The sequence below is a fragment of the Hydrogenophaga borbori genome, from assembly GCF_003417535.1.
GTDB classification, from domain to species: Bacteria; Pseudomonadota; Gammaproteobacteria; order Burkholderiales; family Burkholderiaceae_C; genus Hydrogenophaga; species Hydrogenophaga borbori.
The window spans coordinates 110,771-331,681 of record NZ_QVLS01000001.1 but is presented as its reverse complement, the minus strand read 5'-3'; the positions used below and the strand labels follow the sequence as shown (position 1 = coordinate 331,681).

Sequence of the window (220,911 nt, the reverse complement as noted above, 5' to 3'; positions counted from 1 at the left end):
CGAAGCCGTGGCAGTTCAATGATCCATCGCCGCCATCGAGCCCACACGAAGGGTCCGGCGGCGCCACCGCTTCGCGGCTGAACACGCAGACCGTTCCCATGCGACCCTGGCGCGCGCCACCGTGGTGCTTGCGCAGGCGGTAGCGCAACTGTGCGAGCAAGGGGTCGTGCGTGACCTCGGCCAGATCCGCCAACTGCACCGCTTCCGCGCGGCGCTTGCCGCCGGCCGCGCCCACCGCCACGAAGGGCACCCGCTCGGCGCGGGCCCAGGCGGCCATCGCCGTCTTGGCGCGCACCTGGTCACAGGCATCGATGAGGCCGTCGGGTCGCTGGCCCTGCAGCAGGCCAGGCCAGTTCTCGGGTGTCACGAAGTCGTCCACCAGGTCCAGCTCGATGCCCGGATGAAAGCCCAGGAGGCGGTCCCGCAAGGCCTCGATCTTGGCCTGACCCAGCGTGGCGTCCAACGCATGCACCTGGCGGTTGATGTTGGACTCGGCGACGTGGTCGAGGTCGATCAGTGTGAGGCGGCGCACGCCGCTGCGCGCCAGCGCCTCGGCCGCCCAGGAGCCCACGCCCCCCAGGCCCGCCACCACGCAATGCGCGTCGAAGATGCGCTGCGCGCCTTGCACGCCGTAGAGCCGCCGCAGCCCGCCGAAGCGGCGCTCGAAGCGCTCGGCGTCAAGCGGATTCACCCCGCGCGCTCCAGCAGCCACATCTGGAATTTGAAGCCCAGCACCGCGCCGCCCACGATGCCCGCGACCGCGACGGCACTCAGCAGGCTGAGCGTGGACAGGCCGGATAGCCCTTGGCCCACGGTGCAACCCAGGGCCGTGACGCCCCCCACGCCCATGAGCGCCGCGCCCACCAGGTGCAGCGCGGTATCGCGTGTGTCGCGAAAACCTTCCCAGCGGAAGCTGCGCTCGATGAGCGCGCAGAGAAAGGAGCCCGCGACCACGCCGAATACAGTGACGACGCCGAAGGTCAAGACCTTGCTCTTGTCGCTGAAGAAGATGAACCAGTCGAGCACGTAGGCCATGGGCGCGGTGAAGGTCAGGGCCTCCATGCGGCCGCTGTTGCTGCCCGTGTAGACGGGCTCCAGCGTTTCCGGGTGCTCCGGCAGGAAGCCCAGATGGCCGCTCACCCACCACATGCCCACGATGGTGAGGCCGATGCCGGCGCCCGCGAGCAGGTTGTTGCCGGTGCGGAAATCCGCGCTGCGCAGGCACCAGGCGATGAGCACGACGCCGATGACCAAGGCGCTGAGCAGGCCCGCCAGGCCCGGCTCCATGCCCAGGGCCTTGGCCACCCAGGTGGGCAGCGCCGAGCCCGATGGCAGTTCCAGGCTCACGCGGTCGACGGTGTTGACGCGCACCACGCCGAAGATGCCGCGCAGCGTCATGAACGCGGCCAGGCCCATGACGAAGAACACCACCAGCGACTTCAGGCTGCCGGCGCCGATGCGCACCAACGTCTTGCTGCCGCAGCCCGAGGCCAGCACCATGCCGAAGCCGAACAGGGAGCCCCCGACCAGGGCCGAGAGCCAGAGGAAGCGGCTGCCGGTGTAGAGCGATTGGCTGGTGTCGATCCAGCCCAGCCAGCCCATGCCGTAGAAGCCGATGGCCGCCACACCCACGGCCATGACCCACATGCGCATGCGGGTCCAGTCGCCCATGTTCACGATGTCGCTGATCGCGCCCATGGTGCAGAAATGGGTGCGCTGGGCGATGAAACCGAACACCGCGGCCACGCCGAAGGCGGCCCACAGCACGGTCTGGTTCAGGGATTGCAGGGTGGCGAGTTCGTCCATAGGGCCGCGATTGTAGGGGCGGCCCCATGGTCCCTCACTTCAGTCGGGCCAGGCGTTCCTTGGCCGCGCCAGCGGCCTCGCTCTGCGGGTGCTGCTTCACCAGGTCTTCCAGCGTTCTGCGCGCGCCTTTGGTGTCCTTCAGCTCGACCTGGCTGTTGGCCAGGGCCAGCATGGCCTCAGGCGTGCGTGGGTGGTCGGGGAATTCGCGCACCAGGCGCTGATGCGACTCCACAGCGTCCTTGTAGGCGCGCGCGGCGTACTGTGCGTTGCCCAGCCAGTACAGCGCCACCGGGGTGTAGCCGCTGGTGGGGTAACGCCGCAGGAAGGCGGTGTAGGCGACCGTGGCGCCCGCGAAGTCGGACTTGCGCAGGGTGGCCATGGCGGCTTCGAACTCGGCCTTCTCGGCCGGTTGCGCCGTGAAGCTGCGGCCGTCGAGCTCGACCTTCACCGGCTCGACCTGGCGCAGGCGCTCGTCGATGCCGGCCTGCACGTCCTTCTGCGCGCGCTGCAGCTCGGACACCTCGCGCGCGAGCTGCTCGTTCTGCCCGCGCAGGCGGGCGATCTCGCCGCGCAGCTGCTCGATCTGGTTGGCCAGTTCGAGCATGCTGCGCTTGATGGTCGCGTCGCCCTCGCGCTGCTGCGCGGCGGCCGCATCGGCGGCCTGGCGGTTGGCGTCGACCTGGCGGCGCAGTTCGATGATGGCCTGGCGCGCCTCGTCGTCACCGAACAGGGCGTACGCGGACGGCGCCCACAGGCCGCCCAGCAGCAGGGCTCCCGTGGCCAGCGTGGGTTTCCAGCGCGCGATGCTCATTCCTTGGCTCAACGGTAGGTGAGCTCGACGCGGCGGTTCTTGGACCAGGCGGTTTCGTCGCTGCCGGTCTGCGCGGGCTTCTCTTCACCGAAGCTCACGGCTTCCATCTGGCTGTCCTGCACGCCCAGCAGCGAAAGCGCGCGGCGCACGGCCTCGGCGCGTTTCTGGCCCAGGGCCAGGTTGTATTCGCGGCCGCCGCGCTCGTCGGTGTGGCCCTCCAGCTGCACGCGCACGCTGCGGTTGGCGTTGAGGTAACGCGCGTTGGCCTCGAGCAGGGCCGTGGCGTCGGGCTTGACCTCGAAGCTGTCGTAGTCGAAGTAGATGATGCGCTGCATCTGCGCGGGTTGGGCGCTGGTGCTGGACGGCACCTGCACACCGGCCACGCCGCGCGGGTCGACGCCGCTGCCCTGCCCGCCCGCGCCAGCCGCTCCGCCCGCGGCCGTGCCCGAGCGGTCTTCCACCGGCGGCTCATCCAGGCGGACGTTGGAACCGCAGGCCGCGAGCACGGCGGCGGCGATCAGCGCGGCGAGCAGGCCGCTGAGGCGTCGGAAGGGGGTGGTACGGGACATGGCGGTTCCTGAAGTGCGTTGTTGATGAGGAAACAATCGGGACGGGAGGATCGATCGGCGCGGGTTCAACGAAGGAAGGGTCCCCATTCGGGTTCCCGGATATCGCCCTGCGCGCCGGCCAGGCGGGTCTTGATGCGGCCATCCACGGTGGTGGTCATGAGCGCGTCGCCCCCCTTGTCGCGGGTGGCGTAGATGATCATGCGGCTGTTGGGCGCGAAGCTGGGGCTCTCGTCGCCGCTGGTGTCGGTGAGCGCAGTGACGGTGCCGCTGGACAGCTCCATCACGTGCAGGCGGAAGGCGCCGTTGATGCGCGAGATGAAGGCCAGCCAGCGGCCGTCGGGGCTGAGCGCAGGCGAGATGTTGTAGTTGCCGGTGAAGGTGACGCGCTGGGCGCTGCCGCCCTGCGCGGGCATGCGGTAGATCTGCGGCGAGCCGCCTCGGTCGCTCACGAAGTAGATCTGCTTGCCGTCGGCGCTGAACACCGGTTCGGTGTCGATGCTGCCGCTGCCGCTTTGCGTGAGGCGGCGCGGCTCGCCACCGTTGGCGTCGACCGCGTAGAGCTGGGCGTTGCCGGAGAGGGTGAGCGCGGCCACCACGGTCTTGCCGTCGGGCGACCAGGCCGGCGCGCTGTTGGAGCCGCGAAAGCTCGCGAGCACGCGGCGGCGCCCGGTGGCGACCTCGTGCGAGACGATCTCGGCCTTGCGCTTCTCGAACGAGACATAGGCCAGCTGCGCGCCATTGGGCGCCCAGCTCGGGGAGATGATGGGCTCGTTGCTGGTGAAGGCCGCCTGGGCGTTCTCGCCGTCGGCGTCGGCCACCCACAGGCGGTGCGTGCTGCCCGCCTTGGTGACGTAGGCGATGCGGGTGGAGAACACGCCTTTCTCGCCGGTGATCTTCTCGTAGACGTAGTCGGCGATCTTGTGGGCGGCCAGGCGCAGGTTGTTGGGCGTGCTGGGGTGGCTCATGCCGCCCAGGTCCTGCGCGCGCACCACGTCCCAGAGGCGGAAGCGCACGTCGAAACGGCCGTCGGCCAGGCGGGTGACGCTGCCGGTGAGCAGGGAGTCGGCACCGCGCTCGCGCCAGGGGGCCAGGTCGGGGCGGGAGGTTTCGTCGAGCGCGCCCGACAGCGGCGGCACCGCCACGAACTGGCCGGAGCGCTCCAGGTCGGCGCGCACGATGGCGGCGATGTTCTCGCTCGCGGCGTCGTTGCCGCGGAAGCTCACGGCCGAGAAGGGAAAGCGGGTGAGGCCAACGCCGGTGACCTCGACCCGGAACTGCGCCAGCGCGCCCGCGGCGGGCCAGCCCAGCAGGGTGGAAGCGGAGAGAAGGCCCAGGGCATGCCGGCGCGGCATCCCGGTGGAGGGATGGAGTCGGGGCGGTTGGTGCATGGTGTTGGGATTGTCGGGCAGTGCGGGACGCGAGGCCCGGTGCCCTTGTAAGTAGCGGCCGATAATACCGGACGCCCGCAGGCAAGCCGTGACAAGATGTGTGCCCTCGCGGCCTGCTGGACCGCGATCGCGCCCATTGGTTCCCCACCATCCGCCCCGATTTGAACCCCTCCGACCCGTCCGCTGCCCTCCCCTCCGGCCCGCTGCGCCAGCGGCTGCTGCGCGTCTGGCCCTATTTCCGGGACGCGAAGACCGGCATCGTCTTCGCCGCGCTGGCCACCGTGATCGGCGCGCTGACCGAGCCCCTGATCCCCGCCTTGCTCAAGACCCTGCTCGACGAGGGCTTCAACGACGGCCGCATTCCGCTGTGGATGGTGCCGCTGGCCTTCATGGGCCTGTTCGGCGTGCGCGGCATCGCCTCCTTCGTGGCGCAGTACGCCCTGTCGTACACGGCCAACGTGGGCATGCTCAACCTGCGCCGCGCCATGTTCGCCAAGCTCAACGCGGCCCAGCTGGCGCTGTTCTCGCGCCAGAGCGCGAGCAAGCTGTCCAACACCCTGGTCTATGAGGTGCAGACCGGCTCGCAGATGCTGGTGTCGTCCCTGCTCACCCTCGCTCGCGACAGCCTCACGCTGCTGGCGCTGATGGGCTACCTGCTCTACCTGAACTGGAAGCTCACGCTGATCGTGATCGCGGTGTTTCCCGGCCTGGCCTGGATCATGCGCGTGCTCTCCAAGCGCCTGTACCGCCTCACGCGCGCCAGCCAGCAGGCCACCGACGAGCTGGCCTACGTGGTGGAGGAAAACGCCCTGGCCCACCGCGTGGTGCGCCTGCACGGCGCGCAGCGCCGCCAGGCCGAGCGCTTCGACCAGCTGAGCGTGGCGCTGCGCCGCCTGGCGCTCAAGAGCACCATCGCCATGGCCGCCATGACGCCCTTCACCCAGCTGCTGGCCTCGGCCGCGCTGTCGGCGGTGATCGCGGTGGCGCTGTGGCAGAGCAGCACCACCGGCGTCACGGTGGGCAACTTCGTCGCCTTCGTCACCGCCATGCTGATGCTGATCGCCCCGATCCGGCACCTGGCCGAGATCGCCTCGCCCATCACGCGCGGCCTGGCGGCGCTGGAGCGCGGCATCGAGCTCATCGAACACACGCCCGAACAGACCGGCGGCTCGCACGTGGCCGAGCGCGTGCAAGGCGCCATCGCGCTGCGCGGCGTGTGGGTGCGCTACCCGCCCAAGGCCGACGGCGCCGACGCGGCCGAGGCCGGCCTGGCGCTGCGCGGCATCGAGCTGGACATCCGCCCCGGCGAAGTGGTGGCCTTCGTCGGCCCCTCGGGCTCGGGCAAGACCACGCTCATCAACCTGCTGCCGCGCTTCGTGGAAGTCGAGCGCGGGGTGGTCACGCTGGACGGCGTGCCGCTGCCCGACTGGGACCTGGCCAGCCTGCGCCGCCAGTTCGCGCTGGTGAGCCAGGACGTGGTGATGCTCAACGACAGCCTGGCCGCCAACGTGGCCCTGGGCGCGACCGACGACGAACTCGACGAAGCCCGCGTGCACGCCGCCCTGCTCTCGGCCAATCTGGGCGAGCTGCTGGAGCGGCTGCCGCAGGGCATGCACACCAACGTGGGCCACAACGCCACCGAGCTCTCGGGCGGCCAGCGCCAGCGCCTGGCCATCGCGCGCGCCATCTACAAGGACTCGCCGGTGCTGATCCTGGACGAGGCGACGTCGGCGCTGGACAACGAGTCCGAGCGCCTGGTGCAGGACGCGCTGTCGCGCCTGATGAAGGGCCGCACCACCCTGGTCATCGCGCACCGGCTGTCCACCATCGAGCACGCCGACCGCGTGATCGTGCTGGCCGAGGGCCGCATCGTGGAACAGGGACGACACGCCGATCTGCTGGCGGCCGACGGCGTGTACGCGCGGTTGCACGCGCAAGGGCTGGGCACGGCGGGCGCCGACGCCCAGGCCAGCCCACCCCAGGTCACCCCGGATTGAGCGCCGCGGCGCGTGGGTGTACAAGCGCGGCACAACACGCCCGCCCCGGCCGGAGACCCGCCATGCGCAACCTCAGCGAACAGCTCACGCAGTACGCGGCCTACCACCGCGACCGCCGCAACATCCTCACCCATTTCGTCGGTATCCCCATGATCGTGCTGGCCGTGGCCGTGCTGCTGGCGCGGCCGTTGCTGGCGCAGTGGGGCGCGGTGGCGCTGTCGCCCGCCACGGCGGTCACGCTGCTCACGGTGCTGTACTACCTCAAGCTGGACCTGCGCCTGGGCGCGGTGATGGCGGCGCTGATGGCCCTGTCGCTCTGGTTCGCGCAGGCGGTGGCGGCGCAGGCCACGGCCGTGTGGCTCACGGTGGGCGTGGGCCTGTTCGTCGTGGGCTGGGTGATCCAGTTCGTCGGCCACTACTACGAGGGGCGCAAGCCTGCCTTCGTGGACGACCTGGTGGGCCTGGTCATCGGCCCGCTGTTCGTGGTGGCGGAGGCCGGCTTCCTGCTCGGCCTGCGGCGTGAGCTGCAGCAGGCCATCGAGGCGCGCGTGGGCCCGGTGCGGGACCACGCCCCTGCCCGCGCGGCCTGAGGCCCGCGCCGGGCGCGATCGATCGCCCCTGCCCTCAGCGCGCCAGCGCGCGCAGCACCCTGGCGAGCCGCCGCACGGCGACCTCCAGTTCGCCCGGCGCGTGGGCCGCGAAGCCCATGAGGAAGCCCGCCTCGTGCCCGCCGGGCGAGGCGTGCAAGGCCGTCAACCCGAGCAGGTCGATGCCCGCGCGGCGGGCCGCGTCCACGGCCTCGCGCTCGGGGACGCCGCAGACCAGCACGCAGGGCATCTGCAGGCCGCCGTCCGGCACCCGGGGCTCCACCAGGCCGGCCAGGTGCTGGCGCACCAGGCGCGCCAGCGCGTCGCGCCGCTCGGCGTAGACGGCGCGCATGGTGCGCACGTGCGCGCCGAAGTGGCCGCCTTCGATGAAGCGGGCCAGCGTGAGCTGCGGGATCGGCGCGCTGTGCCCGTCCAGCAGCGTGCGCGCCACCGTCATGGGAGCCACCAGCGGCGGCGGCAGCACCATGTAGCCGATGCGTAGCCCCGGGAACAACGACTTGGTGAAGGTGCCGATGTAGACGGTGCGCTCGTGCGGATCGAGCCCCTGCACGCAGGCCGTGGGCCGGCCGGCGTAGTGGAATTCGCTGTCGTAGTCGTCCTCGATGATCCAGGCCTGCTGCTGGCGCGCCCATTCGATGGCGGCCAGCCGCCGGTCCAGCGACAGCGTGGCCCCGCTCGGGAACTGGTGGGACGGCGTCAGGAACACCGCCCGCGCCAGCGGCGCCGCCTGCTGCAGCAGGTCCACCCGCATGCCCTCGGCGTCCAGCGGCACCGGCACGCAGGCCAGGCCGGCGGCCTCGAAGGCCTTGCGCGCGCCGTGGTACATGGGGTCCTCGACGACGATGCGCTCGCCGGCGTCCAGCAGCACGGTGGCGCACAGGCTCAGCGCCTGCTGGGAGCTGGTCAGCACCAGCACGCGCTCGGGCGTGGCGCGCGCGCCGCGCTCCAGATTCACGTAGGCCGCGATGGCCCGGCGCAGCGCCTCCATGCCCTGCGGGGGGCTGTGCAGCAGGGCCGCCGCACCGTGCGCCTTCAGCACCTGGCGCTCCAGCCGCTCCCAGGTGGCCAGCGGAAAGGCCCGGACCTCCGGCACGCCGGGCGCGAAGGCACGCGGCGCGACAAAGTCCCGCACGCCACCGCCCTGGAACAGGGCGGCGCCGCGCCGGCTCAGGCGCGCCTCCCCCGGGTGGGCGGATGGGCGCCCCGCGGGAGCGCGCGCCCCCAGGCCCCGGGCCCGCGCCGACACGGCGCTGCCGCGGCCCACGCGCCGCTCGATGAAGCCTTCCGCGTGCAGCTGGCCGTACGCGGCCTCGACCGTGTCGCGCGACACCCCCAGCGACCGGGCCAGCGCGCGCGAGGCCGGCAAAGGCCGGCCGGCCTCCAGCGCGCCGTCGAGGATGAGCTGGCGCACGGCGCGCTGCACGCGCGCGTGCAGGGGCAAGGCGGCCCGCGCCGGATCGGCGACGCCGGCCTTGACCGATTCGAGCAGGGCGTGTTTGAACAATTGGTCTGGGTAACGTCAGAAAAATGGCCGGAGATATCCGACCATTTTCACTCTACAACACCCCCATGCCTTCCACCCCCTCCCCCACGCCCCTTCGCTGGAGCGACCTGCCCCACCCGGTCGTCGCCGGGCTGGTCTCGGTCATCGTCAACTATGGCGGCACCTTCATCCTGGTGTTTCAGGCCGCCCAGGTGGCGGGACTGAGCGCGGCCCAGACGGCCTCCTGGGTCTGGTCGGTGTCCATCGGCGTGGGCGTGACCGGCCTGCTGCTGAGCTGGCGCTCGCGCGAGCCCATCATCACCGCCTGGTCCACGCCGGCCGCGGCCTTCCTGGTGACAGCCCTGGCCACCACGCCCTACCCGCAGGCCATCGCGGCCTACCTGGTGTCGGCCGCCGCCTTCGTGGTGCTGGGCCTGTCGGGCTGGTTCGAGCGGCTCATCCGCCTGATCCCGCCCGGGGTGGCCGCCGGCCTGCTCGCCGGCATCCTGCTGCCCTTTGGCATCAAGGCCCTGGGCGGCCTGAGCGTGGACCCCACGCTGGCCGGCCTGCTGATCGTGGCCTATGTGCTGCTCAAGCGGATCACAGCGCGCTACGCCGTGGTGGGCATCCTGGCCCTGGGATTGGCTTTCCTGCTGGCGCAGAACCGCGTCGATCTCTCGGGGCTGGCGCTGCGCTTCGCCGCGCCGGTGTTCACGCCGCCCGAGTTCACGCTCAACGCCCTGCTCAGCGTGGCGCTGCCGCTGTTCCTGATCACCCTCACCGGCCAGTACATGCCGGGCATGCTGGTGCTGCGCAACGACGGCTTCAAGAGCCGCGCCGATCCCATCGTGGGCGCCACCGGGCTGGGTTCGCTGCTGATGGCGCCCTTCGGCTCGCACGCCTTCAACCTCGCGGCGATCACGGCGGCCATCTGCACCGGCCGCGAGGCGCACGAAGACCCGTCCAAGCGCTGGATCGCCGGCATCGCCGCGGGCCTGTTCTATGTGCTGGTGGGCGTGTTCGGGGTGACGCTGGCCGCCGCATTCATGGCCTTGCCGGCCACCTTCATCACCACGCTGGCGGGCCTGGCGCTGCTGGGCACCATTGGCGCCAGCCTGGCCGGCGCCCTGGCCGACGCCCGCACGCGCGAGGCCTCGCTGATCACCTTCCTGGCGGCGGCCGCCAACATCAGCCTGTTCGGCATCGGCGGCGCCTTCTGGGGACTGGTGATCGGACTGGCCGCGCACGCGGCGCTGCACGGCCACTGGCCGGGGCGGCCGGCGCGCACGGCGCTGGCGGACAAGGCAGCGAGGCCCTGATGACGACGCCAACGCCCGCCACCCCCACCCGGCACGACCGGCACGGCCGCTACCCCCAGGCCCTGACGGAGGCCGACCTGCGCCGCCACCTCGACGAGGTGCAGGCGCGCATCGCCGCGGCCTGCCGGCGCGTGGGGCGCGACCCCGCCGAGGTGCGCCTGCTGCCCGTCAGCAAGACCCAGCCCGTGGAACGCGTGCGCCTGGCCCACGCGGTGGGCTGCCGCCTGCTGGGCGAGAACAAGGTGCAGGAGGCCCTGGGCAAGTGGGAGCGCACGCAGGACCTGGCCGGTCTGCGCTGGTCCGTCATCGGCCACCTGCAGACCAACAAGGCCAAGCTGGTGGCGCGCTTCGCCAGCGAGTTCCAGGCCCTGGACAGCCTGCGCGTGGCCGAGGCGCTGGACCGCCGCCTGCAACTGGAAGGCCGTTCGCTGGACGTGTTCGTGCAGGTCAACACCTCGGGCGAGGCCAGCAAGTACGGCCTGGCGCCCGATGAGGTGCCGGCCTTCCTGCGGGCCCTGCCGGCCTTCGCGGCGCTGCGCGTGCGCGGCCTGATGACGCTGGCGCTGTTGTCGTCCGAGGCGCAGCGTGTGCGGCGCTGCTTCGTGTTGCTGCGCGAACTGCGCGATCGGCTGCGCCAGGACGCGCCCGCGGGCATCGACCTGGAGGCGCTGTCCATGGGCATGTCGGGCGATTTCGAGATCGCGATCGAAGAAGGCGCCACCGTGGTGCGGGTCGGGCAGGCCATCTTCGGGGCGCGTGCGCTGCCGGACAACCACTACTGGCCGGCGGCGGGCGGCTGAAGGCTCACATCAGGACGATGTCGTACTGCTCCTGCGTCATCGAGCTCTCGCTCTGCAGCGAGATCGGCTTGCCGATGAACTCCGACAGGCCCGCCAGGTGCGCGCGCTCCTCGTCGAGGAACAGCTCCACCACCTTGGGCGAGGCCACCACGCGGAACTCGCGCGGGTTGAAGGCGCGGGCCTCGCGCAGGATCTCGCGCAGGATGTCGTAGCACACGCTGCGCGGCGTCTTCACCGCGCCCTTGCCGCCGCAGGCCTCGCAGGGCTCGCTGAGCATGTGGGCCAACGATTCGCGCGTGCGCTTGCGCGTCATCTCCACCAGGCCCAACTGCGAAAAGCCACCGGTCATGGTCTTGACCCGGTCGCGCGCGAGCTGCTTGCGGAACTCGGCCAGCACCGCCTCTCGGTGGTCGTCGCGCGTCATGTCGATGAAGTCCACGATGACGATGCCGCCCAGGTTGCGCAGCCGCAGCTGGCGCGCGATGGCCTGCGCGGCCTCCAGGTTGGTGCGGAACACCGTGTCGTCGAAGTTGCGCGCGCCCACGAAGCCGCCGGTGTTCACGTCCACCGTGGTCAGGGCCTCGGTCTGGTCGATGACCAGGTAGCCGCCCGACTTGAGCTCCACCCGCCGGCCCAGGGCGCGCACGATCTCCTCGTCCACGTTGAACAGATCGAAGATTGGCCGTTCGCCGCTGTAGTGCTGCAGCTTGGCCACCGTGTCGGGCATGAACTCGCCAGCGAAGCCCTGCATCAGGCCGAACTGCTCGCGCGAGTCGATGCGGATGGACTGCGTGCCGGCGCCCGACAGGTCGCGCAGCACCCGCTGCATGAGGTTCAGGTCCTCGTGCAGCAGAGAGGCCGGCGGCTGGCGCAGCGCGGCCTCCTTGATGCGCAGCCAGGTCTTGCGCAGATAGGCGACGTCGTCGGCCAGTTCCTCGTCGTCGGCGTCTTCGGCGTTGGTGCGCAGGATGAAGCCGCCCGCCGGGCTGCCGTCGGCGGTGGCGGTGAGGGCCAGCAGGCGCTGGCGCAAGGCCTCGCGCTGGGCGGCGGGGATCTTCTGCGACACGCCGATGTGGTTGTCCTGCGGCAGGAACACCAGCAGTCGGCCCGCGATGCTGATCTGGGCCGTCAGCCGCGCGCCCTTGGTGCCGATCGGGTCCTTGAGCACCTGCACCATCAGGGCCTGGCCTTCGAAGATCTGCTTCTCGATCGGCAGCACCGGGTTGGGCGCCAGCACCTTGGGCGCGGCGGCCGGCGCGGCACCGCCCGCAACTGGCGCCGGTTCGGCGTCGGCCGGCGCGCGCGGCGTGGCGTGCTTGGCCTGGATATTGGGCATCAGGTCGGCCACGTGCAGGAAGGCCGCGCGGTCCAGGCCGATGTCCAGGAAGGCCGACTGCATGCCCGGCAGCACGCGCGAGACCTTGCCCAGGTAGATGTTGCCCACCAGCCCACGCTCCAGCGTGCGCTCGATGTGCACCTCCTGCACGGCGCCCTGCTCCACCACCGCCACGCGCGTCTCCTGCGGAGACCAGTTGATCAGGATGTCCTGGTTCATGGCTTGTGCCCCGTCAGAGGATGGGAAGGCCGGCCGCGCGCAGCAGCCCGGCGGTTTCAAAGGCGGGCAGGCCCACGATGCCTGTGTGGCTGCCGGCGATGCGGCTCACCCACAGGCCCGCGTGGCCCTGGATGGCGTAGGCGCCGGCCTTGCCCATGGGCTCGCCGCCCTCGACATAGCGGCGGATTTGCGTCGGCGTGAGCGTGTCGAAGCTCACCAGGGAAGTCGAGAGCGCGGCCCAGCGCCGCGCGCCCCGGCCCACGGCCACGGCCGTGAGCACGCGGTGCGTGCGGCCGGACAGGTCGGCCAGCATGCGCCGTGCCTCGGCGGCGTCGGCGGGTTTGCCCAGGATGCGCCGGCCCAGGGCCACGGTGGTGTCGGCGCACAGCACGGGCGCCGGCGGCAGGCCGCGGCGCTTCAGGCGCGCGAGCGCGGCCTCCAGCTTGAGCGCGGTGACGCGCTGCACATAACGCGCGGGGGCCTCGTTCGGCCGCGCGGCCTCCAGCGACTCGGCGTCCTCGTCCGCGTCGGGCAGCAGCGGTTCGTGGCGCACGCCCCACTGCGTGAGCAGCTCGCGCCGGCGCGGGCTCTGGGAGGCCAGATAGACAAAGGGTTCGCCGCCGGGGCCTGGTTGCTTCATTCGCGGTGGTAGGGGTGGTTCGCGTTGATGGACCAGGCCCGGTAGAGCTGCTCGATGAGCAGCACGCGCACCATGGCGTGCGGCAGGGTCAGGTCGGACAGCCGGATGCGCTGGTGCGCGGCCTCGCGAAAGGCCGGGTCCAGGCCGTCGGGCCCGCCGATCACCAGGGCCACGTCGTCCCCGCCCAGCTGCCACTGCCGCAGCTGCTGGGCCAGTGCCTGGGTGGTGAGCGGCGTGCCGCGCTCGTCGAGCGCGACCACGCGCGCCCCGCGCGGGATGGCCGCCTCGATGCGCTGGCGCTCGGCGGCCCACAGGGTCTCGGTGGTCTTGGAGCCGCGCGGCTCGGTCTTGACCGCCTTGAGCTCGACGCGCAGCTCGGGGGGAAAGCGTTTGGCGTAATCGTCGTAGGCGGTCTGGGCCCAGTCGGGCACCTTCTGCCCGACCGCGACGATCACGAGCTTCATGCCTTCTTCTTGGCGGCGGGCCTGGCCGGCTTGCGGGCCGCCGAGGGGGCGGCCTTGGGCGAGGCCTTCTTCTTCGCCGCCGGGGCATTGACCACCACCTTGGCCATGCCGGCGCGCGGCTTGGCGGGCGCCGCCTTCTTGGCGGCGGGGGCCCGGCTGGGCGCGGCTTTCTTGGCCGGCGCCTTCTTGGCCGGGGCGGCCTTGCCCGCCGGGGTGGCGCCACGGCTCGCGCCCTTGGCCGCGGCCTTGCGCGCCACGGCCTTGGCCGACACCGGCTTGGCCTCGGCGGCGCGCTCAGCGGCCGGCTTGGCGGGCTTCTTCGCCGCGGCGGCCTTCTTCGCGGCCGACGTCAGGCGCACGGGCTTGGCGCCCCAGATTTCCTCGAGCCGGTAGTACTGGCGGATCGCGGGCTGCATCACATGCGCCACGGCCGGGCCGCAGTCCACGATGATCCATTCGCCGTTGTCCTCGCCCTCGATGCGCGGCTTGTCGAAGCCGGCCTCGCGCACCGCGTCGCGCACGCTGGCGGCCAGGGCCTTGGTCTGCCGGTTGGAGGTACCGCTGGCGACGATCACGCGCTCAAACAGCGGCGAGAGTTCCTCGGTGTTGAAGACCACGATGTCCTGGCCCTTGACGTCCTCCAGGCCATCGACGATGGCCCTTTGCAGTTTCTGGATGTCTTTCTTCGCGGCGGATTCGCTGGTCATGAAGCGGTCTGGTAAAGGTGGTGCTGTGAAATATAGCTTGCGACCGCGTCCGGGACCAACAGGTCCAGCGGCGGTCCCTCGGCCGGGTCGGCGGCGAGTTTGGCGCGCAGCGCGGTGGCGCTGATGTGCTGCAGTGGCATGCGCAGCGGCACGAAAGGCAGATCCACGCGGCTGAGGTCGATGAGCGGCGCATCGCCGCGCAGGGCCTGGGCGCCGATGTCGGTGGGCCGGTTGGCCACCGCCAGGGTGGCCAGCGACAGCACCTCTTCCCAGCGCACCCAGGACTTGAAGGCGAGCAACTGGTCGGCGCCGAGCACCAGGTACAGCGTGGCCTGCGGATACTCGGCGCGCAGTTCCGCCAGCGTGTCGGCGGTGTAGCTGGGGCCCAGGCGCTCGGTCTCGCGGCGGTCGATGCGCGCCCGAGGCAGGTCGCCGAAGGCGCGCTCGCACATGGCGATGCGGTGGTGCGCCGGCGACAGCGTGCGCGCCTTGTGCCAGGCCTGGCCGGTGGGCATCACGTGCAACGCGTCCAGCCGGAGCTGCTCCAGCGCCGCCAGCGCCAGCGCACGGTGCGCGGTGTGCGGCGGATCGAAGGCGCCGCCGAACATGCCGACGCGCTGGAGCGGAGCACCGGAACCGGCCATCAGACCCAGTCCCGGCGCACCAGGAAGTCGCGGTAGAGCCGGTCCTCGGGCGTGCCCTTCTTCGTCTGGCGGTTGTAGGCCCAGCTCACCAGCGGCGGCATGGACAACAGGATGGACTCGCTGCGCCCGCCGGACTGCAGGCCAAAGTGCGTGCCCCGGTCCCACACCAGGTTGAACTCCACGTAGCGGCCGCGCCGGTAGAGCTGGAAGCTGCGCTCGCGCTCGCCATAGGCGGTGTTCTTGCGCTGGTCGACGATGGGCAGGTAGGCGTCGAGGAAGGCGTCGCCCACCGAGCTCATCATGGCGAAGCTGCCGTCGAAGCCGAGCTCGGAGAAGTCGTCGAAGAAGACGCCGCCGACGCCGCGCTGCTCATCGCGGTGCTTCAGGTAGAAGTACTCGTCGCACCAGCGCTTGAAGCGCGGGTATTTGTCGACGCCGAAGGGGTCGAGCGCGGCCTTGCAGGCGCGGTGGAAATGCCGCGCGTCGTCCTCGAAACCATAGTACGGCGTGAGGTCCATGCCGCCGCCAAACCAGCACACGGGCGCGCCGCCCTTGGGCGTGGCGGCGATCATGCGCACGTTCATGTGCACCGTCGGCACGTAGGGGTTGCGCGGGTGAAAGACCAGCGACACGCCCATGGCCTCGAACGGTGCGCCGGCCAGCTCGGGCCGGTGCTGCGTGGCCGAGGGCGGCAGCTGGCGCCCGCGCACGTGAGAGAAGCCGCAGCCCGCGCGCTCGAACACCGGGCCGTCTTCCAGAATCTGGGTGATGCCGCTGCCCTGGAGCTTCTCGCCGGGCTTTTTCTTCCAGCGGTCCACCACGAACTGGCCGCCGTCGACCAGGGCCACGGTGGAGGTGATCCGCTCCTGCAGATCGACGAGGTATTCGCGGACGTTGGCGATCGGGTTGTCGGACATGCTCACACCGTATCAGGCTTGGGCAGGGCTTGCACCGGGCTGGCCTGCGCGGGGCGCAGGCCACGCACCCCGGCGAAGGCCTCGGCCAGGCAGGCGTAGTCGCGCGCGGCGTCGCCGCTCAGGCGCAGAAAGCCACACACCCTCACCTCCCGGCGACTGTAATCCAGGGCCACCAGCGCCAGCGGCACGTCGGCGTCCAGCGCCACGCGGTAGAAGCCGCTGCGCCAGCCCGGCGTGCGCCGTCGCGTGCCCTCGGGCGACAGCGCCAGCCACAGCAGTTCGTCGCGCGCCACGGCCTCGCGCATGGTGTGCACCATGGCGCCCACGGCGCCGCGCGGCGAACGGCGCTCGATGGGGATGCCGCCGAGCCAGCGCAGCCAACGGCCGAACAGCGGCACGTCGAACAGCGTGTCCTTGCCCCAAAAGCGCACCGGAATGCCGATGGCCCATTTGGCCAACACGCCCACCACGAAATCCCAGTTGCTGGTGTGCGGGTAGACGATGGCCACGCCCTGGCGGGCCGGGAAGCCGTCCTCGACGACGCGCCAGCCCGCCAGGCGCAGCAGCAGGTGCGCCAGGCGGGAGGCGCGAAAGCGCACCGCGTGGGGTGGCGGCAGCGGGACGGGCCCGTGCGGATCCGGGGCGATCAAAGCGCGCGAAAGCCGATGTCGCGGCGGCATTGCATGCCGTCGAAGGCGATCGCATCGACCACCTCATAGGCGCGGCGCTGCGCCTGCGCGACCGAGTCGGCCAGTGCGGTGACGCACAGCACGCGCCCGCCAGAGACCCGCACCGCCGCACCGTCCTGCGCGGTGCCGGCGTGGAACACCATGCGGTCGGCCTCGTCGGCGGGCAGGCCGGTGATGGCGTCGCCCTTGCGCGGGTCCAGCGGGTATCCGGCCGCGGCCATTACCACGCCCAGCGCGACACGCGGGTCCCAATCGAGTTGCACGCGATCGAGTTCGCCGCGCGTGGCGGCCAGCAGCACCTGCGCGAAGTTGCTGCGCAGCCGCATCATGATGGGCTGCGTTTCGGGGTCGCCCATGCGGCAGTTGAACTCCAGGGTCTTGACCGCACCGTCGGGCGTGATCATGAGGCCCGCATAGAGAAAGCCGGTGTAGGGGATGCCGTCGGCCTTCATGCCGCGCAGCGTGGGCAGGATCACCTCGTCCATGGCCCGCCGGTGCACGGCCGGCGTGACCACCGGCGCGGGCGAGTACGCCCCCATGCCGCCGGTATTGGGACCCTGGTCGGCGTCCTTCAGGCGCTTGTGGTCCTGGCTGGTGGCCAGCGCCAGGGCGTGCTCGCCGTCGCACAGCACGATGAAGCTGGCTTCCTCGCCCTGCAGGAACTCTTCGATGACCACGCGCGCGCCGCCTTCGTTGTGGGCCACGCCGAGCTTGTTGTCCAACAGCATGAAGTCGATGGCCTCGTGCGCCTCGGCCGCCGTCATGGCCACCACCACGCCCTTGCCGGCCGCCAGGCCGTCGGCCTTGACGACGATGGGCGCGCCCTTTGCGTCGACGTAGGCGTGGGCCTGGACCGGATCGGTGAAGGCCTGGTACTCGGCCGTGGGGATGCCGTGGCGCTGCATGAAGGCCTTGCTGAAGGCCTTGGAGCTTTCCAGCTGCGCGGCCTTCTGCGTGGGGCCGAAGATGGCCAGGCCGTGCGCGCGGAACTCGTCCACCACGCCCGCCGCCAGCGGCGCCTCGGGGCCCACCACGGTGAGCGCCACCCCATTGGCCTGCACCCATTCGCGCAGCGCCACCTTGTCGGTGATGGGCAGGTTGGTGAGCTGCGGGTCGCGCGCGGTGCCGGCGTTGCCGGGGGCCACGACCACCTGGTCCACACCCTCGGACTGCTTCAGGCGCCAGGCGAGCGCGTGTTCGCGGCCGCCGCCGCCGATGACAAGAACCTTCATTCCGAGATTTCAGCGTTGTGGTAGACGTTCTGCACGTCGTCCAGGTCTTCCAGGATGTCCAGCAGCTTCTGCATGCGCGCGGCGTCTTCGCCGGCCAGGGCCACGGTGTTTTCGGCGCGCATGGTCACCTCGGCGATCTCGGGCTTGAGGCCCTTGGCTTCGAGCGCGTCCTTCACGGCCTCGAAGTCGCCGGGCGCGGTCAGCACCTCGATGGCGCCGTCCTCGTCGGTGATGACGTCCTCGGCGCCGGCCTCCAGCGCCACCTCCATCACCGCGTCTTCCGAGGTGCCGGGCGCGAAGATGAGTTGGCCGCAGTGCTTGAACTGGAAGGCCACCGAGCCTTCGGTGCCCAGGTTGCCGCCGTACTTGCTGAAGGCATGGCGCACCTCGGCCACGGTGCGCACGCGGTTGTCGGTCATGGTGTCCAGGATCACCGCCGCGCCGCCGATGCCATAGCCCTCGTAGCGGATCTCCTCCAGCGACAGGCCTTCCAGCGTGCCCGAGGCCTTGTCCACGTTGTACTTGATGCGGTCGGCCGGCATGTTGGCCGCCTTGGCCTTCTCGATGGCCAGGCGCAGGCGCGGGTTCATGGCGGGGTCGCCGCCGCCGCTGCGCGCGGCCACCGTGATTTCACGGATCACGCGGGTCCAGATCTTCCCCCGCTTCTCGTCCTGGCGCCCCTTGCGGTGCTGGATGTTCGCCCATTTGCTGTGTCCGGCCATGGGAAGTCCTCGAAATGCCTGCTGGCTTTGATCTAATGAGCCCGCGATTTTACGATTGCGCCCCTTCCCGTCCCTTTGCGCCCCGCCCACCCCCTCAGGACCCCGCCATGGCCGACCCCCTGCTGATCGCCAAGAACGCCCACACCACCTGCCAGCTGCTGCCCGGCCTGGCCAACCGCCACGGCCTCATCACCGGCGCCACCGGCACGGGCAAGACGGTGACGCTGCAGGCCATGGCCGAAGGCTTCTCGCGCATTGGCGTGCCGGTGTTCATGGCCGACGTCAAGGGCGACCTGTGCGGCATCAGCCAGACCGGCAAGATCGGCGAGAAGATGGCCGGCGTGCTGGCCGAGCGCGGCATCGAACTGCCCCAGCCCACCGAATGCCCCACCACCCTGTGGGACGTGTTCGGCGAACAGGGCCACCCCGTGCGCGCCACCATCAGCGACATGGGCCCGCTGCTGCTGGCGCGCATGCTGAACCTGAACGACACGCAGTCCGGCGTGTTGAACCTGATCTTCAAGATCGCCGACGACAACGGCCTGCTGCTGCTCGACATGAAGGACCTGCGGGCCATGCTGCAGCACGTGGGCGACAACGCCAAGCAGTTCACCACCGAGTACGGCAACATCAGCGCCGCCTCCATCGGCGCCATCCAGCGCGGGCTGATGCAGGTCGAATCGCAGGGGGGCGACAAGTTCTTCGGCGAGCCCATGCTCGACATCGCCGACTTCATGCAGACCGTGGACGGCAAGGGGGTGATCAACATCCTCGCGGCCGACAGGCTGCTCAACGCGCCGCGCCTGTACGCCACCTTCCTGCTGTGGATGCTCTCGGAACTGTTCGAGACCCTGCCCGAGATCGGCGACCCCGACAAGCCCAAGCTGGTGTTCTTCTTCGACGAGGCGCACCTGCTGTTCGACGAAGCGCCCAAGGTCCTGGTCGAGCGCATCGAGCTCGTGGTGCGCCTGGTGCGCTCCAAGGGCGTGGGCGTGTACTTCGTGACGCAGAACCCGCTGGACATCCCCGACAGCGTGCTCGGCCAGCTCGGCAACCGCGTGCAGCACGCGCTGCGCGCCTTCACGCCGCGCGACCAGAAGGCGGTGAAGTCCACCGCCCAGACCATGCGGCCCAAGGCCGGCTTGGACATCGAGGCCGCCATCACCGAACTCGCGGTGGGCGAGGCCCTGGTGAGCTTCCTCGACACCAAGGGCCGCCCCTGCGAAACCGAGCGCGCCTACGTGGTGCCGCCCGGCAGCCAGATCGGCCCCATCACGCCCGAGCAGCGGCGCGCCCTGATCCAGGACTCGCTGGTGGCCGGCACGTACGAGAAGCTGGTGGACCGCGAGAGCGCGTTCGAAATTTTCCGCGGGCGCGCCGGCGGTGGCAGCGAGGAAGCGGCCGAGGCAGCCGGGGGCAAGCCCGCCGTCAAGACCCCGCGCATCCCCGGCGCGGCCAAGGACGCGCCGGCCGCCGAGGAGAAGAGCGTCATCAACGAGGTGCTGTTCGGCCGCACCGGCCCGCGCGGCGGCCAGTACGACGGCCTGGTGCAGACCATGGCCAAGACCGCCGCCCGCACCGTGGCCAGCGGCCTGGGGCGGCAGATTCTGCGCGGGGTGCTGGGCGGGCTGCTGGGCGGCAAGCGCTGACCCCTGCCGCCGGCCAGCGCGCCCGGCGCGCGCCGGCTGAGCCCAATGGAGGCGCGCTACCCCAGCTCCGCCAGCAGCTCTTCGCCCCAGATCGACGAGGGCCCGGAACGCTCGCCGCGACGCCGGCCCTCCCCCATCAGCGCACACGCCGTGCACAGCGTCGCATGCGGTATCAGGGTGCGCCGGGTCAGGGCAATGGGCTGCGCGCACCACACGCAACAGCCCGGCGTGGGCTCGTCGAGGCCCGCCATCGCGCTGTCGATGCGATCGACGGCTTCAAGGGTGTCGTCGGTTTCCAGGGCGGACAGATCACGCCGGTGCAAGCGGGCAATGAGCTGTTCGCGGCGGTGGTGCAACTGGGTGCGCAGATGCGCGCGCGCGTCGCTGGACAGGGGATCAGGAATGGACATGTCATCTCCTGAATGCGTTCGTTGAAGACTGACGCCGGACGCGCAGTCTAGACCTCCAATGCATGAGATGGCGGTGCACCCGTCACCTCACCGATGACGGAAACGTAACCAAAAAAAATGCCCCGCTTCCGCGGGGCATCTGAGGCAATGCAGGTGCCTGGCACCGGCCGGGTTCAGACCTCCGTCGCCTCCTCCGGCTTGGCCTTGCCTTCCTTCTTCGGCAGCGGCTGGATGTCCAGATCGACTTCCTGCGTTTCCTTGCCGTCTTCGCCGGTCTTGGTGACCAGGTCCACGGTGAGTCGACCACCTTCGGTGAGGCGGCCGAACAGCAGCTCGTCGGCCAGCGCACGGCGGATCGTGTCCTGGATCAGGCGCTGCATCGGGCGCGCGCCCATCAGCGGATCGAAGCCCTTCTTGGCCAGGTGCTGGCGCAGCGTGTCGGTGAAGGTCACTTCCACCTTCTTCTCGGCGAGCTGCGTTTCCAGCTGGAGCAGGAACTTGTCGACCACGCGCAGGATGATCTGCTCGTCCAGCGCCTTGAAGTTCACGATGGCGTCCAGGCGGTTGCGGAACTCGGGCGTGAACAGGCGCTTGATGTCGGCCATCTCGTCGCCCGCGGCGCGCGGGTTGGTGAAGCCGATGGTGGCCTTGTTCATGGTCTCGGCCCCCGCGTTGGTGGTCATGATGATGATCACGTTGCGGAAGTCGGCCTTGCGTCCGTTGTTGTCGGTCAGCGTGCCGTGGTCCATCACTTGCAGCAGCACGTTGAAGATGTCCGGGTGCGCCTTCTCGATCTCGTCAAGCAGCAGCACGCAGTGCGGCTTCTTGGTGATGGCCTCGGTCAGCAGGCCGCCCTGGTCGAAGCCCACGTAGCCCGGAGGCGCGCCGATCAGTCGGCTCACCGCGTGGCGCTCCATGTACTCGGACATGTCGAAGCGGATCAGCTCGATGCCCATGATGTAGGCGAGCTGCTTGGCCGCTTCGGTCTTGCCCACGCCGGTGGGACCGCTGAACAGGAAGGCGCCGATCGGCTTGTCCGCCTTGCCCAGGCCCGAGCGCGCCATCTTCACGCTGGCGGCGAGCACCTCCAGCGCCTTGTCCTGGCCGAACACCACGCTCTTGAGGTCGCGCTCCAGCGTCTGCAGCTTGCCGCGGTCGTCGTTGGACACGTTCGCGGGCGGGATGCGCGCGATCTTGGCCACGATCTCCTCGACCTCGCTCTTGGAGATGGTTTTCTTGCGCTTGGACGCCGGCAGGATGCGCTGCGCCGCGCCGGCCTCGTCGATCACGTCGATGGCCTTGTCGGGCAGGTGGCGGTCGTTGATGTACTTGGCGGACAGCTCGGCCGCGGCCTGCAGGGCCGCCACGGCGTACTTGACGTTGTGGTGCTCCTCGAAGCGCGATTTCAGGCCCTTGAGGATGTCCACCGTCTGCTCGACCGTGGGCTCGACCACGTCGACCTTCTGGAAGCGCCGCGACAGGGCCGCGTCCTTCTCGAAGATGCCGCGGTACTCGGCGAAGGTGGTCGCGCCGATGCACTTGAGCTGGCCGCTGGACAGCGCCGGCTTGAGCAGGTTGGACGCGTCCAGCGTGCCGCCCGAGGCCGCGCCGGCCCCGATCAGGGTGTGGATCTCGTCGATGAACAGGATCGCGTTGGGCTTGTCCTTGAGCGACTTGAGCACGCCTTTGAGGCGCTGCTCGAAATCGCCGCGGTACTTGGTGCCGGCCAGCAGCGCGCCCATGTCCAGCGAGTACACGTTGGACTCGGCCAGGATCTCCGGCACGTCGCCCTGGGTGATGCGCCAGGCCAGGCCCTCGGCGATGGCCGTCTTGCCCACGCCGGCCTCACCCACCAGCAGCGGGTTGTTCTTGCGGCGGCGGCACAGGATCTGGATGACGCGCTCGACCTCGTACTCGCGGCCGATGAGCGGGTCGATCTTGCCGTCCTTGGCCATCTGGTTCAGGTTCTGGGTGAACTGCTCCAGCGGCGAGGCCTTCTCGTTGCCCTTGGCTTCGGTGGCCTCTTCGTTCTCGGCGGCGCTCTCGTTCGACTTGGTCGGCTCGGGCGGGTCGCTCTTGCGGATGCCGTGGGCGATGAAATTCACCACGTCCAGGCGGGTGACGCCCTGCTGGTGCAGGTAGTACACGGCGTGCGAGTCCTTTTCGCCGAAGATGGCCACGAGCACATTGGCGCCGGTGACTTCCTTCTTGCCGTTGCCGGTGGACTGCACGTGCATGATGGCGCGCTGGATCACGCGCTGGAAACCCAGGGTGGGCTGGGTGTCGACCTCGTCGGTGCCGGCCACCTGCGGGGTGTTGTCCTTGATGAAGTTGGTCAAGGACTTGCGCAGGTCGTCGATGTTGGCCGAGCAGGCGCGCAAGACCTCGGCGGCGCTGGGGTTGTCGAGCAGGGCCAGCAGCAGGTGTTCCACCGTGATGAATTCGTGCCGCTGCTGCCTGGCCTCAACGAAGGCCATGTGCAAGCTGACTTCAAGTTCCTGGGCAATCATGTGGCACGTCCTTTGTGCTGGGGGTCGGAATACGCGTCCTGAGACGAATGTAGGGTCTAGATGGGGAGCTTGAACGCTTATTCAACAGGTTCGCTCAAGCATTGCAAGGGGTGACCCGCCGAGCGGGCGGCCTGCAGCACCTGATCTACCTTGGTGCTGGCCACGTCGCGCGAATACACGCCGCAAACCCCTTTTCCCTCCAGGTGAATCTTCAGCATGATCTGGGTGGCCGTTTCACGGTCTTTGCTGAAGTACTCCTGGATGACCTGCACGACGAATTCCATGGGGGTGAAGTCGTCGTTGAGCAGCACCACCTGGTACATCTGGGGCGGCTGGACGCGTTGGGTGCGCCGTTCCAGCACGACCGCATCGTCGCTGCCCGTCGCGGGCGGGGCCGCCGGGGTCTCTGGTTTCTTGGGTATCTGCGAAGCCATGAAATTCATTCTAGCGAGCGCACCGCGCCCCCGATGGCATCCGGGACACAGCCCATTGGCCGGGCAACGGATACCGCCAGGGGCTATTGTGCGATCAGGCCGTGCAGCCTAGGCGCCAAGCAGCGCACGCAAAACCGGCCCAATTCCGCCCATTGGGCGCTGGCGCCGCTGGCGCGGCTCAGGGTTTTTGCTGGTCGCCGATCGCTTTGGCCAGTTCGGCCTTGCGCATGGTGGAGCGGCCCCGGATGCCCAGGGCGGCGGCGCGACGGTACAGCTCGGCCCGGGTGTGGCCGATGCCGTCGACGCCCCCGTAGGTCTCGCCCCGGTTGCGGCGGGCAGCCGAGCGTGGGCCGGCCGATCGCGGGTCCGAGGGGCCCTTGCGCCGCTTGGCCACCCAGCGGTCGTCCACCTTTTCAAAGCCGCGCTTGAGCGTGGCGAAGGCGGTTCGGCTGGCGCGCTCGCCCGGGCCGTATTGCTGCTCGGCGCTGAGCAGGGTTTTGGCGTAGGTGCGCTGGGCCTTGGGGGAGGAGCGCTCCAGCGTGGCGGGCAGATCGACAGCGGCACGGGACTTTTTCATGGGGACTCCTGCATCGCGGGGGGGAAGGGCCCGCGCCGGTGGGGCGGCAAGGTCTGTGCCCGGCCGCCGCCGTGGCGGAAGCGCCGTGGCACAGGCACCCGGCTTGCCGCCCGCGGGGCCCTTTCGTTCACCGGAGATTCCGCCATGACCCGACTTCATCGCCGCCGCGCCATCGCACTCGCCACGCTGCCCCTGCTCTCGCTGCCGTCCTGGGCGCAGACGGGCGCCTCGCCCAGCCCGCCGCCGGCCGACGCGCGCGCCAGCCGGGCCGACAGCGGCTTCATGGAACAGGCCGCGCAGAACGGCCACGCCGAGATCGAGGCCAGCCGCCTGGCCGTGCAGAAAGCCAGCGACCCGCAGGTCCAGCGCTTCGCGCAGACCATGGTGGACGAACACACCCGACTGGCCGAAGAGCTCGCCACCCTGGCCCGCGCCAAGGGCGTGGAACTACCGCGCGAGGCCTCCATGCTGCAGCGCGGCCGGCTCAAGCTGCTGTCCACCTCGCAGGGCGATACCTTTCACCGCCGCTACGTCGAGGCGTTCGGCATCGATGCCCACGAAGACACCATCAAGCTGTTCGACAAGGCCGCCGCCCGGGCCGACGACCCGGACGTCAAGGCCTTCGCTTCGCGCGGCCTGCCCGGCCTGCGGCGCCACCTGACGATGGCGAAGGAACTGCCCCCGCCCAGGGGCAGCGCCTCCAAAGGTTCATGAGCGTCGCCCGGCGGCGTCGGCGCCGCCGCCCGCCGGGCCACTGGCCTGCGACAGGCCGCCGCGCTCCGGCTGTGCGGGCCGCGAGATGTCCCGCAGGGCCTGGGCGGCGTCGCCGGGGCCGGCCTTCACCGCCACGTCGCCCAAGGACAGCAGGCCCACCAGGCGCTTGTCGTGGTCCACCACCGGCAGGCGGCGGATTTGCGCGTCGCACATCAGCTGGGCGGCTTCTTCGATGGACTGGTCCTCGTAGCACCACTGCACATGCGGGCTCATCACCTCGCTCAGGGTGGTGCGCTCGGGCGCCAGCCCCTGGGCCACGCCACGCACCACGAGGTCGCGGTCGGTCACCATGCCGAGCAGGCGCTGGCCATCGCACACGGGGAGGGAGCCGATTTCCATCTCTTCCATGGCCTGGGCGGCCAGGCGCAGGGTGTCTTGCGGCGACAGGGTGCGCACGCCACGGGTCATCACTTCACTGACTTGGTTCATGGGGAGGTCCTTTCCAAAGGGGTTGAGGGCGGGAGGTGCCGCCCGCTGGCAAGCGGCGCGCCCAGGGCGCCCCCGCCACCGGGCACGCCCTTTGCCGGCCCGGCCTCACCATGCCGCCCACACCGCCTCCTCAACCCGTGCAGCCCCCTGCGCCACCGCCCCTCACCGATCCCGTGCCGCCGCCGATGGGCGATCCGCCGCCCGCGCCGCCGGTGCCCGGCCCGACCGAGCCCCCGCCGCCGGCGCGCGGTCGCCTCAGCCGCGCGGCGGCCCACCCGCCCTGATCGCCTCCGGCGACGGCGGCCGGGTGTCGAGCAGATCCACGCTGGCGCCGGGGTCTTCCTCGCCCACCGCCGAGCGGGCCGCCCAGTCCGCGTCGCCCGGTGGCGCCACCCGGGCCGCCGTGTCGCGTCCCGGCCTCGCCAGCAGACCGGCCATCTGGCGCAGGGCGCGTTGCCACAGGGAGAGGGTCGGGGTGGTGCGTTCCATCGCAACGTCCTTTTCGCATGGAGCCGGAGGCCGCCGCGAACGTTCCTTTCCCGGCGCCGGCACCGATGACCGGGCGCCCACGCTTTCTTCTGGATACGGACACCATGAACCAATGGCGCTACGGTAAGGAAATGTCGAATGCGCAACGGTATGCCATCGCCCTGGTGATCGCCCTGCTGGCCGGCGCGCTCCATTGGCTGCTGTGGCCGTCGGTGGGCGCTCTGCGGCCCTTCGTGTTCTACCTGCCGGCGGCTGCCGTGGCGGCCGCCGCGCTGGGCCCGGGGCCCGGCGTGCTCTTGCTGCTGGCCGGGGCCATCGGCACCGGCTGGCCCCTGGCCGCGCTGGACGCCTGGACCAGCCCCAACGGCGCCGACCCGATGCGACTGGCGCTCTACCTGCTGCTGGGCGGGCTGTTGGTCGGCCTGGGGGGGTCGCTGCGCATCACGCGGGCGCGTGCGGCCCTGGCGGAAGACCGGCTCTCCATGGCCATCGAGGGGACGGGCATCGGCGTGTTCGACATCGACCTCGTGGAGCGGACCGTGCGGGCCTCGGCCGTGCTGGCCCGGCTGGCCGGGGCGCCGGTGTCGAATGGGGCCGTGCCCCTGGACGACTGGACCGCGCGCATCCCGCCCCACCTGCTGGCCGACAGCCGCGAGCACATCAAGCGGCGATTGAAAGAGGGCGCGGCCTACTACGAGCGCGAACTGAGCGTGCCCTCGGCCGACGGCGCGCCGCCCCGGCAGCTGCTGCTGCGCGTGCACGTCGTCTGGCGCGGCCAGCGCGCGGTGCGCCTGCGCGGCGCCTGCGTGGACGTCACCGAGCGCAAACGGGTCGACGCCCAGCTGGAGGCCGCGCGCGAACAGCTCAGCCAGCAGGTCGATGACCTGAACCACCTGCACGAACTGAGCACGCAACTGCTGGAGACGCCGCAGCTCGCGCGGCAGCTGCGCATGATCCTGGCCGCCCTGGTGCACTTCCACGGCGCGCGCCGTGGCATGGTCGCGCTGTGTGAGCCCGGCGCGGACGGCCTGCGCGTCGAGGCCAGCCTGGGCTTCGACGATGCCGCGCTCGCCATGGCCGAGGGCCTGAGCACCGGCGCCTGCGCCGAGGCCTGCCGCCAGGGCGCGCGCGTGGTGGTGGAAGACACCCGCGCCAGCGAGACCTTCAAGGCCTGCCGCGACTTCTTCGAGACCCAGGCGATCCGCGCGGTCCACAGCACGCCCCTGATCAGCTCCCAGGGCCAGGTGCTGGGGGCCATCACCGTGCACCTGGACGAATCGCGCCCAGCCACCGAGCGCGAGCACCGCCTGGCCGACATCTGCGCCCGCAAGGCCGCCATGTTCACCGAACGCGCGCACACCCGGGACGAGCTGCTCGCCACGCAGGGGCGCTTCGAGGCCGTGCTCACGTCTTCCGGCGCGCCCTTCGTCATCCTGCGACCCGTGCGGCAGGGCGAGCGCATCGTCGACTTTCTGTGGGTCTACCTCAACCGCGCGGCCGCGCAGGCGCTGGACTGCGCGCCGGGCGAGGTGGTGGGCCAGCGCGTGCTGCAGAACGCCAGCTGCCGCTGGATGGGCCACCCCGCCTTCAGCTACTGCGTCACCGCCATCGAATCGGCCCACACCTGCGAGTTCGACGCCGTCGACCACGCGGGCGCCGAGCCGCGCTGGCTGCACTGCATCGCCTCGCCCATTCCCGACGGCCTGGGCGTGTGGTTCACCGACATCTCCGAGCGCATGCGCAACGAACAGCTGCTGCGCGACAGCGACCGCCGCAAGGACGAGTTCCTGGCCACGCTCGCGCACGAGCTGCGCAACCCGCTCGCGCCGATCCGCCAGGCCACGCTGCTGGCCATGTCGCCACACGCCAGCGAGGAGCAGAAACGCTGGAGCTGCGAGGTCATCGACCGCCAGGTCTCGCACATGGCCCTGCTGCTGGACGATCTGCTCGACGTCTCGCGCATCACGCGCGGCGCGCTGGCCCTGCGCCGCTCGCCGACCGACCTGGCTGGCGTGCTGGCCTCGGCGGTGGAAACGGCCCGCCCGCTGATCGACGCCAAGGGCCACCAGCTGCTGAGCTTCGTCGACGAGCGGCCCACCGTGTTCGACGCCGACCCCCTGCGCCTGGCGCAGGTGGTGGGCAACCTGCTCACCAACGCCGCCAAGTACACCGACCCGGGCGGCACCATCGAGTTGCACGCCGGCCAGCGCGGCGACGCCATCGTCATCGAAGTGCGCGACAACGGCATCGGCATCCCGCCCGACTCCATCCCCGAGGCCTTCCGCATGTTCGCCCAGCTGCACCACGCGGGCGAGCGCACCAGCGGCGGGCTGGGCATCGGCCTGGCCATGTCCAAGGGGCTGGTGGAGCTGCACGGCGGCACGCTCACGGCCGCCAGCGACGGCGTCGGCCAGGGCAGCGTGTTCACCGTCCGCCTGCCGGCGGGCCAGGCCTCTGTGCCGGCGCCGGCCGGGGGCGACGAGCCGGCCACGCGCGAGCGGCGGCGCCTGCGCGTGCTCATCGCCGACGACAACCGCGACGCCTCCGACACCCTGGCCGCCCTGCTGCACGCCGACGGCCACGAAGTGCACATGGCCTACGACGGAGACGAGGCCGTGGCCCGGTGGCGCGAGGAGCGCCCCGACGTCTGCCTGCTCGACATCGGCATGCCCGGGCGCACCGGCCACCAGGTGGCGCGCGAGATCCGCCGCTCGCCCGGGGGCGGGAACACGCTGCTGGTGGCCGTCACCGGCTGGAGCCAGCTGCACGACCGCGAGCTCGCGCTGGAGGCCGGCTTCGACCTGCACCTGACCAAACCCGTGAGCCCGCTGCAGATCAGCCACCTGCTCGACCACCAGCGCAGGCCTGCGGCCACGGCCGCCGCGCCGTGAGGCCGGCGATGCGCGCCGCCTGGTCCTTCCTGCGCGAGGTCTACGCCGCCTGGCGCGACGACGGCGCCACCAGCATGGGTGCGGCCATCGCCTATTACGCGCTGTTCTCCGCCGCCCCGTTGCTGCTGATCGCGGTCTCGGTGGCCGGCCTGTTCTTCGGCGAGCGGGCGGCCACCGGCGAACTCACGCACCGCCTCGCGCCGCTCATCGGCGAAGCCTCTGCGCGCTCGGTGCAATCGGTGCTGCAAGCCCTGCACCGGCCCGAGGCGGGGTGGGCGGGCCTGGCCGGTGGGGCCGCCCTGCTGTTCGGCGCCACCACCGTGCTGGCCGAGCTGCAGTCGGCGCTGGACCGCATCTGGCGCAGCGAATCCTTGCCGCCGCCGCCCTGGTGGGTGGGCCTGCGCGCGCGGGCGCTCGCCGTCGTGGCCATCCTGGCCTGCGGCCTGCTGCTGATGGGCTCCATCGCGCTGAGCGCGGCGCTGGCCGCGGCCACCACCTGGTGGTGGCCGGCCTGGCTCGCGCCCGGACTGCCGGGGCTGGCCGAGGCCTTCAACTTCGCCCTCAGCCTGGCGCTCATGACCGCCGTGTTCGCCGCGCTCTACAAAGGCATGCCGCGCCTGAGCCTGCCCTGGCGCGACATCTGGCTGGGCGCGGCCGTGGCGGCCCTGCTGTTCTCGCTCGGCAAGACCGCGCTGGGCTGGTACATCGGCGGCAGCGCCGTGCTCTCCGCCTTTGGCGCGGCGGCCTCGCTGGTGGCGCTGCTGATGTGGGTGTACTTCTGCGCCCAGGTCTTTCTCATCGGCGCCGAGTTCACCTGCGTGTCCGCGCGCCGGCGCGGGCAGCGCGCGCCGCGGGGCGATTGAGCGGGTCGGGCCCCCGATGGCCGCCCGCGCCGGCCCGACCGTCCGTCGGCCGCTCGCGTGTCATGGCCGGTTTCCGCCGGGGACCAGGCCGCAGGGGGCAAGCCACGTGCCCGGCGCGCACACATATCGAAACAGACGCTGGCCCCTGCGGCGCCCATGATGGCCGGTCCAGTCCCGTGACAGCCAAGACCACCAGGGAGAACGCCACGAATGAACCATGTGCTGATCGTCGATGACGACACCGACTCCGCCACCACGCTGCGCGAACTCGTGCGCGCCGACCGCTTCTCGGTGGCCGTCGCCCACACCCTGCGCGACGCGCGCCGCCAGATCGCCCTGCAGCCACCGGACCTGGTGCTGCTCGACCTGCAGCTGCCCGATGGCAACGGCCTCGATCTGTTCTCCGACCCTCAGCTGATCAACGACTCCGACATCGTGCTCGTCACCGGCCACGCGAGCCTGGACTCGTCCATCGAAGCCATGCGCCGCGGCGCGGCCGACTACCTGGTCAAGCCCATCGCCATGCAGCAGCTGCAGCGCGTGCTCACGCGCTGCGGTGCCCGGGCCGCCGGCGAGGCCGCGGCGGCGCCGGTCCCCGCGCCGCGCGACCCCGCCGCCGACGGCGGCCGCTTCGGCCTGTTGTGGGGCCAGAGCCCCGCCATGCGCCGCGTCTACGAGCAGATCCACCGCGTCGCGCCCACCTCGGTCACGGTGCTGATCACCGGCGAAAGCGGCAGCGGCAAGGAACTGGTGGCGCAGACCGTGCACGGCTTCAGCCGCCGCCACGCCGGCCCCTTCCTCGCGGTGAACTGCGGCGCCATCTCGCCCCACCTCATGGAAAGCGAGATCTTCGGCCACGAGAAAGGCAGCTTCACCGGCGCCGACCGCCAGCACCTGGGCTTCTTCGAGCGCGCCTGTGGCGGCACCCTGTTCCTCGACGAGATCACCGAGATGCCGCTGGACCTGCAGGTCAAGCTGCTGCGCGTGCTGGAAACCCACCGCTTCATGCGCGTGGGCTCCACGCAGAGCCTGCAGACCGACGTGCGCATCATCGCCGCCACCAACCGCGTCCCGCACGAGGCCGTGGCCCAGGGCAAGCTGCGCGAGGACCTGCTCTACCGCCTGGCGGTCTTCCCCATCGAACTGCCGCCGCTGCGCGAGCGCCTGGACGACGTGCCCCTGCTCGCGCGGCACTTCCTGGAGGACATCTCGCGCCGCGAAGGCCGGGTCCGGCGCTTCGACGCCTCGGCCCTGCGCCAGCTCGCGGCCTACCCCTGGCCCGGCAACGTGCGCGAGCTGCGCAATGCCGTGCACCGCGCCTATGTCATGGCCGACGGCGAGTCCATCGACGCGCAGTGGCTGCCCCTGCCCGCCGCCGAAGCGGCCCCCGCCCTGTCCGGCCCAGGGGCGTCCGCCATCACGCTGCCGGTCGGCGTGTCGATGGCGCAGGCCGAGCGCCTGCTGATCGAGGCCACGCTGAACGACTGCCAACAGCAGAAGGAGCGCACGGCCGCCGTGCTGGGCATCAGCCTGAAGACGCTCTACAACCGGCTCAAGGAATACGCGGGCGAGCCACCGGCGCGGCACTGAACGCGCGGCACTGAACGGGCTGCCCGGCGCGGGCGGCCCGCGCAGCGCGGGCCGCGATCGGACGACTCACTCCGCCATCGCCCGGGCCTGGTCGCGCAGCGCCCTCACCTGCGTGTGGTTGCGCTTGGCGCCTTCGTACTGGCGCTCGACCACCACGCGCACATCGGGCGGCAGTTCCTTGGCCAGGGCCTCGCGGTAGCGCTCGATGGCCACGTCCTCGCCGCGCTCGGCTTCCTCGAGCATGGCGACGTCGCTGTAGCCGGCGAGCGTGCCCTTGACCGCGACCCAGCCGCGGTGCGCGGCCCCGGCAACCGAACCGCGCTCCTGCGCGTTGCCGCCCAGCTGCAGCACCAGCGCCTGCAGTTCAGAGGCGGCCTGGCTGCATTCCTCGGCGCGCGCCAGGAACAGGCGCTGCAGGTCGGCGATGTGCAGGTGCTCGCCCGTGCTGCGGAAGCCGAACTCGCCGTCCTTGCAGGTTTCGATCAGGTCGTTCAGGCAGTTGATCAGTGCTTTCTGGTCCATGGTGGTGTGTCCTCGAAGGGGTTGAACAAGGTCACGCGCGCAGTCGCGGTGCGCGACACGCTCATGGGGCACATGGCGTGCCCGCCCCCGGTGCGGCCGGCCAGCCATCCGCCGACGCCGGCCGCAGTGCCGCCAACAACACCGCCGGGGCACAGGGCTTGCGCAGCACGGGGAAGTTCTCCACCTCGGCCAGCGCGTCGCCCTGCGCGCTGATCAGCACCACGCGCACGCCGGGCCAGCGCCGGCGCACGGTGCGCGCCAGGTCCAGGCCGTCGAGTGCGCCGGGCATGGCCAGGTCGGTCAGCAGCACGTCCACGGCGGGGCCGCGCTCCAGCCGCTCCAGCGCCTGGGCGGCGTGCGCGGCGCGCTCCACGCGCGCGCCCATGCTTTCAATGAGCGCCACCGTCACGTCGCCGAGCGCGTCGTTGTCCTCGGCCAGCAGCACGCGGGCGCGCAGCGGCGCCAGCCCGTCACCGCCCGCCGCGGTCCTCGGCGGCACCTCGTCCGGCGCCTCGGCCGCCACCGCGGGCAGCACCAGCACGACCTCGCTGCCCTGCCCTGGCCGCTGGCGCCGCACGGCCTTGCCGCCCGCCTGCGCGCACAGGCCACGCACCTGGCTCAGCCCGAGGCCAGACTCCGGTGTCGATTCCTGGGCCATGAAGAAGGGCTCGAACACGCGCCGGCTCCGCGCGGCCTCCAGGCCCGGGCCGCTGTCGCGCAGCGCGATGCTCAGGTAGCGGCCGTCCGGCAGGTCCGCCGACAGCGCCGCGCTCGCGCGCTCGGCCCCCACCCACACCCGCCCCCCCTCGGACAGCGTGTCGCGCGCGTTCAGCGCGAGGTTGACCAGCGCAAGCTCCAGCTCGTCGGGGTCGACGCGGACGTTCAGTTCCTCGTCGGGCACCTCGATGTGCAGCTCGACGCGCCGGCCCAGCACCACGCCCAGCAGGTCGCGCCGCTCGGGCAGCCACTCGCTCAGCGAGAGCGTGCGGGGCCGCGCGCGCGGGCGCCCGCCGAAACGCAGCAGTTGCTGCGTGAGCCGGCTCGCGGCCTCCACCGCGCGCAGCGTGGCGGCCACCGGCATGGCCAGCGCCGGCTGCGTGGCCTGGCGTTGAATCAGGTAGGCGCTGTTGCTGATCACGCCGAGCAGGTTATTGAACTCGTGCGCCACGCGCCCCGTCAGGCGCCCCAGCGCCTCCACCCGCTCGCGGCTGGCGGCCCCGCGCTCGGCCTGGCGCGCGCGTTCCACGGCTTCGGCCAATTGGCGGTGCAGCTCGGCGCGCGCCACCCACGCGGCCCCGGCCACCGCCAGGGCCAGCAGCGCGAGCGTGGCCAGCAGGGTGCCACCGCCCCCGCCGGCGAAGGCAGGCGGGGGCGGTGCGCGCGGCACGGTGGTGAGCGCGGTCCAACCCTGCGGCGTGCGGCTGAAGTGGACGCGCAGCGGCACGCCCGCGGGCGTGCGCAGCGCGAAGCGGCCCTCGCCCCGGCCCGCCAGGCTCTCGCGGATCAGGCCGTCGAGCGCGCGCTCGGCCTCGGCCGCGACCGGCGCCGGGCGGCGCGCCACCACCCGCCCGCGCGGATCGAGCAGCTGCCTCCCCCAACCCTCGCGCAGGGAGCGCTGGTCCATGAGCCGCTGCAGTTCGGCCGGCGGCACCACCAGGCGCAGGTTCATTGCCGGGCCCGGCCCCTGGCGAAACACCGGCTCCACCCAGGCCAGGCCCTCGCCCCGCTCCAGCGCGCGCACGCCGGACGAGGCGACCAGCGCGGGGGTTCCGGAAGGGCGGCGGCTCGGTGGCGCGCCCACCGGCAGGCGGGTGTCCAGCCAGCGCACCGACGCACTGAGCAGCTCCACCGACACCGGCGAGCCATCGATCGCTCGGCGAACGCCCCGGTCGAAGGCGGCGCGCTCCGGCTCGCTCAGGCGCGGCGCGTGGTCCAGCAGCGGCGAGGCCGCCAGCGCGCGCGCGATGGCGGCGTAGCGGGTGAACTCGCGGTCGATCGCGCGGCTCAGGGCGCGCGCGTCCTCGCTGGCCTGCCGCTCGAGCGCGGCCTGGCCCGAGCGCCAGGCGGCCAGCGCGGCCCAGGCCGCCGCCCCGACAGCGGGCAGCAACACGGCCAGGACCAACAGGATCAGGCGAACGCGCAGAGCCATGGCGAAAAGGGTTCTCTTGTTCTTCTGACGGTCGCGGGCAAAAGGCGCGCCCGCCCGGGTGCGCCTCGGGTGCGCCGTTTGCCTGCCCTGGCCATGGACGCCACCCCCACCGCCACCCCCTCGCCCCTGCCCGCCCTGGAACAGGAGTTCGACCGCCTCGCGCGCCTGTTCGCCGAATACGAGCGGCTGGTGGACGCCGGCACCGGCCCCACCGACCTGGGCGCGCGACTGGGTCGCATCGGCGGCCGCGTGCGCGCCATCGTGGGCTTCGAGCAAGACGAGGTGCTGCCGCGCCTGCCCGCCCCGGCCCTGCGCGGCGAGACCGAATCGCAGCTCGCCGACCTGCAGGCCCGCGTGGAGCGCCTGGCCTCCCGCGTGAGCGACCTGGCGCACACCGAACGCGAGGCGCGCGCGCTGGCGCAGGCGCTGCACACGCACGCCGCCTGGCAGCGGCACCACGTGTGGCCCCGCCTGGCCGGAGACCAGCGGTCCTTCCTCGAGACAGAACTGGCCGAGCGACGCGCCGCCTGGCTGCAGGACGAAGCGCCTGATTGAGCGGGCGGTCGAGCGCGCGATCGAGCGGGCGGCAGCTTTTGCGGCAATTCGCGCGCCCGGGGCGGCAGATTCTTCCCAGCGCCACCGCCCAGCGGGCCACTCGATCGCCCCTTCCCGCCCCCGCAACACCAGGCAGGGCGCGGCTTGCGGGTCGACCAACCGCCCGTCGGCCAGCGGCGGCACAGGCCTTGCGACACAGGCGCTTCAGGCGCCGGCGGGCGGCGCCCCACACACCAGAGGAGGTTCCATGGGACTCGCGCTGCGCAACGAGATCCGGCCATTGCAGGCCCCCACGCCCACACAGACGCTGTCACCGCGCCTGCAGCGCGCCGTGCAGCTGCTGCAGATGTCCTCGCTGGACTTCGCGGCGCTGGTGCGCCAGAAGCTGGGCGACAACCCTTTCCTGGAAAGCGAGGACGACAGCGACCCGGCCACCGCGACCCCCGAGACCCCGGACGGCGACGACGGCACCGCACCCCAGGTCAAGGCCTCCAACGAAGCGTGGGACAGCGGGCCGATCGGTGGCACCGACGACCGCGAGCTGTGGATCAACGACGGCGGCTCGCCACTGCGCCCCACCGGCGACGGCGACGCCACGGCCATGGACCTCACCGCCAGCGCCACCACGCTGGCCATGCACCTGCACGGCCAGCTCAACGTGATGGCGCTGACGCCGCGCGACCTGACCCTGGCGCGCGCGGTGGTGGAGTCGCTGGACGACGACGGCTACCTGCGCACGCCGCTGGAGGAGATCGCCGGCCTGGTGCCCTGCGCGCCGCCCGCGGCCCCAGCCGAGATGCTGGTCGCGCTGCGGCTGGTGCAGTCGCTGGAGCCCGTCGGCGTGGCCGCCCGCGGCGTAGGCGAATGCCTGCTGCTGCAGGTGCGGCAGATGGAGGACGGCCCCTGCCGGGCGCTGGCCGAGCGCATCGTGGGCGAGCACCTGCAGGCGCTGGCCGCGCGCGACGTGCCCGGCCTGGCCGCCACGCTGCGCGAGCCCCTGCGCCGCGTGGAAGCGGTGGTCGACCGCATCCGCCACCTGGACCCGCGGCCCGGCTGGCGCGTCGGCGATTCGCGCGTCGACTACATCGTGCCGGACGTGATCGTGCGCCGCCAGCGCGGCCAGTGGTCGGTGCAGCTCAACCCCGCCGTGGTGCCGCGCGTGCGCTTGAACCAGGTCTACGCCGAGCTGTACCAGCGCCACCGCAGCCGCAGCAGCGGCGCGCTCGGCGAGCAGCTGCAGGACGCGCGCTGGACCCTGCGCAATGTGGAGCAGCGCTTCTCCACCATCCTCGACGTGGCGCAGGCCATCGTGCGGCGCCAGCGCCACTTCCTCGAGTTCGGCCCCATGGCCATGAAGCCGCTGGTGCTGCGCGAGATCGCCGAGGAAGTCGGCGTGCACGAGTCCACCGTCTCGCGCGTGACGAACAACAAGCACATGGCCACGCCGCTGGGCGTGTTCGAGTTGAAGTACTTCTTCTCGCGGCCCATGGTCAGCGCGGCCGGCAACGCCTGCTCGGGCACCGCCATCCGCGGGCTGATCGGCGACATCATCCAGGCCGAGAACCCGGCGCGCCCGCTGTCGGACGCCGACATCACGCGCCAGCTCACCGCCCAGGGCCTGGTGGTGGCGCGGCGCACCGTCACCAAATACCGGCAACTGCTGCGCATCGAGCCGGTGGACAAGCGCCGCCGGCACGGCTGAGGCCGGCCCCGAAAAAAGGCCGGCGCGGGGGCCGGCCAATGGGCCCACGGAGGCGGGCCCGCCGAGTGTTCAGCGCCCGCGCCGGTCGCCGGAAGCGCTGTCCCGTGTTCCGTTCGATGGGCCCTCGGGATTCGGCGTGCCGGCCGGGCCACGGCCGGCGCCCGGTGGGGACGGGGGCCGGGCGCGCCGCTCGTCCTCCCGCTCCGCCGGGCCGGGCGTGCGCCCATAGCCGCCCCGGCCGCCGTACGGGTGCTGGTCCGACCCCTGGGCCTGGCCGCCCGGGGGGCGGCCGCGTTCCTGCTGTGCCATCACATGCTCCTTGCTGTGGAAATGAGGGCGCCGGCGTCTCGTGCCGGCCTGCCAACCCCCGGCAAGTGCCATGCCCAGCCGGCCGGCGGCCGACCGGGGCCTCAGCCACCCCGGCGCAGCAGCGCCTCGCGGCGCCGTGCGTCCAGGCCTGGTGTGGCGCGCAGGTCGGTGTCCACCTGGCCGGACTCAAGGTCCCGCCCGGCCTGCTCGATCACGGGATCGGGCTCGGCCCGAGTGGCGCGCAGGCCTTCGTCGCGCTCGTGAGGCAATTCGAGTGCCTCGTGCCGCGGGCGGGGACCGGCGCCCGGCGTCAGCGGTGGTTGGCCGGTGTTGACGGACTGTCGCGGTGCGGCGCGGGGCACCGCCGCGCCACGGCGCGGTGAAGGGGGCTTGGGCATATCGGACCTCCTGCAAAGACACCGCAGCGGGCAAGCCGCGTGCCGTGTCGCCGGCGCAGGCGATGGGCACGGGGATTGCCAATCGCTGCGTGTCGGCGCCGCGTTGGCGACGGCTTCATCAACCCCAGGAGATCGACATGCCGAACCAGCAGAACCAGAACCCGAACCAGCAAAAACCCAGCGCGGGACAGAAGCAGCAGGAGGCGCAACAGAACCCGTCCCAGCAGCAGAACCAGAATCCCCAGAACCCGAGTCAGAACCGCAACCAGGCCGGCCAGCCGCGCCCGGACGACAGCCCCAGCCCGCGCAAGCAGGAGCAGCAGCGCGCCGAGGACGGCCCGCGCCACCAGCAAGGCGGTCAACAGGGTGGTCAGGGCGGTCAGCGCGGCGACCCGTCCCAGCAGCAGCGCTGACACCGGTTCGCGCCTCGCCGAAACGCCCCCGCCCGCCCGCGCGGGGTGTTTCTTCCACCCGCCCCAGTGCCCCTTGACGCCACTGGCGGCGGCACCGCCGCGCGATGCGCGCGCCCGCGCGCTCGGCCACGCCCCACCGGCGCGCCCACCGTCGCCAGGGCGCGACAATGGGCGCCTTCCGGTCCGCCATGGCTTCGCGCACCCCATCCTCTCCTTCCGCCAGCGCCCTCGAACGCCTGCTGGGCGAGGTGCGCCAGTGCCGGCTCTGCGCGGAGCGGCTGCCGCACCCGCCACGCCCCGTGCTGCAGCTGGGCGCCACGGCCCGCGTCCTGGTCGCGGGCCAGGCGCCGGGGCGGCGCGTGAACCTCAGCGGCATTCCCTTCGACGACGCGAGCGGCAAGCGCCTGCGCGACTGGATGGGCGTGGACACCCGCACCTTTTACGACCCAAGCGCCGTGGCCCTGTTGCCCATGGGCCTGTGCTACCCCGGCACCGGCCCGGGCGGTGACCTGCCGCCCCGCCCGGAATGCGCCCCGGCCTGGCGCGCCGCCTTGCTGGCTCAGCTCCCGCGGGTGGAACTGGTGCTGGCGGTCGGCCGCCACGCACAGGCCTGGCACCTGGGGCCGGCGGCCCGCGCCACGCTGACCGAGACGGTGCGCGCCTGGCGCGACGGCGGCCCGGGGCTGCTGCCCCTGCCCCACCCCAGCCCGCGCAACAACCGCTGGCTGCGCGACAACCCCTGGTTTGAAGACGAGGTGCTGCCGGCCCTGCGCGCGCGCGTGGCGGCCGCGCTGGCACGGCCGCCGACGGGGAACCCATGGCCCTGAAGCCCTTTCTGCTCAACGAATGGCGCCAGCTGGCGCGCGTGAACCGCAGCGACCGGCCCTGGGAAATGCCGGTGGCCGCCGCGCTCGCCAGTGGCCTGCCGATCTTCATCGGCGCAGCCTATGGTGAGCTGGGCCTGGGTCTGGCCGGCTCGCTGGGCGGTCTGGTCTTCCTGCACCTGCCCGCCACGCGGCTGGCGCACCGCATGGCCTGGCTGATGGCCTGCGCCTTCGGCATGGGCTGCAGCTACGCGCTGGGCCTGCTGGGGCACCTGGTCCCGCCGCTGGTGGTGCCCTTGCTCATGCTCATCACCGTGCTCGTCACCATGGTCTGCCGCTTCTACGCGGCGCCCCCGCCCGGCAGCCTGTTCTTCGTCATGGCCGCGGCGATCGGTGCCTACAGCCCCGTGCATGGGCGCGACGCCATCCTCCAGGTGGGGGCCGTGGCGCTGGGCACGGTGCTGGCCGTCGCCATCGCCTTCTTCTACAGCCTGCACATCGTGAGCCGGCACGGCGTGCCGGCGCCGAGCGCGCCCGCGCAGCCGGGCTTCGACCACGTGGTGGTGGACTCGGTGATGATCGGCGGCTTCGTCGGCCTGTCGCTGGTGGCGGCGCACGCCCTGCAGCTGGACCGGCCCTACTGGGTACCGGTGAGCTGCCTGGCCATCATCCAGGGCGCCTCGCTGCGCGCGGCCTGGACGCGGCAGGTGCAGCGCACCCTCGGCACCGCGCTCGGCCTGCTGGTGTTCCTCGGCATCGTCCAACTGCCACTGGGGCCATGGACCGTGGCCGCCGTGGTCACGGCGCTGACCCTGGTGATCGAGACCCTGGTGGTGCGCCACTACGGGCTGGCGGCCGTCTTCATCACGCCGCTGGCGCTGCTGCTGGCGGAAGCGGGACAGGGTTTCGTGGCGGCGCCGCAGCCGCTGATGCAGGCCCGACTGATGGACACGGTGGTCGGGTCCACGCTGGGCCTGGTGGGCGCGGCCTGCCTGCACAGCCCGCGCATCCGCGCGGCGGTTGGCGCCGGCTTGCGGCGGCTGCTGCCCGAGGGCCCGCCGCGCTGAGCCGCACCGCTCACTCCATCTGGTCGATCATCACCTGGCCGAAGCCTGAGCAGCTCACCTGCGAGGCGCCGTCCATGAGGCGGGCGAAGTCGTAGGTGACCTTCTTGGACAGGATGGCCTTTTCCATCGAGGCGATGAGCAGGTCGGCGGCTTCCTTCCAGCCCATGTGGCGCAGCATCATCTCGGCCGACAGGATCATGGAACCCGGGTTCACGTAGTCCTTGCCGGCGTACTTGGGCGCCGTGCCGTGCGTGGCCTCGAAGCAGGCCACGGAGTCGCTCATGTTCGCGCCGGGCGCGATGCCGATGCCGCCGACCTGCGCGGCCACCGCGTCGGAGATGTAGTCGCCGTTGAGGTTGAGCGTGGCGACCACCGCGTACTCGGCCGGGCGCAGCAGGATCTGCTGCAGGAAGGCATCGGCGATGACGTCCTTGACGACGATGTCGCGGCCGGTCTTCGGGTTCTGCAGGCGGCACCAGGGACCCCCGTCGATCGGCGTCGCGCCGAATTCGCGCTGGGCCAGCGCGTAGCCCCACTCGCGAAAGCCCCCTTCGGTGAACTTCATGATGTTGCCCTTGTGCACGAGCGTCACGCTGGGCTTGTCGTGGTCGATGGCGTACTGGATCGCCTGGCGCACCAGGCGCTCGGTGCCCTCGATGGACACCGGCTTGACGCCGATGGCCGAGCTCTCGGGAAAGCGGATCGTGGTCTCGCCCATCTCGTCCTGCAGGAAGCGGATGAGCTTTTGCGCCTTGTCCGAGCGGGCCTCGTATTCGATGCCGGCGTAGATGTCTTCCGAGTTCTCGCGAAAGATGACCATGTTGGTCTTCTCGGGCTCCTTCAGCGGCGAGGGCACGCCCTTGAAATAGCGCACCGGGCGCAGGCAGACGTACAGGTCCAGCTCCTGGCGCAGGGTCACGTTGAGCGAGCGGATGCCCCCGCCCACCGGCGTGGTCAGCGGGCCCTTGATGGAGACCACGCACTCCTTGAGCGCGGCCACGGTCTCCTCGGGCAGCCAGACCCCGGGGCCATAGACCTTCACCGCTTTGTCGCCCGCGTAGACCTCCATCCAGTGGATCTTGCGGCGCCCGCCATAGGCCCGGGCCACCGCTGCGTCGACCACCTTGAGCATCACTGGCGTGACGTCCACGCCGACGCCGTCGCCCTCGATGTACGGCACGATCGGCTCATCAGGCACTTGCAGCGACAGGTCGGCTCGGACGGTGATCTTCTGGCCTTGTGGCGGCACCTTGATGTGCTGGGTCATGTCGGGGAACGTTCCGGGTGGCGAATGAGAGAGGGGGACCGGAAATTCTAGACGCTGGCCTTTCGCCGGGCGCTCTGGCCCGCCCTGCCCCGATGGCAGACAATGCAAGCCCCTCGTCACCGCCCCCACACGCCGCATGAAAGCCCTGTTCACCCGACTGCTTGGCCTGTGCCTGCTGGCCTCGGGCCCGGCCTGGTCCCAGGACGGCCCGCAGCTCAACCTGCCCCGCATCAGCCTGTCGGCCAACATGCACCTCATCCACGCGCAGGTGGCCGCCACGCCGCAGGCGCGCACCATCGGCCTCATGTTCCGCCGGGAGATGCCGGCCAACGAAGGCATGCTCTTCGTGTTCGAGCAGGCCGCCACCCAGTGCTTCTGGATGAAGAACACCCTGCTGCCGCTGACCGCGGCCTTCGTGGACGACGACGGCACCATCGTCAACCTGGCGGACATGCAGCCGCAGAGCCTAGACTCGCACTGCTCGGACAAGCCGGTGCGCTACGTGCTGGAGATGCACCAGGGCTGGTTCAAGAAGCGCGGCATCCAGGCCGGTGCGCGCTTGAGCGGACAGGCCTTCGGCAAATAAAAAGGCCGCCGGATCCGGCGGCCTTTTCCTTCGGGCCCCTGGCGGCGGGCGGCCCGCCCGGGCTCAGGCCTTCATCGAGGCCAGCACCTTGTTGAAGGTGGCGCTGGGCCGCATCACGGTCTCCAGCTTTTTGAAGTCGGGCTTGTAGTAGCCGCCAATGTCGACCGGCTTGCCCTGCACCTCGGCCAGTTCCTTGACGATGGCCTGCTCGTTGTCCGCCAGGGCCTTGGCCAGGGGGGCGAACTTCTCCGCCATTTCCTTGTCCTCGGTCTGCGCGGCCAGTTCCTTGGCCCAGTACATCGCCAGGTAGAACTGGCTGCCGCGGTTGTCGAGCTGGCCGGTCTTGGGGCTGGGGTTCTTGTTGTTGTCCAGCAGCTGGCCGGTGGCCGCATCCAGGGTCTTGGCCAGCAGCTTGGCGCGGGCGTTGTTGTTCTTGATGCCGAGATCCTCGAAGCTCACCGCCAGGGCCAGGAACTCGCCCAGCGAATCCCAGCGCAGGTGGTTCTCTTCCACCAGCTGCTGCACGTGCTTGGGCGCCGAGCCGCCGGCGCCCGTCTCGTACATGCCGCCGCCGGCCATCAGCGGCACGATGGACAGCATCTTGGCGCTGGTGCCCAGCTCCATGATGGGGAACAGGTCGGTCAGGTAGTCGCGCAGGATGTTGCCGGTGGCGCTGATCGTGTCCAGGCCGCGGATGACGCGCTCCAGCGTGTAGCGCATGGCGCGCACCTGGCTCATGATCTGGATGTCCAGGCCGGCCGTGTTGTGCTCGTGCAGGTACATCTTGACCTTGGTGATCAGCTGCGCCTCGTGCGGGCGGTACTGGTCGAGCCAGAACACCACGGGCATACCGGAATTGCGGGCGCGGTTCACGGCCAGCTTGACCCAGTCGCGGATGGCGGCGTCCTTCACCTGGCACATGCGCCAGATGTCGCCCTGCTCCACGTTCTGGCTCATCAGCACCTCGCCGGTGGCCAGGTCGGTGATGTTGGCCACGCCGTCCTCGGGGATCTCGAAGGTCTTGTCGTGCGAGCCGTATTCCTCGGCCTGCTGCGCCATGAGGCCCACGTTGGGCACGGTGCCCATGGTCTTGGGATCGAAGGCGCCGTGCCACTTGCAGAAGTTGATCATCTCCTGGTAGATGCGGGCGAAGGTGCTCTCCGGCATCACGGCCTTGACTTCCTTCAGGCGGCCGTCGGCACCGTACATCTTGCCGCCGGCGCGGATCATCGCGGGCATGGAGGCGTCCACGATCACGTCGTTGGGCGAATGGAAGTTGGTGATGCCCTTGGCCGAGTCCACCATGGCCAGTTCGGGGCGGTGCTCCTGGCAGGCGTGCAGGTCGCGCTTGATCTCATCCTGCTTGCTCTGCGGCAGCGTGGCGATCTTGTTGTACAGATCGACCATGCCGTTGTTGACGTTGATGCCCAGCTCGTCGAACAGCTTGCCGTGCTTCTCGAAAGCTTCCTTGTAGAAGATCTTCACGCAGTGGCCGAACACGATCGGATGCGAGACCTTCATCATGGTCGCCTTCACGTGCAGCGAGAACATCACGCCGGTCTTGTGCGCGTCCTCGATCTGCTGCTCATAAAAGGCCAACAGGGCCTTCTTGCTCATGAACATGGAGTCGATGACCTCGCGGTCCTGCAGCGAGACCTTGGGCTTGAGCACGACGGTCTTGCCGCTCTTGGTGATCAGCTCCATCTTGACGTCGCGCGCCTTGTCCAGCGTCATGGACTTCTCGCCGTGGTAGAAGTCGCCGTGGTGCATGTGGGACACATGCGAGCGCGAGGCCTGGCTCCACTCCGCCATGCTGTGCGGGTTCTTGCGGGCGTATTCCTTCACCGCCTTGGGCGCGCGGCGGTCCGAGTTGCCCTCGCGCAGCACGGGGTTCACGGCGCTGCCGGTGCACTTGTTGTAGCGCGCGCGGATGTCCTTCTCTTCGTCCGTCTTCGGGTTCTCGGGGAAGTCGGGGATCTTGTAGCCCTTGTCCTGCAGCTCCTTGATGGCGGCCTTGAGTTGGGCCACCGAGGCGCTGATGTTGGGCAGCTTGATGATGTTGGCCTCGGGCTTGAGGGTGAGCTTGCCCAGCGCGCTGAGGTTGTCGGGCACGCGCTGCTCTTCGGTCAGCAGCTCGGGGAACTGGCCCAGGATGCGGCCGGCCACCGAGATGTCGCTGGTCTCGACGTTGATGCCCGCCGGCGCCGCGAAGGTGCGGATGATGGGCAGGAACGCACTGGTGGCCAGCAGGGGCGCCTCGTCCGTCAGGGTGTAGATGATGGTGGGTTGCTGGCTGCTCATGGCTTATCTCCGGAGGTTGTTGGGTGCGGCGCTGGCCGACCGGCAGGCGGACAGGTCGCGCGGATACGGTGATCCGTATCCCGTGATTGTGCTTTCAGCGCAAGCGCCAAACCTTTGATTTTGGGATCGAACTCCCACAATACAAAACAGGCACGAAGAAATTTGCACGCGCCGGGCGGGCCGGGCAGCAAAAAGGGCCCGAAGGTCGCCCCTCGAGCCCTTGTGCCTGGCGCATGCCGATCAGGCGAAGTTCTTCTCGGCGAAGGACCAGTTCACCAGCTTGTCGAGGAAGGTCTCGACGAACTTGGGACGCGCGTTGCGGTAGTCGATGTAGTAGGCGTGCTCCCACACGTCCACGGTCAGCAGGGCCTTGTCGGCGGTGGTCAGCGGCGTGCCGGCGGCACCGGTGTTGACGATGTCCACGCTGCCGTCGGCCTTCTTCACCAGCCAGGTCCAGCCCGAGCCGAAGTTGCCCACGGCGCTCTTGGTGAAGGCTTCCTTGAAGGCGGCGTAGCTGCCCCACTTGGCCTTGATGGCATCGGCCAGCGCGCCCGAAGGCTCGCCGCCGCCGTTGGGCTTCATGCAGTTCCAGAAGAAGGTGTGGTTCCAGATCTGGGCGGCGTTGTTGTAGATGCCGCCGCTGGACTTCTTGACGATGGACTCGAGGTCCATGCTCTCGAACTCGGTGCCCTTTTGCAGGTTGTTGAGGTTCACCACATAGGCGTTGTGGTGCTTGCCGTGGTGGTACTCCAGCGTCTCGCGGCTGTAGTTCGGGGCCAGGTCGTCCAGGCCATAGGGCAGCGGGGGCAGGGTGTGTTCCATGTGCGTCCTCTTTTTGATGGGTTGTGGGTGGGGTCGGGGCGGATTGTAGGCAGCGCCGGTGACGGCATCGCCCGCGGGGTTATGCGCGGCCTATGCGCCAGGCCCGCGCACGCGCAGCGGCAGCACGCCGTCGGCCAGCGTGGCCTGCACCTCGGTCCCCGGCAAAGCCTGTGCCACGCGGGTGATGGCCTGGCCTTGCGGATCGGTGAGATAGGCGTAGCCGCGCTGCAGCACCAGGCGCGGATCGAGCAGGGCCAGCGAGTCCTCGGCACGCCGCAGGCGCTGCGCGCGCGCGTCCAGGCCGCGCTTGAGGGCGGGCGGCAGGCGGGCCTGCAGTTCGTCGAGCCGCCAATGCTGGCGCTGCACCGCGAGCGCCATGCCCTTGTGCAGCCGCCCCTGCCAGCGCGCCAGCTGCTCGCCCGCCTGCGCCAGGCGCGCCGAAGGCCGGCCCAGGTGGGCCGCGAGCCGGTCGAGCCGCTGCGCGCGACCATCGAGCGCGTCCTGCACGCCCTGGCGCAGCAGGCCCTGCAGGCGCTCCAGTTCGAGCTCGCGCTGGCGCCGGTCGGGCGCGCAGAGCTCGGCCGCCGCGGTGGGCGTGGGCGCGCGCAGGTCGGCGGCGAAGTCGGCCAGGCTGAAATCGGTCTCGTGCCCCACGCCCACCACCACGGGCACGGGCGAGGCCGCCACCGCGCGCACCACGGCCGCGTCGTTGAACGCCCAGAGGTCTTCGAGCGAGCCGCCGCCGCGCACCAGCAGCAGCACGTCGCAGGCGCCGCGCGGGCCTTGGTGCGCCGCCGCCGCGGCCAGCGCGGCCACCAGCTCGGCCGGGGCCTGCGCCCCCTGCACCGAGGCGGGAAACACCGTCACCGGGATGTGCGGCACGCGCCGGCGCAAGGCGGTGGCCACGTCGCGCAGGGCGGCCGCGCCCAGCGAGGTGACCACGCCAATGTGCCGCGGCTGGGTGGGCAGCGACCGCTTGCGTTCGGCGTCGAACAGGCCCTCGGCCTGCAGCGCGGCCTTCAGCTGCAGGAACTGCTCGTACAGGCTGCCCTGCCCGGCCAGGCGCAGGCTCTCCACAATCAGCTGCAGGTCGCCGCGCGGGCCGTAGACGTCCAGCCGGCCCTGCACCTGCACGCGCTGGCCGTCGCGCACGGGGAAGCCCACCTGTTCGGCCGCACGGCGGAACATGGCGCAGCGCAGCTGGCCAGCGTCGTCCTTGAGCGAGAAGTAGCAATGCCCGCTGGCCGCGCGCGAGAAGCCCGAAATCTCCCCCTGGACCGCGACGGGATTGAAGCGCGAAGCCAAGGCGTCCGCCACCGCTCGTACCAGCGCGCCAACCGCCCAGAAACGCGCGCCGCCTGGGCCGTCGGCCATGCGCAGTGGCTTCATTGCTGGCTCGAAAGGGTCAAACGTGTCCACAAGCCGCACCAATACTGGGGTTGATGTCGCCAAAGCCCGACAGACCAAGGCTTGGCGCGCAGTGCCTTGATTCCAAAGCACTTTGTACTGCCCAAATTTTCATCAATCTGTCGAAAAGCGCGCAAACGCTGGGGTTGTGGGGCTTGTCCGCCGGGTTCTTCACAAAGATGTCCACAGGCGGTGTGGACTTCAGGGGGCGCGTCCGGCCGTCACGGCAGAGGGCGCGCGCATCGTTCGATGGAAGGCAAGCGCGCGGAGGGCTGGGCCATAATCCGGCGCTGTTGCCCGGCGCCGCCAGCGCGCCCTAGACCGGAGCCCTGAGTTGTTGTCCATCATACAAGCGGCCGGATGGCCGATCTGGCCCCTGATCGTGTGTTCCGTGCTCGGTCTGGCCCTCGTCATCGAGCGCTTCGTGAGCCTCAAGGCCAGCCGCATCGTGCCCCCCAAGCTGCTCGACGAAGCCATCATGGTCTCGCGCAACGGCATCCCCGGCCCCGACGTGGTGACCCAGCTCGAACAGAACTCGGTGCTCGGCGCGGTGCTGGCCACGGGCTTTCGCACCTTCAATGCCAACCCCAAGGCCACGGCCGAGGACCTGCGCGCCAACCTGGAAGGCGCGGGCCGCCACGCCGCCGCGAAACTGCAACGCTACCTGGGCGCGCTGGCCACCATCGCCTCGGCCGCGCCGCTGCTGGGGCTGCTGGGCACGGTCATCGGCATGATCGAGATCTTCGGCTCGCAGGCCGGCGACGGCATGGGCATCTCGGCCGGCGGCGGCAACCCGGCGCAGCTCGCGCACGGCATCTCCATCGCGCTCTACAACACCGCCTTCGGCCTGATCATCGCGATCCCGGCGCTGATCTTCTGGCGCTACTTCCGCGCCCGCGTGGACGAGTACCTCCTGGCGATGGAGGTGTCCACCGAGCGTTTCGCCCGCCACCTGCTCAGCGTGCGCAAGCCATGAACTTCCGCCCGCGCGGTCACCGCGACGAACCCGAGATCAACCTGATCCCGTTCATCGACATCCTGCTGGTCGTCGTCATCTTCCTGGTGCTCACGACGACCTACAGCAAGTTCACCGAGCTCAAGGTGAACCTGCCGGTGGCGGACGCCGAGGCCCCCAAGCAGAACCCCAAGGAGGTGCTGGTGACCGTGGGCGCCGACGGCCGCTACGCAGTCAACCGCACGGTGCTCGAAGGCACCAGTGTCGAACTCATCGCCAGCGCCCTGCAGTCCAGCGTGGAAGACGGGCGCGACACCGTGGTGGTGATCAGCGCCGACGCCGCCGCCGCCCACCAGTCGGTGATCAACGTGATGGACGCCGCCCGCCGCGCGGGCCTTGTGCAGATCACTTTCGCCACGCAGCAGAGCGCCAGCGCCGCGCCGGCGCGCAAGCGCCCCTGACAAGCCCATGACGGTCCGGGCCCGCCTCGAGGCCTGCTGGCGGGCGCTGAGCCTGCGCCGAGGGCCGGCCGCGCGCGCGCTGCTGCCGCTGGCCTGGCTCTATGGCGGGCTGCTGGCCTGGCGCCGATCGGCGTACCGGTCGGGGCGCCACCAGCCCGCGCGCCTGCCGGTGCCGGTGATCGTGGTCGGCAACGTGATCGTCGGCGGCGCCGGCAAAACCCCCACCACCATCGCCCTGGTCGAGCACCTGCAGCGGCGCGGCTGGCGGCCGGGGGTGGTCTCGCGCGGACACGGCCGCGCGGGCGCAGCGCCCCAGGCCGTGCCCGCCGACGCCGACGCCGCACTCAGCGGCGACGAGCCCCTGCTGATTCGCCGTGCGACCGGCGCGCCGGTGTGGGTGGCCCGCGCGCGCGCCGAGGCCGCGCAGGCCCTGCTGCGCACCCACCCCGAGGTGAATCTGATCGTCTGCGACGACGGCCTGCAGCACTGGCCCCTGGGCAGCGACCTGCGCGTGGCGGTGTTCGACGACCGCGGACTGGGCAATGGCTGGCTGCTGCCCGCCGGCCTGCTGCGCGAGCCTTGGCCGTCCACCGATGCCCCGCGCGCGCCTCAGCTGGTGCTTCAGCAGGCACGCGATGGCGGCCCACCCCCCGCGCCACTGGCCGGCGGCCTGCCGGCCTTTGGCGCGCGGCGCTCGCTCGCGCCGCGCGCCGTGAACGCGCGCGGCGACAGGCTGGCGCTGGAGTCCCTGCGGGGCCAGGCGCTCACCGCCGTGGCCGGGATCGCGCGGCCCGAAGCCTTCTTCGACATGCTGCGCGCGCGCGGCCTGCGGTTGTCCGCCACCCTCGCGCTGGCGGACCACGCCGGCGCCGCCAGCCTCGAGCAGGCCCTGCGCGGCGCGCCGGGCCCGGTGCTGTGCACCGAGAAAGACCTGGTGAAGCTGTCCACCAGCGCACGCCCCGACCTCTGGGCCGTGCCACTGGTGCTCGACATCGACCCGGCCTTCTTCGCGGCCGTGGACGAACGGCTCGGCCCGCCGCCGGCCTGAGCGCCCCCCGGCGCGCCTATCATCACCGGATGGATTCCAAACTCCTCGAACTGCTGGTCTGCCCGGTCACCAAGGGCCCGCTCGTGCTCAACCGCGAGCGCCAGGAACTGCTCTCGCGCAGCGCCCGGCTGGCCTACCCGATCCGCGACGGCATCCCCATCCTGCTGGAGCACGAGGCGCGGCCCCTGAGCGAAGAGGAGGCCGCCCGCCCGCCCAAGCCCGCCGCGCCGCAGGACTGAGCGTGGCCCAGGGCTTCACCGTGCTGATCCCGGCGCGCCTGGCGTCCAGCCGCCTGCCGGACAAACCCCTCGCCGACATCGGCGGGCTGCCCATGGTGGTGCGCGTGGCGCGCCGCGCGGCCCTGAGTGGCGCCACGCGCTGCGTGGTGGCGGCCGACGATTCGCGCATCCTGGCCGCCTGCGCGCAGCACGGCGTCGCCGCGCTGGCCACGCGCGCCGACCACCCCAGCGGCAGCGACCGCCTCGCCGAGGCCTGCGCGGCGCTGGGGCTGGCCGACGACGAGGTGGTGGTCAATGTGCAGGGCGACGAACCCCTGATCGAGCCCGCATTGATCGATGCCGTGGCCGCCGAACTGCAGGCGCGCACCGACTGCGCCATGAGCACGGCCGCGCACGCCATCGAGCGGCGCGCCGATTGGCTGGACCCGAACGTGGTGAAGGTGGTGACCGACGCGCGCGGCACCGCCCAGTACTTCAGCCGTGCGCCCATTCCTTGGTGGCGCGACGGCATGGCCGGGGACGACCTGCCTTCGCCCGCGCCGCTGCGCCACGTCGGCATCTACGCCTACCGGGCCGCTTTCCTGCGGCGCTTCCCCACCCTGCCCGCGGCGCCCACGGAACGTCTGGAGTCGCTCGAGCAGCTGCGCGCGCTGTGGCATGGCGAGCGCATCGCGGTGCACCTCACGGCGCACGCGCCCGGCCCCGGCGTCGACACCCCGCAAGACCTGGCCCGCGTGCGCGCCTTGATCGGCGCGGCCTGAGCCCCGCACCGGCCTGGTGCGCGGCAAGGGCTTGTCAAGGGTCGCGTGCTATCCTCCGTCGGTTACCCCGGCGGCACGCCCTGGGGCCGCCGCGCGAGGGGGCAGCGGCGACGCGGTTGAAACTCTGACAAAAGGAAAGCGATGAGATTGATTCTGTTGGGCCCACCGGGGGCGGGCAAAGGGACGCAGGCCGCGTTTATCTGCGAGAAGTACCGCATTCCGCAAATCTCCACCGGCGACATGCTGCGCGCCGCCGTCAAGGCCGGCACGCCGCTGGGCCTGCAGGCCAAGGCCGTGATGGAAGCCGGCGCCCTGGTGAGCGACGACCTCATCATCAATCTCGTCAAGGAGCGCATCGCCCAGCCCGACTGCGCCAACGGTTTTCTCTTCGACGGCTTTCCGCGCACGATTCCGCAGGCCGACGCCATGAAGGCGGCGGGCGTCAAGCTCGACTATGTGCTCGAGATCGACGTGCCCTTCGACGCCATCATCGAGCGCATGAGCGGGCGCCGCTCGCACCCCGCATCGGGCCGCACCTACCACGTCAAGTTCAACCCGCCCAAGGTGGACGGCAAAGACGACGTGACCGGCGAGCCGCTGATCCAGCGCGACGACGACAAGGAAGACACCGTCAAGAAGCGCCTGGAGGTCTACAGCGCGCAGACGCGCCCGCTGGTGGACTACTACAGCCAGTGGGCCAAGGCCGAACCGGCGGCCGCGCCCAAGTACCGCGCCATCAGCGGCCTGGGCAGCGTGGACGAGATCACCGCGCGCGCCCTGCAGGCGCTCGGTTCCTGAGCGCCCCCCCGCCTGAGCCCCAGCACAATGCCCCGCAACCGCGGGGCATTTTTCTTGGTCGGCGCAGCCGCGCGATCGGCGACGGCCAAGGCACGGGCCAGAAGGCCATCAAGTTGCGCCAGCATGGACCGATGACAAACCAATGGGCCAGCAACACGCGTTCATTCCCCACCGGCGCTCGCGCCTGTCCCTGGCGGCCATGGCCCTGGTGTGGGCAACGCTGGGCACCCGCGTGGCGGTCGCGCAGTCCGTCACCGGCGTGGGCGACGTGAACCCGGGCCCCTTGCCGGTCCCGTCGCCGCACTGGGTCGAGGCCGGCGAGATCTACGTCGGCGACACCGGCGTCGGCACCCTGACCATCGAAGACGGCGGCACGGCCAGCAGCGGGAACGGCGCGCTGGGCTACACCGGGGGCACGGGCACGGTGATCGTCACGGGCAGCGACGGCAGCGGCAACGTGTCGAGCTGGACCATGCCGGGCGATCTGGCCGTCGGGGCGGGCGGCACGGCGTCGCTCTCGATCCTCAACGGCGGTCTGGTCAGCAACGCGCACGGCAACATCGCCTTTGGCGGCGGCACGGCCTCGGCCACCGTCTCGGGCGTGGATGCCCATGGCAACGCCTCCACCTGGATCAACACCAGCACGCTCACCGTGGGCAATGCCGGCGTGGGCTCGCTGCTCATCGAAAACGGAGGCCTGGTGCGCAGCGTCCAGGGCGCCATCGGTGGCACCACCGGCGTGGGCCCGGGCGTCTCCAGCGGCACGGTCACCGTCTCCGGCAGCGACGGCAACGGCCGGGTCTCGACCTGGAGCCTTGGCGACAACCTCTACGTGGGTTTTTCGGACCCGGGTGATCTCACCGTTGAAGCGGGTGGCGCGGTCAGCGGCCACACCGTCTACATCGGCTACGAAGCGGGCGGCAACGGCCTGGTCACGGTCACGGGCCGCGACGCCATCAGCGCCCGCGCGTCCAGCCTGGACTTTTCGGCGCAGTTGAACGTGGGCTACGAGGGCATCGGCGAATTGACCATCGAGGACCGCGGCACGGTGCTGGCGCCGCGCACCCAGATCGCCGTCCAGGCCGGCTCCAGCGGCACGCTGAGCCTGCTCGGCGACGCGAGCGGGCGCGGCGTGCTCGAAACGAACGTGGTGATCCGGGGCAGTGGCACCGCCACGCTCAACCTCAACGGCGGCATCCTGCGCGCGACCCTGAACGAGGCCGATTTTCTGCAAGGTTTCGCCACGCTGTCGGGTGGCGCCGAGGGCGTGTGGATCGACACGAACAACCACGCCGTCGGCGTCGGCACGGCCTTCACCGGCGCGGCGGACTTCAACAAGCTGGGCCTGGGCACGCTGACGCTGGGCGGCCTGAGCACCTACACGGGTGCCACCCGCGTGGCGGGCGGCACCTTGCGTGCCAGCGCCGCCGGCGCCTTCAGCGCCCACTCCGCGCACACCGTGGCGGCCGGCGCCACGCTCGACACGGCGGGCCTGGACCAGGCGGTGGCCAGCCTGGACAACGCGGGCACGGTCTCGCTGCTGGGCGCCGTCCCCGGCAGCCGGCTGACCGTCAACGGCGCCTATGTCGGCCAGAACGGCACGCTGAGGATGGGCACCGCGCTGGGCCACAGCGGCAGCCTCAGCGACCGGCTGGTGCTCGATGGCGCCGGCGCCAGCGCCAGCGGCACCACCACCTTGCACATCACCAACCTGGGCGGCCTGGGCGCGCTGACCACGGGCGACGGCATCGAAGTCATCAGCGCGCTCAACGGCGCCACCACCACCGCCCAGACCACCAGGGACGCGTTCCGCCTGGCCGGCGAGCACGTCGACGCCGGCGCCTACGAGTACCGCCTGTACGCGGCCGACGCCAACGGCGCCGGGGAAAGTTGGTTTCTGCGGTCCAGCGCGGTCGCGGGGGCCGCCACGCCCGCCTACCGCGTGGAGGTACCACTGTTCGCCGCGCTGCCTGAGCAGCTGCGCCTGGGCAATGCCGTGATGGTGGGCAACCTGCACCTGCGCGTCGGCGATGGCGCCACCGCCGAACGGCAGACCTGGGCGCGGATCATCAGCGCCGAACGCCGCGTGAGCCAGCGCGGCGACGTGAGCCCGCGCAGCCGGGGCCGGCTCCACGGTCTGCAGGCCGGCATCGACCTGTGGGCCCGGCCGGGCTGGCGCGCGGGCCTGTACGTGGGTCAGCTCGACGGCGACATGCGGCTGCGGGGCCTGGCTGGCGGCATCGCGGAACAGGCGCTGGGCAGCAATGCGCTGCGCAGCCAGTACCTGGGCGTCTATGCGACCTACCGGCGTGCCAACGGCTTCTACCTGGACACGGTGCTGCAGGGCGCCCGCCACCGCTACAGCGTGTCGCCGCTGACCGCGCCGGCCAGCCATGGCAAGGGCGACAGCCTCCTGGCCTCGGTGGAAGTCGGGCGGGGCTACCCACTCGCGGCGGGCTGGGAACTGGAGCCGCAGCTGCAACTGGTGCACCAGCGCATGGCGCTCGACGGCGTGAGCATCGCCGGCGCCGACGTGCAGCAACAGCCCCATGGCAGCTGGGCGGCCCGGCTGGGTCTGCGGGTCAAGGGCGAGGTGTCGACCGCCGCGGGCGTGCTGCGACCGTACGGTCGCGTGAACCTGTACCGCAGCAGCCCAGGCAGGGATGTGGCGCGCTTCATCGGACCCGCCGGCTCCGCGGACGTGGCCACGGGCACGGGCGGCGCCAGCGCCGAACTGGCCGCTGGCGCCACGCTGGCCTTGTCCACCGGCATCAGCCTCTATGGGGAAGTGGGCAGCGCCTGGTCCCTGGGCGGCGCGGCGCGGCACCGGGGTGGGCTCAACGGCAGCCTGGGACTGCGGGTGGACTGGTAAGCCCGAACCGGGTTTTTCTCCACCGGCCAACGGCCTGGGGCCATTGACGCGCAATGGCCGGCCGGGCCACGATCCGCGCCTCGCCCCGGCCGCCTCGGGGCCCAACGGGCAGGGAGCCTCATGAAAGCGATCCGTCCATTCGGCCTGCGGCGCGGTCTGCGCAAGCTCGGACCCGGCCTGATCACCGGTGCCGCCGACGACGATCCCAGCGGCATCGCCACCTACTCCCAAGCCGGCGCGCAGTTCGGCTTCTCCATGCTGTGGACGGTGGTCTTCACCCTGCCGCTCATGATCGCGATCCAGATCGTCAGCGCGCGCATCGGACACGTCACGCGGCGGGGCCTGGCCGCCAACATCCGGGCGGGTTTTCCGCGCTGGGTGCTGCTGGCCGTGGTCGGCCTGCTGCTGGTGGCCAACACGCTCAACCTGGCCGCGGACATCGCGGCCATGGCGGAGGCGCTGCGCCTGCTGGTGGGCGGGTCGGCCCACGTGTACGCGGTGACGTTCGGCCTGCTCTGCCTGGTGCTGCAGGTCTTCCTGCCCTACCAGACCTACGTGCGCTGGCTGAAGTGGCTGACGCTGGCGCTGCTGTCCTATGTGGCCGTGGTGTTCACGGTGCACCTGGACTGGTGGACCGTGGCCCGGCAGATCGTGCGCCCGCCTCTCGCCCTCGGCCACGACGTGCTCCTGATGGTGGTCGCGGTGTTCGGCACCACCATCAGTCCCTACCTCTTCTTCTGGCAGGCGGCGCAGGAAATGGAAGACGCCAGCGGCCAGCCGCCCCAGACCCGACAGGACGTGCGCCGCCACCTTCGGCGCATCAAGATCGACACCAGCATCGGCATGGTGTTCTCCAACCTGATCGCCTTCTTCATCATCCTGAGCACGGCGGCCACGCTGCACGCCGCGGGCATCACCGACGTCCAGACCTCGGCCCAGGCGGCGGAGGCCCTGCGGCCCGTGGCCGGGCCATTCACCTTCATGCTGTTCAGCCTGGGGATCATCGGCACCGGACTGCTGGCGGTGCCGGTGCTCGCGGGCTCCGCCGGCTACGCCGTGGCCGAGGCGGCGGGCTGGTCGGGCAGCCTGAGCGCACGCCTGGACAAGGGGGAAGGCCGCGGCTTCTATGGCGTGATCGCCACCGCCACCGTGGGCGGCGTGCTGCTGTGCTTCACGTCGATGGACCCCGTCCGGGCGCTGTTCTGGTCGGCGGTGATCAACGGCGTGATCGCCGTGCCCATCATGGCCGTGATGATGCTGCTGGCCGCCCAGCCCTCGACGATGGGCCCGCACGTCATCGGCCCGCGGCTGCGCGTGCTCGGCTGGATCGCCACGGTCGCCATGGCGCTGACCGTGGGCGCCATGCTGGCCACGCTGTGAGCCGCGCCGGCGCGGCTCAGACCGGGCTGGAGCGCAAGCCGTAGGCCTTGTCGCTGACGAACAGGTACTCCACGCGCAGCACCGGCTCGCCGCGCTCGCCCTCGAAGGCGAAGCCCACCATGGCCATGCTGTCGCCCACCTTCAGCTCGGGTACCTGCCACTGGTTCAGGCGAAAAATGGGCGCGAGTTCGATCTGCCAGCGCCGGTCCCGCCGGCGCGGCACCGTGGCGCGCGCCAGCAGCGCGGCACCGTCCACGCCGGCCGACTGCGCCGGCAGCGACCGGCTCGCCAGACCCGCGGGCACGGCCAGGTTCTCGGGCACTTCCAGCACCAGTTCGGCGTGCGGGTTGCGCCACGCCACCTGCACGGCCTTGCCCTCCAGGTAGAGGGGGCGGCTCTGGTCGAAGCTGCTCCAGCCATGGTGCGCGCGCGCGGCACCGGCCACGCCCCCCAGCGCCAGGGCGCCGGCCTGCAACAGGGTTCGTCTGTCCATCGTCCTGCACTCCTTCAGACGTAGCCGATCCAGCGGCCACAGGTAAGCACCGTCAGCCACAGCAGCGTGGACACGCCCAGCAGGGCGCGCGCCGTGCCATCCAGGCGCTGCAGCGAGCGGCGGCCATGGAACCAGCCCGCGTTGCACGCCGCCAGCGCGATCAGCGCCATCTTGGCTGTGAACACCCGGTTGCCCAACAGTTCCGACGGCATGGTGGCGAACATGGTCAGGCCACTGGCCGCCGCCAGACCGAATCCCAGCACGGCCAGCCCGAGGCTCAAGCGCGCCAGTGGCTGCACCGGCAGTGCCGCGCCCAGGCCCCACACGCGCGCCTCCAGCAGCAGCAGATTGCCCAGCAGCAAGGCGACGCCCACGAGGTGCGCCACCTCCAGCATGGGGTAGGCCCAGGGATGGGCGCCCAGCGCGGCGAAGGCGTCCACCCTCAGGCGTCCAGCAACTCGAGCGCCAGCGCCCAGCGCGCCTTGGGCGGCGACAGGCCGTCGATGTCGGCGAAGGGCTGCTGGGGGTACGGCACCGGCGGCGCGCCGTTGCGGTTGGCGATGACCACGCGCACGCCGCCCGCCTCGGCCTCGCGCAGCGCGGCCTCGAGTTCGGCGTGCAGCGACGCATTGCCCGTGCCCGACACCACGATGCCCTGCACCCGCGCCGCGGGCGGCGCGGCCAGCAGTGCGTGCACCGGCCAGGCCGCCGCGTCGGCGTGGCTGCTCAGCCAGGCCACGCGCGGCATCGCGGTCGCACGCAGGAAGGCCTGCAGCCGCGCCGCGTGGCGCGCCGCCGCGGGCCAATCGCGAAAGCGCCGCACGCGCCCCTCCTCCACCAGCGCGATCACGCCGGCGTCGCCGGAATCGAAAGGGTCGGTGCGGTACGGGTGCTGCTTGGCCACTTCAAGAGGGCCGTGCACCCGCCCCGCGCACACCACCAGCACGCCGCGCGCGCCCGGCTCGGTGGCCACGGCCACGGCATCGCTGAGGTTCTGCGGGCCGTCGGGCGACACCGCCGTGGCCGGGCGCATGGCGCAGGTCAACACCAGGGGCTTGGCCGGCGCCAGCAGCGTCTGCAGCAGGTACGCGGTCTCCTCGATGGTGTCGGTGCCGTGCGTGACCACCAGCCCTTGCACGGCGGGGTCGGCCAGGTGCCGGCCCGCCCGCCCCACCAGCCGCTGCAGATCGGCCAGGCGCATGTCCTTGCTGTTGATCTGCGCCACCTGTTCGAAGGCCATGTCCCGCCCGCGCAGCGCGGGCAGGCCGGCCGCCAGGTCCTCGACCGGCACCGCCCCCGCGTCGTAGCCCACGTTGTCGCCCGCGCGCTCGGCCCGGCCGGCGATGGTCCCGCCCATGCCCAGCACGACGATCCGCGTGGCCTTTGTGCCCTCACCCACTTGCCTTCTCCAAATAACTGGTTAAAAATACAGATACTGGATGCCCAGACAGTGCCCAGTTCCGGCCCACCAGCCCTTGATGCGAGGTTCCATGCTCGACACCCAAGCCGCTCCCAAGCTCACCGCCCGCCAGCAGCAGATCCTGGCGCTGATCCAGACCGCCATCGCGCGCACCGGGGCACCGCCCACGCGCGCCGAAATCGCGGCCGAACTGGGCTTCAAGTCGGCCAACGCGGCCGAAGAGCACCTGCAGGCCCTGGCGCGCAAGGGCGTCATCGAACTGGTCAGCGGCACCTCGCGCGGCATCCGCCTGCGCCGGGCCGACCTGCAGAGTATCCATGCGGCCCGCGACAGCCAGCTCTCCCTGCCGCTGCCCGGTCTGGCGCAGCTGGTGCTGCCCCTCATCGGCCGCGTCGCGGCGGGCTCGCCCATCCTCGCGCAGGAGCACGTCGACCAGACCTACAGCGTCGAGCCCAGCCTGTTCCAGCGCACCCCCGACTACCTGCTGCGCGTGCGCGGCATGTCCATGCGCGACGCCGGCATCCTTGACGGCGACCTGCTCGCCGTGGCCTCCACGCGCGAGGCGCGCAACGGCCAGATCGTGGTGGCCCGCCTGGGCGACGACGTCACCGTCAAGCGCTACATGCGCCTGCGCGACCACATCGAACTGCACGCCGAAAACCCCGACTACCCCACCATCGTGGTCGAACCCGGTGAACCCTTCGAAATCGAGGGCTTGGCCGTGGGCCTGATCCGCAACAACTTCCAGAACTGACCCGAGGGGTCGGCGCCGCCACTGCGGGTGGCGGGCGTTGCCTGAAGCGGCCACCGGCCGCTCACGCAACCCCGCAGCGACGGCATTCCAGATCAATCCTGCCTGTGTTCAACCCCTTGACGAGGTGTTTCACATGGGACTGTTCTTCCACTCCTTTGCATCGAACAGCTGGCGCAAGCCCCTGCAACTGATCGACTGCTGGTTGCCCGAGCCGCACACGCGCGCGACCCCCAGGCCCACGCCGCCCGCCACCCCCGCCGTGCGCCGCTTTGCGCGCGCGGGCTGGCTGGGCCGCTCGGCGGCCAACGCCTCGCACGCACACGACGGCCGCGTCGCGCTCGCGGGCCGCATCGACGAGGTCTGCCGTGAGCTGGACCGCCTCGCGGCGCTCGACGGCGCCGCGCCCGCCACGCTGCAACGCCGGGTGGCCTGAGCGCGCCGCTGCCCGGTCACCACAAAGGGGCCGGGCACAATAGGCGGCATGAACATCGTGATCCTCGACGACTATCAGGACGCCGTGCGCAAGCTGCATTGCGCCGAGAAGCTCGAGCCCTACCCCGCCAAGGTCTTCACCAACACCGTCAAGGGTGTCGGCCAGCTGTCCATCCGCCTGCGCGACGCCGACGTGCTCGTGCTGATCCGCGAACGCACCCCCATCACCCGCCAGCTCGTCGACAAGCTGCCCCGCCTCAAACTCATCGCCCAGACCGGGCGCGTGGGCAGCCACGTCGACGTCGGCGCCTGCACCGAGCGCGGCATCGCGGTGGCCGAGGGTGTGGGCTCGCCCGTGTCCACGGCCGAGCTCACCTGGGCGCTGGTGCTCGCGGCCATGCGCCGCATCCCGCAGTACGTCGCCAACCTCAAGCACGGCGCCTGGCAGCAGTCGGGGCTCAAGTCCTCCGCCATGCCGCCCAACTTCGGCGTGGGCATGGTGTTGCGCGACAAAACCCTGGGCGTGTGGAGCTACGGCCGCATCGGCCAGCTGGTGGCCGGCTACGGCCGCGCCTTCGGCATGCGCGTGGTGGTGTGGGGCTCCGAGGAAGCCCGTGCGCGCGCCGTGGACGACGGCTACGACGTGGCCACCTCCAAGGAGGGCTTCTTCGAATGCTGCGACGTGCTCAGCCTGCACCTGCGGCTGGGCGAACGCAGCCTGGGCTGCGTCAAGCTCGACGACCTGCTGCGCATGAAACCGACCTCGCTGCTGGTGAACACCTCGCGCGCGGAGCTCATCGAGCCCGACGCCTTGATCACCGCGCTCAACCGGGGCCGCCCCGGCATGGCGGCCGTGGACGTGTTCGAGTCGGAACCCATCCTGCAGGGCCACGCGCTGCTGCGGCTGGAGAACTGCATCTGCACCCCGCACATCGGCTACGTGGAACAGGACAGCTACGAGATGTACTTCAGCGCGGCTTTCGACAACGTGGTGAATTTCATCCGGGGCACGCCGACGAACATCGTCAACCCCGGGGCGCTGCAGGTGCGCCGCTGAAAAAAAGCCGGGTCATGTGACCCGGCCTGCTTGGAGCGGAGAGGTCACCGCTCAGGAGCGGCGCTCTCCGCCCTCGCTGTCGCCCTCGTCGCGCGGGGCGCGCACCTCGTTGGGGCGGGGGTCGTTGTCCACGATCTCGAAATCGATCAGGCTGCTCTCGCCACTGCGCAGCGCACCACCGCGCCCGGCGGTGGGCTCCACCGGCACGTCCACCTCGGGCAGCGAGGCCTCGAACTGCGACTCGGCCTCCAGGTCTTCCAGGTTCACGTCCAGCCCCTGGCGGGCCGAGGCGGGCGGGATCACGTGCAGGTCCATCGGCACGGTGCGGCGCTGCGGGTCATCACCCGTGACCGTGAGCGGCGCGTTGCGCGACACCGCCTTGAGCGGCTGCATGGAAGTATTGCGGAACTCCTGCGGCGGCAGCGTCTGCGATTCGCGCTGAACGATGTCCTTGGCGATCGCGTGCAGCATCAGCAGCTCGCGGTAGGCCTCCAGGTCGAACACCTCGGTGTCGCCCTCCTCCGCATCACGGAACAGGCTGCGCTCGATGAGGTCCAGCACGCGCGGCTGCGGCCACAGCGCCTGGATGCGCCCAAAGGCCGACTCGTAGGCGTCCAGACCGCGGCCTTTGTCGGCGTAGCGGTCGAAGGGCGGCGCGCCGGCGTTGAACACGCGGTTGAACTCCTCGCGCAGCGCCCCGTATTCGTCGCGGCGGCCCAGGCGGTGGTACAGGCGGAACAGGTCAAGGTAGGCCAGCGGGCTGGGCTCGTGGCTCTCGGCCAGGTGGTTGCGCAGCACCGCGATGGCCTGGTCGTCCTCACCGAGCGAGACGAAGAAGTCGGCCTGTTGCTGCACGTCGAACAGTTCCTCGGCGGCCACGGAGCGCGAGACGTTCATCGCGCTGGGCGCGAAGTCGCGCCGGTCCTGGGGCGGCACCGTGGCGCCAAAGCCCGGTGTGCGGCGCGGCGCCGCCTGCAGGGGCGCGGGCGTGGAATCCACGTCCAGGTCAACGTCCACGGCGTCGAGTGGCACCGGCGCGCTGGGCTGCAACGCCGCATGGCGCGAGGCGCGCGGCTGGGCCTCGCCCTCTTCGTCCGGGCCGTCGGTCCACCAGGCGCGCGACGCGTCGGAGGCGATGGGGGTGTCTTGCCGCTGGCGGCGCACCAGGGCGACCAGCGCCGCCAGGGACACCAGCAGCAAACCGCCGAGCAAGAAGACGAGCCAGTTGGCGTAGCGCTGCTCCTGGGCCTGCGCAAGCTGCGCGCTCAGTTCGGCCACGCGCGCCTGATCGCGCTGCTGCGACTCGCGGAAGCGGGCCATGTCGGCCTCCAGAGCGGCCAGGCGCTCGGCGTTGCGGCGCGACTCCTCGTTGGCCGCCGCCAGCGCGGCTTCCAGCGGACTGGGTTCGGCGGGCGCCGCGGCCGCAGCCTCGGGCGCGGCGTTGGGTGAGGTGCCCGCGCTCAGGTCGGGGGGGTCGAGCCGCAGGCGCGGCGCACCGGCCGGTGCCTTGGCGGCGCCGTCCTTGGCGCTGGGTACGGGCGTGGGGGCTGGTGCCGCCGCGGCGGAAGCGGCCGGCGCGGGCGCCGCCGCTGGCTTCGGGCGCGGCGCCACGGGCACCTTGGACGGCTTGATGGGGGCCCGCGGGCGCTCGCGCACCACGGGCGCGGGGGCGCGCTCAGGCGTGGCGGCCCGTGCGGGCGGCGCCGCCACCTGGGGCGCCGGGGCCGGCGCCGGCATGGGAGCCGCGGGCAAGGGCATCGCGTCGACGGCGCGGGGCGCGGGAGCCGCCGCCACCGCCGGTTCGCTCACCAGATCGGCGAGCAACACATAACGGCGGGTGAACGGCAGGCCGCAGCCGGCGCGCACCGACAGGGTGACGATGGGTTCGTTGACCGGCAGGCTGGCGACGACGCGGGCGATGCCCGTGAGTTCGCCGGGCGCGGCGCGCGGGGTGACGGTGACGAAGTTCGGCGTGACCTGGACGTCGCCGTAGAAGACGTCGGCCTGGAGACACTGGGTGGCGATGTCCTCGCCGGGGGCCAGCATCACCTGGAACTGCACATCGAGTGGCTGGCCGATCAGCGCCGCCCCACTGTGGCGCCCGAGCGTGACCGCCGGACTGCTCACGGCGGTTGATAGCAAAATGCAGGCTGTCCAGATCTGGCGCACGTCGGATTTCCCTCCAGAAGGTTGAAACATTTTGTCATAGGCAAACTGGCTATCAACCGAAATACAACACACATATGCAATCCTTTTTTAAACGTGCGGCGGTCGTGGGCACCGGCGCCATGGGCCGCGGCATCGCCCAGATGGCCGCGCAGGCCGGCGCCGAGGTCTGGCTGTTCGACGCCCAGGCCGGCGCCGCCGCCGGCGCGCGCGACGCCCTCGCCAAGACCTGGGACACCCTGCAGGGCAAAGGCAAGCTCGACGCCGCCACGCGCGACGCCTGCGTGCAGCGCCTGCGGGTGGCCGAGTCCCTGCAGGACCTCGCGGCTTGCGACCTCGTGATCGAGGCCATCGTGGAGCGGCTGGACGTCAAGCAATCCGTCTTCAAGCAACTGGAGGACGTCGTGGCCGCCGACGCGGTGCTGGTCAGCAACACCTCCTCGCTGTCGGTCACCGCCATCGCCGCCGCGCTCCAGCATCCGGCGCGCTTCGCGGGTTACCACTTTTTCAATCCGGTACCGCTGATGAAGGTGGTGGAGGTCATCGCCGGCCTCAAGACCGACCCCGCCGTCTGCGAGCGCCTGGCCGGCTTCACCCGCGCCTACGGCCACACGCCCGTGAGCGCGCAGGACACGCCGGGCTTCATCGTCAACCACGCGGGCCGCGGCTACGGCACCGAGGCCCTGCGCGTGGCGGGCGAGCGGGTCACCGACTTCGCCACCATGGACCGCATCCTGAAAGACCAGATGGGTTTCCGCCTCGGGCCCTTCGAGCTGATGGACCTCACCGCCCTGGACGTGTCGCACCCGGTGATGGAGTCCATCTACCACCAGTACTACGAGGAACCGCGCTACCGCCCGAGCGTGATCACCGCGCAGCGCCTGGCCGGCGGCGTGGTGGGCAAGAAGGTGGGGGACGGCTTCTACCGCTACGTGGACGGCGCGGCGCAGGTGCCGCCCGAGCCGCCCGTGCCGGCCGTGGACACGCTGCCGCCGGTGTGGGTCTCGCCCAAGGCCGCGCGCCGCCAGGAGCTGTACCAGTTGCTCAAGAACCTGGACGCCCGCATCGAGACCGGCGCCGCGCCCAGCGAACAGGCCCTGATCCTGGTGGCGCCGCTGGGCATGGACGTGACCACCCTGGCCGCCGTGGAGCGCCTGGACGCCACGCGCACCCTGGGCATCGACATGATGCTGGAGGACGGCGCCACCAGGCGCCGCGTGCTCGCCACCAACCCCGCCACCCGCCCCGACATGCGCGACGCCGCGCACGCCCTGTTCGCCCGCGACGGCAAGGCCGTGAGCGTGGTGCGCGACAGCGGCGGCTTCGTCACGCAGCGCGTGGTGGCCACCATCGTCAACATCGCCGCCGACATGTGCCAGCAAGGCATCTGTTCGCCGGCCGACCTGGACGTGGCCGTCACCCTGGGCCTGGGCTACCCGATGGGCCCGCTGGCCATGGGCGACCGCATCGGCCCCACCAACGTGCTCGAGATCCTCTTCAACCTGCAGACGGTGTACGGCGATCCGCGCTACCGCCCCTCGCCCTGGCTGCGCCGCCGCGGCGCGCTGGGCCTGAGCCTCACGCACGAGGAAATCTGACATGAGCGCCAGCCTGAAGAGCCACAGCGTGGGCGCCACCATGGTGCTCACCATCAGCAACCCCGAGCACCGCAACGCGCTCGGTCCCGAGATGTACGCGGCCGGGGTGGAAGCGCTCAACGTGGCCGAGAGCAGCGCCGACGTGCGCAGCGTGGTCATCGTGGGCGAAGGCCGCCACTTCTGCGCGGGCGGCAACCTGCAGCGCCTGCAGGGCAACCGGCAGCAGCCACCCGAGGTGCAGGCCGAAACCATCTCGGGCCTGCACAACTGGATCGAGACCATCCGCGCCTTCCCCAAGCCGGTGATCGCGGCCGTCGAGGGCGCCTGCGCGGGCGCGGGCTTCTCGCTCACGCTGGCCTGCGACTTCATCGTCGCCGCGCGCGACGCGGTCTTCGTCATGGCGTACAGCAACGTCGCCATCTCGCCCGACGGCGGCGGCAGCTGGGCGCTGGCGCGCGCCTTGCCGCGCGCCACGGTGATGCAATTGCTGATGGCCGGCGAGCGCATCGCGCCCGAGCGGCTGCAGCAGCTCGGCGTGCTCAACACGCTCACCGACGCCGGCGCCGCGCTGGGCGAAGCCCTGGCGCTGGCCGAGAAGCTGAACGGGCGCGCGCCGAACGCCCTGGCCAGCATCAAGGAACTCGTCAACGACGCGGACACGAACCCGCTGCACACGCACCTGGCGGCCGAGCGCGAGCACTTCGTGCGCAACCTGCACCACCCCAACGGCGGCGAGGGCATCGCGGCCTTCCTGGAGAAGCGGACCGCCCAGTACCGCTGACCCGCACCCGGCCGCACCGGCTCGGCGGGGCCGGTCCCCGGCGCGACAGGCCAGCCCCCTCCAGTCACTCAAACGACAGACCATGGACGAGCCCATTCTGACAATGGAAGAACGCGAGGCGATCAACAGCGGTCGCTGGTTCAACACCCTCTCACCTTCCCTGCGTCACGACATCCTTCGATGCGCCTACGTCAAGCGATTCAAGGACGCCGACCTGATCGTCGCGCGCGGCGAGCCGCCGTCCGAATGGACGGCCGTGGCCAAGGGAGCGGTGCGCGTGAGTTCGACCTCGCTGTCGGGCAAGCAGATCACGCTGACCTACGTGGAGCCGGGTGTGTGGTTCGGCGACGTGGCGATGTTCGACGGCGACCAGCGCACGCACGACGCCTATGCGCATGGCGCGACCACGCTGCTGTGCGTGGCCCGCAACGATTTCCAGAAGATCCTGTCCTCGCACGTGGAGCTGTACGAGGCACTGATGCGCCTGCAGGCGCGGCGCATCCGCACCCTGTTCGGGCTGGTGGAGGACCTCAACACCCTGCCCTTGCGCGCGCGGCTGGCCAAGCAGCTGCTGCACCTGGTGCGCAGCTACGGCGTGCCCTGCCTGAACGACGGCAACGAGACGCGCATCGGTCTGCAACTGGCGCAGGAGGAGCTGGCGCAGCTGCTGGGTGCCTCGCGCCAGCGCGTGAACCAGGAACTCAAGTCCATGGAGCGCGAGGACGCCATCCGCATCGAGCAGGGGGGCCTCGTGATCCGCAACCGGGCCGCGCTGATGCGCATCGCCGAAGCCGACAGCTGACCCTTTCCCACCAGCCGACCACCGCCGCATGAACGACGCACAGAACTTCACCGGCACGCGGCCGGTGTCCGACCAGCACGCCTTCGACGCCGCCGCGCTGGAGCGCTGGCTGGCCCCGCGGCTGGAGGGCTTCGTGGGCCCGCTCACGGTCGAGATGTTCAAGGGCGGCCAGTCCAACCCCACCTACAAGCTGATCACGCCCGCGCGCGCGTACGTGATGCGCGCCAAGCCCGGCCCGGTGGCCAAGCTGCTGCCCTCGGCCCACGCCATCGAGCGCGAGTTCCGCGTGATGAGCGCGCTGGCCGGCACCGGTGTGCCGGTGGCGCGCATGCACGCGCTGTGCGAAGACGAATCGGTCATCGGCCGCGCCTTCTACGTGATGGAGTGTGTGGACGGCCGCGTGCTCTGGGACCAGTCGCTGCCCGGCCTCGGCAACGCCGAGCGCGGCGCCATCTACGACGAGATGAACCGCGTGCTGGCCGCGTTGCATTCGGTGAGGCCCACGGCCATCGGCCTGGCCGACTACGGCAAGCCCGGCAACTACTTCGAGCGCCAGATCGGCCGCTGGAGCAAGCAGTACCAGGCCTCCATCACCCAGGCCATCCCCGAGATGGAGCGCCTGATCGACTGGCTGCCGAAGAACATCCCCGCGATGGCGCGCGACGAGACCCTGGTCTCGGTGGTGCACGGCGACTACCGGCTCGACAACCTGATGTTCCACCCGAGCGAGCCGCGCATCCTCGCGGTGCTCGACTGGGAACTGTCCACGCTCGGCCACCCGCTGGCCGACTTCAGCTACCACTGCATGTCCTGGCACATCCCGCCGGGCCTGTTCCGAGGCATCCAGGGCCTGGACCTGCCGGCACTGGGCATCCCCAGCGAGCAGGACTACATCGCCCGCTACTGCGAGCGCACCGGCTTCGCCACGCCCGAGCAACTGCGGGCCGACTGGGCCTTCTACCTCGCCTACAACATGTTCCGCCTCGCCGCGATCCTGCAAGGCATCGCCAAGCGCGTCGAGGCCGGCACCGCGTCCAGCGCTCAGGCCGTGAAGTCGGCCGCGGGCGCACGTCCCATGGCCGAGATGGCCTGGCGCTTCGCCAACGGCGGCTGAGCCGCCCCGCCCCACACACCAGGAGAAACCATGGAATTCGACTACAGCGACAAGGTCAAGGGCCTGCGCGAACGGCTGCTCGCCTTCATGGACGAGCACATCTACCCCAACGAGGCGCGCTTCTTCCAGGAGATCGAGGCCAACCGGGCCAAGGGCAACGCCTGGGTGCCCACCAAGATCATCGAGGAGCTCAAGCCCAAGGCCCGCAAGGCCGGGCTGTGGAACCTCTTCCTGCCGCGCAGCCCGCGCGCGCCCGAGGGCCTGTCCAATCTGGAGTACGCGCCGCTGTGCGAGATCATGGGCCGCGTGCCCTGGGCGCCCGAGGTCTTCAATTGCTCGGCGCCCGACACCGGCAACATGGAGACGCTGGAGCGCTACGCCTCCGAGGCCCTGAAGGACCAGTGGCTGGAGCCACTGCTCAAGGGCGAGTTCCGCTCGGCCTTCCTCATGACCGAGCCCGAGGTGGCCTCCAGCGACGCCACCAACATCCAGTGCCGCATCGAGCGAGACGGCGACCACTACGTCATCAACGGCCGCAAGTGGTGGTCCTCGGGCGCGGGCGATCCGCGTTGCGCGGTCTACATCGTGATGGGCAAGACCAGCCCGGACGCGCCGCGCCACTCGCAGCAGAGCATGATCGTGGTGCCCTCGAACGCGCCCGGCATCACCGTGGTGCGACCGCTCTCGGTGTTCGGTTACGACGACGCGCCGCACGGCCACATGGAGGTGGTGCTCAAGAACGTGCGCGTGCCGGCCGGCAACATCCTGCTCGGCGAGGGCCGCGGCTTCGAAATCGCGCAAGGCCGCCTGGGCCCGGGCCGCATCCACCATTGCATGCGCTCCATCGGCGCCGCCGAGCGGGCGCTGGAGCTCATGTGCCAGCGCCTCAACAGCCGCGTGGCCTTCGGCAAGCCGGTGTCGGCGCAGTCGGTCTGGCACGAGCGCATCGCCGACGCGCGCTGCCGCATCGAGATGGCGCGCCTGCTCACGCTCAAGGCCGCCTACATGATGGACACCGTGGGCAACAAGGTCGCCAAGGCCGAGATCGCCATGATCAAGGTGGTGGCGCCCAACATGGCCTGCGAGGTAATCGACATGGCGATCCAGGCCCATGGAGGCGGTGGCGTCAGTGGGGACTTTCCCTTGGCCTACAGTTACGCCAACCAGCGCACCCTGCGCCTGGCCGACGGGCCCGATGAGGTCCATCGCCAATCCATCGCCAAACTCGAACTCGCCAAGCACATGGCCGTGCCCGGCGAGGTCGAGATGCCCATCACACGAGGAAGCTGATGATCGACGTCCACTCCTGGCCCACGCCCAACGGGCACAAGGTTCACATCATGTTGGAGGAGTGCGGCCAGCGACTGGGCCGGGACTGGCAGGTGCACGCGGTCAACATCGGCGCGGGCGACCAGTTCAAGCCCGACTTCCTGGCCATCAGCCCGAACAACAAGATCCCGGCCATCGTCGACCCCAACGGCCCGGGCGGCCAGCCCATCAGCCTGTTCGAGTCGGGCGCCATCCTGGTCTACCTGGCGAGCAAGTTCGGCCGTTTCCTGCCCAAGGGCGACCGCGAGCGCTTCCAGGTGCTGGAGTGGCTGATGTTCCAGATGGGCGGCGTCGGCCCCATGCTGGGCCAGGCGCACCACTTCCGCCTCTACGCACCCGAGAAGATCGACTACGCCGTCAACCGCTACACCAACGAGGCCAAGCGCCTGTACGGCGTGATGGACCGCCAGCTCAAGGGCCAGCCCTGGATCGCCGGCAAGCAATACACCATCGCCGACATCGCCATCTTTCCCTGGCTGCGCAGCTGGCAGAACCAGGGCATCGCCTGGGCCGACTACCCGCGCCTGAAGGACTGGTTCGACCGCATCGCCGCGCGCCCGGCGGTGCAGCGCGGCGTGGCCGTGCTGGCCGACGCGCGCAAACCACTCACCGACGACAAGTCGCGCGACATCCTGTTCGGCAAGACGCAGTACGAGAAGCGCTGAAGGCAGCGCAGCGGCGCACGGCGTGCCTGGCTCGCAGGCGCTGCCCTCCTGCGCTACGCCCGGATCCCGTCTCTCAGCAGCGACCCGGTTGCCGGCGGCGTTGGCTCCAGCAGCGCTTGCGTCACGGCCCGCAGCTGCTCGCGCACGAAGGACTGCAGGCCTTGCCGGTGCGTGCGGTCATGCCACACCATGCTGCAGCGCACGGGGTCTACCTCGAAGGGCAAGGGGTGCACCTCGATCGGAAGGAAGGACGCGTAGTGCGTGGCCATCCAGGTCGGCAACACGGCCAGGTGCGTGCTGGCCGCGACGATGTGGGCCATGGGCGGCAGCGAGGACACGCGCACCATGCGCCGCCGGGTATGCCCTTGCGCACCCAACGCAGCATCGATAGTGGCCTCCATGGTCGAACGCGGCGAGAAAGGCGATCCGAACACCACATGCGTGGCATCCAGGTAGTCCTGCAGCTCGATCGGCCCCGCGGCCTGCGCGCGATTCGAACGGATGCACGACAAGGTCTGCGTGAACAGCTCGGTGCAGCGCAGATCCGAGGGCAAATTCGGAAAATGTCCCACCGCGATGTCGCACTCGCCTTCGGCCAGCCAGTCGCGCAGGCGTTCCGCGTCCGGTAGCCGAAAGTCCAGCGTCACCTGCGGCGCCGTGGCGGCCAAGGCGCCCGCCAGCATCGGCATGAGCGCGATACCCACCGAGTCCGGGGCCGCGAGGGTGACGCTGCCGGCCGCCTGCTGAGGATCAAGTGGCGCTTCGTTGCCGAAGATCTCATCGACCAGCGACAGGCTCGCCCGCACCTTGTCGATCAACGTTTCCGCCCGCTCGGTGAGCTTGAAGCCCTGAGGCGTTCGGATCAGCAAAGGGTCGCCAGTCAACTGGCGCAGGCGGGACAAGGCGTTGCTCATACCCGGCTGGCTCATCTCCAACTTCTGCGCAGCACGCGTCACCGAGCGCTCGCTCAATAACGCGTCCAGGCAGACGAGCAGGTTGATGTGGTTGCGATTCATCCGCGGGTCTCCATATCGGTCATCAATGTGCGCATTGCATGTGCTTGCTTGTCCCAGGCCGCGCTCGGGTGATGCAATGGGAATTCACCGCTCCCTGCGACCGACTATATAGAGAAGGCACCCCATGAGCATCGACACCGTCCGCCCCACGCACCAGGACATGCAGCGTTGCGTGGCCCGTTTCTCCGAGCTTTCTCGCTGCGAGGAAGGACTGCCTGATATGCAATTGCCTGAATGCCGGCGGGCCTTTCTGAACGTGCTGGGCTTTGAGCAACCACGTGGCGAAGGCCAGTTCTCACCCTTTGGCGACAAGGCGCGCGCCAAGGTCTCCCACCTCACCGCGGGCTTCGGTGTGTCGTTTATCCAGGCCGCGCCGGGCAAGGGCGTTCTGATGCACACCCACGACACGGTGGAGACCTTCATGGCGATGAAGGGCCGCTGGAAAGTGGAATGGGAAGGCGCCGAGGGCGATGCCCACGTGCTGCTGGAGCCGCTGGACTTCATCGCCTTGCCCGTGGGCGTGCAACGGCGGTTCGAATGCGTCGAAGCGCCCTTGGGGGAACCCGAAGGCCTCTTGCTCGGCATGATCGGCGGCAACGCGCCGGCCGCAGAGATATCCCCCAAAGGCGTGCAACGCCTGATCGAGGCGGGCATCTACAAGGCGGCCAGCTAGCCACATGCACCGCGCAACCGAACGGGCCCGGTACCACATTCCCGTCAACCACTTCCAGGACCACACACCACCGGACGTGGCCCAGACCTTCGAGGCCGAGCGCCGCCTGGTGCTGTCGCCGGACGGGGTGCGGCGCAGCCGCGCCGTGGCGCTGGACCGCGCGGCGGCACTGGGGCTGCCGTTCCCCGCCACCACGCACACCATGCTCGCGCGGTACCTGCAGCTCAGCCCCGGCGACCCCTTAGAGCAGGAAGGGCCGGCACTGGCCAGCATTTGCCAGGTGCTGCGCGGCAGGGGCCGCTCGTTCGCGGGCAATGAAGACATCACCTGGCAGGAGGGCGACGTGCTTGTTCTGCCCGCGGCGGCCGGCATCCGGCATGTGGCGCAGCAGAACGCATTGCTTTTCTGCGTGAGCGACGAGCCGCTGTGGCGCTGGCTGGGCGTGCGCGCGCTGCTGGAAGACAAGCCCAGTGCCGTGCACTACACCGCCGCGGCGCAGGCCAGCGAGATGGAGCGGCTGGACCAACTGGCGGAACGGCAAGAGGCCGTGGGTCGCGCGGTGATCTTCACCCGCGACTCCCTGCAGGCGCAGCACCTCACCACGCCGTTCTTCATCGCCAACATCAATACGCTGGAAGCGGGGCGGGACCAGCGCACGCATTGCCACAACGGCGCGGCCATCACGCTCAGCCTGCAGGGTGAAAGCTGCAGCTCGTTCGTGGGTGGACAACGCCTCGACTGGGCACCCTGGGGCGTGATGGTCACGCCCGCGGGGCAACCGCATTCGCATCACAACCGCGGCCCGACCACCATGCTAAGCCTGGTCGTGCAGGACTCGGGCTTCTACCAGCACGCCCGCGTGCCTGGGTTCCGCTTCGATCCGGCGCAGGATGAGATCGCCTTGCGCGCCATTGATGGCGGCAATGTCGGTATTGGCGGCGATGCGGTTGCGCGCCCTGGTCACAGCGCTTAACGTCGGCTCGGGGTTGGCGCACCCCGCTATCAAAACACTAGGAGACAGCGTGAAGATTCAATCCCTCGTTGGGGCCTTGGGCCTGGCTTTGCTCGTGTCGACGGGTGCCGCCCAGTCGCAGACCGTCACCCACAAGCTCACCTTTGCCTCGGGCTATCCGGCGACCTTTGCCTGGACCGATGAGCAGATCAAAACCTTCCTGCCCAATGTCAACAAGGAGCTGGAGAAAGCCGGCTCCAGGCACCGGGTGGACTGGAACGTGGCGGTGGGTGGCACGCTGGCCACCATGCCGAACATGCTCGATGCGGTATCCACGGGCATCGCGGACATGGGCCATGTGGTGCACCTGTTCGAGCCCGCCCGCCTGCCGCTGCAGAACGTGGTGTCGGCCGCTCCCTTCGCCACCAACGACCCGCGCATTGCCACCCGAGTGCTGCACGACATGCAGAAGACCATGCCGGCGATGCAGAAGTCCTGGGCGAACCTCAACCTGGTCTACCTGACCAGCTATTCCTTCGACAGCTACCTGCTGATCGCGAGCAAGCCGGTGAAGAGCGTGAGCGACGTCAAGGGCATGAAGATCGCGGCCGCCGCGTCCAACACCCTCTGGCTCGAGGGCACCGGCGCCACGCCGGTGGCGGCCACGATGGGCACGGCCTACAACGACATCAAGACAGGCGTCTATGAGGCCGCCATCAACTCGGCCATGTTGTCGGCCGCTGGCAAGATGTACGAGGTGGCCCCGCAGATCATCAAGACCGGGTTCGGCGCCATCAATGCATTTGACATCGTCTTCAACAAAAGCAGCTGGGACCGCCTGCCGGCCGAGGTGCGCCAGGCCATCCAGCGCGCCTCGGACGCGCACCAGGAATCCATGGTTGCCCGCATCGAGCGCGAGACCGATGCCGCCCTCCAGCTCATGACCAAGCACGGCGCCACGGTGGTGGAGTTCAGTGCGGAAGAAAAGGCGAAATGGGCCAACACGCTGCCCAACATCGCCGAGCGCTGGGCCGCTCCGCTGGAAGCCAAGGGTCTGCCCGCGCGCGAGGTGCTGCGCACCTATGTGGACGGCCTGCGCAAGGCGGGCGCCCAGCCGGCGCGCGACTGGACCCGACCCTGAGCGCGCCGTGGCCCAGTTGGACCTTCACGGGGAGGCGGACGATCCGTCCGCGCCCGACACCATCGAAGCGGATGGCACGGTCGAGCGCTGGCTCGGCTGGCTCTGTTCGGCGCTCAATGCCGCGGGCACCGTGCTCATTGCCTTCATCATGATCGTGGTCAATGCCGATGTGATCGGGCGCTTCGCCTTCAACCGCCCCTTGACCGGCGTGACCGAAATGGTCATCGCCTCGATTGCGGCGATCGTCTTCCTGCAGTTCGCCGACACCCTGCGCGCCGGACGCATCATTCAGGCCGACGCCCTGCTGCGCCTGCTGGAGAGGCGGTCGCCACGGGCCTACCACGCGCTGCAGGTCTTCTTCCACGTGCTGGGAGCCGTGACCTTCGGCGTCATCCTGTACGCCACGGTACCGTTTCTGCAGCGCGCGCTCGCCAGCGGCGACGCCTATGGCAACCCGGCGGTGTTCTCTCTGCCCAAGTGGCCGGTGCGCGCCATCATGATCGCGGGCTGCGCCGCCATGCTGCTGCAATTCCTGCTGATCGCCTGGAAGCACCTGGCGGCCATGCGCAAGGAGTGGACATGAGCGGCACCGCCATCGGCCTGTGGTCCATCCTGTTCCTGGTGCTGCTGGTCTACAGCGGCATGCACGTGCCGATCGTGATGATCGTCGTGTCCTTCGCCGGGATCTGGCTGATCCGCGACAACCTCGAACTGGCCGGCACCATGCTGGCCTTTGCCGCCACGGACTCGATCGAGGCCTACGTCTTCGGTGTGATACCGCTGTTCGTCCTGATGGGTCTGTTGGTGATGATCGCGGACCTGGGCAAGGACAGCTTCGCGGTGGCCCACCAGGCGTTCCGGCGCCTGCCGGGCAATCTGGGGATCGCCACGGTGATGGCCAACGCCATCTTCGCGGCCATCACCGGGGTAAGCGTGGCGGCGGCCACGGTGTTCAGCAAGCTGGCGGTGCCGGAGATGATCCGCTACGGCTACGACAAGCGTTTCGCGGTGGGCGTGGTGGCGGGCAGTTCCGTGCTGGGCATGCTGATCCCGCCCAGCGTGCTTTTCATCATCTACGGCCTGGTGACCAACACCTCGGTCGGCGATCTGTTCCTCGCCGGCATCATCCCGGGCATCGTGTTGGCGGTGGCCTACGCGGCGCTGATCTGGTGGCGCGCGCGCCGCCAGCCCGAGCGGTTCGGCAACGGCCCGCAGGCCGTGATCCGGGAGCGCCTGGGCACGGGCCAGATGATGGGCATGGTTCTGCCTATCGTGCTCCTGATCGTCCTGGTGCTCGGTGGCCTGTACGGCGGCGTTTTCACGGCCACCGAATCGGGCGCGGTGGGCGCGCTTGGCGCGCTGGTGATCGCCCTGGCCAAGAAGCGGCTCAGCGCCAAGGGCCTGTGGCGGCTGCTCACCGAGACCGGCCACGTCACTTCCTCACTGATCCTGCTGATCATCGCGGCCAACGTGTATTCGCGCATGCTGTCGGTGTCGGGGCTGCCGATGTACCTCGCGCAGGAGATCCAGGCTGCCGGCCTGGGCTTCGCGGCGCTGATGGTGGTCTACCTGCTGGTGCTGCTCATCCTGGGCACCTTGATGGACTCCGCGTCCATCCTGCTGATCTGCGTCCCGCTGTTTCTGCCCGTTTTCCAGGCCTTCCAGGTCGACGTGGTGTGGCTGGGCGTGATCACCGTGATCGTGGTCGAGATCGGACTGCTCACGCCGCCATTCGGCATGGCCGTGTTCATCGTCAAGGCCTCGATCAACGACAAGACCATCTCGCTAAACGACATCTTCATGGGGACGCTGCCTTTCGCCGCCGTCATGCTGGCCGTGGCGCTGATGGTGATTGCCATGCCGTGGATGGCCACGGCCTTCATCCGCTGAACCTGGAGGATTTCCCATTGAGCACCATGACAACCGTGTCGGTATCGCCCGAGCAGATGGAGTCGCGCATCGCCCGCTTCGACACCTTGCAGCCGCAGAGCGCGATGCACCAGAGCGAGACCGGCATTCCGCGCGAAGCCTACGAGCTGATGGCCGCCAAGACCCTGTATCTGCTGATGGCCCCCGAAGGCCAAGGCGGCCCGATGGCGCAGAAGCCCGCCATCGCGGGCGAAAAGGGTCTGTCGGTGATCATCGCCCGCTGCCCACCGGGGGACAAGCCGCTGCTGCACGCGCACTTCAAGACGCACGAGACCTTCATGTGCCTGACCGGGCGTTTTCGCATCCGCTGGGGCGACAGGGGTGAGCACGAGACCGTCCTCAAACCCTACGACATGATCGCCGTGCCGCCCGGCGTGTGCCGCGACTTCACCAACATGGACGACGAGGACGCACTGCTGCTGGTGCTCATCACGGGCCAGGGCGACGAGGACTTCAACGACATCGCGGTCGGTCCCGAGGACAGCAAGATGATGGTCGAACGCTTCGGCATGGACGTGATCCACCGCTACCAGAAGATCGGCACGGAGTTCATGGGCGTGACGGTGTGAGCGACGAAACCGATCCCTGGGTTCACCCCGAGGTGGCCGTCCTCGGCGCGGCGCTGCGCGCGCGCGGACTGGTGGCGCCGGTGCTGGAGCAGGCGCCGCTGGCCGAGTCGAGAGCGGCCTACGACGCGATCGGCGCCTACCTGTGCGAAAACAGCCAAGCGCTGCAAGACGAGACCGAGGTGATGGTGCCAGGTCCGCACGGTCTGATCCGCTGCCTGGTCTATCGGCCCGACGGCGCGCGGGCGCCGGTACCCGCGCTGGTGTATTTCCACGGCGGTGGTTTCGCACTCGGCCGTGTCGACGAATGGCGCGGCATGATGCGCGAGATGGTGCGCCGCAGCGGCGTTGCCGCGATCAACGTGGACTACCGGCGCTCACCCGAGTCGCGTTTTCCGGTGCAGTTCGACGAAGCGGTGGCGGTCATCCGCCACTTTGCGGCGAATGGCACGGCCCACGGCGTGCAGGGCGATGCCCTGGCCGCTGGCGGCGACTCCGCTGGCGCCAACCTGGCGCTGGCGGCGGCCTGTGCGCTGCGCGATGCCGGGGCCTCGCCGCTGAAGTTCCTGCTGCTCTACTACGGCGTCTTCTCCTGGGAGACCGACACCGATTCCTGGCGGCGCCTGGGCTCGGGGGCCTTCGGCCTGTCGATCGGTCAGATCGACTGGATCCGCAGCCACTACCTCGCCAACGAGCAGCAGCGCACCGACTGGCGCGCCGCGCCGCTCGACGCCCGGCTCGACGACCTGCCGCCCGTTCAGTTGCACGCAGCCAGCCTGGATCCCCTTCTCGACGATTCACGCCGGCTGCGCGAGCGGCTGGTGGCGCGGGGCGTGGCGGTGGGCTTGCAGGTGCATGAAGGCGTGCCGCATGGCTTCATCCGCAATGGCCGGCTGCTGTCGGTCGCGCGCGAAGCCGTGAACCGGGGTGCGGATGGGGTCTCTGCCGCGCTCGGTGTGAACCCGACCCATGCGGCCTGATCCCGCCGCGGCCCCGGCCGCGGCGCCGCTCGGCCTGCTCTTCTGTGTGACGGCGATCGCCCCTCTGGGCCTGAATGTCATCGTGCCGGCCCTGCCGGCCATTGGTGCCAGCTTCGAGGCGCCGCATTCCATGGTGCAGCTCACCCTGTCGCTCTACCTGCTGGGCTATGCCCTCGCGCAGCTGGTGCTGGGTCCGCTGTCCGACCGACTGGGCCGCCGCCCGGTGCTGCTGGCCTCGACGGCGATGTTCGTGGGCGGCAGCCTGGGCGCGGCGTTGGCGCAGGACATGCCTGGGTTGATCGCGGCCCGCATCTGCCAGTCTCTGGGTGGTTGTGCCGCGCTGGTGGTGCCGCGCGCCGCGGTGCGTGACGCCTACCAGGGGCCAGCGGCCGTCCACGCCATGACGCGCGTGACGCTGGCCTTGGCCGTGGTGCCGGCGTTGGCGCCACTGGTGGCTGGGCTGCTGGTCAGCGGCTGGGGCTGGCGTGCGGTATTTTTCTTCTGCACCGCTTACGGCGCAGCCATGTTCGTCTGGCAATGGATGCGCCTGGCCGAAACACTGCCGCCTCAGCGCCGCCTGGCCGATGGCACGCGGGCCGTGGCCCGCCGGCATGCCGCCTTGCTGCGCAGCCCCACCTACGTAGCCTACGTTGCCAACATGGGCCTGCTCGGCGTGGGCCTCATGGTTTTTCTGTCCGTGGCGCCACCGCTGCTCATCGGCGGCTTGGGCATGAGCCCGGCGGCCTACGGCTTCTGCCAATTGCTGCTGGGTGTTCCGATCGTGGCTGGAGGCCTGCTCGCCTCGCGCGCAGCGCATCGGCTGGGGCTGGACGGCGCCTTGCTGCTCGCCAGCGTGTTGGCGATCGTCGGCCTGGCACTCACACTGCTGCTGGCCGAGCAACTGACGGTGGCCCGGCTCGTCGGGCCCATGCTGATCTACGCGCTGGCCAGCGGCGCCTGCCTGCCCTTGGCACTGACCGGGGCCACCAGCGTCGCGCCGCACGCCGCCGGGGTCTCTGCCGCCATGGCGGGCTTCGGCCAGATGGCGCTGGGCGCCACCGGGGTGTTCGTGGTCAACCAGTTCGACAGCCTGGCCCTGCCCTTTGCCGCCTTCTCCCTGGCGTGCGCGCTGCTCGGCACTGGCCTGCTGGCGGTCCTGCGGCGCGGGCGCGTGCCAGCGGCCTAAGCCGCCTGGCGAGCCATCAGAGGAAAGCCCAGTTGTGCCTGCGGTTAGAATCCGCGCCTTGTCGGAGCGTAGCGCAGCCTGGTAGCGCATCTGCTTTGGGAGCAGAGGGTCGCGAGTTCGAATCCCGCCGCTCCGACCATTTCACACCAAGAACGAAGGCCCACCCCCGTGGGCCTTTTTTCCAGCGGCACCCGCACCGCACTGCCCGTAGCTCAACTGGATAGAGCAGCTGCCTTCTAAGCAGCAGGTCGGGGGTTCGAGTCCCTCCGGGCAGGCCAAAACGCCGTCTCCAAGCTCAGAGCCCCAATTCCTCGCGCCGCCGGATCACGCGCGACGCCAGGCCATAGGCGACGGCTTCCTGCGCCGGCATCCAGCGGTCGCGCTCGATGTCCTGGCGCACCCGCTCGAGGGGCTGGCCGGTTTCGCGCGCAATGACCTCGGCGATGCGCTCTCGGGCCTTGAGGATTTCCTGGGCCTGGATCGCCATGTCACTGGCGGCACCGCCCGCGCCGCCGCTGGGCTGGTGGATCAGGAAGCGCGTCTGGGGCAGGCAGACGCGGCGCTCGCGGGCCGCGCCCAGATAGAGGTGGGTGGCGGCGCTGCCCACCCAGCCCGTGCCGACCATGTGGACCGGCGAGGCCACGAAACGCACCACGTCGTGGATGGCGTCACCCGATTCGAGGTGGCCGCCCGGCGAAGAGACGACCAGGGTGATGGGCGCGCGCGCCTCGGCGTCCAGGGCCAGCAGCTTGCGCACCGTCTCCGCGGCCAGCGCATCGCTGATGGTGCCGAACACCAGCACGGTGCGGGCGCGAAAGGCCTTCTCCTCCAGGAAGGCGCTGTCCTGGGCGTTGGCGGGGCGGGTGGGCGTGTCGGTGTCCGGGGAAAGCATGGGAATCGCTCCTGTGTGTTAGCTTCATCCGGTAAACGAACGAGCGGGTTTTTTCGTGACACCTCCGGCCGACTCCCATCCCCTGATCGACGATGAAGCGCTGCGCCGCCGCCTGGTCGCGCTGGCGCGGCATTGGCTGGCGCACGGCGATGAAGCCGAAGACCTGGTGCAGGACACCTGGCTGCGCACCGCGCAGGGTGGCCTGCCGCCCGATGCCGGTGGCCGGGAGGCCTGGCTGGTCACCGTGTTGCGCCACCTGTGCATCGACGCCTGGCGACGGCGTCAGCGCTACCACGCCCTGCTGGAGCGGGCAGGTGACGGCGGCCTGGCAGCCGTCGAGAGCGAAGCGCCACAGGCACTGGCCGAACAGGCGCAACGGGTCGAGCAGGCCTTGCGGCATGTGGTCCACACATTGCCGGCGAACGAGGCCGCGGCCGTCCTGCTGGTCGAGGTATTCGACTTCAGCCACGCCGAGCTGGGGCGCCTGACCGGACGCAGCGAGGCGGCCTCGCGCCAGCAACTGCACCGCCTGTTGCAGCGCTTGCGCCGGCCGGCGGCACCGGCGCGGTCCTCGGACGAGGACACCGACTGCCTGCTGGCGCTGTGCCAGTGGGCGCTGGCGCAGCGCGATCCAGCGGGGCTGGTCGCCGTGTTGCAGGTGTCGAGTCCCCGGGCGATGGCCGCGTCAGCCGCTTTTGCGCCTGCCGGGCCGAGCGAGGCCGCTGCGCCAGCGCCGATCGCGCGCCTCGTGCAGTTCGGCGACTTCCTGGCCTTGCAGGTCCGCACACCGGCCGGGCTGGTGGCCTGTCTGCCGCTGGGCGAGGCGGTCCGCGAGGCGGTCTGACCCGACCCGGACCGAGGGCATGACCTCACAGGTCATCGCCAGCCGGAACACCCCAGGGGAAGATGAAGGCAGGCCAAGGGAAGCTCCCGAGGCCCACCCACCATCCGCCCGGAGATCCGCCATGAGTGCCTACGCCATCGCTCACCTGCGCCATGTCGAGTGGGGCCCCGACATCGTCACCTACATCCAGGAAATCACCGACACGCTGGACGCGCACGGCGGCCGCTTCCTGGTGCATGGCGACAACCCGGTGGTCATGGAAGGCCCCTTCCCCGGACACCTCGTGGTGATCGAGTTTCCGTCGATGGACCAGGCGCGCGCCTGGTACCAGTCCGATGCCTATCAGGCCATCCTGCCGCTGCGCACGCAAAACGCGGACGGCGCCACGGTGCTGGTGCAGGGGGTGGCGCCGGGCTATCGGGCGTCCGAACTGCTGGCCAAGCACTGAGCCGCACACCTGCGGCGGGTCATCGTGTGGCCATCTGGCGCCAGCGTGGCCACGCCCTCCTCGCCGTGCGGCCAGGCGAGCGCGCCGAACAGGACGCCCGGGTGGTTCTCCAGCGAGGCCGTGGCCTCCAGGTCCACCCCGAGCGCGGGCGATTGCCTCACTTCGGGTTGGGCCGGCCTGGAAGGGGCAGCCGCCGCCGAGCGAGTTGGGCTCGTAGGACACGCGGCCGCGGTGACTCTGCGTGTCCACGTACGAATGGATGCGCCCGGCCAGCAGCGGGTCGCTGGAGAAGTCGATGCCCGGCACCACGTTCGCGGTGCCAAACGCCACCTGCCCGGTTTCGGCGAAGAAGTTGTCGGGGTTGCGGTTGATCGCTAGGCGCCCCACGGGCCGCAGCGGCACCAGCTCCTCGGGCACGATCTTCGTCGCGGCCAGTGGGCCGGATGCCCGCCGCTGGCAAACGGCACGCCCAGCCGTCCCCGCTACGGGTTAACCCGGTGCCTCTCCCTCGGAACATGCACTAAAGTGCGTGTCATGCCCCCGATGCCCCCCGCCAAGCTGCTCATCCTCGTGGGCACCATGACCGACACGGCCACCTCCGTCGCGCGGGCCATCGAGATGGAGTGTGCCGACATGATCGGCGCCATCGAGGTGCGGATGATGGACGGGCTGGACCCCAGCGTCTTCGAGCAAGATGCACTTTACGTCATATGCACATCCACTTATGGCTCCGGTGACGTGCCCGACAACGCCCAGGCCTTCTGCGCCTCGCTCGACGCGCAGCCGCGCTACCTGGGTCATGTGCGCTTCGGCGTCATCGCCCTGGGCGACAGCGCGCAATACCCCATGACGTTCGCCAACGGCGGGCGCCAGTTCGATGAGCGCCTGCGCGACCTGGGCGCGGTGCGCGTGGGCGAGCCCTGCACGCTCGATGCCTCGACCGAGACCGCCCCCGAGGCGGCCGGCGCGGCCTGGTGCCGCGACTGGCTGGCGCTGGCGCTCGCGCCCAGCGAGGTGTCCTGAAGATCAAAACTGTTTGGAATTCAATCATTCAGGCTTCAAGCGGCTAGGGTAATTCTGGATCGCCAAGCCCCATGCCCCCACCTACAGTGAGCCGCAGTCTGACCACAACCCCAGGAGACCCCAGATGACCACCCGCCGCCTCGTTCTGACCCGCAGTGCCGCCGTCATTGGCGCCGCGTCCACCGGCCTGCTGCTGCCGCAGATCGCGCGCGCCCAGTCCGACAAGGTGCGCGTGGGCTTCATGCTGCCCTACACCGGCACCTTCGCGCAGCTCGGCGTGGCCATCGAGAACGGCTTTCGCATGGCCGTCAACGAACAAGGCGGCAAGCTCGGCGGGCGCGAGATCGAATTCTTCAAGGTCGACGACGAGTCCAACCCCGCCAAGGGCATCGAGAACGCCACCCGCCTGGTGCAGCGCGACAAGGTCGACGTGCTGATCGGCACCGTGCACTCGGGTGTGCAGATGGGCATCCACAAGGTGGCGCGCGAGTCCGGCGTGCTCAACCTCATCCCCAACGCCGGCGTGCACATCGCCACGCGCGCTCAGTGCGCGCCCAACGTGTTCCGCACCTCCTTCACCAACAGCCAGCCCACGCTGGCCCTGGGCAAGCCCATGATGGAGAAAGGCCACAAGAAGGCCGTGTGGATCTCCTGGGCCTACGCCGCCGGCGACGAGGCCTTCGAAGGTTTCGAAAAGAGCTACACCGAGGCGGGCGGCCAGATCGTCAAGAAGCTGAGTCTGCCCTTCCCCAACGTGGAGTTCCAGGCCCTGCTGACCGAGATCGCCGCCATCAAGCCCGACGCCGTGGCCTGCTTCTTCGCCGGCGGCGGCGCGGCCAAGTTCCTGCGCGACTACCATGCGGCCGGCCTGAGCAAGAACATCCAGCTCTGGGGCTCGGGCTTCCTCACCGAAGGCGTGCTCGACGCCGCCGGTGACGCCGCCAACGGCGTGCTCACCACCATGCACTACAGCGACTCGCTGGACACGCCGCGCAACAAGAAATTCCGCCTCGACTACGCCAAGGCCTTCAAGCTGCAGCCCGACGTCTACGCCGTCCAGGGCTACGACACCGGCCTGCTCATGGTCAAGGGCGCCAACGCCGTCAAGGGCGACCTGAACAACAAGCAGGCCCTGTACGCGGCCATGCGCGGCGCCGAGATCGACAGCCCGCGCGGCAAGTGGAAGATGAGCCCGGCGCACAACCCGATCCAGGACATGTACCTGCGCCGCGTGGAAAACGGCGAGAACAAGGTGATCGGCATCGCCGCCAAGGCCGTGGCCGATCCGGCCACCGGCTGCCGCATGGCCTGAAGCTTGCGTCCTCCCTCCTGCAAGCCGGCGCCCTAGCGGCGCCGGTTTGACGTCTGCACCCCATGGACTTCGCCAACTTCCTCATCCAGCTCCTCAACAGCGTCCAGTACGGGCTGCTGCTGTTCATGCTGGCCGCCGGCCTCACGCTGATTTTCGGCATCATGGGCGTGGTCAACCTCGCGCACGGCAGCTTCTACATGATCGGCGCCTACCTCGCGTGGTACCTCAGCTCGCAGCTGGGCAGCCTCACGCTGGCCATCGTGCTGGGCACGGTGCTCGCGGTCATCTTCGGCTGGCTGCTGGAGTGGCTGCTGTTCCGCCACTTCTATCACCGCGACCACCTCGACCAGGTGCTGCTCACCTTCGGCCTGATCTACATCTTCGAGGAGATGCGCTCCATCTTCTGGGGCGACGACGTGCACGCCGTGCAGGTGCCCGAAGTGCTGAACTGGTCCATCCCCTTGACCGACACCCTCTCCTACCCCGTCTACCGCCTGGTGATGTCGGGCATCTGCCTGCTGCTGGCGGTGGGGCTGTACCTGCTCATCAGCAAGACCCGCCTGGGCATGAAGATCCGCGCCGGCGCCTTCAACCGCGAGATGGCCGAGTCGCTGGGCGTGAACATCCGGCTCATTCATGGCGTGGTGTTCGCGTTGGGCGTGGGCCTGGCCGCCATCGCCGGCATGATCGCCTCGCCCATCGCCAGCGTGTACCCGGGCATGGGCAGCTCGGTGCTCATCATGTGTTTCGTGGTCGTGGTCATCGGCGGCATCGGCTCGGTGCGCGGCGCGCTCGTGGCCGCGCTGCTGGTGGGCCTGGTCGACACCTTCGGCAAGGTGCTGGTGCCGCAGATCGCCGGCATGGCCGTCTACATGCTCATGGCCCTCGTGCTGCTCTACAAACCCGAAGGGCTCTTCAAGCAATGAGCACCGCCAAGGCCCAACTCGAAAAACTGCCGCGCAGCATCCAGTTCGTGCTCGCCCTGGGCGCGATCGCGCTGGCGGCCTTCCCGCTGCTGCCCGTGGAGGGCGGCGACTTCTACCTCGGCATGCTCTCGCAGATGATGATCCTGGCCATCTTCGCGATGAGCCTGGACCTGCTGCAGGGCGTGACCGGCCTGGTCTCGCTCGGCCACGCGGCCTTCTTCGGCCTGGCCGGCTACGCGCTGGCCTTTGTCACGCCACAGGACGCGCCCATCGCGCTGTGGTGGTCGCTGCCGCTGGCCGCCGCCGCCGCCGGCCTGGCCGCGCTGGTCATCGGCTTCTTCGTGGTGCGCACCCACGGCATCTACTTCATCATGGTGACCATGGCCTTCGCGCAGATGGTCTATTTCCTGTTCTTCGACAACAAGGCCCTGGGCGGCTCGGACGGCATCTACGTCACCTTCCGTCCCGACGCCACTGCCCTGGGCATCGATCTCGACAACAAGCTGGTCTTCTACTACTTCACGCTGGCGGTGCTGCTGGCGCTGTACTTCGCGCTGCGCCGCCTGCTGTTTTCGCCTTTCGGCCGCGTGCTGGCGGGCATCCGCGTGAACGAGCACCGCATGCGCGCCGTGGGCTACGGAACCTTCGGCTACAAGCTCACGGCCTTCACGCTGGCCGGCGCACTGGCCGGTGTGGCGGGCTACCTGTGGGCCGCGCAGACCGGCTTCGTGAACCCCGAGCTCATGGGCTTCCACATGAGCGCGCACGCGATCATGATGGTCATCCTGGGCGGCATGGGCAATTTCGCGGGCGCCATCGTCGGCGCCTTCGCCTTCGAGTACGTGATGCACGTCTTCAAAGACCTGACCAAGCACTGGCAGTTGCTCATGGGCGGCTTCATCGTGCTGGTGGTGATCGTGGCGCCGCGCGGCCTGCTGGGCCTGGTCGAGCGCTTCACCCAGCGCGGGGGGAAGTCATGAGCGATCCGCTGCTCTCCGCGAAGAACCTCACCAAGCGCTTCGGCGGCCTGGCCGCCGTGAGCGATGTATCGGTCGATCTGCACCGCGGCCGCATCCACGCGGTCATCGGACCCAACGGCGCGGGCAAGTCCACGCTGACCAACCTGCTCTCGGGCGACCTGCCGCCCAGCAGCGGGCAGATCCGGCTCAACGGCGAGAACATCACCGGGCGATCGCCAGAACGCATCGCCCGCCAGGGCCTGGGCCGCAGCTACCAGAAGACCAACATCTTCCTGCCCTTCACGGTGTGGGACAACGTGCGCCTCGCCGCGCAGTCGCGCGAGCGGCACGCGGCCTTCAACCCGCTGCACTGGTTCAGCGCCGCCAGCCGGCTGACGAACGCGAACCAGCGCTGCGAGCGCGCGCTGGAACTCGCGGGCCTCACCGCGCGCGCGAGCAGCGTCGCGGCAGCCATCAGCCACGGCGAGCAGCGCCAGCTGGAGATCGCCATGACCCTGGCCACCGAGCCCACGGTGCTGCTGCTCGACGAGCCCCTGGCCGGCATGGGCGCCGCCGAGGCCGAGTCCATGGTGGCGCTGCTGCAGCGCCTCAAGGGCGAGCACGCCATCATGCTGGTGGAACACGACATGGACGCCGTGTTCGCACTGGCCGAGGTGCTCACCGTCATGGTCAACGGCCAGGTGATCGCCAGCGGCACGCCCGAGCAGATCCGCAACGACGCCGGCGTGCAGGCCGCCTACCTGGGCGAGGAACACTGATGACGGCGCTGATTGAAGCCAAGGGCCTGCACACCCACTATGGGCAGAGCCACATCCTGCGCGGCGTGGATTTCCACGTGGGTGCGGGCCAGACCATCGGCCTGATGGGCCGCAACGGCATGGGCAAGACCACGCTGCTCAAGTCGCTGATGGGCATCGTCAAGCCCAGCGGCGGCACCGTGCAGGTGAAGGGCCGGAACATGACCGGCGCCACGCCCTACGCCGTGGCGCGCGAAGGCATCGCCTACGTGCCCGAAGGGCGCGGCATCTTCGGCAACCTGAGCGTGAAGGAAAACCTGGTGATGGCGGCGCGGCCGGGCAGCCGGGGCCAGCGCGAGTGGACCTACGAGCGCGTGCTCGAGACCTTCCCGCGCCTGGCCGAGCGCCTGGGCCACGGCGGCCAGCAGCTCAGCGGCGGCGAGCAGCAGATGCTCACCATCGGCCGCGCGCTGATGACCAATCCGGACCTGCTCATCCTCGACGAGGCCACCGAAGGCCTGGCGCCGCTGATCGCGCGCGAGATCTGGCGCATCTGCGGCCTGATCCGCGACAGCGGCATCAGCAGCGTCATCGTCGACAAGAACTGGAAACACGTGACCCAGATCACCGACCGCAACCTGATCCTGGTCAAGGGCGAGGTGGTGTTCGAGGGCAGCACCGAGGCGCTGCTGGCGCAGCCGGGGCTGCTGGAGCAGCACCTGGGGGTCTGAGCCCGCCGCCTAGAGCAGCGGCCGCAGCTCGCGCGCGGCGTCCATGAGCACCGGCAGCAGCTCGCGCCGCAGGCCGGCTGCGTCCATGCGGCCCGGCGACACCACCACGTTGAGCGCGGCCAGGGTCTCGCCTTTCATGTTGCGCAACGGCACGGCGAGCGCAATCACGCCGATTTCGTGCTCCTCGCTCGCGATCGCGAAGTCGTCGCGGCGCACGGTGTCGATCACCGCGCGGAAGGCCTTGGGCTCGTCCGTGGTGCGCGGCGTCAGGCGCGGCAGCGACCGGCCCTTGAGCCAGGACGTGAAGGCTGTGCGCGGCAGCGCCGCCAGCAGCACCCGCCCGGTGGAGGTGGCGTGCGCCGGCATGCGCGAGCCCAGGTGCAGGCCATAGGGCATAAGGCGCGGCGCGCCCGGTGCGGCGCTGCGCGCCACGATCACCACCTCGTCGCCGTCCAGCACCACCGCCGAAAACGACTCGCGCGTGGCCGAGGCCAGGCGGTTCAGCGTGGGCTGCACCAGGCGCGGCAGGCGCGCCGAAGACAGGTAGCTGCCCGAAAAGCGCAGCACCTTGGGCGAGAGCCAGTAGTGGCTGCCGTCGGTGTCCAGGTAGCCCAGGTGGGCCAGGGTGAGCAGGTGCCGCCGCGCGGCCGCGCGCGTGAGGCCGGCGCGCTCGGCCGCCTGCGTGGCGTTCAAGCGCTGGCGCTCGGTGTCGAAACTCTCGAGCACGGCCAGGCCCTTGGCCATGCCCTCGATGAAGTCGGCCTTGGCGATGGTCGGGTCGGGCATGGCGGGGCGCTCCAGGAAGTGCGCGATGATCGCACAAAGCGCGCGATGATCGCGCAATGCCCGCCAGCGGTGCTTGTGGCGGGCGCAGCGGCGCCCTAGCCTGCGGGTTTCGCCCGTTCCCCGGAGACAAGACCCATGCGAACTCAGGTCGCCATCATCGGCGCCGGCCCCTCGGGGCTGTTGCTCGGCCAGCTGCTGCACAAGGCCGGCATCGACAACGTCATCATCGAACGCCAGAGCCCCGACTACGTGCTGGGCCGCATCCGCGCCGGCATCCTGGAGCAGATCATGGTCGACCTGCTGCACGAGGCCGGCGTGGGCGAGCGCGTGGCCAAGGAAGGCACCGTGCACCACAGCATCGAGCTGGTCTACAAGAACACGCGCCACCCGATCGACGTGACTGGCCTCACCCAAGGCAAGGTGGTCACGGCCTACGGGCAGACCGAGATCACGCGCGACCTGATGGACGCGCGCCAGGCCGCCGGCCTGCCCACCGTCTACAACGCCGCCAACGTCAGCGTCCACGGCTTCGACGGCGCCAAGCCCAGCGTACGCTACGAGAAAGACGGCCAGACGCACGAACTGCAGTGCGACTTCATTGCCGGCTGCGATGGCTTTCACGGCGTCTGCCGCGCCAGCGTGCAGGACTCGATCACCGAATACGAGAAGGTTTACCCCTTCGGCTGGATCGGCGTGCTGGCCGACGTGCCGCCGGTGTCGCCGCACGCGGTGGTGTACGCCAACAGCGAGCGCGGCTTCGGCCTGTGCTCCATGCGCAGCCTCACGCGCAGCCGCTACTACGTGCAGTGCCCCATCGACGACAAGGTCGAGCAGTGGAGCGACGACCGCTTCTGGGACGAGCTGCGCCGCCGCCTCGACCCGGCCATGGCCGAGGCCATCGTCACCGGCCCCAGCATCGAAAAGAGCATCGCACCGCTGCGCAGCTTCGTCGCCGAGCCCATGCGCTTCGGCCGCCTGTTCCTGGCGGGCGACGCCGCGCACATCGTGCCGCCCACGGGCGCCAAGGGCCTGAACCTGGCGGCCAGCGACGTGAAGTACCTCTCCACCGCCTTCATCGAGCACTACCGCGAGAAAAGCGACGCCGGCATCGACCACTACTCGCAGCGCGCGCTGGCGCGCGTGTGGCGCGCCGAGCGCTTCAGCTGGTGGCTCACCTCGCTGATGCACCGCTTCCCCGACACCGGCGGCTTTGGCCAGAAGGTGCAGGAAGCCGAGCTGGAGTACCTGGTGAACTCCGAGGCCATGTCGCGCTCGCTCGCGGAAAACTACGTGGGCCTGCCGCTAGACTTCGGCCAGAAGTAGACCCCACGCCCGCCGGGCTTCGCGAGCCCCCTCCAGGGGCGACGCCTGCGCGGCCCGGCCCAGCCGGTGCCGCGGTGCCTCGGGGTCGGGCCATCGCCGGCGTTACAGTGGCCGCACCGTCAACCGACCTGCGGCCACTGTTCTATGCCCACCACCCGAAGCCCTCAGCCCCTGCGCGGCGTGCGCGTGCTCAGCCTCGCGCTCAATCTGCCCGGTCCAGCCGCCCTCATGCGGCTGCGCGCCCTGGGCGCGGCCTGCACCAAGCTGGAACCGCCCGCGCGCGAGGGCACCAGCGGCGACCCCATGGGCCAGTACAACCCCCCGGCCTACGCGCGCATGCACGAGGGCGTGAAGCGGCTGACCGCCGACCTCAAGACCGAGGCCGGCCAGGCCGCGCTGCACAAGCAGCTGCTGCGCACCGACGTGCTGCTGACCTCGTTCCGCCCCTCGGCCCTGGCCAAGCTGGGCCTGTCGTGGCCGGCGCTGCGCAAGCGCTACCCGGCGCTGGCCATGGTGAGCATCGTGGGCGCGCCCGGCGAACGCGCCGAGGAGCCTGGCCACGACCTCACCTACCTGGCCGACGCCGGCCTGGTGACCGGCCTGGACCTGCCGGCCACGCTGTTCGCCGACATGGGCGGCGCGCTGATGGCCGCCGAGGCGGTGCTCAAGGCCGTGCTGCTGCTGCGCTCCACGGGGCGCGGCAGCGCCCATGAGGTGGCCCTGTCCGACGCCGCCGCCTGGCTCGCGCTGCCGCGCAGCTGGGGCCTGACCCAGCCGACGGGGGCGGTGGGTGGCGCCCACGCGGGCTACCGCGTCTACCCCTGCAAGGACGGGCGCGTGGCCGTGGCCGCGCTGGAGCCGCACTTCGCCGCCGCGCTGTGCGAGGCGGCGGGCGTGGCCGACGGCCAGCGGATGAAGACCCTGTTCGCACCCGCCACGCACGAAGCCATCGCGCGCTTTCTGGCGGGTCGCACGCGCGCGCAACTGGATCGGCTGGCGGTCGAGCGCGACATCCCGATGCACACGCTGGCCTGAGGCCATGAGGAAGCAAGGCACCATCGTCCACTGGGACGCCGAGCGCGCGTCCGGTTTCATCCGCAGTCCCGACACCGCCGCCGAGGTGTACTTCCACCTGCGCGACTACGAAGGCCCACACCCCATCGTGCCGGGCACGGCGGTGGTGTATGAGGAGATCGTGGTCGGCGGCAAGGGGCCGCGCGCGCTGTCGATCAAGTTGCCGCCCCCGCCGCCGCTGCGCGAGGCCGGCGCCCCCAGCGGGCCGGCGCCCGAGCTGGTGCTGGCGCCGGCCGGCACGTCCAAGGCCCAGCGCTGGCGCGAGGAACGCGCGCAGCGCCGCCAGACCCGGGTGGCCCTGGGCCTGCTGGGCGGCTGGCTGCTGCTGTGGCTCATCGGCGTCGCCGCCGGCCGCCTTCCCTGGGTGGTGCTCACCGGTGTGGTGCTGGTGAACATCGCCACCTTCTTCCTGTACTGGCGCGACCAGCACGTGATGACGGAGGGCGGTGCGCCCTGGCCCCTGGCACTGCTGCACGCGGCGGCCGCGCTGGGCGGCTGGCCAGCGGCCTGGCTGGCCCGGCAGTCGCTTCGACACCGCCTGGACGACAGGCCCTTCCAGCAGACCTTCGTGGCCTGCGCCGTGTTCAACGTGGTCGCCCTGCTGGTCTGGGTGGCCTGGCCGCTGTTCGCCGGCGGCGGCGCCTGAACGCCTGAGCGCCTTCAGCGTGGCTTGGGCCGCCGCGCCGCGCCGATGCCGGCGCGCGGCGGCAGGCCGGTGTGCTGCGTCAGCATCTGCCCCTTGCGCGGCGCGGGCGCCGCGGCTGGCGCGCGGGCGGTGGGCGTGCTGTTCTTGCGCCGCGCGCTCTGGTAGCCGCCGTCGGTGAGCGGCTGGAACGTGGGGATGAGGTGGTGCTTGCCGTTGCCGATGAGGTCGGCGCGGCCCATGGCCTTGAGCGCCTCGCGCAGCAGCGGCCAGTTGTTGGGGTCGTGGTAGCGCAGGAAGGCCTTGTGCAGGCGGCGGCGCTTCTCGCCGCGCACGATGTCCACGCGCTCGCCGCGTTCGTCGCGGTGAATGCCCTTGAGCGGGTTCAGGCCCGAGTGGTACATGGCCGTGGCGGTGGCCATGGGGCTGGGGTAGAAGGTCTGCACCTGGTCGGCGCGAAAGCCATTCTTCTTGAGCCACAGCGCGAGGTTCATCATGTCCTCGTCGCTGGTGCCCGGGTGCGCGGCGATGAAGTACGGGATGAGGAATTGCTTCTTGCCCGCTTCCTCGCTGTACTTCTCGAACATCTGCTTGAAGCGGTCGTAGCTGCCGATGCCGGGCTTCATCATCTTCGACAGCGGGCCGGTCTCGGTATGCTCGGGCGCGATCTTCAGGTAGCCACCCACATGGTGCTGCACCAGTTCCTTCACGTACTCGGGGCTCTTGATCGCGAGGTCGTAGCGCAGGCCCGAGCCGATGAGGATCTTCTTGATGCCCGGCAGCGCCCGCGCGCGGCGGTAGATGCGCACCAGCGGCCCGTGGTCGGTCGTGAGGTTCTGGCAGATGCCGGGATAGACGCAGCTGGGCTTGCGGCAGGCGGCCTCGATCTCGGGGCTGGCGCAGCCCAGGCGGTACATGTTGGCCGTGGGGCCGCCGAGGTCGCTGATGACGCCGGTGAAGCCCTCGACCTTGTCGCGGATCTCCTCGACCTCTTTCAGGATGGAGGCCTGGGAGCGGCTCTGGATGATGCGGCCCTCGTGCTCGGTGATGGAGCAGAAGGTGCAGCCACCGAAGCAGCCGCGCATGATGTTCACGCTGAAGCGGATCATCTCCCACGCCGGGATCTTGGTTTCACCGTCGTGGCGGCCCTGCGCGTCGGCATAGGCCGGGTGCGGGCTGCGCGCGTACGGCAGGTCGAACACGTGGTCCATCTCGGCCGTGGTCAGCGGAATGGGCGGCGGGTTGATCCAGACATCGCGCGCGGTCGCCCCCTCGCCGTGCGCCTGCACCAGGGCGCGCGCGTTGCCCGGGTTGGCCTCCACGTGCAGCACGCGGTTGGCGTGGGCGTAGAGCACGGCGTCGCTCTTGACCTGTTCGTAGCTGGGCAGGCGGATCACGCTGCGATCGCGCGGCGGGCGCTTGGCCTTGCCCTGCAGCGCGGGGTTGGGCACGAAGTTCAGCGGTTGGATCGAGGCGCCCTGCGTCGCCGGCGCTTGCGCGGCCTCGTCCTTCGCGCACGATTGGCCCGCCGACTGCGCCTGCTCGCTCGTGGTCTGGTAAGGGTTGATGTGCGCGTCTACCGGACCGGGCTGGTCCACCTCGCTGGAATCGATCTCGAACCAGCCCTCGGCCGACGGATCCCCCGGGCGGCGCACGAAGGCCGTGCCCCGCACGTCGGTGATGCGCTCGATGGGCTCGCGCGCCGCGAGCCGGTGCGCCACCTCGACCAGCGCGCGTTCGGCGTTGCCATAGAGCAGCAGATCGCACTTGCTGTCCACCACCACCGAGCGGCGCACCTTGTCGCTCCAGTAGTCGTAATGCGCGATACGGCGCAGGCTGCCTTCGATGCCACCGAGCACGATGGGCACATCCTTGTACGCCTCGCGGCAGCGTTGGCTGTAGACGATGGCGGCGCGATCGGGGCGCTTGCCGCCCGCATCGCCGGGCGTGTAGGCGTCGTCGCTGCGGATCTTCCGGTCGGCGGTGTACCGGTTGATCATGGAATCCATGTTGCCGGCCGTCACGCCCCAGAACAGGTTCGGTTTGCCGAGGGCCTTGAAAGGCTCGGCACTCTGCCAGTCGGGCTGGGCGATGATGCCCACGCGAAAGCCCTGCGCCTCGAGCACGCGGCCGATGACCGCCATGCCGAAGCTGGGGTGGTCCACGTAGGCGTCGCCGGTGACGATGATGACGTCGCAGCTGTCCCAGCCGAGCGCGTCCATCTCGGCCCGGCTCATGGGCAGGAAGGGCGCGGTGCCTAAGCGCTTGGCCCAGTAGGGCCGGTAGCTGGTGAGCGGCTTGGCGTTGCGCGCGAAGAGGGAGACGTCGATGGGAGCGTTCATGGGTGGGCGCGAACCCATGGCGGGCGCAGCGGGGCGAAGGACACGATTTTACCGGCGCCCCCCTTTTCCCGCTGCCCGCGGGCCATCCCGCCTAGCGGGACTTGAGCGTCCAGTCGGGCACGCTGGCCGGCATCGGCCGTGCCTGGCGCCGGGTCTCCAGCCGCTGCGCGGCCAGCCGCGCGGTGAGCTTGAGTTTGGCCAGGTCCTCGGGGTTGGGCCGGCCATGGGCCTCGAAGCTGAAGCAGCACAGCGTGCCGTAGACCTCGCCGCTGGACAGCACCAGCGGCGTGCTGATGTGGGTGCCGATGGGAAACGGCAGGTCCTTGAGCAGCGGCGATGCGGCGGGATCGCGCTTCGCGTCGGCGATGTACTGCGGCAGTCGGCCGTCGACCACGCGCTGGCACCAGCTCTCCTCCAGCCACGCGCCCTCGCCTTCGGCGATCACGCCCACGCCGGGCGCTTGGGCCACCTGGCGGAACACGCGCCGGCCATTGACGAATTCGGAGACGAAGACCACGTCCATCTGCAGGCGCTCGCGAAGCAGGCGCAGCACCTCGCCGATGGCCGCGTCCAATTCCGCGTCGGTCTGGTCGGACGTGGCCACCAACAACTCGGACACCCGCACTTCAAGCGAATCGGCACCGAAATCCGTGGGAGCAAAAGGGTTGCGTTTCATGAGGGGCGTTATAGCGACGATGCGCGTATCAAGGTGTATCGCCTCCGGAGCCCCCCGGGCGGCGCGGCACCGCGTGCGCGATCAGCCGGTCCACCAAGCCGAGCAACTGCCGCCGCTCGGCCGCCCCCAGGCAGCCCATGATTTCGCGGTTGCGGCGGTCGATCAGGCGCAGCGCGCGCGCGTGCAGTGCACGCCCCGGGCGCGACAGGCGCAAGACCACGGCGCGCGCGTCGGTCTCGCTGGGCGCCTTGATGACGCTGCCGCGCTCCACCAGCATCTGCGCGGCGCGGCTGGCCTGCGCCTTGTCCAGGTGGGCGTGCGCGGCCAGGTCGTTCACCGACAGCGGTTCGAAGGCGCCGATCGCGGCCAGGGCGCGCGCTTCGGCCACGCCCAGGCCCAATTCGCCCGCGTAGGCGGCGGCGGTCGCGGCATCGGTGAGCTTGCCCAGGCGGTGCAGGCGCCAGCTCAGTTGCTGCTCCAGCGGCAGCGGCTTGGCGTCAGCGTCCATGCAAAGGCTCCTGCAGGCAGCGTTCGCGCGCCCGCTCGATCAGGGGCAGGGCCTGCGCGGCGCTGTCCAGCCGGCCCAGCAGCGACAGGCTCAGCATGGCCAGCAGCAGCGGGGCCTGCTGTTCACCCACCTCGCCCAGGGCGCGGCACAGCGCGGTATAGCTCGTGTCGAGATCGGCATCGGTCATTCGAGGACTCCAGAGGATTGCAGGGCCGCACGCAATGGCGCGGTGTCCAAGCCGCGCCAGCGGCCCATCACGTAGCCGTCGGGACGCACCAGCACCAGGGCGGGCTCGGTACCGGCCGGCAGACCATAGCGCCGCCAGGCCTGGCCGTGCGGGTCGGCTGTGGGGTGGATGGGCAGGGCCTCCACGTCGCGCGGCAAGCCGCCCTCGGGTGGGCCGTTGAACACCAGCGCCACGAAGCCACGACCGAAACGGCTGCTGAGGTGAAAGGCGTGGCCGTGCGCGTCGCGCAGCAAGGCCTCTGGCGCGGGGGCGCCGGGCATGGCCTGCGCGCTCGCCCATTCGCCAGACTCGCCAGCGTTGAGCGGCGAGCCCAGGTACTGGATGGCCGAGGACTGGCGTGGGTTGATCAAGGGGCGAACGGCCTCGTCGTCCAGCGCGAGGCGCAGCGCGGCCTCGCGCATCAGGCGAAAGGCGAAATCGGGCGGCGCCATGAATTCGGTGCTCTTGGCGCCATAGGCGATGTTCTCGCGCGTGGCATGCACGCGCTCCACGCTGTAGCTGTCGAGCAGCGCCTCGGGCGAAGTGCCGCGCACCACGCGGGCCAGCTTCCAGGCCAGGTTGCCGGCGTCGTCGAGGCCGGAGTTGAGCCCGCGCACGCCGAAGATGGGCACCAGGTGGGCGGCGTCGCCCGCGAAGAACACACGGCCATGGCGGTAGCTGGGCAGCGTGAGGCACTTGGCGTTGTAGATCGAGATCCACAGCGGCTCCCAGGGCTCGGTCTCGCCGATCATCTCGAGGTGGCTGCGCACGCGTGGCAATACGTTCTCCGGCTTGACCGCCTCGGCCGGGTCTTCGTCGTCGCGGATCTGGTAGTCGATGCGCCAGACGTCGTCGGGCTGGCGGTGCATGAGGATGGTGGAGCCAGGGTTGGACGGCGGGTCGAACCAGGCCAGGCGCTCCACCGGGCGCTGCGTCTTCTGGCGGATGTCGACGATGACGTAGCGGCCCTCGTATTGCGTGCCCTCCAACTGCAGGTTCAGCTGCTCGCGCACGGCGCTGCGCCCACCGTCGCAGGCCAGCAGCCAGTCGGCGCGCACGCGCCGGTAGCCGCGCGGCGACTCGATGTCGACCAGCACGTCGCGCTCGCGCGCCTGAACGCGCTGCACACGCTCGCCCCAGCGCACGGTCGTGCCATCGACGCCCCCTTCGTCGATGGCGCGGTGCGCGTATTCCTCGACATAGAACTGCTGGATGTTCACCATGGGCGCGAAGCGCTGCGTGGGCTCGCTGGGCATCTCGAAACGCAACACCTCGCTCTGGCGGAAATGGCTGCGACCGGCGGTCCAGCCCAGGCCCTTGGCCACCAGCGGCGCGTCGGCGCCCACCCAGCCCAGGATCTCCTGCGAGCGGCGCGAGATGCAGATGGCGCGGCTGCCGGTGCAATAGCCCTCGTCGGCCTCGATCACCTGGCTGCGGATGCCCTGGCGCGACAGCAGCGCGGCCAGCGTGAGGCCCACCGGGCCGCCACCGGCGATGAGCACCGGAACGTGTTCTTCGGTTATCTGGTCCATGAACGGTTCACCCATTTAGTTGCGCACGCAACTGTATCGCCTCCGCGACTCCGCGCCACAACCACCCGTCGATAAGATGGTTTTCACACCAACGAAGGAGACAGCCATGCCGAACTTCAACACCCTGCGCATCGACCAGGATCCCAGGAACCCGCGCGTGGCGCGCCTGCTGCTCAACCGCCCTGAACGACTCAATGCCATCAACGACGACACTCCGCGCGAGCTCCGCGCGGCGGTGGAATGGGCCAACGCCAACGACGACGTGCATGTCATCCTGGTCGAGGGAGCGGGCAAGGGCTTCTGCGGCGGCTACGACCTCTCTCACTTCGGCGAAGGCGACATCGACCACCCCTGTCAGCAGGAGCGCCACCCCTGGGACCCCCTCGACGACTACGCCTTCATGAAGCGCAACACCGAGGACTTCATGAGCCTGTGGCGCAGCCCCAAGCCCACCATCGCCAAGGTCCATGGCGCGGCCGTGGCCGGCGGCAGCGACATCGCCTTGTGCTGCGACCTGCTGGTGATGGCCGAGGACGCGCGCATCGGCTACATGCCCACGCGCGTGTGGGGCTGCCCCACCACGGCCATGTGGACCTACCGCCTGGGGCCCACGCGCGCCAAGCAGCTCATGTTCACCGGTGACCTGATCGATGGCCGCACCGCCGCCGATTGGGGCCTGGCCAACGAAGCCGTGCCGCTCGACCAGCTGGAGACGCGCGCCTTGGCCCTGGCCGAGCGCATCGCGGGCGTGCCGCGCTCGCACCTGGCCATGCACAAGATGGTGGTCAACCAGGTGCTGCTCACCATGGGACTGGAGCAGACGCAATCCTTGGCCACGCTGTTCGACGGCATCACGCGCCACAACCCCGAAGGCCTGTGGTTCCGCCGCTATGCGCAAGACCAGGGCTTCAAGGCCGCCGTGCAGTGGCGCGACAGCGGCCGACCCATTCCAGAAGGCGATGAAGCCCGAGCGCTGATCCGCGAGATGGAGGATCGCCGGCGTACCAACCGCTGAGAACCGCTGGTCGTCCGTTCATCTCGACACAGCTCTTACGGGACAGGCGCGAATGTAAGGGCCATGCTCCCTAGCATGGGGACTTCTGCCCACTACACCTCAGGAGAAACCCATGGCACTGCACTTCGGCAAACGCGACAACGAGCCTTCCCGCCCTCTGGGCAGCGGCGGCATGGCCACACCGCGCAACACGGCTTACGGTCAATCACAAACCTCCGCCAGCACCAGCGCCCCGGTGGCCGCCCAGGAGACCGAAGTGAAACCCAGCACCAGCGCCACGCCCACCACCCCCGAAGGCGGCAGCAAGCTCACCGTCGGGCCGAACATCAAGCTCAAGGGCGTGGAGATCACCGACTGCGACACGCTGGTGGTCGAGGGCACGGTCGAGGCGACCATGGACTCGCGCGTGATCCAGATCGCGCAGCAAGGCGCCTTCAAGGGCTCTTGCGAGGTCGACCTGGCCGAGATCTACGGCACCATCGACGGCAACCTCACGGTGCGCCAGAAGCTGGTGATCCACGCCACGGGCAAGGTCACCGGCCGCATCCGCTACGGCAAGATCGTCATCGAGGAAGGCGGCCAGCTTTCGGGTGACGTCGAGTGCGCCGCCAACGGCGCGGCCAAGGCGTCGTCGTCCGGCACCAAGCCGTCGATGCAGCTCGCGGCCTAAGGTCGCGCCCAACCCCGGTGGGCGGTTTGCCCGCCCCGGGGGGCCCCGGTATGCTCGGGGCATGTACGCCGAGTTTTTCGGGCTCCAGAGCGACCCGTTTTCGATCGCGCCCGACCCCCGCTACCTGTTCATGAGCGAGCGCCACCGTGAAGCGCTCGCTCATCTGCTCTATGGCGTGCGGGGCGGTGGCGGCTTCGTGCTGCTCAGCGGCGAGATCGGCGCCGGCAAGACCACCATCTGCCGCTGCTTCCTGGAGCAGGTACCCGACAACTGCAACGTCGCGTACATCTTCAATCCGCGCTTGACGGTCGCGGACCTGCTCAAGTCCATCTGCCGCGAGTTCCGCATCGAGGTCAAGCACGAAGGCCTGGGCCCGGCCACGGTGCACGACCACCTCGATCCGCTCAACGAATTCCTGCTGGCCAGCCACGCGCGTGGCGAGCGAAACCTGCTCATCATCGACGAGGCGCAGAACCTCACGCCCCACGTACTGGAGCAACTGCGCCTGCTCACCAACCTGGAAACCAGCGAGCGCAAGCTGCTGCAGATCATTCTCATTGGCCAGCCCGAGCTGCGCGGCATCGTGGCGCGGCCCGAACTGGAGCAGTTGGCCCAGCGCGTGATCGCGCGCTTCCACCTCGACGCCCTGGACGCCGCCGAGACGCGCCAGTACATCCAGCACCGCCTGCAGGTGGCTGGCCTCAAGGGCCCACTGCCGTTCTCCCCGGCCGCCATCGAGCGCATCCATGAGCTGTCGCGCGGTGTGCCGCGCCGCATCAACCTGCTGTGCGACCGCGCCCTGCTCGGCGCCTACGCGAATGGGCAGAACCGCGTCGAGCGCCCGGTGGTCGACAAGGCCGCCGGCGAGGTGTTCGAGAGCGCTGGCTCCCCACCACCGCCTCGGCGCGCCCGTCCGATGGGTGCCGCGCGACCCGCCGGCCTGGGCACCGCGGGCCTGGGCGCATTGGCCGGCGCCGTCGTGGGCGCCTTGGTCGCCGCCGCGGTGCTGTGGTTCTGGCTGCAGCGGTCGGGCACGCCGGCCGCCGCCGGGCCCGCCACCCCAGTGGCCGCTCCCGTGGCCGCCGCCGCGGTCGCCCCTGCCGTCACCGACCACCCCGCCACCAGCCCCACGGCCCCGCCCGACCCCGCCACGACCCGCGATCCCGCCCCCACCCCCGGCTGGCCCGCGGGCGATGCCCTGCTGGCCAATGAGGCCGAGGCCTGGCGCGAACTGGCCCCACTGTGGGGCGCCGCGCTCGCCGACGGTGGCGACCCCTGCGAACACGCCCTGGCTGGCGGGCTGCAGTGCTACCGCACCACACGCATGACCGTGCATGGCCTGCGCCAGCTCGATCGCCCCGGCATCCTGAACCTGCGCCTGCCCGGCGGCGACAGCGGCCGGCTGCTGCTCACCGCCCTGGGCGAGGACAGCGCCGTACTGGCCCGCGGCGAGCGCCGCTGGCGCGTGCCCCTGACCGAACTGGCCGAGGCCTGGCGCGGCGACTACGCCACGCTGTGGCGACTGCCCCCCGGCCACACCGGCCGCCTGGCCGATGGCCGCGACGGCCCGGCTGGCCGCTGGCTCGGCGAGCGCATCGCGGCCTTGCAGGCCAGCGGCCGGGTGCCCGCCTCGGGCCAGGACCTGGCGGCGCGCCTGCTGGCCTTCCAGCGCGCGCAGGGCATCGACGCCGGTGGCCCGGCGGGCCCGGTGACCTTCATGCAGATCAACCTGGCCAGCGGGGTGGATGAGCCCCGGCTGCTGCCGCGCTCCTGAGCCACCGATGTCCTACATCCTCGACGCCCTGCGCCGCGCCGACGCCGAACGCGAACGCGGTCGCGTGCCGGGCCTGCACACCCAGGTGCCGCCCTCGCGAACCACCGAACCGCCGGCGGCGCGAGGCGCGCGGCCCTCGCGCGGCCCGCTGTGGATCGGCCTCGGTGTGCTGGCGGCCGCCATCGCCGGCATCGCCTGGTGGCTGATGCGCGACGGCGCTTCGGCGCCGCCCCCCGGCCCGGTGACCCAGGCCCCCTCGTCGGCACCGGCGTTCCAACCCGAGCCGCCGCCGGCACCGCCGCCCCGCATGGGCGTGGCCCCTGCCCCGGCGCCGGCCGCGCCCGTGCAGCCCATCCTGGCGCCGCAACCGCCACCGCCCGCTCCGTCCGCCGCGCCGGTGCGCCCACCCACCCCGCCCGTGCCGCCGCCCCCGGCCACGCCCGCGCCAACGCCCGCTCCCACCGTCAGCGGCGACACCCACCTGCCACGCGTGAACGAGCTCGGCCCAGCCGCGCGGGCGGCCCTGCCGCCGCTCAAGCTCAGCGGCAGCACCTACGCCGACAACCCCAAGCTGCGCATGCTCATCGTCGACGGCCAGGTGGTGCAGGAAGGCCAGGACATCGTGCCGGGGCTCAAGCTGGAGTCGATCGGCCCGCGCAGCGCGGTCATCGTTCACCAGGGCCAGCGGCTGCGCCTGCCCTACTGACCCAAGATGACCCCGCTGCTGCGCGCCGAACACCTGCGCTTCGCCTGGCCCGGCGGCCGGCCGCTGTTCGACGGCTTCTCGCTGGCACTCGGCCCCGGCCTCACCTGGGTCACCGGCGACGACGGCTGTGGCAAAAGCACCCTGCTGTCGCTGCTCGCGGGTGCCCAGACGCCCCAGGCTGGGCGGCTGTGGGCGGCTGGGCACTGGGCCGACGAGGACCCGGTGGCCTACCGCCGCCAGGTGTTCTGGATCGACCCCCAGACCGAAGCCCACGACGCCCTGCCCGCCGCTGGCTACCTGGAGGGCGTGAGCGCGCATTGGCCGGGCCTGAGCGACGCCGCCCTGGCCGATCTCGTGGACGGCTTCGGCCTGGCCGAGCACCTGCACAAGCCGCTGTACATGCTGTCCACGGGCAGCCGGCGCAAGGTCTGGCTCACCGCCGCGCTGGCGGCGGGCGCGCCCGTCACGCTCATCGACCAGCCGTTCGCCGCGCTGGACGCCCCATCGGCCCGTTTTCTGGCCGACTGCCTGACCGAGGTCGCCGAGCACCCCCGCCGCGCCTGGGTGGTGGCCGATCACGCCGCCCCGCCAAATACCCCCGAGGGGTTGATTCTGAGCCTGAGCGGCACCTGAGGCACAGGCGAATGGCGCGGACCTACTGCCCGCGCAGTACTTTGACGGCCTCATAGGGCCGGTTCTGGCCGGTTTTTAGCGCTGCTAAATCGTCCTTGCGAACTTCGAAATCGACAGGGTGACGGGGGCCACCTAGATTCGCGTCCATGCCGAGCCGGGGCCAGTCGCCGCCCACCAGGTTGCCGGCCGCCGTTGGAATCCAGGAGCCACCATGAGCCATGCCGCCTTTGCCGAGTCGCAACTGACCGCTTCCATGCTCGACATGCTGATGGCGCGTTGGCAGACAGCGCCCCGCCCAGCGACCCCGCCGCACGAATCTCCCGCCGACGCCATGGAACGCGCGCGCGGCATCGTCGTCCAGACGGTAGGCCACTACGTGAACTACCTGGAGGCCTCGGACCAAGCGCTCTACGCGGCGCTGATCTCCCTCACCGACGCCGAAGCCCTGCGCCAATTGTTCTTCGAGTGCTTTGACCTCATGGTCAGGACCCGAGGCCCGGCCATCGCCGTGCTGCGCGTGCACGAGCTCTACCGCCTCATGCGCTGACAGCAGCCGTTCCATGCGCCGGCTTCTAGGCCGCCACCACAGGATCCGGCGCCACGTGTTCCCGCAATCGGTCCCGCAGCCAGCGGTGGGGCGGGCTTTGGTGGGTGCGGTGGTGCCACACCATGTAGTTCGGGCGCCAGGACCGGGGCAGTTCGGGCGGCAAGGGCAATAGCCTCAGTCCCGGAGCGCGTCGGCGCAGATCGGCTCCATCGATGGGCGCCACCGTAGCCAAGCGATCCGTCGTGGACAAGATGTGGGCCAGACGATCGATGGGATAGACCACACTGCACGACCGCGGGGGCAGGCCAACGCTCTTGAGCCAGCGGTCTATGGGCAGCCCGCCGGCCTCGGTGACGCGCATCGTCACCGAGGCCAACAAGTGGTGCTCGGCCAGGTATTGCTGCAGGCTCAAGCTGTCGCCGATGCGCGGATGCGCCACGCTGAGGCAGCAATGGGTGGCCGTGGTCACCGGCAATTGCTCGGCGTGCAAATCCGGTGCGTCCTCGGGAGGCGGCCATGCGGTCAGCAAGACATCGGCGCTCGCGGTTTGCAGCCCCGCATAGCCCCCCGTGGCTGCGTCGGGCTCGCGCACGTCGAGCCGCACATGCGGCGCCAGGGTGACGATGGCGCTGTAGCAGGCGTTCAGGTCGATCCGCGTGAAGCCCTCGGCGCTCATGACCCGCAGGTGCGCCTCGCCGCTGGCGGGATCGAAGGGCGCGCCCGAGGTGACGTCCTGCCACAGATGCACCATTTCCCGGAAGGACGCCAGCACGCCCTGCCCCAGGGGCGTGGCCACGTAGTCCATGCCCTGGCGCCGCACGAGCTCGTCGCCGAAGAACTCGCGCAGTCGCTGCAGCGACTGGCTGGCCGCCGGCGGCGTGAGGCCCATGCGCTCCGCGGCCTGGCTCAGGCTCTGCGCGTCCAGCAAGGCCACCATCAGCGCGATCTGGCGCATGTCTGCCGTGTTGATGGCGCGCGCAACGCGCGACGCACCGAGACGTTCGGTATTCACCCAGGCACCTCCATCGACCGGCCCGCGGCCCGCGACACCATCCGCAGGCGTTCTCGCAGCCATTGGTGAGGACGGCTGCTATCGGTTCGCTCATGCCAGATCATGTAGAGCTCGCTGCGCACCGCCGGAAAGTCGGGGGGCAACGGCAGGCTGCGCACCTGGCTCAGCAGCGCCACCACCACGCGGGCACCGTCGGCCGACATCGTCATGAGAAAGTCGCCCCGCGACACCAACTGCAGGCAGGTCCACAGGGACTGCACGTAGGTCGAGCGGCGCAGAACCTCGCCCCGCGCCTGCAAGGCCGCGTCCAGCGGGCTGCGCGAGGTGGCGTCGAGGTTGCGGTAGTGCGCCACCAGGTGCTCCTCGGCCAGGTACTGCGCCAGGCTGATGCGCTCACCCACGCGAGGGTGCGACTTGCTCAGCAGCACGTGCGTCAATGCGTGCGAACAGAGCAGTTCATGGCGCATGTCCCGCGCATCCAGCGGCGGCGGGGCGCTGGCGCAGAGCACATCGAGCCGGCCCGCGCGCAGCAGCTGGAAGTCGACCGCGTTGTACAGGGGCACCTGCAGATCCAGCCGCGCCTGCGGCGCCTGTTCGCGCAGATCGGCCTGCAGGCGCACGAAATCGGGCAAGGCCGAGTGGCCCACGCAGGCCACGTTGAACCGCAGTGCGCTCTCGGACGGGTCGAAGCCCTGCACGGCCTGCAGGCTCTCGTGCCAGCGCTTGACGATGGTCCGAATGCCCCCGATCACACGCTCGCCGTGGGACGTGAGCCGGTAGGCATTGCCGTGCCGCACATACACCTCTTCCGCGAACGCGGCGCGCAATCGGCTGAGGGACTGGCTGGCGGCCGACGGCGTCATGCCCAGGCGGGCCGCTGCCTCGCTGAGGCTTTGCGTATCGATCAGTTCGCACATCAGGGCCAACTGCTTGATGTCGGCGTTTTTCATGGCCAAGCGCTCCAGCAACCACCGTGCCGAGCCACAGCCTACACCCATGCCAGCGGCTTGACATGACCGGTGGGGGACCGCGCGCCGTCAGCGCCCCCCCAGGCCCATCTGCCGGGAGATCAGCTCCTTCATGATCTCGTTGGTGCCGCCATAGATGCGCTGCACGCGCGCGTCGGCGTAGGCGCGCGTTATGGGGTATTCCCACATGAAACCGTAGCCACCGTGCAACTGCACGCACTCGTCCATCACCTTGCATTGCAGGTCGGAGCACCAGTACTTGGCCATGCTGGCGGTGGCCGAGTCGAGTCGGTTCTCGTTGACGAGCTCGCAGCACTTGTCCACGAACACGCGCGCCACCTGCACCTCGGTCTGCAGCTCGGCCAGGGTGTAGCGCGTGTTCTGGAAGGCCGCCACCGTGGCACCAAACGCCTTGCGCTCCTTCACGTACTGCACGGTCCAGTCGATGGCGGCCTGGGCCGCCGCCACCGCGCCGATGGCGATCTGCAGCCGCTCCCAGGGCAGTTGCTCCATCAGGCAGACGAAGCCCCGCCCCAGAAAGTCCGGCCCGCCAAGCACGTTTTCGGCCGGTACCGCCACGTTGTGGAAGAACAGCTCGGAGGTGTCCTGCGCCTTCAGGCCCAGCTTCTTCAGGCGCTTGCCCTTGTCGAAACCGGGCATACCGCGCTCCACCAACAGCAGCGTGGTGCCTTTGGCGCCGGCCGAAGGATCGGTCTTGGCGACGACGATCACCAGGTCGGCGTGCCAGCCGTTGGTGATGAAAGTCTTGCTGCCGTTGAGGCGGTAGCTGCCGTCGGGCTGCACCAGGGCCGTGCTCTGGATGCCCTGCAGGTCGCTGCCGGCCGCGGGCTCGCTCATGGCGATGGCGCCCACCATTTCGCCGCTGGCCAGCCGCGGCAGGTACCTCTGCTTCTGCGCCTCGGTGCCGTAGTGCAGGATGTAAGGCGCCACGATCTCGCTGTGCAGCCCGAAGCCGATGCCGCTGAAGCCGCCGCGCGCCAGCGCCTCCATCTGCACCACCGAGTAGAGCCGGTCGGCGCCCGCGCCGCCATAGGCCTCGGGCATGGACGGACACAGGAAGCCGTTGGCCCCGGCCTTTCGCCAGACCTCGCGGTCCACGTAGCCTTGCTCCTCCCAGGCCTCGTGGAAGGGCGCGATCTCCTTGTCGACGAAGCGCTGGAAGGCGTCGGCGAAGGCCTGGTGGTCGCTGTTGAAGAGGGTGCGTTCGATCATGCTGTCACCGACTGGACGGTTGGGGGATTTTTGGCAAGCAAGTGCTTGGCGAAAGTCAATATACTGGGCCGAGGTATCGGTCACCACCGGGGACAAACCATGAGCGCCGCCCGGCCATTCCGAAGGCGCTCGCACCGCAGCCCGCTGCGCGGAGGTCATGACAATGAGCGAAGCCTTCATCTTCGACGCCATCCGGACGCCCCGTGGCAAGGGCAAGAAGGACGGCAGCCTGCACGAGGTCAAGCCGATCGATCTGCTGGCCGGCACGCTGAGCGCGCTGCAGCGGCGGCACGACCTGGACACCGCCGCGGTGGACGACGTGGTCATGGGTGTGGTTTCGCCCATCGGTGAGCAGGGCTCGGTGATCGCCAAGGTGGCCGCGCTCAAGGCCGGCTGGGACTGGCGCTGCTCGGGCGTGCAGCTCAACCGCTTCTGCGCCTCGGGCCTGGAAGCGGTGAACCTGGCCGCCATGAAGGTGCGCAGCGGCTGGGAAGAGCTGGTCGTGGCCGGCGGCGTGGAGAGCATGAGCCGCGTGCCCATCGGCTCGGACGGCGGCGCCTGGGCCCAGGACCCCGCCACCAACAGCGCGACGATGTTCGTGCCCCAGGGCATCGGCGCCGACCTGATCGCCACCATCGAAGGCTTTCGCCGCGAGGACGTGGACGCCTTCGCCCTCGAGTCGCAGCGCCGCGCGGCCAGCGCGCGCGGCGAAGGCCGCTTCGACCGCTCCGTGGTGCCCGTGACGGACATGCTGGGCCAGACCGTGCTGGGCGAGGACGAGTTCATCAAGCCCCACACCACCCTGGAAGGCCTGGGCGCGCTCAAGCCGGCCTTCGAACAGCTCGGCCAGATGGGCTTCGATGCCGTGGCCCTGCAGCGCTACCCGCAGGTCGAGCGCATCGAGCACGTGCACCACGCCGGCAATTCCTCGGGCATCGTCGACGGCGCGGCGGCCGTGCTGATCGGCAGCGAGGCGGCGGGCCGCGCGCACGGCCTGACGCCGCGCGGACGCATCGTCGCGGCGGCCCTGTCGGGCGCGGACCCGACCATCATGCTCACCGGCCCCATGCCCGCCAGCCGCAAGGCCCTGGAGAAGGCTGGCCTGACGGTGGACGACATCGACCTCTTCGAGGTGAACGAGGCCTTCGCCGCCGTGCCGATGAAATTCATGCGCGAGATGGGCGTGCCGCACGAAAAGGTCAACGTCAACGGCGGCGCCATCGCCCTGGGCCACCCACTGGGCGCCACCGGCGCCATGATCCTGGGCACCCTGCTCGACGAGCTGGAGCGCCGCGGCCTCAAGCGCGGCCTGGCCACGCTGTGCGTGGGCGGGGGCATGGGCATCGCCACCATCATCGAACGGGTCTGAACGAATGAAAACGATCCGCTACGAGCTGCACGACGGCATCGCCACCATCACCTTCGACGAGCCCGGCTCGCCGGTGAACACCATGTGCACCGACTGGCAGCGCGACCTCACCACGGTCACGGGCCTGGTGGTGCGCGACAAGGCGCTCATCAAGGGCATCATCCTGGCCTCGGCCAAGAGCACCTTCTTCGCCGGCGCCGACCTGAAGGGCACGATGCGCCTGAAGGCCAGCGACGCGCGCCAGGTCTACGCCGAGATCGAGCAGACCAAAAAGAATTTCCGCACGCTGGAAACCCTGGGCGTGCCGGTGGTGAGCTGCATCAACGGCGCCGCCCTGGGCGGCGGCTGGGAGGTGGCGCTGGTGGGGCACCACCGCATCGCCATCGACCACCCCAAGATCCAGCTCGGCCTGCCCGAGATCACGCTGGGCCTGATCCCGGGCGCCACCGGCATCACCAAGATGACGCGCCTGCTGGGCCTGCAGGGTGCCCAACCCTTCATCCTGGAAAGCCGCCTGTTCAGTCCGCGCGAGGCGCTGGAGCTGGGCCTGGTGCACGAGCTCGCACCCGACGCGCTGAGCCTGCGCGCCGCGGCCGAGGCCTTCATCGGCGCCCACCCGACGGCCCAGCACCCCTGGGACGCCAAGGACTACAAGATGCCCGGCGGCACGCCGAGCAACCCCAAGGTGGCCGGCATGCTCAGCGTGGCGCCGGCCCTGCTGCGGCAGAAAACCCAGGGCCTGTACCCCGCCCCCGAGGCCGCGCTGGCCGCCATGGTGGAAGGCGCGATGGTCGACTACGACACGGCGCTGCGCATCGAGAGCCGTTACCTCGCCCAGCTCATCGTGAGCCCGGTGGCGAAGAACATGATCAACACCTTCTTCTTCGACATGAACGCCGTGCGCGGCGGCGGTTCGCGTCCGAAGGACTATCCGCGCTTCACGCCGCGCAAGGTGGGCATCCTGGGCGCCGGCATGATGGGCGCGGGCATCGCCTATGCCCAGGCCAGCCGCGGCATCAACACCGTGCTGGAGGACGTGAACCTGGAGACCGCCGACATCGGCAAGGCCTACAGCCAGCGACTCACGCAGATGCGCGTCGACAAGGGGCTCATGAGCGTGCAAGAGCAGCTTGGCCTGCTCGACCGCATCCTGCCCACCGACCACCCCAAGGACCTCAAGGGCTGTGACCTGATCATCGAGGCCGTGTACGAGAACCGCGAGGTCAAGGCACAGATCACGCGCGAGGCCGAAGAGCAGCTGGCGCCCGGCGGCTTCTTTGCCAGCAACACCTCCACCCTGCCCATCTCCAGCCTGGCCAAGGCCTGCCGGCGTCCCGAAAAGTTCGTCGGCATCCACTTCTTCAGCCCGGTGGACAAGATGAAGCTGGTGGAGATCATCCGCGGTCAGCGCACCGACGACGAGACCATCGCGCGCGCCTACGACTACGTGCTGGCGCTGGGCAAGCTGCCCATCGTGGTGAACGACGCGCGCGGCTTCTACACCAGCCGCACCTTCGGCACCTACGTGATGGAAGGCGCAGCCATGCTGGGCGAAGGCATTCCCGCGCCGGTGATCGAGAACGCCGCGGTGCAGGCCGGCATGCCCGTGGGCCCGCTGGCCGTGCTCGACGAAACCTCGCTCGCCCTCTCGGTGCACGTACTCGACCAGACGCGCGCCGACTTCAAGGCCGAAGGCAAGGTCTACGAACCCGGCGCCGGCGAGCTGCTGGTCGAGCGCATGGTCAAGACCCTGCGGCGCGCGGGTCGCGCGTCGGGTGGTGGCTTCTACGAATACCCGACGGGCCAGCGCAAGCGCCTGTGGGTGGAGCTCAAGGGCCTGTTCGAGGATCCCAAGCTGCCCTGGGATCTGCAGGACGTGAAGGACCGCCTGCTCTACCGCCAGTCGGTGGAGACCGCGCGCTGCCTGGCCGAGGGCGTGCTCACCAGCGCGCACGACGCCAACATCGGCTCCATCTTCGGCATCGGCTTCCCGGCCTGGACGGGGGGCGCGCTGCAATTCATCTACGGCCAGGGCATCGAGGCCTTCGAGCGCCGCTGCGACGTGCTGGCGCGCCGCTTCGGCCGCGGCTTCCTGCTCGACGGCGCGGCGCGCGACGCCATCCGCCGCTTCCAACCCCAGTACTGAACCCCCGAACGATGTCCCGACTGTCGAACAAGGTCTGCCTCATCACCGGTGCCGCCCAGGGCATTGGCCTGGCCACCGCCGAAACCTTCGCTCGCGAGGGCGCCACCGTCGTCGTCGCCGACCTCAAGCCAGAGGCCGTGGACGCGGCCGTGCGCCGCTGCCAGGCCCTGGGGGCCCAGGCCGAGGGCCACGCGCTGGACGTGACCGAGCGCGCGCAAGTGGACGGGGTGGTGGCCAAGGTGCTGTCGCGCCACGGCCGCATCGACGTGCTCGTCAACAACGCCGGCATCACGCAGGACGCGCGCCTGCAGAAGATGACGATCGAGCAGTTCGATCGCGTCATCGACGTCAATCTGCGCGGCGTCTTCCACTGCGCCCAGGCAGTGGCCGACGCCATGGTGCGCCAGGGCCATGGCGTGATCCTCAATGCCTCGTCGGTGGTGGGCCTGTACGGCAACTACGGCCAGACCAACTACGCCGCCAGCAAGTTCGGCGTCATTGGCTTCACCAAGACCTGGGCGCGCGAGCTGGGGCCCAAGGGCATCCGCGTCAACGCCGTCGCACCGGGATTCATCGAAACGCCCATCCTCGCCACCATCCCCGACAAGGTGCTGGACGAAATGCGCCAGCGCGTGCCCCTGCACCGCCTGGGCCGGCCCGAGGAGATCGCCAGCGTCTACGCCTTCCTGGCCAGCGACGACGCCAGCTATGTCAACGGCGCAGTGATCGAGGTCAGCGGCGGCATGTCGGTCTGAGGCGGCCCCGCAATCTCGCATCCCCCAAGGTGGGGATGTGAGGAATATCACACCCTGTCCAGCCGCCCGGCGGACAACCGGCGGCGGGCCAGCGTGTTACAAATCAGGGTTTTGCTCGCTCCCAGCCCCCGATGCAGCCCTCTCCGCCGCCCGCCCCAGAAGGCCCGCGCCTCGCGCGGTTGCGCGCGCTGGGCGTGCTCGACACCCTGCCCGACCGGGCCTACGACGGCATCGCCGCCCTGGCCCAGACCCTGTGCGACACCCCCATCGCCCTGGTCTCGCTGGTGGACGCCGAGCGGCAGTGGTTCAAGGCCCGCATCGGCCTGCCCCTGAGCGAAACCCCGCGCGACTGGAGCTTCTGCGCCATCGCTATCCAGACGCCCGGCGAGGTGCTGGTGATCGAAGACGTGCGCCACGACCCGCGCGTGCAGCACCACCCCCTGCTGCGCGAGCAGCCCGATCTGGGTTTCTACGCGGGCGCGCCCATCGTCACGGCCGACGGCCTGGCCCTGGGCACGGTCTGCGTCATGGACGTTCGGCCCCGGCGGCTGTCCGCCCCCCAGGTGGACGGACTGCGCCACCTGGCCGCGCTGTCGGCCACCCTGCTGGAGCAGGGCGCGCAAGACGTCGAGACGCTCAAGCGCAACGAGGTCCGGCTCAACCGCACCGTCGCGCTGCTGGAGCGCAAGACGGTGGAGCAGCAGCGCTTCATCTACATGCTCTCGCACGACCTGCGCGAGCCGGTCAACACCATCAACAACTTCAGCTCGCTGCTGGTGGAGGACCACCAGGCCGAGCTGATGCCGGCCGCGCAGCGCTACCTGGGCTTCGTGCGCGAAGGGGGCCGGCGCATCGGCCGCCTGCTCGACGACCTGGTCGAGTTCGCCCAGCTCGACACCCACCCGCTGCGCATCGAGCCGGTGGACCCGGCCGCCCTGGCGCAACACGTCACGCAAGACCTGGCACCGGTGCTGCAGCGCTGCCAGGGCCGCATCGAGATCAACACGGCCCTGCCGGTGGTCATGGCCGACGCCGGCCTGCTGCGCGTGGCCCTGCACAACCTGGTGAGCAACGCGCTCAAGTTCACGCGCCCCGGCATTCCGCCGGTGGTGACCGTGGGCGCCTCGCGCAGCGGCGAACTCGACCAGATCCACGTGAGCGACAACGGCGTGGGCATCGCGCAGGAGCACCAGGGCCGCATCTTTGGCCTGTTCAACCGCCTGCACAACCGCCGCCGCTACGACGGCACCGGCCTGGGCCTGCCGATCTGCCAGCGCATCGCCGAACTCCACCAAGGCCGCCTGACGCTCGAGTCGTCCACCGACGCCGGCAGCCGCTTCACCCTGCACCTGCCACCGGCGGGTCGCGCCTGAGGACCCCCACACATGGCAGCCCCCGCGCGTTTCATCCTGATCGACGACAGCGACGCCGACAACGTGTACCACGAGATCATGATCCGCCGCGCCGGCTTCACCGGCGAGGTGCGGGTCTTCGACAACGGCGTGGACGCCTTGAACTTCCTGCGCGACGACCCGCTCGCGCTGCCCACCTGCATCTTCCTGGACATCAACATGCCCGTGCTCGACGGTTTCGAGGTCGCGCACCAGGCCACCGATCTGCTGAGCGGCAAGCCGGCCACCGTGCTGCTGATGCTCACCTCGTCCGACGCGCCGCAGGACCGCCAGCGCGCCGCCGAGCTGCCGGTGATCCAGGGCTACGTCACCAAGCCCCTCACCGCCGACATGGTGCGCCGCATGCTGGCCCGCGATGCCTGAGCCGGGGCCCGACGAAGCCCCCCTGCGGCCGCGCTCGCGCGCCGAACTCTTCACCGCCTTCACCTGGCTGGCCCTGCAGGGCTTTGGCGGCGTGCTGGCCGTGGTGCAGCGCGAGCTGGTGGAAAAACGCCGCTGGCTCACGCGCGACCAGTTCGTCGAGGACTGGGCGGTCGCGCAGATCATGCCGGGCCCCAATGTGGTGAACCTGGCCCTGATGATCGGCGGGCGGCACTTCGGTCTGCCGGGCGCGCTGTCGGCGCTGGCCGGCATGCTGGTGGCGCCGCTCGCCCTGCTGCTGCTGTTGGCCGTGCTCTACAGCCAGCTCGCCACGCTGCCACAGGCGCAGGCCGCGCTGCGCGGCATGGGCGCGGTGGCGGCCGGGCTGATCACCGCCACGGGCCTGAAGCTGGTGGCGGCGCTGCGCGGCAACGTCATGGGGCTGGGCGTGTGCATGGGCTTCGCCGCCTGCACCTTCGCCGCCATCGCCTTGCTGCGCTGGCCGCTGGCCTGGGTGCTGCTGGGCCTGGGCACGCTGGCCTGCGCCTGGGCCTGGCGCCAACTGGGCCGCACGGGGGGATGAGGCCATGACCACCCTGCCCCTGGCCGTGGACTGGCTGGACCTGTTCACCCACTTCCTTACGCTCTCCCTGCTGGCCGTCGGCGGGGCCATCACCGTGGCACCCGATATGCACCGCTACCTGGTGGTGCAGAACGGCTGGCTCGGCGACGCGCAGTTCACCGCCTCGATCGCGCTGTCGCAGGCCGCGCCCGGGCCCAACGTGCTGTTCATCGCGCTGCTGGGTTTCAACATCGGCATCAACGCGGCGGGCGGGCCCTCGGCGGGCTGGCGCGCCTGGGCGCTGGGGCTGTTCGGCACGGGGGTGACGATGGTGGCGATCCTGCTGCCGTCCTCGGTGCTCACCTACACGGCCACCCGCTGGGCGCACCGCCACCGCGAGCGGCGCGGGGTGCGCGCCTTCAAGGCGGGCATGGCGCCCATCGTGATCGCGCTGCTCATCGCCACTGGCTGGGTGCTCACCGCAGCGCACGACCAGCCGGCGCGCGACTGGCGGCTGTGGCTGCTGACGGCGGTGACCGCACTGATCGTCTGGCGCACCCGGCTGCACCTGCTGTGGCTGATCGGCGCGGGCGGGGTGCTGGGCGCGCTGGGCTGGGTCTGAGCCTCAGCGCCCGATCGCCAGGTAGTCGAAGCCCATGCGGCGCACGAACACCGGGTCGTAGAGGTTGCGGCCATCCACGATCAGCGGCTGCTTCAGGCGTTCCTTGATCAGGTCGAAGTCCGGGCTGCGGAACTCCTTCCATTCGGTCACGATGACCAGGGCGTCGGCGCCCTCCAGGGTCTCGTTGGGCGTCTGGGCGTAACGCACGCGCGGCTCGTCGCCCAGGATGCGCTGCGCCTCGGGCATGGCGGCCGGATCGTAGGCCGTGACGGTGGCGCCGGCGGCCAGCACCTCCTCGATGAAGCTCAGGCTGGGCGCCTCGCGCATGTCGTCGGTGTTGGGCTTGAAGGCCAGGCCCCAGAGCGCGATGTGGCGGCCTTTGAGGTCGGCGCCCAGGCGCTGCTTGAGCTTGCGCGCCAGCACCTGCTTCTGCGCGTCGTTGGCGGCTTCAACGGCGCTCAGCACCTGCAGGTTCAGGTCGGCGTCGCTGGCGGCGGTCTTGATCAACGCCTTCACGTCCTTGGGGAAGCAGGAGCCGCCGTAACCCGCGCCGGGGTACAGGAAGTGGTAGCCGATGCGGGGGTCGGAGCCGATGCCCTGGCGCACCATCTCGATGTCGGCGCCCAGCTTCTCGGCCAGGTTGGCCAGCTCGTTCATGAAACTGATGCGCGTGGCCAGCATGGCGTTGGCCGCGTACTTGATGAGTTCCGCGCTGCGCACGTCGGTCACCAGCAGGCGCTCGCGGTTGCGCTGGAACGGCGCGTAGAGCGCGCGCATGAGGAAGATGGCCTGCTCGTCGCTGCCGCCCACCACGATGCGGTCGGGCTTCATGAAGTCGTCCACCGCCGCGCCCTCTTTCAGGAACTCGGGGTTGGAGACCACGGCGTAGGGCGTGCTCACGCCGCGCTGGGCCAGTTCGTCGGCGATGGCGGCATGCACCTTGTCGGCGGTGCCCACGGGCACGGTGCTCTTGTCCACCACCACCTTGTAGTCCGTCATCAGGCGGCCGATGCTGCGCGCCGCGGCCAGCACATACTGCATGTCGGCCGATCCATCCTCGTCGGGCGGCGTGCCGACGGCAATGAACTGGATGGTGCCGTGGTTCACGGCGCGCGCCACGTCGGTGGTGAAATGCAGGCGGCCGGCGGCCACGTTGCGTGCCACCATCTCCTTGAGGCCCGGCTCGTAGATCGGGATGCCGCCCGACTCGAGAATGCGGATCTTCTCAGGGTTCACGTCCAGGCAGAGCACGTCGTTGCCCACCTCGGCCAGGCAGGCGCCGCTGACCAGCCCCACGTAGCCCGTTCCCACCACCGTCACTTTCATTGCGAATCCCTTGTTCGGCGTCCCCCATGGCGGGGACGCGGCATGATAGCGAACGAATATGGCACTTTCGTCGTACCCTCCCCCGTATGGGCGACGCCGCGTGAAGCTGTTCGCGCTGGCGCTTGGCCTGCTGTTGCTGTTGGCATTGGCGCCGCTGGCCTGGCTGGCCGGCACCGAACGGGGCCGGGCCGTCTGGGAGCAGGCCACGAGTCGCAGCCCCAACGAACTGATCCGCTACACCGAACGCCGGCTGCAGGGCCACCCCCGGCTGGAGCGCTGGCTGCTGCCGCCCTTGCACGCCCTGCGCTCGCGGGTGGAACCCGAGCCGCCCGCGGGCCCCCTGCCTGACCTGGGCAAGGGCCAGCGCCCCGATTCTTTGCCCCTGCCGGCCGGCCTCTCCACCCGCTGGGCGGTCGACACCCCGCAGGCCATCCGCGACGCCCTGCTGCGGGCCACGCCCGGCACGCAGATCGTGGTGGCGCCGGGCCTCTACCCCTTCGACACCCCCCTGCGCCTGGGCCAGGACGGCCGGGCCGACGCCCCCATCGCCCTGCGCGCCGAGCGACCGGGCACCGTGTGGTTCGCCTTCACCCAGGTGGACGGCATCCGCGTCGACCGTCCGCACTGGGTGTTCGAGAACCTGGACATCCGCGGCACCTGCGCACGCCACGGCGATTGCGAGCACGCCTTCCACGTGATCGGGCGCGGCGCGCGGGTGAGCATCCGCAACAACCGGCTCAGCGACTTCAATGCCCCCATCAAGGTCAATGGCCAGGACGGCGACTGGCCCGACGCGGGCGAGCTGGCCTGGAACACCCTGAGCAACACCACCCCGCGCGACACCGCCCAACCGGTGGTCATGCTCGACCTGGTCGGCGCCCACCGCTGGCGCGTGCACGACAACCACGTCGCCAATTTCGTGAAAACCCAGGGCAACCGCGTGGCCTATGGCCTATTTGCCAAGGGCGCGAGCGAGGACATCCGAATCGAACGCAACCTGGTGATCTGCACGCCCCAGGGCATTTCGCAACCCGGCGAGCGCGTCGGCATTTCGGTGGGCGGCGGTGGCACCGACCCCCAGGTGTGCCGCGACGGCACCTGCCGGTCGTTCGAGCACCGCGGCGGCCTCGCCGCCAACAACGTGGTCGCACATTGCAACGACGCGGGCGTGGACGTGAACCGGGGCGTGGACGTGCGGGTGGCGCACAACACGCTCATCAATACGGCCGGCATCACCGTGCGGGCGGGCTCCAGTGCCCGCCTGCAGGCCAATCTCGTCGACGGCGGCAGTTGGCGGCGCGACCGCAGCGTGGTGGACGAGCGCGACGCCGCCCCGCTGGCCCGGTGGCTGGACCCGGCGGCGGCCCGGGCCCTGCAATGGCAATGGCGGCAGGCCGCGCTGGATGGCTCCGCCACCACAGGCATTTCCAGCGATTTCAATGGCCAATCGCGCGCGGGCCATTCGACACCGGGCGCGCTGCTCCCCTGAATTCACAATTCGTCACCGATTTTCAACAATCGGTGACAGGGAATTCCCATTCGGCCCGCGCACAGGGCCGAATGAGTTACCAATTGACACGGCGATCAATGGCCATTCGCCGTCAATAATTCATTGACGGTATTTCGCGATATCGCACCCCTCTGATTCGCTCGAATCAGCCTCCCATCCGGCGCCTACTACCTATTCGGTACACCGATGAAGTGGTGGGTCAATTTGTGTCTTTTTGTACGAAGAATACCGTTCGTCGGCCAAAAAAGCCGTGCGTTTCCGCGCACTTCCGCACATCGCCGATTTTGAACAGCCGATCAACTGTGCCGCTTTTCACGCTTTCACCCCCCCTAAAGTCATTCGCAGTGGCGTCGAGAAACAAGGCAATGGGGCCAAAAACGTGAGGCACTTCACGGTCGGACTGCAGAACCCCAAACATTCGTATTAACGCTTTTGGCTGAAATTCGCCGGGCGTCGGAACTTTCAATTCAACTCATTGCGAACGCCAAACATCATGGAAATCGAATTGGTTAATCCCCGCCAGAAACGGCAGTTGTCCCGCCCGGTACTGGCGGCCCTGTTCACCTGCGTGGCCCTGGCCGCCTGTGGTGGTGGCGGGGGGGGTAGCGAAGGCGCCTCCGCGGCCCCCGTGGACAACACGGCCAGCGCGGCGCCCCCGCCGCCCGCCAACGGCGGTTCGCCCACCCAAGCCGAGATGGACGCGGCGGCGGCCCGTGGCTGGTCCTGGAACAGCTTCAAGAAATTCTGGGAATCGATCAAGTCGCCCGCTCCGGCACCTGCTCCCGCTCCGGCGCCTGCTCCCGCTCCGGCACCTGCTCCCGCTCCGGCGCCTGCTCCCGCTCCGGCGCCTGCCCCCGCTCCGGCACCTGCTCCCGCTCCGGCGCCTGCTCCCGCTCCGGCGCCTGCCCCCGCTCCGGCGCCTGCCCCCGCTCCGGCGCCTGCCCCCGCTCCGGCGCCTGCTCCCGCTCCGGCGCCTGCTCCCGCTCCGGCGCCTGCCCCCGCTCCGGCACCTGCCCCCGCTCCGGCGGCCGGCATCGGCGGCCTGGCCTGCGCCGCGGGCGCCATCACCTGCGTGGAGGTGACGTCCGGCAGCGCCCAGACCAACCTGCCCATCACCTTCGGCCAGCCTTTCCGCAGCGGCGACCTCTCCACCAGCCAGGGCCTCAGCGCCCAGGACAGCGCCGGCAACACCGTGCCCGTGCAGATGGACGAGGTGTCCACCCACGCCAACGGCTCCGTGCGTTTCGCCGTGCTCAGCGCCAGCGTGCCCAGCCTGCCGGCCAACACCGCGCGCCTGATCAACTTCTACCCCGCCGCCAAGACCAGCCCCAGCGTCTCGGTACCGGCCGACCCGGCCTGGAACCTGCAGGTCACGGCCAAGCTCGCCGATGGCACCACCCTGGTGGCCAACCCGCAGCAGCAGCTCAAGCAGCAGATCGCCAGCGGCACCAACCGCCGCCTGTACGGCCCGGTTGCCAGCGAATTCACCGTGGTCGCGCCCATGGTCAACCAAGCCACCGGCGCGGCCCACCCGCACCTGGTGGCGCGCCTGCACACCCGCCTGTACCAGAGCGGCCAGATCCGCACCGACGTGGTGATGGAGAACAACTGGGCGCTCAAGGCCTCGCCGTCCGACTTGAGCTATTCGCTGACCGTCACGGCCAACGGCCAGACCTTGCTGTCACAGCCCTCGTTCACGCACCACCACCACGCGCGCTGGCACAAGGTGGTGTGGAACAACGGCGCCGCGCCGAACGTTCGCCTGCGCCACAACATGCGCTATTTCCTGGATAGCCGTGCCACCTGGAACTACAACCTGGGCCTGACGATTCCCGAAACCGTGCTGGCCGCCGAGGCGAGCAACCTGGCCAAGACCAACACCGGCCCCATGGGCACGGCCATGCTGACCACCAACATGCCCGGCACCGGCGGCCGCGCGGAGATCGCCCCGGTGCCGCGCTGGACGGCGATGTACCTGGTCAGCCAGGACGACCGCGCCCGCGCCTCCATGCTGGCCAACGCCGACGCCGCCGCCAGCGCTCCCGTGCACTACCGCGACGAAGCCACCGACCAGCCCATCAGCGTCGTCAAGTACCCAGGCATCGCGCTGCGCTACGGCTCCTCCAGCCCCGCCGTGCCCACCGCCAGCACGTCCAGCGTCTGGACGCCGGACATCGCGCACCAGGGGTCGTACTCGTACGTCCCCTACCTGGTCACCGGCGACGCCTTCTACCTCGACGAAATGATGTTCTGGGCCGCCTGGAACGTCGCCGCCAACGACCCGTACTACCGCCAGCAGGGCAAGGGCCTGTTGATGCCCGAGCAGGTGCGCGGCCAGACCTGGGGCGCGCGCTCCATCGCCGAGGCGGCCTTCGCCACGCCGGACAACCACCCCATGAACGGCTACTTCGACACCATGCTGTCGAACAACATGGCCTGGTTCCTGGACACCTACGGCCCGGGCAAATCGGGTCCGCTGTTCTCGCCCATGGGCGCGCTGATCTCGCAGTACAACAACAACCAGTCGCCGTCGTACGAGTCGGACTTCTTCGCCACCGTGATGAGCTGGCTGGCCGAGAACAACGTGCCGAACGCCAGCGCCGTGCTCAACAGCGTGGGCCGCATGCAGATCGACCGCTTCCTGGCCACCTCCCAAACGGCCGGCTTCTGCACCAGCCGCGCCGCGGGCTACTGGCTGCAGACCATGAACGGCAGCTCGTACGTCAACACCTGGGCCGACTTCTACAAGCTGAACTACGGCACCGCCACCTGCGGCACCACCGCCCAGCCCAACGACCCGGCCTACCCCGACTGGGCCGGCGGCTACGCGGCCGTGGCGCGCGGCATGCTGGCGGCGGCGAAGAACGCCGGCGCGACCAACGCCTCGACCGCACAGGCCCGCTGGGTGCAGTTCACGCCCAACCTGGACCCGGACTTCAAGAACGACCCGTCCTACGCGATCGTGCCGCGCTGAGCGACACGGCATCCAGACCAAGCCCCGCGGCCCTCGCCGCGGGGCTTTTTTCTTGCGCTCAGTGCCCGTCCAGCAGGGCCGGCAGGGCGCGGGCCGCTGTCGCGCGCAGGCGGCGCGTCGCCACGCCATCGAGCGCCGAGGCCTCGGGGTTCACGATCAGCACCCGCGCGCCCGCGTGGCGCGCCAGCGAGGCCAGGCCGGCGGCCGGGTAGACCTCACCCGAGGTGCCAACCACCAGCAGCAGCTCGCAGGCCTCGGCCGCCGCCTGCGCGGCCTCGAGTTCGGCCTGCGGCAGCCTCTCGCCGAACCACACGACGTCGGGGCGGCGCAGGTTCCCGCACACCGGGCAGCGCGGCGGATGGCCCGGCGCGATGGCGTCCTCGCGACAGCAACCGCGCGGCGCGTCGAGCCAGCGGTCCTGGGCGAGGTTGCCGTGCAGGGCCAGCACGCCCGGGCTGCCGGCGCGCTGGTGCAGGCCATCGACGTTCTGGGTGATCACCGTGAGGCGGCCGGGGTGGCGGCGCTGGAAGTCAGCGATGGCCGCGTGTCCGGCATTGGGGCGCACCCGCTCGACGGCCACGCGGCGTTCGACGTACCAGTCCCACACCAGCTGTGGCTGGCGGCGGAAAGCCGCCTCGGTGGCGAGCTGGCGCGGATCGAAGCGCGCCCACAGGCCGGTGAGCGCGTCGCGGAAGGTGGGCACGCCCGATTCGGCGCTCATGCCCGCCCCGCTGAGCACGGCGATGCGCCGCGCCGAGCGGACCCAGGCGCGGAGCTCTTCGTCCATGGGGGGATCAGCCGCGCTGGCGCAGGGCCTCGTAGAGGCAGATGCCGCTGGCCACGGAAACGTTCAGGCTCTCGACCGCCCCGCGCATGGGGATGTGCACCAGCTCGTCGCAGGTCTTGCGCGTGAGCTGGCGCATGCCCGGGCCTTCGGCGCCCAGCACCAGGGCCACCGGGCCCCGTAGGTCAACCTCGTAGACCGATTGGGGCGCGTCGTCGCTGGTGCCGATGACCCAGATGTTGCGTTCCTTGAGCTCATTGAGCGTGCGCGCCAGGTTGGTCACCATGAAGTACGGCATGGTCTCGGCCGCGCCGCTGGCCACCTTGGCCACGGTGGCGTTCAGGCCCACCGCATGGTCCTTGGGCGCCACCACGGCGTGCGCGCCGGCGCCATCGGCCACGCGCAGGCAGGCGCCCAGGTTGTGGGGATCGGTGACGCCGTCGAGCACCAGCAGCAACGGTGCCTGGCCCACGCCGTCCACCTGGTCCAGCAGATCGTCGAGCGAGCGGGCCTGTTCGACGGGCAGCACGCGCGCGGCCACGCCCTGGTGGCCGTGGCTGCCCGCGAGCTTGGCGATGCGCAAGGCGTCGGCCTCGATCAGGCGCACACCGGCTTCCTTGGCGCGGTCGAGGAACTGGCGCATGCGCGCGTCGCGCCGCGAGCTGTCCACGTAGACCTCGACCAGGCTCTGCGGCGCGGTCTTCAGGCGCACGCCGACCGCGTGGAAACCGAACAGGACTTTGGTGGCGGACGGGGCTTTGGGCGGAGCGGACATGGCCGCGATTATCGGCCCCCGGCCCCGGCGGCCCCGCCAGCCCGCGCGCGGCGCCTCAGGCCGCGACGCCGGCGCTGATGTCGGCCACCTGGCCCGCGCTGATGGTGATGCGGCGCTCGCAGCGCTCGGCGATGCCGCGGTCGTGCGTGACCAGCACCAGCGTGGTGTGCTGCTCGCGGTTGAGCTCGAACATCAGCTCCATCACGCTGGCACCGGTGGCGAAGTCCAGGCTGCCCGTGGGCTCGTCGGCCAGCAGCACGGCCGGGCGCACCACGAAGGCCCGCGCCAGGGCCACGCGCTGCTGCTCGCCGCCCGACAGCACCTTGGGGTAGTGGTTGAGCCGCTCGCCCAGGCCCACGCGCTGCAGCATCTGCGTGGCGGCGGCGCGGGCATCGCGCCGCCCAGCCAACTCCAGCGGCAGCATCACGTTCTCCAATGCCGTCAGGTTGGCCAGCAGCTGGAAGCTCTGGAACACGAAACCCACTTTCTCGGCGCGCAGCGCGGCGCGGCGGTCCTCGTCCATGGCGAACAGATCGACGCCATCGATGTGAACCGTTCCCTGCGTCGGGGTATCCAAGCCCGCGATGATCGACAGCAAGGTGCTTTTGCCCGAGCCCGAGGCGCCCACGATGGCCACGGTTTCGGCGCGGCGCAGGCTGAAATCGATATCGCGCAGAATGGTCAGCGTGCCCGTCGAGTCGGACACCGACTTGAACACATGGCTGACCGCAATCATCACATCGGACATGAAGCATTCCCTGAAGACGAACCGCCGCCACTTTAGCCTGAGCCTGGTGGCGGCGTGGGCGCTCGGCCAGGCGGGCGCGCTGCGCGCCCAGGGCAAGGCCGAGCCCGTGGTGCTGGTGGTGGGCGATTCGCTCAGCGCCGAGTACGGCCTGCGCCGGGGCAGCGGCTGGGTCGCGCTCACCGAAGAGCGGCTCAAGGCCGAAAAGGTTCCGGCGCGGGTGGTCAATGCCAGCGTCAGCGGCGACACCACCTCGGGCGGGCGTTCGCGCCTGCCGGCGCTGCTCCAGCAGCACCGGCCCTCGGTCGTGGTCATCGAACTGGGCGGCAACGACGCCCTGCGAGGCCTGCCGCTGAGCATGACGCGCGACAACCTCGCCGCCATGGCGCGCGCCGCCAAGGCCGCCGGCGCGCGCGTGCTGCTGCTGGGCATGGAGATGCCGCCCAACTACGGCGCGAAGTACGGACAGGAATTCCGCGAACTGTTCGCCGCCGTGGCGCGGCAGGAAAAGGCCGCGCTGGTGCCCTTCTTCCTCAAGGGCGTGGCCGACGGCGCCGACCCGCTGGCGCTGTTCCAGAGCGACCGCATCCACCCGAACGAGAAGGCCCAGCCCACCATGCGCGACACGGTCTGGCCTGAACTGCGCAAACTGGTCACGGCGGGATAATCGGGCCCATGCCCGTTGCCACCCTGAGCGCGGGCGACGCCCTGCGCCGCCTCGCCGAATTCGACACGATCATCGACGCCCGCACCGAGGACGAGCACGCGCTCGACCACGTGCCCGGCGCCCTGAACTGGCCCACGCTGGACAACGCCGAGCGCATCGACATCGGCACCATGTACAAACAGGTGAGCGCCTTCGAGGCCAAGAAGCGCGGCGCGGCGCTCGCCGCGCGCAACATCGCCGCCCATATCGAGCGCGAGGTGCTCGACAAGCCCAAGGGCTGGCGCCCGCTGGTCTACTGCTGGCGCGGCGGCAACCGCAGCGGCGCCCTGGCCACCATCCTGGGCGCCATCGGTTTCCAGGTCACGCTCATCGACGGCGGCTACAAGGCCTGGCGCGCCGCGCTGGTGGACGACCTGCCCCGCCTGGCCGCGGGCTTGCGCTACCGCGTCGTCTGCGGCCCCACGGGCAGCGGCAAGACGCGGCTGCTGCACGCGCTGGCGGCCGAGGGTGCGCAGGTGCTCGACCTGGAGGGCCTGGCCTGCCACCGAAGCTCGGTGCTGGGCCACCTGCCCGGCCAGCCACAGCCCAGCCAGAAGGGCTTCGATTCCTTGCTGTGGGACGCGCTGCGCCGCTTCGACCCCGGGCGGCCGGTGTACGCCGAAAGCGAAAGCAAGAAGGTGGGCAACCTGCGCGTGCCCGATGGACTGATGGACGCCCTGCGCGCCAGCGAGTGCATCTCCCTGCGCCTGAGCGACGAGGAACGCGTCGCCTTGCTGCTCGAGGACTACGACTACTTCGTGCGCGACCCCGAACTGCTGATCGGGCGCCTGCAGGCCCTGCGCGCGGTGCGGGGCGGCGAGGTGGTCAACGGCTGGATCGGGCTGGTGCGCGCGGGGCGCACGCCGGACATGGTGCGCGATCTGCTGGCCCAGCACTACGACCCCACCTACGCGGCCTCGACCTCGCGCAACTTCCGCCGCTTCGCCGAGGCCCTGCCCTGCGAGCCCGCCGACCGGTCGATGGCGGCGATGCGCGCGGCCGCGCGCCGCCTCATCGACAGCGAAACGGCACCGGCCCCACAGGCCGGCTGAGACGTTCAGTTGGCGCCGCCGGCGCCACCATCGCCCTGCCCGGCATCGCTCGGCGCACCGGTCGCCTCGCCATCGGGCTGGTCGGCACCGTCCGGGTGCTCGCTGGTCTTGCGCGCGGCCTTGGCGCGCAGTTTCTCTTCCTTCTTCTGCTTCTTGGCCAGCTCACGCTGCCGTTTCTCGTAACCGTAGTTGGGTGTAGCCAAATCGCGCTTTCGTCGGGTTGAAGGGGGTCAGGACTGCAAGCGGGGCAAGGCCTGCGCCAGGTCGGCCCGCAGGTCTTCGACGTGTTCCAGACCGATGGCAAAGCGTACCAGACCCCCCGCGTGAGGCCAACCCAATGTCCGGATGGCGCTCATGCGGTACGGTGCGCACAGGCTGATGGGACCGGCCCAGCTCCAGCCCAGCTTGAACACGCGCAGGCTGTCGCAGAAGGCGTCGATGCGCTCCTGGGGAATGGACGCGTCGAAGGCCGCGCTGAACAGGCAGCCGGCCGCCCGGGCATCGCGTTGCCAGGTGCCATGGCCGGGCGAGCCCGCCAGCGCCGGATGGAAGACCTGCGCCACGCCGGGCTGGCCCTGCATCCAGTGCGCCAGCTCGCGCGTGGCGGCGTCCTGGGCGCGGTAGCGCAGCTCGATGCTGGGCAGGCCGCGCAGCACGAGTTCGGCGTCGTTGCCGGCCACGCCCAGGCCCAGGCGCATGTGGCACAGCAGAACGGTGCGATGCAGGGCCTCGTCGCGCGTGACCACCGAACCCATGAGCACGTCGGCGCCGCCGCTGGGGTACTTGGTGAGCGCCTGTACGGACAGGTCCACCCCCAGATCGAAGGCGGCAAATGCGATGCCCGCGCCCCAGGTGTTGTCCAGCGCGGTGACGATGGGCCTCTCACGGCCTTCGCTGGCCTGGCGCACCACGGCCACCAGCGCGGGAATGTCGGGGAACTCCAGGGTGATGGACCCGGGCGCCTCCAACCAGACCAGACGGGTGGCCGGCGAGATCTTCGCGGCCAGATCGGCCGGGCTCATGGGGTCGTAGAAGCGGTGCGGGATGCCCCAGGCCGCCAGTTCGCCCTCGGCGAAGGTTTTGCCCGGCCCGTAGGCGTTGTCCGGGATCAGCAGTTCGTCGCCCGTGCGCAGGAAGGCCATGTCCACCAGGGCCACGGCGGCCAGGCCGCTGGGCGCCAGCACGCAGTGCGCGCCGCCCTCCAGGGTGGCGATGCGCTCCTCCAGCGTGAAGGTGGTGGGCGTGCCGTGCAGGCCGTAGGTGTAGCCGCTCTTGTCCTTCCAGTCGTACGTGCGCAAGGCGTGCACGTTCGGGAAAATGACGGTGGAGGCCTTGTGCACGCCAGGCGCGACAGCCTCGAAGCCCTCGGGGGGCTTGTAAGGGTGGTGGATGAGCTGGGTGGACAGGCGCTCGCGGCTCATTCGCTCAGAGCTTCCACTTTTCCAGCAGCTGCGCGGGGCGCAGGCTGTCGTAGCCCTCGAAGGGCTGGTGGATCCACGGGTTGGTGGGCAGGTACTCCACCGAATAGTCGGGCGTGAAGGTGGACAGCTGCTTGGTCCAGATCACCGCGCTGCGCAGCTCGGTGATGGGTGAGTAGTTGTTCTTGAGCAGGTCGATCACCACCTTGAGCGTGTGACCCGAGTCGGCGAGGTCGTCGACCAGCAGCACCTTGCCGGCGATTTCGCCCTTGGGCGTGGTGATGTAGCGCGCGATGTCGAGCTTGCCCTGCACCGTGCCGGCCTCGGCGCGGTAGGAACTGGTGGACATGATGGCCAGCGGCTTGTCGAAGATGCGCGAGAGGATGTCGCCCGGGCGCATGCCGCCGCGCGCCAGGCACAGGATGGTGTCGAACTCCCAGCCCGACTGGTACACCTTGAGCGCCAGCTTTTCGATGAGGTTGTGGTACTCGTCGTAGGAGACGTAGAGGTGTTTGCCGTCTTCGGTGAGCATGCGTGCGGACTCCAGGCTGGGAGGGTCGGAACAGTGTGTCGTGGGGCGGGCGAACGCCCTACCCGGGCTTACCCGTGCTCACCCCTGGAAGGGGTGCTGCAGCAGGATGGTGTGGTCGCGGTCGGGGCTGGTGGACACCACGTGGATCGGCACGCCGGTGGTCTCCTGGATGCGCTTGAGGTAGTGGCGCGCGTTCGCGGGCAGGTCCTCGAAGCGCGTGACGCCCACGGAGGACTCCGTCCAGCCGGGGATGGTCTCGTAGATCGGGCGGCAGCGCGCGATCTCGTCGGCGCCCATGGGCAGGATGTCGATGCGCTCACCGTCGAGCTCGTAGCCCGTGCACAGCTGCAGCTCGGTCAGGCCGTCGAGTACGTCGAGCTTGGTGATGCACAGGCCCGACAGTCCGTTCACCTGGGCCGATCGCTTGAGCAGCGCGGCGTCGAACCAGCCGCAGCGGCGCGAGCGGCCGGTGGTGACGCCCTTTTCGGCGCCGACGGTGGCCATGTGCCAGCCCGGCGTGCCTTCCGTTTCCCAGTCGAGTTCGGTGGGGAACGGGCCGCCGCCCACGCGCGTGCAATAGGCCTTGGTGATGCCCAGCACATAGTGCAGCAGCTGCGGGCCCACGCCCGCGCCGGCCGCGGCGTTGCCGGCCACGCAGTTGCTGGAAGTGACGAAGGGGTAGGTGCCGTGGTCGATGTCGAGCAGCGTGCCCTGCGCGCCCTCGAACAGCAGGTTGGCGCCGGCCTGGTGCGCTTCGTTGAGCTCGCGCGAGACGTCGGCGATCATGGGCTTGAGCTGCTCGGCCTGGGCCATGGCCTCGGCGTAGACGCGCTCGAACTGGATGGCGCCGTCCTTCATGTAGGGCGCGATCTTGTCGTCCCAGGCCATGTCGGCCGAATGCAGGTAGGTGGTGAGCACGTGGTTGTGCAGGTCCAGCAGTTCGCGCAGCTTGGCGGCGAAGCGCTCGGGGTACTTCAGGTCCTGCACACGCAGCGCGCGGCGCGCGATCTTGTCTTCGTAAGCCGGGCCGATGCCGCGGCCCGTGGTGCCGATCTTCTCGGTGCCGGCCTTGACCTTGGCGGCCTCGCGCGCGATGTCGACCGCGGCGTGGAAGGGCAGGATCAGCGGGCAGGCCTCGCTCACCCGCAGGCGCGAACGCACCTCGACGCCCGCCTTCTCCAGCCCCGCAATTTCCTCGAACAGCTTGCCGACCGAGAGCACCACGCCGTTGCCGATGTAGCACTTGACGCCCGCGCGCATGATGCCGCTGGGAATGAGGTGCAGCGCCGTCTTCACGCCGTTGATGACGAGGGTGTGGCCCGCGTTGTGGCCGCCCTGGAAACGCACCACGCCCTGCGCGGTTTCGGTCAGCCAGTCGACCAGCTTGCCCTTGCCTTCGTCGCCCCACTGGGTGCCGACCACCACCACGTTGCGCCCGGGGGTTGCGGCGCGGTCCTTGTTGCTCATCTCGGTTTCCAGTCAAAGAGGCCGGACGGTCCAGCCGTCCGGGCGGCCGGTGTCGGGCACCAGCTCGCGGTCACACAGGAACTCATCGACCTCGTGCTCGTGCCCCGGCAGGGCACAGACCACGGTGTGGCCCTGGGCGCGCAGGAGGGCCACCGCCTGGCGCAGGCCGGCGTCCATGCCCCAGGGAGCGCGAATGGCGGCCACCAGGGGGCGCGGGGCCACGCAGGCGACGAGTTCCTTGAGGTCGAGGCTGAAGCCGACGGCCGGGCGCTTGCGCCCGAACACGGCCCCCACCTCGTCGTAGCGGCCGCCGCGCGCGATGTCGGCGGCCGGGCCGCGCGCGTCGCGCGCGAAGACGGCGAAACGCACACCGGTGTAGTAGGCGTAGCCGCGCAGGTCGGACAGGTCGAACGAGACCGCCATGCCCTGCACGTGCTCGGCCAGCCACTGCAGCTGGTCCAGCGCGGCGTGCAAGGCCGGCGACGGCGTGAGCACGCGGCGCGCCTCGGCCAGCACCGCGGCATCGCCGAACAGCGTGGCCAGCGCGCTCAGGTCGCGCTGCACGGCCGCGGGCAGGGCCTTGGAGAGCAGGCGCAGCTCGGCCACGTCCTTGGCGGTGAGGGCCGCGTGCAGCAAGGCCACCCGGGCGGCGGGCAGCTTCAGCGGATCCAGCACGGCGTCGATGATGCGCACGTCGGCCAGATCGACCTGCAGCTCGCGCAGGCCGGCGCCGCGCAGGCAGGCCTGGGCCAGCTCCAGCGCTTCCAGATCGGCCTCCAGCCCGGCGTGGCCATAGATCTCGGCGCCAAACTGCAGCGGCTCGCGGCTGGACGCCGGGCGCTCCATGCGCGTGTGCACCACGGGGCCGCAGTAGCACAGACGCGCCACGCCCTGACGGTTGAGCAGGTGCGCGTCGATGCGCGCCACCTGGGGCGTGCTGTCGGCGCGCAGGCCCAGCGTGCGGCCGCTGAGCTGGTCCACGAGCTTGAAGGTGTGCAGATCGAGCGATTCACCGGTACCGGTGAGCAGCGACTCGATGTGCTCGAGCAACGGCGGCATCACCAGCTCGTAGCCGTGGGCGCGGGCGGTATCGAGCAGGCTTCGGCGGAGCTCTTCGATGTGCCGGGCCTCGGACGGCAGGACATCGGCGATGTGATCCGGGAGGACCCAGGCGGACATGGCGTTTTCAGGCGCTGTTAAAAACCGGATTCTACCGGGACCCATGCGGGGCCCCGGCAGGCACCGGCCTGGGCTCAGGCGAACAGGCCCGCAATCAGCAGGCCCGCGGCCACGCTGATGAGCCCGAAGAAGCGGATTTGCCCGTCGCGCAGCGAGAGCATCTGCGTAAAAACGCGGCGCCAGCCGCCGGGAGACAGCAGCGGGAGCAAGCCCTCGAACACCAGGACGAGTCCCAGCGCCAGCCACCAGGCGTCGCTGCCACCGCCGTTCATGTTCAGCGCTGCGTCGCCGCGCTCGGGCTGCGCAGCGCCCGGAAGAAGTCGGTCGAGGGATCGACCACCATCACGTCGTTGCGGCCCGTGAAGCTGGCCTTGTAGGCCTCCAGGCTGCGGTAGAACTGCGCGAAGGCCGGGTCGCGGCCAAAGGCCTCGGCGAACGAGGCCGCGGCGGCGGCGTCGCCCTCGCCCTTGATGCGCTGGGCGTCGCGGTAGGCCTCGGCCACGATCACCTCGCGCTGGCGGTCGGCGTCGGCGCGGATCGCCTCGCCCTCGGCGTAGCCGGTGGAGCGCAGCTCGTTGGCCACGCGCTTGCGTTCGGCCTCCATGCGCTGGTAGACGGAAGACACGATGGACTCGGCGTAGTCGACGCGGTTGATGCGCACGTCCACCACCTCCATGCCCCAGGGCTGGTTGGCGCTCTGCACCGCCGCCACCACGCCGCGCTGCACTTCGCGCATGAGCTCCTCGCGGTGCGTGGCGAGCAGTTCGCGCAGGGTGCGCTTGTTGACTTCCTGCTGGAACGCGTTGCGTACCACGCGGTTGAGCTGCAGGGCGCCCGCGCGCTCGTTCGTGCCCACGTTGCGGATGTAGGCCTGCGGGTCGCTGATGCGCCAGCGCACGTACCAGTCGATCACCACGCGCTGCTTCTCGGCGGTGAGGGTCGGCTCGCTGTCCTGGCTCTCGAGCGTGAGCAGGCGCTTGTCGATGTAGGTGACGTTCTGAAACGGCGGCGGCAGCTTGAAGTTCAGGCCGGGCTCGGTCACGACCTGCTTGATCTGACCGAGCTGATACACCACGCCGAACTGGCGCTGGTCGACGACGAACAGCATGGAGCTGGCCACGGCCAGCAGCACGATGAGGGAGGTGATGACGAAACCGAGTTTGTTCATGTTCTGGCTCCCTGGATCAGCGGCTTTCGCGCTCGCGCGAGCGGGCGCCATCGCCGGAGCGCTCGGTCGGCACCGCCGTGGTGGCCGGCGAGGACGTGCTCGGCAGGGCATTGGCGGGCGCGCTCGGCGGCATGGCGCCCGCGGACTGCATCAGGCGGTCGAGCGGCAGGTACAGCAGGTTGGAGCCGCCGTTTTTCGTGTCAACCAGCACCTTGGTCACGTTGCCGTAGATCTGCTGCATGGTGTCGATGTAGAGGCGGTCGCGCGTGACCTGCGGCGCTTTCTGGTACTCGGCCAGCAGCGACTTGAAGCGCTGCGAATCGCCTTGCGCCTGGGCGGAGATGCGCGCCTTGTAACCCTCGGCCTCTTCCTTCAGTCGCGAGGCCGTGCCTCGGGCGCGCGGCACCACGTCGTTGGCGTAGGCCTCGGCCTCGTTCTTGGCGCGCTCGCGCTCCTGTCCGGCGCGCAGCACGTCGTCGAAGGCCGCCTGCACCTGCTCAGGCGGGCGCACGCCGCCCTGCTGCAGGTTCACGGCCACCACGTCGATGCCCACCTTGTAGCGGTCGAGAATGGTCTGCATGAGGCTGCGCACGCGAGGCGCGATCTGGTCGCGTTCCTCGGCCAGCACGGCGTCCATCTTCATCTTGCCCACCACCTCGCGCACGGCGGTCTCGGCGGCCTTGAGCACGGCCAGATCGGGGTCGCGGCTTTCGAAGAGGAAGGCGCGCGCGTCGCTCAGGCGGTACTGCACAACGAACTTGATGTCGACGATGTTCTCGTCCTCGGTGAGCATGGACGACTCGCGCAGGCCCGTGGCCGGCACGATGTTGTCGCGACCCACGTCGACCGAGCGCAGCTGCGTCACGAACACGGTCTCGTGGCGTTGCACGGGGTACGGCAGGCGCCAGTTGAAGCCGGCGCCCACGGTGCTGTGGTAACGGCCGAACTGCGTGATGACGGCCTGCTGGCCTTCTTGCACGATGAAGAAGCCTGTGCCCAGCCAGATGAGCAACGCGATGCCGACGATGAGGCCCACGCCCACGCCGGCGGCCTTGGGGTTGGGGTTGAACCCCTGACCGCCGCCGTTGCCGCCGCCCGTGGGGCCGCCAGGGCCGCCGGGCCGGCGGTTGCCCAGCAGGCCGCCGAGCTTGCGGTTGAAGTCGCGCCAGAGTTCGTCCAGATCGGGCGGGCCCTGGTTGGGGCCCTGCCCGCGCGGACGCTGGGGCGATCGCGGATCGTCCTCGCGGCCGTTTTGCTCACCGTCCTCGCGACCCCAGCGCGGGTCATTGAGGTTGAACACGCCCAGCCAGCGGCGCCAGCCACGCGGACGGGCCGGCGCGGCGTCGCGCGCGGCCTGCGGGGTCCCAAGGTTCACATCCATGCTCGGTGTTGTTCCTGTTATCGACTCGGAGTTCACATTGTGCCCAATCAAACCAGCGGGTCGGCCGCTTCGGCGGGCCGCATGGGGTCTTGTTCGGCCGGCGCGCCGTGGCGGCGCGCCACCTCGGCCGCCAGCCAGGACCGCAGTTCGGCCAGGCCCTCGCCCGAGAGCGCGCTCACGAAGACGCGCGGCACGCTCTGCCCATCGACCTCCATCGCGTCCAGCGCGCGCAGCGGCCGGTTCGCCGGGTCCATGGCGTCGATCTTGTTGAAAACCAGCAACTGCGGCACCTCGGCCGCCCCGATTTCGCCGAGCACACGCTGCACGGCGGCGATCTGCTCGGGGTGGTCGGGGTTGGAGGCGTCGACCACATGCAACAGCAGGTCGGCGTCGGCGGCCTCCTGCAAAGTGGCGGCGAAGGCCTCCACCAGGCCGTGCGGCAGCTCGCGGATGAAGCCCACGGTGTCGGACAGCGACACCGTGCGCCCGGCCTCGCCCAGGTAGAGCTGGCGCGTGGTGGTGTCCAGCGTGGCGAAGAGCTGGTCGGCGGCATAGGTACGGGCCTTCACCAGGGCATTGAAGATCGAGCTCTTGCCGGCGTTGGTGTACCCCACCAGGGAGATGGTGAAGGCCTCGCGGCGCTGGCGCTGGCGGCGCTGCGTGGCGCGCTGCTTCTTGACCTTTTCCAGGCGCTCCTTGGTGCGCTTGATGGCCTCGCCGATCATGCGGCGGTCGAGCTCGATCTGCGTCTCGCCCGGGCCGCCGCGCATGCCGATGCCGCCGCTCTGGCGCTCCAGGTGCGACCAGCGCCGGACCAGCCGGGTCGACAGGTATTGCAGCCGCGCGAGTTCGACCTGCAGCTTGCCCTCATGGCTGCGCGCGCGCTGCGCGAAGATCTCCAGGATCAGCAGGGTGCGGTCGTTGACGGGACAGCCCATGTGGCGCTCGAGGTTGCGCTGCTGGGCCGGGCTCAGCGCCTGGTCGAACAGCACCTCGCTGGCGCCGGTGGACTGCACCAGCATCTTGATCTCGTCGGCCTTGCCCGAGCCCACGAACAGGGCCGGATCGGGCGCACGGCGCTTGCAGCTGACGCGGTCGGCCACGCGGTAACCCGCGGTCTCGGCCAGCTGGCCCAGCTCCTGCAGGTCGGCATCGAAATGGGGAAGCCCGAAATCAACCCCCACCAGGATGACCGATGGTGTGGCGTTCGGAAGGGGGGCGGTGGGAGATGTCAAATCGGTGGGGCAACGCGCCCTGCGTTGCCCACCCGGCCGTCAGGACGTGCCTGGCGGCTCGGGTTGCGCGTGTCTCGCAGCGGCGGACTCAGGCGGCGTTGGAATCGTCGGGGTTGTTGGCCGAGAACTGCACGGGACGACCGGGAACGATGGTCGAGATGGCGTGCTTGTAGACCATTTGCGTCACGGTGTTGCGCAACAGCACGACGTATTGGTCGAAGGACTCGATCTGGCCCTGCAGCTTGATGCCGTTGACCAGGTAGATCGAGACAGGGACGTGTTCCCGGCGCAATTGGTTCAGGAACGGGTCTTGCAAGAGCTGGCCTTTGTTGTTGCTCACGATATGCTCCGTGTTCGGCTGGTTTTGGAGGGTGGAAACATACCACACGGGCATGCCCTGCGCCTCACTGGGCCATTATTTGTGCCTCGGTCATTCGGCCTTGAAAGGGTTGCTCGAGGTCCTGAACTCGATGCGCAGCGGGGTGCCGACGAGGTCGAAGGCCTTGCGGAAACGCCCCTCCAGGAAGCGCCGGTAGGCGTCGGGCACCCGGTCCAGCGAGTTGCCGTGGATGACGATCACCGGGGGGTTCATGCCGCCCTGGTGGGCGTAGCGCATCTTGGGCCGGGCCTGGCCGCCACGCGACGGCGCCTGGAAGGCCACCGCCTCCTGCAGCAGGCGGGTCAGCACCGGGGTGGGCATCTTGCGCATGGCCGAGGCGTGCGCCTGGGCGATGGAAGCCCACAGCGGCGCCAGGCCCTGGCGCTTCTTCGCTGAAATGCGGTGCAGCGCGGCGAACTTGAGGAACGCCAGGCGGTTTTCGATCTGGCGCTCCAGCTGCTCGCGCTGGTAGCTGTCGATCGCGTCCCATTTGTTGATGGCCACCACCACGGCGCGGCCACTCTCCAGGATGTAGCCCGCGATGTGGGCGTCCTGGTCGGTCACGCCCTGGGTGGCATCGAGCAGCAGCAGCACGACGTTGGCGTTCTCGATGGCCTGGAGCGTCTTGATGACGGAGAACTTCTCGATCGCCTCGAACACGCGGCCCTTGCGGCGCAGGCCGGCCGTGTCGACCAGCTCGAAGCGTTGGCCATTGCGTTCGAAGGGCACGCTGATGGCGTCGCGCGTGGTGCCGGGCATGTCGAAAGCGACCAGGCGCTCCTCGCCAAGCCAGGCATTGATCAGCGTGGATTTGCCGACGTTGGGGCGGCCCGCCACGGTCAGGCGGATGGTGCCGGTGTTGTCCTCGGCCTCGCCCTCTTCGTCCTCGGCCAGGCCGGGGACCTGGTCGAGGGCGGTCTCGATCATGGAGCGAACGCCCTGCCCGTGCGCGCCCGACACGGGCAGCACCTCGCCCAGGCCGAGTTCGAAGAACTCCACCAGCTGGGCGCCCTGGGTCATGCCCTCGGCCTTGTTGGCCACCAGCACGCAGGGCTTGCCCAGGCGGCGCAGGTAGTTGGCGATGTCGTGGTCCTGCGCGCTCAGGCCAGCGCGCGCATCGACCACGAAGAGCACCACGTCGCTTTCGGCCACGGCCTGGCGCGTCTGCTGCGCCATTTCACGGTAGATGCTGCCCTCGCCGGCGTCGGGCTCGAAGCCGCCGGTGTCGACGATGATGTACTCACGTTTGCCCAGGCGGCCATTGCCGTAGTGGCGGTCGCGCGTGAGGCCGGCCAGGTCGGCCACGATGGCGTCGCGTGTGCCCGTGAGGCGGTTGAACAGGGTGGACTTGCCCACGTTGGGGCGGCCCACGAGCGCGACGACGGGTTTCATGGACGGAGCACGGGCCTTATTGCGGGCGCCAGGCGTACAGGCCGCCGCGCGCTGTCATGACCACCAGCGCGTCGCCTGCCAGCACGGGCGGCGATACGATGGCCGAGCCGTCGGTGCTCAGGCGGGCCATTTCACTGCCGTCCTCGCGCGACAGCACGTGCACCAGACCGGTGCCGTCACCCAGCGCGATCACGCGGCCCAGGGCCAGCGGGGCGCTGAGTTGGCGGTACTTCAGGCGCTCGGAACTCCAGGCCTGTTCGCCGCTGTCGCGCCGCCAGGCCAGCAGGGTGCCGTTGCTTTCGGTGCCGAACAGCAGGCGGTCGTCGCCGTGCACACCCACCACGCCCTGCGCCGGTTTGGTCCAGATCACCGAGCCGCGCACGCCGTCCAGGCAGCCCACCGCGGCGCTGTAGGCGCGCACGCAGATGTTGGTGCCGATGCGGCTGACGGGCGCCAGCACGTCGACCAGGCGCTCGACTTCGTTGGTGCCGCGCGCCGTGGCCACGGGCGCTTCCCAGCGCACCGTGCCGTTGTCGGGATTGAGGCCGACCAGGCGGCCGGACACACCGGCCACCAGGGTGTCGCCCACGGCCGCGAGCGCGCCCGGCTGGTTCAGCGTGAGCGGGTCGCCGGTGCGGGTCTGGTTCCACAGGCGCGCGCCATTGGCGGCATCGAAGGCCACCACGCTGCGATCGGCGGTGAGCACGAACACCCGGCCGCCGGCCACCAGCGGCGGCGTGAAGGAACGCGCCGGCAGGCGCACGCGCCAGCGCGCCTCGCCGTCGACGATGGCCACGAGCACGTTGGCGGCGGTGACGACGGCGGCGGTCTGGCCGTCGCTGCCCACGCCCGTGGCCAGGCGGGTGCGCAGGTCCACGCGCCAGGCGTCGGCGCCGCTGTTGGCGTCGATGGCGGCCACCACGCCGGTGGCCCCGGCCGCGAACACGCGGCCGCCCGCGTGCACGGGCACGAAGCCCGGGCCGCCCTCGCCCACGTTGGCGGTCCAGATCTGGCGCGTGCCCATCAGCTGGGTGGCGGGGCCCAGATCCGCCGGCTGCGGCTTCTTGGGCCCGGAGGAGCAGGCCGCGAGCGTGAGCGCGGCCACGAGGCAGAAACTGGCGGTGCCCAGGCGCTTCATGGCTTGGCCCCCGCGTCCACGGCCACGCCCAGCGAGGCCAGCTTCACCGCCACCAGGCGACGCACCTCATTGCCGGCATCCAGTGCCTTCCAGGCGGCCTCGTACTGGGCCTTGGCCTCGTCGGTCTTGCCCTGCGCCAGCAGCACGTCGCCACGGCGGTCGGCCAGCAGCGGCTCGAAGGGCGCCGGCACCTTGGCCTGCAGCACCTGCAGGGCGGCGTCGGGCTTGCCGGCCTGCAGCTCCACCGAGGCCAGGCGCAGGCGGGCGACGGCCTGCAGGCCCTCGTCCTTGCTCTCGTTCAACACGGCCTGCAGGGCTTCGCGCGCCTTGTCGAGCTGGCCGCCATCGAACAGCGCCTTGCCGGCCAGCAGGCCGGCCTGGGCGGAGAAGGTGGTGCGGGCGAAATCGGCGCGCATGTCGGCCAGCACGCGGCCCACGCGGTCCAGGTCCTTGGACTGCACGGCGCGGTCGACCTCTTCATAGAGCACCGCCGCCTTGGCCGCCTGGTTGCGCTGCCACCAGTTCCAGCCGTTGTAGGCGGCGAAACCGCCGAACACCACGATGAGCAGCCAGCTGATGGCGTTGCCGTACTTGGCCCAGAAGTGTTTGATCTGGTCGAGCTGTTCCTGCTCTTCGAGGTCGAGGTGTTTGGCCATGGGACTCGTCGTTCGCGAAAGTGCTGGATTGTAGGTAGGCGGGCGACCCGCTCAGCGCGCGCGAAGGCGGGCAGCGATGGCGCCGGGATCGGCCAGGGGCAGCATCACCTGCCCCGCCGCCTGCTCGCGCTCGCCGCGCAGGGGCTTGAGCGCCACCTGGCCCAAGGCGATTTCCTCGGCTCCAAAGATGAGCGCGAAGCGTGCGCCGCTGGCGTCGGCCTTCTTGAACTGCGATTTCATGCTGCCCATGCCCTCGGCACCGGCGGCGTGCATCTGCACGCGGGCGCCGGCCTGGCGCAGGGCGCGCAGCAGCGGCATGACGCGCGGCAGCTCGGCGGCGTCGGGCACCACGGCGTAGGCGTCGGGCACCGGCGCTTCGGGCAGGCGGCCCTGCTCTTTCAGCAGCTCCAGGATGCGCTCCATGCCCAGGGCCCAGCCCACGGCAGGCGTGGGCTTGCCGCCGATCTGCTCGAACAGGCCGTCGTAGCGGCCGCCCGCGCACACCGTGCCCTGCGAGCCGAGCTGGGTGGTGACGAACTCGAACACCGTCAGGTTGTAGTAGTCCATGCCGCGCACCAGGCGCGGATTGACGCGGTAGGCGATGCCATGCGCCTCCAGCAGGGCCTTCACGCGCCCGAAGTGCGCGAGCGATTCGGCACCCAGGTGGTCCATGAGCCTAGGCGCCGCGTTCACCAGCGCCTGCATGGCGGGGTTCTTGGTGTCCAGGATGCGCAGCGGGTTGCTGTGCAGGCGGCGCTTGGCGTCCTCGTCGAGCTGTTCGGCGTGCGACTCCAGGTAGGCGATCAGCGCCTGGCGGTGCGCCAGGCGTTCGGCGGGCTGGCCCAGGCTGTTGATCTCGAGCTCGATGCCCGTGAGGCCCAGCGTGGCCCACAGGTCGCTGGCCAGCACGATGAGTTCGACGTCGACGTCGGGGCCGGCGAAGCCCAGGGCCTCGGCGCCGAACTGGTGGAACTGGCGGTAGCGGCCACGCTGCGGGCGCTCGTGCCGGAACATGGGGCCCATGTAGTACAGGCGCTTGGGGCCGTCGTAGAGCATGGAATGCTCCAGGGCGGCGCGCACCACGCCGGCGGTGTTCTCGGGCCGCAGCGTGAGTTGCTCGCCATTGAGCCGGTCCTCGAAGGAGTACATCTCCTTCTCGACGATGTCGGTCACCTCGCCCAGGCCCCGCACGAACAGCGCCGTGGGCTCCACGATGGGCGTGCGCAGGTTGCGGTAGCCGTAGCCCGCCATGAGCGCGCGCAGCGTATCTTCCAGCCACTCCCAGTGCGCCGACTGCGGAGGGGCGATGTCGTTCATGCCTTTGACGGCAACCAGTTTCTCGGCCATGGAAAAAAGGGCGGTCAGGCGTGCAACACGCCGAACCGCTTCTCGATGTAGTTTTCGACGATGGTCTGGAACTCGCGCGCGATGCCCTCACCGCGCAGCGTGACGGCTTTCTGGCCGTCGATGAACACCGGCGCGGCCGGCGCCTCGCCGGTGCCGGGCAGGCTGATGCCGATGTCGGCGTGCTTGCTTTCGCCCGGTCCGTTGACGATGCAGCCCATGACCGCAACCTTCAGCCCCTCGACACCCGGATAGCGCTCGCGCCAGACCGGCATCGAGGCCCGCAGGTAATCGTCGATCTGCTTGGCCAGTTCCTGGAACGTGGTGCTGGTGGTGCGGCCGCAGCCGGGGCAGGCGGTCACGCTGGGCACGAAGCTGCGCAGGCCCAGGGCCTGCAGGATCTCCAGGCCGACCACCACCTCCTGCGTGCGCGCCTCGCCGGGCTGCGGCGTGAGCGAGATGCGGATGGTGTCGCCGATGCCCTGCTGCAGCAGCACCGACAGCGCGGCGGTGGAGGCCACCGCGCCCTTGGTGCCCATGCCGGCCTCGGTGAGGCCCAGGTGCAGGGGGTAGTCGCAGCGCTGCGCCAGCGCCTGGTAGACGGCGATGAGGTCCTGCACCGCGCTGACCTTGCAGGACAGCACGATGTTCTCGCCCGGCAGGCCGATGGCCTCGGCGCGTTCGGCGGACGAGATGGCCGAGGTGATGAGCGCCTCGTACATCACCTGCTTGGCGTCCCAGGGCTTGGCGCGCGCGTGGTTGTCGTCCATGAGGCGCGCGAGCAGGTCCTGGTCCAGGCTGCCCCAATTCACGCCGATGCGGACGTGCTTGCCGTGGCGCGCGGCGATCTCGACCATCTGCGCGAACTGGCGGTCGCCTTTCTCGCCGCGCCCCACGTTGCCGGGGTTGATGCGGTACTTGGACAAGGCCTCGGCGCAGGCCGGGTGGTCGCTGAGCAGGCGGTGGCCGTTGTAGTGGAAGTCGCCGATCAGGGGCACCGCGATGCCCATGCGGTCGAGCTGCTCGCGGATGTGCGGCACGGCCTTCGCGGCCTCGTCGTTGTTGACGGTGATGCGCACGAGCTCGGAGCCGGCCTGGGCCAGCTCCTTCACCTGGATGGCGGTGGCGATGGCGTCGGCCGTGTCGGTGTTGGTCATCGACTGCACACGCACCGGGGCGTCGCCGCCGATGGACACGCCGTGATCGCCCCAGCGCACCACGCCCTGGCGGGTGCGCCGGCGCGGGGCTTCGGGCAGGGGAATCGGGCCGTCGGACATGCGGAAGCTCACTTGGCGTCGAAGCGCGCGACGTCGTTGCGCGCGACGCCGGCGGCGTCGAAGGCGCGGCCGCGCAGCTTGACCTGCACCGCGCTGGCCTTGCCGATGGTCACCGCGTACGGCGGGGCGGCCGAGAACTCGACGCGCTCGCCGCGCTGCAGCAGCCGCTGCAGCACCACGGTGCCGGTGCCGTTCACCACTTCGGCCCAGGACTCGTCGCGGGCCTCGATCTGCAGCACGGCGCCGCCAGGGGGCGTGGCCGCGGCCGGCGCCTCGGGGACGACGACGGGTGCTGCGGCGGCTGCGCTGGGCGCCGCGCCCGGGGCCGTGGGCGAATGGGCCGGCGGCGGCGAGGCCGCCCCGGTGTCGGCCGGGCCGGTGGTTTCTTCGCCCGCGGGCGCGCTGGGCGCGCCCGGCGTGGCCTCGGACGGCTGGAAGATCGGCAGCCCCGGCGCGGCGGCGGGGGCCGCAGGCGCGGCGGCCTCCTGGGCGGTGTCGGGCGTGCCCTGCGCCACGTCCGCGGGCTCCATGTCGGGCAGGAACATGACCACCAGCGCCGCCAGCAGCAGGGCGATGGCGCCCAGCAGCGCGGGGCGCGACAGCCAGGTCAGCGGGCTGGCGGCGGGCGCCTCGCTCGCGGGCTTGAAGGGCGCGTTGATGGTGCTGTCGCTGTCGCGCAGCGCGGGCTTGGGGTTCAGCGGTATCTGCTCCAGCACCGGCGCCGGATCGATCCGCAGCTGGCGGCAGGCGCTGGAGGCCAGGGCGCGCGCGAAGGTCAGGTCGGGCAGTTCCTCGTAGCGGCCGGCCTCCAGGGCCTCGAGCTTGCGCACAGGCACCTTGAGCGCGGCGGCCAGTGCCGCGATATGCAGTCCCGCGGCCTCGCGGGCCTCGCTCAAACGCACCGGCCGGCTCGCCGCCGGTGCCGATTCGAGGGTCTGCTCCCCCAACTCACTCATTGAATGCCCCCCGTTGGTACGCCGCCCATTGGGGCGACTGTGGAAAACGCCGGCCCAGCTGCTGGGCGAGCTGCGCCGCCGCCACGTCGTTGTTGAGCTGGCGCTCGACCTTCACGCCGAGCCACAGCGTTTCGGCGTTGGCGAGTTCGGAGTTGTTGACGCGGCGGATGATGAACTGGGCCCCCTGGCTGTCGCCCCGGCGGTGCTTGAGGCTGGCCAGGTTGTAGGCGGCGATCGGGTTGCTCGGGTCGAACTCGTAGGCGCGCGCGAGCGTAGCCTCGGCGTCCTGCAGCTTGCCCGCGCGAATCTGGCAGACGCCCTGAACCAGCCAGGTGCGCGCGCGCCCGCCGTAGGTGGGCACGGCCAGGGCCTGGTTGAACATCTCGTCGGCCTGCACGTAGCGGGCCTGCTCACAGGCGAACAGGCCGTAGCTGTGCAGGGCCTGCGCGTCGCGCGGGTTGATCTGCAGCGCGCGGCGAAAGCTCTCCTCGGCCAGCGCCACGTCGTTCAGGCGCATGTAGACCAGGCCGCGCAGGATGTAGGCCGGCGCGTAGTTCGGATCGGCCTGCAGCGAGAGCTTGATCTCGTCGAGCGCGACGGTGGTCTGGCCCTGCTCGTAGTAGCTGGCGGCCAGCTCGTAGCGGATGCGCGCGCGGCGCACCGCGGGCGGCTCGTCGGAGGCGGTGATGGGCTCCACGCCCGGCGTGGGCGAAGCCGACACGCGCGGCGCCTGCGAGGAGGCGCAACCGGCCAACCACGCCAGCGCCAGCACCATGGACAGGAGCCACAGGGCTTGGACGGTGCGGCTGCGCGGCGGTCGGTTCGCGAAGGGGGTCATGCCTGCCTTTCCTTTTCCTTGGTCATCAAACGGATGGGCTGCACCGATTCGCGGCGGCGCGCCATGCGGCGCGCGGCGTCGGTGCGATCCAGCACGTCGCCGGCGAGCTGGCCGCAGGCGGCGTCGATGTCGTCGCCGCGCGTCTTGCGGATCGTGGTGACGATGCCCCCTTCGTTGAGCGCCTGGCCGAAGCGCTGCACCGCGGCGCGCGGCGAGCAGCGCAGGCCCGAATCGGGGAAGGGGTTGAAGGGAATGAGGTTGAGCTTGGCCGGCACGCCGCGGCCGGCGTGCCCGCGCAGCAGCTTGAGCAGGGCCTGCGCGTGCTCGGGCTGGTCGTTCACGCCGTCGAGCATGCAGTACTCGAAGGTGATGAAGTCGCGCGGCGCGGCCGGCAGGTAGCGCAGGCAGGCGTCGAGCAGTTCGGCGATGGGGTACTTGCGGTTCAGCGGCACCAGGTCGTCGCGCAGCGGATCGAAGGGCGCGTGCAGCGAGACGGCCAAGGCCACCGGGCAGTCCTGCGCCAGGCGGTCGATCATGGGCACCACGCCCGAGGTGGAGACGGTCACGCGCCGGCGCGACAGGCCATAGGCGTGGTCGTCGAGCATGGTCTTGAGCGCGGGCACCAGCGCGTGGTAGTTCTGCAGCGGCTCTCCCATGCCCATCATGACCACGTTGGTGATCACGCGTTCCCCGGGGCGGTTGAGAAACACGCGCAGGAAGAACTCGGCGTGCCAGAGCTGGGCCAGGATCTCGCCGGTGGTGAGGTTGCGCGAGAAGCCCTGGTGCCCGGTGGAGCAGAAACGGCAGCCCACGGCGCAGCCCGCCTGCGAGGACACGCACAGCGTCCCGCGGTCGTCCTCGGGGATGAACACGGTCTCGACGGCGTTGCCGTCACCGACGTCGAACAGCCACTTGATGGTGCCGTCGGCCGAGTCCTGGCGCGAGAGCACGCGCAGGCCTTCGACGCGCGCCACGCCGGGCAGCTTCTCGCGCAGGCTGCGCGCGAGGTCGGTCATCTGGGAGAAATCGGACGCACCGCGCTGGTGGATCCAGCGAAAGAGCTGGACGGCGCGGAAGCGCTTTTCGCCCAGCCCTTCGCAGAAGGCGGCCAGCCCCTCGAGATCGAAGTCGAGCAGGTTGACCGTCATGACATGATCAACGCGAGTAGACGTTCATGCCGGGGAAGAAGAAACCCACTTCCACGGCGGCCGTCTCGGGCGCGTCGGAGCCGTGCACCGCGTTGGCGTCGATGCTGTCGGCGAAATCGGCGCGGATGGTGCCGGCGGCGGCCTTCTTCGGGTCGGTGGCACCCATCAGGTCGCGGTTCTTGAGGATGGCGCCCTCGCCTTCGAGCACCTGGATCATCACCGGGCCGCTGATCATGAACTCGACCAGGTCCTTGAAGAAGGGGCGCGCGCTGTGCACGGCGTAGAACTGCTCGGCTTCGCGGCGCGACAGGTGGGCCATCTTGGCGGCCACGACCTTCAGGCCAGCGGCCTCGAAACGGGCGTAAATCTGGCCGATGACGTTCTTGGCGACGGCGTCGGGTTTGATGATCGAGAGGGTGCGTTCGATGGCCATGGGTTTCCTGAAGTTTTGAGAGCGATCGGAGCAGCGGACCCGTGGTCCGCAAAGCCCGCCATTCTACATGGCGGAAGTGTCAGCCCCTGGGGCGGCGCCCCTGTGGACGGGGGGGTTTGCCGATGCCTTTGCCCGGGGCTTTGCCGCCCTGGCGGCGCTGGCGCTGCACCGCGTCGTGGCCGATGTAGCCCTGGCTGGTCTTCATCGGATCGGGCGGGCCGCCGCTGCTTCGACCGCGGGCCGCGGCGCCCTCGGCGCGGCGCGGCGCGGACGGCTTGGGCGGCGGCGATTTGGGACCCGGCCCCTGGCGGCGGCGCGCGCTGACCGGGGCCGGGGCGTCGCCGCGCGAGCCCCGGGGCGTGGCATCGGCCAGGCCGGCCGCCTGGCCCAGGCGCTGCACGTCGCGCTCGCCCAGTTCGATCCAGGCCCCGCGCGGCAGGCCGCGCGGCAGCACCACGGCCCCGTAGCGGATGCGGATGAGCCGGCTCACGGCATGGCCGACGGCTTCGAACAGCCGGCGCACCTCGCGGTTGCGGCCTTCGCCGATGGTGACGCGGTACCAGCAGTTGGCGCCCTCGCCGCCGCCGTCCTCGATGGACTGGAACTGCGCCATGCCGTCTTCCAGCTGGACGCCGTCCAGCAGGCGCTGCCGCTCTTCGTTGGAGATGGCGCCGAGCACGCGCACGGCGTACTCGCGCTGCAGGCCGAAGCGCGGGTGCATCAGGCGGTTGGCCAGTTCGCCGGCGTTGGTGAACAGCAGCAGGCCCTCGGTGTTGAGGTCGAGCCGCCCCACCGACTGCCACTTGCCCTGGTACAGGCGCGGCAGGCGGCGAAACACCGTGGGGCGGTTCTGCGGGTCGTCGTGGGTGACGACCTCGCCGGCGGGCTTGTGGTAGGCCAGCACGCGCGGCGCCGGCGGCTGCAGGCGCACGCGCAGGGGCTTGCCGTCCAGGCGGATCTGGTCGCCGTGCTGGATGCGCTGGCCGATGTGGGCGGGCTGGCCGTTGACCGAGAGGCGGCCCTGCACGATGAGTTGCTCCATCTCGAGCCGCGAACCCAGGCCGGCCTGGGCCAGCACCTTGTGCAGCTTGGGCGATTCGGCCTCGGGCGCGAGCACGCGCTTGGCCGGCTCGGCGGGCGCCTCGGGGGCCTGCGATTGGGCCTCGTCGAAGGCGCCGCTGACGACCTCGTCGAAGCGCAGGGCGTCGGCGTCGGCCGCGGGTGCGTCCGCGCGCCGCGGGCGCTCGGTGCGCGGCTTGTCGACGCGCGCCGCGTCGGTGCGCGGCTGGCTGGCGCGCGGCCGATCGGACCGGGGCTTGCTGGCGCTGGGCCGATCAGGCCGGGGTTTGCGTGGGGTGGCCGGGCTCATCGGAATCGTCCTCAGGGGCGGGTTCTTCGGCCGCGGGCGGTTTGCCCTCGGCCAGGGTGGCGGTCTCGTCGGCCGAGCGTTCGGCGGGCGGCTCGGCCGCGGCATCGCCAGCGGCATCGCCAGCGGCATCGCCGCCCTCGCCCGCCTCGACCGGCAGCTGCGCCGCCAGGCTCTCGAAATCGAGCGAGCCCAGCGAGGACTCCTGCACCCCGCTGGCCTCCAGCGGCGGCAGCTGGTCGAGCGAGCTCAGGCCCAGGTCGTCGAGAAACTGGCGGGTGGTGGCGAACAGCGCCGGACGGCCCACGGTCTCGCGGTGGCCGATCACCTCGACCCAGCCGCGGTCCTCCAGCTGCTTGAGGATCAGCGAGTTGATGGTGACCCCCCGGATGTCCTCCATGTCGCCGCGCGTCACGGGCTGGCGGTAGGCGATGATGGCCAGCGTCTCCAGCGTGGCGCGCGAGTAGCGCGGCGGCTTCTCGGGGTGCAGGCGGTCCAGGTAGTGGCGCATCTCGGGCCGGCTCTGGAAGCGCCAGCCGCTGGCCACGGGCACCAGCTCCACGCCGCGCCCGGTCCATTCGAGCTGCAGCTCGCCCAGCAGGGTCTTGAGGGTGTCATTGGCGAGTTCGCCGTCGAACAGCACCGAGAGTTCGCGCAGCGTCATCGGCTGCGCGGCACAGATGAGGGCCGTCTCGAGGACACGCTTGGCATCCGTGGTGTTCATGATGGTCTTGGTCGCTCGGCGCCGGGGCCGCGAAGAATGGGCTCTGGGTGGGCGGGGCCGGGGAAGAGGTCCCGGGCATGGGCCGCGGCACGGGCCGCGAAAGGGGCGTCCGCCGATGCGGGCGGATCAGTCGATCAGGCCCTGGCCGGCAGGGGGCGGATTGTACCGGAGCCCCCCGGCGGCCAAGGCGGCGGTCAGGTCCTCGGGCGGGTCGCGCCAGAAGGCCAGCGGCACCCCGGAAACCGGGTGCGACAGGCGCAGCGACGCCGCGTGCAGCGCCTGCCGCTGCAGGCCCCAGAGCGGCCGGCCGCCGTACAGCGTGTCGCCCACCAGCGGATGGCCCAGCCAGGCCATGTGCACGCGGATCTGGTGCGTGCGCCCGGTGTGCAGCTTGCAGGCCACCAGCATGGCCTCGCCGCAGCGGTCGAGGGCGAGGAAGTCGCTCTGCGCCGGCTTGCCCGCGCCCTCGCCCACCACCGCCATGCGCAGGCGGTTGCGGGGGTCGCGGCCGATCGGTTCGCGCACCGTGCGCAGGCCCTCGTGCCGCCAGGCGCCGTGCGCGATGGCCAGGTACTGGCGCCCCACTTCGCGGGCAGCGATGGCGCTCACCAGCGCCTGCATGGCGGGGCGCGACTTGGCGACCATCATCAGGCCCGAGGTGTCCTTGTCGAGCCGGTGCACGATGCCCGCGCGCGGCAACGCGGCGGCGCCCGGGTGGTGCGCGAGCAGGCCGTTGAGCAGCGTGCCGCCCCAATGCCCGGCCGCCGGGTGCACCACCAGCCCGGCGGGCTTGTCGATGACCAGCAGGTGCTCGTCCTCGAACACCCGGTCCAGCGCCATGGGCTCGGCCACAAAGGCGCGCGCCTGCGGCGTGGGCCGCAGCGCGACCACCACCGTGTCGCCCGCCGACACGCGCGTGGCAGCCTTGGTGCAGGCGCGCTCGCGCCAGAGCACGCCGCCGTCGGCCAGCAGCTGCTGCAGGTAGGAGCGGGAGAACTCGGGCACCAGCGCGGCCAGCGCGCGGTCCAGCCGCCAGCCATGCAGCCCGGCGGGGACCTCGTGGCGGCGCTGCTCGGCCTGTTCGTCCCAGGGCTCGCCCTCGGGCGCCACACCCCCGGCCGATATACTGTCCGCTTCGTTCAACGAGTCCTGTTCCAGCGCCATGCCCTTGAAGTTGAGCCGTGGATTATCGGCCCCGTCCCTGGCCGCCGTCGCCCTGGCGCTGCTGCTGCAGGGCTGCAGCACGACCCCGGTCGATGAGACCATTGGCTGGAGCCCCAACCGCCTCTACAGCGAGGCCACGGACGAGCGCGACGCCGGCAACTACGCGCGCGCCGTCACCCTGTTCGAAAAGCTCGAAGGCCGCGCCGCCGGTACGCCGCTGGCGCAGCAGGCCCAGCTCGACAAGGCCTACACCCAGTACCGCGGCGACGAGCCCGCGCAGGCCCTGGCCACGCTGGACCGCTTCATGCGCCTGCACCCGGCCAGCCCCGCGTTCGACTACGCGCTCTACCTCAAGGGTCTGGTCAACTTCAATGACAACCTGGGTCTCTTCGGCTCGCTGGCGCGCCAGGACCTGTCCGAGCGCGACCAGAAGGCGGCCAAGGAATCCTACGAGGCCTTCCGCGAGCTGAGCACGCGCTTTCCCCAGTCGCGCTACACGCCGGACGCGGTGGCGCGCATGCGCTACATCGTGAACTCGCTCGCGCAGTACGAGGTGCACGTGGCGCGCTACTACTTCGGCCGGGGCGCCTACCTGGCGGCCATCAACCGCGCGCAGTCGGCGCTGACCGATTACACCGACGCGCCCGCGCTCGAAGAGGCGCTGTACATCCTCGTGCAGTCCTACGACGCCCTGGGCATGACCCAGCTGCGCGACGACGCCGCGCGGGTGATGCGCGCGAGCTACCCGAACAGCGAGTACGTCGAGCACGGCTTCAAGAAGTCGAGCGATCCGTGGTGGAAGCTCTGGTGAGCGCCGCCAGTTCGCCCAGCCACGCGTCCACCTCCGCCTCCGTGTCCAGCCAGCGGCTGGGCGGCAGCGCCGCCAGCAGCGCCGGGCCGTAGGCGCGCCGGCGCAGGCGCACGTCGCCGATCACGATCAGGCCCCGATCGCCCGCGCGGCGGATCAGTCGCCCCACCCCCTGTCGCAGGGCCATCGCCGCGTCGGCCAGCTGCACCTCGCTGAACGGGTCGGCGCCCAGCGCCTGGGCGCGCGCCAGGCGCTGCCGCAGCCAGGGGTCGTCGGGCGGCGCAAACGGCAGCTTGTCGATCACCAGCAGCTGCAGGGCCTCGCCCGGCACGTCGATGCCCTGCCACAGCGCGCCGCTGGCCACCACCACCGTGGGCGCCGCGCCGCCCGCGCGGCGCAGGGCCTCCAGCGCGGCGTGCGTGGGGCGCTCGCCCACCAGCAACACCCGCCAGTCCGGCCGGGCGCGCGCCTGAAGGGCCTGCGCGATCCGCTGCGCCGCGCGCCGCGTGGTGGCCAGCACCAGGCAGCGGCCGCCCAGCCGCGCGATCCAGGGCACGATGCGCTCGGCCAGGGCCTGCGCGTGCGTGGCCTCGGCGGGCTCGGGCAGGTCCTCGGGCACAAACAGCGCGGCGGCGCTGGGGTCTTGGTCGTCCGCCACCAGGCGCAGCGCGCGCGGCGACCAGGCGGCATCCACCGCCAGGGCCTGGCGGTGCCAGCCCAGTGCGTCGTCCAGACCGAGCGTGGCCGAGGCGTGCACCACGCTGCGCGCGCCCAGCGGCGCCGCGGTGGCCAGGGCCAGCGCGGCCACATCCTGGCCCTGCGCCGCCGGCCGCAGGCAGGTCCAGTCTCCGGGCGAACGCCAATCAAGCCAGACCGCCGACGGGTCCTCGCTGCTCAGCAGCGTGTGCAGCACCTGCGCCATCGAGCGGGTGCGCTCCAACAGGCGGCGCGGGCGCGGATCGGCCTCGCCGCTGGCCGTGAGCGCGGCCTGCGCCGCGGCGACGGCGTGGGCCAGCCGCCAGGGCGCCAGTCGATCGCCCAGAGGCCAGGCCTGCCGGCCCTCGCGCGGCGGCAGCGCCGCCAGCGCCTGGGCCAGCGCGCGCGTGGCCGATTGCCCGTCGTGCGCGAGCAGCCGCCACGCCTGCAGGCCGCGCAGCGGGCCGTCGGCCAGCGCGGCGAGATCGGCCCACAGGCGCTGCAGCGCCGCCTGGTCGAAGGCCTCGGCGCCCAGTTGCGCGCGCAGCGCGTGCAGGGCATGCGCCTCGTCGAACACCACCACGTCCACCTCCGGCAGCAGGCGCGGGCGACCCAGGTGGTGGCGCTGCAGCTCGGCCAGCCACAGGTGGTGGTTGATGACCACCACGTCGGCCGCCAGCGCGGCGCGGCGCGCGCGCTCCACGTGGCAATCGGCCCAGCGCGCGCAGGCCTGGCGCGCGCAGTTCTCGCTGGTGGAGGTGATGCGCCCGTGCAGGCCGGCGATGGCGTCGGTGCCGGCGACCTGGTCGAGGTCGCCATCGCCGCCGCGCTCCGCCCAGGCCAGCAGTTCACGCAACCAGGCGTGTTCGGCCGGCGCGCCCGCGCGCGGGCCCTGCTCCACCGCCGCCTGCAGGCGCGCCAGGCAGACGTAGCGTCCGCGGCCCTTGAGCAGGGCCACGCGCACCGGCTGGCCGGTGGCGCTGGCCAGGCGCGGCAGGTCGCGCTCGGCCAATTGGCGCTGCAGCACGTGGGTACTGGTGGAGACCAGCGCGCGCCGGCCCGACAGCAGCCAGGGCAGCAGGTAAGCCAGGGTCTTGCCGCTGCCCGCCGGGGCCTCGACCAGCAGCGCGCCCCCGCCCTCGATGGCCTGCGCCACCGCCTGCGCCATGGCGGCCTGCGCCGCTCGCGCGGTCCAGCCGGGCCAGGCCCGGGCCAGCGCGCCACCGGGCGCGAGTGCCTGTGCCACGCGGGCGCCGAGTTCGCTCATGCGAACGCCTGCGCGCAGCGCGCCGCGAGGCGGGCCTCATCGGGCCGCCGTGCGAGGCGCACGCGGGCCTCCCCCGTCCGGCCGGCCGGACGGGGATTAGTGGATACCATTGCGACCACCGCGCCCCCGCCGCTCCAACCGATCGAATCCATATGAGCAAAGGCTATCGCATCCTGGCATCGACCGGCATCCACAAGGGTGACCGCGACTACCAGCAGGACCAGGTCGAACTGATGCAGCACACGCGCATCCCCAACTGCCTGCTGGCCGTGCTGGCCGACGGCATGGGCGGGCGCAGCGGCGGCCGCAAGGCCTCGGACCAGGTGATGCTCACGGCACGCCAGCTGTTCAACCGCTTCGACCCCGAAACCGACGACCCACGGGCCCTGCTCAAGCAGATCGTCAACGAGTCGCACATGGTGATCAAGCTGACGGCGGTGTCGGCCGAGCAGGAGCCGCACAGCACCATCGCGGCCTTCTTGCTGCTGCCCAACGGCGAGAGCCACTGGGTGCACGCCGGCGACTCCCGGGTTTACCACTTCCGCCAGGGCAAGCTGCTGCACCGCACGACGGACCACTCCTACGTGCAGACCCTGGTCAACCAGGGCGAGATCACCGAACAGGAAGCCCTGGACCACCCGCACGCCAACATCCTGATGGGTTGCCTGGGCACCGAGAACGACCCGCCGATCGACCTGCACGCGGTGCCCAAGCTGAACGCGGGCGACGCGCTGATGGCCTGCAGCGACGGCATCTGGCACTACTTTTCGCCCGAGGAGCTGGCCAGCACCATCGCCATGCTCTCGCCGCGCGAGGCCTGTGAGTTCCTGATCCAGAAGGCGCGCACCCGGGCGCGGGGGACGGGAGACAACCTCTCGCTGGTGGTCGTCAAGCTCGACCCCTTGATCTGAGCGCCGCGCTCAGGTCAGCGCCGTGTCCACCACCCGGTGCGGCAGGGCCAGGTACTCCTGCGACTGCATTTCCGTCAGGCGCGACACCGTGCGCGGGAATTCGTGCGACAGGGGACCTTCGAGGTACAGCGCCTCGGGCGGCACGGCCGCCGACAGCACGAGCTTGCAGCGCCGGTCGTAGAGCACGTCCACCAGCCAGGTGAAGCGCCGCGCCTCCGAGGCCATGCGCACCGACATCTGCGGCACGTTGGACAGCAGCACCGTGTGGAACTGGCTCGCGATCTCGAGGTAGTCGTTCTGCGAGCGCGGTCCGCCGCACAGGGTGCGAAAGTCGAACCAGATCACCCCGCCCGCGCGGCGCAGGGCCTGGATCTGGCGCGACTCGATGCCCATCACCGGGCTCTGGTCGCCCACCTCCGCGAGCTGGTTGAAGGTGGCTTCCATCGCCGCGTCGGCCTCGGGGCCCAGCGGCGTGTGGTACAGCGCGATGTGCGTCAGCGTGCGCTGGCGGTAGTCGGTGCCGTTGTCCACGTTCACCACCTCCAGCCGCTCCTTCAGCAGCTCGATCGCCGGCAGGATGCGGTCGCGGTGCAAGCCCTGCGGGTACAGCTGGTCGGGGTGGAAGTTCGAGGTGGTGACGAAGCCCACGCCGTTGCGGAACAGCGAGTCCAGCAGGCGGTGCAGGATCATGGCGTCCGTCACGTCGGCGACGTGGAACTCGTCGAAGCAGATCAGCTTGTAGCGCCGGGAGATGCGCTCGCCCAGCACGTCCAGCGGGTTCTGCGTGCCCTGCAGGTCGCGCAGTTCGCGGTGCACCTCGCGCATGAACTCGTGGAAGTGCAGCCGCGTCTTGCGCTTGAGCGGCACGGCGTGGAAGAAGCAGTCCATGAGGAAGCTCTTGCCGCGCCCCACCCCGCCGAACATGTACACGCCGCGCGGGACGTCCGGCCGGTTGATGAGCTTCTTCAGCGCGTTCGAGCGCTTCTGCTTGTACTGGGTCCACTCCTGCGCGCAGCGCTCCAGCGCGTCCACGGCCCGAAGTTGGGCCGGGTCGGGCGTGTAGCCGCGCTCCTTGAGCGCGGCCTCGTAGGCGCTGCGGACGCTCAAGGCGGTGTCAGAAGTTCAGCGTGCGCTTGTCGACGGCCAGCGCGGCTTCCTTCGTCGCCTCGGACAGCGAGGGGTGCGCGTGGCAGATGCGCGCGATGTCCTCGCTGCTGGCCTTGAACTCCATCGCCACCACGGCTTCCGAGATGAGCTCGCTGGCCATGGGGCCCACGATGTGCACGCCCAGGATCTCGTCGGTCGCGGCATCGGCCAGGAACTTCACCATGCCAGTGGTGTCGCCCAGCGCGCGCGCGCGGCCGTTGGCCATGAAGGGGAAGGTGCCGGCCTTGTAGGCGGCGCCGCGGGCCTTGAGCTGCTGCTCGGTCTCGCCCACCCAGGCGATCTCGGGGCTGGTGTAGATCACCCAGGGGATGGTGTTGAAGTTCACGTGCCCGTGCTGGCCCGCGATGCGCTCGGCCACCGCCACGCCCTCTTCCTCGGCCTTGTGCGCGAGCATGGGGCCGCGCACCACGTCACCGACGGCCCAGACGCCCGGCAGGTTGGTGCGGCAGTCGCCATCGACCACGATGGCGCCGCGCTCGTCGAGCTGCAGACCCACGCCCTCGGCGTTGAGGCCGATGGTGTTGGGCACGCGGCCGATGGAGACGATCAGCTTGTCCACCTCCAGCGTCTGCGCCTCGCCCTTGGCGTTGGCGTAGGCGATGGACACACCCTTCTTGCCGGACTTGACCTCGCCGACCTTCACGCCCAGCTCGATCTTCAGGCCCTGCTTGTCGAAGGCCTTCTTGGCTTCCTTGGCGATCTGCTCGTCCACCGCGCCCAGGAATGTGGGCAGGCCTTCGAGGATGGTCACCTCGGCGCCCAGGCGGCGCCAGACGGAGCCCATTTCCAGGCCGATGACACCCGAGCCGATCAGGCCCAGCTTCTTGGGCACCGCGCCCACGCGCAGGGCGCCGTCGTTCGAAAGGATGTTCTCCTCGTCGAAGGGCGCGCCGGGCAGCGCGCGCGCATTGGAGCCGGTGGCGACGATGACCTGCTTGCCGACGAGGCTCTCCTCGCCGGCCTTGATCTCGTAGCCCCCCTCGACCGCCTTCACGAACGAGCCGCGGCCGTGGAAGAAGGCCACCTTGTTCTTCTTGAAAAGGAACTCGATGCCCTTGTTGTTCTGCTCGACCACCTGGTCCTTGCGCTTGAGCATCTGGCCCACGTCCAGGCTCAGGCCCTTGACCTCGATGCCGTGCTCGGCGAAGTGCTTGCCGGCGTGCTCGTAGTGCTCGGACGACTGCAGCAGCGCCTTGGAGGGGATGCAGCCCACGTTGGTGCAGGTGCCGCCCAGGGCGGCACCGCCCTTGGCGTTTTTCCACTCGTCGATGCAGGCCACCTTGAAGCCCAGTTGCGCGGCGCGGATGGCCGCGATGTAGCCCCCGGGGCCGCCGCCGATGACGATGACGTCGAATTGCTGGCTCATCGTGCGGTCCTCAGATGTCGAACAGCAGGCGCGCGGGGTCTTCCAGCGCTTCCTTCATGGCGACCAGGCCCAGCACGGCCTCGCGGCCATCGATGATGCGGTGGTCGTACGACATGGCGAGGTAGTTGATCGGCCGGATCACGATCTGGCCGTTCTCCACCACGGCGCGGTCCTTGGTGGCGTGCACGCCCAGGATGGCCGACTGCGGCGGGTTGATGATGGGCGTGGACAGCATGGAGCCGAAGACGCCGCCGTTGCTGATGGAGAAGGTGCCGCCGGACATTTCCTCGATGCCCAGCTTGCCGTCCTTGGCCTTCTGGCCGAACTCGGCGATCTTCTTCTCGACGTCGGCGAAGCTCATCTGGTCGGCGTTGCGCAGGATGGGCACCACCAGGCCGCGCGGCGAACCGACGGCGATGCCGATGTCGAAGTAGCCGTGGTAGACGATGTCGTTGCCGTCGACCGAGGCGTTGAGCACCGGGTACTTCTTGAGCGCGTGCACAGCGGCCTTGACGAAGAAGCTCATGAAGCCCAGCTTGACGCCGTGCTCCTTCTCGAACTTCTCCTGGAACTTCTTGCGCATTTCCATCACCGGGGCCATGTTGACCTCGTTGAAGGTCGTGAGGATGGCGTTGGTGGACTGCGACTGCAGCAGGCGCTCCGCGATGCGGGCGCGCAGGCGCGTCATGGGCACGCGCTCTTCCGGACGCTCACCCAGGTTGGGAGCGGCCACCGGCACCTGCGGCAAGGCCTTGGTGGGCGCGCCCGTGGGGATGGCCACCGGCGCGGCGACCTTGGGTGCGGCCACGGCGGCCAGCACGTCGCCCTTGGTGACGCGGCCGTCCTTGCCGGTGCCGGCCACGGATCCCGCGGCCAGGTTGTTGTCCGCCATGAGTTTGGCGGCGGCGGGCATGGCCACGCCGGCCTTGCTGCTCGACACGGCGGCGGCGGCGGCGGGGGCCGGTGCGGGCGCGGCGGCCGCAGGGGCAGCCGCCGGCGCGGCGGCGCCGGCCACGGCGGCGGTGTCGATGCGCGCGATCACCTGGTCGGCGACGACGGTGGCGCCGTCGGCCTGCAGGATTTCGGTGAGCACGCCGCCAGCGGGAGCCGGGGTCTCCAGCACCACCTTGTCGGTCTCGATCTCGATCAGGATTTCGTCGGCGGACACCGCCTCACCGACCTTCTTTTTCCACTGCAGCAGCGTGGCCTCGGCCACCGATTCGGACAACTGCGGGACTTTGACTTCAACGATTGCCATGTTCTGTTCCGTGCGTTCGTTCTATAGGGGAAGCGTCGGGCGCCTGGCGGCGCGACCGCGAGGCCACGCACCCGACAGACTGTCTTTACTTGGTGAGGATGAAGCCCTTGAGCTTGCCGAAGGCGGCGTCGATCAGCTGCTTCTGCTGCTCCTGGTGCAGGTGGGCGTAGCCCACCGCCGGCGAGGCCGAGGCCGCGCGACCGGCGTAGCCCAGCTTCTGGCCCTCGAGCATGTTCTCGTGGATGTAGTGCTGCACGAAGAACCAGGCGCCCTGGTTCTGCGGCTCGTCCTGGCACCACACGATGTCGGCCGCGTTCGGGAAGCGCTTGAGCTCGGCGGCGAACGCCTTGTGCGGGAAGGGGTAGAGCTGCTCGACGCGGATGATGGCCACGTCCTCGCTGCCCTTCTCCTCGCGCTTCTTGACCAGGTCGTAGTAGACCTTGCCCGAGCACGCGATCACGCGCTTGACCTTCTCGGCCTTCTTCACCACCTCGGCGTTCTGCTCGGGGATGACGGTCTGGAAGCCGCCCTTGGTGAACTCGGACAGCGGCGACGTGGCGTCCTTGTTGCGCAGCAGGCTCTTGGGCGTGAACAGGATCAGCGGCTTGCGCAGCGGGCGCACCATCTGGCGGCGCAGCACGTGGAAGATCTGGCTGGCCGTGGTCGGCTGCACCACCTGCATGTTGGTGTCGGCCGCCAGCTGCATGAAGCGCTCCAGGCGGGCCGAGCTGTGCTCGGGGCCCTGGCCTTCGTAGCCGTGCGGCAGCATCAGGGTGATGCCGTTGACGCGGCCCCATTTCACTTCGCCGGAGGCGATGAACTGGTCGATCACCACCTGCGCGCCGTTGGCAAAGTCGCCGAACTGCGCTTCCCACACCACCAGGGTGTTCGGGTCGTTCGACGCGTAGCCATACTCGAAGCCCAGCACCGCCTCTTCCGAGAGGATGGAGTCGATCACCACGAACGGGGCCTGGTTCTCGGCCACGTTCTGCAGCGGGATGTAGGTGCCCTCGTCGTACTTCTCGCGGTTCTGGTCGTGCACGACCGCGTGGCGGTGGGTGAAGGTGCCGCGGCCGCAGTCCTCGCCGGACAGGCGCACCGGGAAGCCGCTGGCCACCAGCGAGGCAAAGGCCATGTGCTCGCCCATGCCCCAGTCCACCGGGATATCGCCGCGGGCCATGGCCGCGCGGTCGCCGTAGACCTTCTTCACCAGCTGGTGCGGCGTCACGGTGTCGGGGATGGTGGTGATGCGCTCGGCCAGGCGGTTCCACTCGGTCAGCGGGATCGCGGTGTCGGCGCTGTCGCTCCACTTCTTGCCCAGGTAGGGGCTCCAGTCGACCGCGTACTTGCTCTTGAAGTTGGTGAGCACTGGGTCCACCGTGTGGCGGCCCTCGTCGAGCGCGGCGCGGTAGGTCTTGACCATGTCGTCGCCCAGCGTCTCGCCCAGGCCCTGGGCCGCGAGGCGGTCGGCGTACAGCTTGCGCGTGCCGGGGTGGGCCGCGATCTTCTTGTACATCAGCGGCTGGGTCAGGCTGGGGGTGTCCTGCTCGTTGTGGCCCAGCTTGCGGAAGCAGACGATGTCGACCACCACGTCCTTCTGGAAGGCCAGGCGGAACTCGAGCGCGAGCTGGGTGGCGAACACCACGGCCTCGGGGTCGTCGCCGTTCACGTGCAGCACGGGCGACTCGATCATCTTCACGATGTCCGAGCAGTACAGGGTGGAGCGGCTGTCGCGCGGGTCGGAGGTGGTGAAGCCGATCTGGTTGTTGATGACCAGGTGCACCGTGCCGCCGGTGGAATAGCCACGCGTCTCGGCCAGCGCCAGGGTTTCCATGACCACGCCCTGGCCGGCGAAGGCGGCGTCGCCATGCACCAGCACGGGCAGCACCTGCTTGCCCAGGGGGTCGCCGCGGCGGTCCATGCGGGCGCGCACCGAGCCCTCGACCACCGGGTTGACGATCTCCAGGTGCGAGGGGTTGAAGGCCAGCGAGAGATGCACCGGGCCACCGGGGGTGGCGACGTCGGAGCTGAAACCCTGGTGGTACTTCACGTCACCGGCGGGCAGGTCCTCGGGCGCGGTGTGGTCGAACTCGGCGAACAGGTCCTTGGGCATCTTGCCCAGGGTGTTGACCAGCACGTTGAGGCGGCCGCGGTGGGCCATGCCGATGACGATTTCCTGGATGCCGGCCTGGCCGGCCTGCTGCACCAGCTCGTCCATGGAGGCGATGAAGCTCTCGCCACCTTCGAGCGAGAAGCGCTTCTGGCCGACGTACTTGGTGTGAAGGAAGCGCTCCAGGCCCTCGGCGGCCGTCAGGCGCTCCAGGATGTGCTTCTTCTTCTCGGCGTTGTAGGCCGGGCGGGTGCGCGTGGCTTCCAGCTTTTCCTGCCACCAGCGCTTCTGGTTCTGGTCGGTGATGTAGTTGTACTCGGCGCCGATGGAGCCGCAGTAGGTTTCGCGCAGCGCGTTCAGCAGGTCGCGCAGCGACATGGAGTCGCGGCCGAAGAAGGTGTTGCTGGTGTTGAACACCGTCTCGTAATCGGCGTCGGTGAAGCCGTAGAACGAGGGCTCGAGCTCGGGAATGTGGGGGCGCTCGGCGCGCTTGAGCGGGTCCAGGTCGGCCCAGCGGGCGCCGACGTTGCGGTAGGCCGCGATGAGCTGCTGCACGGCGGTGCGCTTGCGGGCCAGCTCGGAATCGGCGCCGGAGGCCACCACCACGGTGGTGCCGCCCTGCTTGGCGCGCTCGGCGAAGGCATTGACGACCGGCAGGTGCGGGACGTCCTTGGCGTTGCTGCCGTCGACCGCGGGCACGTTCTGCAGGGCGTCGAAGTACTCGCGCCAGTTGTCCGGCACGCTCGTGGGGTTGGCGAGGTAGTTCTCGTACATCTCTTCCACGTACGGCGCGTTGCCGCCGAAGAGATACGAGTTGCCCTGATAGGCAACGTAGATGTTGCCCGCGTTCGATGGGGTATCGCTCATGGATCCGCTGACCTCCGTCTTCCTCGGGAAGACATTAGCTGGTTAAGACAACCTTCCGCGACACGGCTGGACCGGTTGGCGGATGCGACAGTGATGGGAAGGACCTGACTGCGAACGGCATTGTGCCACCGCCCCGCGCCAAGGGGGCGATCATGGGCCAAAGCCCACGCCGATACTGTGACGGGTGGTGAAGCGGGCGTGACCGGCGGGCGTGCTCAGGGCGCCACGCGCGGCGACAGCCGCTCGGACGCCGGCACCGAGGCCGGCTCGTCCATCTCGATCGCGATCTGGGTGCAGACGGTGCGGCACAGCATCACGGCCTTCTCGCTCTGCACGCGGTAGAACACCTGCGTACCGTCCTTGCGCTTGGCGAGCACGCCCGAGCGGTAGAGGAGGTTCAGGTGCTGCGACAGGTTGGGCTGGGTGGTGTCGATCTCGCGCAGCAGCTGGGAGACCGACTTTTCCTGGTCGCACAAGGCGCTGAGGATGCGCAGCCGCATGGGGGTGGAGAGCACGCCGAAGAGCTCGGCGGCGAGTTCGAAGACCCGCCCTTTCTCGACCTGGGCATCACTGGCGATCATGTCGGCCATGGCATCCGCGCTTGGTTGGAAATATAAGCATGGATGATAGACCCAGGCCCCGGCCCCCGCCTAGCCAGCCGCCAGGGTCCCGGCGGGCGAGGCTCAGCCGCCCCCGTCCGCCAGCGCCTGGCGCAGTTCCCGCTTGAGCACCTTGCCCATGGGGTTGCGCGGCAGCGCCGGCATCACCGCCCAGCGGCGCGGCACCTCGTGGCGAGCCAGGTGGGCGCGGCACCACTCGCCCAGGGTCTGCGTGTCCAGGGTGTGGCCCGGCGCCGGAACGACGCAGGCGGCCACCTCCTCGCCCAGCCGTTCGTCGGGTACCGCCACGACGGCCACGTCCGCGATGCCCGGGAAGCGCAGCAGCGCGGCCTCAACGGCGGCCGAGGACACTTTCAGGCCGCCGCGGTTGATCACGTCCTTCACGCGGTCGATGAAGCGCAGCAGCCCGTCGCCGTCGGCCACCACCAGGTCGCCGGTGTGCAGCCAGCCGTCGCGGAAGGCGAGCGCGGTGGCCTCGGGGTCCTCGAAATAGCCGGCCGCCAGGCTGGGGCCGCGGAACAGCAGCTCGCCCGGGGTGCCGGGGCCGACCGGCCGCCCCGCCCCGTCCACCACGCGCAGCTCGCAGTGCGGCATGGCCTGGCCCATGAGGCCGGCCTTGGCCGGCAGCCAGTGCGGCGGCAGGTAGGCCCCGGCCGGGCCGCTCTCGGTCATGCCCCAGACGTGCACCTGCTCCATCCAGGGCCAGCGGACCGCCGCGCGCCCGATGAGGGGCGCCGGCATGGCCGCGCCGCCGTAGGCCAGGCGCCGCACGCGCCGCAGGCCCTCGGCGCCGCGCTCGGCCTCGGCCAGCATGAGCTGGATCACCGAGGGCACGCCGTGGTAGACGGTGGTGCCTTCGGCGTCGGCCAGGGCCAGGCGCTGCGCGCTGTCCAGGTGGTGTTCCATGACGAAACCCGCGCCGTGCACCCAGGAGGACATGCAGCCCAGGTTCAGGCAGGAACTCGTGAAGAAGGGAAACGCGCCCTGGTAGAGGTCGCCCGCCACCAGCCCCACGGCGGCGCCCATGGCCAGGCCCGCGTGCAGCAGGCTGCGGTGCGTGTGCACCACCGCCTTGGCCTGGGCCGTGGTGCCCGAGGTGAACAGCAGGCAGGCGGGTTCGGTGGGGGACACGGACGGGCCGGCCGCCTCGGCCGGCCCCGGGGCCGGCCCGTCCAGCGTCGCCGGCCAGGCGGGTTGGGGTCCGTCCAGCAGCGCCAGGGGAAGCTCGCTGGCCGCCGCGAGGCGCGGCGCGCTGGCGGCCAGGCCCACCACCAGGCGGGGCCGCACCAGCGCCAGGGCCTGGGCCAGTTGCCCGTCGGACCCGCGGGTGCTGAGCGGCACCACCACCGCACCAATGGCCCAGCAGCCCAGCGCCGTGAGCACCGCCTCGCGGCCGGCGTCGTTGTCCAGGTAGACGGCCACGCGGTCGCCGCGCGCCACGCCCAGGCGGGCCAGGCCCTCGCCCACGCGGCGCTGCCAGCGCGCGAGCTGCGCATAGCTCAGGCGCTCGCGGTGCCCGGCGGCGGCGCGCGCGGACAGGGCGATGGCCGAGGGCCGCTGCAGCGCCCGCCGATCGATGAGCGCGCTCACGCTCAGCCCCTGCAGCTGCGCGGGCGACGGGGGCTCGTGGTCGGGACTGGCCATCGCGGACTCAGCGCCCGGTGAACACCGGTGCGCGCTTCTCGCGGAAGGCGTTCACCGCCTCCTGGTGGTCCTGGCTGCGGTTGGACAGGGCCTCGTAGGCGAGCGAGGCGTCCATGATCGAATGGGCCAGTTGCTTGAGCCCGATGTTCACGGCCATCTTGCTCCAGCGGATGGCCTTGACCGCGCCGCCGGCCAGCCGATCGGCGAACTGCGCCACGCGCGCGTCCAGCTCGGCCGCCGGCACGGCGTGGTTGATGAGCCCCATGCGCGCGGCCTCGGCGGCGCTCATCAGGTCGCCGGTCATCAGGTACTCCTTGGCGCGCGCGTAGCCGATGAGCTGCGGCCAGATCACCGCGCCGCCGTCGCCCGCCACGAAGCCCACGCTGACGTGCGGGTCGCCGATCCTGGCGGTCTCGGCGGCGAACACCACGTCGCAGAACAGCGCGATGGTGGCGCCCAGGCCGGTGGCGTGGCCGTTGAGCTTGGCCACCAGCGGCTTCTCGCAGTCGAGCAGAGAGTAGACGATCTGCTTGCCCTCGCGGGCGGTGGTCTCGAAGGCGCCCGGCTCGTCGATCATCTTCTGCATCCAGTCGATGTCGCCGCCGGCCGAGAAGGCGCGGCCCGCGCCACCGAGCACCACCACGTCGCTGTCCGGGTCGCCCGAGGCCTCGACGAAGACGCGCGCCAGCTCGGCGTGCATGCGCTCGTCGATGGCGTTGAGCTTGTCGGGCCGGTTCATGGTGATCTCCAGCACGCGGCCCCGGCGCGCGAACCGAAGCGACGAATAGCTTGCAAAGTCCATGGTGGGGCTCCCTCAGGCCGCGGCGCGGTAAACGTTGAGTTCCAGCTTCTCGCGCGCCATGGCCGCGGCCACCGGCGCCGATGCGGCCACGCGCTGCGCGTGCGCCCACAGCGCCGGCAGGCCCTGCGGGTCGATGCCCGCGTAGCCGCCCCAGCGCAGCAGGGTGAGCGCGTAGGCGTCGTGAAAGGACGGCCGCTCGCCGAACCAGAACGGCGTGGCCTGCGCCACCCAGCCCTGGATGCGCTCCAGGTGATCGCGGAAACGCTTCGTGTTGAAGCGCTTGAGCTCGGCGTGCGCGGCCCCGTCCTCGGCGAACAGGTGGGGCTTGAAGACGTGGGCAAAGGTGGGGTGCGCGGTGTTGTTCATGAAGGCCAGCTGCGACATCGCCTGCGCGCGCGCCCAGGGGTCGGTGGGCAGCAGGCCCACCTGGGGGAAGCGGCGGTCCAGGTAATCGGCGATGGCCAGCACCTGGGTCAGCGGCCGGCCCTCGGCCACCAGCACGGGCACCTGGCCCAGGGGGTTGAGCGCCAGGTGCGCGGCGCTCAGGTGCTCGCCCTTGTGCAGGCGCACGGCGTGCGCCGCGAAGTCCTGGCCGATCGCCGCCCGGATGGTTTCCAGGCCGGCGTGGACCACGAACGAGCAGGTGCCCGGGCCATAGTGAAGTTCCAGCATGCGATGTGTCCTCTGTGGGGCCCGGGCGGTGCCGGGCGGGGTGGGAAGCGTTCGCCGGCCTCAGACGTCCAGGTCGTCGGGCACGGGGATGTCGAACTCCAGCAGCTGCTGGGCCATGCCCTTGCCCATGGGGTCGGGACGCAGCGAGCTGGGGCCACCGCCGTCCAGCGCGCCGTCCAGCACGAAGTTCAGGGCGTGCAGGCCGGGCACCGCGTGGCGCACCACGGCACCCTCGACCAGGTGGGCCAGGTAGGCCTTCACCGCCTCGGCGCTCAGCGCCGCCTCGATGAAAGGCAGAAAGGCCGGCCGGCGCGCGATGACGGCGATGTTGGAGGTGTTGCCCTTGTCGCCCGAGCGGCCCCAGGCCAGGCGCACCAGCGGCACGCGGCGCCCGCCGGGTCCGGGCCCGCGCGCGGTCGCGGCGTCGGCGCGCGGGGCCACGGCGGGCGCCGCGGCCTGCGGAGCACCGGCGGGAATGGGCACGCTCACGCACTGCGCGCCCAGCGTCACGCGCGGCGGCGCCAGCCGCGCCTTGTCCACCAGGCAGGTGAACAGGCGGTAACGCGGCTCCACCACGGGCCGGCTGTTGAACATGAGCGCGCTGCCGGTGGTGGTGCCGGGCGCGAAGGACACGCCGGGCACGCGCGCCTCGCGCGAGAACAGCTCCAGGGCCTCGCGGCGCGGGTGCGTCGCCGCCACGCGCGCGATCGCCTCGCGCAGGTCAAAGGCGCGCGCGCGCGGACCGTAGCCGTCCTCCGCGCCCACCACGCCCACGGCCACTTTCTCGAAATCGCCCAGGCCGCGCGCCAGCGCCATGGCGCGGGCCCGGCCAAGCAGCGCCTCGCCGGTGCGGCGCGCCTTGCGCACCGCGTCGATGCCGAACACCGGCAGCTGCGCCACGCAGCGGTAGCCGTCGAGGTAGGCGGCGGACAGCTTGTAGTGCGGGCCGGGTGCCCGACCGCGCGCGCCACGCACCACCACGCGGTCGGGACCGGCTTCGGTGACGGTGACGCCGGTGAAATCGCAGCAGACGTCGGGCAAGCGGTAGCGGGCCGGGTCGCCCACCTCGTACAGGATCTGCTCGCTGACCGTGCCGCGCGTGACCAGGCCGCCGGTGCCGGCGGGCTTGCTCACCACGAAGTGGTCGGCGCCGTGGCATTCGATGACGGGGTAGCCGATGTTTTCCCAATCGGGCACGGTGTGCCAGTCGGTGTGGATGCCGCCCGTGGCCTGCGGCCCGCACTCCAGGATGTGGCCCGCCAGCGAGCCCATGGCCAGGGCGTCGTGGTCGTCGGGTGTCCAGCCGTACTCGTGCATCAGCACGCCCAGCGTGGTCGCGCTGTCGACGATGCGCCCGGTGACCACGATGTCCGCGCCCATCGCCAGGGCCCGCGCGATGGGCAGCGCGCCCAGGTAGGCGTTGGCGCTGACCAGTTCGGCCGGCATGGCCTCGCCGGTGTAGAAGTCCGCCACGCCCGCCGCGCGCAGCCCGGGCATCAGGTCCAGGCAGTCGTCGCCCTCGACGCAGGCCACCTTCAGTTGCGTCCCCAGCTCGCGCTGCAGCCGCTCGATGGCCTGGGCGCAGCCGGCGGGGTTCAGGCCGCCCGCGTTGGCCACCAGGCGGATGCCGCGCTGCTGGCAGGCCGGCAGGATCTCGCGCAGCGTGAGCTCGACGAACTCGCTGGCCCAGCCGGCCGCCGGGTCGCCCTGGCGGGTGTGGGCGAAGCTGGACAGCGTCATCTCGGCCAGGTAATCGAACACCAGGTACTGCATGCCCGGCACCGCCACCAGCTGGCGCGGCCCGAGGATGCTGTCGCCGACGAAGGCACAGGCGCCGCCGATGGTGACGGTCTTGGAAGCGGTGCGGTTCATCAGTCGGCGCTCAATCCCAGGCGGCGCACGATCTGGCCGGCGGTGTCGACCTCCTCGCGCAGGAAGGCACCGAACTCGGCCGGCGTGCCGCCGATGCCCTCGGAACCCTTGCGCGCCAGCCGCTGCTGGAACTCGGGGTTCTTCATCACCTGGGCGATCTCGCGCGACAGCTTGTCCACGATGGCGGGTGGCGTGCCCGCCGGCGCCAGCAGGCCGGCCCAGGCGTAGGTCACCAGCTCCGGGTGGCCCAGCTCGCCGATGGTGGGCACGTTGGGCAGCTGCGGCGAGCGCTGGTGGCTGGTCACCGCCAGGGCGTGCACCGCGCCCTTGGCGATGTGCGGCTCCATGGTGGGAATGGCGTCGAAGCTGAACTGCACGCGGCCGGTCAGCAGGTCGCCACGCGCCTCGTTCGAGCCCTTGTAGGCCACGTCGAAGGCGCCGCGCAGGCCGGTGGCGACAGCGAAGCGCTCGCCCAGGATGTGGTTGACCCCGCCCTTGCCGCTGGTGGCGTAGCTCAGTGGCGGCTGGCCCTTCTGGCCCAGGGCGACGAAGTCCTTGAAGGCGCCCGGCATCTGCGGCGCGGCCACCAGCACCAGGGCCGTGCGCGTCATCAGCGACACCGGCACCAGCGACTGCGGCGTGTAGGGCAGCTTCTTGTAGAGCGACTGGTTGATGGCGTAGGCGCCGATCACCACGCCCAGGGTGTAGCCGTCGGGCGCCGACTTGGCCACGGACTCGGTGCCGATGATGCTGTTGGCCCCAGGCTTGTTGTCCACCACGATGGTCTGGCCCAGGCGCGCCGACAGCTCCTTCATCACCTCGCGGGTCATGTCGTCGGTGTTGCCGCCGGGCGGGTACGGCACCACCACACGCAGCGGCCGGTTGGGGTAGCCGGCGTCGGCCTGGGCGGCGGCGCCGGTGCTGGCCAGCGCGGCCACCGCCAGCAGCAGGCAGCGGAAGCGCAACGGGATCGAGGCGGGGGGCATGGCTTGTCTCCTGTCGTTGTTCATGGGCACTGTCGCCGGGCCATTGTGGAAGCGCCCTCCCCCGAATGGATCGCGAAGCAGGGGTTTTCTGATAACGTTTTGGAATCGCAGAACAGCGCCGCCCAGGCTTGCCCCATGCAACTCAAGGACCTCCAGGCCTTCGCCCGCATCGCCGAGCACGGCAACCTGCACGCGGCGGCCGACGCCCTGGGCCTGACCCAGCCGGCGCTGTCCAAGTCGGTGCGCCGGCTGGAAACCGAACTGGGCGTGCGCCTGCTGGAGCGCCTGCCGCGCGGCGTGGCCCTCACAGCCGCCGGCCGTCTGCTGCACGAGCGTGGCCGCTCGCTCGCTCGGCTGGTCGACGACACGCGCATGGAGATCGCCGACCTCAAGACCGGCCAGTCGGGGCAGCTGCGCGTGGGCGCGGTGCCCACCATCCTGGACACCAAGCTGGCGCCGGTGCTGGCGCAGCTACTGGGCGGCGACGACCCGCTGCGCTTCTTCGTCAGCGTGCAGCTCAGCGGCGGCCTGCTGCGCGCGCTTCAGGCCGGCGAGCTGGACTTCGCGCTCGCCGCCATCCCCGAGCCGGTGCCGGACGGGCTGTCCTGCCTGCCGCTGTGGCGGCAGGAAACGCACATCGTGGCGCGCAAGGGGCACTGGCTGCTGCGCCGCCCGGGCACCCTGGACGACCTGCGCCAGCAGCCCTGGCTGCTGCCGCCGCGCGGCATCATGACGCGCACCTGGGTCGAGGCCCTGTTCGCGCAGGCCGGCCTGGACAAGCCGCGCCTGATGGTGGAGGCCGATGCCTCGCCCGGCCTGTTCGCCACGCTGATCCGCAAGACCGACCTGCTGAGCGCCATGACGGTGGACACGCTGGCCTCGCCCATGGGCGCGGGCCTGGCCACGGTGGCCTCGCCGCAGGGCCCCTGGGTCACGCCCCTGGGCCTGTTCTGGCGCCGCACGGCCTACTTCTCCAGGCCCATGGAGCGCTACCGCGACCACCTGCTGGCCACCCTGGCCGGGCCCGCGACCGCCTGAACGGGCGGCCGCCGGCCGCGGGACAATCAGGCGGCGCCCACCAGGTCCTTGATCTGCTGCAGCGCGCCGGGATCGTCCATGGTGGTCAGGTCGCCCGGGTCGCGGCCTTCGCACACGGCCTGGATCGCGCGGCGCAGCAGCTTGCCGCTGCGCGTCTTGGGCAGCAACGAGACGAAACGCACCCGCGCCGGCCGCGCCACCGCGCCCAGCTGCGCGTCCACCAGCTTCATGATCTCGCCTTCCAGCCGAAGCTGGGCCTGGGCATCGCCCAGCGCCGAGGCGTCCTTGGCCACCACGAAGGCCATGGCCACCTGGCCCTTGAGCGAATCGGCCACGCCCACCACCGCCACTTCGGCCACGTTGGCGTGGCTGGCGATGCTCTCCTCGATTTCGCGCGTGCCCAGGCGGTGGCCGGCGACGTTGATCACGTCGTCCGTGCGGCCCAGGATGTAGTAGTAGCCGTCCTGGTCTCGGATGCCCCAGTCGAAGGTCGAATAGACCAGCTGGCCCGGGATGCTCTTCCAGTAGGTGTTGACGAAACGCGCGTCGTCGCGCCACACCGTCTGCATGAAGCCCGGCGGCGTGGGGCCTTCGATCACCACCACGCCCTTCTGATCGGCGCCGGTCAGCTCCTCGCCGGTGGACTCGTGCAGCAGTTTCACGCGGTAGCCGTACATGGGCACGCCCGGGCTGCCGAACTTGCTGGGCTGCCTCTCCACGCCGTTGGCCACGGTCAGGATCGGCCATCCCGACTCGGTCTGCCAGTAGTTGTCGATGATGGGCACGCCCAGGCCGTCGGCGATCCAGCGCGCCGTGGGCTCGTCCAGCGGCTCGCCGGCCAGGAACAGGGCCTTGAGGCTGGAGAGGTCGTATTGCTTGAGGTAGGCCGGGTCCTGCTTCTTGAGCACACGCACCGCCGTGGGCGCGCTGAACATCACCGTCACCTTGTACTTCTCGACCAGCTTCCACCAGATGCCACCGTCGGGGCGGATCGGCAGGCCCTCGTACATGATGGTCGCCATGCCCGCGATCAGCGGCCCGTAGACGATGTAGCTGTGGCCCACCACCCAGCCAATGTCGCTGGTGGAGAAATACGTCTCGCCCGGCTGCCCCATGAAGATGTGCTGGATGCTGGCCGCCAGGGCCACCGCGTAGCCGCCCACGTCGCGCTGCACGCCCTTGGGCTTGCCCGTGGTCCCGCTGGTGTAGATGGTGTAGCTGATGTCCGTGGCGTCGAGCCAGGTGCAGGGCACCTGCGCGTTCAGGTGCTGTTCGCGCAGGGCGGCGTAGTCGTGGTCGCGCCCGGCCACCCGCTCCATGGGCGCCAGGCCGCGGTCCACCAGCAGCACCGAGGCGGGTTTGTGCCTGGCCAGGGCGATGGCCTCGTCCAGCAACGGCTTGTAGGGCACCACCTTGCCGCCGCGCGAGCCGGCGTCGGCGCTGACGATGGCCACCGGCGTGGCGTCGTCGATGCGGCTGGCCAGCGAATGGCTGGCGAAGCCGCCGAACACCACCGAGTGGATGGCGCCGATGCGCGCGCAGGCCAGCATGGCGAAGGCGGCCTCGGGAATCATGGGCATGTAGATGAGCACGCGGTCACCCTGCTTCACGCCCTGGGCGAGCAGCACGGCGGCCATGCGCTGCACCTCGGCGTGCAGCGCCTCGAAGCTGTAGATCCGCTCCACGTCGGTCTCGGTGGACACGAAGATCAGCGCGTTCTGCTTCGCGCGCTCCTTCAGGTGCCGGTCCACCGCGTTGTGGCAGAGGTTGGTGCGGCCGCCCTCGAACCAGCGCGTGAACGGCGGCTTGTCGTTGTTGCAGACGCGGGTGAAGGGCGTGTGCCAGTCGATCAGGCGGGCCTGCTCGGCCCAGAAGCCCTCGGGGTCCTCGACCGAGCGGCGGTGGAAATCGGCGTATCCCATGCGTGTCTCCTGGTGCGGCCGGCCCCGGCTGGCGGCCGCTTCTGAATTCTTAATTATGGAGAGCTGGCTTGCGTGGGGCTGACGGGACTAACCCGCGCTGCCCGGGCCGGCGCCTAACGTCCGCTTAATCCTGCGCCGTTCTGATGCCGGCCGTGATCACCGCCCCCGCCAGGACGTGCCATGGACGCCATCAACCAGTGGCTGATGCCGCTGTGGAACCTCTCCCCTTCCGCCCCCTCCGCGCTGGTGCTGCTCGCGCGCGTCGCCAGCCAGACCCTTCCCCTGATCGCCTTTCTCTCGGTCGCCGTCCTGCTCGGCCTGGGCGAGCCCTGGCGGCGCACCGCCTGGCAGATGCTGCTGGCCATGGGCGCCGCCTGGCTGATCGCCAGGGGCCTGCACAGCCTGTGGCCGCAGGCGCGGCCGGCGGCGCTGGGCATCGGCACCCAGTGGCTGGAGCATGGCAACTCGCCGGCCTTCCCCAGCCGCCACGCCACCGTCGGCCTGGCCTTCGGGTTCGCCGGCCTGCTGGCCGCGCCCCGGCGCGCGGTCGGCGCGCTCTTCCTGCTCGCCGGCCTGCTCATCGCCTGGAGCCGCGTGGCCCTGGGCGTTCACTTCCCCCTGGATGTGATCGCTGGCGCGGCCATTGCCGCGGCCTGCGCCTTGTCCGTGCGCCGGCTGTGGCCGTGGACGCCCGCCGACAGCGAACCGCCGCTTTCCCCGATCCCCGTTGCCACCGATGCCGCCATGTCCTACCCCCCTGCCCTTGAAGTCTCCGTCCTGATACCGGCCAAGAACGAGGCCGGCAACATCGGTCCCCTGGTGCGGGAAATCGCCGCCGCCCTGGGCGCCGACTACGCGTTCGAGGTGGTGCTGGTCGACGACGGCAGCACCGACCACACCGGCGCCGAATTCCTGGAGCAATGCCGCCAGCGTGGGGTGCGCGGCCAGCTGCTGCGCCACGCCCGCAGCTGCGGCCAGAGCACCGCACTGGCCACGGCGGCGCAGCACGCCCAGGGGCGCTACCTCGTCACCATCGACGGGGACGGCCAAAACGACCCCGCCGACATCCCCGCCCTGATCGCCGAAGCCCGTCGGCTGAGCGCGGCCGGCCCCGACTTCTGCATCGCCGGCTACCGGCGCAACCGCCGGGACACGCGCTGGAAGCGCCTGCAGTCGCGCATCGCCAATGGCGTGCGCCGGCGCGTGCTGGACGATGGCGTGCCCGACACCGGCTGCGGCCTCAAGCTGATCCCGCGGCAGACCTGGCAGCGCCTGCCGTACTTCGACCACATGCACCGCTTCCTGCCCGCGCTCGTGCAGCGCATCGACGGGCGGATCGCCGTGGTGCCGGTCAACCACCGCCCGCGGCGCACCGGCGTGTCCAAGTACACCGCCTGGAACCGGGTGTGGGTCGGCATCATCGACATGCTCGGCGTGCGCTGGCTGATGCTGCGCAGCCAGCACCCCACCCTGTCGTCCAAAGAGGTCGTTGGCGAGCCCACGCCGTGAAGACCGAATTCAGCTTTTTCGCCAAGCCGCTGCTGCTCACCGCCGCGCTCAGCCTGGCCTTCGTGGCGCTGCACGAGGGCTGGCTGGGCGCCTTCACGGAGAAGGAGCTGCTGCACGCGCTGTTCCTCTACCACTGGGGCATCGCCTGGCCGGCCTTCGTGGCCATCGGGGTCGTCTACACGGCCCTGGGCGGCCCACGCCAGGTGCTGGCCTTCAGCAGCGGCTACCTGCTCGGGGGATGGCAGGGCGCGCTGGTCAGCACCCTCATCACCGGACTCGGCGCCCTGCTGACCATGGTCGTGGCGCGCTACGCCGCCGGCGGCTGGCTGCGCCGCCAGTACCCGCGGCGGGTCGAAGCGCTGCGCCAGCTCATGGCCGAGGACACCTGGAAGTGGGTCTGCATCCTGCGCCTGTTGCCGGTGGGCAGCAACCTGGCCACCAACATCGTCGCCGGGCTGTCGGGGCTGGACCTGCGGCCCATCGTCGTGGGCAGCCTGCTGGGCTATCTGCCGCAGATGCTGCTGTTCGCCTACGCGGGCTCGGGCCTGGCCCTGCACAACAGCGCGCACCTGTGGATCAGCCTGGCCACGTTGGCCGCCTCCACGGCGCTGGGCGTGTACCTGTACCGCCACGGCTTCAGGCAGCGCCTGGAGCGCCTGCGGGGCGAGGCCCAGCCGCAATGACCCAGGCCGACCGCCCCACCGACGGCGGATGGGCCTGGCCCGTCGCGTTCATCCTGCTGGCCGCGCTCGTCGTGCTGGCGGCCGGCATCGGCCTGCGCTCGCCCTGGCCGGCCGACGAGCCGCGCTTCGCACAGATCGCGCGCGAGATGGTCGAGTCCGGCCAGTGGCTGTTCCCCATGCGCGGCGGCGAGCCCTACCCCGACAAGCCACCCGTCTTCATGTGGCTGGTGGCCTTGTTCTACCTGGCCACCGGCCAGCTGAAGGTGGCCTTCCTGCTGCCCAGCGCGCTGGCCGGGCTGGGCACCCTCTGGCTGGTGCACGACATCGGCCGCCGCCTCTGGGGACGCGACGTCGCCCGGTACGCGCTGCTCATCCTGCTGTTCACGCCCCAGTTCTTCATGCAGGCCAAATCGGCGCAGCTCGACGCGCTGGTGACGTTCTGGATCACCCTCGGTTGCTACGGCCTGCTGAGGCACTTCCTGCTGGGCCCGTCCTGGGCCTGGTACTGCGGGGCCTTCGCGGCCATGGCACTGGGCATCATGACCAAGGGCGTGGGCTTTCTGCCAGCGCTCATGCTCATCCCCTTCGCGCTCTGGACCCCGCGCAGCGGCCCGGGCACCTCGGGCAAGGTCTGGGGCGCCAGGAGCTGGCTGGGGCTGCTGGTGCTGCTGGGCACGCTGGCCCTGTGGCTGGGGCCCATGCTGTGGACGGTCGCGGCCTCCGGCAGCGACGCCCTGCGCGCCTACCGCGACAACATCCTGTTCCACCAGACCGCTGGCCGCTACGCCAACCCCTGGGGCCACATCAACGCCTGGCATTACCTGTTCACGGTGGCCATCCCTTCCGTCTGGCTGCCCTTGCTGGTGCTGATGCTCACGCAGTGGCGGCGCCTGGGCCGCCTGCTCCGGGAGGACCGCACCGCCCGCGTGCTCTTCGCCTGGGCGCTGATGGTGCTGGTCTTCTTCTCGCTGAGCCGGGGCAAGCGGGTGGTCTACATCCTGCCGGCGCTGCCCATGCTCTGCCTGGTGGCGGGCGCGCTCTGGCAGCGGGCGCTCGACGAAGGCGGCACGCGCGCCTCGGCCCTGGCGCTGCGGGGGGTGGTGGTGCTGCTGGGCCTGGGCCTGGCCGGGCTGGGCGCGGTGGCCTGGCTGCACCCCGCCTTGCTGGGGCCCAAGGTCGACGACTATGGCGACGTGCTGGCCGAGATCGCCCTGCCCGTGCTGGGCATGGGCGTGGGCGTGCTGGCCCTGGCCGCCGCCACCTGGCGCCGCGACGCGCTGGCTTCGCTGGCCGCGGTCTCGCTGCTGTGCTGGTTCGCGCTGTCCTGCTGGGTCTGGCCCGCGATGGACGCCCACCGCACGCCCAAGGCCGTGATGCTCGAGCTCGAGCGCGCCGTGGACGCCCGGCACGAGGTCGGTCTGCTGCAATTCAAGGAGCAATTCCTGCTGTTCTCGCGCCGGCCGCTGACCCATTTCAGCGTCCTGGCCCCGGTGGCCGAGCAAGAGCGCAACGCCTGGCGCTGGATGCAGGAGGACCCCAGCCGCGTCCTGCTGGTGCCCGACTCGCTGGACCTGGCCTGCTTCGACATGCACCGGCTGCGCGTGCTGGGCAAGGCCCATCGGCAGGACTGGGGCCTGCTCGACGCCGGCGCGATGAAGCCGCGCTGCGAGCCCCCGCTCAAGGCCCTGCGCTACACCTGGCGCCCGCAGCGCCTGGACATCCTGGACTGAGCGCGCGGCCACCGGCCTGGCCCGCCGGGCCACTCGGCCCGCGCGCCAGCGTCCGGTCGCGCGGGCTTTACTTGATCAGCCCCTGCACCGCCTTGAAGTCGGGGTGCTCGGCCGTGCGCAGCCACTCGAAGGCCACCATCTCGGTGGTCAGCAGCTCGGCGCCGGCGCCGGCCAGGCGGTCGAAGGCGGCGTCGCGGTTGCGCTCGGTGCGCGAGCCGCAGGCGTCCGTCACCACCCAGACCTCGAACTCCTGCTCCAGCAGCTCCAGCGCGGTCTGCATGAGGCAGACGTGGGCCTCGCAACCGGCGATGACGATGCTGGGCCGCTCGGCCTCGCGCGGCGCCTGGGCGCGTTCCTTCTGCAGGTGCTTGGGCAGGCTGCGCACGTTGCCGCCCTGCGGGCGCGCGGGCGGGCGCAGCCAGTCGGCCAGGCCGTCGGCCACGGCGCTGAAGTGCATCTTGGCCAGGGTGCGACGGCACAGGGCGCGCAGCTCGGGCGGGTTGGGGCCCAGCTTGTCGGGGTTCTGCTCGGTGCCCCAGGCGGGCACGTCCAGGGCCTGGGCCATCTGCGCCAGGCGCAGGGCGTTGGCCAGCACCAGCGGGCCTTCGTGGATGGCGGGCATGAGGCGGGACTGGTAGTCCACCAGCACCAGTTGGGAGTCGTCGGCGTCGAGCAGCATGGCGAGCGGGAAAAGGGTCAATCGGCGAACAGATCGCGCTGCGGCAGGGTGCGGCCGGGCGCGGCGGGGTCGAAGCGCTCGACCAGGCGGTCCACGTACTGCGCGAACAGCGCCTCCGCGGCCTGGCCGAACAGCCGGATGCGGCCGGTGTGCTTGAGCAGCAGCAGCCCCATGCCGTGGGCGAACAGGGCGGCATTCTCGCGCGCCGCGGCGTCGGGCGGCAGGCCCAGGTCCTCCAGCGCCTGTTCGCAGGGGCGCAGGGCCTCCAGCAGCCGCTCGTTGAGCGCGCGGTCCAGCTCGTGCGTCAGGCCATGCGGGGCCAGGCCATTGACCAGGTAGAAGCCCAGGTCCAGGTCGCGCGGGTGGCTGGCGTAGAAGCCGAACCAGGCCTGGGCCTTGGCCGCCAGGGCCTGGCCCGGCTGGCCCTTGGGCGCGCGCGCGGCCTGCACCTCGGCCAGCAAGCGGTCCAGCGACTCGGCCAGGAGCGCGCCGTAGATCGCCTCCTTGCTGTCGAAGTAGCTGTAGAGCGCCCCGGCGGTGTAGCCCGCCTCGCGCGCGATCTCGCGAATGCTGGCGCCCTCCACGCCCTTGTCGGCGAAGACGCGGCGCGCCGCGTCCAGCACATGGGCCCGCCGCGTGTCCGACATGGCCAGCTGCCGCTGCTGGCGCAACTCCAGCTGGCGCTGGGCCTCGGCCTGGTCGGCCGCGCTGGGCAGGGGACGAAGCTCATCGAGGTGCACGTTCATGGCGCGCAGTGTAGCGAGGGAGTCGAACTCGGTTTTATTTCATGAACTCTTGTCAAAGAATTGAACGCTGTTTAATCTTTTGAGCGCCGCCATCAAAATTCAACGGCAAAGCCGGCCCATACACAGGAGACAAACGCATGAACACCATGGCCCCCCCGCCAGCGCTGATGACCGGCGCCGACTACCGCGAGTCGCTGCGGCGCTACCGTCCCCGGGTGAGCGTGGACGGGCGCTGGGTGGACAGCGTGGCCGACGACCCGGCGCTGCGGCCCGGCATCAACGCCGTGGCCCTGACCTACGACTTCGCCCACCAGCCGAAGTACGCGCCGCTGATGACGGCCACGCAGCACACCAGCGGGCGCACGGTGAACCGCATGACCCATCTGTCCACCAGCGCGGGCGACCTGCTGAACAAGCTGGAGGCGGTGCGGCTGATCTGCCAGGAAACCGGTTGCGCCCAGCGCTACCTCACCCACGACGCGCTGCACGCCATCGCCCAGCTCAGCGCCCGGCTGGACGACGCCAGCGGCGGGCGTGAACGCGGCGATCGCTTCCTGGCCTACCTGCACCGCGTGCAGGACCAGGACCTGACCCTGGGCGTGGCCATGACCGACGCCAAGGGCGACCGCAGCCGCCGTCCGCACCAGCAAGCCAACCCCGACACCTACGTGCACATCGTCGAGCGCAACGCCAGGGGCATCGTCATCAGCGGCACCAAGGCCATCGTCACGGGCGCGCCCTACATGCACGAGCTGCTGGTCATGCCCTGCCGCAACATGGGCGAGGCCGACGCCGACTTCGCCGTCTGCTGCGCCGTGCCGGTGGACGCCGAAGGCCTGACCATCGTGGCCCGGCCCGCGGGCCGCCCCGGCGAACGGCTGGAGCACGGCGACGCCCTCTTCTCGCGCCGCTTCGGCCAGAGCACCGGCGTGTGCCTGTTCGACCGCGTCTTCGTGCCCTGGGAGCGCGTATTCCTGGCCGGCGAGTGGGACCACTCGGGCCACCTCACCTACAGCTACGCCACCCACCACCGACAGACCTGCATCGCCGCCCGCGCGGGCTTCGGCGACCTGCTGATCGGCGCCGGCGCGCTGATGTGCGAGGCCAACGGCTTCGACCCCGGCGCCGAAAGCCACCTGCGCGAACAGATGGTGGAGCTGATCACCATCGTGGAAGGCTTCTACGCCTGCGGCGTGGCGGCCAGCGTCTACGGACGGCGCGACGAACACGCCGAGGTCTTCATGCCCGACCCGGTGTTCGCCAACATCGGCAAGCTGCTGCTGGCCACCAAGATCTACGACATGCACCGCCTCGCGCACACGGTGAGCGGCGGCCTCATCGTCACCCTGCCCGGCCCCGACGAGGACCACAACCCCGAGACGGCGGGCCGGCTGTCCGACGTGCTGCGCGCCAGCCCGGACGTGCCCTACGAGCAGCGCATCCAGGCCGCGCGCTTCATCGAAGACCTCACCGCCGGCTACCAGGGCGGCTGGTACAGCGTCATCAGCCTGCACGGCGGCGGCTCGCCGGCCGCCATGAAGCAGGAAATCTGGCGCCACTACCCGGTGGGCGACAAGGTCGACCTGGTGGAACGCCTGCTCGAGCGCGGCCTGAGCGCCGATCCGGCGCGCGCCATCACGCGCAACCGCCAGCCCGGCCGCTGCTGCGACAGCGGCTGCACCCAGCCCGGCCAGCCCATGATGGTGAGCTTGCCAACGAATACCAAAGCAACAAAATCGGCCTGAATCAAGCAGTTACAAGGCTTTTTTCAGTTGACGGGAGAGGTGGCAGCCACTACCCTCCACGCCCATGCGCCGCTGGCTCCCCCTCCTCCTTCTTGGCTGTTCGGCCGTGGCACAGGCCACGCCGCCCAGCGGGAGCTGGGAAAACATGGAGTCCATGCTCGCCGAAAAGGGCTTCATCAGCCGCCTGGGCGAGCAGGTTCAGCAGGCCGGCGCCACCGCCAGCCAACAGGCCTCCAGCCTGGTGATCAACGCCCTGGCCTTCCTGGGCGTGCCCTACCGCTACGGCGGCAACTCCTTCGACACCGGCTTCGACTGCAGCGGCTTCGTGCGCGCCGTGTACGAGCAGTCCATGGGCAAGCTGCTGCCGCGCCGCTCCGACGAGCAGGCCGCCGCCACCCAGCCCATCGAGCGCAGCGAACTGCAACCCGGCGACCTGGTGTTCTTCAACACCCTGCGCCGCTCCTTCAGCCACGTGGGCATCTACATCGGCGACGGCAAGTTCGTGCACTCGCCGCGCGCCGGCGCCCAGGTGCGGGTGGAGGACATGCGCGTGGCCTACTGGAACAAGCGCTTCAATGGCGCGCGCCGCGTGCCCGAAGGGGCCGCCCCCAGCCAGCCCTGAGGCCGGCGGGGCCACGGTGCACTGAGGCGCGCATCGCCGCCCCGTGGCCTCAGGGGGCGGCGGGGAAGTCCAGCGCCAGGCCGATGCGCTCGCCCCGGCGCACGCGGCCGATGGCGTGCCGCATCCGCACCCGGTAGTGGCCCCGGCTGCCCTGGAACGGGCGCTGGTCCGTGGCGATGATGGCCGCGTCGCCCAAGCGCAGCGGCAGCACCAGCGGGCGCGACTGCATGCGCGGGCGCTGCTCGGTCATCACGAAGTCGCCGCCCTCGAAGTCCTGGCCGGGCTGCGACAGCAGCACGACGAGCCGCAGCGGCAACCCGGCGTCGCCTGCCGGGCCCGGGTGCAGCAGCACCTCGTCGCCGGCCCCGAGCCGGCTGAGACAGCACGGCCACCGCGCCGGCCCCGCCCGCCGCGGGCCCAACAGACGGTCGTCCAGCGCCGCCGGGTAGCGGCCATCGAGGCCCAGGGTCTCGTTCCACCGGTTGGCGATGCCCGCCAGGGGCAGGTAGAGCGCGGCGCGCCAGGCCTCCAGCGGCGCCGGCAGGGGCCCGTCCATGCCCAGCGCCTCGCCGCGCCCCAGGCCGAGGGCGGCCAGCGGCACGCGGGCGGTGGCCGCGGCGGCGAGCCGCTGCGCCAGGCCGCGCGCCGCGTCGGCGCCCAGCCAGCCGGGCAACAGGGCGTGGCCCTCGCTGTCCAGCTGCGCCGCGAGGGCGGCCCAGTCCAGGCGGTCGACGGCCGCGTCGACAGGCGCCGTGGCGCGCGGCCCGGTCACGCCTGGGCCTCGCGGCGCAGCAGCTCGCGTTTGCGGTCCACGCCCCAGCGGTAGCCGGCCAGGTCGCCATCGCGCCGCACCACGCGGTGGCAGGGAATGGCCACGGCCAGGCGGTTCGCGCCGCAGGCCTGCGCCACGGCGCGCACCGCCCGGGGCGAGCCGATGCGCTCGGCGATCTCGGTGTAGCTCGCGGTCGTGCCCGGCGGGATCTCGCGCAGGGCGCGCCAGACGCGCTCCTGAAAGGCCGTGCCCCGCACGTCCAGCGGCAGCCGCAGACCGATCGCGGGCGCTTCGATGAAGCCCACGACCTCGGCGATCCAGCGCTCGAACGCGGCGTCGCCGCCGATGAGCCGGGCCCGGGGGAACTGGTCCTGCAGCTCGCGCACCAGTGCCTCCGGGTCGTCACCCAGCAGGATGGCGCAGACGCCGCGCTGGCTCTGGGCCACCAGGATGGCGCCCAGCGAGCACTGCCCCACCGCGAAACGGATCTGCGCCCCGGCGCCGCCGGCCCGGTAGTCGCGCGCCCGCATGCCCAGCAACTGGTCGGCGGCCTCGTAGAAGCGGCTGTTGGAGTTGAAGCCCGCGCCGTAGATGGCGTCGGTGATGGACGCCTGGGGCGCGGCCAGTTCCTCGCGCAGCCGGCGGGCGCGGTAGGCCGAGCCATAGGCCTTGGGCGTCAAGCCCGTCTCCGCCTTGAACAGGCGGTGGAAGTGAAAGGGGCTCATGCCGAGCTCGGCCGCCAGGCCGTCCAGCGAGGGCGGCGTCTGCGCGGCCTCGATGAGCCGGCAGGCGCGCGCCACCCGCTCGGCCCGCGCGGCCGCCGCGCGGGTCTGGTCGCCCTGGGCGCGGCGGCTGGGTCGGTAGCCCGCCGCCTCGGCGGCGTCGGCCGAATCGAAGAAGGCCACGTTCTCGCGCCGGGGCCGCCGCGCCGCCGAGCTGGGCGGGCCGTACACGCCGGTGGTGCGCACGGCATAGACGAAGTGCCCATCGGCGGCGGCCTCGCGGGCCTGCACCGCGGCCCAGCGCTCGTCCTCGGTGCGGTAGGCGACGGTGATGCTGGCGTTCATGTTCATCCTGCCCGGCGGAAAGTGAGGTTGATGCGCTGCGGGCCCAGCACGGCGTGGGCCCCATCCTTGAGCGGTGACACGCCGTGGAAGCGCAGCCGATCGGGGCCGCCCCACACCACCACGTCCCCGTGGCGCAGCGGCAGCTTGAGCGTCGGGTCGGTGCGCGCCTGGCCGCCCCACAGAAACGTGGCCGGCAGGCCCAGCGAGACCGACACGATGGGCGCCGAATGGTCGCGCTCATCGCGGTCCTGGTGCAGCGACAGCCGCGCGCCGGGCGCGTAGCGGTTGACCAGGCAGGCGTCGGGCGCGAAGCCCTCGAAGCCCACCGCGGCCGCCGCTTCGTTCGCCAGGCCGGCGAAGGCCGGCGGCATGGCCGGCCAGGGCGTGCCGCGCTCGGGATCGATGGCGCTGTACCGGTAACCCCGGCGGTCGCTGGTCCAGCCCAGCTCGCCGGCATTCGTCATCGCCACCGACATGGTGAAACCGCCTGGCGTCACCAGGTGACGGAACGGCGACACCGCCTCGATGGCCGCGATGGCGGCCAGCAGCTGCGGCACGCACGGCAGCGCGAAGCCGTGCAGCAGCCAGGCGCCGGGCCCCAGGCGCTGCTGGCGCTCGCCCGGCTCGAACAGATCCATCGTTTCCATGCTCAGCCCGCGTCGTGGAAGATGAGGCCCACCGTGTGCCGCAGGCCCGCGTGGACGCGGCCGACGCCGTGCCGCATGGCCAGCCGGCGCACGCCGCGCCGGCCCGAGGCCGGCCGCTGATGGACGGTGAACACCACCGCGTCGCCCTGGTCCAGCGGGACAACCTCCGCGCGCTGGCCCTCGCCCGATCGCTCGGTCATGACGAATTCGCCGCCCTCGAAGTCCCGACCGGGCCGCGACAGCAGGATGGCCACCTGCAGCGGGAAGACCAGCTCGCCATACAGGTCCTGGTGCAGGCAGTTGTGGTCGCCCTCGCCGTACCGCAGGATCAGCGGCGTCGGCCGCGTCTGGCCGGCCGCGTGGCAGCGCCGCAGAAAGCTGTCCAGCCTGTCCGGGTAGCGCGTGGCCAGGCTCAGTTGGTGGCTCCAGCGGTTGGCGATGGGCGCCAGCCGGGGATACAGGGCGTGGCGCAGCTCCTGCAACAGGGGCGGCAGCGGGTAGGCGAAGTACTTGTACTCGCCGCGCCCGAAGCCGTGCCGCGCCATGACCACCCGCGAGCGGAAGCCCTCCTGGTGCGGGTAAAGCGCCGCGAGGGCCTCGCACTGCGCCGCCGTCAGCAGGCCGGGCAGCACGGCGTGGCCATGGGCGTCGAGCGACGCTTCGATGCCCACCCAGTCGTGGGGCGCGGCGGGGTCCTGAAGGGCGGCGCTTGGCATGGGTCCAGTGTAGGAAGCCCCGCCGGCCAGGACACTCCGCTCCTTGCGCTTGAATTGCCTCCGCCCCAAAAAAAAGCCCCCGGCGGTTCAGCGGCCGGGGGCTTTTTGTTCGCAGCGGGCCGGCTCAGCGCCGCGGCGGGGGCACGTCCGTGCAGCTGCCGTGCGCCACCTCGGCCGCCAGGCCGATGCTCTCGCCCAGCGTGGGGTGTGGATGGATGGTCTTGCCGATGTCCACCGCGTCCGCGCCCATCTCGATGGCCAGTGCGATCTCGCCGATCATGTCGCCCGCGTGCGTGCCCACGATGCCACCGCCCAGGATGCGTCCGTGGCCGTGCGCCTCGGGCGAATCGTCGAACAGCAGCTTGGTGAAACCTTCGTCGCGGCCGTTGGCGATGGCGCGGCCCGAGGCGGTCCAGGGGAACAGGCCCTTCTTCACCTTGATGCCCTGCGCCTTGGCCTGGTCCTCGGTGAGACCCACCCAGGCCACCTCGGGGTCGGTGTAGGCCACGCTGGGGATGACGCGCGCATTGAAGGCGGCAGCGGCCAGGTCGGCCTTGCCCTGCAGCTCGCCCGCGATCACCTCGGCCGCCACATGGCCCTCGTGCACCGCCTTGTGCGCCAGCATGGGCTGGCCCACGATGTCGCCGATGGCGAAGATGTGCGGCACGTTGGTGCGCATCTGGATGTCGACGTCGATGAAGCCGCGCTCGGTGACGGCCACGCCCGCCGCGTCGGCGCCGATCTTCTTGCCATTGGGGCTGCGGCCCACGGCCTGCAGCACCAGGTCGTAGGTCTGCGGCGCGGGCGCGTTCTCGCCCTCGAAGCTCACCTCGATGCCCGCCGGCGTGGCCTTGGCCGCCACCGTCTTGGTCTTCAACATGATGTTGTCGAAGCGCGGCGCGTTCATCTTCTGCCAGACCTTCACCAGGTCGCGGTCGGCGCCCTGCATCAGGCCGTCGAGCATCTCCACCACGTCCAGGCGCGCACCCAGGGTGCTGTAGACCGTGCCCATCTCCAGGCCGATGATGCCGCCGCCCAGGATCAGCATGCGCTTGGGCACGCCGGCCAGGGCCAGCGCGCCGGTGCTGTCGACCACGCGCGGGTCCTCGGGCATGAAGGGCAGGCGCACGGCCTGGGAGCCGGCCGCGATGATGGCTTTCTGGAAGGCCACCACCTGCTTCTTGCCGGTCTTGTCCTGGCCCGCGCCCTCGGTGAGTTCCACGCCCAGGTGATGGGGGCCGACGAAGCTGCCATAACCGCGCAGCACGGTGACCTTGCGCATCTTGGCCATGGACGACAGACCACCGGTGAGCTTGCCGATCACCTTGTCTTTGTGGCCGCGCAGCTTCTCGATGTTGACCACGGGGCGGCCGTACTCGATGCCATAGCCGGCCAGGTGGTTCACCTCGTCCATGACCGCAGCCACGTGCAGCAGCGCCTTGGACGGGATGCAACCCACGTTCAGGCAGACACCGCCCAGCGTGGCGTAGCGCTCCACCAGCACCACCTTCAGGCCGAGGTCGGCCGCGCGGAAGGCGGCCGAGTAGCCACCGGGGCCGCCGCCCAGCACGACGACGTCGCACTCCAGGTCGGCGGCACCGGCGTAGGCCGGGGCGGCGGGCGTGGCCGCGCGCGGGGCCGGCGCGGGGCCGGCCGCGGCGGGCGCGGCGGGCGCGGCGGGCGCGGCGGGCGCGGCGGGCGCCGCGGGCGCGGGTGCCGGCGACACCGAGGGCGCCGGCGCGCTGGCCGCGCCCTCGCCATCGATCACCGCGAGCAGGTCGCCGACGTTGAGCTTGTCGCCGATCTTGACCTTGAGCTCCTTGAGCACGCCGGCCGCCGAGGACGGGATCTCCATCGAGGCCTTGTCGCTCTCCACGGTGATGAGCGATTGCTCGAGCTTGATGGTGTCGCCGGGTTTCACCAGCACCTCGATGACCGCGACGTCCTTGAAGTCGCCGATGTCCGGGACCTTGATGTCCATGAGAGGCATGTCGGTCTCCTTACAGCAGCACGCGGCGGAAGTCCGCCAGCACCTGGCCCAGGTACGCGTTGAAACGCGCGGCGGCCGCGCCGTCGATGACGCGGTGGTCGTACGACAGCGACAGCGGCAGCGTCAGGCGCGGCACGAACTGCTGGCCGTCCCACACCGGCTTCATCTGGCTCTTGGACAGGCCGAGGATGGCCACCTCGGGCGCGTTGATGATGGGCGTGAAGTGCGTGCCGCCAATGCCGCCGAGCGAGCTGATGGAGAAACAGCCCCCGGTCATGTCGGCCGGGCCCATCTTGCCGTCGCGCGCCTTCTTGGCCAGATCGCCCATTTCCTGGCTGATCTGCAGGATGCCCTTCTTGTCGGCGTCCCTCAGCACGGGCACCACCAGGCCATTGGGCGTGTCGGCCGCGAAGCCGATGTGGAAGTACTGCTTGTAGACCAGGGTGTCGCCGTCGAGGCTGGCGTTGAACTCGGGGAATTTCTTCAGTGCCGAGACCACCGCCTTGATCACGAAGGCCAGCATGGTGACCTTCACGCCGGACTTCTCGTTCTCCTTGTTGGTGGCCACGCGGAAGGCCTCCAGCTCGGTGATGTCCGCCTCGTCGTTGTTGGTGACGTGCGGGATCATCACCCAGTTGCGGTGCAGGTTGGCGCCGCTGATCTTCTTGATGCGCGAGAGGTCCTTGCGCTCGACCGGGCCGAACTTCGTGAAGTCGACCTTGGGCCAGGGCAGCAGGTCCATGCCCACGCCGCCGCCACCGGCCGGGGCCTTGGCGGCCTGGGCCTGCGTCTGCGCGCTGCCGGCCATCACGGCCTTGGTGAAGTTCTGCACGTCCTCGAGCGTGATGCGGCCTTTGGGGCCGTTGCCCTTGACCTCGGCCAGCGGCACGCCCAGCTCACGCGCGAACTTGCGCACCGAGGGCGAGGCGTGTGGCAGGCCCACAGGCGGCACGGTGGGGTTGTGCGCGGGCGCCTGGGCCGGCGCGGCCGAGGGCGCGGCCGAGGGCGCCGCCGCGGCGGGCGCCGGGCTGGGCGCCTGGGTCGGGGCGGGAGCGGCGGCGGCCGGCGCGGGGGCCGGCGCCTGCGCGGGCGCGCCCGTGGCGGCCGAACCTTCCAGCACCGCGATCAGATCGCCGATGTTGAGCTTGTCGCCCACCTTGACCTTGAGCTCCTTGAGCACGCCGGCCGATGACGATGGAATCTCCATCGAGGCCTTGTCGCTCTCCACGGTGATGAGCGACTGCTCGACCTTGACCGCGTCGCCGGGTTTGACCAGCACCTCGATCACCGCGACGTCCTTGAAGTCGCCGATGTCGGGCACGCGCACCTCGACCGGGCCGGCAGGCGCCGCTGCGGCGGGCGCGGCGGCCGGCGGCTGCGCGGGCGAGGCAGCGGGCGCCGGTGCGGCTGCGACCGGCGCCGGTGCGGCCGCGGCGGGCGCCGGCGCGGCGGCGGCATCGGCCTCCAGCAGCACCACCACCGAGCCCTGCTTCACCTTGTCGCCGAGCTGGACCTTCAGCTCCTTCACCACCCCCGCGTGCGAGGACGGAATCTCCATCGAGGCCTTGTCGCTTTCCACCGTGATGAGCGACTGCTCGGCCTTCACGGCGTCGCCGGGCTTGACCAGCAGCTCGATCACCGCCACTTCGTCGAAATCCCCGATGTCCGGGACCTTCACTTCAATACTTGCCATGTCGGTCTCCGGTGCTCAGGCGTGGAGCGGGTTGATCTTGTCGGCCTTGATGCCGTACTTCTTGATCGCCTCGGCCACCTTGGCCGCCGGCAGCTTGCCCTCGTCGGCCAGCGCCTTCAGCGCGGCCAGCACGATGTAGTGGCGGTTGACCTCGAAGTGCTCGCGCAGCTTGCTGCGGAAGTCGCTGCGGCCGAAGCCGTCGGTGCCCAGCACCTTGTAGGTGCGGTCCTTGGGCACGAAGGGACGGATCTGCTCCGCGTAGTTCTTCATGTAGTCGGTGGAGGCAATCACCGGGCCCGTGGTCTTGGCGAGCTGCTCGGTCACGAAGGCCGTGCGCGGCTTCTCGGTGGGGTGCAGCAGGTTCCAGCGCTCCACGTCCTGGCCGTCGCGCGTCAGCTCGTTGAAGCTCGGGCAGCTCCAGATGCCGGCGGCCACGCCCCAGTCCTTCTCCAGCAGCTCCTGCGCGGCGAACGCCTCGCGCAGGATGGTGCCGCTGCCCAGCAACTGCACCGTGGGCGCGTCCTTCTTGAGCGCGGGCGCCTGCTTGCACAGGTACATGCCCTTGATGATCTGCTCCTCGGTGCCAGGCTGCAGGCCGGGCATGGGGTAGTTCTCGTTGAGCAGCGTCAGGTAATAGAAGACGTTTTCCTGGCGCTCCACCATGCGCTTGAGACCGTGGTGCATGATCACCGCCACCTCGTGCGCGAAGGTCGGGTCGTAGCTCACGCAGTTGGGAATGGTGCCCGCCATGATGTGGCTGTGGCCATCCTCGTGCTGCAGGCCCTCGCCGTTGAGCGTGGTGCGCCCCGAGGTGCCACCCAGCAGGAAGCCGCGCGCCTGCATGTCGCCCGCCGCCCAGGCCAGGTCGCCGATGCGCTGGAAACCGAACATCGAGTAGTACACGTAGAACGGCACCATGATGCGGTTGTTCGTCGAGTACGAGGTGGCCGCGGCGATCCAGCTGGCCATGCCGCCGGCTTCGTTGATGCCTTCCTGCAGGATCTGGCCGGCCTTGTCTTCCTTGTAGTACATGACCTGGTCTTTGTCGACCGGGGTGTACAGCTGGCCCTTGGGGTTGTAGATGCCGATCTGGCGGAACAGGCCCTCCATGCCGAAGGTGCGCGCCTCGTCCACGAGGATGGGCACCACGCGCGGGCCCAGGGCCTGGTCGCGCAGCAGCTGCGTCAGAAAACGCACATAGGCCTGGGTGGTGCTGATCTCGCGGCCTTCGGCCGTGGGCTCCAGCACCGCCTTGAAGGTCTCCAGCGCCGGCACGGTGAAGCTCTCGCTGCTCTTGGCGCGGCGGTGCGGCAGGTAGCCGCCCAGGGCCTTGCGGCGGTCGTGCAGGTACTTCATCTCCGGCGTGTCATCGGCCGGCTTGTAGAACGGGATCTTGGGCAGCTCGCTGTCCGGGATCGGGATGTTGAAGCGGTCGCGCATGTAGCGGATGTCATCGTCCGACAGCTTCTTGGTCTGGTGGGCGGTGTTCTTGCCCTCGCCGGCCTTGCCCATGCCATAGCCCTTGACCGTCTTGACCAGCAGCACCGTGGGCTGGCCCTCGTGGTGGAAGGCGCGGTGGAAGGCGGCGTACACCTTCTGGGCATCGTGGCCGCCGCGGCGCAGCGCCCAGATGTCGTCGTCGCTCATCTTGGACACCAGCTCCAGCGTGCGCGGGTCGCGGCCGAAGAAGTTCTTGCGCACGAAGGCGCCGTCGTTGGCCTTGAAGGCCTGGTAGTCGCCGTCCAGCGTGTCCATCATGACCTTGCGCAGCGCGCCGTCCTTGTCGCGCGCCAGCAGGGCGTCCCACTCGCTGCCCCACAGCAGCTTGATGACGTTCCAGCCCGAGCCGCGGAACTCGCCTTCCAGCTCCTGGATGATCTTGCCGTTGCCGCGCACCGGGCCGTCCAGGCGCTGCAGGTTGCAGTTGACGACGAAGACCAGGTTGTCGAGCTTTTCGCGCGCCGCCAGGCCGATGGCGCCCAGGCTCTCGGGCTCGTCCATCTCGCCGTCGCCACAGAACACCCAGACCTTGCGCTGGGAGGTGTCGGCGATGCCGCGCGCGTGCAGGTACTTGAGGAAACGCGCCTGGTAGATCGCCATGAGCGGCCCCAGTCCCATGGACACGGTGGGGAACTGCCAGAACCCGGGCATGAGCTTGGGGTGCGGGTAGCTGGACAGACCCTTGCCGTCCACCTCCTGGCGGAAATTGAGCAGGTGCTCCTCGCTCAGGCGGCCTTCCATGAAGGCGCGGGCGTAGATGCCGGGCGCGCTGTGGCCCTGGATGTAGAGCAGATCGCCGCCGTGCTTGCCGCCGTTGTCGGTGTCGTCGGCGTGCCAGAAGTGGTTGAAGCCGACCGCGAACATGTGCGCGAGCGACTGGAAAGAGCTGATGTGGCCACCCAGGTCGCCACCGTCGGCCGGGTCCAGGCGGTTGGCCTTCACGACCATGGCCATGGCGTTCCAGCGCATGTAGGCGCGCAGCCGGCCTTCAAGCTCCAGGTTGCCCGGGTTGCGGGCCTCTTCACCGGGCTCGATGGTGTTGACGTAGCCCGTGGTGGCCGAGAACGGCATGTTCACACTGTGCTGGCGGGCCTCTTCGAGGAGCTGTTCCAACAGGAAGTGCGCGCGCTCGGGGCCTTCTTTCTCGATGACGGCGGCCAGCGCCTCCATCCATTCCCGCGTCTCCTGGACGTCGTGGTCCACGGCGCCCGCGCCGCTGTTCGTGTCGTTCGCTGACATCGCTGTCTCCTGATGTGTGAAGGCGAGCTTAAGGAGCCCGTTCGGTGAAGTCTCGAATTCTTCCACAGCGGCCCGGGCATTTCAATATGCGCCTATTGATTTCTTTATATGAAATTCAAGACGGGGACCGGCCATGACACCATTTCCTCTCACGTAGACTCCTGCGGCCATGTCACATACCCCCCCTGCCACCACCCCGCCGTGGTGGAAACGCTGGTGGCGCCGGCTGCCACCGTCGCGGCAGGACCGCTTCGCCACGCTCGGCCCGCTGCTGGCGGTGCTGCTGTTCCTGGCCGCCATCGTGGTGGCCATCGCCTACCTGCGCTTCGAGGAGATCGACCGCGAGCGCGAGGCCGTCACGCGCGACGTCGAGTACGCCCAGCAGCGCCTGCGGCTGCGGCTGCTGGAACGCCAGGAGCAATTGATGCGCCTGGCCCGCGAGATCGACAACCAGGCGCTGGACACGGAGGAGTTCGCCTTCCAGGCCGAGACCCTGGTGAGCCAGTTTCCCGAGCTGCTGGCCATCACCTGGGTGGACAGCCGCCGCCGCGTCTTGTCGGGCTACACCTCGCCCAGTGCGCCCGTCGCACTCATGCGCAGCGTGGGCAGCTCGCTCTCGCCGTCCGAGACCGACGGCAGCTTCGACCTCGCGCGCGACCTGCGCCAACCGATCTACTCGCGCCCGCTCGCCGACAACGACCCGCGCAGCGCGCGCCTGATGCTGCACGTGCCGCTGTCCGAACAGGGCCGCTTCGCCGGCACGGTGATGGGCGAGTACTCCGTGGACGGCCTGATGCGCTTCGGCATGCCGCCGGAGATCATGGCGCGCTACGCCGTGGCCCTGCTGGACGACAGCGGCACCGTGCTGGCCGGCAGCCTGCAAACGGCCGAGCCGGTGCTGTCCTTCCTGCCCTGGTCCACGCCCTCGCTGGAGCACGAGGTGCCGGTCTCGCCCGTGGGCAACGGCCTGATCCTCAAGGCCCAGGGCTACCGCACCTCGCAGGACATCGTGGGTTCGGGCTTTGTCGGGGTCATCGGCGCGCTGTCGGCGCTCACGGTGTGGATGCTGATCGGCACCTGGCGCCACACGCGCCGGCGCGTGCAGGCCCAGCAGGCCCTGGTGGCCGAGACCAATTTCCGCCGCGCCATGGAGAACTCCATGCTCACCGGCATGCGCGCGCTGGACATGCAGGGCCGCATCACCTACGTCAACCCCGCGTTCTGCTCCATGACGGGCTGGACCGAGGCCGAGCTGGTGGGCCGCACCGCGCCCTTTCCCTATTGGCCCGAGGAGGACCACGAGCTGTTGCACGCGCGACTGGAAGACGAGCTCAACGGCCGCTCCACGCCCGGCGGCTTCGAGGTGCGCGTGCGCCGGCGCAACGGCACGGTGTTCGACGCGCGCATGTACGTCTCGCCGCTGATCGACCCGAAGGGACACCAGACCGGCTGGATGACCTCCATGACCGACATCACCGAGCCCAAGCGCATCCGCGAGGAGCTGTCGGCCTCCTACGAGCGTTTCACCACCGTGCTGGAGTCGCTGGACTCGGCCGTGTCCGTGGCGCCGCTGGGCAGCGAGGAGCTGCTGTTCGCCAACAAGATGTACCGGCTGTGGTTCGGCACGCGCGGCCAGGGCCACCGCCACCTGGTGGACCTGGCGGGCAACCAGCCCCAGCCCAGCATGGACGACGCCGACCCGGTCGATGCCTTCGCCGGCATGCCCACCGGCACGCTCACCGACGCCGGCGTGGAGAACGCCGAGGTCTTCGTGCAGGAACTCGACCGCTGGCTGGAGGTGCGCACGCGCTACCTCACCTGGGTGGACGGGCGCCTGGCGCAGATGGTGATCGCCAGCGACATCACGCCGCGGCGCGCCGCCGAGGAACAGGCCGCGCGCCAGACCGAGCGTGCCCAGACCGCCAGCCGCCTCATCACCATGGGCGAGATGGCCTCCAGCGTGGCGCACGAGCTGAACCAGCCGCTCACCGCCATCAGCAACTATTGCACCGGCATCATTTCGCGCCTGCAGGAGCAGCGCATCTCACCCGAGGAAATGCTGGTGGCGCTGGACAAGACCGCGCGCCAGGCCCAACGCGCGGGCCAGATCATCCAGCGCATCCGCGCCTTCGTGAAACGCAGCGAGCCCAACCCCACGCTGTCGGACGTGGCCCAGATGGTGAACAACGCCATCGAGCTGGCCGACATCGAGCTGCGCCGCCAGCAGGTGCGGCTCACGCCCTACGTGGCCGCGCGCCTGCCGGCGCTGATGGTGGACCCGATCCTGATCGAGCAGGTGCTCATCAACCTGCTCAAGAACGCGGGCGAGTCCATCGTGCAGGCGGGCCGCCCGCTGGGCGAACGCCTGGTCGAACTGCGCGTGGCGCCGCGCCAGCTCGACGGCGAGGGCGTGGTCGAGTTCGAGGTGCGCGACTCGGGCAAAGGCGTGCCCGACGAAATGATCGAGCGCATCTACGAGGCCTTCTACAGCACCAAGAGCGAGGGCATGGGCATCGGCCTCAAGCTGTGCCGCAGCATCGTCGAGTCGCACCACGGCCGGATGCGGATGGAGAACCTCTACAATGGCACCGAGGTGACGGGGTGCTGTTTCAGCTTCTGGATCCCCGTCGCGCCGCGACTTCAACCCCAGGGTTCGTCGGACACTGCCGCCAACGAACCACTGACGGACACCGAGAGAGCGAGATGAGCCTGATCCCCAAAAAGGGCACCGTCTATGTCGTCGATGACGACGAGGCCGTGCGCGATTCCCTCCAGTGGCTGCTCGAGGGCAAGGACTTCCGGGTTCGCTGTTTTGAATCGGCGGAGGCCTTCCTCTCCCGGTACGACGCCCGCGAAGTGGCCTGCCTCATCGCCGACATCCGCATGGGCGGCATGACCGGCATGGAGCTGCAGGACCGCCTGGTCGAGCGCCAGTCCCCCTTGCCCATCGTCTTCATCACCGGCCACGGCGACGTGCCCATGGCGGTCGAATCCATGAAAAAGGGCGCGCTGGACTTCATCCAGAAGCCCTTCAAGGAAGACCAGCTGGTGGCCCTGGTCGAGCGCATGCTGGAACACGCGCGCGAGGCCTTCACCACCCATCAGCAGGCCGCCAGCCGCGACGCCCTGCTCTCCAAGCTCACCGGCCGCGAATCGCAGGTGCTCGAGCGCATCGTCGCCGGCCGCCTGAACAAGCAGATCGCCGACGACCTGGGCATCAGCATCAAGACGGTGGAGGCGCACCGCGCCAACATCATGGAAAAGCTCGGCGCCAACACGGTGGCCGACCTGCTCAAGATCGCCCTGGGCCAGACGCCCGCGAAAGCCTGACCCCACAGCCTCCCACCAACGCCCGCCACCTTGGCGGGCGTTTCGTTTTCCCAGCCTTCACTCTCTTGCAGCCATGACCGCCCAGCTCATCGACGGCAACGCCCTCTCCCGCCAACTCCGCGCCGACGTGGCGCAACGCGTGCAGGCCCTGCGCAACCGCGGCCTCACGCCCGGCCTGGCCGTCATCCTGGTCGGCGACAACCCGGCCTCGCAGGTCTACGTGCGCAACAAGGTCAAGGCCTGCGAGGACACCGGCATGCACTCGGTGCTGGAAACCTGGCCTGCCACGCTGAGCGAGGCCGAGCTGCTGGCGCGCGTGCAGGCGATGAACAACGACCCCACCATCCACGGCATCCTGGTGCAACTGCCGCTGCCCGCGCACATCGACGCGCAGAAGGTGATCGAGGCCATCTCCCCCGCCAAGGACGTGGACGGTTTTCACGTGGCCAGCGCCGGCGCGCTGATGACCGGCCTGCCCGGTTTCTGGCCCTGCACGCCGCATGGCTGCATGAAGATGCTGGAGCACATCGGCTACGAGCTGCGCGGCAAGCACGCGGTGGTGATCGGGCGCAGCAACATCGTGGGCAAGCCCATGGCGCTGATGCTGCTGCAGGCCAACGCCACCGTCACCGTCTGCCACAGCGGCACGAAGGACCTGGCGGCCTTCACGCGCCAGGCCGACGTGGTGGTGGCCGCCGTGGGCAAGCGCAATGTGCTCACGGCCGACATGGTCAAGCCGGGCGCCGTGGTGATCGACGTGGGCATGAACCGCAACGAGGCCGGCAAGCTCTGCGGCGACGTGGACTTCGACGGGGTCAAGGACGTGGCCGGCTGGATCACGCCCGTGCCCGGTGGCGTCGGGCCCATGACCATCACCATGCTGATGGTGAACACGCTCGACTCGGCCGAGCGCCAGGCCGGCGTTCAGGCCGGCTGATCGCCCCCGACGGGCCGGGGCCGGCCCAGGCACCACAGCAGGGCGCCGCTGCACAGCCACTGGCCCAACACCAGCGCGCTGCCCACGCCGTGCCAGAGCTTGAGGTCGCCGCCGCTGGCGCGCGCGCTCACGATCTTCTGCGCCACCCCGTACTCCTGCAGCACGGCCAGGGCCATGGCCACGCAGATCAGGGCCAGCGCGGTGCGGGCCATCGGCGACGGCCCCCCCTGGCGCACCAGGATCAGCAGCACCAGGCCGATGACCAGGCCCGCCTGGCATTGCAACGAGAACAGCTTCGCCGCCACCGGCCCGGCCACAGCCGGGTTGCCCAACGAAGCGAACAGCGTGGGCACGGCCAGAAAGCTCAAGGCCGTGATGCCGCCCCACCAGAGGGCGGCCAGCATCAGCGCGGGGCGTTGCAGGCGCATGGTCCGCGCGCTCAGGCGTAGCGCACGGCCACGATTTCGTAGCGGCGCAAGCCGCCGGGTGCCTGCACCTCGGCGGTGTCGCCCTCTTCCTTGCCGATCAGCGCGCGCGCGATCGGGCTGCCGATGTTGATCAAGCCTTCCTTCAGGTCGGCCTCGTCCTCGCCCACGATCTGGTAAGTGACGGCCGAGCCGCTGTCCTCGTCTTCGAGTTCCACGGTGGCGCCGAACACCACCTTGCCGCCCGCGTTCAGGGCCGAGGGGTCGATGATCTGCGCCGTCGACAGCTTGCCCTCGATCTCGGCGATGCGGCCTTCGATGAAGCCCTGGCGGTCCTTGGCGGCGTCGTACTCGGCGTTCTCGCTCAGGTCGCCCTGGGCGCGTGCCTCGGCGATGGCGTTGATGACCGCGGGGCGGTCGACGGTCTTGAGGCGGTGCAGCTCTTCCTTGAGCTTTTCGGCGCCGCGCTTGGTGATGGGGATGGTGGCCATATCTTTCTCTCCACAAAAGCAAACCGCCGGGCGTTGCCGCTCGGCGGTGTCGTGAAAAGCATTATGCCGCGACCGGCACGGGGGTCAATCCCGCCCGGCCTGCTCGATCTTTTCGGCCAGCAGGACCGGGTTGGTGAAGCACAGCTCGTGGCTGCCGGGCGTGGACACCAGGCGGTACAGGCCCAGCCGTTCCGACAGGCGCGGGTGCCACGGCAGGCTGTGCGGCATGGCGGTGTCGTCGGTGCACAGCAGGTAGCTCTTGCCCATGGGCAGCGCGGCCAGCTGCGTGCCCAGGCGCGCGGGTTCGGTGAAGGTGCGGTAGGGCTGGGGGTTGAGCTGGTCGTAGGTGCTCCGCGCCAGCGCGGCGTCGGCGTCGTTGATGAAGGCCTCGCGCCAAATGGGGAACGGCAGCATCACGGCGTTGTGGTTGGCGGCGGCGATCTGATCGAACAGCGCCTTGTAGTGGGGCGGCACCATGTCGTTCAGGCATTCGCCGTCCAGCGGCACGAAGGCCACCCAGTACACCAGCCGCGCGATGCGCTGCGGCAGCCGCGCCGCGACCTGGCTGATGACCATGCCGCCGTAGCTGTGGCCCACCAGGCGCACGTTGTTCAGGTCGTGCTGCTCAAGGTAGGCGGCGAGCGAGTCGGCGGCTTCGGTGAGGCCGCTGGTGGCGCGGTCGTCGCCGGGGCGATTGCCCGCGAGCGTGGGCGTGTGCACCACATGCCCGCGCTCGCGCAAGGCCTGGGCCACAGGTTGGAAAAGTTCACCGGTGTGCCAGGCACCGTGAACGAGGACATAGGTATCGGCCATGCAGGTCTCCTGAAGGAAGGCGCCCGATCCGCCGAGCGCTGCGCGCAGCGTAGGCGTGGCGCGCTTGACGCGATGGCCTGTGCGCGCCACGCCGATGGCCTGCGCGTGCCACGCGGCATGCGGACTTCAGTGGGCGAGCCGGTCGCGGCGCCAGCGCGCCGGGGTCTGCGCGTGCCGGCGCTGGAACTCGCGCACAAAGTGAGAGGCGTCGGCGTAGCCGCAGCGCCGGCCGATCTCCGCCACGCTCACGCCCGCCAATCGGGGCTGGGCCAGCAGCTCGGCGGCGCGCCGCAGGCGCAGGCCGCGCAGGGTGTCGGCGAACGTGGCGCTGCACGCCGCGAAGGCGCGGTGCAGGGTGCGCAGCGACACGCCCAGCGCCAGCGCCACGTCGCTCGCTTGCAGGCCGGCGGTGTCCAGGCGATCGCGCATCAGCGCCTCGGCGCGCACGGCCAGATCACGGCCCGCATGCGTGGGCGCCACCGCGGGCTCCAGCGCGGCCGACAGCATCGCGCCGAGCTGATCGGCCAGCAGGTGCTCGGGCACCAGCGAGGCCAGCTCGGGCTCGTGCGCGAACTGCAGGCTCCAGGCCGACAGCGCCTGGCCCCAGCCCCGGTCGCGCCAGGCCACGCGCGCCACGGGATGGTCGAGCTGCCGCAGCCATTGCCCCACCCAGGCACGCGGCAACTGGATGGACACCACCTCCACCGCACGGGGGTAGTGCAGCTCGTAGGTGCGCGCCGAATCGACCAGCACCGCATCGCCGGGGCGCAGGCCCACGCGCTGGCCGCCCTGCACCACGTGCCACGGCGTGCGGCGGTGCGTGATCAGGTAGAAGGGCTGCTGCGCGCCGCGCGCGATGGCCGCGCGCGTTCGGTAGACATCTTGCGTGCTGGCCTCGACCTGGTTGAAGGACAAGGCGCCCGAGGCCACGCTCACCAGCCGGCCGTCGAAGTGCCGCGCCTCGCGCGAGCTGCAGTCCATCTCCAGGAAGGCTTCACAGATGGCGCCGACCCAATAGTCGAGCCGCCGCTCGGGCGGCACGGCCTCGGTGCTCCAGCGCCGGGCGCTGGCGCTGGGGGAAACGGGTGCGGCGGCTGGCATGGCCCGCACTGTAGGCCTTTGGCGCGGGCCCGGCCTTGGCGCAAACCCGCAGCGGCGAGCCCCACCAAGGTGAGCAAGAAGACGGCCTGCCTGCACGACCACCGCGCCGAGGACATACGGTCACTGGCTTCATCAGGCCGCAGGTGCCGCCCCCTTGGGGGTCGCGCGAAGTGCGGCGGGGGTGTTACACCAGTTGCGCGTGCATGTCCTGCACGGAAATCACGTCCAGGCTGCTCAGGAACTTCATGCCCTCGACGGCCGCCTCGGCGCCCGCGATGGTGGTGAAGGTCGTCACGCGGGCCAGCAGCGCCGAGGTGCGGATCGCGCGCGAGTCGGCGATGGCGTTGCGGCGCTCTTCCACCGTGTTGATCACCAGCGCGATGTCGCCGTTCTTGATCATGTCCACGATGTGCGGGCGGCCTTCGGTGACCTTGTTGACCGTCTGCACCGCCAGGCCGGCGGCCTCGATGGCCGCCGCCGTGCCGCGCGTGGCGATCAGTTCGAAGCCCAGCTCCACGAGCTGGCGCGCCACATCCACGGCGCGCGGCTTGTCGCTGTTTTTCACCGTCAGGAAGGCCTTGCCCGCCGTGGGCAGCCTGGTGCCCGCGCCGATCTGGCTCTTCACGAAGGCTTCGCCAAAGGTTTTGCCCACGCCCATGACCTCGCCGGTGGACTTCATCTCCGGGCCGAGGATGGTGTCCACGCCCGGGAACTTGACGAAGGGGAACACCGCCTCCTTCACGCTGAAGTACGGCGGCTCCACCTCTTCACCGATGCCCTGCGAGTCGAGCGACTGGCCGGCCATGCAACGCGCGGCCACCTTGGCCAGCTGGATGCCCGTGGCCTTGGAGACGAAGGGCACCGTGCGCGAGGCGCGCGGGTTCACTTCCAGCACGTAGATCACGTCCTTCTTCTGGCCACCCTCTTCGATTTCCTGGATCGCAAACTGCACGTTCATCAGACCCACCACGTTCAGGCCCTGGGCCATGGCCGCGGTCTGGCGCTTGAGCTCGTCCACCGTGGCCTTGCTCAGGTAGTACGGCGGCAGCGAGCAGGCGGAGTCTCCGCTGTGCACGCCGGCCTGTTCGATGTGCTCCATCACGCCGCCGATGAACACGCGGCCGGTGGCGTCGCGCACCGCGTCCACGTCGCATTCGATGGCGTCGTTGAGGAAGCGGTCGAGCAGCACCGGGGAGTCGTTGCTGACCTTCACGGCCTCGCGCATGTAGCGCTCGAGGTCGCGCTGCTCGTGCACGATTTCCATGGCGCGGCCGCCGAGCACATAGCTCGGGCGCACCACCAGCGGGTAACCCAGCGCGGCGGCCTTCTCGAGCGCCTCGGTCTCGGTGCGCGCGGTGGCGTTGGGCGGCTGGCGCAGCTTGAGCTCGTGCAGCAGCTTCTGGAAGCGCTCGCGGTCTTCGGCGGCGTCGATCATGTCGGGCGAGGTGCCGATGATGGGCACGCCCGCGGCCTCCAGGCCCAGCGCGAGCTTGAGCGGCGTCTGGCCGCCGTACTGCACGATCACGCCGGCCGGCTTTTCCTTGTCGACGATCTCCAGCACGTCTTCCAGCGTGAGCGGCTCGAAGTAGAGGCGGTCGCTGGTGTCGTAGTCGGTCGACACGGTCTCGGGGTTGCAGTTGACCATGATGGTCTCGTAGCCGTCCTCGCGCATGGCGAGCGCGGCATGCACGCAGCAGTAGTCGAACTCGATGCCCTGGCCGATGCGGTTCGGACCGCCGCCCAGCACCATGATCTTCTTGTTGCCGGTGGGTTCGGCCTCGCACTCGGCCTGGCCATGGCCTTCGTAGGTGGAGTACAGGTAGGCCGTGGTGGTGGCGAATTCGGCGGCGCAGGTGTCCACGCGCTTGTAGACCGGGCGCACGCCCAGCTCGCGGCGGCGCGCGCGCACGGCGGTGTCGCTGGTCTTGAGCAGCTTGGCCAGGCGGCGATCGGAGAAGCCCTTCTTCTTCAGGCCCCGCAGCGTGGCCACGTCCAGCGAGGCCAGCGCGCCCTCGCCCTTCTGCGCGGTCAGCGCGTCCATGGCGAGTTCGAGCTTGACGATCTCCTCGATCTGCACGAGGAACCACTTGTCGATCTTGGTGAACTGGTGCACCTCGTCGACCGTCCAGCCGGCGGCGAAGGCGTCGCCCACGTACCAGATGCGCTCGGGGCCGGGCTCGCCGAGTTCCTTCTCGAGCGTCTCGCGGTCCTGCGTCTTCTCGTTCATGCCGTCGACACCGACCTCCAGGCCGCGCAGGGCCTTCTGGAAGCTTTCCTGGAAGGTGCGGCCCATGGCCATGACCTCGCCCACGGACTTCATCTGCGTGGTCAGGCGGTCGTCGGCGTCCTTGAACTTCTCGAAGGCAAAGCGCGGGATCTTGGTGACCACGTAGTCGATCGAGGGCTCGAAGCTCGCGGGCGTGGCGCCGCCGGTGATCTCGTTGCGCAGCTCGTCGAGCGTGTAGCCCACGGCCAGCTTGGCCGCGACCTTGGCGATGGGAAAGCCCGTGGCCTTGGAAGCCAGCGCGGAGGAACGCGAGACGCGCGGGTTCATCTCGATGACGACCATGCGACCGTCTTTCGGGTTGATCGAGAACTGCACGTTGGAGCCACCGGTGTCCACGCCGATCTCGCGCAGCACCGCCAGCGAGGCGTTGCGCAGGATCTGGTACTCCTTGTCGGTCAGCGTCTGAGCGGGCGCCACGGTGATGGAGTCGCCGGTGTGCACGCCCATCGGGTCCAGGTTCTCGATCGAGCAGACGATGATGCAGTTGTCGGCCTTGTCGCGCACGACCTCCATCTCGTACTCTTTCCAGCCGAGCAGCGACTCTTCGATCAGCAGCTCGTTGGTGGGCGATGCCTCGATGCCGCGCTTGCAGATGGTCTCGAACTCTTCGGGGTTGTAGGCGATGCCGCCGCCCGTGCCACCCAGCGTGAAGCTGGGGCGGATGACGACCGGGAAGCCCACGGTCTTCTGCACGCCCCAGGCCTCTTCCAGCGTGTGGGCGATGCCCGAGCGCGCCGAGCCCAGGCCGATGCGCGTCATCGCGTCCTTGAACTTCAGGCGGTCCTCGGCCTTGTCGATGGCTTCGGGCGTGGCGCCGATCAGTTCGACGCCGTACTTGGCCAGCACCCCGTGGCGCCAGAGGTCCAGCGCGCAGTTGAGCGCGGTCTGGCCGCCCATGGTGGGCAGGATGGCGAAGCCGCCGGCCGTCTTGGGGCGCTCCTTGGCGATGATCTTCTCGACCGTCTGCCAGGTGATGGGCTCGATGTAGGTGACGTCGGCCGTGGCCGGGTCGGTCATGATGGTGGCGGGGTTGCTGTTGATCAGCACCACGCGGTAGCCCTCTTCACGCAGGGCCTTGCAGGCCTGCACGCCGGAGTAATCGAACTCGCAGGCCTGGCCGATGATGATGGGACCGGCGCCGATGATCAGCACGGTCTGGATGTCTGTTCTCTTGGGCATCTTGTGTCGCTCGCGGGTTATTGGTCCGCGCGTTGGTCTAGTTTGTTCAGCAGCGCCTGCGCGCGCTCGGCGGGGATGGCCTTCTGCATCAGCTGCAACAGGCCGTCACCCTGCACCAGGGGGCGCAGGACCTCGGCCTCGGCCTCGTGGAAGCGCGCGTCCCACGCGGCCATTTCGCTGTTGAAGGTCTCGTCGTCCCACGTCTTGCATTTGGCCAGCAGCGTCACCAGCGGCACGGCCTTCTGGTCGAGAAAGGCCTTGCGGTAGGGCTTCTGCGCCCAGCGCTGCGCGAACCACTCCTTGTGCGGTGGCGGCAGCGTGAGCTGGCGCTTGGCGATGGCCTTCTCGATGGCAGCCGCGGGAAAGCTGAACAGCTTCATTCGGGCCTTCTCAGGCGGCGACCGCCGCGCGCTCCTTCATGAGCGCGACGAAGCGGTCGAACAGGTAGCCGATGTCGTGCGGACCGGGCGAGGCCTCGGGGTGGCCCTGGAAGCAGAAGGCCGGCTGGTCGGTGCGGGCCAGGCCCTGCAGCGTGCCGTCGAACAGGCTCACGTGCGTGGGGCGCAGGTTGGCGGGCAGGGTCTTCTCGTCGACGGCGAAGCCGTGGTTCTGGCTGGTGATGGACACGCGGCCGTCGTCCAGGTCTTTCACCGGGTGGTTCGCGCCATGGTGGCCGAACTTCATCTTGAAGGTCTTGGCGCCGCTGGCCAGGGCCATGATCTGGTGGCCCAGGCAGATGCCGAAGGTGGGCATACCGGCCTCGATGATCTCGCGCGCGGCGGCGATGGCGTAGTCGCAGGGCTCCGGGTCGCCGGGGCCGTTGGAGAGGAACACGCCGTCGGGCTGGAGCTTGAAGACCTCGGCCGCGGGCGTTTGCGCGGGCACCACGGTCACGCGGCAGCCGCGCGAGGCCAGCATGCGCAGGATGTTGTGCTTGACGCCGAAGTCGTAGGCGACGACGTGGAAGGCGGCTTGGCCGAGTTCGCCGTAGCCCTGGCCCAGCGTCCACTCGGTCTCGGACCAGGCGTAGGGCTTGTCGACGGACACCACCTTGGCCAGGTCCTGCCCCGCCATGTTGGGCGCGGCCTTCGCGGCGGCAATGGCGGCGGCGCGGTGCGCGTCGGTGAGGGCCTCGCCCGCCGCCAGCGCCACGATGCAGCCGTTCTGCGCGCCGTGGGTGCGCAGGCGGCGCGTGAGCGCGCGCGTGTCCAGGTCGGCGATCGCCACGGTGTTCTCGCGGCGCAGGTAGTCGGACAGGGTCTCCTCGCAACGGAAGTTGGAGGCCAGCAGCGGCAGGTCCTTGATGATGAGGCCGGCGGCGTGGACACGCGTGGCTTCCACGTCTTCGCGATTGACGCCGGTGTTGCCGATGTGGGGATAGGTCAGCGTGACGATCTGGCGGCAATAGCTGGGATCGGTGAGGATCTCCTGGTAGCCGGTGATCGCGGTGTTGAACACCACCTCGCCCACCGTCTGGCCGGTGGCGCCGATGGAGATGCCTTCAAAGACCGTTCCATCAGCGAGCGCGAGAAGGGCTTTCGGGTGGACGGGCAGCACAGGGATCTCCAGAAAAGGGGTGGGCTGGCCGTCGCGCGCGGTCGGCGGGTGCCGCGCAGGCTTCGCGTCCACCGGCCGGGGGGCGCTGGGTGGGCGAAATCCTGGGGTGTGGAGCCGCGGCGCGCGGGGCATGGCGCCGATTGCAGTTAAACCGTCGAATTATAGCGCGCCGCCGTGTTGCGGCGCAGCAGCCAGGACACCCGCAGGCCTCAGTCGCAGGCGTCCTTGAAACGCCCGGCCGCGCTCGCGTGCAGGCAGATGGCGGCCGCTGCGGCGACGTTGAGCGACTCCTCGCCACCGGGTTGCGCGATGCGCACGAAGCGGCTGGCGCGCGCCATGAGCGCCTCGCCCACGCCCTGCCCTTCGTGGCCCATGACCCAGGCGCAGGGCCAGGGCAAGGTGGCCTGATGCAACCAATCGCCCTGGTGCGAGCTGGTGACCAGCAGCGGCACCGACAGGGACGACAGCGCCTCGGGCACCAGGCCCTCGACCAGGCGCAGGGCGAAATGCGCGCCCATGCCCGCGCGCAGCACCTTGGGCGACCACAGCGCGGCCGTGCCTTTGAGCGCGGCCACCTGCGTGAAGCCGAAGGCGGCCGCGCTGCGCAGCACCGAGCCCACGTTGCCGGCGTCCTGCAGACGGTCGAGCACCACGGTAGGCGCGTCGGGCAGCAGCCCCGCCACATCGGGCAGATCGGCCACGAAGCCCATGGCGGGAGGCGACTCCAGGCCACTCACGCTGGCCATGACGGCGTCGGGCAGCCGCACCACGCGTGGCGCGGCAGCCACCAGTTCGGCGTCGGCGCGCGGCCAGCCGGAGGCGCTGAAGACCGCGATGGACGGCCGCTGGCCGCGCGCCAGCAGCGCGCGGCAGAGGTGGTCGCCGTCCAGCCAGACCCGTCCGCGCTGGCGATAGGCGGTGTTGTCCTGCGCCAGCGCGCGCAGCTCTTTCACGAGCGGGTTGTCGCGCGACTGGATGTCCTGCGGCGTCGCGGTCATGGCCTGGCCCGCGCGTCGGGCATGGCGGTGCCCAGGCCGTCGTGCGGCCACGCGGCGCTCCCGCGCGCCGCGTGGGCCTGGGCCACGGGCGCAAAGGAACGCCGGTGTTCGGGCAAGGGGCCGTGTCGGCGCAAGGCCTCGAGGTGCTGCGCGGTGCCGTAGCCCTTGTGCTGGTTGAAGCCGTAGTGCGGATGCCGCAGGTGCAGCTCGTCGAGCAGGCGGTCGCGCGTGACCTTGGCGAGGATGGAAGCGGCCGAGATGGCCTGCACCTTGGCGTCGCCTTGCACGATGGCCTCGGCCAGCACGTCCAGCGGTGGCAGGCGGTTGCCGTCCACCAGCACCTTTGCCGGCTTCAGGCGCAGCCCGGCGACCGCCCGCTGCATGGCCAGCAGGGTGGCCTGCAGGATGTTGAGCGTGTCGATCTCCTCCACCGAGGCCTGGGCCACGCTGCAGCACAGGGCCTTGGCGCGGATCTCGTCGTACAGGCGCTCGCGCCGTGCGGCGCTGAGCTGCTTGGAGTCGGTCAGGCCCGCAACGGGCTGCAGTTCGTCGAGGATGACCGCGGCCGCCACCACCGGACCCGCGAGCGGACCGCGGCCGGCCTCGTCCACGCCGGCGTGCAGGCCGGGCGTGTCCCACACCAGCGTGGCCTGTTCAGCGAGCAAGAAGCGCTTCGATCGCATCGGTGGCCAGCGCCGCGGTGTCGCGGCGCAGCTCGTGGTGCAGTTGGGTGAAACGGGCCTGCAGCGCGCGCACGCGCTCGGGCGCATCGAGCCAGTCGAGCACGGCCTGAGCCAGGCGCTGGGGCGAGGCCTCTTCCTGCAGCAGTTCGGGCACGACGAAGTCCTGGCACAGGATGTTGGGCAGGCCCACCCAAGGCTGCAGGCGCTGGCGACGCATGATCTGCCAGGACAGCCAGTTCATGTTGTACGCAATGACCATGGGCCGCTTGAACAGCGCGGCCTCCAGCGTGGCGGTGCCGCTGGCGATCAGCGTGGCGTCGCAGGCGGCCAGCACGGCATGCGACTGGCCCGGCACCAGCTGTACCAGGTCCGCCACGCCGGCCTCGCGGGCCACGCGCCCGATGCGCTCGCGCTGCGCCGGCACGGCGGGCAGCACGAAGCGCAGCCCCTGGCGCGCCTGTTGCATCAGCCGCGCGGCCTCGAAGAAGCGGTGCGCGAGGTAGTCGACCTCGGAGCCACGGCTGCCCGGCAACAGCGCCACCACCTCTGCGTCCTCGGGCAAGCCGAGCTGGCGGCGCGCGGCCTGGCGATCGGGCTCCAAGGGCACCACATTGGCCACAGGATGCCCCACATAGGTGGCGGCGATGCCGTGCTCGGCCAGCAGCGCGGGCTCGAACGGAAAGATGCACAGCACGTGGTCGGCGCTCGCCTGGATCTTGCGCACGCGCTCGGGCCGCCAGGCCCAGATCGAGGGGCAGACGAAATGCACCGTGCGCACGCCCGCCGCCTTGAGGTTCGCTTCGAGTTCGAGATTGAAGTCGGGCGCGTCCACGCCGATGAACACGTCGGGCCGCTCGCCTTGCAGCAGGCGCTGCCGCAGCTGGTGGCGTATGCCCACGATTTCGCGGTAGTGCCGCAGCACCTCGACATAGCCGCGCACGGCCAGCCGCTCGCTGGGCCACCAGGCGTCGAAACCCTGGGCGACCATCTGCGGACCGCCGATGCCCACGCCCGTGAGCCCCGGCCAGCGCTGGCGCAGGCCACCGAGCAGCAGACCCGCGAGCAGGTCGCCCGAGGCCTCGCCTGCCACCAGGGCGAAACGTGGCGATGCGCTCACGCGAGACCCCTCTTCAGCGAACGATGCCGCGCTGCGGCGAGGTGCCGCGCAGGAAGCCCAGCATCAGATCCACGTCTTCGCCGGCCTCGGGCTTTTCAAGGCGCAGCGCGTCGATGCGCGCCATGGCCTGCTCAAGCGTCCGATCCTCGCGGTAGAGCGCCTTGTGCATGGCCTTGACGGCGGCGATGCGCTCGGCCGAAAAGCCGCGCCGGCGCAAGCCCTCGAAATTCATCGAGCGCGCACTGGCGGGCTGGCCCTGCGTCATCACGAACGGTGGCACGTCGGCGAGCAGCGCGGAGCACATGGCCGTCATGGCGTGCGCGCCGATGCGCACGAACTGGTGAACCACGGTGAAGCCGCCAAGGATCGCCCAATCGCCCACGTGCACGTGCCCCGCGAGTTGCGAGTTGTTGGCGAAGATGGTTTTGTTGCCCACCATGCAGTCGTGCGCGAGGTGCACGTAGGCCATGATCCAGTTGTCGTCACCCAGGCGCGTGAGGCCCTTGTCACCGGGCGAGCCGATGTTGAAGGTGCAGAACTCGCGAATGGTGTTGCGGTCGCCGATCACCAGCTCGCAGGGCTCGCCCGCGTACTTCTTGTCCTGCGGGATCGCGCCAAGCGAGTTGAACTGGAAGATGCGGTTGTCCCGGCCGATGGTGGTGTGGCCCTCGATCACGCAGTGCGGGCCGACCGTGGTGCCGGCGCCGATCTTCACGTGCGGACCGATCACGGTGTACGGACCGACCTCGACCGTGCTGTCGAGCGAGGCCGCGGGATCGACGATCGCCGTGGGGTGGATACGCGTCATTGGCAGACCTCCGCGCCACGCGCTGCGGTGCGAGCCCTTTCGGGCGGCCGTGCGGTGCTCATGCGTCGCGCCCCGCCGTCAGGCAACCGTGCGCATGGTGCACATGAGTTCGGCCTCGCAGGCCACCTCATTGCCCACGCGGGTGACACCCTTGAACTTGTAGATGCCGGCCTTGGCGCGTTCCAGGCTCACGTCCATCACGAGCTGGTCGCCTGGCTCCACGGGGCGCTTGAAGCGCGCGCCGTCGATCCCGGCGAAGTAGTAGACCGTCTTGTCGTCGGGTGCCACGCCCATGGTGTCGAAGGTCAGCAACGCGGCCGTCTGCGCCATCGCTTCGAGCATGAGCACGCCCGGCATCACGGGCCGGTGGGGGAAGTGGCCGGTGAAGAACGGCTCATTGATGGTGACGTTCTTGAGCGCCTGGATGCGCTGGCCCTTGTCGATCGAGATCACGCGATCCACGAGCAGAAAGGGGTAGCGGTGGGGCAGGAGTTTGAGGATCTGGTGGATGTCCATCAGGCGTCGTCCGTTCTGGTCTGGGCCCGCGCGATCGCTTGTTCCACGGCCTTGAGCCGTTCGCGCAGGCGGTTGAGCTGCTTGAGCGAAGCAGCGTTCTTTTCCCAGGCGGCATTGTCGTCGATGGGGAACATGCCGGTGTAGTGGCCGGGCTGCAGGATGGAGCGCGTGACCACCGAGGCCGCCGAGATGTTGACGCCGTCGGCCAGCTTGAGGTGACCCAGCACCACGGCGCCGCCGCCGATGGTGCAACGCGCGCCGATATCGGCACTGCCGGCCACGCCCACGCAACCGGCCATGGCCGTGTGCGCGCCCACGCGCACGTTGTGGCCGATCTGGATCAGGTTGTCGAGCTTGACACCGTCCTCGATCACGGTGTCGTCGAGCGCGCCGCGGTCGATGCAGGTGTTGGCACCGATCTCCACCCCATGGCCGATGCGCACCGCGCCCAGCTGCTCGATCTTGATCCACTGCCCCTGGTGCGGCGCGAAGCCGAAGCCGTCGGCGCCGATCACCACGCCGCTGTGCAGGATGCAGCGATCGCCCACGGAGCAGCGCTCGCCCAGCGTGACGCGAGGGTGCAGCACGCTGCCCTCGCCCACCGCCGCGTCGCGGCCGATCACCGCGTGGGCGCCGATGCGCGCGCCAGCGCCAACCCGGGCGCCTTCGGCGATCACCACGAACGGCCCGACATCGACGCCTGGCCCCAGCACCGCGTCGGGGTGCACACTGGCGAGTGGATCGATCCGCGGCGCACGCGCCGGCTCGTGCCGTTCGCGCCACCACTGGGTCAGGCGCGCGAAATAGAGATAAGGGTCGTCGGTGACGATGCGCGCGGCGCGATCGGCCGTGGTGGCCTCGAGCGCGGGCGGCACGATGAGGGCGCCCGCCTGGGACGCCGCGATCTGGGTGGCGTAGCGCGCGCTGGCCACGAAGGCCAGCTCATCGGGTCGGGCGCTGTTCAGCGGCGCAAGCCGCTGAACGAGAAAGGCGGCGTCACCGACCAGGCTGCCACCGAGGGCATCGACGATGGCGCCCAGCGGTGCTGCCACGGCCGCGGCTTACTTGCCGTCGAGCTGGGACATCACGCGATCGGTGATGTCCACGCGCGGGCTCACGTAATAGGCTTCTTGCACGATCAGGTCGTACTTTTCGGCCTCGGCGATCGTGCGGATCACGCGGTTGAGCTTTTCGACGACCTGCTGCAGGGCCTCGTTGCGGCGCAGGTTGAGCTCTTCCTGGAAGTCGCGCTGGCGGCGCTGCAGGTCGCGCTCCTGCTCGACCAGCTGTCGCTGGCGCGGGGTGCGCTGGCTCTCGGGCAGCGTGGGCGATTCGCGCTCGAACTTCTCGACGGCTTGGCGGAGCTGGTCGGCGGAGGCACGCAGGTCGCGCTCACGCTTGGAGAAATCCTGCTCCAGCTTGGCCGAGACGGCCTTGGCCGTGGAGGAGTCGCGCAGGATGCGCTCGACGTTGACGGCGCCAACCTTGGCACCGGCCTTGGCGTCCTGCGCCGCGGCACCGCCGACCATGGCCAGCGCCAGCGACACCGCCAGGGCGAATTGCCGTGCGAACAGGCGAATTGGGGTGTTCATCAAAAGGACGTTCCGATCTGAAACTGGAATCTCTGGATTCTATCGCCCTCGAACTTGCGAACGGGGTTAGCGAATGCAATACGCAAAGGGCCGATCGGCGACAGCCAACTCACGCCAAGACCGACGGAAGCGCGCAGGTCGCGGGCATTGGGACGGGTGTCGTTGTCGCCAAAAACGTTGCCGACGTCAAAGAAGCCAAACATGCGCAGGGTGCGGTCGTTGCCCGCGCCGGGAAAAGGCATGATGAATTCGGTATTGAGCGCAATGCTGCGATTGCCGCCAATGTTGATGACGGAACCGTTGGGGGAATTGATCACCGGGGAGGTCGGGCCCAGGGTGCCACCCTCGAAGCCGCGCACCGAACCCAGGCCGCCGCCGAAGAAATTCTTGAAGACCGGGTACGGGCGGCCACCGAGGCCCTTGCCGTAGCCCAGCTCGGCGTTGAAGGCCAGGGTGTACTGGCGCGACAGCGGGTAGTACTGCTGGAACTGCAGGTTGGTCTTGGCGTAGCGCGCGTCGCCCGACAGGCTCATCTCGCCGTTGACGCGCATCAGCCGGCCCTTGGTGGGCACCAGCGCGCTGTCGCGGCTGTCGCGCGTCCAGCCCAGGGTCAATGGCAGGGTGTTGCTGGTGCGGCCGAACTGCGCGGCGTAGTCCTCGTAGGCCGTCGGCAGGAAGTTGCCCGGCTCGATGGTGGTCTGCTCCACGCCGGCGCCGAAGAACACGGTGTCGACCTCGGTGAAGGGCACACCGAAGCGCACGCTCAGGCCTTTGGTGACCAGGCGGTAGTCGCCGTCCTGGTTGTCGTAGGGGCGCGTGGTGCGGTAGTAGGCGTCGAAAGCCCGCGAGACGCCGTCCTTGGTGAAGTACGGGTCGACCGTGCTCACCACCAGCTGGCGGTTGAACTTGCTGGTGTTGATGTCCAGGCCCAGGTAGTTGCCGGTGCCGAACACGTTCTCCTGGCGAATGCCCGCGATGATGGAGAGCTTCTCTTCCTGCGAGTAGCCCGCGCCCAGGGTCAGGTTGCCCGTGGGCTTTTCGACCACGGTGACGGTGAGGTCCACCTGGTCGGGCGAGCCGGGCACAGGCTCGGTGTTCAGGTCGACCGAGGTGAAGAAGCCCAGGCGGTCGATGCGGTCGCGCGAGAGGCGGATGCGATCGCTGTCGTACCAGGCGGCTTCGAACTGCCGGAACTCGCGCCGGATGATCTCGTCGCGCGTGCGGTTGTTGCCCTCGACGTGGATGCGGCGCACGTACACACGGCGCTGCGGCGTGGCGCGCAGCGTGAACGCCACGCGCTTGTTGACGCGGTCGATGTCGGGCGTGGCCTCGACCTGGGCGAAGGCGTAACCGAAGGCGCCAAAGTACTCGGTGAACGCCTTGGTGGTGTTGGTGACGTCCTCGACGTTGTAGGCCTCGCCGGGCCTGAGCGTGACGAGCGACTTGAATTCGTCCTCGCGGTCGAGGTAATCGCCTTGCAGCGCCACCGAGGACACCACGTAGCGGTCCCCTTCAGTGATGTTGATGGTGACCGACATGCTCTGCTTGTCGGGCGAGATCGCGACCTGCGTGGAGTCGATGCGGAAGTCGATGAAGCCGCGGCTGAGGTAGTAGGAGCGCAGCGTCTCGATGTCGGCGTTGAGCTTGGCGCGCGAGTAGCGGTCGCTCTTGGTGTACCAGCTCAGCCAGTTGCCCGTGTCGAGATCGAACAGGCCACGCAGGGTCGACTCGGAGAATGCCTGGTTGCCGACGATGCGGATCTCGGTGATCTTGGCGATCTCGCCTTCGGTCACGCTGAAGTTCAGGTTGACGCGGTTGCGTTCGGTCGGTGTGACGGTGGTCACCACCTCGGCGCCGTAGAAGCTGCGGTTGATGTACTGGCGCTTGAGCTCCTGCTCGGCGCGGTCGGCCAGGGCCTTGTCAAAGGGCCGGCCGTCGGTCAGGCCGATGTCGCGCAGCACGCCGCGCAGCACCTCGTCGCTGAATTCCTTGATGCCCGAAAAGCTCAGGCCGGCCACGGTGGGCCGCTCTTCCACGATGACGACCAGCACGTCGTTGCTGATCTGCAGCCGCACGTCACTGAACAGGCCAAGGCCGAAGAGCGAGCGGATAGCCGCACTGCCCTTGTCGTCGTTGTACTGATCGCCGATGCGAAACGGCAGCGACGCGAAGACCGTACCCGGTTCGACCCGCTGCAAGCCCTCGACGCGGATGTCGCGCAGGGTGAAGGGATCGACCGCCCATGCCGGCAAGGCGGCCAGCAGGCCCATCGCGAGCGCAGAAAGACTCAGGCCGCGAAGACCTCGTTTGGTTTGATTCATGCGAAGGAAATGTTCAGCCGGCGAGGCGGACGACATCGTTGAACAGGGCAACGGACATGAGCGCCATGAGCACCACGACACCACCACGCTGCAGGCGCTCCATCCATGCGTCCGACACGCTTCGGCCCGTGAGCGCCTCCCAAAGATAATACATGAGGTGCCCCCCATCGAGGACCGGCAGCGGCAGCAGGTTGAGCACGCCCAGGCTCACGCTGATGAGGGCCAGGAACAGAAGGTAGGAGGTCAGGCCCAGGCTGGCCGACTTGCCGGCATAGTCGGCGATGGTCAGGGGGCCGCTGAGGTTGCTCAGCGAGGCCTCGCCAATCAGCATGCGCCCCATCATCTTGAGGGTGAGCCAGGACATTTCCCAGGTTCTTTGCACGCCGCGCACCAGGCCGTCGACGGGGCCATGGCGCACGGTCAGCATCGCCGGGGCGTCGCCCACGTAGGCCTCCACCCGCGCGATCCACTGGCCGCCCTGCTGCTGCGGGCGTGGCGCCACCGCCAGGCTGAGCGCCTGGCCGCCGCGGTCGATGTCCCAGCGCTGGGGTTTGGGCTGGCCCTGCGGGCCCACCGCCTCGCGGATCAGGCGGCGCAGTTCCTGGCCGTCGCGCACCGGCCGGCCGTCGATGCGGCGCACCAGATCGCCGTCGCGCAGGCCGGCGGCCTGCGCCGCGCCGCCGTCGAAGACCTGTCCCACGCGCGGCGCGGTGTGCGGCGAGGTGATGCCGATGCGGCGGAACAGGGCGGCATCCGCCTCGCGCACGTCCAGGCCAGCGAGTGCCAGCGTCACCGGGCGCGCAGGCGCCTCGGGCGCGGTGGCCACCCACAGGGTGAGGTCCTGGCCATCCAGCGCCGCCTGGGTGATGCGCCAGCGCAGGTCCTCGAAGGAGGCGACGCCCTCGCCCGCCGCCAGGCCATCGGAGCCGTCGTTGGTCTCGCTGGCGCGCAGCACCCATTCGCCACCGCGCAGGCCGGCGCGCTCGGCCACGGTTCCGGCGGCCGGCGCCGACAGCACGGGCTGCGGCTCCTCGATGCCCACCCAATTGATCACCGAATAGATGAAGGTGGCCAGCAGCAGGTTGGCCAGCGGGCCGGCGGCGACGATGGCCGCGCGCGAGCGCAGCGGCTGGGTGTTGAAGGCCAGGTGGCGCTCGGCGGGGTCTACCGGCGCCTCGCGTTCGTCGAGCATGCGCACGTAGCCACCGAGCGGCAATGCCCCAAGGACGAATTCCGTGGGCTTGCCGGGGCGGTGCCAGCGCAGGATAGGCTTGCCGAAGCCCACCGAAAAGCGCAGCACCTTGACGCCGCAGGCCACGGCCACGCGGTAATGGCCGTATTCGTGGATCGCGATCAGCAGACCCAGGGCAACGAGGAAGGCGATGACGGTGAGCATGGGCGACTCGCTGCGCCAGGGGACGGGCCGGGCCGGCGCGAAGGATCAGGTCTGCAAACGGGTGACTTGCTGCCGCGCGCAGGCGCGGGCCTCTTCGTCGAGCGCCAGCAGGTCGGCCAGCGATTGTGGCTTGGAAGGGCTCACGCGCTGCAAAGTTGCATCGTTGACCGCGTGGATGTGGTCGAAGCGCAGCCGCCGGTCGAGAAAGGCCGCCACGGCCTCCTCGTTGGCGGCGTTGAGCACCGCGGTGGTACCGGCCGGCCCGCGCAGCGCGGACCAAGCCAGTGGCAGGCCGGGGAAACGCGCCTCGTCGGCGCTTTCGAAGCTCAGCGTGCCCAGGGTGGCGAAGTCGAGCGCGCTGGCGCCCGAGGCGATGCGCTCGGGCCAGGCCAGGCCATAGGCGATGGGCACCCGCATGTCGGGCGTGCCGAGCTGGGCCACGATGGAGCCGTCGCGGTACTGCACCATGGAGTGGATGACGCTCTGCGGGTGGATCACCACCTCGATGCGCTCAGGCGCCAGGCCGAAAAGGTAGCGCGCCTCGATGACCTCCAGCGCCTTGTTCATCATGGTCGCGGAGTCGACCGAGATCTTTCGGCCCATGACCCAGTTGGGGTGGGCGCAGGCCTGCTCGGGCGTGACCTCGGCCAGTGTGCCGGGCGCGCGGGTGCGAAAAGGCCCCCCGGAGGCCGTGAGCACGATCTTGTCCACGCGCCGGTCCCAGCTCGCCGGGTCCTCGGGCAGCGACTGGAACACCGCCGAGTGCTCGCTGTCGATGGGCAGCAGCGTGGCGCCGCCGGCGCGCACGGTGTCCATGAACAGATCGCCCCCGACCACCAGCGCCTCCTTGTTGGCCAGCAGCAATTTCTTGCCGGCGCGCGCGGCGGCCAGGCTGGGCGCCAGGCCGGCGGCACCGACGATGGCGGCCATCACGGCGTGCACCTCGGGCGCTTCGCTGACCTCGCACAGGGCCTGGGCGCCCTGCCGCACCTCGACAGCCAGGCCGGCCTCGCGCACGCGCTCGCGCAGGCGCGCCGCGGCGGCGGCGTCCACCAGCACCGCGACGCGCGGCTGGAAGGCCCGGCACTGCTCGAACAGGGCTTCGTCCTGGCGCGCGGCGGTGAGGGCGAACACGCGGTAGCGCCCGGGATGGCGCGCGACCACGTCGAGCGTGTTCTGCCCGATCGAGCCCGTGGAGCCGAGGATGGTGATGAACTGCGGGGCGTCGGACATGGATCAGAAGGAGACGAGCATCATGGCCAGCGGCAGCACGGGCAGCAAGGCGTCGATGCGGTCGAGAACGCCGCCATGGCCCGGCAGCAGGCCGCTGGAGTCCTTGACGCCGGCCGCGCGCTTGACCAGGGACTCGACCAGGTCGCCCACCACGCTCATTGTCGTGAGGAACACCAGGGAGACCAGGGCCAGCGCTGGCCCCAGGCTCCAGAGCGTGTCGTACAGGTGGCCCGGCGCCAGCCAGCCCCGCTGAGTGCCCACCAGCCAGACGCCGGCGAGCAACAACACGCCGATGAGGCCGCTGATAGCGCCTTCCCAGCTCTTGCCCGGGCTGATGCGGGGCGCGAGCTTGCGGCGCCCGAAGCGCTTGCCGCCGAAATACGCGGCGATGTCCGCCGCCCACACGAGCAGCAGCACGGACAGCAGGAAGCCCAGGCCGATCAGGCGCGCCTGGACCAGCGCCAGCCAGGCGCAGGCGATCAGAAACAGGCCGAGCCAAAGGCGGATCCAGAGCGGGCAGCGGGTGAGCGCTTCGGTGCCGCCGCGCAGCAGCACCAGGGCCAGCAGCACCCAGACCCCGCACAGGCCCAGCCACAGGCTAGGCCAGGGACGCTCCACCCCACCCAGCAGCCAGAAAACGAGGCCCGCGACGCCCAGCGCCAGTCCGGCGCTCACCGCGCGGGTCTGGCCGCAGCCATTGAGCCGCGCCCATTCCCAGCCCGCCGTGCCGATCAACACCAGCGTGAAGGCGGCGAAGGGCTCGATCGACGGGTACAGCAGCGTGGGCAGGAAGACGGCAAGCAGCAGCAGCGCCGTGATGACCCGCTGCTTAAGCATCTCGGGTTCCGGCGTCGGCGGTCACGGCGGCATCGGCGCGCTGCGCGGAGGTCTGGCCGAAGCGGCGTTCGCGGCGCGCGTACTCGGCCAGGGCCAGGTCCAGCTGCGCGGCGTCGAACTCGGGCCAGAGGCAATCGCTGAACACCAGCTCGGCGTAGGCCGCCTGCCACAGCAGGAAGTTGCTGATGCGCTGCTCACCACCGGTGCGGATGATGAGGTCGGGATCGGGCACATGGGCCATTGCCATCGCGGCCGACAGGCTTTCTTCGGTGATGGCTTCGCCGCGCTCGGCCAGCCGTTGCGCGGCCTGCGCCATGTCCCAGCGTCCGCCGTAGTTGAAGCACACATTGAGCACCAGGCGCTCATTGCCTTGCGTCGCCGCCTCGGCCGAGGCCAGGCCCTGTGCCAGGCGCGGCGACAGGCGCGAGCGGTCGCCGGGGAAATGCAGGCGCACGCCGCTGTCGGCCAGGCGGGGCACCTCGCGCGACAGCGCCACCGCCAGCAGGTCCATCAGGCTGGCCACCTCGTCCACCGGGCGGCTCCAGTTCTCGGACGAAAACGCGAACACGGTGAGCACCCGGATCCCGCGCTGCACGCTGGCCTCGACGATGCGGCGCAGCGCGTCCACGCCTTGCTTGTGGCCGGCCACCCGCGGCAGCCAGCGCTTCTGTGCCCAGCGGCCATTGCCGTCCATCACGATCGCGACGTGATGCGGCAGGTTCTGGGCGACGGTGTTCTGCATGCCTCGGCCTCGATCGAACGGGACCGGCGGCTCAGACCGCCATGATGTCCTGTTCCTTGCTGGCCACGAGCTTGTCCACCTCGGTGATCATGCGATCGGTCAGCTTCTGGATGTCGTCCTGGGCGCGGCGCTCGTCGTCCTCGGAGACTTCCTTGTCCTTCAGCAGCTTCTTCAGCGCTTCGTTGGCGTCGCGGCGCAGGTTGCGGATGGCGACCTTGGCGGACTCGCCCTCGCCCTTCACCACCTTGGTGAGCTCCCGGCGGCGCTCTTCGGTCATGGGCGGCATGGGCACGCGGATGAGGTCGCCCTGCGAGGCGGGGTTCAGGCCCAGGTCGGACTCGCGGATCGCCTTCTCGATCTTGGCGCCCATGCCCTTTTCCCAGGGCGCAACGCCAATGGTGCGGGAGTCGAGCAGCGACAGGTTGGCCACCTGCGACAGGGGCAGCATGGAGCCGTAGTAGTCCACATGCACGGTGTCGAGCAAGGCCGGGTTCGCGCGGCCGGTGCGGACCTTGGTGAGGCTGTTCTTGAACGCCTCGATGGACTGCTGCATCTTGTGCTCGGCATTCTTGCGGGTATCGGCAATGGTCATCTTGGGGGTCTCCTGTGGGCGGACGCGCTCAGACGTGAACGAGGGTGCCCTCGTCGGCGCCCATCACCACGTTGCGCAGCGCGCCGGGCTTGAAGATGGAAAACACCTTGACGGGCAGCTTCTGGTCGCGGCACAGCGCGAACGCCGTGGCGTCCATCACCTGCAGGTTCTTGACCATGGCCTCGTCGAAGGAAATGGTGGTGTAGCGCGTGGCGCTTGGGTCCTTGTTCGGGTCGGCGGTGTAGACACCGTCGACCTTGGTGGCCTTGAGCACCATCTCGGCGCCGATCTCGGCGCCGCGCAGTGCGGCCGCGGTGTCGGTGGTGAAGAAGGGGTTGCCGGTGCCGGCGGCGAACACCACCACCTTGCCTTCTTCGAGGTACTGCAGGGCCTTGGGCCGCACATAGGGCTCGACGACCTGCTCGATGCCGATGGCGGACATCACGCGGGCCACCAGGCCGGCCTTGTTCATGGTGTCGGCCAGCGCCAGCGAGTTCATGACCGTGGCAAGCATGCCCATGTAGTCAGCCGTGGCGCGGTCCATGCCCACGGAGCCGCCGGCCACGCCGCGGAAGATGTTGCCCCCACCGATGACGATGGCCACCTGCACCCCCAGGCGGGTGACTTCGGCGATCTCGTCGACGATGCGCACGATGGTGGCGCGGTTGATGCCGAAGGCGTCATCGCCCATGAGGGCTTCACCGGACAGCTTCAGCAGGATCCGTTGGTAGGCGGGCATGAAAGGCTTTCTGGATCGGTTCGCGGCGCGGGCAGCCGCCAAGTGTAGCGGCGGTCCAGGGGGCCACTGGCCGCCCCGCCGCCGAAAAATGGTCAACACATATGACAACGGGCCTTGCGGCCCGTTGTCTGAGGGAGCTGGGCGCTCAGGCGCCCTTGGCCGCCGCGACCTGGGCCGCCACCTCGGCGGCGAAGTCGTCGACCTTCTTCTCGATGCCCTCGCCCACCACGAACAGGGTGAAGGACTTCACCGTGGTGTTGGCGGCCTTGAGCATCTGCTCCACGGTCTGCTTGTCGTTCTTGACGAAAGGCTGGTTGAACAGCGAGACCTCCTTGAGGTACTTCTGCACCGAACCTTCGATCATCTTGGCGGCGATGTCGGCGGGTTTGCCCGACTCGGCGGCCTTGGCGGTGGCCACCGAGCGCTCGCGCTCGATCAGCTCGGCCGGCACGTCGGCGCTGGTCAGCGCCACGGGCTTCATGGCGGCCACGTGCATGGCCACGTCCTTGGCGGCGGCTTCGTCGCCGTCGAACTCGACGACCACGCCGATGCGAGTGCCGTGCAGGTAGCTGGCCAGCTTGGCCGGGCCGCTGTAGCGCTTGAAGCGGCGGAACGACATGTTCTCGCCGATCTTGCCGATCAGGCCCTTGCGCACGTCTTCCAGCGTCGGGCCGAAGCCGTCCTGGCTGTAGGCCAGGGCGCCCAGGGCGTCGACGTCGGCCGGGTTGTGCTCGGCGATGAGCTTGGCCGCGGCGTTGGCCAGGGCCAGGAAGCTGTCGTTCTTGGTCACGAAGTCGGTTTCGCAGTTGACTTCGATGAGCGCGCCGGTGCTGCCCTGCACGGCGGCGGCCACCACGCCTTCGGCGGTCACGCGGCTGGCGGCCTTGCCAGCCTTGGTGCCCAGCTTGACGCGCAGCAGTTCCTCGGCCTTGGCCATGTCGCCGTCGGCCTCGGTGAGGGCTTTCTTGCACTCCATCATGGGGGCGTCGGTCTTGGCGCGCAGCTCAGCGACCATGCTTGCGGTGATTGCCATGTGTGTTCTCCTGGGGTCCGGCGCGTCGGGTGCGCCGGCGGGTCAATGATGGATTCCGGTGACGAAAAAGGGGCTACGCGAGCCCCTCGTTCGCACGCGAAACGGGATCAGGCCGCGTCGTCCTGCACTTCGACGAACTCGTCGCCGCCTTCAGCCGACACGGCCTTGGCCACGTCGGACACGGCGTTGGCGCGGCCTTCCAGCACGGCGTCGGCGATGCCGCGGGCGTACAGGGCCACGGCGCGGGCCGAGTCATCGTTGCCGGGAATCACATAGTCGATGCCGACGGGCGAGTGGTTGGTGTCGACCACGCCCACCAGCGGAATGCCCAGCTTCTGTGCCTCGAGCACGGCGATCTTGTGGAAGCCCACGTCGACCACGAAGATGGCATCGGGCAGCGCGGTCATGTCCTGGATGCCGCCGATGTCCTTCTCGAGCTTTTCCATCTCGCGGTTGAACATGAGCTGTTCCTTCTTGCTCATGCTGTCCAGGCCGGCTTCCTTCTGGGCCTGCATGTCTTTCAGGCGCTTGATGGAGGTCTTGACGGTCTTGAAGTTGGTCAGCATGCCGCCCAGCCAGCGCTGGTCGACGAAGGGCACGCCGGCGCGGCGCGCTTCCTGGGCCACGATGTCGCGCGACTGGCGCTTGGTGCCCACCATCAGCAGGGTGCCGCGGTTGGCCGACAGCTGGCGCACGAACTTCTGCGCATCGTGGAACATCGGCAACGTCTTCTCGAGGTTGACGATGTGGATCTTGTTGCGGTGCCCGAAGATGAAGGGCGCCATCTTGGGGTTCCAGAAGCGGGTCTGGTGACCAAAATGGACACCGGCTTCCAGCATTTCGCGCATGGAAATGGACATGAGTTGTTTCCTGAGGTTAGGTCTAAAATCCGGCCCCGATCGCGGCGGTGGCGGGTGGAGCAATTCCACGCTGGCCGACGCGACACCCGGATGGGCCGGTTTGCGATTGACTCTGCGCCGATGGGCTTCAGGAGAAGCCCCTGGTGCAAAGCCTGTCGATTATAGCACCCGGTGTCTGGGCGCCCTCTTCTCTTCCCTCCCTTTGCATGAACATCGCCATCGTGGGCGCAGGTGTCTGCGGCGTGACCACCGCCCATGAGCTGCTGAACGACGGTCACACGGTGACCCTGTACGAAAAGCGCGGCACGCCCGCCGAGGAAGCGAGCTTCGCGCCAGCCGGCCTGGTGTCCACCGCCTGGGCGCTGGCCTGGGCGGGCCCCGAGCACCGGCTGCACGCCCCCTGGGCGCCCCCTGGCCCGGGCGTGCGCTGGCGCGCCGGACTGGACCGCGACGCCTGGCGGTGGTGGCGGCGCTGGCGGCGCGAGGAGCGCCGCTGCGGCAACGACGCCCTGCTGGCACTGCGCGACCTGATCGACCAGGGCCTGCAGCGCCAGATCGAACTGACCGCCGAACTCGACCTGGACCATGACCGCAGCGACGACCTGCTGGTGCTGCTGAGCGACGCCCGCGAGGCGGCCGGCGCGCAGCCCGCCATCGACCGCCTGCGCGGCCTGGGGCTGGAGCTGCGCACGGTCTCGGCCGACGAGGCGCGCGCCATCGAACCCGCCCTCAACCCGACCGCGCCCCTGCATTCGGCCGTGCACCTGCGCGGCCCCGGGGTGGCCAACTGCCGCGAATGGACGATGCTCATGCGTCACCGCATCGCGCGCCTGGGGGGTGCCTTGCGCTTGCGCACCGGCGTCACCGGGCTGCGGCCGGACGGCCTGGGGTGGCGGCTGAGCGCCTCGGACGGCAGCGACGCGCACTTCGACGCCGTGGTGCTGTGCGCCGGCGTCGGCGCGGACGAGCTGCTCGGCAACCTCGGCCTGCCCACACCCTGGACGGTGCTGTGGTCGCACTCCCTGAGCGCGGGTCTGCGCGAGCCCATGGACGCGCCCGTCTCGGCTGTGCTCGACCTCAAGTCGCGCATCGCCATCACCCGGCTGGGCCAGCGGGTGCGTGCCTCGGGCGGGGCCGATCTCGGCGGTTCCGCCGCCGGCACCGACCCGGCCAGCCTGCGCCGGCTGGGCCAGGTGATGTCGCACTGGTTCCCGGCGGCGGCCCGCTTCTCGGGTCCGCAGGCATCGATACAGAGCTGGCGCGGCGCCCTGGTCATGTCGGAGGACGGCCTGCCCTGCATCGGCGCCAGCCGCCTGCCCGGCCTGTGGTTGAACCTGGCCCACGGCGCGGCCGGCTGGGCCATGGCCTGCGGCGCAGCGCGCCATCTCGCCAACGCCATCGCCCACCCCTCGGCCGAGGGCCCCGCCACCACCTTTGCTCCCTCGCGTTTGGGGCTGTGAAACCCGCCCGCGTGGTGAAATGCCTGCCATGCGAGCCCTTCGTGCCGACCAACTCGAACCCCTGCACGACACGGCGGGCACACGCGCGATCGAGCAGGCCCTGGCGGCCACGCTGCCCCCGCACACCCTGATGGCCCGCGCCGGCGAGGCGGTGGCCCGCCTGGCCCTGGCCTGGCGGCCACATGCACGGCGCCTCTGGGTGGCCTGCGGCCCCGGCAACAACGGCGGCGACGGCCTGGTCGCCGCCCGCCATCTGCTGCAGGCCGCGCCACCCGGCTGGCGCGAGATCGTGGTGACGCACGACGCCCACCTCGAGCGCCTGCCAGCCGACGCCGCCTGGGCCTTGCGCGAAGCCCTGGCCGCCGGCGTCACGGTGCAGTCCGCCCCGCCCGACAGCCCCGATCTGGTCATCGACGCCCTGCTGGGCATCGGCGCCCGCGCCTTGGGCCGGGACCCGCTGGCCGCGCGCGTGCGCGAGGTGCGCGGCCAGCGCGCGCCGGTGCTGTGCGTCGACCTGCCGAGTGGGCTGAATGCCGACAGCGGCGTGGACTGCGCCGGTGCCAGCCCCGACGCCGGCCCGCGCCAGACCCTGAGCCTGCTGACGCTCAAGCCCGGGCTCTTCACAGCCGGCGGGCGTGACGCTGCGGGCGCGGTCTGGCTTCACGACCTCGGCGCCCCCCCCGATGGGGCGCCGCCCGCCGCCTGGTGGGGCGGGCACCTGCCCTCCCAGGCGGCCCCGGCTGTCGGCCCCCACGCCGCCCACAAAGGCAGCCATGGGGATGTGGGTGTGCTCGGTGGCCAGTTGCCCGGCGCCACCGGCGTGGGCATGGCGGGCGCCGCCGTGCTGGCGGCGCGGGCCGCCCTGCACGCGGGCGCGGGGCGCGTGTACCTGGCGTTGGTGGGGAACGGGCCGGCCCCCTCGCACGACCCGCTGTCCCCCGAGCTGATGCACCGCCTGCCCGCCGTGCTGCTGGGCGCCGACGAGCACGCCCTGCCCGTGCTCGTCGCGGGCTGCGGCGGTGGCGAGGCCATCCGCGAATGGATGCCGCAGGCCCTGGTCTGCCCCCGGCTGGTGATCGATGCCGACGGGCTCAACGCCCTCGCCCGCGACCCCACGCTGCAGCGCCTGGCCCAGCGCCGCGCAGCGCGCGGCTGGCTGACGGTGCTCACGCCCCACCCGCTGGAAGCCGCCCGCCTGCTGGGTACCAGCACCGCCGAGGTCATGGCCGACCGGCTGGGCGCCGCGCGCCAGCTCACCGAGCGATTCGGCGCGGTCACGGTGCTCAAGGGGTCGGGGACCGTGGTGACCGAGCCCGGCGGCGCGCCCTGGATCAACGCCACCGGCGACGCCCGCCTGGCCACCGCTGGCACTGGCGACGTGCTGGCCGGGATGATCGGCGCGGCCTTGGCGCGCCCGCACGAACACGGCGCCGACGCCGTGCGCCGCGCCGTCGCCGCACACGGCGCGCTGGCGGACCATTGGCCCGCCGATCACACGCTCACGGCCGGGCGGTTGGTGCGCGCGGTGCGGCCGCTCTGACGCGAGCCGCTCGGGGAATCAGCCCAGCAGCATCAGCCCCACCTGCAGGGCGATGATCACCACCAGCACCGACAGGTCGACCCCACCCACCAGCGGAACCACGCGCCGCACGGGCGCCACGATGGGCGAGGACAGGCGGTCGAGCAGGCCCATGAGGGGCGAGTGCGGCTGCACCCAAGACAGGATCGCATAGACGATCAGCAGCAGCATCAGGCCCTGCAGCAGGTCGCGCACCAGAAAGCGCAGGCCCAGCACCGGCACCGCCGCCCAGGGCAACTCGCCGCCCGAGGCGATCAGCAGCCACAGCAGCGCGTGCAGCAGGGACAGCAGCACCGCGGCCACCAGGCTCGCGCCATCGATGCGGCCCTTGGCGATGGCCGCTGGCAACAGGCGGCGCAGCGGCTGCACCAGCCAGTCGGTGATGGCCATCACGAAGCGCCCGGGCTGCGCCTGCATGGGCACGCGCAGGTGGTTCATCCAGGCGCGCAGCAGCGCCGCGGCCACGAGGAAGAAAAAGACGGTGTCGAGCAGGAACAGGAGGATGCGCATGCCGGCGAGTTTAGGCCGTCGGGAACCTCAAGCCGACAGGCGCAGACCGGCGCGCGGCGGCCGGGGGTCCAGCTCCAGGCCGGCATCGAAGCGGCGCATGGCCTCGGCGCGCGAGGCCTCCAGAAAGTCCAGCATGATGGGCGAGCTGTCCACCAGGGCGTGGCGGCCGTGGTGGAACTCGGGGTGCCACTGCACGCCGCGCGCGTAGGCCTCGCCGGTCCAGCGGATCGCCTCGACCAGGCCGTCGAGCGAGGACACCGCCTCCACCACGATGCCCTTGCCCAGGTCCGCCACCGCCTGGTGGTGGATGCTGGTGACGCGCAACTGCGTGGACTTGGGGTAGAGCTCGGTGAGCGCCGAGCCCTGGATGAAGGTGACGTCGTGCTCGAACTGGTCGTACAGCTCCACGTCCACGTGCTCGTGCGCGGCCGGGCACTGGGTGGCGATGTCCTGGAACAGCGTGCCGCCAAAGGCCACATTGAGCAACTGCGCGCCGCGGCACACCCCCAGCACGGGCTTCTTCTGCGCCAGGAAGCAGCGCATCAGCGCGAGCTCGTAGCGGTCACGCACCACGTCGCCGCGCCACTCCTCGCGCAGCGGTTCCTGGCCGTAGGTTTCGGGCGCCACGTCCGCCCCGCCCTGCAGCACCAGGGCATCGAGCTCCTGTACCACGTGTTCAACCTTCAGGTGGCGCGCGGCCAGCTGGGTGTCCTGCGTGACGGCCGGCACCATGAAGGCCACGGCACCGTGCGCCATGATCCAGTGCGCCAGCGAGGCCTCGATGTACTGCAGGCTTTTGTTGCGAAAGCCCAGCTCGGGCGGCACGTGGTGCATGAGCCGCGCCGACACGCCGATGCGCAAGGGCCGTTCCTGTTCGACGCGCGGCGATTTTCGGCCCCCGGCGCCACCGAGGCTACCCTTCGTACTCATCGCCGCGACGCTCATCGCTTGCCCCGCCTCGACTTGGAGGGCCCCGCGCGCGAAGGCTTGGCGACCGACTTCTTGTCGGCCGCGCGGCGCACCGCGGACTTGAGTTCAGCGCCCGGGCGCGGCTTGGCGGCACCGCGCTCCCGCCGCCCCGCGCCGGCCGACGCGGCATCGCCGCCGGTCTTGTCGCGCATGGCCTTGAGCACCACGTCGTCTTCGCCGCTCACGAGGCGGAAATCGATGCGGCGGCCGTCCAGGTCGACCCGGCTGACCTGGACCTGCACGCGCGAACCCAGCGTGTAGCGGATGCCCGTGCGCTCGCCACGCAATTCCTGGCGCGCTTCGTCGAAGCGGAAGTACTCGCCCCCCAGCTCGGTGATGTGCACCAGGCCCTCGACGTACATCGCGTCCAGGGTGACGAAGAGGCCGAAGCTCGTGACCGCGCTGACCACGCCCGCGAACACCTCGCCCAGGTGCTCGCGCATGTACTTGCACTTGAGCCAGGCCTCCACGTCGCGGCTGGCCTCGTCGGCGCGCCGTTCGTTGGCGCTGCAGTGCAGGCCCGCGGCCTGCCAGCCCAGGGTATCGGCCGAGGGCTTGCGCGCATGGGGTGCCGGTGGCTTCACGCGGCTGGCCAGGCGCTTGCTGAGCTTGGCGTGCGCCTCGCCCGGCGTGGGCAGCGCCGGCAGCTGGTACTTCTGCTTGTGCAGGATGGCCTTGATCACGCGGTGCACCAGCAGGTCGGGGTAGCGACGGATCGGGCTGGTGAAGTGGGTGTAGGCCTCGAACGCCAGGCCGAAGTGGCCGCTGTTGATGGGCGTGTAGATGGCCTGCTGCATGGAACGCAGCAGCATGGTGTGGATCTGCTGCGACTCGGCCCGATCCTTGGTGATCTCCGCGATGTGCTGGAACTCGCCGGGCTTGGGCTCGTCGCTGAGCGAGGCGTTGACGCCCATGGCCTTGAGGTAGTTGCGCAGCACCTCCAGCTTTTCGGGCGTGGGACCTTCGTGCACACGGAACAGGCCCGGATGCTTGCCCTGCTCGATGAACTCGGCCGAGCAGACGTTGGCGGCCAGCATGGCTTCTTCGATCAGCTTGTGCGCGTCGTTGCGCGTGCGCGGCACGATGCGCTCGATGCGGCCCGATTCGTCGCAGACGATTTGCGTCTCCACGGTCTCGAAGTCCACCGCGCCGCGCGCGTTGCGCGCCGCCAGCAACGCGCGGTACACGTCGTGCAGGTTCAGCAGGTAAGGCACCAGCGGCTTGCGGTTCATGGCCTCGGGGCCACGCGTGTTCTGCAGGATCGCCGCCACCTCGGTGTAGGTGAGGCGCGCGTGGCTGAACATGACCGCCGGATAAAACTGATAGGCGTGGATCTCGCCGCGCGCGGTGATGAGCATGTCGCACACCATGCACAGGCGCTCCACCCCCGGGTTGAGCGAGCACAGGCCGTTGGACAGCTTCTCGGGCAGCATGGGGATCACGCGGCGCGGGAAGTAGACCGAGGTTGCGCGGTCGTAAGCGTCCACGTCGATGGGCGAACCGGTCTGCACGTAGTGGCTCACGTCGGCGATGGCCACCAGCAGGCGCCAGCCCTTGGCCTTGCCCACTTTCGCGGGCTCGCAGTACACCGCGTCGTCGAAGTCGCGCGCGTCTTCGCCATCGATGGTCACCAGCGGCACGTCGCGCAGGTCCACCCGGTGGCGCAGGTCGCTCGGCCGCACATGGTCGGGCAACGCGCGCGCCTGCGCCGTGGCGGTCGGCGAGAACTCGTGCGGCACGCCGTACTTGCGGACCGCGATCTCGATCTCCATGCCCGGGTCGTCGATCTCGCCGAGCACTTCCTTCACACGCCCCACGGGCTGCCCGTACAGCGCAGGCGGCTCGGTGAGTTCCACCACCACCACCTGGCCCGGCTTGGCCGAGCCCGTGGCACCTTTGGGAATCAGCACATCCTGGCCGTAGCGCTTGTCCTCGGGCGCCACGAGCCACACGCCGCCCTCTTGCAGCAGACGGCCGATGATGGGCGCCGTGGAGCGCTCGATGATTTCGGTGACGCGGCCCTCGGGACGGCCCTTGCGGTCGAGCCGCACGATGCGGGCCTTCACACGGTCCTTGTGCAGCACCGCGCGCATTTCGTTGGAGGGGAGGTAGATGTCGGGCTGGCCGTCGTCGCGGACCACGAAACCGTGTCCATCGCGGTGTCCGGAAACGACGCCATCAAATTCTGCGAGGAGGTTGTTTTTATCGCTCACTATTTCTCTGCTATACTGCTGGTTTCCTGAGATGCCCAGGTGGCGGAATTGGTAGACGCACTAGTTTCAGGTACTAGCGCCGAGAGGCGTGGAGGTTCGAGTCCTCTCTTGGGCACCATCATATAAGGGCCTGCAGTCCACAAGACTGCAGGCTTTTTCTTTGGCCAACGGCCGCAGTGGCGTCGGCCAGGGCCGGCGGCCCCGGATCAAACGGGCATGGCCACAAGATCGTGGCCATCGGTATCAACAATACGGGCCCGCGTGAACTCGCCCACCTTCAGCGTCTTGCTGATCTTCTCGGGCGGCAGCAGCCGCACCACGCCATCGATTTCGGGCGCGTCCGCGTAGCTGCGGCCCAAGGCGCCCTTCTTGCCCAGGCCGGGCGCACTGTCCACCAGCACCTGCATGCTGGCGCCGATGCGAGCGCGCAGCTTGTCGGCCGACACCTGCTCGGCCACGGCCATGAAACGCGCGCGGCGCTCCTCGCGCAGCGCCTCGGGCACCGGGTCGGCCAACCCATTGGCGGCGGCACCCTCCACCGGCGAATACGCGAAGCAGCCGGCGCGGTCGATGCGCGCCTCGCGCAGGAAATCGAGCAGGTGCTCGAATTCCGCCTCGGTCTCGCCGGGAAAGCCCGCAATGAAGGTACTGCGCACGACGATCTGCGGACAGATCTCGCGCCAGCGCGCGATGCGCTCCAGGTTGCGCTCGCCGCTCGCGGGCCGTTTCATGCGGCGCAGCACGTCGGGGTGGCTGTGCTGCAGGGGTACGTCCAGGTAAGGAAGCACCAGGCCCTCGGCCATCAACGGGACGATCTCGTCCACGTGCGGGTAAGGATAAACATAGTGCAGGCGCACCCAGGCGCCGAAGGGCTTGGCGAGCTCGCCCAATTCGCGCACCAGGTCGTGCATGCGCGTCTTCACGGGCCGGCCATCCCAGAAGCCGGTGCGGTACTTCAGGTCCACGCCGTAGGCCGAGGTGTCCTGGCTCACCACCAGCAACTCCTTCACCCCGGCCTCGAACAGCTTGCGCGCCTCGGTCAGCACGTCACCGACGGGCCGGCTCACCAGGTCCCCGCGCATCGACGGAATGATGCAGAAGGTGCAGCGGTGATTGCAGCCCTCGCTGATCTTGAGGTACGCGTAGTGGCGCGGCGTGAGCTTGATGCCTTGCGGCGGCACAAGATCCACGAAGGGGTCGTGCGGCTTGGGCAGGTGCTGATGCACCGCCTCCATCACCTCGTGCGTGGCGTGCGGGCCGGTGACGGCCAGCACGCTGGGGTGCATCTGGCGCACCAGATTGCCGCCCTCCTCGCCCGCGCGCGCACCCAGGCAGCCGGTGACGATGACACGGCCGTTTTCGGCCAAGGCCTCGCCGATGGCGTCCAGACTTTCTTTCACGGCGTCGTCGATGAAGCCGCAGGTGTTGACGATGACCAGGTCAGCGCCGTCGTAGGACTTGGAGGTCTGGTAGCCCTCGGCGCTGAGCTGGGTCAGGATCAGCTCGGCGTCGGTGAGCGCCTTGGGGCAGCCCAGGCTGACGAAGCCCACCTTGGGCACGGCGCCCGGGGCGGTTGCGGTGGATTCACTCATAGAGGCGGGATTGTCTCAGACCCCGCCCGAGCGTTCAGGCCATTCAGCGTTTGAGACCCAGCGCGGCGAGCATCTGCTCGCTGTTTTTCTGCATCTGTTCCTGCATCTGCGTGAAGGCGGTGCGCGACTGCTCCAGGTAAGTGCCCATCATGCCCTGCATCATGGGCGACTGCAGGTTCATGAACTGCTTCCAGGCCTCGGGGTTGAGCCCGCCACCACCCTGCTCCGCCATCTTCTGCTGCAGATCCATGAAGATCTGGATGTTCTTTTCCAGGTAAGACCCCATGAAGTCCTGCATGGCGTGGCCGTAGAAACGGATGATGTTCGCCAGCACCTGTTCGGTGAAGATGGGCGCGCCGGCCGTTTCCTCTTCCAGGATGATCTGCAGCAGGATGCTGCGGGTGAGGTCTTCGTTGGTTTTGGCGTCACGCACCACGAAGGACTCGTTGCCCATCACCAAGGCCTTGACCTCGGCCAGGGTGATGTACGACGAGGTGTCGGTGTCGTACAGCCGGCGGTTGGGGTACTTCTTGATGACGCGCACGCCACGCGCACCCGCTGCTTCGGTCTTGGATTTGGTCGCCATCCCGGCATTCTAGGAACCGGCGGGGGGGCACCGGGCATGGTTTTCCCTGTGCAATCCACTCCGCCTCATGGCCAAGACAAAGGGCCTGTCGCGGTGGCAACAGGCCCTTTGGGAAAGTTGGTAGGCGCGAAGGGACTCGAACCCCTGACCCCCACCATGTCAAGGTGGTGCTCTAACCAGCTGAGCTACGCGCCTTCGAACGAATCGAAGCCTCGCAGTATAGCAGTTCCTGGCCGCACTATTTGCGGCGCACCATGCGCACGCCGTTCACGTCCCCCACCACGGCCATGGCGCGCGCCACCTGGCGGGCGTCTGCCACCTCGATGGTGAAGGTCATCCAGGCCACGCCCCGGACGGACTGGGTCTGCACCCCGATCACGTTCATCTTCTCGCGGGCGAAGACGTCGGAGATGTCGCGCAGCAGGCCCTGACGGTCGACGGCCTCGATGGCCACGTCGACCGGATACACCGCCTGCGCGCCGCCGCGCGCATCGTCGCGACCGGTCCAATCGACCTCGATCACGCGGTCCGGGCTCTTGCGCACCAGGTGCGCGAAATCGGTGCAGTCGGCACGGTGAATGCTCACGCCCTTGCCTCGCGTGACGAAGCCGCGAATCTCGTCGGGCGGCGCCGGCCGGCAGCACTTGGCGAGCTGGGTCATCAGCGAGCCCACGCCCACCACCAGCACGTCGCCCTTGGGGCTTTGCTGGCCGCGACGGGGCTTGCGCACCCAGCTGCTGGGCTCGGGCGCGGCCTCGGGTTCGGGCGGGCGCAACTGGGTCTCGATCGAGCGCAGCGACAGCTCGTCCTTGCCGACCAGCTCGAAGAGCTCGTCGGCGGAACCCAGGCCCATTTCAATGGCCAGGTCCTCGAACTTGAGCGCCGTGCGGCCTTCGCGCTGCAGCAGCTTTTCCACCGCCTCGCGCCCGCGCGCGATGGTCTCGGCCAGTGCCTGGGCGTTGAACCAGGCGCGCACCTTGCTCTTGGCGCGGTGGCTCACCAGATAACCCAGCTCGGGATTGAGCCAGTCACGCGAAGGGCCGCCGTCCTTCACGGACACGATCTCCACCGTCTGACCGTTCTGCAGCGCCGTGTTCAGCGGCACCATGGCGCCATCGACCTTCGCACCGCGGCAGTGGTGGCCCAGGTCGGTGTGCACGGTGTAGGCAAAGTCGACCGGCGTGGCGCCTTGCGGCAATTCGACGATGGCGGCATTCGGCGTGAGCACGTAGATGCGGTCGTCGAACAGGCCCTGGGCGGTGCCGCTGAGATCGCGCTCCCAGGCCAGCAGTTGGCGCAGCACGGCGATCTTGGCGTCGTACTCGGAGTTGGCCGTCACGCCCGAGTAGCCTTTGGCACCCGCTTCCTTGTAGGCCCAGTGCGCGGCCACGCCGTGCTCGGCGTGATCGTGCATGGCCTGGGTACGGATCTGGATCTCGAAGGCCCGCCCCTGGGCGTCGCGCACCACCGTGTGCAACGACTGGTAGCCGTTCGGTTTGGGCTTGGCGATGTAGTCGTCGAACTCATCCGCCACCGGCGTGAAGTGCTCGTGCACGAAGGACAGCACGGCGTAGCAATCGGCGGTTTCGAGCACGATCACGCGCAAGGCCCGGATGTCAAACACCTGCTCGAAGTCCAGCGCCTTGCCCCGCATCTTCTTGACGATGCTGTAGATGTGCTTGGGCCGGCCCTGCACCATGGCGGCGATGCCCTGGGCCAGCAGCGCGCGCTGCAGGTCCTCGCGCACCTGCTCGACGTGCGCCTCGCGCTCGGCGCGTTTTTCGTCGAGCAGCTTGGCCACGTTCTTGTAGGTCTGCGGCTCCAGGAAGCGGAAGGCCAGGTCTTCCATCTCCCACTTGATCTGCCAGATGCCCAGACGGTTGGCCAGCGGCGCGAACACATGCAGGGATTCGCTGGCCAGCAGTTCGCCCGGATCGCCCTTGATGGAGGCGAAATAGCGCAGCGTCTGCAAACGCGACGCCAGGCGCAGCATCACCACGCGCAGGTCGCGTGAAAAGGCCAGCAGCATCTTGCGCACGTTCTCGGTCTGGCTGGCCGCGAGCTCGGACACCGGTGCCTTGGACAAACCTGGCGCGGGCTGGCCTGCGTCTTGCGCGGCCATGCGCTCCTCCTGCTTGCGCGCGAGCTTCTCCGCCGCCTTCAGGCGCGCCTGCCGCTGCAGCTGGACGAGCTTGGTGGTCTCCAGCGCCAGCGCGGCGTGCTGCTCGCCGAAGGCCTTGGCGATGACTTCCTGCGGCCGGTTCAGGTGCTGGCAGGCATACACCAGGTACACCACCGACTGCATGGCCTCGGACCCACCGATGTCGGCCAGGATGCGTGCCACCGCCTCGGCGTGTGTCCAGGTGTTCTCACCCGTGTCCAGGCATTCGCCTTCCAACAGGGGCTCGGCAAAGGCGCGGGCGCGCGCCAGCGCATTGGCCTGCTGCGGCAGGCCTGCGGCGGTGGCGGCCACGATCGCGGCCGTGGCTGGCGCCGCGTCGTCCAACGAGGGGTTGGCCCGCTTCATGGCGAGAGCAGGAAATCGAGCACGGCGCGCACCTGGTCGTCGGCCACCAGCGTGGGCGCGTGACCCACGCCAGCGAAGCTCACGCAGCGCGGGCGCGGCCCGCGGGCCTGCATGGCCCGCACGGTGTCCATGCTGAGCAGGTCCGAGTCCTCGCCGCGCAACACCAGGGTGGGCGCAGCGATCGCGTCGTACAGGTCCCACAGCGCGGCCTCGCCGGCGCGCACCGCCTCACGCAGCACCTGCGTTTCCACGCCCTGCGTCATGGCCTTGAACGGCACGGCGATGGCCGGGTCGTAGTGCAGGCGCACGCGCCCGCCGCGCTCGCGCAGCATCGGCAGGGACAGGGCCCGCCATTGTTCGGGCGTGTGGGGGCCGAAGCCCTGGGAAATGCTGGCCAGGTAGTCGCTCGCGGCCTGAGCGGAGTCGAAGTCGGGGTCCAGGCCCAGGTAGGTGCCGATGCGCATGAGCGCTTCCCACTGCACCACGGGCCCCACATCGTTGAGCACCAGGCGGGTGGGCGCCAGCAGCGGCTGCGCCGCCACGCCCATGCCGATGAGTCCTCCCATGCTGGTGCCAACCCAGTCGATTCGTACGCCGGGCCGCTGCGCGCGCAACTGCTGCAGCAGCACGGCAAGGTCGGCCACGTAGGTGGGCACCTGGTAGGCCATGGGGTCGGCCAGCCAATCGCTGTGCCCGCGCCCCGCCACATCCACCGCGACCACGCGGCAGAAGGGTTGCAGCGCGCGCGCCAGGGTGTCGAAGTCGCGCCCCTGGCGCGACAGACCATGCACGCAGACGACCACGTGATCGTCGCGCCCGCCGGTGCTGCGCCAGTCCCACCAGGCCATGCAGCGCGGGCCGCCTTCACGGGCCGCGGCCCCACCGACGACGGTGTGCTGGAGTTGGGGTTCGGTCATGGTGCGGCTCGGGGCTGGCGTCCGCCATCCATAATGCATGGCAGCACGTCGAACCAATCGTAATGGAACTGGAGTAACCCATGCTCACCGGGAAAACCGCACTCGTCACCGGATCCACCAGCGGCATCGGCCTCGGCATCGCCAAGGCCCTCGCGCGCCAGGGCGCCAACGTCGTGCTCAATGGTTTCGGGGACAGCGCCGGTCCGCAGGCCGAGGTGGCGGCGCTGGGCACCCAGGTCGGCTTCCACGGTGCCGACATGAGCAAGCCCGCGGAGATCGAGGACATGATGGCCTATGCGGCCAAGACCTTCGGCCAGGTGGACATCCTCGTGAACAACGCGGGCATCCAGCACGTCGCCAAGGTGCAGGACTTCCCGGTCGAACGCTGGGACGCGGTGATCGCCATCAACTTGTCCAGTGCCTTCCATACCTCGCGCCTGGCCCTGCCGGCCATGCTCAAGGCCAACTGGGGACGCATCATCAACGTGGCTTCGGTGCATGGGCTGGTGGGGTCGGCGGAGAAGTCGGCGTATGTGGCGGCCAAGCACGGCATCGTGGGCCTGACCAAGGTGACGGCCCTGGAGACCGCCACCTCGGGCGTCACCTGCAACGCCATCTGCCCGGGTTGGGTGCTGACGCCGCTGGTGCAGAAGCAGGTGGACGCGAAGGCCGCCGCACTGAAGCTGTCGAATGCGGAAGCCACCAAGCTGCTGCTGGGCGAGAAGGAGCCCTCGATGCAATTCACCACGCCCGAGGAGCTGGGCGAACTGGCGGTGTTCTTCTGCTCGCCCGCCGCCGGCAACGTGCGCGGCGTGGCCTGGAACATGGACGGCGGCTGGGCCGCCCAGTAAGGCCTCAACGCATTTGGATGGCGCCAGACACCGTGATGCTCACGGTACTGGTGCCGGCGGCCACCGGAATGGCGGCGTCGCTCGCGGCCGCCTTGGCCTCCATGGCCATCATGCGCGGCATGGGTCGCTCGGGCATGTCGGTCGAACTCACCGATACATCGCGCAGCGTGTAGCCGCTGAAGCCGAAGCCCTTGGCGATTTCACTGGCGCGCGCGCGAAAACGCTCGATGGCCTGGGCCTGCACCTGGGACTCAAGCGCCTGGCGCGCCTCGCGCGAAAGGGAGAAGCCCATGCTGGAAACGGTGAGGGTCTGCACGCGACCGGCCACCGCGCTCACGTTGGCGATGTCTCGGCCCTCGATCACCACCTCGGCCTGGCCCTGCCAACCGCTGATGCGGCCATTGCTGCCATAACGCGGATAGAGGCGCAGATTGCCAGTGCGCACCTCCAGTTGCTGAGGCTTGGCCTGCGGCTGAGCGATCGCCAGTGCGGCATCCACAGCCACCTTGAGCTGATTCTGCACGGTGGCGGCATCGCTGCCCTCGCGGGTGGTGCTCAACACCACGGTGAGCCAGTCCTGCGGCACTTCCAGGTGGCCACTGGCGGAGAGGCTCACCACATTGGCGGGCACCTCAGGCGCCTGCGCCAACGCGACCGGCGAAGCGGCCACGGCGGCGATGAGGCTGAGAGCGGAAGCGGCGCGGCGAACCGCAGCCGCCGAACGGGCGGGCAGATAGGGCATGGGCATGTGTGCTGGGTTTTGTTCAGGGCTGGCGATGGGACTCGAAGGGCGGTTGCACCCTGAGCTGCTCGCGCAGGCGCTGGCGCTCCTCCACGGACAGCCGGAAAGGCTTGCCGCCGTCGTCCATGTCGTCAAAAGGTTGGCGCAGCGCGTCACGCAGCCGCATGGGCGCACGCGCCTCGCCGCCATCGATTGAGATGGGCACCACCGTCACCGTCGCAGCGTCGGCGCCGATCATGCCGGCGTCGCGCGGACGCTCCGGATTGGCGTACGCCAGACACGCGGTCAAGCAGGCAATGGTTCCCATCCAAACGGACTTCATGGTGTGGAGGAGTATGAACAGAAGTCCGATTGTGCGAGTGAGGCCCGGGTCAAGCGAATGGCATGTGGGGCAACATCTGTAACAGCCTGTCAAAAAACCAAAAAACGAGCGTTGACAAGCACTTGCCGCTGCCAAAATCGGCTTTGTTACATTTATCGGAAGTTGCTCCCATGCCACAGAACCACCCCCGCCCCAACAAGGTTCTCGTCGTCGATGACGACGTGCGCATCCGCGACCTGCTGCGCCGCTACCTGATGCAGGAAGGCTTCGAAGTGATGCTGGCCGAAGACGGCAAGGCCCTGAATCGGGTCTTGCAGCGCGACGCCGTGGACATCATCGTGCTTGATCTGATGATGCCCGGCGAGGACGGGCTGTCGATCTGCCGCCGCCTGCGCGCCAACGGCGACCGCACGCCCATCATCATGCTGACCGCCAAGAGCGAGGACGTGGACCGCATCGTGGGCCTGGAGGTCGGCGCCGACGACTACCTCGGCAAACCGTTCAATCCGCGGGAACTGCTGGCTCGCATCCACGCCGTGCTGCGCCGCCGTCCGCCAGCCGAGGTCCCCGGCGCGCCCTCGCAAGATGCCGAAGTGGTGAAGTTCGGCCCCTACGAATTCGACCTGAGCCTGCGCACGCTGCGCAAGGACGGCAACGACCTGCCGCTGACCACCGGCGAATTCGCCATGCTGAAAGCCCTGGTACGCCATCCGCGCCAACCGCTGTCGCGCGAGAAGCTGGCCCAGCTGGCGCGCGGACGCGAGTTCGAGCCCTTCGACCGCAGCCTGGATGTGCAGGTCTCGCGCCTGCGCAAGCTGATCGAGGACGACGCGTCCTCGCCGCGCTACCTGCAGACGGTATGGGGCGTGGGCTACGTGTTTGTGCCGGACGGCAACACCTGATGGACAGCGAATCACGCGTACCGTTCGAGACCGAACCCACCGCGCTGGAAACCGCCCCAGCCCCGCTGGAGGTGCGGCCCACGCGCGGCGTGAGCCTGTTCTGGCGCACGTTCTTCTTTCTCACCTTGCTGCTCACGGGCTGCATCATCGCGTGGCTGCAAACCTTCCGCGCGCTGGAATACGAGCCGCGCGCCCTGCAAAGCGCGCAGCAGCTCGCTTCGCTGGTGAACCTGAGCCGTGCGGCGCTGATCCACTCGGACTCCATCGCGCGCGTCTCACTCATCAAGACCCTGGCGTCCGAGGAAGGCCTTCGCATCGCACCGCGCGAGCCCAACGACACCTTCCAGCTCTACGACACCGACCTGCTCAGCCGCAACGTGGCCGGGCAGTTGAAGGCCCGCCTGGGGCCTGACACGGTGGTGGCGCGAGAGGTCAATCACCAGGCGGGGCTGTGGATCGGCTTCTCGATCGACGGCGACCCGTACTGGCTGTTGACCGACCCCTCCCGCATCGGCCCGGTGGCGGGCACCACTTGGCTGATCTGGCTGGGCACGGCCGCCCTGCTCTCGCTCGCTGGCGCCGCGCTCATCGCGCGCCTGATCAACCGGCCCTTGAAGAAGCTCTCCTTCGCCGCCAGCCGCGTGCGCGAGGGCGACTTCAACGCCAGCCAGCTCAACGAGACCGTGGCCACCAGCGAGATTCGCGAGGTCAACATCGGCTTCAACCGCATGGCGCAGCGCCTGTCCAAGATCGAGCAGGACCGGGCGCTCATGCTCGCCGGTATCTCACACGACCTGCGCACGCCGCTGGCGCGCCTGCGGCTGGAAACCGAAATGAGCGTGGCCGATCCGATGGCGCGCGAGCACATGTCGGCCGACATCGAGCAGGTCAACGCCATCATCGACAAGTTCCTCGACTACGCGCGGCCCGACCACATGAAGCCGGAGGAGGTCAATCTCAACGAGGTGATCGAGACCGCGCTGTTCGCGCTCGGCGACGACCCCAAGACGGTCATCAAGACCCGCATCGAGCCCGCGCTGTTCGTGCTGGGCGACCCGGTGGAGCTGCAACGCGTGTTTAGCAACCTGCTGGAAAACGCCTCGCGCTACGGCCGCGACCCCGACAGCGGGGTGGTGCAAATCGACATCGCCGCCAAGGCCAAGGACGACTCGGTGCTGGTCAAGCTGCGCGACCACGGCCGCGGCGTGCGGCCCGAAATGCTGGAGCAGTTGACTCAGCCGTTCTTCCGCGGCGACGCCGCGCGCTCCGACGCCACCGGCACGGGCCTGGGTCTGGCCATCGTGGAGCGCGCCATCACGCGCATGGGCGGGCGCTTCGCACTGGCCAACAGCAGCACGGGTGGCCTGGCGGCGCACATGAAGCTGCGCCGCTCGCCGGGCTGAGCGCTGCCGGGCACCTGCCGCTCAGACCTTGAGCAACAAGGCCACGGCGCGGGCCTCGATGGCCTCGCCCTGCCCCACCGGCCCCATCTTCTCGGCCGTCTTGGCCTTCACGTTCACCTGGTCCACCGCCAGGTCGAGCAAGGCGGCGATGCGCTCGACCATGGCCGGGATGTGCGGCGCCAGCTTGGGCGCCTGAGCCACCACCGTGCTGTCGACGTTGCCGATCTCGTAGCCTTCGGCGCGCACGCGCCGCGCGGCCTCGGCCAGCAGCGCGCCCGAGTCGGCACCGCGGAAGCGCTCGTCGGTGTCGGGAAAGTGGCGGCCGATATCGCCCAGCGCGGCGGCGCCGAGCAGCGCGTCGGTGATGGCGTGCAGCAGCGCGTCGGCGTCGGAATGCCCCAGCAGGCCATGCGTGTGCGGCACGGTGATGCCCCCCAACACCAGTGGGCGGCCGGTGACCAGGCGGTGGATATCCCAACCTTCGCCGATGCGGATGGCGTTCATGTGCGGCTCCTCAGGATGGCTTCGGCCAAGGCGAAGTCGTGCGGGTACGTGACCTTGATGTTGCTGGCGCGCCCTTCCACCAGGCGCGGGCGCCGCCCGGTGCGCTCGATGGCGCTGGCCTCGTCGGTGATGCCCTCGAAGCCGGTGGCCCGGGCCTCCGACAGCGCGTCCAGCAACTCGCCCAGGCGGAAC

At 70.2% G+C, this 220,911-nt stretch carries 209 protein-coding genes, 4 tRNA genes and 1 pseudogene (2 of these 214 only partly in view); 87 read left to right on the top strand and 127 right to left on the bottom strand.

Annotated features, from left to right (window positions below; all coding sequences use genetic code 11):
• From DY262_RS01610 to tolB, 5 genes are all read right to left on the bottom strand, one after another.
• On the bottom strand, window positions 1-691 hold the 5' portion of the coding sequence (locus DY262_RS01610) for a tRNA threonylcarbamoyladenosine dehydratase (RefSeq protein WP_116957237.1). Its footprint begins 131 nt before the window's first position; the window shows 691 of its 822 coding nt (coding positions 1-691); it begins with the start codon at window positions 689-691; its stop codon lies off the left edge, out of view.
• Window positions 688-1,806, bottom strand: a complete 1,119-nt coding sequence (locus DY262_RS01605) for a YeeE/YedE family protein (protein WP_116957236.1) — start codon at window positions 1,804-1,806, stop codon at window positions 688-690. Before DY262_RS01605 ends, DY262_RS01610 begins: the two co-directional genes overlap by 4 nt.
• A gap of 34 nt (window positions 1,807-1,840) precedes the next feature.
• Window positions 1,841-2,617, bottom strand: coding sequence for a tol-pal system protein YbgF (gene ybgF, locus DY262_RS01600; RefSeq protein ID WP_116957235.1), 777 nt, complete (start codon window positions 2,615-2,617; stop codon window positions 1,841-1,843).
• 8 nt (window positions 2,618-2,625) lie between these two features.
• Window positions 2,626-3,186, bottom strand: a complete 561-nt coding sequence (pal, locus tag DY262_RS01595; RefSeq protein ID WP_070398316.1) for a peptidoglycan-associated lipoprotein Pal — start codon at window positions 3,184-3,186, stop codon at window positions 2,626-2,628.
• A gap of 65 nt (window positions 3,187-3,251) precedes the next feature.
• Entirely contained in the window at window positions 3,252-4,574 is a 1,323-nt protein-coding gene (tolB, locus tag DY262_RS01590) for a Tol-Pal system beta propeller repeat protein TolB (protein ID WP_416186963.1), read from the bottom strand.
• Window positions 4,575-4,735: 161 nt separating this feature from the next.
• Here tolB and msbA point away from each other — a divergent pair, with 161 nt between their 5' ends.
• Both msbA and DY262_RS01580 read left to right on the top strand, forming a co-directional pair.
• A complete protein-coding gene (gene msbA / locus DY262_RS01585) occupies window positions 4,736-6,571 on the top strand; it encodes a lipid A export permease/ATP-binding protein MsbA (protein WP_425459280.1) in 1,836 nt (611 codons plus the stop codon).
• Window positions 6,572-6,633: 62 nt separating this feature from the next.
• Window positions 6,634-7,161 carry an Mpo1 family 2-hydroxy fatty acid dioxygenase gene (locus DY262_RS01580; RefSeq protein ID WP_116957233.1) on the top strand — a complete coding sequence of 176 codons (528 nt, stop codon included), beginning with the start codon at window positions 6,634-6,636 and terminating at the stop codon, window positions 7,159-7,161.
• A gap of 34 nt (window positions 7,162-7,195) precedes the next feature.
• Here the strand turns inward: DY262_RS01580 and pdxR are convergent, their stop codons facing one another.
• Window positions 7,196-8,683 (bottom strand): MocR-like pyridoxine biosynthesis transcription factor PdxR, encoded by a 1,488-nt coding sequence (gene pdxR, locus DY262_RS01575; protein ID WP_116957232.1) that lies wholly within the window; start codon window positions 8,681-8,683, stop codon window positions 7,196-7,198.
• A gap of 65 nt (window positions 8,684-8,748) precedes the next feature.
• Between pdxR and DY262_RS01570 the strand changes: the two genes are divergently transcribed.
• On the top strand, window positions 8,749-9,981 hold the full coding sequence (locus DY262_RS01570; RefSeq protein WP_116957231.1) for a benzoate/H(+) symporter BenE family transporter: 1,233 nt from the start codon (window positions 8,749-8,751) through the stop codon (window positions 9,979-9,981).
• Window positions 9,981-10,781 (top strand): YggS family pyridoxal phosphate-dependent enzyme, encoded by an 801-nt coding sequence (locus DY262_RS01565; protein WP_116957230.1) that lies wholly within the window; start codon window positions 9,981-9,983, stop codon window positions 10,779-10,781. The genes DY262_RS01570 and DY262_RS01565 overlap by 1 nt, the downstream gene beginning before the upstream one ends.
• Before the next feature lie 4 nt (window positions 10,782-10,785).
• Here DY262_RS01565 and DY262_RS01560 read toward each other — a convergent pair whose 3' ends face one another.
• From DY262_RS01560 to DY262_RS01520, 9 genes are read right to left on the bottom strand one after another with little or no spacing between them, the layout of a single operon-like run.
• Window positions 10,786-12,336 (bottom strand): Rne/Rng family ribonuclease, encoded by a 1,551-nt coding sequence (locus tag DY262_RS01560; RefSeq protein WP_116957229.1) that lies wholly within the window; start codon window positions 12,334-12,336, stop codon window positions 10,786-10,788.
• 13 nt (window positions 12,337-12,349) lie between these two features.
• Complete coding sequence (locus DY262_RS01555; RefSeq protein ID WP_116957228.1) at window positions 12,350-12,976, bottom strand: Maf family protein; 627 nt, start codon at window positions 12,974-12,976, stop codon at window positions 12,350-12,352.
• Window positions 12,973-13,440, bottom strand: coding sequence for a 23S rRNA (pseudouridine(1915)-N(3))-methyltransferase RlmH (gene rlmH, locus DY262_RS01550; protein WP_070398309.1), 468 nt, complete (start codon window positions 13,438-13,440; stop codon window positions 12,973-12,975). The genes DY262_RS01555 and rlmH overlap by 4 nt, the downstream gene beginning before the upstream one ends.
• Window positions 13,437-14,147 carry a ribosome silencing factor gene (gene rsfS, locus DY262_RS01545; protein ID WP_116957227.1) on the bottom strand — a complete coding sequence of 237 codons (711 nt, stop codon included), beginning with the start codon at window positions 14,145-14,147 and terminating at the stop codon, window positions 13,437-13,439. Before rsfS ends, rlmH begins: the two co-directional genes overlap by 4 nt.
• On the bottom strand, window positions 14,144-14,791 hold the full coding sequence (gene nadD / locus DY262_RS01540; protein WP_116957226.1) for a nicotinate (nicotinamide) nucleotide adenylyltransferase: 648 nt from the start codon (window positions 14,789-14,791) through the stop codon (window positions 14,144-14,146). The genes rsfS and nadD overlap by 4 nt, the downstream gene beginning before the upstream one ends.
• A complete protein-coding gene (hemF, locus tag DY262_RS01535) occupies window positions 14,791-15,708 on the bottom strand; it encodes an oxygen-dependent coproporphyrinogen oxidase (protein ID WP_070398306.1) in 918 nt (305 codons plus the stop codon). Before hemF ends, nadD begins: the two co-directional genes overlap by 1 nt.
• A 2-nt stretch (window positions 15,709-15,710) precedes the next feature.
• Window positions 15,711-16,307 carry a 1-acyl-sn-glycerol-3-phosphate acyltransferase gene (locus DY262_RS01530; protein WP_245980764.1) on the bottom strand — a complete coding sequence of 199 codons (597 nt, stop codon included), beginning with the start codon at window positions 16,305-16,307 and terminating at the stop codon, window positions 15,711-15,713.
• Window positions 16,308-16,354: 47 nt separating this feature from the next.
• Window positions 16,355-17,629, bottom strand: a complete 1,275-nt coding sequence (gene purD, locus DY262_RS01525) for a phosphoribosylamine--glycine ligase (protein ID WP_116957225.1) — start codon at window positions 17,627-17,629, stop codon at window positions 16,355-16,357.
• Window positions 17,626-18,351, bottom strand: coding sequence for a YebC/PmpR family DNA-binding transcriptional regulator (locus DY262_RS01520; RefSeq protein WP_070398304.1), 726 nt, complete (start codon window positions 18,349-18,351; stop codon window positions 17,626-17,628). The genes purD and DY262_RS01520 overlap by 4 nt, the downstream gene beginning before the upstream one ends.
• A gap of 107 nt (window positions 18,352-18,458) precedes the next feature.
• On the opposite strand from DY262_RS01520, the gene DY262_RS01515 reads away from it, so the two are divergent.
• Window positions 18,459-20,000 carry a helicase HerA-like domain-containing protein gene (locus DY262_RS01515; protein ID WP_116957224.1) on the top strand — a complete coding sequence of 514 codons (1,542 nt, stop codon included), beginning with the start codon at window positions 18,459-18,461 and terminating at the stop codon, window positions 19,998-20,000.
• 56 nt (window positions 20,001-20,056) lie between these two features.
• Here DY262_RS01515 and DY262_RS01510 read toward each other — a convergent pair whose 3' ends face one another.
• The 4 genes from DY262_RS01510 to DY262_RS01495 all read right to left on the bottom strand — a co-directional run bounded on the left by DY262_RS01510 (window position 20,057) and on the right by DY262_RS01495 (window position 23,931).
• Window positions 20,057-20,410 carry a TraR/DksA family transcriptional regulator gene (locus tag DY262_RS01510; protein WP_116957223.1) on the bottom strand — a complete coding sequence of 118 codons (354 nt, stop codon included), beginning with the start codon at window positions 20,408-20,410 and terminating at the stop codon, window positions 20,057-20,059.
• A 173-nt stretch (window positions 20,411-20,583) separates the two neighbouring features.
• Window positions 20,584-22,920, bottom strand: a complete 2,337-nt coding sequence (clpA, locus tag DY262_RS01505) for an ATP-dependent Clp protease ATP-binding subunit ClpA (protein WP_116957222.1) — start codon at window positions 22,918-22,920, stop codon at window positions 20,584-20,586.
• A gap of 77 nt (window positions 22,921-22,997) precedes the next feature.
• A complete protein-coding gene (gene clpS, locus DY262_RS01500; RefSeq protein WP_070398300.1) occupies window positions 22,998-23,354 on the bottom strand; it encodes an ATP-dependent Clp protease adapter ClpS in 357 nt (118 codons plus the stop codon).
• Window positions 23,355-23,532: 178 nt separating this feature from the next.
• Window positions 23,533-23,931: a ChaB family protein gene (locus DY262_RS01495; RefSeq protein WP_116957220.1), complete on the bottom strand. Its 399-nt coding sequence runs from the start codon at window positions 23,929-23,931 to the stop codon at window positions 23,533-23,535.
• Between the two features lie 144 nt (window positions 23,932-24,075).
• Between DY262_RS01495 and DY262_RS01490 the strand changes: the two genes are divergently transcribed.
• A complete protein-coding gene (locus tag DY262_RS01490) occupies window positions 24,076-24,645 on the top strand; it encodes a DUF4142 domain-containing protein (protein ID WP_116957219.1) in 570 nt (189 codons plus the stop codon).
• On the opposite strand, the gene DY262_RS01485 is transcribed toward DY262_RS01490, so the two are convergent.
• Window positions 24,640-25,134 carry a CBS domain-containing protein gene (locus DY262_RS01485; protein WP_116957218.1) on the bottom strand — a complete coding sequence of 165 codons (495 nt, stop codon included), beginning with the start codon at window positions 25,132-25,134 and terminating at the stop codon, window positions 24,640-24,642. The two genes, DY262_RS01490 and DY262_RS01485, sit on opposite strands and share 6 nt — an antisense overlap.
• A 255-nt stretch (window positions 25,135-25,389) precedes the next feature.
• Entirely contained in the window at window positions 25,390-25,623 is a 234-nt protein-coding gene (locus DY262_RS01480; protein WP_116957217.1) for a hypothetical protein, read from the bottom strand.
• A gap of 104 nt (window positions 25,624-25,727) precedes the next feature.
• Between DY262_RS01480 and DY262_RS01475 the strand changes: the two genes are divergently transcribed.
• The 3 genes from DY262_RS01475 (at window position 25,728) to DY262_RS01465 (ending at window position 30,967) form a co-directional block, all read left to right on the top strand.
• Window positions 25,728-28,514: a hybrid sensor histidine kinase/response regulator gene (locus DY262_RS01475; protein ID WP_181936374.1), complete on the top strand. Its 2,787-nt coding sequence runs from the start codon at window positions 25,728-25,730 to the stop codon at window positions 28,512-28,514.
• 8 nt (window positions 28,515-28,522) lie between these two features.
• Complete coding sequence (locus DY262_RS01470; protein WP_116957215.1) at window positions 28,523-29,377, top strand: YihY/virulence factor BrkB family protein; 855 nt, start codon at window positions 28,523-28,525, stop codon at window positions 29,375-29,377.
• 210 nt (window positions 29,378-29,587) lie between these two features.
• Window positions 29,588-30,967, top strand: coding sequence for a sigma-54-dependent transcriptional regulator (locus tag DY262_RS01465; RefSeq protein ID WP_116957214.1), 1,380 nt, complete (start codon window positions 29,588-29,590; stop codon window positions 30,965-30,967).
• 66 nt (window positions 30,968-31,033) lie between these two features.
• Here the strand turns inward: DY262_RS01465 and DY262_RS01460 are convergent, their stop codons facing one another.
• Window positions 31,034-31,489, bottom strand: a complete 456-nt coding sequence (locus tag DY262_RS01460) for a PA2169 family four-helix-bundle protein (protein WP_116957213.1) — start codon at window positions 31,487-31,489, stop codon at window positions 31,034-31,036.
• Window positions 31,490-31,550: 61 nt separating this feature from the next.
• A complete protein-coding gene (locus tag DY262_RS01455; protein ID WP_116957212.1) occupies window positions 31,551-33,638 on the bottom strand; it encodes a response regulator in 2,088 nt (695 codons plus the stop codon).
• A 93-nt stretch (window positions 33,639-33,731) separates the two neighbouring features.
• Between DY262_RS01455 and DY262_RS01450 the strand changes: the two genes are divergently transcribed.
• Window positions 33,732-34,193: a hypothetical protein gene (locus tag DY262_RS01450; RefSeq protein ID WP_147326154.1), complete on the top strand. Its 462-nt coding sequence runs from the start codon at window positions 33,732-33,734 to the stop codon at window positions 34,191-34,193.
• Window positions 34,194-34,440: 247 nt separating this feature from the next.
• Window positions 34,441-35,895, top strand: a complete 1,455-nt coding sequence (gene rpoN / locus DY262_RS01445; RefSeq protein ID WP_116957210.1) for an RNA polymerase factor sigma-54 — start codon at window positions 34,441-34,443, stop codon at window positions 35,893-35,895.
• Window positions 35,896-36,305: 410 nt separating this feature from the next.
• Here the strand turns inward: rpoN and DY262_RS01440 are convergent, their stop codons facing one another.
• The gene (locus DY262_RS01440; RefSeq protein WP_181936373.1) at window positions 36,306-36,602 is read right to left on the bottom strand and encodes a hypothetical protein; all 297 of its coding nucleotides are present in this window, start codon (window positions 36,600-36,602) and stop codon (window positions 36,306-36,308) included.
• Window positions 36,603-36,739: 137 nt separating this feature from the next.
• On the opposite strand from DY262_RS01440, the gene DY262_RS01435 reads away from it, so the two are divergent.
• From DY262_RS01435 to DY262_RS01425, 3 genes are all read left to right on the top strand, one after another.
• Window positions 36,740-37,015, top strand: coding sequence for a hypothetical protein (locus tag DY262_RS01435; protein ID WP_116957208.1), 276 nt, complete (start codon window positions 36,740-36,742; stop codon window positions 37,013-37,015).
• A gap of 188 nt (window positions 37,016-37,203) precedes the next feature.
• Window positions 37,204-37,842: a uracil-DNA glycosylase family protein gene (locus DY262_RS01430; protein ID WP_116957533.1), complete on the top strand. Its 639-nt coding sequence runs from the start codon at window positions 37,204-37,206 to the stop codon at window positions 37,840-37,842.
• Window positions 37,833-38,906 (top strand): FUSC family protein, encoded by a 1,074-nt coding sequence (locus tag DY262_RS01425; protein WP_116957207.1) that lies wholly within the window; start codon window positions 37,833-37,835, stop codon window positions 38,904-38,906. The genes DY262_RS01430 and DY262_RS01425 overlap by 10 nt, the downstream gene beginning before the upstream one ends.
• Before the next feature lie 10 nt (window positions 38,907-38,916).
• Here the strand turns inward: DY262_RS01425 and icd are convergent, their stop codons facing one another.
• Complete coding sequence (icd, locus tag DY262_RS01420) at window positions 38,917-40,173, bottom strand: NADP-dependent isocitrate dehydrogenase (RefSeq protein ID WP_116957206.1); 1,257 nt, start codon at window positions 40,171-40,173, stop codon at window positions 38,917-38,919.
• Between the two features lie 136 nt (window positions 40,174-40,309).
• On the opposite strand from icd, the gene DY262_RS01415 reads away from it, so the two are divergent.
• Window positions 40,310-40,759: a DUF192 domain-containing protein gene (locus DY262_RS01415; RefSeq protein ID WP_116957205.1), complete on the top strand. Its 450-nt coding sequence runs from the start codon at window positions 40,310-40,312 to the stop codon at window positions 40,757-40,759.
• A gap of 63 nt (window positions 40,760-40,822) precedes the next feature.
• On the opposite strand, the gene DY262_RS01410 is transcribed toward DY262_RS01415, so the two are convergent.
• The 3 genes from DY262_RS01410 to xseA form a co-directional block, all read right to left on the bottom strand.
• On the bottom strand, window positions 40,823-43,060 hold the full coding sequence (locus tag DY262_RS01410) for an NADP-dependent isocitrate dehydrogenase (protein ID WP_116957204.1): 2,238 nt from the start codon (window positions 43,058-43,060) through the stop codon (window positions 40,823-40,825).
• 240 nt (window positions 43,061-43,300) lie between these two features.
• Complete coding sequence (locus DY262_RS01405; RefSeq protein WP_116957203.1) at window positions 43,301-43,882, bottom strand: superoxide dismutase; 582 nt, start codon at window positions 43,880-43,882, stop codon at window positions 43,301-43,303.
• Window positions 43,883-43,972: 90 nt separating this feature from the next.
• A complete protein-coding gene (gene xseA / locus DY262_RS01400) occupies window positions 43,973-45,271 on the bottom strand; it encodes an exodeoxyribonuclease VII large subunit (protein ID WP_116957202.1) in 1,299 nt (432 codons plus the stop codon).
• A 352-nt stretch (window positions 45,272-45,623) separates the two neighbouring features.
• On the opposite strand from xseA, the gene DY262_RS01395 reads away from it, so the two are divergent.
• From DY262_RS01395 to DY262_RS01360, 8 genes are all read left to right on the top strand, one after another.
• Window positions 45,624-46,265, top strand: coding sequence for a MotA/TolQ/ExbB proton channel family protein (locus DY262_RS01395; RefSeq protein ID WP_116957201.1), 642 nt, complete (start codon window positions 45,624-45,626; stop codon window positions 46,263-46,265).
• Window positions 46,262-46,705 carry an ExbD/TolR family protein gene (locus tag DY262_RS01390; protein WP_116957200.1) on the top strand — a complete coding sequence of 148 codons (444 nt, stop codon included), beginning with the start codon at window positions 46,262-46,264 and terminating at the stop codon, window positions 46,703-46,705. The genes DY262_RS01395 and DY262_RS01390 overlap by 4 nt, the downstream gene beginning before the upstream one ends.
• Window positions 46,706-46,712: 7 nt before the next feature.
• The gene (gene lpxK, locus DY262_RS01385) at window positions 46,713-47,753 is read left to right on the top strand and encodes a tetraacyldisaccharide 4'-kinase (protein ID WP_116957199.1); all 1,041 of its coding nucleotides are present in this window, start codon (window positions 46,713-46,715) and stop codon (window positions 47,751-47,753) included.
• A gap of 29 nt (window positions 47,754-47,782) precedes the next feature.
• Entirely contained in the window at window positions 47,783-47,992 is a 210-nt protein-coding gene (locus tag DY262_RS01380; RefSeq protein WP_116957198.1) for a Trm112 family protein, read from the top strand.
• A complete protein-coding gene (gene kdsB, locus DY262_RS01375) occupies window positions 47,989-48,753 on the top strand; it encodes a 3-deoxy-manno-octulosonate cytidylyltransferase (protein WP_116957197.1) in 765 nt (254 codons plus the stop codon). The genes DY262_RS01380 and kdsB overlap by 4 nt, the downstream gene beginning before the upstream one ends.
• A 141-nt stretch (window positions 48,754-48,894) precedes the next feature.
• Complete coding sequence (adk, locus tag DY262_RS01370) at window positions 48,895-49,551, top strand: adenylate kinase (RefSeq protein ID WP_070398276.1); 657 nt, start codon at window positions 48,895-48,897, stop codon at window positions 49,549-49,551.
• A 142-nt stretch (window positions 49,552-49,693) separates the two neighbouring features.
• A complete protein-coding gene (locus DY262_RS01365; RefSeq protein WP_116957196.1) occupies window positions 49,694-52,423 on the top strand; it encodes an autotransporter family protein in 2,730 nt (909 codons plus the stop codon).
• 120 nt (window positions 52,424-52,543) lie between these two features.
• Complete coding sequence (locus DY262_RS01360; RefSeq protein ID WP_116957195.1) at window positions 52,544-53,803, top strand: NRAMP family divalent metal transporter; 1,260 nt, start codon at window positions 52,544-52,546, stop codon at window positions 53,801-53,803.
• A gap of 16 nt (window positions 53,804-53,819) precedes the next feature.
• Here DY262_RS01360 and DY262_RS01355 read toward each other — a convergent pair whose 3' ends face one another.
• The 3 genes from DY262_RS01355 to DY262_RS01345 are packed head-to-tail and all read right to left on the bottom strand — an operon-like array spanning window position 53,820 to window position 55,695.
• Complete coding sequence (locus DY262_RS01355; protein WP_116957194.1) at window positions 53,820-54,296, bottom strand: DUF6152 family protein; 477 nt, start codon at window positions 54,294-54,296, stop codon at window positions 53,820-53,822.
• A 14-nt stretch (window positions 54,297-54,310) separates the two neighbouring features.
• Window positions 54,311-54,691 (bottom strand): hypothetical protein, encoded by a 381-nt coding sequence (locus DY262_RS01350; RefSeq protein WP_116957532.1) that lies wholly within the window; start codon window positions 54,689-54,691, stop codon window positions 54,311-54,313.
• Between the two features lie 47 nt (window positions 54,692-54,738).
• Window positions 54,739-55,695: an asparaginase gene (locus tag DY262_RS01345; RefSeq protein ID WP_245980763.1), complete on the bottom strand. Its 957-nt coding sequence runs from the start codon at window positions 55,693-55,695 to the stop codon at window positions 54,739-54,741.
• 91 nt (window positions 55,696-55,786) lie between these two features.
• On the opposite strand from DY262_RS01345, the gene lexA reads away from it, so the two are divergent.
• The 3 genes from lexA (at window position 55,787) to DY262_RS01330 (ending at window position 57,959) form a co-directional block, all read left to right on the top strand.
• Window positions 55,787-56,470, top strand: coding sequence for a transcriptional repressor LexA (gene lexA, locus DY262_RS01340; RefSeq protein WP_070398273.1), 684 nt, complete (start codon window positions 55,787-55,789; stop codon window positions 56,468-56,470).
• A gap of 133 nt (window positions 56,471-56,603) precedes the next feature.
• Window positions 56,604-56,903, top strand: coding sequence for a hypothetical protein (locus DY262_RS01335; protein ID WP_116957193.1), 300 nt, complete (start codon window positions 56,604-56,606; stop codon window positions 56,901-56,903).
• Window positions 56,904-56,951: 48 nt separating this feature from the next.
• Complete coding sequence (locus DY262_RS01330; protein ID WP_116957192.1) at window positions 56,952-57,959, top strand: D-2-hydroxyacid dehydrogenase family protein; 1,008 nt, start codon at window positions 56,952-56,954, stop codon at window positions 57,957-57,959.
• Between the two features lie 51 nt (window positions 57,960-58,010).
• On the opposite strand, the gene DY262_RS01325 is transcribed toward DY262_RS01330, so the two are convergent.
• The gene (locus DY262_RS01325) at window positions 58,011-60,086 is read right to left on the bottom strand and encodes a hypothetical protein (protein ID WP_116957191.1); all 2,076 of its coding nucleotides are present in this window, start codon (window positions 60,084-60,086) and stop codon (window positions 58,011-58,013) included.
• A 116-nt stretch (window positions 60,087-60,202) separates the two neighbouring features.
• On the opposite strand from DY262_RS01325, the gene DY262_RS01320 reads away from it, so the two are divergent.
• From DY262_RS01320 to DY262_RS01295, 6 genes are all read left to right on the top strand, one after another.
• Window positions 60,203-61,723 (top strand): 3-hydroxyacyl-CoA dehydrogenase, encoded by a 1,521-nt coding sequence (locus tag DY262_RS01320; protein ID WP_116957190.1) that lies wholly within the window; start codon window positions 60,203-60,205, stop codon window positions 61,721-61,723.
• A gap of 1 nt (window position 61,724) precedes the next feature.
• Window positions 61,725-62,504 carry an oxepin-CoA hydrolase, alternative type gene (locus tag DY262_RS01315; RefSeq protein ID WP_116957189.1) on the top strand — a complete coding sequence of 260 codons (780 nt, stop codon included), beginning with the start codon at window positions 61,725-61,727 and terminating at the stop codon, window positions 62,502-62,504.
• A gap of 82 nt (window positions 62,505-62,586) precedes the next feature.
• Window positions 62,587-63,306 carry a Crp/Fnr family transcriptional regulator gene (locus DY262_RS01310; protein ID WP_070400108.1) on the top strand — a complete coding sequence of 240 codons (720 nt, stop codon included), beginning with the start codon at window positions 62,587-62,589 and terminating at the stop codon, window positions 63,304-63,306.
• Between the two features lie 28 nt (window positions 63,307-63,334).
• Entirely contained in the window at window positions 63,335-64,420 is a 1,086-nt protein-coding gene (locus DY262_RS01305) for a phosphotransferase (RefSeq protein ID WP_116957188.1), read from the top strand.
• Window positions 64,421-64,450: 30 nt separating this feature from the next.
• Window positions 64,451-65,710: an acyl-CoA dehydrogenase family protein gene (locus tag DY262_RS01300; protein WP_116957187.1), complete on the top strand. Its 1,260-nt coding sequence runs from the start codon at window positions 64,451-64,453 to the stop codon at window positions 65,708-65,710.
• Window positions 65,710-66,414, top strand: coding sequence for a glutathione binding-like protein (locus DY262_RS01295; RefSeq protein ID WP_116957186.1), 705 nt, complete (start codon window positions 65,710-65,712; stop codon window positions 66,412-66,414). Before DY262_RS01300 ends, DY262_RS01295 begins: the two co-directional genes overlap by 1 nt.
• A 53-nt stretch (window positions 66,415-66,467) precedes the next feature.
• Here DY262_RS01295 and DY262_RS01290 read toward each other — a convergent pair whose 3' ends face one another.
• The gene (locus tag DY262_RS01290) at window positions 66,468-67,430 is read right to left on the bottom strand and encodes a LysR family transcriptional regulator (protein WP_116957185.1); all 963 of its coding nucleotides are present in this window, start codon (window positions 67,428-67,430) and stop codon (window positions 66,468-66,470) included.
• Between the two features lie 124 nt (window positions 67,431-67,554).
• On the opposite strand from DY262_RS01290, the gene DY262_RS01285 reads away from it, so the two are divergent.
• The 10 genes from DY262_RS01285 to DY262_RS01240 all read left to right on the top strand — a co-directional run bounded on the left by DY262_RS01285 (window position 67,555) and on the right by DY262_RS01240 (window position 75,135).
• Window positions 67,555-68,103, top strand: a complete 549-nt coding sequence (locus DY262_RS01285; protein ID WP_147326153.1) for a cupin domain-containing protein — start codon at window positions 67,555-67,557, stop codon at window positions 68,101-68,103.
• Between the two features lie 76 nt (window positions 68,104-68,179).
• Window positions 68,180-69,076, top strand: coding sequence for a cupin domain-containing protein (locus DY262_RS01280; protein ID WP_147326152.1), 897 nt, complete (start codon window positions 68,180-68,182; stop codon window positions 69,074-69,076).
• Window positions 69,077-69,125: 49 nt separating this feature from the next.
• Entirely contained in the window at window positions 69,126-70,196 is a 1,071-nt protein-coding gene (locus DY262_RS01275) for a C4-dicarboxylate TRAP transporter substrate-binding protein (protein WP_181936372.1), read from the top strand.
• 7 nt (window positions 70,197-70,203) lie between these two features.
• Window positions 70,204-70,779, top strand: coding sequence for a TRAP transporter small permease subunit (locus DY262_RS01270; protein WP_181936371.1), 576 nt, complete (start codon window positions 70,204-70,206; stop codon window positions 70,777-70,779).
• On the top strand, window positions 70,776-72,086 hold the full coding sequence (locus DY262_RS01265) for a TRAP transporter large permease (protein WP_116957180.1): 1,311 nt from the start codon (window positions 70,776-70,778) through the stop codon (window positions 72,084-72,086). The genes DY262_RS01270 and DY262_RS01265 overlap by 4 nt, the downstream gene beginning before the upstream one ends.
• 26 nt (window positions 72,087-72,112) lie before the next feature.
• Window positions 72,113-72,694 carry a cupin domain-containing protein gene (locus DY262_RS01260; RefSeq protein ID WP_245980780.1) on the top strand — a complete coding sequence of 194 codons (582 nt, stop codon included), beginning with the start codon at window positions 72,113-72,115 and terminating at the stop codon, window positions 72,692-72,694.
• A complete protein-coding gene (locus tag DY262_RS01255; protein WP_116957178.1) occupies window positions 72,691-73,671 on the top strand; it encodes an alpha/beta hydrolase fold domain-containing protein in 981 nt (326 codons plus the stop codon). Before DY262_RS01260 ends, DY262_RS01255 begins: the two co-directional genes overlap by 4 nt.
• Window positions 73,661-74,857, top strand: a complete 1,197-nt coding sequence (locus DY262_RS01250; protein ID WP_116957177.1) for a multidrug effflux MFS transporter — start codon at window positions 73,661-73,663, stop codon at window positions 74,855-74,857. Before DY262_RS01255 ends, DY262_RS01250 begins: the two co-directional genes overlap by 11 nt.
• 62 nt (window positions 74,858-74,919) lie before the next feature.
• Window positions 74,920-74,996 (top strand) — tRNA-Pro (locus DY262_RS01245).
• A 62-nt stretch (window positions 74,997-75,058) separates the two neighbouring features.
• Window positions 75,059-75,135: transfer RNA gene (locus DY262_RS01240), tRNA-Arg, on the top strand.
• A gap of 17 nt (window positions 75,136-75,152) precedes the next feature.
• Here the strand turns inward: DY262_RS01240 and DY262_RS01235 are convergent.
• On the bottom strand, window positions 75,153-75,749 hold the full coding sequence (locus tag DY262_RS01235) for an ATP-dependent Clp protease proteolytic subunit (RefSeq protein ID WP_116957176.1): 597 nt from the start codon (window positions 75,747-75,749) through the stop codon (window positions 75,153-75,155).
• A 55-nt stretch (window positions 75,750-75,804) separates the two neighbouring features.
• Here DY262_RS01235 and DY262_RS01230 point away from each other — a divergent pair, with 55 nt between their 5' ends.
• Both DY262_RS01230 and DY262_RS01225 read left to right on the top strand, forming a co-directional pair.
• On the top strand, window positions 75,805-76,593 hold the full coding sequence (locus DY262_RS01230) for an RNA polymerase sigma factor (RefSeq protein WP_116957175.1): 789 nt from the start codon (window positions 75,805-75,807) through the stop codon (window positions 76,591-76,593).
• Between the two features lie 121 nt (window positions 76,594-76,714).
• Window positions 76,715-77,041: a DUF1330 domain-containing protein gene (locus tag DY262_RS01225; RefSeq protein WP_116957174.1), complete on the top strand. Its 327-nt coding sequence runs from the start codon at window positions 76,715-76,717 to the stop codon at window positions 77,039-77,041.
• A gap of 138 nt (window positions 77,042-77,179) precedes the next feature.
• On the opposite strand, the pseudogene DY262_RS01220 reads toward DY262_RS01225, so the two are convergent.
• Window positions 77,180-77,476 (bottom strand): annotated as a pseudogene (locus DY262_RS01220) (catalase); the annotation flags it as partial.
• 99 nt (window positions 77,477-77,575) lie between these two features.
• Between DY262_RS01220 and DY262_RS01215 the strand changes: the two are divergent.
• The 6 genes from DY262_RS01215 (at window position 77,576) to DY262_RS01190 (ending at window position 82,750) form a co-directional block, all read left to right on the top strand.
• Entirely contained in the window at window positions 77,576-78,064 is a 489-nt protein-coding gene (locus tag DY262_RS01215) for a flavodoxin domain-containing protein (protein WP_245980762.1), read from the top strand.
• Between the two features lie 124 nt (window positions 78,065-78,188).
• Window positions 78,189-79,376: an ABC transporter substrate-binding protein gene (locus DY262_RS01210; RefSeq protein WP_070400099.1), complete on the top strand. Its 1,188-nt coding sequence runs from the start codon at window positions 78,189-78,191 to the stop codon at window positions 79,374-79,376.
• Between the two features lie 62 nt (window positions 79,377-79,438).
• Entirely contained in the window at window positions 79,439-80,302 is an 864-nt protein-coding gene (locus DY262_RS01205) for a branched-chain amino acid ABC transporter permease (RefSeq protein WP_116957172.1), read from the top strand.
• On the top strand, window positions 80,299-81,282 hold the full coding sequence (locus DY262_RS01200) for a branched-chain amino acid ABC transporter permease (protein ID WP_116957171.1): 984 nt from the start codon (window positions 80,299-80,301) through the stop codon (window positions 81,280-81,282). Before DY262_RS01205 ends, DY262_RS01200 begins: the two co-directional genes overlap by 4 nt.
• Window positions 81,279-82,040: an ABC transporter ATP-binding protein gene (locus DY262_RS01195; protein ID WP_116957170.1), complete on the top strand. Its 762-nt coding sequence runs from the start codon at window positions 81,279-81,281 to the stop codon at window positions 82,038-82,040. The genes DY262_RS01200 and DY262_RS01195 overlap by 4 nt, the downstream gene beginning before the upstream one ends.
• Window positions 82,040-82,750 (top strand): ABC transporter ATP-binding protein, encoded by a 711-nt coding sequence (locus DY262_RS01190; RefSeq protein ID WP_416186961.1) that lies wholly within the window; start codon window positions 82,040-82,042, stop codon window positions 82,748-82,750. The genes DY262_RS01195 and DY262_RS01190 overlap by 1 nt, the downstream gene beginning before the upstream one ends.
• Window positions 82,751-82,759: 9 nt before the next feature.
• Here the strand turns inward: DY262_RS01190 and DY262_RS01185 are convergent, their stop codons facing one another.
• Window positions 82,760-83,536 (bottom strand): IclR family transcriptional regulator domain-containing protein, encoded by a 777-nt coding sequence (locus tag DY262_RS01185; protein ID WP_116957169.1) that lies wholly within the window; start codon window positions 83,534-83,536, stop codon window positions 82,760-82,762.
• A 135-nt stretch (window positions 83,537-83,671) separates the two neighbouring features.
• On the opposite strand from DY262_RS01185, the gene pobA reads away from it, so the two are divergent.
• The 3 genes from pobA to DY262_RS01170 all read left to right on the top strand — a co-directional run bounded on the left by pobA (window position 83,672) and on the right by DY262_RS01170 (window position 86,579).
• Window positions 83,672-84,859, top strand: coding sequence for a 4-hydroxybenzoate 3-monooxygenase (gene pobA / locus DY262_RS01180; protein WP_116957168.1), 1,188 nt, complete (start codon window positions 83,672-83,674; stop codon window positions 84,857-84,859).
• A gap of 144 nt (window positions 84,860-85,003) precedes the next feature.
• Window positions 85,004-85,894 carry a CoA transferase gene (locus tag DY262_RS01175; RefSeq protein ID WP_116957167.1) on the top strand — a complete coding sequence of 297 codons (891 nt, stop codon included), beginning with the start codon at window positions 85,004-85,006 and terminating at the stop codon, window positions 85,892-85,894.
• A gap of 4 nt (window positions 85,895-85,898) precedes the next feature.
• Window positions 85,899-86,579 carry a DUF1294 domain-containing protein gene (locus tag DY262_RS01170; RefSeq protein ID WP_116957166.1) on the top strand — a complete coding sequence of 227 codons (681 nt, stop codon included), beginning with the start codon at window positions 85,899-85,901 and terminating at the stop codon, window positions 86,577-86,579.
• A 14-nt stretch (window positions 86,580-86,593) separates the two neighbouring features.
• Here the strand turns inward: DY262_RS01170 and DY262_RS01165 are convergent, their stop codons facing one another.
• The 5 genes from DY262_RS01165 to DY262_RS01145 all read right to left on the bottom strand — a co-directional run bounded on the left by DY262_RS01165 (window position 86,594) and on the right by DY262_RS01145 (window position 91,860).
• Window positions 86,594-88,918, bottom strand: a complete 2,325-nt coding sequence (locus DY262_RS01165; protein ID WP_116957165.1) for a YgiQ family radical SAM protein — start codon at window positions 88,916-88,918, stop codon at window positions 86,594-86,596.
• Between the two features lie 91 nt (window positions 88,919-89,009).
• Window positions 89,010-89,594, bottom strand: a complete 585-nt coding sequence (locus tag DY262_RS01160) for a GAF domain-containing protein (protein WP_116957164.1) — start codon at window positions 89,592-89,594, stop codon at window positions 89,010-89,012.
• Window positions 89,595-89,622: 28 nt separating this feature from the next.
• Window positions 89,623-90,102 (bottom strand): MarR family winged helix-turn-helix transcriptional regulator, encoded by a 480-nt coding sequence (locus tag DY262_RS01155; protein ID WP_116957163.1) that lies wholly within the window; start codon window positions 90,100-90,102, stop codon window positions 89,623-89,625.
• The gene (locus tag DY262_RS01150; RefSeq protein WP_116957162.1) at window positions 90,092-90,289 is read right to left on the bottom strand and encodes a hypothetical protein; all 198 of its coding nucleotides are present in this window, start codon (window positions 90,287-90,289) and stop codon (window positions 90,092-90,094) included. Before DY262_RS01150 ends, DY262_RS01155 begins: the two co-directional genes overlap by 11 nt.
• Window positions 90,286-91,860 (bottom strand): FAD-dependent monooxygenase, encoded by a 1,575-nt coding sequence (locus tag DY262_RS01145; protein ID WP_116957529.1) that lies wholly within the window; start codon window positions 91,858-91,860, stop codon window positions 90,286-90,288. Before DY262_RS01145 ends, DY262_RS01150 begins: the two co-directional genes overlap by 4 nt.
• A gap of 106 nt (window positions 91,861-91,966) precedes the next feature.
• On the opposite strand from DY262_RS01145, the gene DY262_RS01140 reads away from it, so the two are divergent.
• The 6 genes from DY262_RS01140 (at window position 91,967) to DY262_RS01115 (ending at window position 97,205) form a co-directional block, all read left to right on the top strand.
• On the top strand, window positions 91,967-92,875 hold the full coding sequence (locus tag DY262_RS01140; protein ID WP_116957161.1) for a crotonase/enoyl-CoA hydratase family protein: 909 nt from the start codon (window positions 91,967-91,969) through the stop codon (window positions 92,873-92,875).
• Window positions 92,876-92,987: 112 nt separating this feature from the next.
• Entirely contained in the window at window positions 92,988-93,545 is a 558-nt protein-coding gene (locus tag DY262_RS01135) for a bactofilin family protein (protein ID WP_116957160.1), read from the top strand.
• Between the two features lie 61 nt (window positions 93,546-93,606).
• A complete protein-coding gene (locus DY262_RS01130; RefSeq protein WP_116957159.1) occupies window positions 93,607-95,319 on the top strand; it encodes an ExeA family protein in 1,713 nt (570 codons plus the stop codon).
• Window positions 95,320-95,326: 7 nt separating this feature from the next.
• The gene (locus DY262_RS22115) at window positions 95,327-96,025 is read left to right on the top strand and encodes a general secretion pathway protein GspB (RefSeq protein ID WP_116957158.1); all 699 of its coding nucleotides are present in this window, start codon (window positions 95,327-95,329) and stop codon (window positions 96,023-96,025) included.
• 6 nt (window positions 96,026-96,031) lie between these two features.
• Entirely contained in the window at window positions 96,032-96,658 is a 627-nt protein-coding gene (locus DY262_RS01120; RefSeq protein ID WP_116957157.1) for an ABC transporter ATP-binding protein, read from the top strand.
• A gap of 211 nt (window positions 96,659-96,869) precedes the next feature.
• Window positions 96,870-97,205, top strand: coding sequence for a hypothetical protein (locus DY262_RS01115; RefSeq protein WP_116957156.1), 336 nt, complete (start codon window positions 96,870-96,872; stop codon window positions 97,203-97,205).
• A 25-nt stretch (window positions 97,206-97,230) separates the two neighbouring features.
• Here DY262_RS01115 and DY262_RS01110 read toward each other — a convergent pair whose 3' ends face one another.
• The 3 genes from DY262_RS01110 to DY262_RS01100 form a co-directional block, all read right to left on the bottom strand.
• Entirely contained in the window at window positions 97,231-98,217 is a 987-nt protein-coding gene (locus DY262_RS01110; RefSeq protein ID WP_181936370.1) for a LysR family transcriptional regulator, read from the bottom strand.
• Window positions 98,214-99,167 (bottom strand): LysR family transcriptional regulator, encoded by a 954-nt coding sequence (locus tag DY262_RS01105; protein WP_181936369.1) that lies wholly within the window; start codon window positions 99,165-99,167, stop codon window positions 98,214-98,216. Before DY262_RS01105 ends, DY262_RS01110 begins: the two co-directional genes overlap by 4 nt.
• A gap of 87 nt (window positions 99,168-99,254) precedes the next feature.
• Entirely contained in the window at window positions 99,255-100,418 is a 1,164-nt protein-coding gene (locus DY262_RS01100) for an acyl-CoA dehydrogenase family protein (RefSeq protein ID WP_116957153.1), read from the bottom strand.
• A 163-nt stretch (window positions 100,419-100,581) separates the two neighbouring features.
• Between DY262_RS01100 and DY262_RS01095 the strand changes: the two genes are divergently transcribed.
• From DY262_RS01095 to DY262_RS01065, 7 genes are all read left to right on the top strand, one after another.
• Entirely contained in the window at window positions 100,582-101,787 is a 1,206-nt protein-coding gene (locus tag DY262_RS01095) for an acetyl-CoA C-acetyltransferase (protein ID WP_116957152.1), read from the top strand.
• Window positions 101,788-101,791: 4 nt separating this feature from the next.
• Entirely contained in the window at window positions 101,792-103,933 is a 2,142-nt protein-coding gene (locus tag DY262_RS01090; protein WP_116957151.1) for a 3-hydroxyacyl-CoA dehydrogenase NAD-binding domain-containing protein, read from the top strand.
• Window positions 103,934-103,944: 11 nt separating this feature from the next.
• Window positions 103,945-104,688 (top strand): 3-oxoacyl-ACP reductase FabG, encoded by a 744-nt coding sequence (gene fabG / locus DY262_RS01085; RefSeq protein WP_116957150.1) that lies wholly within the window; start codon window positions 103,945-103,947, stop codon window positions 104,686-104,688.
• A 131-nt stretch (window positions 104,689-104,819) separates the two neighbouring features.
• Entirely contained in the window at window positions 104,820-106,061 is a 1,242-nt protein-coding gene (locus DY262_RS01080; RefSeq protein WP_116957149.1) for a sensor histidine kinase, read from the top strand.
• A gap of 12 nt (window positions 106,062-106,073) precedes the next feature.
• Window positions 106,074-106,463, top strand: a complete 390-nt coding sequence (locus DY262_RS01075; RefSeq protein ID WP_070400074.1) for a response regulator — start codon at window positions 106,074-106,076, stop codon at window positions 106,461-106,463.
• Complete coding sequence (locus tag DY262_RS01070; RefSeq protein ID WP_116957148.1) at window positions 106,456-107,043, top strand: chromate transporter; 588 nt, start codon at window positions 106,456-106,458, stop codon at window positions 107,041-107,043. Before DY262_RS01075 ends, DY262_RS01070 begins: the two co-directional genes overlap by 8 nt.
• A 4-nt stretch (window positions 107,044-107,047) precedes the next feature.
• A complete protein-coding gene (locus DY262_RS01065; RefSeq protein WP_116957147.1) occupies window positions 107,048-107,644 on the top strand; it encodes a chromate transporter in 597 nt (198 codons plus the stop codon).
• 3 nt (window positions 107,645-107,647) lie between these two features.
• On the opposite strand, the gene DY262_RS01060 is transcribed toward DY262_RS01065, so the two are convergent.
• The gene (locus DY262_RS01060) at window positions 107,648-108,970 is read right to left on the bottom strand and encodes a UDP-glucose dehydrogenase family protein (RefSeq protein WP_070400071.1); all 1,323 of its coding nucleotides are present in this window, start codon (window positions 108,968-108,970) and stop codon (window positions 107,648-107,650) included.
• 100 nt (window positions 108,971-109,070) lie between these two features.
• Between DY262_RS01060 and DY262_RS01055 the strand changes: the two genes are divergently transcribed.
• Window positions 109,071-110,459 carry a right-handed parallel beta-helix repeat-containing protein gene (locus tag DY262_RS01055; RefSeq protein ID WP_245980761.1) on the top strand — a complete coding sequence of 463 codons (1,389 nt, stop codon included), beginning with the start codon at window positions 109,071-109,073 and terminating at the stop codon, window positions 110,457-110,459.
• Between the two features lie 220 nt (window positions 110,460-110,679).
• On the opposite strand, the gene DY262_RS21735 is transcribed toward DY262_RS01055, so the two are convergent.
• Entirely contained in the window at window positions 110,680-110,946 is a 267-nt protein-coding gene (locus tag DY262_RS21735) for a hypothetical protein (protein ID WP_181936368.1), read from the bottom strand.
• A 606-nt stretch (window positions 110,947-111,552) separates the two neighbouring features.
• Here DY262_RS21735 and DY262_RS21515 point away from each other — a divergent pair.
• Window positions 111,553-113,454 (top strand): RIFT barrel domain-containing protein, encoded by a 1,902-nt coding sequence (locus DY262_RS21515; protein WP_147326151.1) that lies wholly within the window; start codon window positions 111,553-111,555, stop codon window positions 113,452-113,454.
• A gap of 58 nt (window positions 113,455-113,512) precedes the next feature.
• Here DY262_RS21515 and DY262_RS01045 read toward each other — a convergent pair whose 3' ends face one another.
• From DY262_RS01045 to DY262_RS01035, 3 genes are read right to left on the bottom strand one after another with little or no spacing between them, the layout of a single operon-like run.
• Window positions 113,513-114,241 carry an SIR2 family NAD-dependent protein deacylase gene (locus tag DY262_RS01045; protein WP_116957145.1) on the bottom strand — a complete coding sequence of 243 codons (729 nt, stop codon included), beginning with the start codon at window positions 114,239-114,241 and terminating at the stop codon, window positions 113,513-113,515.
• A gap of 7 nt (window positions 114,242-114,248) precedes the next feature.
• Window positions 114,249-115,013 (bottom strand): 23S rRNA (guanosine(2251)-2'-O)-methyltransferase RlmB, encoded by a 765-nt coding sequence (gene rlmB, locus DY262_RS01040; protein WP_116957144.1) that lies wholly within the window; start codon window positions 115,011-115,013, stop codon window positions 114,249-114,251.
• A gap of 55 nt (window positions 115,014-115,068) precedes the next feature.
• A complete protein-coding gene (locus DY262_RS01035; RefSeq protein WP_070400067.1) occupies window positions 115,069-115,761 on the bottom strand; it encodes an ABC transporter ATP-binding protein in 693 nt (230 codons plus the stop codon).
• On the opposite strand from DY262_RS01035, the gene DY262_RS01030 reads away from it, so the two are divergent.
• Window positions 115,760-116,425, top strand: coding sequence for an arylesterase (locus DY262_RS01030; RefSeq protein ID WP_116957143.1), 666 nt, complete (start codon window positions 115,760-115,762; stop codon window positions 116,423-116,425). The genes DY262_RS01035 and DY262_RS01030 overlap by 2 nt on opposite strands.
• Before the next feature lie 8 nt (window positions 116,426-116,433).
• Window positions 116,434-117,516 carry a tRNA 2-selenouridine(34) synthase MnmH gene (gene mnmH, locus DY262_RS01025; protein ID WP_116957142.1) on the top strand — a complete coding sequence of 361 codons (1,083 nt, stop codon included), beginning with the start codon at window positions 116,434-116,436 and terminating at the stop codon, window positions 117,514-117,516.
• 5 nt (window positions 117,517-117,521) lie between these two features.
• Here mnmH and DY262_RS01020 read toward each other — a convergent pair whose 3' ends face one another.
• The 22 genes from DY262_RS01020 to DY262_RS00915 form a co-directional block, all read right to left on the bottom strand.
• Window positions 117,522-117,719: a hypothetical protein gene (locus DY262_RS01020; protein ID WP_116957141.1), complete on the bottom strand. Its 198-nt coding sequence runs from the start codon at window positions 117,717-117,719 to the stop codon at window positions 117,522-117,524.
• A 27-nt stretch (window positions 117,720-117,746) separates the two neighbouring features.
• Entirely contained in the window at window positions 117,747-118,937 is a 1,191-nt protein-coding gene (locus DY262_RS01015; RefSeq protein WP_116957140.1) for a PLP-dependent transferase, read from the bottom strand.
• Window positions 118,938-118,941: 4 nt separating this feature from the next.
• The gene (locus DY262_RS01010) at window positions 118,942-119,466 is read right to left on the bottom strand and encodes a phosphoribosyltransferase (protein ID WP_070400062.1); all 525 of its coding nucleotides are present in this window, start codon (window positions 119,464-119,466) and stop codon (window positions 118,942-118,944) included.
• Between the two features lie 78 nt (window positions 119,467-119,544).
• Window positions 119,545-120,933 carry an adenylosuccinate synthase gene (locus tag DY262_RS01005; RefSeq protein ID WP_116957139.1) on the bottom strand — a complete coding sequence of 463 codons (1,389 nt, stop codon included), beginning with the start codon at window positions 120,931-120,933 and terminating at the stop codon, window positions 119,545-119,547.
• A gap of 12 nt (window positions 120,934-120,945) precedes the next feature.
• On the bottom strand, window positions 120,946-122,112 hold the full coding sequence (locus DY262_RS01000; protein WP_116957138.1) for an ATP phosphoribosyltransferase regulatory subunit: 1,167 nt from the start codon (window positions 122,110-122,112) through the stop codon (window positions 120,946-120,948).
• A gap of 74 nt (window positions 122,113-122,186) precedes the next feature.
• Window positions 122,187-122,384, bottom strand: coding sequence for a DUF2065 domain-containing protein (locus DY262_RS00995; RefSeq protein ID WP_116957137.1), 198 nt, complete (start codon window positions 122,382-122,384; stop codon window positions 122,187-122,189).
• A gap of 2 nt (window positions 122,385-122,386) precedes the next feature.
• Window positions 122,387-123,280: a protease modulator HflC gene (hflC, locus tag DY262_RS00990; RefSeq protein WP_116957136.1), complete on the bottom strand. Its 894-nt coding sequence runs from the start codon at window positions 123,278-123,280 to the stop codon at window positions 122,387-122,389.
• 16 nt (window positions 123,281-123,296) lie between these two features.
• Complete coding sequence (gene hflK / locus DY262_RS00985; protein ID WP_245980760.1) at window positions 123,297-124,661, bottom strand: FtsH protease activity modulator HflK; 1,365 nt, start codon at window positions 124,659-124,661, stop codon at window positions 123,297-123,299.
• Between the two features lie 47 nt (window positions 124,662-124,708).
• Entirely contained in the window at window positions 124,709-125,896 is a 1,188-nt protein-coding gene (gene hflX, locus DY262_RS00980; RefSeq protein ID WP_116957135.1) for a GTPase HflX, read from the bottom strand.
• Window positions 125,897-125,984: 88 nt separating this feature from the next.
• Window positions 125,985-126,290, bottom strand: coding sequence for an RNA chaperone Hfq (hfq, locus tag DY262_RS00975; protein WP_070400056.1), 306 nt, complete (start codon window positions 126,288-126,290; stop codon window positions 125,985-125,987).
• Window positions 126,291-126,326: 36 nt separating this feature from the next.
• The gene (der, locus tag DY262_RS00970) at window positions 126,327-127,667 is read right to left on the bottom strand and encodes a ribosome biogenesis GTPase Der (protein WP_116957134.1); all 1,341 of its coding nucleotides are present in this window, start codon (window positions 127,665-127,667) and stop codon (window positions 126,327-126,329) included.
• A gap of 16 nt (window positions 127,668-127,683) precedes the next feature.
• Complete coding sequence (bamB, locus tag DY262_RS00965) at window positions 127,684-128,805, bottom strand: outer membrane protein assembly factor BamB (RefSeq protein WP_116957133.1); 1,122 nt, start codon at window positions 128,803-128,805, stop codon at window positions 127,684-127,686.
• On the bottom strand, window positions 128,802-129,461 hold the full coding sequence (locus DY262_RS00960) for a YfgM family protein (RefSeq protein ID WP_116957132.1): 660 nt from the start codon (window positions 129,459-129,461) through the stop codon (window positions 128,802-128,804). Before DY262_RS00960 ends, bamB begins: the two co-directional genes overlap by 4 nt.
• Before the next feature lie 51 nt (window positions 129,462-129,512).
• Window positions 129,513-130,808, bottom strand: coding sequence for a histidine--tRNA ligase (gene hisS, locus DY262_RS00955; protein ID WP_116957131.1), 1,296 nt, complete (start codon window positions 130,806-130,808; stop codon window positions 129,513-129,515).
• Between the two features lie 14 nt (window positions 130,809-130,822).
• Window positions 130,823-132,082 carry a flavodoxin-dependent (E)-4-hydroxy-3-methylbut-2-enyl-diphosphate synthase gene (gene ispG, locus DY262_RS00950; RefSeq protein ID WP_116957130.1) on the bottom strand — a complete coding sequence of 420 codons (1,260 nt, stop codon included), beginning with the start codon at window positions 132,080-132,082 and terminating at the stop codon, window positions 130,823-130,825.
• Window positions 132,083-132,090: 8 nt separating this feature from the next.
• Window positions 132,091-133,038: a RodZ domain-containing protein gene (locus tag DY262_RS00945; RefSeq protein ID WP_116957129.1), complete on the bottom strand. Its 948-nt coding sequence runs from the start codon at window positions 133,036-133,038 to the stop codon at window positions 132,091-132,093.
• Window positions 133,031-133,876: a type IV pilus biogenesis/stability protein PilW gene (gene pilW / locus DY262_RS00940; protein WP_116957128.1), complete on the bottom strand. Its 846-nt coding sequence runs from the start codon at window positions 133,874-133,876 to the stop codon at window positions 133,031-133,033. The genes DY262_RS00945 and pilW overlap by 8 nt, the downstream gene beginning before the upstream one ends.
• On the bottom strand, window positions 133,873-135,024 hold the full coding sequence (gene rlmN / locus DY262_RS00935) for a dual-specificity RNA methyltransferase RlmN (RefSeq protein WP_116957127.1): 1,152 nt from the start codon (window positions 135,022-135,024) through the stop codon (window positions 133,873-133,875). The genes pilW and rlmN overlap by 4 nt, the downstream gene beginning before the upstream one ends.
• 7 nt (window positions 135,025-135,031) lie before the next feature.
• Window positions 135,032-135,457, bottom strand: coding sequence for a nucleoside-diphosphate kinase (ndk, locus tag DY262_RS00930; protein WP_070400047.1), 426 nt, complete (start codon window positions 135,455-135,457; stop codon window positions 135,032-135,034).
• Window positions 135,458-135,536: 79 nt separating this feature from the next.
• Window positions 135,537-136,826, bottom strand: a complete 1,290-nt coding sequence (rluB, locus tag DY262_RS00925; protein WP_181936367.1) for a 23S rRNA pseudouridine(2605) synthase RluB — start codon at window positions 136,824-136,826, stop codon at window positions 135,537-135,539.
• Complete coding sequence (gene scpB, locus DY262_RS00920) at window positions 136,792-137,547, bottom strand: SMC-Scp complex subunit ScpB (RefSeq protein WP_116957527.1); 756 nt, start codon at window positions 137,545-137,547, stop codon at window positions 136,792-136,794. Before scpB ends, rluB begins: the two co-directional genes overlap by 35 nt.
• 126 nt (window positions 137,548-137,673) lie before the next feature.
• Entirely contained in the window at window positions 137,674-138,711 is a 1,038-nt protein-coding gene (locus DY262_RS00915) for an RluA family pseudouridine synthase (RefSeq protein ID WP_116957125.1), read from the bottom strand.
• Between DY262_RS00915 and DY262_RS00910 the strand changes: the two genes are divergently transcribed.
• Window positions 138,710-139,522, top strand: coding sequence for an outer membrane protein assembly factor BamD (locus DY262_RS00910; RefSeq protein WP_070400043.1), 813 nt, complete (start codon window positions 138,710-138,712; stop codon window positions 139,520-139,522). The two genes, DY262_RS00915 and DY262_RS00910, sit on opposite strands and share 2 nt — an antisense overlap.
• Here DY262_RS00910 and DY262_RS00905 read toward each other — a convergent pair.
• Complete coding sequence (locus tag DY262_RS00905; RefSeq protein ID WP_116957124.1) at window positions 139,485-141,482, bottom strand: ATP-dependent DNA helicase; 1,998 nt, start codon at window positions 141,480-141,482, stop codon at window positions 139,485-139,487. The genes DY262_RS00910 and DY262_RS00905 overlap by 38 nt on opposite strands.
• A 152-nt stretch (window positions 141,483-141,634) precedes the next feature.
• Here DY262_RS00905 and DY262_RS00900 point away from each other — a divergent pair, with 152 nt between their 5' ends.
• Window positions 141,635-142,393 carry a PP2C family protein-serine/threonine phosphatase gene (locus tag DY262_RS00900; RefSeq protein ID WP_116957123.1) on the top strand — a complete coding sequence of 253 codons (759 nt, stop codon included), beginning with the start codon at window positions 141,635-141,637 and terminating at the stop codon, window positions 142,391-142,393.
• Window positions 142,394-142,402: 9 nt separating this feature from the next.
• On the opposite strand, the gene zapE is transcribed toward DY262_RS00900, so the two are convergent.
• The 10 genes from zapE to DY262_RS00850 all read right to left on the bottom strand — a co-directional run bounded on the left by zapE (window position 142,403) and on the right by DY262_RS00850 (window position 155,757).
• Complete coding sequence (gene zapE / locus DY262_RS00895) at window positions 142,403-143,500, bottom strand: cell division protein ZapE (protein ID WP_116957122.1); 1,098 nt, start codon at window positions 143,498-143,500, stop codon at window positions 142,403-142,405.
• 7 nt (window positions 143,501-143,507) lie between these two features.
• On the bottom strand, window positions 143,508-144,926 hold the full coding sequence (gene lpdA, locus DY262_RS00890) for a dihydrolipoyl dehydrogenase (protein WP_116957121.1): 1,419 nt from the start codon (window positions 144,924-144,926) through the stop codon (window positions 143,508-143,510).
• A 10-nt stretch (window positions 144,927-144,936) separates the two neighbouring features.
• The gene (gene odhB, locus DY262_RS00885) at window positions 144,937-146,184 is read right to left on the bottom strand and encodes a 2-oxoglutarate dehydrogenase complex dihydrolipoyllysine-residue succinyltransferase (protein ID WP_116957120.1); all 1,248 of its coding nucleotides are present in this window, start codon (window positions 146,182-146,184) and stop codon (window positions 144,937-144,939) included.
• A gap of 85 nt (window positions 146,185-146,269) precedes the next feature.
• Window positions 146,270-149,161, bottom strand: a complete 2,892-nt coding sequence (locus DY262_RS00880; RefSeq protein ID WP_116957119.1) for a 2-oxoglutarate dehydrogenase E1 component — start codon at window positions 149,159-149,161, stop codon at window positions 146,270-146,272.
• Between the two features lie 215 nt (window positions 149,162-149,376).
• On the bottom strand, window positions 149,377-149,751 hold the full coding sequence (locus DY262_RS00875) for an ArsR/SmtB family transcription factor (RefSeq protein WP_070400036.1): 375 nt from the start codon (window positions 149,749-149,751) through the stop codon (window positions 149,377-149,379).
• Between the two features lie 93 nt (window positions 149,752-149,844).
• Window positions 149,845-151,425, bottom strand: coding sequence for a class I adenylate-forming enzyme family protein (locus DY262_RS00870; RefSeq protein ID WP_116957118.1), 1,581 nt, complete (start codon window positions 151,423-151,425; stop codon window positions 149,845-149,847).
• A 7-nt stretch (window positions 151,426-151,432) separates the two neighbouring features.
• Window positions 151,433-152,227 carry an enoyl-CoA hydratase-related protein gene (locus DY262_RS00865; RefSeq protein ID WP_116957117.1) on the bottom strand — a complete coding sequence of 265 codons (795 nt, stop codon included), beginning with the start codon at window positions 152,225-152,227 and terminating at the stop codon, window positions 151,433-151,435.
• Window positions 152,228-152,239: 12 nt separating this feature from the next.
• Window positions 152,240-152,899 (bottom strand): glutathione S-transferase family protein, encoded by a 660-nt coding sequence (locus tag DY262_RS00860; RefSeq protein ID WP_116957116.1) that lies wholly within the window; start codon window positions 152,897-152,899, stop codon window positions 152,240-152,242.
• Between the two features lie 60 nt (window positions 152,900-152,959).
• On the bottom strand, window positions 152,960-154,771 hold the full coding sequence (locus DY262_RS00855; RefSeq protein ID WP_116957115.1) for an acyclic terpene utilization AtuA family protein: 1,812 nt from the start codon (window positions 154,769-154,771) through the stop codon (window positions 152,960-152,962).
• Complete coding sequence (locus tag DY262_RS00850; protein ID WP_181936366.1) at window positions 154,771-155,757, bottom strand: Bug family tripartite tricarboxylate transporter substrate binding protein; 987 nt, start codon at window positions 155,755-155,757, stop codon at window positions 154,771-154,773. The genes DY262_RS00855 and DY262_RS00850 overlap by 1 nt, the downstream gene beginning before the upstream one ends.
• A gap of 135 nt (window positions 155,758-155,892) precedes the next feature.
• Between DY262_RS00850 and DY262_RS00845 the strand changes: the two genes are divergently transcribed.
• On the top strand, window positions 155,893-156,795 hold the full coding sequence (locus tag DY262_RS00845) for a LysR family transcriptional regulator (protein WP_147326150.1): 903 nt from the start codon (window positions 155,893-155,895) through the stop codon (window positions 156,793-156,795).
• A gap of 26 nt (window positions 156,796-156,821) precedes the next feature.
• On the opposite strand, the gene DY262_RS00840 is transcribed toward DY262_RS00845, so the two are convergent.
• Window positions 156,822-158,717: a propionate--CoA ligase gene (locus DY262_RS00840; protein WP_116957112.1), complete on the bottom strand. Its 1,896-nt coding sequence runs from the start codon at window positions 158,715-158,717 to the stop codon at window positions 156,822-156,824.
• Between the two features lie 180 nt (window positions 158,718-158,897).
• Between DY262_RS00840 and DY262_RS00835 the strand changes: the two genes are divergently transcribed.
• From DY262_RS00835 to DY262_RS00825, 3 genes are read left to right on the top strand one after another with little or no spacing between them, the layout of a single operon-like run.
• A complete protein-coding gene (locus tag DY262_RS00835; protein WP_116957111.1) occupies window positions 158,898-160,226 on the top strand; it encodes a glycosyltransferase in 1,329 nt (442 codons plus the stop codon).
• Window positions 160,223-160,909, top strand: a complete 687-nt coding sequence (locus DY262_RS21725) for a TVP38/TMEM64 family protein (RefSeq protein ID WP_181936365.1) — start codon at window positions 160,223-160,225, stop codon at window positions 160,907-160,909. Before DY262_RS00835 ends, DY262_RS21725 begins: the two co-directional genes overlap by 4 nt.
• A complete protein-coding gene (locus DY262_RS00825) occupies window positions 160,906-162,639 on the top strand; it encodes an ArnT family glycosyltransferase (RefSeq protein ID WP_116957110.1) in 1,734 nt (577 codons plus the stop codon). The genes DY262_RS21725 and DY262_RS00825 overlap by 4 nt, the downstream gene beginning before the upstream one ends.
• Before the next feature lie 67 nt (window positions 162,640-162,706).
• Here DY262_RS00825 and DY262_RS00820 read toward each other — a convergent pair whose 3' ends face one another.
• Window positions 162,707-163,318: an isochorismatase family protein gene (locus tag DY262_RS00820; RefSeq protein ID WP_116957109.1), complete on the bottom strand. Its 612-nt coding sequence runs from the start codon at window positions 163,316-163,318 to the stop codon at window positions 162,707-162,709.
• A gap of 17 nt (window positions 163,319-163,335) precedes the next feature.
• Window positions 163,336-164,064: a TetR/AcrR family transcriptional regulator gene (locus DY262_RS00815; RefSeq protein ID WP_181936364.1), complete on the bottom strand. Its 729-nt coding sequence runs from the start codon at window positions 164,062-164,064 to the stop codon at window positions 163,336-163,338.
• Between the two features lie 137 nt (window positions 164,065-164,201).
• On the opposite strand from DY262_RS00815, the gene DY262_RS00810 reads away from it, so the two are divergent.
• Both DY262_RS00810 and DY262_RS00805 read left to right on the top strand, forming a co-directional pair.
• On the top strand, window positions 164,202-165,809 hold the full coding sequence (locus DY262_RS00810; protein WP_116957108.1) for a 4-hydroxyphenylacetate 3-hydroxylase family protein: 1,608 nt from the start codon (window positions 164,202-164,204) through the stop codon (window positions 165,807-165,809).
• A gap of 145 nt (window positions 165,810-165,954) precedes the next feature.
• Entirely contained in the window at window positions 165,955-166,431 is a 477-nt protein-coding gene (locus tag DY262_RS00805; RefSeq protein WP_116957107.1) for a C40 family peptidase, read from the top strand.
• Window positions 166,432-166,480: 49 nt separating this feature from the next.
• On the opposite strand, the gene DY262_RS00800 is transcribed toward DY262_RS00805, so the two are convergent.
• From DY262_RS00800 to aceE, 7 genes are all read right to left on the bottom strand, one after another.
• Complete coding sequence (locus DY262_RS00800; protein WP_245980759.1) at window positions 166,481-167,203, bottom strand: 2OG-Fe(II) oxygenase; 723 nt, start codon at window positions 167,201-167,203, stop codon at window positions 166,481-166,483.
• On the bottom strand, window positions 167,200-168,270 hold the full coding sequence (gene ada / locus DY262_RS00795; RefSeq protein ID WP_220377545.1) for a bifunctional DNA-binding transcriptional regulator/O6-methylguanine-DNA methyltransferase Ada: 1,071 nt from the start codon (window positions 168,268-168,270) through the stop codon (window positions 167,200-167,202). The genes DY262_RS00800 and ada overlap by 4 nt, the downstream gene beginning before the upstream one ends.
• A 2-nt stretch (window positions 168,271-168,272) precedes the next feature.
• Window positions 168,273-168,917, bottom strand: coding sequence for a DNA oxidative demethylase AlkB (gene alkB / locus DY262_RS00790; protein ID WP_116957105.1), 645 nt, complete (start codon window positions 168,915-168,917; stop codon window positions 168,273-168,275).
• A gap of 2 nt (window positions 168,918-168,919) precedes the next feature.
• Window positions 168,920-169,633 (bottom strand): 2OG-Fe(II) oxygenase, encoded by a 714-nt coding sequence (locus tag DY262_RS00785; protein WP_116957104.1) that lies wholly within the window; start codon window positions 169,631-169,633, stop codon window positions 168,920-168,922.
• A gap of 124 nt (window positions 169,634-169,757) precedes the next feature.
• The gene (gene lpdA, locus DY262_RS00780) at window positions 169,758-171,623 is read right to left on the bottom strand and encodes a dihydrolipoyl dehydrogenase (protein WP_116957103.1); all 1,866 of its coding nucleotides are present in this window, start codon (window positions 171,621-171,623) and stop codon (window positions 169,758-169,760) included.
• 10 nt (window positions 171,624-171,633) lie between these two features.
• Window positions 171,634-173,316 carry a dihydrolipoyllysine-residue acetyltransferase gene (aceF, locus tag DY262_RS00775; RefSeq protein ID WP_116957102.1) on the bottom strand — a complete coding sequence of 561 codons (1,683 nt, stop codon included), beginning with the start codon at window positions 173,314-173,316 and terminating at the stop codon, window positions 171,634-171,636.
• Between the two features lie 15 nt (window positions 173,317-173,331).
• Window positions 173,332-176,055, bottom strand: coding sequence for a pyruvate dehydrogenase (acetyl-transferring), homodimeric type (aceE, locus tag DY262_RS00770; RefSeq protein ID WP_116957101.1), 2,724 nt, complete (start codon window positions 176,053-176,055; stop codon window positions 173,332-173,334).
• Window positions 176,056-176,224: 169 nt separating this feature from the next.
• Here aceE and DY262_RS00765 point away from each other — a divergent pair, with 169 nt between their 5' ends.
• The 3 genes from DY262_RS00765 (at window position 176,225) to folD (ending at window position 180,322) form a co-directional block, all read left to right on the top strand.
• Entirely contained in the window at window positions 176,225-178,762 is a 2,538-nt protein-coding gene (locus DY262_RS00765) for a PAS domain-containing sensor histidine kinase (protein WP_116957100.1), read from the top strand.
• On the top strand, window positions 178,759-179,385 hold the full coding sequence (locus DY262_RS00760; protein ID WP_070400015.1) for a response regulator transcription factor: 627 nt from the start codon (window positions 178,759-178,761) through the stop codon (window positions 179,383-179,385). Before DY262_RS00765 ends, DY262_RS00760 begins: the two co-directional genes overlap by 4 nt.
• A 73-nt stretch (window positions 179,386-179,458) precedes the next feature.
• The gene (folD, locus tag DY262_RS00755; RefSeq protein ID WP_116957099.1) at window positions 179,459-180,322 is read left to right on the top strand and encodes a bifunctional methylenetetrahydrofolate dehydrogenase/methenyltetrahydrofolate cyclohydrolase FolD; all 864 of its coding nucleotides are present in this window, start codon (window positions 179,459-179,461) and stop codon (window positions 180,320-180,322) included.
• Here folD and DY262_RS00750 read toward each other — a convergent pair.
• From DY262_RS00750 to rpsB, 23 genes are all read right to left on the bottom strand, one after another.
• Window positions 180,310-180,750 (bottom strand): DUF4149 domain-containing protein, encoded by a 441-nt coding sequence (locus tag DY262_RS00750; RefSeq protein WP_116957098.1) that lies wholly within the window; start codon window positions 180,748-180,750, stop codon window positions 180,310-180,312. The genes folD and DY262_RS00750 overlap by 13 nt on opposite strands.
• Before the next feature lie 11 nt (window positions 180,751-180,761).
• Complete coding sequence (greA, locus tag DY262_RS00745) at window positions 180,762-181,238, bottom strand: transcription elongation factor GreA (RefSeq protein WP_116957097.1); 477 nt, start codon at window positions 181,236-181,238, stop codon at window positions 180,762-180,764.
• 84 nt (window positions 181,239-181,322) lie between these two features.
• The gene (locus tag DY262_RS00740; protein ID WP_116957096.1) at window positions 181,323-182,051 is read right to left on the bottom strand and encodes an alpha/beta hydrolase; all 729 of its coding nucleotides are present in this window, start codon (window positions 182,049-182,051) and stop codon (window positions 181,323-181,325) included.
• Window positions 182,052-182,177: 126 nt separating this feature from the next.
• Window positions 182,178-183,152: a helix-turn-helix domain-containing protein gene (locus DY262_RS00735; protein ID WP_116957095.1), complete on the bottom strand. Its 975-nt coding sequence runs from the start codon at window positions 183,150-183,152 to the stop codon at window positions 182,178-182,180.
• Window positions 183,153-183,336: 184 nt separating this feature from the next.
• Window positions 183,337-186,618 carry a carbamoyl-phosphate synthase large subunit gene (carB, locus tag DY262_RS00730; RefSeq protein ID WP_116957094.1) on the bottom strand — a complete coding sequence of 1,094 codons (3,282 nt, stop codon included), beginning with the start codon at window positions 186,616-186,618 and terminating at the stop codon, window positions 183,337-183,339.
• 17 nt (window positions 186,619-186,635) lie between these two features.
• A complete protein-coding gene (locus DY262_RS00725) occupies window positions 186,636-186,998 on the bottom strand; it encodes a hypothetical protein (RefSeq protein ID WP_116957093.1) in 363 nt (120 codons plus the stop codon).
• 10 nt (window positions 186,999-187,008) lie between these two features.
• Window positions 187,009-188,175: a glutamine-hydrolyzing carbamoyl-phosphate synthase small subunit gene (gene carA / locus DY262_RS00720; protein ID WP_116957092.1), complete on the bottom strand. Its 1,167-nt coding sequence runs from the start codon at window positions 188,173-188,175 to the stop codon at window positions 187,009-187,011.
• A gap of 209 nt (window positions 188,176-188,384) precedes the next feature.
• Window positions 188,385-189,173, bottom strand: coding sequence for a TrmH family RNA methyltransferase (locus DY262_RS00715; protein ID WP_116957091.1), 789 nt, complete (start codon window positions 189,171-189,173; stop codon window positions 188,385-188,387).
• Window positions 189,170-189,856, bottom strand: coding sequence for a ribonuclease HII (gene rnhB / locus DY262_RS00710; protein WP_116957090.1), 687 nt, complete (start codon window positions 189,854-189,856; stop codon window positions 189,170-189,172). Before rnhB ends, DY262_RS00715 begins: the two co-directional genes overlap by 4 nt.
• Complete coding sequence (gene lpxB, locus DY262_RS00705) at window positions 189,828-190,973, bottom strand: lipid-A-disaccharide synthase (RefSeq protein ID WP_181936362.1); 1,146 nt, start codon at window positions 190,971-190,973, stop codon at window positions 189,828-189,830. Before lpxB ends, rnhB begins: the two co-directional genes overlap by 29 nt.
• A gap of 13 nt (window positions 190,974-190,986) precedes the next feature.
• Window positions 190,987-191,781, bottom strand: a complete 795-nt coding sequence (lpxA, locus tag DY262_RS00700) for an acyl-ACP--UDP-N-acetylglucosamine O-acyltransferase (RefSeq protein ID WP_116957089.1) — start codon at window positions 191,779-191,781, stop codon at window positions 190,987-190,989.
• 78 nt (window positions 191,782-191,859) lie between these two features.
• Entirely contained in the window at window positions 191,860-192,300 is a 441-nt protein-coding gene (gene fabZ / locus DY262_RS00695; RefSeq protein ID WP_116957522.1) for a 3-hydroxyacyl-ACP dehydratase FabZ, read from the bottom strand.
• The gene (gene lpxD, locus DY262_RS00690; RefSeq protein WP_116957088.1) at window positions 192,297-193,349 is read right to left on the bottom strand and encodes a UDP-3-O-(3-hydroxymyristoyl)glucosamine N-acyltransferase; all 1,053 of its coding nucleotides are present in this window, start codon (window positions 193,347-193,349) and stop codon (window positions 192,297-192,299) included. Before lpxD ends, fabZ begins: the two co-directional genes overlap by 4 nt.
• A 9-nt stretch (window positions 193,350-193,358) precedes the next feature.
• Entirely contained in the window at window positions 193,359-193,889 is a 531-nt protein-coding gene (locus DY262_RS00685; RefSeq protein WP_116957087.1) for an OmpH/Skp family outer membrane protein, read from the bottom strand.
• Window positions 193,889-196,210, bottom strand: a complete 2,322-nt coding sequence (gene bamA, locus DY262_RS00680) for an outer membrane protein assembly factor BamA (RefSeq protein WP_181936361.1) — start codon at window positions 196,208-196,210, stop codon at window positions 193,889-193,891. Before bamA ends, DY262_RS00685 begins: the two co-directional genes overlap by 1 nt.
• A gap of 13 nt (window positions 196,211-196,223) precedes the next feature.
• The gene (gene rseP / locus DY262_RS00675) at window positions 196,224-197,606 is read right to left on the bottom strand and encodes an RIP metalloprotease RseP (RefSeq protein WP_116957085.1); all 1,383 of its coding nucleotides are present in this window, start codon (window positions 197,604-197,606) and stop codon (window positions 196,224-196,226) included.
• A 45-nt stretch (window positions 197,607-197,651) separates the two neighbouring features.
• A complete protein-coding gene (ispC, locus tag DY262_RS00670; protein ID WP_116957084.1) occupies window positions 197,652-198,839 on the bottom strand; it encodes a 1-deoxy-D-xylulose-5-phosphate reductoisomerase in 1,188 nt (395 codons plus the stop codon).
• 3 nt (window positions 198,840-198,842) lie between these two features.
• Window positions 198,843-199,676: a phosphatidate cytidylyltransferase gene (locus DY262_RS00665; RefSeq protein ID WP_116957083.1), complete on the bottom strand. Its 834-nt coding sequence runs from the start codon at window positions 199,674-199,676 to the stop codon at window positions 198,843-198,845.
• Entirely contained in the window at window positions 199,669-200,418 is a 750-nt protein-coding gene (gene uppS / locus DY262_RS00660; protein ID WP_070399999.1) for a polyprenyl diphosphate synthase, read from the bottom strand. The genes DY262_RS00665 and uppS overlap by 8 nt, the downstream gene beginning before the upstream one ends.
• Before the next feature lie 31 nt (window positions 200,419-200,449).
• Window positions 200,450-201,010: a ribosome recycling factor gene (gene frr, locus DY262_RS00655; RefSeq protein ID WP_070399998.1), complete on the bottom strand. Its 561-nt coding sequence runs from the start codon at window positions 201,008-201,010 to the stop codon at window positions 200,450-200,452.
• A gap of 28 nt (window positions 201,011-201,038) precedes the next feature.
• The gene (gene pyrH / locus DY262_RS00650; RefSeq protein WP_070399997.1) at window positions 201,039-201,749 is read right to left on the bottom strand and encodes a UMP kinase; all 711 of its coding nucleotides are present in this window, start codon (window positions 201,747-201,749) and stop codon (window positions 201,039-201,041) included.
• Between the two features lie 145 nt (window positions 201,750-201,894).
• Complete coding sequence (gene tsf / locus DY262_RS00645) at window positions 201,895-202,782, bottom strand: translation elongation factor Ts (RefSeq protein WP_116957082.1); 888 nt, start codon at window positions 202,780-202,782, stop codon at window positions 201,895-201,897.
• A 107-nt stretch (window positions 202,783-202,889) separates the two neighbouring features.
• Entirely contained in the window at window positions 202,890-203,642 is a 753-nt protein-coding gene (gene rpsB / locus DY262_RS00640) for a 30S ribosomal protein S2 (protein WP_070399995.1), read from the bottom strand.
• Between the two features lie 206 nt (window positions 203,643-203,848).
• On the opposite strand from rpsB, the gene DY262_RS00635 reads away from it, so the two are divergent.
• Window positions 203,849-205,102 carry an FAD-dependent oxidoreductase gene (locus DY262_RS00635; RefSeq protein ID WP_116957081.1) on the top strand — a complete coding sequence of 418 codons (1,254 nt, stop codon included), beginning with the start codon at window positions 203,849-203,851 and terminating at the stop codon, window positions 205,100-205,102.
• 28 nt (window positions 205,103-205,130) lie between these two features.
• Complete coding sequence (locus DY262_RS00630; RefSeq protein ID WP_116957080.1) at window positions 205,131-206,642, top strand: NAD(P)H-hydrate dehydratase; 1,512 nt, start codon at window positions 205,131-205,133, stop codon at window positions 206,640-206,642.
• 18 nt (window positions 206,643-206,660) lie between these two features.
• Here the strand turns inward: DY262_RS00630 and DY262_RS00625 are convergent, their stop codons facing one another.
• From DY262_RS00625 to rnr, 3 genes are read right to left on the bottom strand one after another with little or no spacing between them, the layout of a single operon-like run.
• Complete coding sequence (locus tag DY262_RS00625; protein ID WP_116957079.1) at window positions 206,661-207,191, bottom strand: YggT family protein; 531 nt, start codon at window positions 207,189-207,191, stop codon at window positions 206,661-206,663.
• Window positions 207,192-207,218: 27 nt separating this feature from the next.
• The gene (locus DY262_RS00620) at window positions 207,219-208,121 is read right to left on the bottom strand and encodes a gamma-glutamyl-gamma-aminobutyrate hydrolase family protein (RefSeq protein ID WP_245980758.1); all 903 of its coding nucleotides are present in this window, start codon (window positions 208,119-208,121) and stop codon (window positions 207,219-207,221) included.
• 11 nt (window positions 208,122-208,132) lie between these two features.
• Window positions 208,133-210,373 (bottom strand): ribonuclease R, encoded by a 2,241-nt coding sequence (gene rnr, locus DY262_RS00615; RefSeq protein WP_116957077.1) that lies wholly within the window; start codon window positions 210,371-210,373, stop codon window positions 208,133-208,135.
• A 33-nt stretch (window positions 210,374-210,406) separates the two neighbouring features.
• On the opposite strand from rnr, the gene DY262_RS00610 reads away from it, so the two are divergent.
• Window positions 210,407-210,491: transfer RNA gene (locus tag DY262_RS00610), tRNA-Leu, on the top strand.
• Between the two features lie 88 nt (window positions 210,492-210,579).
• Here the strand turns inward: DY262_RS00610 and rimO are convergent.
• The 5 genes from rimO to DY262_RS00585 all read right to left on the bottom strand — a co-directional run bounded on the left by rimO (window position 210,580) and on the right by DY262_RS00585 (window position 215,995).
• Window positions 210,580-211,965 carry a 30S ribosomal protein S12 methylthiotransferase RimO gene (gene rimO, locus DY262_RS00605; RefSeq protein WP_116957076.1) on the bottom strand — a complete coding sequence of 462 codons (1,386 nt, stop codon included), beginning with the start codon at window positions 211,963-211,965 and terminating at the stop codon, window positions 210,580-210,582.
• Window positions 211,966-212,008: 43 nt separating this feature from the next.
• Window positions 212,009-212,551, bottom strand: a complete 543-nt coding sequence (gene phaR, locus DY262_RS00600; RefSeq protein ID WP_116957075.1) for a polyhydroxyalkanoate synthesis repressor PhaR — start codon at window positions 212,549-212,551, stop codon at window positions 212,009-212,011.
• Window positions 212,552-212,669: 118 nt separating this feature from the next.
• Window positions 212,670-212,746: transfer RNA gene (locus DY262_RS00595), tRNA-Val, on the bottom strand.
• A gap of 43 nt (window positions 212,747-212,789) precedes the next feature.
• Window positions 212,790-215,078, bottom strand: coding sequence for a RelA/SpoT family protein (locus DY262_RS00590; protein ID WP_116957074.1), 2,289 nt, complete (start codon window positions 215,076-215,078; stop codon window positions 212,790-212,792).
• Complete coding sequence (locus DY262_RS00585) at window positions 215,075-215,995, bottom strand: alpha/beta fold hydrolase (RefSeq protein ID WP_116957073.1); 921 nt, start codon at window positions 215,993-215,995, stop codon at window positions 215,075-215,077. Before DY262_RS00585 ends, DY262_RS00590 begins: the two co-directional genes overlap by 4 nt.
• 80 nt (window positions 215,996-216,075) lie before the next feature.
• On the opposite strand from DY262_RS00585, the gene DY262_RS00580 reads away from it, so the two are divergent.
• Entirely contained in the window at window positions 216,076-216,846 is a 771-nt protein-coding gene (locus DY262_RS00580) for a 3-hydroxybutyrate dehydrogenase (protein WP_116957072.1), read from the top strand.
• A 4-nt stretch (window positions 216,847-216,850) separates the two neighbouring features.
• On the opposite strand, the gene DY262_RS00575 is transcribed toward DY262_RS00580, so the two are convergent.
• The gene (locus DY262_RS00575; protein ID WP_116957071.1) at window positions 216,851-217,594 is read right to left on the bottom strand and encodes an SIMPL domain-containing protein; all 744 of its coding nucleotides are present in this window, start codon (window positions 217,592-217,594) and stop codon (window positions 216,851-216,853) included.
• 16 nt (window positions 217,595-217,610) lie between these two features.
• On the bottom strand, window positions 217,611-217,910 hold the full coding sequence (locus DY262_RS00570; protein ID WP_147326148.1) for a hypothetical protein: 300 nt from the start codon (window positions 217,908-217,910) through the stop codon (window positions 217,611-217,613).
• A 170-nt stretch (window positions 217,911-218,080) separates the two neighbouring features.
• On the opposite strand from DY262_RS00570, the gene ompR reads away from it, so the two are divergent.
• Together ompR and DY262_RS00560 are read left to right on the top strand one after the other, a co-directional pair.
• On the top strand, window positions 218,081-218,812 hold the full coding sequence (ompR, locus tag DY262_RS00565) for an osmolarity response regulator transcription factor OmpR (RefSeq protein WP_070399984.1): 732 nt from the start codon (window positions 218,081-218,083) through the stop codon (window positions 218,810-218,812).
• Window positions 218,812-220,215 carry a sensor histidine kinase gene (locus tag DY262_RS00560; RefSeq protein ID WP_116957069.1) on the top strand — a complete coding sequence of 468 codons (1,404 nt, stop codon included), beginning with the start codon at window positions 218,812-218,814 and terminating at the stop codon, window positions 220,213-220,215. Before ompR ends, DY262_RS00560 begins: the two co-directional genes overlap by 1 nt.
• 21 nt (window positions 220,216-220,236) lie before the next feature.
• Here the strand turns inward: DY262_RS00560 and ispF are convergent, their stop codons facing one another.
• On the bottom strand, window positions 220,237-220,719 hold the full coding sequence (ispF, locus tag DY262_RS00555) for a 2-C-methyl-D-erythritol 2,4-cyclodiphosphate synthase (protein ID WP_116957068.1): 483 nt from the start codon (window positions 220,717-220,719) through the stop codon (window positions 220,237-220,239).
• Window positions 220,716-220,911, bottom strand: the 3' end of a protein-coding gene (gene ispD / locus DY262_RS00550) for a 2-C-methyl-D-erythritol 4-phosphate cytidylyltransferase (RefSeq protein ID WP_245980757.1). Its footprint extends 527 nt past the window's final position; the window shows 196 of its 723 coding nt (coding positions 528-723); its start codon lies beyond the right edge, outside the window — the gene reads right to left on this strand; the stop codon is at window positions 220,716-220,718. Before ispD ends, ispF begins: the two co-directional genes overlap by 4 nt.

What these genes read in the sequence shown, in the direction of transcription:
- DY262_RS01605 (WP_116957236.1), bottom strand. Translation starts at nt 1,806, where the DNA reads ATGGACGAACTCGCCACCCTGCAATCCCTGAACCAGACCGTGCTGTGG.
- ybgF (WP_116957235.1), bottom strand. Translation starts at nt 2,617, where the DNA reads ATGAGCATCGCGCGCTGGAAACCCACGCTGGCCACGGGAGCCCTGCTG.
- pal (WP_070398316.1), bottom strand. Translation starts at nt 3,186, where the DNA reads ATGTCCCGTACCACCCCCTTCCGACGCCTCAGCGGCCTGCTCGCCGCG.
- tolB (WP_416186963.1), bottom strand. Translation starts at nt 4,574, where the DNA reads ATGCACCAACCGCCCCGACTCCATCCCTCCACCGGGATGCCGCGCCGG.
- DY262_RS01580 (WP_116957233.1), top strand. Translation starts at nt 6,634, where the DNA reads ATGCGCAACCTCAGCGAACAGCTCACGCAGTACGCGGCCTACCACCGC.
- DY262_RS01570 (WP_116957231.1), top strand. Translation starts at nt 8,749, where the DNA reads ATGCCTTCCACCCCCTCCCCCACGCCCCTTCGCTGGAGCGACCTGCCC.
- DY262_RS01565 (WP_116957230.1), top strand. Translation starts at nt 9,981, where the DNA reads ATGACGACGCCAACGCCCGCCACCCCCACCCGGCACGACCGGCACGGC.
- DY262_RS01560 (WP_116957229.1), bottom strand. Translation starts at nt 12,336, where the DNA reads ATGAACCAGGACATCCTGATCAACTGGTCTCCGCAGGAGACGCGCGTG.
- DY262_RS01555 (WP_116957228.1), bottom strand. Translation starts at nt 12,976, where the DNA reads ATGAAGCAACCAGGCCCCGGCGGCGAACCCTTTGTCTATCTGGCCTCC.
- rlmH (WP_070398309.1), bottom strand. Translation starts at nt 13,440, where the DNA reads ATGAAGCTCGTGATCGTCGCGGTCGGGCAGAAGGTGCCCGACTGGGCC.
- rsfS (WP_116957227.1), bottom strand. Translation starts at nt 14,147, where the DNA reads ATGACCAGCGAATCCGCCGCGAAGAAAGACATCCAGAAACTGCAAAGG.
- nadD (WP_116957226.1), bottom strand. Translation starts at nt 14,791, where the DNA reads ATGGCCGGTTCCGGTGCTCCGCTCCAGCGCGTCGGCATGTTCGGCGGC.
- hemF (WP_070398306.1), bottom strand. Translation starts at nt 15,708, where the DNA reads ATGTCCGACAACCCGATCGCCAACGTCCGCGAATACCTCGTCGATCTG.
- purD (WP_116957225.1), bottom strand. Translation starts at nt 17,629, where the DNA reads ATGAAGGTTCTTGTCATCGGCGGCGGCGGCCGCGAACACGCGCTCGCC.
- DY262_RS01520 (WP_070398304.1), bottom strand. Translation starts at nt 18,351, where the DNA reads ATGGCCGGACACAGCAAATGGGCGAACATCCAGCACCGCAAGGGGCGC.
- DY262_RS01515 (WP_116957224.1), top strand. Translation starts at nt 18,459, where the DNA reads ATGGCCGACCCCCTGCTGATCGCCAAGAACGCCCACACCACCTGCCAG.
- DY262_RS01510 (WP_116957223.1), bottom strand. Translation starts at nt 20,410, where the DNA reads ATGTCCATTCCTGATCCCCTGTCCAGCGACGCGCGCGCGCATCTGCGC.
- clpA (WP_116957222.1), bottom strand. Translation starts at nt 22,920, where the DNA reads ATGATTGCCCAGGAACTTGAAGTCAGCTTGCACATGGCCTTCGTTGAG.
- clpS (WP_070398300.1), bottom strand. Translation starts at nt 23,354, where the DNA reads ATGGCTTCGCAGATACCCAAGAAACCAGAGACCCCGGCGGCCCCGCCC.
- DY262_RS01495 (WP_116957220.1), bottom strand. Translation starts at nt 23,931, where the DNA reads ATGAAAAAGTCCCGTGCCGCTGTCGATCTGCCCGCCACGCTGGAGCGC.
- DY262_RS01490 (WP_116957219.1), top strand. Translation starts at nt 24,076, where the DNA reads ATGACCCGACTTCATCGCCGCCGCGCCATCGCACTCGCCACGCTGCCC.
- DY262_RS01485 (WP_116957218.1), bottom strand. Translation starts at nt 25,134, where the DNA reads ATGAACCAAGTCAGTGAAGTGATGACCCGTGGCGTGCGCACCCTGTCG.
- DY262_RS01480 (WP_116957217.1), bottom strand. Translation starts at nt 25,623, where the DNA reads ATGGAACGCACCACCCCGACCCTCTCCCTGTGGCAACGCGCCCTGCGC.
- DY262_RS01475 (WP_181936374.1), top strand. Translation starts at nt 25,728, where the DNA reads ATGAACCAATGGCGCTACGGTAAGGAAATGTCGAATGCGCAACGGTAT.
- DY262_RS01470 (WP_116957215.1), top strand. Translation starts at nt 28,523, where the DNA reads ATGCGCGCCGCCTGGTCCTTCCTGCGCGAGGTCTACGCCGCCTGGCGC.
- DY262_RS01465 (WP_116957214.1), top strand. Translation starts at nt 29,588, where the DNA reads ATGAACCATGTGCTGATCGTCGATGACGACACCGACTCCGCCACCACG.
- DY262_RS01460 (WP_116957213.1), bottom strand. Translation starts at nt 31,489, where the DNA reads ATGGACCAGAAAGCACTGATCAACTGCCTGAACGACCTGATCGAAACC.
- DY262_RS01455 (WP_116957212.1), bottom strand. Translation starts at nt 33,638, where the DNA reads ATGGCTCTGCGCGTTCGCCTGATCCTGTTGGTCCTGGCCGTGTTGCTG.
- DY262_RS01450 (WP_147326154.1), top strand. Translation starts at nt 33,732, where the DNA reads ATGGACGCCACCCCCACCGCCACCCCCTCGCCCCTGCCCGCCCTGGAA.
- rpoN (WP_116957210.1), top strand. Translation starts at nt 34,441, where the DNA reads ATGGGACTCGCGCTGCGCAACGAGATCCGGCCATTGCAGGCCCCCACG.
- DY262_RS01440 (WP_181936373.1), bottom strand. Translation starts at nt 36,602, where the DNA reads ATGCCCAAGCCCCCTTCACCGCGCCGTGGCGCGGCGGTGCCCCGCGCC.
- DY262_RS01435 (WP_116957208.1), top strand. Translation starts at nt 36,740, where the DNA reads ATGCCGAACCAGCAGAACCAGAACCCGAACCAGCAAAAACCCAGCGCG.
- DY262_RS01430 (WP_116957533.1), top strand. Translation starts at nt 37,204, where the DNA reads ATGGCTTCGCGCACCCCATCCTCTCCTTCCGCCAGCGCCCTCGAACGC.
- DY262_RS01425 (WP_116957207.1), top strand. Translation starts at nt 37,833, where the DNA reads ATGGCCCTGAAGCCCTTTCTGCTCAACGAATGGCGCCAGCTGGCGCGC.
- icd (WP_116957206.1), bottom strand. Translation starts at nt 40,173, where the DNA reads ATGACCCAGCACATCAAGGTGCCGCCACAAGGCCAGAAGATCACCGTC.
- DY262_RS01415 (WP_116957205.1), top strand. Translation starts at nt 40,310, where the DNA reads ATGAAAGCCCTGTTCACCCGACTGCTTGGCCTGTGCCTGCTGGCCTCG.
- DY262_RS01410 (WP_116957204.1), bottom strand. Translation starts at nt 43,060, where the DNA reads ATGAGCAGCCAGCAACCCACCATCATCTACACCCTGACGGACGAGGCG.
- DY262_RS01405 (WP_116957203.1), bottom strand. Translation starts at nt 43,882, where the DNA reads ATGGAACACACCCTGCCCCCGCTGCCCTATGGCCTGGACGACCTGGCC.
- xseA (WP_116957202.1), bottom strand. Translation starts at nt 45,271, where the DNA reads ATGAAGCCACTGCGCATGGCCGACGGCCCAGGCGGCGCGCGTTTCTGG.
- DY262_RS01390 (WP_116957200.1), top strand. Translation starts at nt 46,262, where the DNA reads ATGAACTTCCGCCCGCGCGGTCACCGCGACGAACCCGAGATCAACCTG.
- lpxK (WP_116957199.1), top strand. Translation starts at nt 46,713, where the DNA reads ATGACGGTCCGGGCCCGCCTCGAGGCCTGCTGGCGGGCGCTGAGCCTG.
- DY262_RS01380 (WP_116957198.1), top strand. Translation starts at nt 47,783, where the DNA reads ATGGATTCCAAACTCCTCGAACTGCTGGTCTGCCCGGTCACCAAGGGC.
- adk (WP_070398276.1), top strand. Translation starts at nt 48,895, where the DNA reads ATGAGATTGATTCTGTTGGGCCCACCGGGGGCGGGCAAAGGGACGCAG.
- DY262_RS01365 (WP_116957196.1), top strand. Translation starts at nt 49,694, where the DNA reads ATGGGCCAGCAACACGCGTTCATTCCCCACCGGCGCTCGCGCCTGTCC.
- DY262_RS01360 (WP_116957195.1), top strand. Translation starts at nt 52,544, where the DNA reads ATGAAAGCGATCCGTCCATTCGGCCTGCGGCGCGGTCTGCGCAAGCTC.
- DY262_RS01355 (WP_116957194.1), bottom strand. Translation starts at nt 54,296, where the DNA reads ATGGACAGACGAACCCTGTTGCAGGCCGGCGCCCTGGCGCTGGGGGGC.
- DY262_RS01350 (WP_116957532.1), bottom strand. Translation starts at nt 54,691, where the DNA reads ATGCTGGAGGTGGCGCACCTCGTGGGCGTCGCCTTGCTGCTGGGCAAT.
- lexA (WP_070398273.1), top strand. Translation starts at nt 55,787, where the DNA reads ATGCTCGACACCCAAGCCGCTCCCAAGCTCACCGCCCGCCAGCAGCAG.
- DY262_RS01335 (WP_116957193.1), top strand. Translation starts at nt 56,604, where the DNA reads ATGGGACTGTTCTTCCACTCCTTTGCATCGAACAGCTGGCGCAAGCCC.
- DY262_RS01330 (WP_116957192.1), top strand. Translation starts at nt 56,952, where the DNA reads ATGAACATCGTGATCCTCGACGACTATCAGGACGCCGTGCGCAAGCTG.
- DY262_RS01320 (WP_116957190.1), top strand. Translation starts at nt 60,203, where the DNA reads ATGCAATCCTTTTTTAAACGTGCGGCGGTCGTGGGCACCGGCGCCATG.
- DY262_RS01315 (WP_116957189.1), top strand. Translation starts at nt 61,725, where the DNA reads ATGAGCGCCAGCCTGAAGAGCCACAGCGTGGGCGCCACCATGGTGCTC.
- DY262_RS01310 (WP_070400108.1), top strand. Translation starts at nt 62,587, where the DNA reads ATGGACGAGCCCATTCTGACAATGGAAGAACGCGAGGCGATCAACAGC.
- DY262_RS01305 (WP_116957188.1), top strand. Translation starts at nt 63,335, where the DNA reads ATGAACGACGCACAGAACTTCACCGGCACGCGGCCGGTGTCCGACCAG.
- DY262_RS01300 (WP_116957187.1), top strand. Translation starts at nt 64,451, where the DNA reads ATGGAATTCGACTACAGCGACAAGGTCAAGGGCCTGCGCGAACGGCTG.
- DY262_RS01295 (WP_116957186.1), top strand. Translation starts at nt 65,710, where the DNA reads ATGATCGACGTCCACTCCTGGCCCACGCCCAACGGGCACAAGGTTCAC.
- DY262_RS01290 (WP_116957185.1), bottom strand. Translation starts at nt 67,430, where the DNA reads ATGAATCGCAACCACATCAACCTGCTCGTCTGCCTGGACGCGTTATTG.
- DY262_RS01285 (WP_147326153.1), top strand. Translation starts at nt 67,555, where the DNA reads ATGAGCATCGACACCGTCCGCCCCACGCACCAGGACATGCAGCGTTGC.
- DY262_RS01265 (WP_116957180.1), top strand. Translation starts at nt 70,776, where the DNA reads ATGAGCGGCACCGCCATCGGCCTGTGGTCCATCCTGTTCCTGGTGCTG.
- DY262_RS01260 (WP_245980780.1), top strand. Translation starts at nt 72,113, where the DNA reads ATGACAACCGTGTCGGTATCGCCCGAGCAGATGGAGTCGCGCATCGCC.
- DY262_RS01250 (WP_116957177.1), top strand. Translation starts at nt 73,661, where the DNA reads ATGCGGCCTGATCCCGCCGCGGCCCCGGCCGCGGCGCCGCTCGGCCTG.
- DY262_RS01235 (WP_116957176.1), bottom strand. Translation starts at nt 75,749, where the DNA reads ATGCTTTCCCCGGACACCGACACGCCCACCCGCCCCGCCAACGCCCAG.
- DY262_RS01225 (WP_116957174.1), top strand. Translation starts at nt 76,715, where the DNA reads ATGAGTGCCTACGCCATCGCTCACCTGCGCCATGTCGAGTGGGGCCCC.
- DY262_RS01215 (WP_245980762.1), top strand. Translation starts at nt 77,576, where the DNA reads ATGCCCCCGATGCCCCCCGCCAAGCTGCTCATCCTCGTGGGCACCATG.
- DY262_RS01210 (WP_070400099.1), top strand. Translation starts at nt 78,189, where the DNA reads ATGACCACCCGCCGCCTCGTTCTGACCCGCAGTGCCGCCGTCATTGGC.
- DY262_RS01205 (WP_116957172.1), top strand. Translation starts at nt 79,439, where the DNA reads ATGGACTTCGCCAACTTCCTCATCCAGCTCCTCAACAGCGTCCAGTAC.
- DY262_RS01200 (WP_116957171.1), top strand. Translation starts at nt 80,299, where the DNA reads ATGAGCACCGCCAAGGCCCAACTCGAAAAACTGCCGCGCAGCATCCAG.
- DY262_RS01195 (WP_116957170.1), top strand. Translation starts at nt 81,279, where the DNA reads ATGAGCGATCCGCTGCTCTCCGCGAAGAACCTCACCAAGCGCTTCGGC.
- DY262_RS01190 (WP_416186961.1), top strand. Translation starts at nt 82,040, where the DNA reads ATGACGGCGCTGATTGAAGCCAAGGGCCTGCACACCCACTATGGGCAG.
- DY262_RS01185 (WP_116957169.1), bottom strand. Translation starts at nt 83,536, where the DNA reads ATGCCCGACCCGACCATCGCCAAGGCCGACTTCATCGAGGGCATGGCC.
- pobA (WP_116957168.1), top strand. Translation starts at nt 83,672, where the DNA reads ATGCGAACTCAGGTCGCCATCATCGGCGCCGGCCCCTCGGGGCTGTTG.
- DY262_RS01175 (WP_116957167.1), top strand. Translation starts at nt 85,004, where the DNA reads ATGCCCACCACCCGAAGCCCTCAGCCCCTGCGCGGCGTGCGCGTGCTC.
- DY262_RS01170 (WP_116957166.1), top strand. Translation starts at nt 85,899, where the DNA reads ATGAGGAAGCAAGGCACCATCGTCCACTGGGACGCCGAGCGCGCGTCC.
- DY262_RS01165 (WP_116957165.1), bottom strand. Translation starts at nt 88,918, where the DNA reads ATGAACGCTCCCATCGACGTCTCCCTCTTCGCGCGCAACGCCAAGCCG.
- DY262_RS01160 (WP_116957164.1), bottom strand. Translation starts at nt 89,594, where the DNA reads ATGAAACGCAACCCTTTTGCTCCCACGGATTTCGGTGCCGATTCGCTT.
- DY262_RS01155 (WP_116957163.1), bottom strand. Translation starts at nt 90,102, where the DNA reads ATGGACGCTGACGCCAAGCCGCTGCCGCTGGAGCAGCAACTGAGCTGG.
- DY262_RS01150 (WP_116957162.1), bottom strand. Translation starts at nt 90,289, where the DNA reads ATGACCGATGCCGATCTCGACACGAGCTATACCGCGCTGTGCCGCGCC.
- DY262_RS01145 (WP_116957529.1), bottom strand. Translation starts at nt 91,860, where the DNA reads ATGGACCAGATAACCGAAGAACACGTTCCGGTGCTCATCGCCGGTGGC.
- DY262_RS01140 (WP_116957161.1), top strand. Translation starts at nt 91,967, where the DNA reads ATGCCGAACTTCAACACCCTGCGCATCGACCAGGATCCCAGGAACCCG.
- DY262_RS01135 (WP_116957160.1), top strand. Translation starts at nt 92,988, where the DNA reads ATGGCACTGCACTTCGGCAAACGCGACAACGAGCCTTCCCGCCCTCTG.
- DY262_RS01130 (WP_116957159.1), top strand. Translation starts at nt 93,607, where the DNA reads ATGTACGCCGAGTTTTTCGGGCTCCAGAGCGACCCGTTTTCGATCGCG.
- DY262_RS22115 (WP_116957158.1), top strand. Translation starts at nt 95,327, where the DNA reads ATGTCCTACATCCTCGACGCCCTGCGCCGCGCCGACGCCGAACGCGAA.
- DY262_RS01120 (WP_116957157.1), top strand. Translation starts at nt 96,032, where the DNA reads ATGACCCCGCTGCTGCGCGCCGAACACCTGCGCTTCGCCTGGCCCGGC.
- DY262_RS01115 (WP_116957156.1), top strand. Translation starts at nt 96,870, where the DNA reads ATGAGCCATGCCGCCTTTGCCGAGTCGCAACTGACCGCTTCCATGCTC.
- DY262_RS01105 (WP_181936369.1), bottom strand. Translation starts at nt 99,167, where the DNA reads ATGAAAAACGCCGACATCAAGCAGTTGGCCCTGATGTGCGAACTGATC.
- DY262_RS01100 (WP_116957153.1), bottom strand. Translation starts at nt 100,418, where the DNA reads ATGATCGAACGCACCCTCTTCAACAGCGACCACCAGGCCTTCGCCGAC.
- DY262_RS01095 (WP_116957152.1), top strand. Translation starts at nt 100,582, where the DNA reads ATGAGCGAAGCCTTCATCTTCGACGCCATCCGGACGCCCCGTGGCAAG.
- DY262_RS01090 (WP_116957151.1), top strand. Translation starts at nt 101,792, where the DNA reads ATGAAAACGATCCGCTACGAGCTGCACGACGGCATCGCCACCATCACC.
- fabG (WP_116957150.1), top strand. Translation starts at nt 103,945, where the DNA reads ATGTCCCGACTGTCGAACAAGGTCTGCCTCATCACCGGTGCCGCCCAG.
- DY262_RS01080 (WP_116957149.1), top strand. Translation starts at nt 104,820, where the DNA reads ATGCAGCCCTCTCCGCCGCCCGCCCCAGAAGGCCCGCGCCTCGCGCGG.
- DY262_RS01075 (WP_070400074.1), top strand. Translation starts at nt 106,074, where the DNA reads ATGGCAGCCCCCGCGCGTTTCATCCTGATCGACGACAGCGACGCCGAC.
- DY262_RS01070 (WP_116957148.1), top strand. Translation starts at nt 106,456, where the DNA reads ATGCCTGAGCCGGGGCCCGACGAAGCCCCCCTGCGGCCGCGCTCGCGC.
- DY262_RS01065 (WP_116957147.1), top strand. Translation starts at nt 107,048, where the DNA reads ATGACCACCCTGCCCCTGGCCGTGGACTGGCTGGACCTGTTCACCCAC.
- DY262_RS01060 (WP_070400071.1), bottom strand. Translation starts at nt 108,970, where the DNA reads ATGAAAGTGACGGTGGTGGGAACGGGCTACGTGGGGCTGGTCAGCGGC.
- DY262_RS01045 (WP_116957145.1), bottom strand. Translation starts at nt 114,241, where the DNA reads ATGGACGAAGAGCTCCGCGCCTGGGTCCGCTCGGCGCGGCGCATCGCC.
- rlmB (WP_116957144.1), bottom strand. Translation starts at nt 115,013, where the DNA reads ATGTCCGCTCCGCCCAAAGCCCCGTCCGCCACCAAAGTCCTGTTCGGT.
- DY262_RS01030 (WP_116957143.1), top strand. Translation starts at nt 115,760, where the DNA reads ATGAAGCATTCCCTGAAGACGAACCGCCGCCACTTTAGCCTGAGCCTG.
- DY262_RS01035 (WP_070400067.1), bottom strand. Translation starts at nt 115,761, where the DNA reads ATGTCCGATGTGATGATTGCGGTCAGCCATGTGTTCAAGTCGGTGTCC.
- mnmH (WP_116957142.1), top strand. Translation starts at nt 116,434, where the DNA reads ATGCCCGTTGCCACCCTGAGCGCGGGCGACGCCCTGCGCCGCCTCGCC.
- DY262_RS01015 (WP_116957140.1), bottom strand. Translation starts at nt 118,937, where the DNA reads ATGAGCCGCGAGCGCCTGTCCACCCAGCTCATCCACCACCCTTACAAG.
- DY262_RS01010 (WP_070400062.1), bottom strand. Translation starts at nt 119,466, where the DNA reads ATGCTCACCGAAGACGGCAAACACCTCTACGTCTCCTACGACGAGTAC.
- DY262_RS01005 (WP_116957139.1), bottom strand. Translation starts at nt 120,933, where the DNA reads ATGAGCAACAAGGACCGCGCCGCAACCCCCGGGCGCAACGTGGTGGTG.
- DY262_RS01000 (WP_116957138.1), bottom strand. Translation starts at nt 122,112, where the DNA reads ATGTCCGCCTGGGTCCTCCCGGATCACATCGCCGATGTCCTGCCGTCC.
- DY262_RS00995 (WP_116957137.1), bottom strand. Translation starts at nt 122,384, where the DNA reads ATGAACGGCGGTGGCAGCGACGCCTGGTGGCTGGCGCTGGGACTCGTC.
- hflC (WP_116957136.1), bottom strand. Translation starts at nt 123,280, where the DNA reads ATGAACAAACTCGGTTTCGTCATCACCTCCCTCATCGTGCTGCTGGCC.
- hflK (WP_245980760.1), bottom strand. Translation starts at nt 124,661, where the DNA reads ATGGATGTGAACCTTGGGACCCCGCAGGCCGCGCGCGACGCCGCGCCG.
- hfq (WP_070400056.1), bottom strand. Translation starts at nt 126,290, where the DNA reads ATGCCCGTGTGGTATGTTTCCACCCTCCAAAACCAGCCGAACACGGAG.
- der (WP_116957134.1), bottom strand. Translation starts at nt 127,667, where the DNA reads ATGAAACCCGTCGTCGCGCTCGTGGGCCGCCCCAACGTGGGCAAGTCC.
- bamB (WP_116957133.1), bottom strand. Translation starts at nt 128,805, where the DNA reads ATGAAGCGCCTGGGCACCGCCAGTTTCTGCCTCGTGGCCGCGCTCACG.
- DY262_RS00960 (WP_116957132.1), bottom strand. Translation starts at nt 129,461, where the DNA reads ATGGCCAAACACCTCGACCTCGAAGAGCAGGAACAGCTCGACCAGATC.
- hisS (WP_116957131.1), bottom strand. Translation starts at nt 130,808, where the DNA reads ATGGCCGAGAAACTGGTTGCCGTCAAAGGCATGAACGACATCGCCCCT.
- ispG (WP_116957130.1), bottom strand. Translation starts at nt 132,082, where the DNA reads ATGTCCGACGGCCCGATTCCCCTGCCCGAAGCCCCGCGCCGGCGCACC.
- DY262_RS00945 (WP_116957129.1), bottom strand. Translation starts at nt 133,038, where the DNA reads ATGAGTGAGTTGGGGGAGCAGACCCTCGAATCGGCACCGGCGGCGAGC.
- pilW (WP_116957128.1), bottom strand. Translation starts at nt 133,876, where the DNA reads ATGACCCCCTTCGCGAACCGACCGCCGCGCAGCCGCACCGTCCAAGCC.
- rlmN (WP_116957127.1), bottom strand. Translation starts at nt 135,024, where the DNA reads ATGACGGTCAACCTGCTCGACTTCGATCTCGAGGGGCTGGCCGCCTTC.
- ndk (WP_070400047.1), bottom strand. Translation starts at nt 135,457, where the DNA reads ATGGCCATCGAACGCACCCTCTCGATCATCAAACCCGACGCCGTCGCC.
- rluB (WP_181936367.1), bottom strand. Translation starts at nt 136,826, where the DNA reads ATGAGCCCGGCCACCCCACGCAAACCCCGGCCTGATCGGCCCAGCGCC.
- scpB (WP_116957527.1), bottom strand. Translation starts at nt 137,547, where the DNA reads ATGAACACCACGGATGCCAAGCGTGTCCTCGAGACGGCCCTCATCTGT.
- DY262_RS00910 (WP_070400043.1), top strand. Translation starts at nt 138,710, where the DNA reads ATGCCCTTGAAGTTGAGCCGTGGATTATCGGCCCCGTCCCTGGCCGCC.
- DY262_RS00915 (WP_116957125.1), bottom strand. Translation starts at nt 138,711, where the DNA reads ATGGCGCTGGAACAGGACTCGTTGAACGAAGCGGACAGTATATCGGCC.
- DY262_RS00905 (WP_116957124.1), bottom strand. Translation starts at nt 141,482, where the DNA reads ATGAGCGAACTCGGCGCCCGCGTGGCACAGGCACTCGCGCCCGGTGGC.
- DY262_RS00900 (WP_116957123.1), top strand. Translation starts at nt 141,635, where the DNA reads ATGAGCAAAGGCTATCGCATCCTGGCATCGACCGGCATCCACAAGGGT.
- lpdA (WP_116957121.1), bottom strand. Translation starts at nt 144,926, where the DNA reads ATGAGCCAGCAATTCGACGTCATCGTCATCGGCGGCGGCCCCGGGGGC.
- odhB (WP_116957120.1), bottom strand. Translation starts at nt 146,184, where the DNA reads ATGGCAATCGTTGAAGTCAAAGTCCCGCAGTTGTCCGAATCGGTGGCC.
- DY262_RS00880 (WP_116957119.1), bottom strand. Translation starts at nt 149,161, where the DNA reads ATGAGCGATACCCCATCGAACGCGGGCAACATCTACGTTGCCTATCAG.
- DY262_RS00875 (WP_070400036.1), bottom strand. Translation starts at nt 149,751, where the DNA reads ATGGCCGACATGATCGCCAGTGATGCCCAGGTCGAGAAAGGGCGGGTC.
- DY262_RS00870 (WP_116957118.1), bottom strand. Translation starts at nt 151,425, where the DNA reads ATGGCCAGTCCCGACCACGAGCCCCCGTCGCCCGCGCAGCTGCAGGGG.
- DY262_RS00865 (WP_116957117.1), bottom strand. Translation starts at nt 152,227, where the DNA reads ATGGACTTTGCAAGCTATTCGTCGCTTCGGTTCGCGCGCCGGGGCCGC.
- DY262_RS00860 (WP_116957116.1), bottom strand. Translation starts at nt 152,899, where the DNA reads ATGCTGGAACTTCACTATGGCCCGGGCACCTGCTCGTTCGTGGTCCAC.
- DY262_RS00855 (WP_116957115.1), bottom strand. Translation starts at nt 154,771, where the DNA reads ATGAACCGCACCGCTTCCAAGACCGTCACCATCGGCGGCGCCTGTGCC.
- DY262_RS00850 (WP_181936366.1), bottom strand. Translation starts at nt 155,757, where the DNA reads ATGCCCCCCGCCTCGATCCCGTTGCGCTTCCGCTGCCTGCTGCTGGCG.
- DY262_RS00845 (WP_147326150.1), top strand. Translation starts at nt 155,893, where the DNA reads ATGCAACTCAAGGACCTCCAGGCCTTCGCCCGCATCGCCGAGCACGGC.
- DY262_RS00840 (WP_116957112.1), bottom strand. Translation starts at nt 158,717, where the DNA reads ATGGGATACGCCGATTTCCACCGCCGCTCGGTCGAGGACCCCGAGGGC.
- DY262_RS00835 (WP_116957111.1), top strand. Translation starts at nt 158,898, where the DNA reads ATGGACGCCATCAACCAGTGGCTGATGCCGCTGTGGAACCTCTCCCCT.
- DY262_RS00825 (WP_116957110.1), top strand. Translation starts at nt 160,906, where the DNA reads ATGACCCAGGCCGACCGCCCCACCGACGGCGGATGGGCCTGGCCCGTC.
- DY262_RS00820 (WP_116957109.1), bottom strand. Translation starts at nt 163,318, where the DNA reads ATGCTGCTCGACGCCGACGACTCCCAACTGGTGCTGGTGGACTACCAG.
- DY262_RS00815 (WP_181936364.1), bottom strand. Translation starts at nt 164,064, where the DNA reads ATGAACGTGCACCTCGATGAGCTTCGTCCCCTGCCCAGCGCGGCCGAC.
- DY262_RS00810 (WP_116957108.1), top strand. Translation starts at nt 164,202, where the DNA reads ATGAACACCATGGCCCCCCCGCCAGCGCTGATGACCGGCGCCGACTAC.
- DY262_RS00805 (WP_116957107.1), top strand. Translation starts at nt 165,955, where the DNA reads ATGGAGTCCATGCTCGCCGAAAAGGGCTTCATCAGCCGCCTGGGCGAG.
- ada (WP_220377545.1), bottom strand. Translation starts at nt 168,270, where the DNA reads ATGAACGCCAGCATCACCGTCGCCTACCGCACCGAGGACGAGCGCTGG.
- alkB (WP_116957105.1), bottom strand. Translation starts at nt 168,917, where the DNA reads ATGGAAACGATGGATCTGTTCGAGCCGGGCGAGCGCCAGCAGCGCCTG.
- DY262_RS00785 (WP_116957104.1), bottom strand. Translation starts at nt 169,633, where the DNA reads ATGCCAAGCGCCGCCCTTCAGGACCCCGCCGCGCCCCACGACTGGGTG.
- lpdA (WP_116957103.1), bottom strand. Translation starts at nt 171,623, where the DNA reads ATGCCTCTCATGGACATCAAGGTCCCGGACATCGGCGACTTCAAGGAC.
- aceF (WP_116957102.1), bottom strand. Translation starts at nt 173,316, where the DNA reads ATGGCAAGTATTGAAGTGAAGGTCCCGGACATCGGGGATTTCGACGAA.
- aceE (WP_116957101.1), bottom strand. Translation starts at nt 176,055, where the DNA reads ATGTCAGCGAACGACACGAACAGCGGCGCGGGCGCCGTGGACCACGAC.
- DY262_RS00765 (WP_116957100.1), top strand. Translation starts at nt 176,225, where the DNA reads ATGTCACATACCCCCCCTGCCACCACCCCGCCGTGGTGGAAACGCTGG.
- DY262_RS00760 (WP_070400015.1), top strand. Translation starts at nt 178,759, where the DNA reads ATGAGCCTGATCCCCAAAAAGGGCACCGTCTATGTCGTCGATGACGAC.
- folD (WP_116957099.1), top strand. Translation starts at nt 179,459, where the DNA reads ATGACCGCCCAGCTCATCGACGGCAACGCCCTCTCCCGCCAACTCCGC.
- DY262_RS00750 (WP_116957098.1), bottom strand. Translation starts at nt 180,750, where the DNA reads ATGCGCCTGCAACGCCCCGCGCTGATGCTGGCCGCCCTCTGGTGGGGC.
- greA (WP_116957097.1), bottom strand. Translation starts at nt 181,238, where the DNA reads ATGGCCACCATCCCCATCACCAAGCGCGGCGCCGAAAAGCTCAAGGAA.
- DY262_RS00740 (WP_116957096.1), bottom strand. Translation starts at nt 182,051, where the DNA reads ATGGCCGATACCTATGTCCTCGTTCACGGTGCCTGGCACACCGGTGAA.
- DY262_RS00735 (WP_116957095.1), bottom strand. Translation starts at nt 183,152, where the DNA reads ATGCCAGCCGCCGCACCCGTTTCCCCCAGCGCCAGCGCCCGGCGCTGG.
- carB (WP_116957094.1), bottom strand. Translation starts at nt 186,618, where the DNA reads ATGCCCAAGAGAACAGACATCCAGACCGTGCTGATCATCGGCGCCGGT.
- DY262_RS00725 (WP_116957093.1), bottom strand. Translation starts at nt 186,998, where the DNA reads ATGAAGCTGTTCAGCTTTCCCGCGGCTGCCATCGAGAAGGCCATCGCC.
- DY262_RS00715 (WP_116957091.1), bottom strand. Translation starts at nt 189,173, where the DNA reads ATGACCGCGACGCCGCAGGACATCCAGTCGCGCGACAACCCGCTCGTG.
- rnhB (WP_116957090.1), bottom strand. Translation starts at nt 189,856, where the DNA reads ATGCGATCGAAGCGCTTCTTGCTCGCTGAACAGGCCACGCTGGTGTGG.
- lpxA (WP_116957089.1), bottom strand. Translation starts at nt 191,781, where the DNA reads ATGACGCGTATCCACCCCACGGCGATCGTCGATCCCGCGGCCTCGCTC.
- DY262_RS00685 (WP_116957087.1), bottom strand. Translation starts at nt 193,889, where the DNA reads ATGAACACCCCAATTCGCCTGTTCGCACGGCAATTCGCCCTGGCGGTG.
- bamA (WP_181936361.1), bottom strand. Translation starts at nt 196,210, where the DNA reads ATGAATCAAACCAAACGAGGTCTTCGCGGCCTGAGTCTTTCTGCGCTC.
- rseP (WP_116957085.1), bottom strand. Translation starts at nt 197,606, where the DNA reads ATGCTCACCGTCATCGCCTTCCTCGTTGCCCTGGGTCTGCTGATCGCG.
- ispC (WP_116957084.1), bottom strand. Translation starts at nt 198,839, where the DNA reads ATGTCCGACGCCCCGCAGTTCATCACCATCCTCGGCTCCACGGGCTCG.
- DY262_RS00665 (WP_116957083.1), bottom strand. Translation starts at nt 199,676, where the DNA reads ATGCTTAAGCAGCGGGTCATCACGGCGCTGCTGCTGCTTGCCGTCTTC.
- uppS (WP_070399999.1), bottom strand. Translation starts at nt 200,418, where the DNA reads ATGCAGAACACCGTCGCCCAGAACCTGCCGCATCACGTCGCGATCGTG.
- frr (WP_070399998.1), bottom strand. Translation starts at nt 201,010, where the DNA reads ATGACCATTGCCGATACCCGCAAGAATGCCGAGCACAAGATGCAGCAG.
- pyrH (WP_070399997.1), bottom strand. Translation starts at nt 201,749, where the DNA reads ATGCCCGCCTACCAACGGATCCTGCTGAAGCTGTCCGGTGAAGCCCTC.
- tsf (WP_116957082.1), bottom strand. Translation starts at nt 202,782, where the DNA reads ATGGCAATCACCGCAAGCATGGTCGCTGAGCTGCGCGCCAAGACCGAC.
- rpsB (WP_070399995.1), bottom strand. Translation starts at nt 203,642, where the DNA reads ATGTCCATTTCCATGCGCGAAATGCTGGAAGCCGGTGTCCATTTTGGT.
- DY262_RS00635 (WP_116957081.1), top strand. Translation starts at nt 203,849, where the DNA reads ATGAACATCGCCATCGTGGGCGCAGGTGTCTGCGGCGTGACCACCGCC.
- DY262_RS00630 (WP_116957080.1), top strand. Translation starts at nt 205,131, where the DNA reads ATGCGAGCCCTTCGTGCCGACCAACTCGAACCCCTGCACGACACGGCG.
- DY262_RS00625 (WP_116957079.1), bottom strand. Translation starts at nt 207,191, where the DNA reads ATGCGCATCCTCCTGTTCCTGCTCGACACCGTCTTTTTCTTCCTCGTG.
- DY262_RS00620 (WP_245980758.1), bottom strand. Translation starts at nt 208,121, where the DNA reads ATGAGTACGAAGGGTAGCCTCGGTGGCGCCGGGGGCCGAAAATCGCCG.
- rimO (WP_116957076.1), bottom strand. Translation starts at nt 211,965, where the DNA reads ATGAGTGAATCCACCGCAACCGCCCCGGGCGCCGTGCCCAAGGTGGGC.
- phaR (WP_116957075.1), bottom strand. Translation starts at nt 212,551, where the DNA reads ATGGCGACCAAATCCAAGACCGAAGCAGCGGGTGCGCGTGGCGTGCGC.
- DY262_RS00590 (WP_116957074.1), bottom strand. Translation starts at nt 215,078, where the DNA reads ATGAAGCGGGCCAACCCCTCGTTGGACGACGCGGCGCCAGCCACGGCC.
- DY262_RS00585 (WP_116957073.1), bottom strand. Translation starts at nt 215,995, where the DNA reads ATGACCGAACCCCAACTCCAGCACACCGTCGTCGGTGGGGCCGCGGCC.
- DY262_RS00580 (WP_116957072.1), top strand. Translation starts at nt 216,076, where the DNA reads ATGCTCACCGGGAAAACCGCACTCGTCACCGGATCCACCAGCGGCATC.
- DY262_RS00575 (WP_116957071.1), bottom strand. Translation starts at nt 217,594, where the DNA reads ATGCCCATGCCCTATCTGCCCGCCCGTTCGGCGGCTGCGGTTCGCCGC.
- DY262_RS00570 (WP_147326148.1), bottom strand. Translation starts at nt 217,910, where the DNA reads ATGAAGTCCGTTTGGATGGGAACCATTGCCTGCTTGACCGCGTGTCTG.
- ompR (WP_070399984.1), top strand. Translation starts at nt 218,081, where the DNA reads ATGCCACAGAACCACCCCCGCCCCAACAAGGTTCTCGTCGTCGATGAC.
- DY262_RS00560 (WP_116957069.1), top strand. Translation starts at nt 218,812, where the DNA reads ATGGACAGCGAATCACGCGTACCGTTCGAGACCGAACCCACCGCGCTG.
- ispF (WP_116957068.1), bottom strand. Translation starts at nt 220,719, where the DNA reads ATGAACGCCATCCGCATCGGCGAAGGTTGGGATATCCACCGCCTGGTC.